This window comes from Chachezhania antarctica, from assembly GCF_003646465.1.
Lineage (GTDB): Bacteria > Pseudomonadota > Alphaproteobacteria > Rhodobacterales > Rhodobacteraceae > Chachezhania > Chachezhania antarctica.
The window spans coordinates 167001-366511 of record NZ_QZEX01000006.1; the positions used below are offsets into that span (position 1 = coordinate 167001).

General features: G+C 64.9%; 190 protein-coding genes, 2 tRNA genes, 3 other RNA genes and 1 riboswitch (1 of these 196 only partly in view). Of the genes, 123 read left to right on the forward strand and 72 right to left on the reverse strand.

What is annotated here, in order from left to right; all coding sequences use genetic code 11:
- From D4754_RS13495 to rpmG, 4 genes are all read left to right on the forward strand, one after another.
- On the forward strand, positions 1-486 hold the 3' portion of the coding sequence (locus D4754_RS13495; RefSeq protein ID WP_240453884.1) for a hypothetical protein. 192 nt of this gene lie to the left of the window's left edge; the window shows 486 of its 678 coding nt (coding positions 193-678); its start codon lies off the left edge, out of view; its stop codon occupies positions 484-486.
- A gap of 159 nt (positions 487-645) precedes the next feature.
- Positions 646-1326, forward strand: a complete 681-nt coding sequence (locus D4754_RS13500) for an N-acetylmuramoyl-L-alanine amidase (RefSeq protein WP_121064412.1) — start codon at positions 646-648, stop codon at positions 1324-1326.
- 11 nt (positions 1327-1337) lie between these two features.
- Positions 1338-1721, forward strand: an RNA gene (rnpB, locus tag D4754_RS13505) — RNase P RNA component class A.
- A gap of 123 nt (positions 1722-1844) precedes the next feature.
- Complete coding sequence (rpmG, locus tag D4754_RS13510; protein ID WP_121064414.1) at positions 1845-2012, forward strand: 50S ribosomal protein L33; 168 nt, start codon at positions 1845-1847, stop codon at positions 2010-2012.
- 288 nt (positions 2013-2300) lie between these two features.
- Here the strand turns inward: rpmG and D4754_RS13515 are convergent, their stop codons facing one another.
- Both D4754_RS13515 and D4754_RS13520 read right to left on the reverse strand, forming a co-directional pair.
- Positions 2301-3080 carry a Bax inhibitor-1/YccA family protein gene (locus D4754_RS13515; RefSeq protein ID WP_121064416.1) on the reverse strand — a complete coding sequence of 260 codons (780 nt, stop codon included), beginning with the start codon at positions 3078-3080 and terminating at the stop codon, positions 2301-2303.
- Between the two features lie 307 nt (positions 3081-3387).
- A complete protein-coding gene (locus tag D4754_RS13520; protein ID WP_121064418.1) occupies positions 3388-3600 on the reverse strand; it encodes a DUF1127 domain-containing protein in 213 nt (70 codons plus the stop codon).
- A gap of 128 nt (positions 3601-3728) precedes the next feature.
- Between D4754_RS13520 and D4754_RS13525 the strand changes: the two genes are divergently transcribed.
- Positions 3729-4604, forward strand: a complete 876-nt coding sequence (locus D4754_RS13525; protein ID WP_121064420.1) for a LysR family transcriptional regulator — start codon at positions 3729-3731, stop codon at positions 4602-4604.
- Between the two features lie 229 nt (positions 4605-4833).
- Here D4754_RS13525 and D4754_RS13530 read toward each other — a convergent pair whose 3' ends face one another.
- Positions 4834-5790 (reverse strand): NADPH:quinone oxidoreductase family protein, encoded by a 957-nt coding sequence (locus tag D4754_RS13530; protein WP_121064422.1) that lies wholly within the window; start codon positions 5788-5790, stop codon positions 4834-4836.
- A gap of 640 nt (positions 5791-6430) precedes the next feature.
- Between D4754_RS13530 and D4754_RS13535 the strand changes: the two genes are divergently transcribed.
- The 3 genes from D4754_RS13535 to D4754_RS13545 all read left to right on the forward strand — a co-directional run bounded on the left by D4754_RS13535 (position 6431) and on the right by D4754_RS13545 (position 9258).
- Positions 6431-6802: a helix-turn-helix domain-containing protein gene (locus tag D4754_RS13535; protein WP_121064424.1), complete on the forward strand. Its 372-nt coding sequence runs from the start codon at positions 6431-6433 to the stop codon at positions 6800-6802.
- Between the two features lie 146 nt (positions 6803-6948).
- Positions 6949-7788, forward strand: coding sequence for a histidinol-phosphatase (gene hisN / locus D4754_RS13540; RefSeq protein ID WP_121064426.1), 840 nt, complete (start codon positions 6949-6951; stop codon positions 7786-7788).
- Positions 7789-7899: 111 nt separating this feature from the next.
- Complete coding sequence (locus tag D4754_RS13545; protein WP_121064794.1) at positions 7900-9258, forward strand: 8-oxoguanine deaminase; 1359 nt, start codon at positions 7900-7902, stop codon at positions 9256-9258.
- A 175-nt stretch (positions 9259-9433) separates the two neighbouring features.
- On the opposite strand, the gene guaD is transcribed toward D4754_RS13545, so the two are convergent.
- Positions 9434-10729 carry a guanine deaminase gene (guaD, locus tag D4754_RS13550; RefSeq protein WP_121064796.1) on the reverse strand — a complete coding sequence of 432 codons (1296 nt, stop codon included), beginning with the start codon at positions 10727-10729 and terminating at the stop codon, positions 9434-9436.
- 267 nt (positions 10730-10996) lie between these two features.
- Here guaD and mgtE point away from each other — a divergent pair, with 267 nt between their 5' ends.
- From mgtE to D4754_RS13585, 7 genes are all read left to right on the forward strand, one after another.
- On the forward strand, positions 10997-12385 hold the full coding sequence (mgtE, locus tag D4754_RS13555; protein ID WP_121064428.1) for a magnesium transporter: 1389 nt from the start codon (positions 10997-10999) through the stop codon (positions 12383-12385).
- Positions 12382-12939, forward strand: a complete 558-nt coding sequence (locus D4754_RS13560) for a 5-formyltetrahydrofolate cyclo-ligase (RefSeq protein ID WP_121064430.1) — start codon at positions 12382-12384, stop codon at positions 12937-12939. Before mgtE ends, D4754_RS13560 begins: the two co-directional genes overlap by 4 nt.
- Positions 12940-13068: 129 nt before the next feature.
- On the forward strand, positions 13069-13278 hold the full coding sequence (locus D4754_RS13565) for a DUF4287 domain-containing protein (protein WP_121064432.1): 210 nt from the start codon (positions 13069-13071) through the stop codon (positions 13276-13278).
- A 275-nt stretch (positions 13279-13553) separates the two neighbouring features.
- Complete coding sequence (locus tag D4754_RS13570; protein ID WP_121064434.1) at positions 13554-14714, forward strand: M20 aminoacylase family protein; 1161 nt, start codon at positions 13554-13556, stop codon at positions 14712-14714.
- 52 nt (positions 14715-14766) lie between these two features.
- On the forward strand, positions 14767-15294 hold the full coding sequence (locus D4754_RS13575) for a DUF6653 family protein (RefSeq protein WP_240453885.1): 528 nt from the start codon (positions 14767-14769) through the stop codon (positions 15292-15294).
- 164 nt (positions 15295-15458) lie between these two features.
- The gene (locus tag D4754_RS13580; RefSeq protein ID WP_121064436.1) at positions 15459-15815 is read left to right on the forward strand and encodes an ArsR/SmtB family transcription factor; all 357 of its coding nucleotides are present in this window, start codon (positions 15459-15461) and stop codon (positions 15813-15815) included.
- 5 nt (positions 15816-15820) lie between these two features.
- Complete coding sequence (locus tag D4754_RS13585) at positions 15821-16348, forward strand: SRPBCC family protein (protein ID WP_205589632.1); 528 nt, start codon at positions 15821-15823, stop codon at positions 16346-16348.
- A gap of 540 nt (positions 16349-16888) precedes the next feature.
- Here the strand turns inward: D4754_RS13585 and D4754_RS13590 are convergent.
- From D4754_RS13590 to D4754_RS13625, 8 genes are read right to left on the reverse strand one after another with little or no spacing between them, the layout of a single operon-like run.
- Complete coding sequence (locus D4754_RS13590) at positions 16889-17821, reverse strand: AEC family transporter (protein WP_121064440.1); 933 nt, start codon at positions 17819-17821, stop codon at positions 16889-16891.
- A 6-nt stretch (positions 17822-17827) separates the two neighbouring features.
- Positions 17828-18625, reverse strand: coding sequence for an MBL fold metallo-hydrolase (locus D4754_RS13595; RefSeq protein WP_121064442.1), 798 nt, complete (start codon positions 18623-18625; stop codon positions 17828-17830).
- Positions 18625-19458 (reverse strand): TatD family hydrolase, encoded by an 834-nt coding sequence (locus D4754_RS13600; RefSeq protein WP_121064444.1) that lies wholly within the window; start codon positions 19456-19458, stop codon positions 18625-18627. Before D4754_RS13600 ends, D4754_RS13595 begins: the two co-directional genes overlap by 1 nt.
- Before the next feature lie 32 nt (positions 19459-19490).
- The gene (locus tag D4754_RS13605; protein ID WP_121064446.1) at positions 19491-20615 is read right to left on the reverse strand and encodes a DNA polymerase III subunit delta'; all 1125 of its coding nucleotides are present in this window, start codon (positions 20613-20615) and stop codon (positions 19491-19493) included.
- Positions 20612-21262, reverse strand: coding sequence for a dTMP kinase (gene tmk / locus D4754_RS13610; protein WP_121064448.1), 651 nt, complete (start codon positions 21260-21262; stop codon positions 20612-20614). Before tmk ends, D4754_RS13605 begins: the two co-directional genes overlap by 4 nt.
- Positions 21229-22413 (reverse strand): D-alanyl-D-alanine carboxypeptidase family protein, encoded by a 1185-nt coding sequence (locus D4754_RS13615; protein WP_121064450.1) that lies wholly within the window; start codon positions 22411-22413, stop codon positions 21229-21231. The genes tmk and D4754_RS13615 overlap by 34 nt, the downstream gene beginning before the upstream one ends.
- A complete protein-coding gene (locus D4754_RS24390) occupies positions 22391-23335 on the reverse strand; it encodes an SPOR domain-containing protein (protein WP_240453886.1) in 945 nt (314 codons plus the stop codon). Before D4754_RS24390 ends, D4754_RS13615 begins: the two co-directional genes overlap by 23 nt.
- 11 nt (positions 23336-23346) lie before the next feature.
- Positions 23347-24138 (reverse strand): DeoR/GlpR family DNA-binding transcription regulator, encoded by a 792-nt coding sequence (locus tag D4754_RS13625; RefSeq protein ID WP_121064452.1) that lies wholly within the window; start codon positions 24136-24138, stop codon positions 23347-23349.
- 259 nt (positions 24139-24397) lie between these two features.
- On the opposite strand from D4754_RS13625, the gene glpD reads away from it, so the two are divergent.
- The 7 genes from glpD (at position 24398) to D4754_RS13660 (ending at position 32050) form a co-directional block, all read left to right on the forward strand.
- Positions 24398-25996, forward strand: coding sequence for a glycerol-3-phosphate dehydrogenase (glpD, locus tag D4754_RS13630; protein ID WP_121064454.1), 1599 nt, complete (start codon positions 24398-24400; stop codon positions 25994-25996).
- A gap of 26 nt (positions 25997-26022) precedes the next feature.
- Positions 26023-27111 (forward strand): ABC transporter ATP-binding protein, encoded by a 1089-nt coding sequence (locus tag D4754_RS13635; RefSeq protein WP_121064456.1) that lies wholly within the window; start codon positions 26023-26025, stop codon positions 27109-27111.
- 1 nt (position 27112) lies between these two features.
- A complete protein-coding gene (locus D4754_RS13640) occupies positions 27113-28207 on the forward strand; it encodes an ABC transporter ATP-binding protein (protein WP_121064458.1) in 1095 nt (364 codons plus the stop codon).
- On the forward strand, positions 28207-29079 hold the full coding sequence (locus tag D4754_RS13645) for a carbohydrate ABC transporter permease (RefSeq protein WP_121064460.1): 873 nt from the start codon (positions 28207-28209) through the stop codon (positions 29077-29079). The genes D4754_RS13640 and D4754_RS13645 overlap by 1 nt, the downstream gene beginning before the upstream one ends.
- Positions 29079-29966 carry a carbohydrate ABC transporter permease gene (locus tag D4754_RS13650; protein WP_205589633.1) on the forward strand — a complete coding sequence of 296 codons (888 nt, stop codon included), beginning with the start codon at positions 29079-29081 and terminating at the stop codon, positions 29964-29966. Before D4754_RS13645 ends, D4754_RS13650 begins: the two co-directional genes overlap by 1 nt.
- 25 nt (positions 29967-29991) lie before the next feature.
- Positions 29992-30264 carry a DUF2160 domain-containing protein gene (locus D4754_RS13655; RefSeq protein WP_121064462.1) on the forward strand — a complete coding sequence of 91 codons (273 nt, stop codon included), beginning with the start codon at positions 29992-29994 and terminating at the stop codon, positions 30262-30264.
- Between the two features lie 64 nt (positions 30265-30328).
- On the forward strand, positions 30329-32050 hold the full coding sequence (locus D4754_RS13660; protein ID WP_121064464.1) for an ABC transporter substrate-binding protein: 1722 nt from the start codon (positions 30329-30331) through the stop codon (positions 32048-32050).
- Positions 32051-32113: 63 nt separating this feature from the next.
- Here D4754_RS13660 and D4754_RS13665 read toward each other — a convergent pair whose 3' ends face one another.
- The 10 genes from D4754_RS13665 to D4754_RS13710 form a co-directional block, all read right to left on the reverse strand.
- Positions 32114-33397, reverse strand: a complete 1284-nt coding sequence (locus D4754_RS13665) for a TRAP transporter large permease (RefSeq protein WP_121064466.1) — start codon at positions 33395-33397, stop codon at positions 32114-32116.
- Positions 33390-33917 (reverse strand): TRAP transporter small permease, encoded by a 528-nt coding sequence (locus D4754_RS13670; RefSeq protein WP_121064468.1) that lies wholly within the window; start codon positions 33915-33917, stop codon positions 33390-33392. The genes D4754_RS13665 and D4754_RS13670 overlap by 8 nt, the downstream gene beginning before the upstream one ends.
- 52 nt (positions 33918-33969) lie before the next feature.
- On the reverse strand, positions 33970-34950 hold the full coding sequence (locus D4754_RS13675; RefSeq protein WP_121064470.1) for a TRAP transporter substrate-binding protein: 981 nt from the start codon (positions 34948-34950) through the stop codon (positions 33970-33972).
- A 92-nt stretch (positions 34951-35042) separates the two neighbouring features.
- The gene (locus tag D4754_RS13680; RefSeq protein ID WP_276208629.1) at positions 35043-35975 is read right to left on the reverse strand and encodes an NAD(P)-dependent oxidoreductase; all 933 of its coding nucleotides are present in this window, start codon (positions 35973-35975) and stop codon (positions 35043-35045) included.
- A 16-nt stretch (positions 35976-35991) separates the two neighbouring features.
- Positions 35992-37479 (reverse strand): aldehyde dehydrogenase family protein, encoded by a 1488-nt coding sequence (locus D4754_RS13685; protein WP_121064474.1) that lies wholly within the window; start codon positions 37477-37479, stop codon positions 35992-35994.
- Between the two features lie 235 nt (positions 37480-37714).
- Positions 37715-39613: a PhoX family protein gene (locus D4754_RS13690; protein WP_121064476.1), complete on the reverse strand. Its 1899-nt coding sequence runs from the start codon at positions 39611-39613 to the stop codon at positions 37715-37717.
- Between the two features lie 286 nt (positions 39614-39899).
- A complete protein-coding gene (gene dctP / locus D4754_RS13695; protein ID WP_205589640.1) occupies positions 39900-40934 on the reverse strand; it encodes a TRAP transporter substrate-binding protein DctP in 1035 nt (344 codons plus the stop codon).
- A gap of 96 nt (positions 40935-41030) precedes the next feature.
- On the reverse strand, positions 41031-42368 hold the full coding sequence (locus D4754_RS13700) for a TRAP transporter large permease (protein ID WP_121064481.1): 1338 nt from the start codon (positions 42366-42368) through the stop codon (positions 41031-41033).
- Positions 42365-42877 carry a TRAP transporter small permease subunit gene (locus tag D4754_RS13705; RefSeq protein WP_121064482.1) on the reverse strand — a complete coding sequence of 171 codons (513 nt, stop codon included), beginning with the start codon at positions 42875-42877 and terminating at the stop codon, positions 42365-42367. Before D4754_RS13705 ends, D4754_RS13700 begins: the two co-directional genes overlap by 4 nt.
- A gap of 34 nt (positions 42878-42911) precedes the next feature.
- Positions 42912-43676, reverse strand: coding sequence for a DeoR/GlpR family DNA-binding transcription regulator (locus tag D4754_RS13710; protein WP_121064484.1), 765 nt, complete (start codon positions 43674-43676; stop codon positions 42912-42914).
- 177 nt (positions 43677-43853) lie between these two features.
- Here D4754_RS13710 and D4754_RS13715 point away from each other — a divergent pair, with 177 nt between their 5' ends.
- Genes D4754_RS13715 through D4754_RS13725 form a run of 3 tightly spaced genes read left to right on the forward strand, consistent with a single transcriptional unit; the run spans position 43854 to position 47801 of the window.
- Positions 43854-45209, forward strand: a complete 1356-nt coding sequence (locus D4754_RS13715) for an NAD(P)/FAD-dependent oxidoreductase (RefSeq protein ID WP_121064486.1) — start codon at positions 43854-43856, stop codon at positions 45207-45209.
- Positions 45202-46389, forward strand: coding sequence for an NAD(P)/FAD-dependent oxidoreductase (locus D4754_RS13720; protein WP_121064488.1), 1188 nt, complete (start codon positions 45202-45204; stop codon positions 46387-46389). Before D4754_RS13715 ends, D4754_RS13720 begins: the two co-directional genes overlap by 8 nt.
- Positions 46386-47801: an FGGY family carbohydrate kinase gene (locus D4754_RS13725; RefSeq protein WP_121064490.1), complete on the forward strand. Its 1416-nt coding sequence runs from the start codon at positions 46386-46388 to the stop codon at positions 47799-47801. Before D4754_RS13720 ends, D4754_RS13725 begins: the two co-directional genes overlap by 4 nt.
- Positions 47802-47822: 21 nt before the next feature.
- On the opposite strand, the gene D4754_RS13730 is transcribed toward D4754_RS13725, so the two are convergent.
- Positions 47823-48413: an exopolysaccharide biosynthesis protein gene (locus tag D4754_RS13730; protein WP_121064492.1), complete on the reverse strand. Its 591-nt coding sequence runs from the start codon at positions 48411-48413 to the stop codon at positions 47823-47825.
- A 240-nt stretch (positions 48414-48653) separates the two neighbouring features.
- Here D4754_RS13730 and D4754_RS13735 point away from each other — a divergent pair, with 240 nt between their 5' ends.
- Positions 48654-49364 (forward strand): GntR family transcriptional regulator, encoded by a 711-nt coding sequence (locus D4754_RS13735; protein ID WP_121064494.1) that lies wholly within the window; start codon positions 48654-48656, stop codon positions 49362-49364.
- Positions 49365-49366: 2 nt separating this feature from the next.
- Here D4754_RS13735 and D4754_RS13740 read toward each other — a convergent pair whose 3' ends face one another.
- Positions 49367-49789: a nuclear transport factor 2 family protein gene (locus D4754_RS13740; RefSeq protein WP_121064496.1), complete on the reverse strand. Its 423-nt coding sequence runs from the start codon at positions 49787-49789 to the stop codon at positions 49367-49369.
- Positions 49790-50018: 229 nt separating this feature from the next.
- On the opposite strand from D4754_RS13740, the gene D4754_RS13745 reads away from it, so the two are divergent.
- The 4 genes from D4754_RS13745 (at position 50019) to D4754_RS13760 (ending at position 55869) form a co-directional block, all read left to right on the forward strand.
- Positions 50019-51191 (forward strand): ABC transporter substrate-binding protein, encoded by a 1173-nt coding sequence (locus D4754_RS13745; protein WP_121064498.1) that lies wholly within the window; start codon positions 50019-50021, stop codon positions 51189-51191.
- Positions 51192-51276: 85 nt separating this feature from the next.
- Positions 51277-52152, forward strand: a complete 876-nt coding sequence (locus D4754_RS13750; RefSeq protein ID WP_121064501.1) for a branched-chain amino acid ABC transporter permease — start codon at positions 51277-51279, stop codon at positions 52150-52152.
- 10 nt (positions 52153-52162) lie between these two features.
- The gene (locus D4754_RS13755) at positions 52163-54655 is read left to right on the forward strand and encodes a branched-chain amino acid ABC transporter ATP-binding protein/permease (protein ID WP_121064503.1); all 2493 of its coding nucleotides are present in this window, start codon (positions 52163-52165) and stop codon (positions 54653-54655) included.
- The gene (locus D4754_RS13760) at positions 54652-55869 is read left to right on the forward strand and encodes an amidohydrolase family protein (RefSeq protein WP_121064505.1); all 1218 of its coding nucleotides are present in this window, start codon (positions 54652-54654) and stop codon (positions 55867-55869) included. The genes D4754_RS13755 and D4754_RS13760 overlap by 4 nt, the downstream gene beginning before the upstream one ends.
- Positions 55870-55916: 47 nt before the next feature.
- Here D4754_RS13760 and D4754_RS13765 read toward each other — a convergent pair whose 3' ends face one another.
- From D4754_RS13765 to D4754_RS13785, 6 genes are all read right to left on the reverse strand, one after another.
- On the reverse strand, positions 55917-57695 hold the full coding sequence (locus D4754_RS13765) for a sodium:proton antiporter (RefSeq protein ID WP_121064507.1): 1779 nt from the start codon (positions 57693-57695) through the stop codon (positions 55917-55919).
- Positions 57696-58268: 573 nt separating this feature from the next.
- A complete protein-coding gene (locus D4754_RS13770) occupies positions 58269-61535 on the reverse strand; it encodes a hypothetical protein (protein WP_121064509.1) in 3267 nt (1088 codons plus the stop codon).
- A complete protein-coding gene (grrM, locus tag D4754_RS13775) occupies positions 61532-62680 on the reverse strand; it encodes a cyclophane-forming radical SAM/SPASM peptide maturase GrrM/OscB (RefSeq protein ID WP_121064511.1) in 1149 nt (382 codons plus the stop codon). The genes D4754_RS13770 and grrM overlap by 4 nt, the downstream gene beginning before the upstream one ends.
- 9 nt (positions 62681-62689) lie before the next feature.
- Positions 62690-62935 carry a hypothetical protein gene (locus tag D4754_RS23990; RefSeq protein ID WP_163025904.1) on the reverse strand — a complete coding sequence of 82 codons (246 nt, stop codon included), beginning with the start codon at positions 62933-62935 and terminating at the stop codon, positions 62690-62692.
- Positions 62936-63335: 400 nt separating this feature from the next.
- Positions 63336-65708 (reverse strand): mechanosensitive ion channel domain-containing protein, encoded by a 2373-nt coding sequence (locus D4754_RS13780; RefSeq protein ID WP_121064513.1) that lies wholly within the window; start codon positions 65706-65708, stop codon positions 63336-63338.
- A 272-nt stretch (positions 65709-65980) separates the two neighbouring features.
- Positions 65981-66940, reverse strand: a complete 960-nt coding sequence (locus D4754_RS13785) for a glutaminase (protein ID WP_205589635.1) — start codon at positions 66938-66940, stop codon at positions 65981-65983.
- Positions 66941-67332: 392 nt separating this feature from the next.
- Here D4754_RS13785 and D4754_RS13790 point away from each other — a divergent pair, with 392 nt between their 5' ends.
- Positions 67333-68217, forward strand: coding sequence for a DMT family transporter (locus D4754_RS13790; RefSeq protein ID WP_121064515.1), 885 nt, complete (start codon positions 67333-67335; stop codon positions 68215-68217).
- A 59-nt stretch (positions 68218-68276) separates the two neighbouring features.
- On the opposite strand, the gene D4754_RS13795 is transcribed toward D4754_RS13790, so the two are convergent.
- Positions 68277-70745: a calcium-binding protein gene (locus tag D4754_RS13795; RefSeq protein ID WP_121064517.1), complete on the reverse strand. Its 2469-nt coding sequence runs from the start codon at positions 70743-70745 to the stop codon at positions 68277-68279.
- Between the two features lie 292 nt (positions 70746-71037).
- Here D4754_RS13795 and D4754_RS13800 point away from each other — a divergent pair, with 292 nt between their 5' ends.
- The 3 genes from D4754_RS13800 (at position 71038) to mqo (ending at position 75362) form a co-directional block, all read left to right on the forward strand.
- Entirely contained in the window at positions 71038-73293 is a 2256-nt protein-coding gene (locus tag D4754_RS13800; RefSeq protein WP_163025905.1) for an FUSC family protein, read from the forward strand.
- A 174-nt stretch (positions 73294-73467) separates the two neighbouring features.
- Positions 73468-73869, forward strand: coding sequence for a cupin domain-containing protein (locus tag D4754_RS13805; protein WP_121064521.1), 402 nt, complete (start codon positions 73468-73470; stop codon positions 73867-73869).
- Positions 73866-75362, forward strand: coding sequence for a malate dehydrogenase (quinone) (mqo, locus tag D4754_RS13810; protein WP_121064523.1), 1497 nt, complete (start codon positions 73866-73868; stop codon positions 75360-75362). The genes D4754_RS13805 and mqo overlap by 4 nt, the downstream gene beginning before the upstream one ends.
- Before the next feature lie 67 nt (positions 75363-75429).
- On the opposite strand, the gene D4754_RS13815 is transcribed toward mqo, so the two are convergent.
- Positions 75430-75687, reverse strand: a complete 258-nt coding sequence (locus D4754_RS13815; RefSeq protein WP_121064525.1) for a hypothetical protein — start codon at positions 75685-75687, stop codon at positions 75430-75432.
- Positions 75688-75717: 30 nt separating this feature from the next.
- On the opposite strand from D4754_RS13815, the gene D4754_RS13820 reads away from it, so the two are divergent.
- Positions 75718-77340 carry an ABC transporter substrate-binding protein gene (locus D4754_RS13820; protein WP_121064527.1) on the forward strand — a complete coding sequence of 541 codons (1623 nt, stop codon included), beginning with the start codon at positions 75718-75720 and terminating at the stop codon, positions 77338-77340.
- Between the two features lie 156 nt (positions 77341-77496).
- Here the strand turns inward: D4754_RS13820 and D4754_RS13825 are convergent, their stop codons facing one another.
- The 5 genes from D4754_RS13825 to D4754_RS13845 all read right to left on the reverse strand — a co-directional run bounded on the left by D4754_RS13825 (position 77497) and on the right by D4754_RS13845 (position 84043).
- Positions 77497-78648: an NADH:flavin oxidoreductase/NADH oxidase gene (locus tag D4754_RS13825; protein WP_240453887.1), complete on the reverse strand. Its 1152-nt coding sequence runs from the start codon at positions 78646-78648 to the stop codon at positions 77497-77499.
- A gap of 512 nt (positions 78649-79160) precedes the next feature.
- The gene (gene metG / locus D4754_RS13830; protein WP_121064531.1) at positions 79161-80876 is read right to left on the reverse strand and encodes a methionine--tRNA ligase; all 1716 of its coding nucleotides are present in this window, start codon (positions 80874-80876) and stop codon (positions 79161-79163) included.
- Positions 80877-80953: 77 nt separating this feature from the next.
- A complete protein-coding gene (locus D4754_RS13835) occupies positions 80954-82213 on the reverse strand; it encodes an MFS transporter (RefSeq protein ID WP_121064533.1) in 1260 nt (419 codons plus the stop codon).
- A gap of 95 nt (positions 82214-82308) precedes the next feature.
- Positions 82309-82893 carry a YceI family protein gene (locus D4754_RS13840; protein WP_121064535.1) on the reverse strand — a complete coding sequence of 195 codons (585 nt, stop codon included), beginning with the start codon at positions 82891-82893 and terminating at the stop codon, positions 82309-82311.
- Positions 82894-83188: 295 nt separating this feature from the next.
- Positions 83189-84043 (reverse strand): GNAT family N-acetyltransferase, encoded by an 855-nt coding sequence (locus D4754_RS13845; protein ID WP_121064537.1) that lies wholly within the window; start codon positions 84041-84043, stop codon positions 83189-83191.
- Positions 84044-84276: 233 nt separating this feature from the next.
- On the opposite strand from D4754_RS13845, the gene cydD reads away from it, so the two are divergent.
- From cydD to cydX, 5 genes are all read left to right on the forward strand, one after another.
- The gene (gene cydD / locus D4754_RS13850) at positions 84277-85908 is read left to right on the forward strand and encodes a thiol reductant ABC exporter subunit CydD (protein WP_121064539.1); all 1632 of its coding nucleotides are present in this window, start codon (positions 84277-84279) and stop codon (positions 85906-85908) included.
- Entirely contained in the window at positions 85905-87548 is a 1644-nt protein-coding gene (locus tag D4754_RS13855; RefSeq protein ID WP_121064541.1) for an amino acid ABC transporter ATP-binding/permease protein, read from the forward strand. The genes cydD and D4754_RS13855 overlap by 4 nt, the downstream gene beginning before the upstream one ends.
- Positions 87549-87663: 115 nt before the next feature.
- Positions 87664-89283, forward strand: coding sequence for a cytochrome ubiquinol oxidase subunit I (locus tag D4754_RS13860; protein WP_121064543.1), 1620 nt, complete (start codon positions 87664-87666; stop codon positions 89281-89283).
- Positions 89284-89288: 5 nt separating this feature from the next.
- Positions 89289-90449 (forward strand): cytochrome d ubiquinol oxidase subunit II, encoded by a 1161-nt coding sequence (cydB, locus tag D4754_RS13865; RefSeq protein WP_121064545.1) that lies wholly within the window; start codon positions 89289-89291, stop codon positions 90447-90449.
- 12 nt (positions 90450-90461) lie between these two features.
- A complete protein-coding gene (gene cydX, locus D4754_RS13870) occupies positions 90462-90593 on the forward strand; it encodes a cytochrome bd-I oxidase subunit CydX (RefSeq protein WP_121064547.1) in 132 nt (43 codons plus the stop codon).
- A 140-nt stretch (positions 90594-90733) separates the two neighbouring features.
- On the opposite strand, the gene D4754_RS13875 is transcribed toward cydX, so the two are convergent.
- Positions 90734-90808 (reverse strand) — tRNA-Gly (locus tag D4754_RS13875).
- 88 nt (positions 90809-90896) lie between these two features.
- Entirely contained in the window at positions 90897-91505 is a 609-nt protein-coding gene (locus tag D4754_RS13880; RefSeq protein WP_121064549.1) for a TetR/AcrR family transcriptional regulator, read from the reverse strand.
- Positions 91506-91593: 88 nt separating this feature from the next.
- Here D4754_RS13880 and D4754_RS13885 point away from each other — a divergent pair, with 88 nt between their 5' ends.
- Positions 91594-92253 carry a DUF2306 domain-containing protein gene (locus D4754_RS13885; protein ID WP_163025906.1) on the forward strand — a complete coding sequence of 220 codons (660 nt, stop codon included), beginning with the start codon at positions 91594-91596 and terminating at the stop codon, positions 92251-92253.
- Between the two features lies 1 nt (position 92254).
- Here the strand turns inward: D4754_RS13885 and D4754_RS13890 are convergent, their stop codons facing one another.
- From D4754_RS13890 to D4754_RS13900, 3 genes are all read right to left on the reverse strand, one after another.
- Positions 92255-93454 (reverse strand): oxidoreductase, encoded by a 1200-nt coding sequence (locus D4754_RS13890; RefSeq protein WP_121064553.1) that lies wholly within the window; start codon positions 93452-93454, stop codon positions 92255-92257.
- Positions 93455-93527: 73 nt separating this feature from the next.
- Positions 93528-94514 (reverse strand): NAD(P)H-dependent flavin oxidoreductase, encoded by a 987-nt coding sequence (locus D4754_RS13895; protein WP_121064555.1) that lies wholly within the window; start codon positions 94512-94514, stop codon positions 93528-93530.
- A gap of 526 nt (positions 94515-95040) precedes the next feature.
- A complete protein-coding gene (locus D4754_RS13900) occupies positions 95041-96339 on the reverse strand; it encodes a sensor histidine kinase (RefSeq protein ID WP_121064557.1) in 1299 nt (432 codons plus the stop codon).
- A gap of 473 nt (positions 96340-96812) precedes the next feature.
- A riboswitch (guanidine-I (ykkC/yxkD leader) is annotated at positions 96813-96915 on the forward strand.
- Between the two features lie 83 nt (positions 96916-96998).
- On the opposite strand from D4754_RS13900, the gene D4754_RS13905 reads away from it, so the two are divergent.
- From D4754_RS13905 to D4754_RS13930, 6 genes are all read left to right on the forward strand, one after another.
- Complete coding sequence (locus D4754_RS13905) at positions 96999-98057, forward strand: putative urea ABC transporter substrate-binding protein (RefSeq protein WP_121064559.1); 1059 nt, start codon at positions 96999-97001, stop codon at positions 98055-98057.
- Positions 98058-98095: 38 nt separating this feature from the next.
- Complete coding sequence (locus D4754_RS13910; protein ID WP_338031151.1) at positions 98096-98929, forward strand: ABC transporter permease; 834 nt, start codon at positions 98096-98098, stop codon at positions 98927-98929.
- Entirely contained in the window at positions 98926-99696 is a 771-nt protein-coding gene (locus D4754_RS13915) for an ABC transporter ATP-binding protein (RefSeq protein WP_121064561.1), read from the forward strand. The genes D4754_RS13910 and D4754_RS13915 overlap by 4 nt, the downstream gene beginning before the upstream one ends.
- Entirely contained in the window at positions 99677-100942 is a 1266-nt protein-coding gene (locus D4754_RS13920) for an agmatinase family protein (RefSeq protein ID WP_121064563.1), read from the forward strand. Before D4754_RS13915 ends, D4754_RS13920 begins: the two co-directional genes overlap by 20 nt.
- Positions 100943-101127: 185 nt before the next feature.
- A complete protein-coding gene (locus D4754_RS13925; protein WP_121064804.1) occupies positions 101128-101568 on the forward strand; it encodes a hypothetical protein in 441 nt (146 codons plus the stop codon).
- The gene (locus D4754_RS13930; RefSeq protein WP_163025907.1) at positions 101561-102352 is read left to right on the forward strand and encodes an MBL fold metallo-hydrolase; all 792 of its coding nucleotides are present in this window, start codon (positions 101561-101563) and stop codon (positions 102350-102352) included. The genes D4754_RS13925 and D4754_RS13930 overlap by 8 nt, the downstream gene beginning before the upstream one ends.
- Before the next feature lie 71 nt (positions 102353-102423).
- On the opposite strand, the gene D4754_RS13935 is transcribed toward D4754_RS13930, so the two are convergent.
- Genes D4754_RS13935 through D4754_RS13960 form a run of 6 tightly spaced genes read right to left on the reverse strand, consistent with a single transcriptional unit; the run spans position 102424 to position 107743 of the window.
- Positions 102424-103161: a hypothetical protein gene (locus D4754_RS13935; protein ID WP_121064567.1), complete on the reverse strand. Its 738-nt coding sequence runs from the start codon at positions 103159-103161 to the stop codon at positions 102424-102426.
- Positions 103158-103772, reverse strand: coding sequence for a cysteine hydrolase family protein (locus D4754_RS13940; RefSeq protein WP_121064569.1), 615 nt, complete (start codon positions 103770-103772; stop codon positions 103158-103160). Before D4754_RS13940 ends, D4754_RS13935 begins: the two co-directional genes overlap by 4 nt.
- A gap of 20 nt (positions 103773-103792) precedes the next feature.
- The gene (locus D4754_RS13945) at positions 103793-104599 is read right to left on the reverse strand and encodes an ABC transporter permease (RefSeq protein WP_121064571.1); all 807 of its coding nucleotides are present in this window, start codon (positions 104597-104599) and stop codon (positions 103793-103795) included.
- On the reverse strand, positions 104596-105582 hold the full coding sequence (locus tag D4754_RS13950) for an ABC transporter permease (RefSeq protein WP_121064573.1): 987 nt from the start codon (positions 105580-105582) through the stop codon (positions 104596-104598). Before D4754_RS13950 ends, D4754_RS13945 begins: the two co-directional genes overlap by 4 nt.
- The gene (locus D4754_RS13955; RefSeq protein ID WP_121064575.1) at positions 105579-106640 is read right to left on the reverse strand and encodes an ABC transporter ATP-binding protein; all 1062 of its coding nucleotides are present in this window, start codon (positions 106638-106640) and stop codon (positions 105579-105581) included. The genes D4754_RS13950 and D4754_RS13955 overlap by 4 nt, the downstream gene beginning before the upstream one ends.
- A 5-nt stretch (positions 106641-106645) precedes the next feature.
- Positions 106646-107743 carry an extracellular solute-binding protein gene (locus D4754_RS13960; protein ID WP_163025908.1) on the reverse strand — a complete coding sequence of 366 codons (1098 nt, stop codon included), beginning with the start codon at positions 107741-107743 and terminating at the stop codon, positions 106646-106648.
- A gap of 309 nt (positions 107744-108052) precedes the next feature.
- Here D4754_RS13960 and D4754_RS13965 point away from each other — a divergent pair, with 309 nt between their 5' ends.
- Both D4754_RS13965 and D4754_RS13970 read left to right on the forward strand, forming a co-directional pair.
- Entirely contained in the window at positions 108053-109132 is a 1080-nt protein-coding gene (locus tag D4754_RS13965; RefSeq protein WP_121064579.1) for an isopenicillin N synthase family dioxygenase, read from the forward strand.
- On the forward strand, positions 109129-109575 hold the full coding sequence (locus D4754_RS13970; protein ID WP_121064581.1) for a GNAT family N-acetyltransferase: 447 nt from the start codon (positions 109129-109131) through the stop codon (positions 109573-109575). The genes D4754_RS13965 and D4754_RS13970 overlap by 4 nt, the downstream gene beginning before the upstream one ends.
- Before the next feature lie 2 nt (positions 109576-109577).
- Here D4754_RS13970 and D4754_RS13975 read toward each other — a convergent pair whose 3' ends face one another.
- The 4 genes from D4754_RS13975 to D4754_RS13990 form a co-directional block, all read right to left on the reverse strand.
- Positions 109578-110183, reverse strand: coding sequence for an SAM-dependent methyltransferase (locus D4754_RS13975; protein ID WP_240453888.1), 606 nt, complete (start codon positions 110181-110183; stop codon positions 109578-109580).
- Between the two features lie 178 nt (positions 110184-110361).
- The gene (gene recR / locus D4754_RS13980; RefSeq protein WP_121064585.1) at positions 110362-110955 is read right to left on the reverse strand and encodes a recombination mediator RecR; all 594 of its coding nucleotides are present in this window, start codon (positions 110953-110955) and stop codon (positions 110362-110364) included.
- Positions 110956-110980: 25 nt separating this feature from the next.
- Positions 110981-111325: a YbaB/EbfC family nucleoid-associated protein gene (locus tag D4754_RS13985; RefSeq protein WP_121064806.1), complete on the reverse strand. Its 345-nt coding sequence runs from the start codon at positions 111323-111325 to the stop codon at positions 110981-110983.
- 107 nt (positions 111326-111432) lie between these two features.
- A complete protein-coding gene (locus D4754_RS13990) occupies positions 111433-113193 on the reverse strand; it encodes a DNA polymerase III subunit gamma/tau (protein ID WP_121064587.1) in 1761 nt (586 codons plus the stop codon).
- A 252-nt stretch (positions 113194-113445) separates the two neighbouring features.
- Here D4754_RS13990 and D4754_RS13995 point away from each other — a divergent pair, with 252 nt between their 5' ends.
- Entirely contained in the window at positions 113446-114945 is a 1500-nt protein-coding gene (locus D4754_RS13995; protein ID WP_121064589.1) for an ankyrin repeat domain-containing protein, read from the forward strand.
- 134 nt (positions 114946-115079) lie between these two features.
- On the opposite strand, the gene rsgA is transcribed toward D4754_RS13995, so the two are convergent.
- The 3 genes from rsgA to D4754_RS14010 all read right to left on the reverse strand — a co-directional run bounded on the left by rsgA (position 115080) and on the right by D4754_RS14010 (position 118268).
- Entirely contained in the window at positions 115080-116099 is a 1020-nt protein-coding gene (gene rsgA, locus D4754_RS14000; protein WP_121064591.1) for a ribosome small subunit-dependent GTPase A, read from the reverse strand.
- Positions 116100-116227: 128 nt separating this feature from the next.
- Positions 116228-116326, reverse strand: an RNA gene (ffs, locus tag D4754_RS14005) — signal recognition particle sRNA small type.
- Positions 116327-116372: 46 nt separating this feature from the next.
- The gene (locus tag D4754_RS14010) at positions 116373-118268 is read right to left on the reverse strand and encodes a 5'-nucleotidase C-terminal domain-containing protein (RefSeq protein ID WP_163025909.1); all 1896 of its coding nucleotides are present in this window, start codon (positions 118266-118268) and stop codon (positions 116373-116375) included.
- Between the two features lie 237 nt (positions 118269-118505).
- Here D4754_RS14010 and nudC point away from each other — a divergent pair, with 237 nt between their 5' ends.
- Together nudC and D4754_RS14020 are read left to right on the forward strand one after the other, a co-directional pair.
- Complete coding sequence (gene nudC, locus D4754_RS14015; protein WP_121064595.1) at positions 118506-119489, forward strand: NAD(+) diphosphatase; 984 nt, start codon at positions 118506-118508, stop codon at positions 119487-119489.
- Positions 119490-119542: 53 nt separating this feature from the next.
- Complete coding sequence (locus D4754_RS14020) at positions 119543-119998, forward strand: SRPBCC family protein (RefSeq protein WP_121064597.1); 456 nt, start codon at positions 119543-119545, stop codon at positions 119996-119998.
- Positions 119999-120043: 45 nt separating this feature from the next.
- On the opposite strand, the gene D4754_RS14025 is transcribed toward D4754_RS14020, so the two are convergent.
- Complete coding sequence (locus D4754_RS14025; RefSeq protein ID WP_240453889.1) at positions 120044-121255, reverse strand: polyhydroxyalkanoate depolymerase; 1212 nt, start codon at positions 121253-121255, stop codon at positions 120044-120046.
- Between the two features lie 102 nt (positions 121256-121357).
- Between D4754_RS14025 and D4754_RS14030 the strand changes: the two genes are divergently transcribed.
- Positions 121358-122014, forward strand: coding sequence for a glutathione S-transferase family protein (locus D4754_RS14030; protein ID WP_121064601.1), 657 nt, complete (start codon positions 121358-121360; stop codon positions 122012-122014).
- Positions 122015-122258: 244 nt separating this feature from the next.
- Here D4754_RS14030 and D4754_RS14035 read toward each other — a convergent pair whose 3' ends face one another.
- The gene (locus tag D4754_RS14035) at positions 122259-122753 is read right to left on the reverse strand and encodes a ferritin-like domain-containing protein (protein ID WP_121064807.1); all 495 of its coding nucleotides are present in this window, start codon (positions 122751-122753) and stop codon (positions 122259-122261) included.
- A 687-nt stretch (positions 122754-123440) separates the two neighbouring features.
- Between D4754_RS14035 and D4754_RS14040 the strand changes: the two genes are divergently transcribed.
- Together D4754_RS14040 and D4754_RS14045 are read left to right on the forward strand one after the other, a co-directional pair.
- Positions 123441-124178, forward strand: a complete 738-nt coding sequence (locus D4754_RS14040) for an FRG domain-containing protein (protein WP_121064603.1) — start codon at positions 123441-123443, stop codon at positions 124176-124178.
- Positions 124175-125284: a DUF262 domain-containing protein gene (locus D4754_RS14045; RefSeq protein ID WP_121064605.1), complete on the forward strand. Its 1110-nt coding sequence runs from the start codon at positions 124175-124177 to the stop codon at positions 125282-125284. The genes D4754_RS14040 and D4754_RS14045 overlap by 4 nt, the downstream gene beginning before the upstream one ends.
- A 231-nt stretch (positions 125285-125515) precedes the next feature.
- Here D4754_RS14045 and D4754_RS14050 read toward each other — a convergent pair whose 3' ends face one another.
- Positions 125516-126349: a prephenate dehydratase gene (locus D4754_RS14050; RefSeq protein WP_121064607.1), complete on the reverse strand. Its 834-nt coding sequence runs from the start codon at positions 126347-126349 to the stop codon at positions 125516-125518.
- Between the two features lie 196 nt (positions 126350-126545).
- On the opposite strand from D4754_RS14050, the gene D4754_RS23995 reads away from it, so the two are divergent.
- The 5 genes from D4754_RS23995 (at position 126546) to D4754_RS14075 (ending at position 133550) form a co-directional block, all read left to right on the forward strand.
- Positions 126546-127511 (forward strand): c-type cytochrome, encoded by a 966-nt coding sequence (locus D4754_RS23995; protein ID WP_205589636.1) that lies wholly within the window; start codon positions 126546-126548, stop codon positions 127509-127511.
- A gap of 312 nt (positions 127512-127823) precedes the next feature.
- Positions 127824-129758 carry an extracellular solute-binding protein gene (locus D4754_RS14060; protein ID WP_121064609.1) on the forward strand — a complete coding sequence of 645 codons (1935 nt, stop codon included), beginning with the start codon at positions 127824-127826 and terminating at the stop codon, positions 129756-129758.
- Positions 129759-129765: 7 nt separating this feature from the next.
- Positions 129766-130863, forward strand: coding sequence for a microcin C ABC transporter permease YejB (locus tag D4754_RS14065; RefSeq protein ID WP_121064611.1), 1098 nt, complete (start codon positions 129766-129768; stop codon positions 130861-130863).
- A gap of 3 nt (positions 130864-130866) precedes the next feature.
- Positions 130867-131973 carry an ABC transporter permease gene (locus D4754_RS14070; protein WP_121064613.1) on the forward strand — a complete coding sequence of 369 codons (1107 nt, stop codon included), beginning with the start codon at positions 130867-130869 and terminating at the stop codon, positions 131971-131973.
- Positions 131970-133550: an ABC transporter ATP-binding protein gene (locus tag D4754_RS14075; protein WP_121064615.1), complete on the forward strand. Its 1581-nt coding sequence runs from the start codon at positions 131970-131972 to the stop codon at positions 133548-133550. Before D4754_RS14070 ends, D4754_RS14075 begins: the two co-directional genes overlap by 4 nt.
- A gap of 19 nt (positions 133551-133569) precedes the next feature.
- Here the strand turns inward: D4754_RS14075 and D4754_RS14080 are convergent, their stop codons facing one another.
- Together D4754_RS14080 and hemN are read right to left on the reverse strand one after the other, a co-directional pair.
- Positions 133570-134277 (reverse strand): DUF2306 domain-containing protein, encoded by a 708-nt coding sequence (locus tag D4754_RS14080; protein WP_121064617.1) that lies wholly within the window; start codon positions 134275-134277, stop codon positions 133570-133572.
- A gap of 57 nt (positions 134278-134334) precedes the next feature.
- Positions 134335-135690, reverse strand: a complete 1356-nt coding sequence (gene hemN / locus D4754_RS14085; protein ID WP_121064619.1) for an oxygen-independent coproporphyrinogen III oxidase — start codon at positions 135688-135690, stop codon at positions 134335-134337.
- An 80-nt stretch (positions 135691-135770) separates the two neighbouring features.
- Here hemN and fnrL point away from each other — a divergent pair, with 80 nt between their 5' ends.
- Positions 135771-136493, forward strand: coding sequence for a transcriptional regulator FnrL (gene fnrL, locus D4754_RS14090; protein WP_121064809.1), 723 nt, complete (start codon positions 135771-135773; stop codon positions 136491-136493).
- 201 nt (positions 136494-136694) lie between these two features.
- Here the strand turns inward: fnrL and D4754_RS14095 are convergent, their stop codons facing one another.
- Positions 136695-137534, reverse strand: a complete 840-nt coding sequence (locus tag D4754_RS14095) for a universal stress protein (protein WP_121064621.1) — start codon at positions 137532-137534, stop codon at positions 136695-136697.
- 205 nt (positions 137535-137739) lie between these two features.
- Here D4754_RS14095 and ccoN point away from each other — a divergent pair, with 205 nt between their 5' ends.
- The 8 genes from ccoN (at position 137740) to ccoS (ending at position 145767) form a co-directional block, all read left to right on the forward strand.
- The gene (ccoN, locus tag D4754_RS14100) at positions 137740-139350 is read left to right on the forward strand and encodes a cytochrome-c oxidase, cbb3-type subunit I (RefSeq protein ID WP_121064623.1); all 1611 of its coding nucleotides are present in this window, start codon (positions 137740-137742) and stop codon (positions 139348-139350) included.
- A 14-nt stretch (positions 139351-139364) separates the two neighbouring features.
- Complete coding sequence (gene ccoO, locus D4754_RS14105; RefSeq protein WP_121064626.1) at positions 139365-140096, forward strand: cytochrome-c oxidase, cbb3-type subunit II; 732 nt, start codon at positions 139365-139367, stop codon at positions 140094-140096.
- A gap of 9 nt (positions 140097-140105) precedes the next feature.
- Positions 140106-140300 (forward strand): cbb3-type cytochrome c oxidase subunit 3, encoded by a 195-nt coding sequence (locus D4754_RS14110; protein ID WP_121064628.1) that lies wholly within the window; start codon positions 140106-140108, stop codon positions 140298-140300.
- A complete protein-coding gene (gene ccoP / locus D4754_RS14115; RefSeq protein ID WP_121064630.1) occupies positions 140287-141180 on the forward strand; it encodes a cytochrome-c oxidase, cbb3-type subunit III in 894 nt (297 codons plus the stop codon). The genes D4754_RS14110 and ccoP overlap by 14 nt, the downstream gene beginning before the upstream one ends.
- 336 nt (positions 141181-141516) lie before the next feature.
- Entirely contained in the window at positions 141517-142953 is a 1437-nt protein-coding gene (ccoG, locus tag D4754_RS14120; RefSeq protein WP_121064811.1) for a cytochrome c oxidase accessory protein CcoG, read from the forward strand.
- A gap of 2 nt (positions 142954-142955) precedes the next feature.
- Complete coding sequence (locus D4754_RS14125) at positions 142956-143426, forward strand: FixH family protein (protein ID WP_121064632.1); 471 nt, start codon at positions 142956-142958, stop codon at positions 143424-143426.
- Positions 143426-145609 carry a heavy metal translocating P-type ATPase gene (locus D4754_RS14130; protein WP_121064634.1) on the forward strand — a complete coding sequence of 728 codons (2184 nt, stop codon included), beginning with the start codon at positions 143426-143428 and terminating at the stop codon, positions 145607-145609. The genes D4754_RS14125 and D4754_RS14130 overlap by 1 nt, the downstream gene beginning before the upstream one ends.
- Positions 145609-145767 carry a cbb3-type cytochrome oxidase assembly protein CcoS gene (ccoS, locus tag D4754_RS14135; protein ID WP_121064636.1) on the forward strand — a complete coding sequence of 53 codons (159 nt, stop codon included), beginning with the start codon at positions 145609-145611 and terminating at the stop codon, positions 145765-145767. Before D4754_RS14130 ends, ccoS begins: the two co-directional genes overlap by 1 nt.
- A 123-nt stretch (positions 145768-145890) precedes the next feature.
- On the opposite strand, the gene D4754_RS14140 is transcribed toward ccoS, so the two are convergent.
- From D4754_RS14140 to D4754_RS14155, 4 genes are all read right to left on the reverse strand, one after another.
- A complete protein-coding gene (locus D4754_RS14140) occupies positions 145891-146628 on the reverse strand; it encodes an acetoacetate decarboxylase (protein WP_121064638.1) in 738 nt (245 codons plus the stop codon).
- A gap of 94 nt (positions 146629-146722) precedes the next feature.
- Positions 146723-148177 (reverse strand): D-alanyl-D-alanine carboxypeptidase family protein, encoded by a 1455-nt coding sequence (locus tag D4754_RS14145; protein ID WP_121064640.1) that lies wholly within the window; start codon positions 148175-148177, stop codon positions 146723-146725.
- A gap of 256 nt (positions 148178-148433) precedes the next feature.
- Complete coding sequence (locus D4754_RS14150; protein ID WP_121064642.1) at positions 148434-149219, reverse strand: SDR family NAD(P)-dependent oxidoreductase; 786 nt, start codon at positions 149217-149219, stop codon at positions 148434-148436.
- Between the two features lie 97 nt (positions 149220-149316).
- Complete coding sequence (locus tag D4754_RS14155) at positions 149317-150018, reverse strand: HAD family hydrolase (protein ID WP_121064644.1); 702 nt, start codon at positions 150016-150018, stop codon at positions 149317-149319.
- 97 nt (positions 150019-150115) lie between these two features.
- Here D4754_RS14155 and clpS point away from each other — a divergent pair, with 97 nt between their 5' ends.
- The 6 genes from clpS (at position 150116) to D4754_RS14185 (ending at position 155078) form a co-directional block, all read left to right on the forward strand.
- Positions 150116-150460 carry an ATP-dependent Clp protease adapter ClpS gene (gene clpS, locus D4754_RS14160; protein ID WP_121064646.1) on the forward strand — a complete coding sequence of 115 codons (345 nt, stop codon included), beginning with the start codon at positions 150116-150118 and terminating at the stop codon, positions 150458-150460.
- Positions 150461-150476: 16 nt separating this feature from the next.
- On the forward strand, positions 150477-151535 hold the full coding sequence (locus tag D4754_RS14165) for a class I SAM-dependent methyltransferase (protein WP_121064648.1): 1059 nt from the start codon (positions 150477-150479) through the stop codon (positions 151533-151535).
- 70 nt (positions 151536-151605) lie between these two features.
- The gene (locus D4754_RS14170; RefSeq protein WP_121064650.1) at positions 151606-152406 is read left to right on the forward strand and encodes an SDR family NAD(P)-dependent oxidoreductase; all 801 of its coding nucleotides are present in this window, start codon (positions 151606-151608) and stop codon (positions 152404-152406) included.
- Positions 152407-152494: 88 nt separating this feature from the next.
- On the forward strand, positions 152495-153388 hold the full coding sequence (gene hemF / locus D4754_RS14175; RefSeq protein WP_121064652.1) for an oxygen-dependent coproporphyrinogen oxidase: 894 nt from the start codon (positions 152495-152497) through the stop codon (positions 153386-153388).
- Positions 153389-153421: 33 nt separating this feature from the next.
- The gene (locus tag D4754_RS14180; RefSeq protein WP_121064654.1) at positions 153422-154207 is read left to right on the forward strand and encodes an SDR family NAD(P)-dependent oxidoreductase; all 786 of its coding nucleotides are present in this window, start codon (positions 153422-153424) and stop codon (positions 154205-154207) included.
- 214 nt (positions 154208-154421) lie between these two features.
- A complete protein-coding gene (locus D4754_RS14185; protein WP_121064656.1) occupies positions 154422-155078 on the forward strand; it encodes a hypothetical protein in 657 nt (218 codons plus the stop codon).
- Positions 155079-155083: 5 nt separating this feature from the next.
- On the opposite strand, the gene hemC is transcribed toward D4754_RS14185, so the two are convergent.
- Positions 155084-156025, reverse strand: a complete 942-nt coding sequence (gene hemC / locus D4754_RS14190) for a hydroxymethylbilane synthase (RefSeq protein ID WP_121064658.1) — start codon at positions 156023-156025, stop codon at positions 155084-155086.
- A 117-nt stretch (positions 156026-156142) separates the two neighbouring features.
- On the opposite strand from hemC, the gene hemE reads away from it, so the two are divergent.
- Positions 156143-157180 (forward strand): uroporphyrinogen decarboxylase, encoded by a 1038-nt coding sequence (gene hemE, locus D4754_RS14195; RefSeq protein ID WP_121064660.1) that lies wholly within the window; start codon positions 156143-156145, stop codon positions 157178-157180.
- Positions 157181-157230: 50 nt separating this feature from the next.
- Positions 157231-157307: transfer RNA gene (locus D4754_RS14200), tRNA-Met, on the forward strand.
- 509 nt (positions 157308-157816) lie between these two features.
- Here D4754_RS14200 and D4754_RS14205 read toward each other — a convergent pair.
- Positions 157817-159568, reverse strand: coding sequence for a site-specific DNA-methyltransferase (locus D4754_RS14205; RefSeq protein ID WP_121064662.1), 1752 nt, complete (start codon positions 159566-159568; stop codon positions 157817-157819).
- Between the two features lie 300 nt (positions 159569-159868).
- On the opposite strand from D4754_RS14205, the gene D4754_RS14210 reads away from it, so the two are divergent.
- Positions 159869-160369, forward strand: a complete 501-nt coding sequence (locus D4754_RS14210) for a hypothetical protein (RefSeq protein ID WP_163025911.1) — start codon at positions 159869-159871, stop codon at positions 160367-160369.
- A 10-nt stretch (positions 160370-160379) separates the two neighbouring features.
- Here the strand turns inward: D4754_RS14210 and D4754_RS14215 are convergent, their stop codons facing one another.
- Complete coding sequence (locus D4754_RS14215; protein WP_163025912.1) at positions 160380-161354, reverse strand: LexA family transcriptional regulator; 975 nt, start codon at positions 161352-161354, stop codon at positions 160380-160382.
- Between the two features lie 69 nt (positions 161355-161423).
- On the opposite strand from D4754_RS14215, the gene D4754_RS14220 reads away from it, so the two are divergent.
- The 3 genes from D4754_RS14220 to D4754_RS14230 are packed head-to-tail and all read left to right on the forward strand — an operon-like array spanning position 161424 to position 162222.
- Positions 161424-161837, forward strand: a complete 414-nt coding sequence (locus tag D4754_RS14220; RefSeq protein WP_163025913.1) for a hypothetical protein — start codon at positions 161424-161426, stop codon at positions 161835-161837.
- Positions 161837-162016 carry a hypothetical protein gene (locus tag D4754_RS14225; RefSeq protein WP_163025914.1) on the forward strand — a complete coding sequence of 60 codons (180 nt, stop codon included), beginning with the start codon at positions 161837-161839 and terminating at the stop codon, positions 162014-162016. Before D4754_RS14220 ends, D4754_RS14225 begins: the two co-directional genes overlap by 1 nt.
- Positions 162016-162222: a hypothetical protein gene (locus D4754_RS14230; RefSeq protein ID WP_121064671.1), complete on the forward strand. Its 207-nt coding sequence runs from the start codon at positions 162016-162018 to the stop codon at positions 162220-162222. The genes D4754_RS14225 and D4754_RS14230 overlap by 1 nt, the downstream gene beginning before the upstream one ends.
- 11 nt (positions 162223-162233) lie before the next feature.
- On the opposite strand, the gene D4754_RS14235 is transcribed toward D4754_RS14230, so the two are convergent.
- Positions 162234-162755, reverse strand: coding sequence for a hypothetical protein (locus D4754_RS14235; RefSeq protein ID WP_121064673.1), 522 nt, complete (start codon positions 162753-162755; stop codon positions 162234-162236).
- A 437-nt stretch (positions 162756-163192) separates the two neighbouring features.
- Between D4754_RS14235 and D4754_RS14240 the strand changes: the two genes are divergently transcribed.
- From D4754_RS14240 to D4754_RS14335, 20 genes are all read left to right on the forward strand, one after another.
- Positions 163193-163414, forward strand: a complete 222-nt coding sequence (locus D4754_RS14240; RefSeq protein WP_121064675.1) for a hypothetical protein — start codon at positions 163193-163195, stop codon at positions 163412-163414.
- Positions 163415-163521: 107 nt separating this feature from the next.
- Entirely contained in the window at positions 163522-163650 is a 129-nt protein-coding gene (locus tag D4754_RS24570; protein ID WP_276208630.1) for a hypothetical protein, read from the forward strand.
- Positions 163643-164485 carry a ParB/RepB/Spo0J family partition protein gene (locus D4754_RS14250; protein ID WP_121064678.1) on the forward strand — a complete coding sequence of 281 codons (843 nt, stop codon included), beginning with the start codon at positions 163643-163645 and terminating at the stop codon, positions 164483-164485. The genes D4754_RS24570 and D4754_RS14250 overlap by 8 nt, the downstream gene beginning before the upstream one ends.
- Positions 164482-166632, forward strand: coding sequence for a transposase domain-containing protein (locus D4754_RS14255; protein WP_121064680.1), 2151 nt, complete (start codon positions 164482-164484; stop codon positions 166630-166632). The genes D4754_RS14250 and D4754_RS14255 overlap by 4 nt, the downstream gene beginning before the upstream one ends.
- Before the next feature lie 40 nt (positions 166633-166672).
- Positions 166673-167419 (forward strand): AAA family ATPase, encoded by a 747-nt coding sequence (locus D4754_RS14260; RefSeq protein WP_121064682.1) that lies wholly within the window; start codon positions 166673-166675, stop codon positions 167417-167419.
- A complete protein-coding gene (locus D4754_RS14265) occupies positions 167419-168006 on the forward strand; it encodes a hypothetical protein (protein WP_121064684.1) in 588 nt (195 codons plus the stop codon). Before D4754_RS14260 ends, D4754_RS14265 begins: the two co-directional genes overlap by 1 nt.
- A complete protein-coding gene (locus D4754_RS14270) occupies positions 168003-168374 on the forward strand; it encodes a hypothetical protein (protein ID WP_121064686.1) in 372 nt (123 codons plus the stop codon). Before D4754_RS14265 ends, D4754_RS14270 begins: the two co-directional genes overlap by 4 nt.
- On the forward strand, positions 168371-168664 hold the full coding sequence (locus tag D4754_RS14275) for a hypothetical protein (RefSeq protein WP_121064688.1): 294 nt from the start codon (positions 168371-168373) through the stop codon (positions 168662-168664). The genes D4754_RS14270 and D4754_RS14275 overlap by 4 nt, the downstream gene beginning before the upstream one ends.
- Positions 168657-168872 carry a hypothetical protein gene (locus tag D4754_RS14280; protein WP_121064690.1) on the forward strand — a complete coding sequence of 72 codons (216 nt, stop codon included), beginning with the start codon at positions 168657-168659 and terminating at the stop codon, positions 168870-168872. The genes D4754_RS14275 and D4754_RS14280 overlap by 8 nt, the downstream gene beginning before the upstream one ends.
- On the forward strand, positions 168869-169531 hold the full coding sequence (locus tag D4754_RS14285) for a DUF3164 family protein (RefSeq protein WP_121064692.1): 663 nt from the start codon (positions 168869-168871) through the stop codon (positions 169529-169531). The genes D4754_RS14280 and D4754_RS14285 overlap by 4 nt, the downstream gene beginning before the upstream one ends.
- Before the next feature lie 53 nt (positions 169532-169584).
- The gene (locus D4754_RS14290) at positions 169585-169854 is read left to right on the forward strand and encodes an HU family DNA-binding protein (RefSeq protein ID WP_121064694.1); all 270 of its coding nucleotides are present in this window, start codon (positions 169585-169587) and stop codon (positions 169852-169854) included.
- An RNA gene (locus tag D4754_RS14295) (hammerhead ribozyme type II) lies at positions 169853-169920 on the forward strand. The genes D4754_RS14290 and D4754_RS14295 overlap by 2 nt, the downstream gene beginning before the upstream one ends.
- Positions 169921-169926: 6 nt before the next feature.
- Positions 169927-170418 carry a hypothetical protein gene (locus tag D4754_RS14300; RefSeq protein ID WP_121064696.1) on the forward strand — a complete coding sequence of 164 codons (492 nt, stop codon included), beginning with the start codon at positions 169927-169929 and terminating at the stop codon, positions 170416-170418.
- Complete coding sequence (locus tag D4754_RS14305; protein WP_121064699.1) at positions 170411-170863, forward strand: gp16 family protein; 453 nt, start codon at positions 170411-170413, stop codon at positions 170861-170863. Before D4754_RS14300 ends, D4754_RS14305 begins: the two co-directional genes overlap by 8 nt.
- Positions 170860-171261: an RNA polymerase sigma factor sigma-70 region 4 domain-containing protein gene (locus tag D4754_RS14310; RefSeq protein ID WP_121064700.1), complete on the forward strand. Its 402-nt coding sequence runs from the start codon at positions 170860-170862 to the stop codon at positions 171259-171261. Before D4754_RS14305 ends, D4754_RS14310 begins: the two co-directional genes overlap by 4 nt.
- 102 nt (positions 171262-171363) lie before the next feature.
- A complete protein-coding gene (locus D4754_RS14315) occupies positions 171364-172275 on the forward strand; it encodes a lysozyme (protein WP_121064702.1) in 912 nt (303 codons plus the stop codon).
- Entirely contained in the window at positions 172275-172802 is a 528-nt protein-coding gene (locus D4754_RS14320; RefSeq protein WP_121064704.1) for a 3TM-type holin, read from the forward strand. Before D4754_RS14315 ends, D4754_RS14320 begins: the two co-directional genes overlap by 1 nt.
- The gene (locus D4754_RS14325) at positions 172802-173149 is read left to right on the forward strand and encodes a DUF2730 family protein (protein ID WP_121064813.1); all 348 of its coding nucleotides are present in this window, start codon (positions 172802-172804) and stop codon (positions 173147-173149) included. The genes D4754_RS14320 and D4754_RS14325 overlap by 1 nt, the downstream gene beginning before the upstream one ends.
- Positions 173146-173445, forward strand: a complete 300-nt coding sequence (locus D4754_RS14330; protein WP_121064706.1) for a VpaChn25_0724 family phage protein — start codon at positions 173146-173148, stop codon at positions 173443-173445. The genes D4754_RS14325 and D4754_RS14330 overlap by 4 nt, the downstream gene beginning before the upstream one ends.
- 3 nt (positions 173446-173448) lie before the next feature.
- Positions 173449-174018 carry a phage protein Gp27 family protein gene (locus D4754_RS14335; RefSeq protein WP_121064708.1) on the forward strand — a complete coding sequence of 190 codons (570 nt, stop codon included), beginning with the start codon at positions 173449-173451 and terminating at the stop codon, positions 174016-174018.
- Positions 174019-174023: 5 nt separating this feature from the next.
- Here D4754_RS14335 and D4754_RS24000 read toward each other — a convergent pair whose 3' ends face one another.
- Positions 174024-174569, reverse strand: coding sequence for a hypothetical protein (locus tag D4754_RS24000; RefSeq protein ID WP_163025915.1), 546 nt, complete (start codon positions 174567-174569; stop codon positions 174024-174026).
- A gap of 35 nt (positions 174570-174604) precedes the next feature.
- On the opposite strand from D4754_RS24000, the gene D4754_RS14345 reads away from it, so the two are divergent.
- From D4754_RS14345 to D4754_RS14445, 22 genes are all read left to right on the forward strand, one after another.
- Complete coding sequence (locus D4754_RS14345) at positions 174605-176287, forward strand: terminase large subunit domain-containing protein (protein ID WP_121064712.1); 1683 nt, start codon at positions 174605-174607, stop codon at positions 176285-176287.
- Positions 176287-177912, forward strand: coding sequence for a DUF935 domain-containing protein (locus D4754_RS14350; RefSeq protein ID WP_121064713.1), 1626 nt, complete (start codon positions 176287-176289; stop codon positions 177910-177912). Before D4754_RS14345 ends, D4754_RS14350 begins: the two co-directional genes overlap by 1 nt.
- The gene (locus D4754_RS14355; RefSeq protein ID WP_121064715.1) at positions 177905-179059 is read left to right on the forward strand and encodes a phage head morphogenesis protein; all 1155 of its coding nucleotides are present in this window, start codon (positions 177905-177907) and stop codon (positions 179057-179059) included. The genes D4754_RS14350 and D4754_RS14355 overlap by 8 nt, the downstream gene beginning before the upstream one ends.
- Positions 179060-179196: 137 nt before the next feature.
- On the forward strand, positions 179197-179709 hold the full coding sequence (locus D4754_RS14360) for a phage virion morphogenesis protein (protein ID WP_121064717.1): 513 nt from the start codon (positions 179197-179199) through the stop codon (positions 179707-179709).
- Between the two features lie 113 nt (positions 179710-179822).
- Complete coding sequence (locus tag D4754_RS14365; RefSeq protein WP_121064719.1) at positions 179823-180878, forward strand: phage protease; 1056 nt, start codon at positions 179823-179825, stop codon at positions 180876-180878.
- On the forward strand, positions 180878-181336 hold the full coding sequence (locus D4754_RS14370) for a hypothetical protein (protein ID WP_121064721.1): 459 nt from the start codon (positions 180878-180880) through the stop codon (positions 181334-181336). Before D4754_RS14365 ends, D4754_RS14370 begins: the two co-directional genes overlap by 1 nt.
- A gap of 10 nt (positions 181337-181346) precedes the next feature.
- A complete protein-coding gene (locus D4754_RS14375; protein WP_121064723.1) occupies positions 181347-182240 on the forward strand; it encodes a Mu-like prophage major head subunit gpT family protein in 894 nt (297 codons plus the stop codon).
- Positions 182241-182309: 69 nt separating this feature from the next.
- Positions 182310-182747 carry a hypothetical protein gene (locus tag D4754_RS14380; RefSeq protein WP_121064725.1) on the forward strand — a complete coding sequence of 146 codons (438 nt, stop codon included), beginning with the start codon at positions 182310-182312 and terminating at the stop codon, positions 182745-182747.
- 133 nt (positions 182748-182880) lie between these two features.
- Positions 182881-183309: a gp436 family protein gene (locus D4754_RS14385; protein ID WP_121064727.1), complete on the forward strand. Its 429-nt coding sequence runs from the start codon at positions 182881-182883 to the stop codon at positions 183307-183309.
- Complete coding sequence (locus tag D4754_RS14390; RefSeq protein WP_121064729.1) at positions 183309-183740, forward strand: phage tail terminator protein; 432 nt, start codon at positions 183309-183311, stop codon at positions 183738-183740. The genes D4754_RS14385 and D4754_RS14390 overlap by 1 nt, the downstream gene beginning before the upstream one ends.
- Positions 183737-183904 carry a hypothetical protein gene (locus tag D4754_RS24005; protein ID WP_163025916.1) on the forward strand — a complete coding sequence of 56 codons (168 nt, stop codon included), beginning with the start codon at positions 183737-183739 and terminating at the stop codon, positions 183902-183904. Before D4754_RS14390 ends, D4754_RS24005 begins: the two co-directional genes overlap by 4 nt.
- Before the next feature lie 3 nt (positions 183905-183907).
- Positions 183908-184837 carry a phage tail tube protein gene (locus tag D4754_RS14395; protein ID WP_121064732.1) on the forward strand — a complete coding sequence of 310 codons (930 nt, stop codon included), beginning with the start codon at positions 183908-183910 and terminating at the stop codon, positions 184835-184837.
- Between the two features lie 24 nt (positions 184838-184861).
- Positions 184862-185191, forward strand: a complete 330-nt coding sequence (locus D4754_RS14400; RefSeq protein WP_121064734.1) for a hypothetical protein — start codon at positions 184862-184864, stop codon at positions 185189-185191.
- A 113-nt stretch (positions 185192-185304) separates the two neighbouring features.
- A complete protein-coding gene (locus D4754_RS14405) occupies positions 185305-185538 on the forward strand; it encodes a DUF1799 domain-containing protein (protein ID WP_205589638.1) in 234 nt (77 codons plus the stop codon).
- On the forward strand, positions 185535-188048 hold the full coding sequence (locus D4754_RS14410; protein WP_121064738.1) for a phage tail length tape measure family protein: 2514 nt from the start codon (positions 185535-185537) through the stop codon (positions 188046-188048). The genes D4754_RS14405 and D4754_RS14410 overlap by 4 nt, the downstream gene beginning before the upstream one ends.
- The gene (locus tag D4754_RS14415; protein ID WP_121064740.1) at positions 188045-188464 is read left to right on the forward strand and encodes a hypothetical protein; all 420 of its coding nucleotides are present in this window, start codon (positions 188045-188047) and stop codon (positions 188462-188464) included. The genes D4754_RS14410 and D4754_RS14415 overlap by 4 nt, the downstream gene beginning before the upstream one ends.
- The gene (locus D4754_RS14420) at positions 188461-188985 is read left to right on the forward strand and encodes a hypothetical protein (RefSeq protein WP_121064742.1); all 525 of its coding nucleotides are present in this window, start codon (positions 188461-188463) and stop codon (positions 188983-188985) included. The genes D4754_RS14415 and D4754_RS14420 overlap by 4 nt, the downstream gene beginning before the upstream one ends.
- Positions 188982-189413: an NlpC/P60 family protein gene (locus D4754_RS14425; RefSeq protein ID WP_121064744.1), complete on the forward strand. Its 432-nt coding sequence runs from the start codon at positions 188982-188984 to the stop codon at positions 189411-189413. The genes D4754_RS14420 and D4754_RS14425 overlap by 4 nt, the downstream gene beginning before the upstream one ends.
- A complete protein-coding gene (gene gpJ, locus D4754_RS14430; RefSeq protein ID WP_121064746.1) occupies positions 189410-192772 on the forward strand; it encodes a TipJ family phage tail tip protein in 3363 nt (1120 codons plus the stop codon). The genes D4754_RS14425 and gpJ overlap by 4 nt, the downstream gene beginning before the upstream one ends.
- A 9-nt stretch (positions 192773-192781) precedes the next feature.
- Positions 192782-196495: a hypothetical protein gene (locus D4754_RS14435; RefSeq protein WP_121064748.1), complete on the forward strand. Its 3714-nt coding sequence runs from the start codon at positions 192782-192784 to the stop codon at positions 196493-196495.
- Positions 196496-196500: 5 nt separating this feature from the next.
- On the forward strand, positions 196501-196827 hold the full coding sequence (locus tag D4754_RS14440; protein ID WP_163025917.1) for a hypothetical protein: 327 nt from the start codon (positions 196501-196503) through the stop codon (positions 196825-196827).
- Between the two features lie 597 nt (positions 196828-197424).
- Positions 197425-198579, forward strand: a complete 1155-nt coding sequence (locus D4754_RS14445; RefSeq protein ID WP_163025918.1) for a M10 family metallopeptidase C-terminal domain-containing protein — start codon at positions 197425-197427, stop codon at positions 198577-198579.
- A 25-nt stretch (positions 198580-198604) separates the two neighbouring features.
- Here D4754_RS14445 and D4754_RS24010 read toward each other — a convergent pair whose 3' ends face one another.
- Together D4754_RS24010 and D4754_RS14450 are read right to left on the reverse strand one after the other, a co-directional pair.
- Positions 198605-198754 (reverse strand): hypothetical protein, encoded by a 150-nt coding sequence (locus tag D4754_RS24010; protein ID WP_163025919.1) that lies wholly within the window; start codon positions 198752-198754, stop codon positions 198605-198607.
- Between the two features lie 21 nt (positions 198755-198775).
- Positions 198776-199381, reverse strand: coding sequence for a hypothetical protein (locus tag D4754_RS14450; RefSeq protein ID WP_163025920.1), 606 nt, complete (start codon positions 199379-199381; stop codon positions 198776-198778).
- Positions 199382-199511: the final 130 nt, after the last annotated feature.

Here is a 199511-nt window from a genome sequence, read left to right on the forward strand (position 1 = left end):
GCGCCGGGTTCCGACGACATTGCCGGACAGACGGCGGCCGTTCTGGCCGGGTCCAGTGTGCCCGGCCCCAGCGCATCACCGGACGTGTCGATGGCGGGTCTTTCGGACGAGAACGATTTCGCGGCCGTTGCGGCGCGGGAAAGTATCGAGAGCGACGCCGCCCGGCTGGAGCGGCAGCGCGCCGCGTTCGAGATCGTGGAGCCTACGGCGGTGCCGCAGCGCAGCGGCAGCGGTTCGCCCAATATCGTGACCTATGCGCTGGACACGTCCCGCCAGTTGGGCATGTCGCAGTATACACGGCTGGGCGTCGCCAAGTCCGCGCGCGCCGATAGGAACTGCGCGCGGTTCCGCAGCGATGACCGGGCGCAGACGGCGTTTCTTGAGAAAGGCGGGCCGCGGAAGGATCCGATGGGGCTCGACCCCGATGGCGACGGCTTTGCGTGCGGCTGGAACCCGGCGACGTTCCGGCTGGCGGTCGCGGGATGACAGGCCCGGCCGTCGAAGCGCCCGCGCGCGCGCAGGCCGGCCCACCCGCCCACCCCGGTCGGATCGCTGCGCGATCCTCCCGCCGTCCTGCGCGCGCGCGGGCGCCGCGGAGGGGATAGGGCATGGATCTGCGGTGNGGCGCCGCGGAGGGGATAGGGCATGGATCTGCGGTGGCACCCGTCCCCCAATTTCACCGTTCGGCCCGAGGGCGAGCGGCCCGAGCTGGTCGTGATCCATTTCACCGCGATGGAAAGCTGTGCCGCCGCGTTGGAGCGGCTGTGCGATCCGGTGGCGGAGGTCTCCTCGCACTACCTGATCGGCCATGACGGAACGGTCTGGCACATGGTCGAGGAGGAGATGCGCGCCTGGCATGCCGGGGTCAGCACCTGGGCCGGGCGCGCGCGGGTGAATCACCGCTCGATCGGGATCGAGCTGGACAATCGCGGCACGCATCCCTTTGCCGAACCGCAGATGGCGGTGCTGGAGCAGCTGCTGGCGGACATCCTGCAGCGCTGGGGCATCCCGCCCGAAGGCGTCGTAGGCCATTCCGACATAGCACCCGAACGCAAGCAGGACCCGGGCCCGCGCTTCGACTGGCAGCGGCTGGCGCGGCAGGGGCTTTCGGTCTGGCCCCAAGCGGTGGGGCAGGGCGATCCGTACGCCTTCCGGGCCGACCTACGCCGCATAGGCTACCCGGATGACGCGCCCGACGCCGTTCTGCAGGCCTTCCGCGACCGGTTCCGGCCCGGCGCCACAGGCCCCGTGGACGCGACCGATGCCGCCATCGCCCGCGACCTGGCGGAACGCTTCGGCGTTGACCGCGACACCGCCAGCGCCTAAGCCCCACGGGCGCGGAGGGCCGGATGGCCGCGGGAGCGATCCCGAGGAAAGTCCGGACTCCCTGAAGCAACGGTGCCGGGTAACGCCCGGGCGGGGCAACCCGACGGACAGCGCCACAGAGAAGAGACTACCTGCGTTCGCGCAGGAAAAGGTGAAACGGTGGGGTAAGAGCCCACCGCGGGCCCGGCAACGGGACCGGCATGGCAAGCCCCACCGGGAGCAATGCCAAATAGGACCTCCGCGCGGGCCGCTTTCCGGTGCCGCAGGGCCGCTTCAGCCCCGGGAGGTCGGGTTGGCAGCTAGAGGCGGCACGGCAACGTGCGGCCAAGAGGAATGGTCATCCATGGGGGCGCATGCCCCCGGGACAGAATCCGGCTTACAGGCTCTCCGCGCAAAATAGCCCCTCCGGGCCACCGGACCCGGTTGACACCACCGCCGCCGGATGTAAAAGGCGGGCTTCACGGATTTCACGGGCGCCCTTGCAGCCCGTTGCAAGAGAGACGCTCAGGAGACGAGACATGGCTAAACCAGTCACCATCAAGATCCGCCTGAATTCGACCGCAGGCACCGGCCACTTCTACGTGACCAAGAAGAACGCACGCACGATGACCGAGAAGATGACGGTCCGTAAGTACGACCCCGTTGTGCGCAAGCATGTCGAATACAAGGAAGGCAAGATCAAGTGATCCCGCCCGGGCTGCGGTAACCTGCGGCCCGTCACGACCCGGTCAAGAAAATCAGGGGCTCCGCCATCGGCGTGAGCCCTTTTTCGTGCGCGGGGGTCGTAGGGGGCGGTGCGTGGAGACCACGCACCCTACCGCCCGTCAGGCAGTGATCACCGTCGTGGGAACCTTGCCGTAGGGTACGTGGTCTCCACGCACCGTAACCCGCCGCGCTCATTAAACCCGCCCAAAAAAAAAGGCCGGCCCCGCGGGACCGGCCTTCAGACCGTCTGGTTTCAAGAGCGCGCCAGGTTATTCCTGCGAGCCCATGAAGAAGAGCAGGAACTGGAACATGTTCAGGAAGTCCAGGTACAGGCTCAGCGCGCCGAAGGTCGCCGACTTGTTCAGCCATTCCTGATCGCCCACCTGCGCATGCGCGATGTAATCGCTCTTGATGCGCTGGGTATCGTAGGCCGTCAGGCCCGCGAAGATCAGGACACCGATCGCCGAGATCGCGAACATCATTGCAGGCGACTGCAGGAAGATGTTGATGATCATCGCGATCACCAGGCCGATCACGCCCATCACCAGGAATGTGCCCATGCCGGACAGGTCCTTCTTGGTCGTGTAGCCGTAAAGCGACAGACCGGCGAAGGCGACCGCGGTGACAAGGAACGTCTGGACGATCGAATACTGCGTGTAGATCAGGAAGATCGAGCTGAGCGACAGGCCGATCAGCACCGCAAAGACGAAGAAGCCCAGCTGTGCAGCGGACGCCGACGCCTTGCGCATGATCGGGCCGATCCCGAAGAACAGGATCGCCAGCGGCGCGAACATGATCACCCATTTCAGCGGCGACACGTAGATGGCCTGGCCCAGGGCGGTCAGGTATTCGCCTTCGCGGATCATGATCCCCGTAACGTTCGGGTCGGACGTCACTGCCAGACCGGAAATCGCCCAGGCCGCCAGTGCGGTGATCAGCATGCCCACGGACATCGTGCCGTAGACCTTGTTCATGTGGGCGCGGAGGCCCTCGTCAATCTGAGCGGTGCGTACCCCTGCGCCCGTCCGGATTGTGTTGTATTCAGCCATGTGAGCTGGTCTCCATTAACCCTGTTTCCCCTGCCGGTTGAGCCCGGCAGACCTCATTCGGAAATATCGGTAAGCGCGCCCTGATTTTCAAGCGATTCAGGTGGGTTTCGGGGGTGGAATGACGTTTTTTTGACCGTTGGTCGCGGAAACCTTCGGATCGGGGCGCCCTGACTGCCCGTGAAACGAAAAACACCGGCGCGGGCAGTGCCCTGTCGCCGGTGTTATGTGGGGCCTGTCGGGGCCTGTTTCGAGAGGGGGCGTTCACCCCCGGCGCGGTATTTCAAGGGCGGCCGCCGCCCGACGCGGATCAACGGGTCCAGTGTGCGGGCGCATCCCAGAAGCCACGTCCGGATTCGGTGCGGGCTTCGGCGCGGGTCAGGCCCAGGTCGTTCAGCGCGGCGTCGTCCAGGCGTTCCAGGGCGGCACGTTCGCGGCGGACGGATGCCAGGTGGCCAAGAAGGGCAACCGGGTTGCCGAATTCGACGCGGGGCAGCACGCGGTTCAGGATCAGGTCGGTCATGGTCTTTGTCCTTTCGTCATTCTGTGATGGCTCGAGTGTTTCTGTTCGCTTCTGTTGATGTATGTGGAGGAGTGTGCTCTATTTGTGAAACGAATGTTTGTGAGCCCCACCATCACGGAGTGTGATGCATGCGAAATCTCGACCTGACGACCCTGCGGTCCTTCGTGGCCGTGGCCGATACCGGCGGCGTGACGCGGGCCGCGTCCTACTTGAATCTCACGCAATCTGCCGTGTCGATGCAGATCAAGCGGCTGGAGGAGATGCTGGGCGTCCCCGTGCTTGACCGGTCGGGCAGGAAGATCCAGCTGACGTCGGCCGGCGACCAGCTTCTGGCCTATGCACGGCGGATGGTGACCCTGAACGACGAGGCCGTGGGCCGCCTGACGGATGACGCGTTCGAAGGCGAGATCGTGATCGGCGTGCCGCACGACATCATCTACCCCGCGATCCCGCGCGTGTTGCAGCAGTTCAACGCGGCCTATCCAAGGATGGGTGTGCAGCTGTTGTCAAACTATTCGTCGATGCTGCGGCAATCCTTCATGCGCGGCGAATGCAAGATGATCCTGACCACCGAGAACGAGGCCCCGCCCGAGGCCGAGACATTGGCGGAACGGCCGCTGTGCTGGGTGGGGGCGCCCGAAGGCATCCATTGGCGGCAGAAACCGATCCGGCTGGCCTTCCTGCGCCAGTGCGCCTTCCGGCCCCAGGCCATCGCGGCGCTGGAACAGGCCGAGCTGCCCTGGGTGATGGCCGTCGACACGGCGTCGGACCGAGCGATGGAAGCGACGGTCTCGGCGGACCTTGCGATCACGGCAATGATCGATGGGACCGAGCCGCCGCAACTGCGCCAGATAGATCCGTCCCTGCTGCCGCCGCTGCCGCAGCAGAAGATCAATTTCTACGCGCCCGATTCCCACAGCACGCGGCCGGAGGCGGATCTGGCCGACCTTCTGCGCCAGAACTTCCGGCAATTGAGCGCGGCACCGCTGAAAGCCGTCATCTGAGGACCAGTCCAACCGTCACCCACATCATGCCGGCCTGAATGCCGTTGCCGGCCGATCAGGTGGCTCTGCCCCCGCCCGCTCCAGTAGTGCGGACTCCCCCGAGGTACTTGGGGACCAAAGAAGCCAGGGTCCCCTGCTTCTTCTTTTCCCAAATACTCCCGCCGGAGGCATCCGGCAGGACATGCCGCAGCGTGCCGCTGGTCTGATTGCCCGAGCCTGAGCGGCGGGCTCAGGGCAGGATCACGACCTTGCCGGTGGCTTTCCTTGTGCGCAGCAGGTCCAGGCCGGCCGCGACCTCGTCCAGCGGCAAAACGTTGCTGACATGGGGCGCAAGACGGCCGTCGAGGTACCAGCGCGTCAGTTCTTCCAGGCTGTCGCGGATGATCTGTGGGCGGAATTTCATGTAGCCGCCGATGTAGAAGCCGATGACGGTCAGGTTCTTGACCAGAAGGTGATTGGCCGGGATCTGGGGCACGTCCCCGCCGGCGAAGCCGATGGGCAGCAGGCGGCCGCCGGGGTTGGTGGCCCGGAAGGCCGCGCGGAAGACATCGCCGCCGACCGTGTCATAGACCACGTCGGCACCGCCCAGGTCCTTCAGTCGCTGGCGGAGGTCCTCTTCTCCGTCGATCAGGATATCTGCCCCTGCCGCCCGCGCGATCGCCAGCTTTTCGGGTCCGCGGGCCTGCGCGATCACGCGGGCGCCCAGAAGCGCGCCGATCTCGACCGCCGTCAGGCCCACGCCACCGGCGGCGCCGGTGACCAGCAGCGTCTCTCCCGGCGCGAGGTGGGCCAGCCCCTTCAGCGCGACATGCGAGGTGCCGTAGGCGATCTGGAAGGCGGCGGCATGTTCATAGGACATCGCGTCGGGGATCTTCACCACGCGGTCGGCCGGAAAGGCGCCCGTTTCGGCCAGCCCGCCCTGACCGCCAAAGACGCAGACCCGGTCACCGGGCGAAAAACTATCGACATTCGCGCCCGTTTCGATCACGTCGCCGGCGGCCTCCATCCCCAGCGTGAAGGGCGGCTCGGGGATGTCCTGGTAGGTCCCCCGGATCATCAGCGTATCGGCAAAGTTCAGCCCCACGGCCCGGATCCTGATCAGAACTTCGCCCGCTTGGGGCCGCGGCTCCGGAAGGTCGACAAATCCGGGATCCGTTCCGGCAGTGGTGATCTGGTAGGCACGCATCTTTCTTCTCCGCGTGGAATGATGTGAAAGGCGCATTTCGATCGCCGACCTGATCCGATTTCCTGTTTTCGGAGGGCCGGCTGCATCCGCAACAACGCTGCCGGGGATAGGCGTGATTCCAGATCTGTGCAACGCAACCCAAGGGCGGATGCGGACAATCCCGACAGTGATGAGCCGATCCAGTGTTCAAGAAACTTAATTCGGGCGGGGCGAAAGACGATCTCGCCTGCTTAACGTAAGGTCATGCAGGCGTTGAATCCTGTCGCCCGGAATCCCCTTTCGAGGCATATAGGCGCTGGTTTCGCCGTCGACAGGGGCGCACGCGCCAAATTTGGTGGACAACTCAACCATGTTGTCGGGCCGTTAACCATAATGCCGGGCGGATTTCGCAATATTACCGTCATTCAACTTATCGTCGTTATCGATCTCACGCGATTCAACCATCTTGCATTCGCGTCCGGAAACCCTATTGTTAGGAACCGCTAGACAAGAAATGACTGGAAGCGGCTATATGTGGCCCAATGTCCATTACCCGGCACATGACGCATTTGGGACGCGCGGAAGGTGCGGGTCGAAGGCTTGGAAATGCCAAAGCTCTGGGGACAGTCATTTTTAGGATTGGCTAACAGGAGATAAGAACATGGCCCACCACGTGGACATCCACGTCGGCAAGCGCGTCAGACATCGTCGATGGCTGATCGGAATGACTCAGCAGCAGCTTGCAGAACAGGTTGGAATCAAATTCCAGCAAATTCAAAAGTATGAAACCGGTGCGAACCGGGTCAGCGCGTCCCGTCTTTGGGATATCGCCGATGCTCTGGACGTTCCCGTCAGCTTCTTCTTTGAAGGCCTGGACGAAGAGGCGGCGACCGCCGGCGAAGGGGGCAGCGTGCCCGCCGACCTGATGGGCGACAAGGAAGCGCTGGATCTCGTCCGGTCGTACTACGCGATTCCGGAAAACCAGCGCCGCCGCCTGTTCGAACTGGCCCGCGTGCTGAGCGACGTCGCCTGAGACGAAAATCGATTCGCGTGTTGGCCTGACCCGGCCGCACGCCAAAAGGCCGGGCAGGGGATTGCCCGGCTTTTATTTTGCGCCGACATCCCCGCACGGACCTGACATGCCTTGCCTGCCGGAGATGGATAGGTCTATCTGCGGGCATGTCCGCCCCTTCCCACATCACCGCTGAAACCGGATCCGAACTGTCGGATCTGGACCTTGCCCACCGCATGGCCGACGCGGCGCGCGCCGCGATCCTGCCGTGGTTTCGCACCGCAGGTCTGGCGGCCGACAACAAGGCGGCATCAGGCTTCGATCCCGTGACCGCGGCCGACCGCGCGTCGGAAGCCGCAATGCGCGCCCTTCTGGCCGAACACCGGCCCGATGACGGGATCTGGGGCGAAGAGATGGGCCAGAGCGCCGGCACCAGCGGCCGGATCTGGGTGCTTGACCCGATCGACGGCACGCGCGCCTTTCTCAGCGGCACGCCCACCTGGGGTGTTCTGATCGCGCTTGCGGAAAGTGGCGAAGTGCCGCGGCCCGTGCTGGGGGTGATCGACCAGCCCTATATCGGCGAGCGTTTCATCGGCGGCTCGGGTATCGCGGCGTCGATGACCGGCCCGCAAGGTGCGGCGCCGATGGCGACGCGGGCAACCGAACGGCTGGACGAGGCGGTGCTCTTCACCACTTTCCCCGAGGTCGGAACCCAAGCGGAGCGCAACGCCTTCGAAGATGTTGCAAAGCAGGTGAAACTGGTCCGCTACGGCATGGATTGCTATGCCTACGCGCTGCTGGCGGCGGGCCAGATCGATCTTGTGATCGAGGCGGGGCTGCATGCCTACGACATCATGGCCCCCATCGCGGTGATCGAAGCGGCCGGTGGCGTGGTCACCGACTGGCAGGGCGGACCGGCCGGGAACGGTGGCCAGGTCCTTGCCGCGGCAAATCCGGACGTGCACCGGGCCGCGCTCGAATTGTTGCGAGATAGCACTTCCCATTGACGTGCCGCAGTGCAGCGTTAACGTGTTAATACCATCGTGAAGCAATTCCCGCCAAGGGGATAGCCAACAGGACACCACGACGGCGCGCGTCCACTGACCGGGGGAGTGGTCATGTCCGACTATTTCATTGAAAGCGCCCGGACCATCGTGACGATGGACGACGAGCGCCATGAACTCGACGGGGCGGATATCCTTGTCCGCGACGGCGCGATTGCCGCCATCGGCCCGGGCCTTGCGCGTCACATGCCGCAGGACAATGCCTGGCGGGGCGAGGTGATCGATGCCGCAGGCTGCGTGGTGACGCCGGGGCTGGTGAACACGCACCACCATCTCTACCAGACGCTGACGCGCGCGGTTCCGGGCGGACAGGATGCGCTGCTGTTCGGGTGGCTCCAGACGCTCTATCCGATCTGGGCGAAATACGGGCCCGAAGAGCACTACATCTCGACCATGACGGGGCTGGCGGAACTGGCGCTGTCGGGCTGTTCGATGACGTCCGATCATTGCTACGTCTTCCCCAACGGCGCACGGCTGGACGACACGATCGCCGCGGCAGGCGAAATCGGGCTGCGCTTCCACGCCACGCGCGGCGCGATGAGCATCGGTGAAAGCCTGGGCGGCCTGCCGCCCGACAGCCTTGTCGAGGATGAAGGCGCGATACTGGAAGATTGCATCCGCGTGGTGGACAGGTTCCACGACGCATCCGACGCGTCGCTGCTGCGGGTGGCGCTGGCGCCGTGCTCGCCCTTCTCGGTCAGCCGCGAGTTGATGCGCGACGCCGCTTTGCTGGCCCGCGACAAGGGCGTGATGCTGCATACCCACCTGGCCGAGAATGCCGAGGACATCGCCTATTCGCTGGAGAAATTCGGCTGTCGGCCGGGCCAGTATGCCGAAGATCTGGGCTGGACCGGCCCGGATGTCTGGCATGCTCATTGCGTGCAGCTTGATGCGCAGGAGATCGGGCTTTTCGCACGCACTTTGACCGGCGTGGCACATTGCCCCTGCTCGAACTGCCGCCTGGGATCGGGGATCGCCCCGATTGTGGCGATGCGCCGCGCCGGCGTGCCGGTGGGGCTGGGGGTCGATGGCTCGGCTTCGAACGACAGCGGCAATATCGCCGAGGAAGCACGTCAGGCGATGCTGCTCCAGCGCGTGGCCAACGGCGCGGACGCGATGAGCGCGCGCACCGCGCTGGAAATCGCGACCCGTGGCGGGGCCGACGTGCTGGGGCGCCCGGAATGCGGCCGCCTGGCGGTTGGCAAACGCGCCGATATCGCGATCTGGGACGTCTCCGGCATCGAAAGCGCCGGCAGCTGGGACCCGGCCGCGCTGCTTCTGGCCGGCCCGCGCAAGGTGCGCGACCTCCTGGTCGAAGGGCGCCGCGTGGTGGCGGACGGCCAACTGGTCACGGCCGACGTGTCCAGGATCGCGGCCCGCCAGCGCGCCGCCGTTGCACGGTTGCAGGCCTAGCCCTGTTCAGGATTTGCACCGGAGCGCAATTCGCGCGCGTCCGTCTGCCTCCGGCGGGAGTATTTGGGAAGAGGAGAAGTAGGGGATCCTGACTTCTTTGGTCTTCTAATAGCTCAGGGGTGTGGGGACGGCGTCCCCACGCACGGCCCGGCGTTCGGTCCCGACGATCCACGCGTCATGCGTCGAAGAACTGACGGACGCCACCGATCCAGACCTCGCTGACCGCGCGGTCGTCGCCCATCATGATCGTGGGGAACACGGCCTCCCACAGGTCATCCGCGCGCGCGGTGCGCTGCGCGATGGCGGGCGTCGAGGCGAGGTCGAGCACGACAACGTCTGCGTCCGCCCCGGGGGCGAGGTTCCCGATCACGCCGCCCATCCGCAGGGCCTCGGCCGAACCTTGCGTGGCGAGCCACAGGAGTTGCGCCGCGTGAAGGGGCGTGCCCGTCAGCTGCCCGATCTCGTAAGCGGCGGCCATGGTGCGCAGCATCGAGAAACTCGACCCGCCGCCGGTATCGGTCGCCAGCCCGACGATCTGCCCTTCCGCCTTCCTCCGGCCCATGTCGAACAGACCGGAGCCTATGAAGGTGTTCGACGTCGGGCAGTGAACCACCGCGGCGCCGACCTCCCGCAGCCGGTCGCGTTCGCGCGGTTCCAGGTGGATCGCGTGGCCATAAAGCCCGCCGGGGCGCAGCAGGCCGTGGCGCTCGTAGGTGTCGAGGTAGTCGCGCGCCTCGGGAAACATGCCCATGACCCACTCGATCTCGTCCGTCTGTTCGCTGAGATGGGTCTGCATCGGGCAGTCGGGGTGCTGGGCCCAGAGACTGCCGAGCGCGTCCAGCTGGTCGGGCGTGGAGGTGGGCGAGAAGCGCGGCGTGATGGCGTATGTCAGCCGATCCACGCCGTGCCAGCGGTCCAGCAGCGCCTTGCTGTCGTCATAGGCGGATTGCGCCGTGTCCCGCAGGCCGTCCGGCGCGTTGCGATCCATGCAGGTCTTGCCGGCGATGATGCGCTGCCCGCGGGCCTGCGCTTCCGTGAAGTAGGCATCGACGCTTGCCGGGTGGGTCGTGCAGAAGCTGCAGATCGTCGTCGTGCCGTTCCGGGCCGTCAGGTCCAGATGGCGGGCCGCGATCTCGGCCGCGTAGGCGGGATCGCCGAACCGCATCTCCTCGGGAAAGGTATAGCTGTTCAGCCAGTCGATCAGCCGCTTGCCCCAGCTCGCTATGATGGCCGTCTGCGGATAATGCGCGTGGGCGTCGACGAAACCGGCCATCACCAGCTTGCCCGGATGATCCACGCAGGCCGCATGCGGGAACCGGCGTGTCAGGTCCGCCACCGTGCCCAGTGCGGCAACATGGCCGCCGGTGATCGCCACCGCCTCGTGGAACTTCGCGGCGTCGGCGATGTTCACATCGAAGGGCTGCGCCACGAAGGACAGGACATGGCCTGTGATGATTGTCGTTTCTGCCATGATGGGACCGCCCTTGAACTTGATCACGCCGGCCACGATAGGCGCCTCGCCGCGACCGGTAAACGCACCTATTGTCACTGTTTTCCCGACGGTGTTTTGCCTAAACCAAGGCGAACGCCATTGGAATCGGCAATCGCGGCCATGCGCCTGCCGACTGGACACGAACGCCGAAAGGCCCAGTTTCAAGTTGTTCCCGAAACCCTGTAGGCTGCGGGCAATTCCGCGGGGGGTCAGTCGGCGAACCGGTCAGCAGCGAAAGGGCAGGCGATGACGGATATGTCCAACCACGAGACGATGGACCCGGCGGAAAGTTCCTACGCTCTGGATCCGCGGCGGATCGCGTCGATCCTGCTGGCGGTCGACAATGGCGAGCGCGACCAGCTTATGGAGCATCTCGAACCGCTCCACGCCGCCGACATCGCCGACTTCCTGGAGCAGACGACACCGGCCGACCGCGCGCGCTTCATCGAGCTTCTGGGTAATGAATTCGATGGCGATATCCTGTCGGAGCTGGAAGAGGGCCTGCGCGAGGAAGTGATCGCGCTCCTGCCGCTGTCGGTTCTGGCCGAAGCGGTGCGCGATCTGGAAAGCGACGATGTCGTCGACCTGGTCGAGGACCTGTCCGAAAGCGATCAGGCCACGATTCTCGGCGCGCTGGAAGACAGCGACCGGATCGCGGTGCAGCAATCGCTGTCCTACCCGGAATATTCCGCGGGCCGCCTGATGCAGCGCGAGGTCGTGATGGCGCCCGAGCACTGGACCGTCGGGCAGGCCATCGATTTCATGCGCAGCGCCGAGGATCTGCCGGACCAGTTCTACCACATGGTCCTGGTCGATCCGCGGATGCACCCCGTGGCCAACGTCACCCTCGGCCGGATCATGGGATCCAGCCGCGAGGTGAAGCTGGCCGACATCGCCGAGGAGATCTTCCGCACCATCCCGGTGACGGAGGACGAGGGCGAAGTGGCCTATGCCTTCAACCAGTATCACCTGATCTCGGCGCCGGTCGTTGATGGCGAAGGCCGGCTGGTCGGCGTGATCACCATCGACGACGCGATGGCCGTGCTGGACGAGGAGCACGAGGAAGACATCCTGCGCTTGGCCGGTGTGGGCGGCGACGGATCGCTTTCGGAAGGCGTGTTGCAGACGTCGAAGGGCCGGGTGCCGTGGCTGGCGGTGAACCTGTGTTCGGCGATCCTGTCGTCTATCGTGATCTCGACGTTCGACGAGGCGATCGGGGCGTTCGTGGCGCTCGCGATCCTGATGCCGATCGTGGCCTCGATGGGGGGCAATGCGGGCACCCAGACGCTCACGGTGGCCGTCCGCGCGCTGGCCACGAAGGACCTTACCCGCGCCAACGTCTGGCGTGTGATCCGGCGCGAGGTGTTGGTGGGGCTTCTGAACGGGCTTGTCTTCGCCACGGTGATGGGCACGCTGGGCGGGCTCTGGTTCGGGATGCCGCAGCTGGGTGCGGTGATTGCCGCGGCGCTGATCGTGAACATGGTCATCGCGGGGCTTGCCGGGACCATCGTGCCGGTCGTGCTGGCGAAGGTCGGCGCCGACCCGGCGCTGGCGTCGGGCACCTTCGTGACCACGACGACCGACCTGATGGGATTCTTTGCGTTTCTTGGTCTGGCCTCGGTGGTGTTGCTATGACCCTGGCCGACATCAAGGCAGAGGCGCGCAAGGCGGCCTTCGCCCGGCGCAAGGCGGCGCATGAGGGCCAGAGCGGCGATCCGGCGGCGCAACTGAAGGCCGTGCTGGACGAGCATCGCGGGCGGCCCCTGTCGGGCTACCTGCCGATCCGGACAGAGATCGATCCACGTCCCGCGATGGCAATCGCGGCGGCTTTCGGCCCGGTGTGCGTGCCGGTGATCCAGGGCAAGGGCCTGCCGCTGGAATTCAGCCGGTGGACCCCGCAGGGACCGCTCCGCGAGGGACCGTTCGGCGCCTACGTGCCGGACGTCGATGACTGGATCGTGCCCGAAGTGCTGATCGTGCCTCTGGTGGCGTTCGATGCCTCGGGCGGACGGCTGGGATATGGCGGCGGCTTCTACGACCGGACGCTTGAACGCTTGCGGGCGCGGGGACGGGCGGTGGCCATAGGCTTTGCCTTCGACGCGCAGGAAGCCGACAGCCTGCCGCTGGAGCCGACCGACCAACCGCTGGACCTGATCGTGACCGAAAGCCGGGTGCTGCGTTTCGGATGACCCGGTCGTGTCCCGCGGCGGGATTGGAACAAGCCCTGCCTGCAGCGCCCCGGGGGGGAGACGCCGCCACGGTGTTGACCGGCGCCAGAGTTTCGTGATGATTGCATAAATCGGTTGAGGAGTGTCGGAATGAGCGAGAAAGTCAAAGGGCCTGCATCGTATTTCCCGTCGATCGAGAAGAAATACGGTCGCCCGATATCCGAATGGAAGGACATGATCCGCGCCCGTCCGGATCTGAAGCACATGGAAGCGGTCGCTTGGCTGAAGGAAGAACACGGGCTGGGGCACGGGCACGCCAACGCGCTTGTCGCCGATACGTTGAAAGGGTCCCAGTCATAGCGCCCCGCACCGGGAAGCCGTAGGGTGCGTGGTTCCCACGCACCATGCCACGTTTGCCGCGGTTTGGGCTGTGCGGAAGAACAACCTTGCAGACCGGCGACCTCCAGCTGGAACGACAGCGGCATGTCGCAACTGGCCGATCCGGCCCGCGGATCTGCCCGGGGAACCGGCGCCTCTCCTGCGGATACGTGACGTCCGGCAGATGCAGGCGCGGTGTTGCTTGACGGGCCGCGCGTGGCTTCGCACCTTGCCCCGGTCAAGGAAGGACCCAGCCCATGCCCAACATTCCCCGTATCGAGTCTTACGCCGACGAACTGACCGAGATCCGCCGCGATTTTCATGCGCATCCCGAGATCGGGTTCGAGGAGGTGCGGACCTCGGGTATCGTGGCCGACCTGCTGGCACGCTGGGGCATAGCGGTCACACGGGGGCTGGGAAAGACCGGCGTCGTCGGTGTGCTGGAAGGGCGCGGCCCGGGCCGGACCATAGGGTTGCGGGCCGACATGGACGCGCTGCCGATGGATGAGCAGACGAACCTGCCGTGGACGTCGAAAAATGCCGGCGTGTTTCATGGTTGCGGGCATGACAGCCATACCACGATGCTTCTGGGCGCGGCGCGCTACCTGGCCGAAACTCGGGATTTCGAAGGTACCGTGACCTTCATCTTCCAGCCGGCCGAGGAGGGGCTGGGCGGCGCGCGGGCGATGATCGCCGACGGGCTGTTCGAGCAGTTCCCCTGTGACGAGATCTACGGCATCCACAATTCGCCGTATCACGATCCGGGAATCGTGGGGGTCAAGACCGGCGCGGCGATGGCGGGGGCCGAGTTCTTCGATATCGACATAACCGGCAAGGGCAGCCACGGCGCGGCGCCGCACATGGGACGCGATCCGGTGGTGATCGGGGCGGGGCTGGTGCAGGAACTTCAGACCATCGTGTCGCGGAACGTCTCGGCCACTTCTGCGGCGGTGGTGTCGGTGACGCAGATCCATGGTGGCAACGCCTATAACGTGATCCCGGAAACGGTGCGCCTGTCAGGCACCGTGCGCTACTTCGACCGCGCCGTGAAGGACCAGATCGTGCAGCGGATGCAGGCGCTCTGCGACGGGTTCGCGGTGGCCTTCGAGAGCGAGATCAGGCTCGACGTCCGCAATGTCTTCGACGTGCTGGTGAACGATGCCGACCGCGCGGCCAGCGTGGCCGAGGTGGCGCGCGGTGTCGTGGGCGCGGACAAGGTGATCACGGGGGGCGATCCGGTCATGGGGTCGGAAGACATGGCCGACATGCTGGCCGTGGTGCCGGGCGCCTATTTCACGGTCGGCCACAAGGGGGACGTGCCGGTGCACAATCCGGGTTTCATACTGGATGACGAGATCCTGCCCGTGGGCGCGTCGATGTTCGCCCGGCTGGTGGAGGCCCGCGGCGCTGCCGCATGAAGCTTGGCGGAACAGGGGCGGCGCTTACGTTCAGCGTGAAGGAGAAGGCGCCATGGATGCAGGACGTCTGGCCGAGAAGGCCATGGGCATGGACGACGCCGCCTGGGCGCGCCATGCCAACCCGTGGAGCGGCTGGAGCCGGATCACGATCCTGCCGCTGCTGGCGCTGGCGGTCTGGAGCCAGGTCTGGCTGGGCTGGGCCGCTCTTGTACCGATAGCGCTGGTGCTTTTGTGGGCCTGGGCGAACCCGCGGCTGTTTCCCGCGCCTCGGTCGACCGACAATTGGATGTCGCGGGGCGTTCTGGGCGAACGTGTCTGGCTGGCGCGAAAGGTGGAGCCGATCCCGCAGCATCACGTGCGGATAGCGGGGATTCTGTCGGTGGCGTCCGGCGTCGGGGTCGTGTTGCTGGCGGTGGGACTATGGGTGCTGGATGCGGGCACCGTTCTGGCAGGGCTGCTGCTTTCGATGGGCGCGAAGCTCTGGTTCCTGGACCGGATGGTCTGGCTGAATTCCGAGCGCCCGGACGTGACGCCGCGCCCGGCCAGCGGCCCGCCCGGCCCACCCCCGTCGGATCGCTGACGCGATCCTCCTTGCCGCTCGCCCGGCGCGATGTCGGTAGATGCGGGTGTCTTTGCAAAGGTGATGCGACTTGCGTCCGGTTCGCGCACACCGGAGGACGACGCTTGTCCTTTCGTTTTACCCAATTGTTGACTGATGGTTCGGCGCCTTGTACATTCAACATCATGGTTGAATCAGAATCACTCACACTCGATACCGTCTTTCACGCGCTTGGCGATGCCACGCGGCGGCAGATGTTGCGGGACCTGGAGGGCGGCGCGCGGACGGTGGGCGAACTGGCCGCACCGCATCCGATCTCGCTTGCGGCCGCGTCGAAGCATGTCCGGACGCTGGAGAAGGCGGGGCTGCTCAGGCGCGAGGTGCAGTGGCGGACCCATACCTGCCATCTGAACGCAGAGGCGCTGATCGAGGCGCATGCCTGGCTGGACCGGTACCGGACGTACTGGACCGGGCGGCTGGATGTACTGGAGGATCTGCTGCGGCAGGACGACGAAAACGGCGACACATCAGGGAAAGGATGAAGGACATGACGACGGAGACAATCGACCGCTACGGCGCGCTGACGGCGCCCGATACGCTGACCATCCGGCGCGTGCTGCCGGGACCGGCAGAACGGATCTGGGCCTACCTGACCGATGGTGAACTGCGGCGGAAATGGCTGGCGGCAGGCAGTATGGAGGAACGTGTGGGCGCGGCCTTCACGCTGACATGGCGCAACGACGAACTGACCTCGCCGCCGGGAGCGAAACCGGACGGGTTCGGGGGCGAACACAGCATGGCAAGCACGGTGACGGAATGCGACCCGCCGCGGCGACTGGCGTTCACTTGGGGTGACAGCGGATCGACTGTCGAGATCGATCTTGAACCTGAGGGCGAAGACGTACTGCTGACGCTGGTCCATCGCAGCGTGCCGGAAGGCGATACGCGCCGGATGATCGGGGCCGGGTGGCTTGCGCATCTGGATGTGCTGGAGAGCGTTGCGAAAGGCAAGGCGCCGACTCCGTTCTGGGACAGCTGGACGGCGCTGAAGGCAGAGTACGACGCGCGTTTCTGAGGGGGCGGGAAGGCGAACAGCGCGGCGGTGATCCCCGCGCCCCCGGCGGGCCCGCCCACCCACCCCGCCAGCCCCTTGCGGGGCCGGCGCCCCGACCGTGGGCGCGGGGCGTCGTGCCTGGTGTGGACGGCAAGGGTCTGCTTTTGGCCCGATTTCAGCGTTGCCAATGGGCGCCTTCCGATATGCTTTGCCGCACCAAAACAGAGGCATGTCAGATGGCGGACGCGGACCCCGGACTGGAACGTGTTTTCGCGGAGGCAGGTCACTTTCCGACGGAACTGCGTGTCTTGCGAGTGATCCTGCGGGCCAGCCATCTGACCGAGGAATTCAAATGGCGTGCGCCGGTCTATACGTACGACAGCGCTACTGACGCGACCATCTGTGACTAAAAGGAGAGCGGCACGCTGGGCTTCTTCAACGGCGTGCAGCTGAAGGATCCGGACGGGGTGTTGGCGCCGCCGCGGCCGAACGCACGCTCGGTGCGGTGCGTGGGGACCACACACCCTACGTGTGGCAAGGAACCGGCGGCCAGACGTCTGGTCATCCGCCCAGAAGGGTCAGCCATAGCCATGCCGTCAGCAGGGCCAGGCTGGTCGCGATCAGGACCGACGAGGCGGCGACGCGTTGCCCGCGCCCGTACATCGCGGCGAAGAGATAGGCGTTGAAACCCGGCGGCATCGCGGAATTGATCACGCCGGAGCGGAAGAGATCGGTCGGCAGCTTGAAGAACGTCCCGAAGAGCCACATCAGCGACGGGTGCAAGAGCAGCGAGGCCGAGCAGATGAAGGCCACCGTCTTCCAGTCGCCCTCGAGCTTGTAACGCACCAGCACGCCGCCAAGCGCGAAGAGCGCGCCGGGCAGGGCGGCGCGGGCAATCAGTTGCAGCCCGTCTTCCAGCGCCGTGGGCAGGGGCACGCCGCTGAGGTTGACGGTAAAGCCCAGGACAACGCCCAGGATCAGCGTGTTGGAAAACACAGCCTTGAGGATCCCCAGCGCCATGCCGGGGCCGCCCTTGCCACGATTGCGCACGAACTCCATCGCGGTGATGCCGATGCAATAGCAGAATGGCGCATGGAACGAGATGATGGCGTAGTTGCCGGTCAGGTTGTCGGGGCCGAAGGCGCGTTCGGTGATCGGCAGGCCCAGGAGGATCGAGTTCGAGAACAGGCAGCAGAACCCGATGGCGATGCTGTCTTCCCATGGGCGGCCGAACAGAATCCGGGCGCCGATCAGTCCGACGCAGAAGCACAGGAAGGCCGCCGTGTAGAAGCTGGCCATCAGGCCGGGATTGAAGCTGGCCGACAGGTCCAGCCGGGCGATGGCAAGAAACAGCAGGCAGGGGATGGCGAAGCCCTGGGTGAACTTCATCACCCCTTCGATATGGATGTCGTTCAGAAACCCGCTGCGGGTCACCGCGTATCCTGCGCCGATCACAAGAAAGACCGGCAGGATGACATCGATCAGCGCCTGCATCGCGCCTCAGATCTCGGCATCGAGGGTCATACCGTCGAAGGCGGCGGTGACATGGTCGGGCGTGTCGCGCAGGACGGCCTCGTAATCCATGTCGATATGCATGTTGGTCAGCACCGCCTGCCGGGGGGTGATCTTGGCGATCCATTCCAGCGCCTGGTCCAGGTGGGCATGGGTCGGATGCGGTGTCCGGCGGAGCGCATCGACGATCCAGGTGTCGAGGTCGGCCAGTTCCTCCCACGCGTCGTCATAGATCTCCGCCACGTCGGGCAGGTAGGCCAGCCCCCCGATGCGGAAGCCAAGTGCGTCAATGCTGCCATGGCCCACGCGGAAGGGGCGGAACGGGATCGGGCCGCCGGGGCCGTCGATCTCGAACGCGCCGTCGATGGTGTGCAGGTTCAGGATCGGTGGGTAGGGAGAGCCTTCGGGCTGCACGAAGGCGTAGCCGAAGCTGCCCAGCAGCCGGTCCTGCGTGTCGCCATCGGCCCAGACGGGCAGGCGCTGGCGCATGTTGAAGACGATCATCCGCAGATCATCCAGCCCGTGGACGTGATCGGCATGGGCATGGGTGTAGACGACGCCGTCCAGCCGGCCCACGCCCGCATCCAGAAGCTGGGTGCGCATGTCGGGGCCGGTGTCGATCAGGACGTTCGTGGTGCCATCCGGCCCATCGCGTTCGACCAGCATCGAACAGCGCCGGCGCGTGTTCTTGGGGTTTTTGGGGTCGCAATCGCCCCAGATCCCGCCAAGCCGCGGCACGCCGCCAGAGGAGCCGCAGCCCAGGATTGTACAGCGGACATGGGCCATCAGGCGGCGGCCTCATAGGCTGCGACCTTGGAGAACAGGCGTTCGAAATTGGCCTGCGTCTGGGCGGCGAAATCGGGGTAGTCCATGCCGAAGACCTCGGCCCCGACACGGGCGGTATGGGCGGTATAGGCCGGTTCGTTCCGCTTGCCGCGATGGGGCGGGGGCGCAAGGTAGGGGCTGTCGGTTTCCACGAGGATACGTTCGACGGGGGCATTGGCGAAAATTTCGCGCAGCTCTTTCGACCGCGGGAAGGCGGCGATGCCCGACATGGACAGGTAGAAGCCCAGATCGAGCGCCGCGCGCGCCAGTTCGGGACCGGACGAGAAGCAGTGCATCACGCAGGAATAGGCGCCGTTGGCGTGTTCCTCGGTCAGGATGCGGGCCATATCCTCGTCCGCGGCGCGGGCATGGATGATCAGCGGCAGGCCGGTGGCGCGCGCCGCGGCGATGTGGATGCGCAGGGATGTCTGCTGCACGTCCGCGCTTTCGGCGGTGTAATGGTAGTCGAGGCCGGTCTCGCCTATGCCCACGAATTTCGGGTGCGCATTCAGGGCGATCAGCTCATCGACACTGGCCAGCGGCTCTTCCGCGGCGCTCATCGGATGGGTGCCGGCGGCATAGAAGACCGGATCGTGCGCCTCGGCCAGCGCGCGGACCTGCGGTTCGTTCTTCAGCTTCGTGCAGATGGTGACCATGCGGGTCACCCCGGCCTCGGCCGCGCGGGCCAGAACCTCGGCGCGTTCGCCATCGAAATCCGGGAAATCGAGGTGGCAGTGGCTGTCTGTTATATGCGGGGCAGGGATCCGGGGCGTTTCGTCGGCGGTCTTGGACATCTGAGACTGGGACATATCGCTTATGGGATCGCTTATCGTTGAGCCGTCGCTTGTAACTGGAACACCGTATCTAGGACCAGCGCGGCAGGGTCAAGATTGACCGCCCGTCCGTGGCGGGCACGGGCGGAAATATGGGCAGCCGCTTCGGCCCAGTCGCGTCCCTTTTGCGGGGAGGGCGCCAGGCGGGCCATCAGCTCAGCCTCGCCCGGGGCCGCTTCGGGCCGGGGGGCGCTGCCCGTGGCGCCTGTCCGGGCGAGCCGGGCCATCGCGATATCCAGAAGCGCCAGCAGCAGGTCGAATTTCGCGCCCGCCCCGCGTGCGGCGGCGCTTTCGGCCAAGGCCAGCGCCAGTTGCCGGTCAAGGCTGGGCAGCGAATTCAGGATCGCCATCAGCCGGGCATAAAGCCCCAGCCCGTCGCCCGACAGAAGCTCCAGCGCCGTCCCGGCAGAGCCCCCGGCAAGCGCCGCAAGCGCGCCCGGATCGGCCGGAAGTTCGGCGCCCGCCTGTTCCAGCGCGGCGGCAAGGTCATCCGGCGCCAGCGGAGACAGGCGTAGCGTCCGGCAGCGTGACCGGATCGTCGGCAGCAGGCGCGAGGGCTGGTGCGCGATCAGCAGAAGCGTGGCGCGCTTCGGCGGCTCCTCCAGCATCTTCAAAAGCGCGTTGGCAGCGCTGTCGTTCATCTCGTCCGCGGCATCGACGATCACGACCCGATGCCCGCCATCGGCCGAGCTGAGCCCGAAGTACCGCGACAGCTTGCGCACGTCGTCGACGACGATCACGTCGCGCATCCGGCCTGTATCGCTGAGCGTGCGGGTGATCGAGGTGATGCCGGGTTCGGCCCCGGCCAGGATACGCCGCGAGACGGGGTGATCGGCCGGGATATCAAGGCTTTCGGGCGGGAGCGGGGCGCCGAACATGTCATCGTCGCCCGTGGCTTCCGGCGTGGCCACCAGGAACCGCGCGATGCGCCAGGCCAGCGTCGCCTTGCCGATGCCCTTGGGCCCGGTGATCAGCCACGCATGATGCATCCGGCCCGAGCCGTGGGCATCCAGAAACGCGGCCTCGGCCTCGTCCTGCCCGAACAGGCGCTGCGTTTCCCGCGGGTGCGGGGCGCCGGGCACCTTGTCGGGGCCGTCATTGGTGTCATCGGTGCTCATGTCAGGGCATCCGCTATCACGGTGGACACGTCCTTGGCCACGGTTTCGACCGGGCGGTTGCCGTCGATCACGCGGAACCTTTCGGGCGCCTCGGCGGCAAGGGCCAGAAAGCCCGCGCGCATCCGCTGCTGCAGGTCCAGCCCGAAGCCTTCGAAGCGGGTATCGATTCCTTCACGCCCCAGTGCGCGGGAGAGACCCGTCTCCGGATCCATGTCGATCAGCACCGTCAGATCGGGTTCGCGCCCGATCATCAGACCGTGCAGCGTGTCGACCAGCGCGCGCAGATCGCCCCGCGACAGGCCCTGGTACATTCGTGTCGAATCCGCGAAGCGATCGCAGATCACCACGTGGCCCGCGTCCAGCGCGGGGCCGATCGTGCGTTCCATGTGATCGCGGCGGGCGGCGGTGAACAGTAGGATCTCCGTCTCGGCCGACCAGCGGTCGGGATCGCCGTTCAGGACGAGGTTCCGGATCTCCTCTGCTCCGTCCGACCCGCCGGGCTCGCGCGTCAGGACCACGGTGCGGCCTTCCGCGCGAAGCTGGTCTGCCAGCATCCGCGCCTGCGTGGATTTGCCGGACCCGTCGATCCCCTCGAACGAGACGAAAAGCCCGCTCACGTCAGTCCGGGGATGAAACTGCCGATCCATGACAGCAGGAATTGTGCCGAAAGCTTCACACGGGCGAAATAGCCGCCGTCCTTCACGTCCTCGGCGGCGAGCAGCGGCCGGGACATCGGTTCCAGTTCGTCACCGCGCAGGATCACGATGCGGCCCAGTTCCTGCCCCTTGGTGATGGGCGCCTGCACGGGGCCGTCATAGCGGATCTCGGCCTCGACCGTGTCCTGCGTGGGCACCGGCAGCAGCACGTTCAGCGCGTCGCCCACGACAAGGTCTACCGAGTTCCGCCGACCAAGCCAGACGTCGGCGGTGCCGACTTTTTCACCGGCCTGGGCAAGGGTCTTGGGGGTAAAGTGGCGAAACGACCAATCGAGGATCGCCGCCGCCTCCCTTGCGCGTTGTCCTTCGCTTTCCAGCCCCGAGACGACGAAGATCGTCCGCCGCCCGTCGCGGGTGCCCGAGCCGACAAGGCCGTAGCCTGCCTCCTGCGTGTGGCCCGTCTTCAGGCCGTCGGCGCCGATGCCCATCGACAGAAGCGGGTTCCGGTTACGGGTGTTCGCGGGCGCGCGACCGTCGAATTCGTAGGTCTGCATCGCGAAATAGGGGTAGAAGTCGGGGAAATCGGTGATGATGCGGTTGGCGAGTATCCCCAGATCGCGCACCGACATCCGCTGGATCGGGTCGGGCCAGCCGTTGGAATTGGCGAAGGTGGAATTCGTCATGCCAAGCTGGCGCGCGCGTTCGTTCATGAGCTGGGCAAAGCCCGCCTCGGACCGGTCCGGGCTCAGCGCCTCGGCGATGACCGCGCTGGCATCGTTGCCGGACAGCACGATGATCCCCTTCAGCAATTCGTCGACCGTTACCGTATCGGTGGTGTCAAGGAACATGGTCGAGCCGCCATAGCTCATCGCGTGGGGCGACACCGGCAGGCGCTGGTCCAGATCCAGACGCCCGTCGCGCACGGCTTCAAGCGCAAGGTAGATCGTCATCAGCTTCGACATCGACGCCGGCGGCAATGGCAGGTCGGCGTTCTTTTCGAACAGCACGGTGCCCGTGTCGTGATCCATCACGAAGGCGGCGCGGGCCGGCGTATCGAAGGCCGCGGCCATGCCGGCCGTCAGGGTCAGAACCAGGCCCAGCGCGAACACGCGCAGGCAATCAATCGGCAACGGTATGGGCATCGGCAGGTCCGGCCTCTTTGATGTGTTTCTGGATGGCATCGCGGTAAAGGACAGCCGGGGCAGGGCGCACCCGGGCATCCTTCAAATTCATTTTCTGCGTCCCGGCCGCCAGGATCAACCCGGCAACGTCGATTTGATCGTCAGCCCCGGCAGTATCGGCGGAAAAGCCCATTCCACCTGACAGGTCGTCTGCCGTGCGCAGGCGTGTGACGGGGGGCGGCGTGATGACGGATGGCAGCTCTTCCAGCTCTGCATCGACCGCAGGCGTCGCGATGGTTTCTTCCGCGTTTTCAGCGTCTTCCCTCGGGTCGCGGCGCAGTGCGGTGACGTTCAGAGTGACCGGGGCACCGGCCTGCATCCCCAACGCGTTGGCGGCGTCCGCTGAAACCTGCAAACGCGGACCTGCCCGGCTGCCAGCGCGGCGGAAAAGCGCACCGACCACGAACGCGTCGTTCGACAGGTTGCGGATGATCACCCGCCCGGGCTCTCCCACGTCGGGATGGGCCACCCAGATGCCCCCAAGCGACGGCTGACCGTCCCAGACGCCCGCCTCGGTCACGTCGAAAATCTCGGGCGCCTCGATATCGCGTTCGACGATCGTGGTGCGATCGGCGGCCGGTTGCAGGATGCGGGGCAAGTCGGCGGGCAGGCTGGCGGAGTCGCATGCCGCGAGACCAGGCAGCAGCGCGACAACGGCCAGCGCCCTGATTCCGCGGCCCCGTCTGCTGCCGTGAAAGATCCTGCTCATCCGCCTGCCTTGTTCAGCCCGCTGCGCGACCGTCTGCCTGTGATGGAGATGTCGTGACCTGCGCCCGCTCTCCCTTGATTTGCAGCCAGTGTAGCGCCAGTACCCGGTCGTGGAAAGTGGATGCGGTGGCCGGGGCCCGGCCCACGCGCGTGATGCGCGGGGGGCATCGGCCATCCCGCGATTGATCAGCGTTCGGCAGCGTCCATGCGCGGGGACAGGCGGCTGACCTGGATCTCGGTGTCCCACGTCTTGCACCGCGCGGCCAGAGTGTCGGGCAGGGCGCGGTCGGTGAAGACGGTGTCGATGTCCGACAGCGTGGTCACCCGGGCCGGGGCGCGGCGCTGAAGCTTGGAGTGATCGGACACAAGGAACCGGCGGCGGGAGTGTTGCAGGATCGCCTGGCTGACGCCGACTTCCTGCAGGTCGTAATCCAGCACGTCGCCGTCGGGGACGAGGGCCGAACACCCGATAACGCCGATATCGAACCGAAAAAGCCGCACCGTCGCGGCCGCGATATCGCCCACCAGCCCGCCGTCCGACTGGCGCAGGACACCGCCGGTGACGATCACGCGCACGCCCGGCGCATCGGCCAGGATGTCGGCAACCTTGGTGTTGTTTGTGACGACCAGCAGGTTGCGATGCTCCCGCAGTTCCAGCGCCACCGCCTCGGTCGTGGTGCCGATGGCCAGGAAGACGGTGCAATCGTCGGGGATCCGCGCCGCGCAGGCCCGCGCGATGCCCACCTTGGCCTCGGCGTTCAGGCCGCGGCGTTCCTCGTAATCCAGGTTGGTCGTGCGCGAGGGCAGGACCGCGCCGCCATGCACACGTTCCAGCTTTCCCGTCTCGGCCAGTTCCGACAGGTCGCGCCGGATGGTCTGGAGCGTGACGCCGAAATGCGTGGCCAGCCCTTCCACGGTGACCTTTCGGTCGCGGCGGGCGATCTCGACGATTTCGGGCAGGCGGAATGTCTGCGACATTTTTCGTTTCCTTTCCCAATCGTCCCCCGAGACACGCGAAGTTGTCAAGATCGGTTCGGAATCAGTGCGAGAGTGCCGCATCGGGGGCCGGTTCAACGATGAACAGGGTACATCAGGCGGTTGATAACTGTACTGGTTGTGTTGCGCGCCAGGATAACCTGTTATATTTCAATGCGTTCCGAAAAAAGAAAGAAAACACTTCCGAAACGCGCATGAATATGTTCGTTTCTTTTTCGTGGCACCTGCAGGGGAGAGCGGGATGACCGGCGAAGCCGAGGTCCAGGACCTTTTCATCATCGGCGGCGGGATCAACGGCTGCGGCATCGCGCGCGATGCGGCCGGTCGGGGATTGTCCGTCACGCTGGCCGAGATGAACGATCTGGCCTCTGCAACCTCTTCGGCCTCGACCAAGCTGTTCCATGGCGGTCTGCGCTACCTGGAGTATTTCGAGGTTCGCCTGGTGCGCGAGGCCTTGGCCGAACGCGAGACGCTGCTGCGGGCGATGCCGCATATCTCGTGGCCCATGCGGTTCGTGCTGCCCTATCACAAGGACATGCGGTTCGAAGGGCAGACGCCCACGTCGAAGATCCTGAACACCGTCATGCCGTGGACCCGCGGGCGCCGGCCCGGCTGGGTCATCCGGCTGGGGCTGTTCCTGTACGACAACCTGGGCGGCCGGAAGATCCTGCCGGGAACCAAGACGCTGGACCTGACAACCGGGCCGGAAGGTGCGCCGCTGAAGGACCGGTTCGAACGGGCCTATGAATACAGCGATTGCTGGGTCGAGGATTCCCGCCTCGTGGTGCTGAACGCCCGTGACGCCGCCGCACGGGGTGCCCGCATCCTGACCCGGACACGGGTGACTGAGGCCCGTCGCGAGGGCGATCTGTGGACCGTCACGCTGGAAGATCGTGACCGCGGACCCCGTCGAGATGTACGCGCGCGGATGCTGGTCAATGCCGGCGGCCCGTGGGTGGGGGAGATCATCAGCGGCGTCGTGCATTCCAACAGCCGCGATGGCGTGCGGCTGGTGCGCGGTTCGCACATCGTCACGCGCCGGCTGTTCGATCACGACAAGTGCTATTTCTTCCAGGGCTCCGACGGGCGGATCATGTTCGCGATCCCCTACGAGGAGGATTTCACCCTGATCGGCACGACGGACGCCGAACACCACGATCCCGACGTCCCGCCCGAATGCACGGCCGAAGAACGACGTTACATGCTCGATTTTGTCAACGCCTACCTGAAGAATCCGGTGACCGAGGATGACGTGGTGTGGAGCTATTCCGGCGTGCGCCCGCTTTACGACGATGGCGCGCAATCGGCCACGGCGGCGACGCGCGATTACACGCTGAAGGTCGAAGCCTCGGGCGGCGCGCCGGTGCTGAACGTGTTCGGCGGCAAGATCACCACCTACCGGCGGCTGGCCGAAGGCGCGCTCGACAAGATCGCGGGCCATCTGAAGACGGACGGCGGACCATGGACCGCGGGCGTGTCGCTGCCGGGCGGCGATTTCGGCGTGGGAGAGGTCGCGGATCTGGTCGCGCGGCTGAAGACCGACTTCCCGTTCCTGGACGACTTCGCCTGCCGCCGCATGGTCCGCGCTTACGGGACACAGGCGTGGGACATGCTGGACGGCGCGACCGGCGCGGCGGACATGGGCGAAAAATTCGGCGCCACCCTGACGGCGCGGGAGGTCACATGGCTGATGACACGGGAATGGGCGCGGACGGCGGAGGACGTGGTCTGGCGCCGATCGAAGCTGGGCCTGCGGATGACCGCGGACCAGATCGCGCGGTTGGATGACTGGATGCAAAAGGCCCGCGATCGGGGTCGTGCACAAGAAGCGGCAGAATAAACGCCGCAAGAGGGAGAGAGAGTGACATGAGCCTGATCCTCGACGGGGCGTCGAAAGTGATGGGTGCGGACACGCATATCCATCCGACGGACCTGACCCTTGAGAAGGGGACGATGAACGTCCTGCTGGGCCCGACGCTTTCGGGCAAGACGTCGCTCATGCGGCTGATGGCGGGGCTGGATGTGCCCAACACCGGGCGCATCGTCTGGAACGGCGAGGACGTGACCGGCCAGCGGGTGCAGGACCGCAAGGTCGCGATGGTTTACCAGCAGTTCATCAACTACCCGTCGATGACGGTGTGGGAAAACATCGCCTCGCCCATGAAGCTGATGGGCGTGGACCGGGCCGAGATTGACCGCCGCGTGCGCGAGACGGCCGACCTGATGAAGCTTTCGCCGATGCTGGACCGGAAGCCGCTGGAGCTGTCGGGCGGGCAGCAGCAACGCTGCGCTCTGGCCCGCGCGCTGGTCAAGAACGCCGGGCTGGTGCTGCTGGACGAACCGCTGGCCAATCTCGACTACAAGCTGCGCGAGGAGCTGCGCGAGGAAATCCCCCGCATCTTCGAGGAATCGGGCGCGATCTTTGTCTATGCCACGACGGAACCCGAGGAGGCGCTGCTTCTGGGCGGCAACACGGCGACGCTCTGGGAAGGCCGCGTGACACAGTTCGGGCCCACTGCATCCGTTTATCGCAAGCCGCTGAACGCAACCACGGCGCGCGTCTTTTCGGACCCGCCGATGAACTTCTTGCCGGTCCGCAAGGAGGGCGGAAAGCTGAAATTCGGTGACGATCAGGCCTCGGCCGCCGTGGGCGCGGCGGAAGGGCTGGCCGATGGCGCCTACCTTGCCGGGTTCCGGCCCAATCACGTGGAACTGGACCGGCACGTGGACGACGCGATGGAGTTCCGCACGACCCTGACGGTGACCGAGATCACCGGCTCGGAGACCTTCGTCCATCTCGACCATCACGGCGAACGCTGGGTCGGCCTGATCCACGGCATCCGCAGCCTGAAACCGGGGCAGGAGCTTTCCGTCTACCTCGACCCCGCGCATGCCTACATCTTCGCGGAGGACGGCGCGCTCGTGTCCGCCGCGCCCTATGCGGAGGCCGCCTGACATGGCCAAGATCACGCTCGACAACCTTGCGCATTCCTACCTGAAGCACCCGAAGGACGAAGGCGACTTCGCCCTGAAGGAGTTGAACCACGACTGGATCGATGGCGAGGCCTACGCGCTGCTGGGCGCCTCGGGCTGCGGGAAATCGACACTGCTGAACATCATCTCGGGGCTTCTGCATCCCAGCCAGGGGCGGATCCTGTTCGATGACAAGGACGTCACGCAGGCGCCCACGGCGGAACGCAACATCGCGCAGGTGTTCCAGTTCCCGGTCGTCTACGACACGATGACGGTTCAGGACAATCTGGCCTTCCCGCTGCGCAATCGCGGTATGGACGAGGCCTACGTCGCCCAACGCGTGCAGGAGATCGCCCGCGTGATCGGGATGGAAGACCAGCTGCGCCGCAAGGCGCGCGGGCTGACGGCGGATGCCAAGCAGAAGATCAGCCTTGGCCGGGGCATGGTCAGGAAGGACGTGAACGCGCTGCTGTTCGACGAGCCGCTGACCGTGATCGACCCGCACATGAAGTGGGAACTGCGCACCCAGCTGAAGCAGCTGCATCAGGATTTCGGGCATACGATGATCTACGTCACCCACGACCAGACCGAGGCGCTGACCTTCGCCGACAAGGTCGTCGTGATGTATGATGGCCGGGTCGTGCAGATCGGCACCCCGCAGGAGCTGTTCGAACGCCCGGCGCATACCTTCGTGGGCTACTTCATCGGCTCGCCCGGCATGAACCTGTTCGATGCCGAGATATCGGGCCAAACGGCGCGCGTTGGCGCGGCGGAGGTCGATCTGGGCGCCGTCTACGAAACCGGAGCGGGCCGGGTGCAGATCGGAGTGCGGCCTGAATTCGTGCACCTGTCGGCGGGCGGCGAAGGCATCCCGGCGACCATGAACCGGGTCGAGGACGTGGGCCGCCACAAGATCGCCCGGATCGACGCTGCGGGCAGCCGCATTGCCGCGATCCTGTCGGAAGAACAGCGGGTGCCCGCAGGCGCCGACCGTATCACCTTCGATCCGCAGGGCATCAACGTGTACGAGAACGATTGGCGCGTGGTCCCCACCGCGCGCGTGGGGGAGGCCGCGTGATGAACAAGACCGTCAACCAAAAGGCGTGGTTCCTTGTCCTGCCCGTGCTGCTGCTGGTGGCCTTTTCAGCCGTGATCCCGCTGATGACCGTCGTGAACTACTCCGTGCAGGACACGTTCGGGAACAACGTGTTCTACTGGGTGGGCCTTGAATGGTACAAGGAGATGGCCCTGAGCGAGCGGATGTGGAACGCCCTTGGTCGGCAGTTGATCTTTTCGATGGTTATCCTGGCGATCGAGGTGCCGCTGGGCATCCTTGTCGCACTGAACATGCCGAAAAAGGGCTTCTGGGCGTCCTTCTGCCTTGTGGTCATGTCGCTGCCGCTGCTGATCCCCTGGAACGTGGTGGGCACGATCTGGCAGATCTTCGGGCGCGTCGATATCGGGCTTCTGGGCTACACGCTCGACGCGCTGGGGATCGATTACAACTACACGCAGGATTCCATTGCCGCGTGGGCCACGGTGATCGTCATGGATGTGTGGCACTGGACATCGCTTGTGGCGCTGCTGGCCTATGCGGGCCTGCAATCCATTCCCGATGCCTATTACCAGGCCGCCAAGATCGACCAGGCGTCGCGCTGGAAGGTGTTCCGCTTCATCGAGCTGCCGAAGATGGCGGGCGTCCTGATGATCGCGATCCTGCTGCGCTTCATGGACAGTTTCATGATCTATACCGAACCCTTCGTCGTCACCGGAGGCGGCCCTGGCAACGCGACGACGTTCCTGTCCATCGACCTTGTGAAGATGGCGCTGGGGCAGTTCGACCTTGGCCCGGCGGCCGCGTTTTCGATCATGTATTTCCTCGTGATCCTGCTGATCTGCTGGGTGTTCTACACGGTGATGATCAACCTCGACAAAAGGGATGGCGTCTGATGTCCGACAGCGTTTCCGCCCCCGGTGCCGGGACGATCCCCGGCAAGGTCACCCCCCAGACGGCCACGCGCACGCGCCGCCGGTTCCGGCCGAAGGGATCGGTCGTGGTGATGACGCTCTACCTCGTGTTCCTCATGCTGCCGATCTACTGGCTGGTGAACATGAGCCTGAAGACCAATGCCGAGATCCTGTCGACCTTCTCGCTGTGGCCGCGGGATCTGACCTTCGCGAACTACGCCAAGATCCTGACCGACCCGTCGTGGTACATGGGGTACGTCAATTCGCTGATCTACGTGGTGATGAACACGGTCATCAGTCTCGCCGTGGCCCTGCCTGCGGCCTATGCCTTCAGCCGCTACAGCTTCATGGGCGACAAGCACCTGTTCTTCTGGCTGCTGACGAACCGCATGGCGCCGCCCGCCGTCTTCGCGCTGCCGTTCTTCCAGCTTTATTCCAGCGTCGGGCTTTTCGACACGCATATCGCGGTGGCTCTGGCGCACTGCCTGTTCAACGTGCCGCTGGCGGTCTGGATCCTTGAAGGGTTCATGCGCGGTGTCCCGAAGGAGATCGACGAGACCGCCTATATCGACGGCTACAGTTTCGGGCGGTTCTTCGTGCGGATCTTCATGCCGCTGATCTCGTCCGGCATCGGGGTCGCCGCGTTCTTTTGCTTCATGTTCTCGTGGGTGGAACTGCTGCTGTCGCGCACGCTGACATCCGTCGATGCGAAACCCATCGCGGCCACCATGACACGCACCGTCTCGGCCTCCGGCCTTGACTGGGGCGTGCTGGCCGCAGCGGGGGTGCTGACGATCGTGCCCGGCGCGCTCGTGATCTATTTCGTCCGCAACTACATCGCCAAGGGCTTTGCCCTCGGCCGCGTGTAACCGACAGACAGGGAAGGAAACGCACATGGCCTGGATGGCATGGACAGTCCCCACCGCGATCTTCTTCGCCGTGATCGCGACGCTTCTGATCGTCTTTTCCGTGCTTGCGGCGCGGTATCCCGAAACGCCCCGCACCGGCATCCTGCGGATCGAAACGACGCGGGGCGACCGGCTTTTCATCACGCTTCTCGGTTCGGCCTTCTTCAACCTGATCTGGCTTGGCTTCGCGTTCGGACCCCAGCCATGGGCGCTGGTGGTCTGCCTTGTCTATGCCGCGGCGGTGTTCCGCTGGGTATAGGCCCCGATCTGCGGGCGGCCCGCCGCCAGCAGCAACGATAACCACGGTTTAAAGGGAGGAAACCATGAACCGATTGATGACAACGACAGCGGCCCTCGCGCTCTGTATCACCGCCGCGCCGGCGGTGGCGGACATGGAGGCGGCCCGCGCCTTTCTAGACGAGGAAATCCAACGCTCGGCCCTGACCCGCGAGGAGCAGGAAGCCGAGATGCAATGGTTCATCGACGCGGCCGAGCCGTTCCGGGGCATGGACATCAACGTCGTGTCGGAAACGATCACGACCCATGAATACGAGGCCAACGTGCTGGCCCCGGCCTTCACCGCGATCACCGGCATCAACATAACCCATGACCTGATCGGCGAAGGCGACGTGGTCGAGAAGCTGCAAACACAAATGCAGACCGGCGAGAACGTCTATGACGCCTATATCAACGACAGCGACCTGATCGGCACCCACTGGCGCTATCAGCAGGCGCGCAACCTGACGGACTGGATGGAGGGCGAGGGGGCCTCTGTCACCAATCCCAACCTGAACCTTGACGATTTCATCGGGTTGCAGTTCACCACCGGGCCGGACGGGAAGCTCTACCAGCTGCCCGACCAGCAGTTCGCGAACCTCTACTGGTTCCGCTACGACATGTTCACCGACGAAAAGAACATGGCCGATTTCAAGGAGGAATACGGCTACGATCTGGGCGTCCCGGTGAACTGGTCCGCCTACGAGGACATCGCCGACTTCTTCACCGGCCGTGACCTGAGCCACATGGACATCGAGGGCGATATCTACGGCCACATGGACTATGGCAAGAAGGACCCGTCGCTGGGCTGGCGCTTCACCGACGCGTGGATGTCGATGGCCGGCATGGGAGACACGGGCGAACCCAACGGCCTGCCCGTCGACGAATGGGGCATCCGGGTGAACGAGAACTCGCAGCCCGTCGGCTCCTGCGTGGCGCGTGGCGGGGCGACTAACTCTCCTGCCGCGGTCTATGCGATCGAGAAATACGTCGAATGGCTGCAGAACTATGCCCCCCCAGCGGCGGCAGGGATGACGTTCTCGGAAAGCGGACCGATCCCGGCGCAGGGGCAGGTGGCCCAGCAGATGTTCTGGTACACCGCCTTCACCGCCGACATGGTGGGGGATGCGGCCAAGGCCGTGCTGAACGATGACGGCACGCCACGCTGGCGGATGGCGCCATCGCCCCACGGTGTCTACTGGGAAGACGGCATGAAAGTCGGCTACCAGGACGCAGGGTCGTGGACGCTGATGAAATCGACCCCGCTGGAGCGTGCGCAGGCGGCGTGGCTTTACGCCCAGTTCGTGACGTCGATGACCGTGGATGTGGAGAAAGCCCACGCTGGCCTGACCTTCATCCGCGAATCCACCATCGACCATGACAGCTTCACCGAACGGGCCGATGCCCTGGGCGGTCTGGTCGAATTCTACCGCTCGCCTGCACGGGTTCGCTGGTCGCCTACCGGCACCAACATCCCCGACTATCCGCGGCTGGCGCAGCTGTGGTGGCAGAACATCGGCGATGCGTCCTCGGGCGCGCTGTCGGCTCAGGAGGCGCTGGACAACCTCTGCGAGCAGCAGGAAAGCGTTCTGGAACGTCTGGAACGTGCCGGCGTGCAGGGCGATCTTGGCCCGGTCATGAACGATCCGCAGGATCCGTCCTACTGGCTGAACGAGGTCGAAGGGTCGCCCAAGCCCAAGCTGGAGAACGAGGAGGAAGAGCCGAAGACGGTCGGCTACGACGAACTCATCCAGTCCTGGCAGAACTGAGCGGGAGCCGAATTGATACCGGTCGGGGCCTTCGGGCCCCGGCCTTTTTCGTGGCGCCGCGGATCAGAACCCGCTGACGCCCGGCAGCCAGGTGGACAGGAACGGCACGAAGGTGATCAGCAGCAAGGCCACCGCGAGCGCCACGAAGAAGGGCGGCATTTCGCGGATCAGCGTCGATGGCTTCAGCCCGACCGTTGACGAGACCACGAAGATCAGGCTGCCCACCGGTGGCGTCGTCAGGCCCAGCGTCAGGTTCACGATCACGATGATGGCGAAGTGGTTCGGATCGATCCCCAGCGCAAAGCTGATCGGCGCAAGGATCGGGACAAGGATCATGACGCCGGGCAGCGGATCCATGAACAGGCCGAACCCCAGCAGAAGCACGTTTACCGCCAGCAGGAAGACGACGGGCGACAGGTCCCACGCGATGATCGTTTCCGCCAGGAACTGCGGAATGCCTTCAATGATCAGCACCCAGGCAAACGCCCGCGCGGCGCCAAGGATCAGCAGCACCGCGCCCGATGTCAGCGCGGCCCGCAGGATGATGGCGGGCAGGTCGCGCAGCTTCAGCGAGCGGTAGACGAACATGCCCACGACCAGCGCGTAGAACACCGCGATCACCGAGGCTTCGGTGGGCGTGAAGATCCCGAACCGGATGCCGCCGACGATCAGCAGGATCAGGAACAGGGCGGGCAAGGCATAGAACGCGATGCGGCCGATTTCGCGCAGGGGCGGCATGGGTGCGCCCGTGGAGTAGTTCCGCTGGCTGCTGACCCGCGCATTGGCCATCAGCACCATCGCGGTGATCAGAACCCCGGGCAGCACACCGGCCATGAATAGCGAGCCGACCGACACTTCCTTGTCCTGCATCGCGTAGATGATCATCGTGATTGACGGCGGGATGATTGGCCCCACGACGGAACTCGCGATGGTCAACGCGCCGGCATAGGGGCGGTCGTAGCCTGCCTTCTCCATCATCCGGATCATCATCGTGCCGGGCCCGGCCGCATCGGCCAGCGCACTGCCGGAAATCCCGGCGAACATGGCGGAACTCACGACATTTGCGTGCCCCAGCCCGCCGCGTAGGTGGCCCACAAGCGATTGCGCCAGCCGCAGGATCGCCAGCGTCACCGCGCCGCCGGTCATGATTTCCGAGGCGAGGATGAAGAACGGCACCGCCAGCAGCGGGAAGCTGTCGAGGCCCGAGAACATCTCCTTCACCACGACGAGATGGGGATAGGAGGACCCGAAGGACAGGGCGAGGAAGACCGCGATCGCCATGGCAAAGGCCACGGGCAGGCCAAGGGCCAGCAGCACGAACAGCGCCGGAAACAGGATCTCAGCCATTGGCGCCTCCGGGCAGTGCGCCATCGTCGTCTGCGTCGTCGTCCAGCCGCTTGTAGGTGCCGGCCATGATGAAGCGCGGCGCGATCAGCAGCAGGTGGATGATCAGCAGGCTGAACCCCACCGGCATCGCGGCATATACGTAGAGGAACGGCAAGCGCAGGGCGGGCGTGACCTGGTACTGCATCCGCTGCGCGTATTGCAGGCCGACATGCACCATGAAGCCGAAGAAGATAAGCAGGATCACCACCAGCAGGCCGCGCAGGATCTTCTGCCCGGTGGCGGGCAGGGCATCCTGAAGGTTGGTGATGGCGACATGTCCGCCGATGCGCAGGATCAGGCCCGCGCCGGTGAAGGTCAGCCAGATCATCAGGTAGCGCGCGGCCTCGTCGGCCCACGGGAAGGAATGGTCCGTCAGGTAGCGCATCGAGATGTTGACCCCGACGATCAGCGCCATGGCGCCCAACATCAGGATCAGCGCCCAGCCGTTCAGCGCCACGAAGATGTTTTCGATCCGTTTCACGCCGCGATCCCCGAAAGAAGGCCGGCGCCCGATGGGCGCCGGCGGTATCGTGCTACTCGAAGTTCACGATCGCATCGACCTTGTCCTTGCCGTAGGTCTCGTAATAGCCCTCGTAGGCCGAGGAGATGGAGGCCTGGAACGCCGCCTTTTCGTCGGCCGAAAGCTCGTTCACTTCCATGCCGCGCTCTTTCAGCGTCTCGACGCCGGACGTCTCGACATCGTCGACATAGCCGCGCATCGCGGCCGCGGCCTCGGTCGCGCCCTTTTCGAACGCGGCTTTCTGGTCGTCATCCAGACCGTCCCAGAAGGGTTTCGACACCAAGAGCATCGCCGGCGAATAGACGTGGCCGGACAGGGTCAGGTACTTCTGCACTTCGTCCAGCTTGACGGAAACGATGACCGAAAGCGGGTTTTCCTGACCGTCGATCACGCCCTGCTGCAGGGACGAGATGACCTCGGGCCATGCCATCGGCGTGGGGGCCGCGCCCATGTCGTTGAAGGCCGCCAGGTGAACCGGGTTTTCCATCGTGCGGATCTTCAGGCCCTGAACGTCTTCCGGCGTGTGCACCGCGTTGCGGTTGTTGGTCATGTGGCGGAAACCCTGTTCGCCCCAGGCCAGGCCGTGCATGCCGACGTCGTCGAACTTCACAAGGATCTCTTCGCCGATCGGACCGTCCAGAACCGCGCGGGCGTGGTCCAGATCGCGGAACAGGAAGGGGATGTCGAACACGCCCGTGTCGGGCACGAAGTTGGCCAGCGTGCCCGAGGACACGATGGTCGCCTCGATGGTGCCCAGCTGCAGGCCCTCGATCACTTCACGCTCGCCGCCAAGGCCCGAGGACGGGAAATGCTTGAACGCGAAATCGTCGCCGGTTTCGGCCGTCACGACCTCTTCCAGCTTGGCGGCAGCGACGCCGTAATGGCTGTCGGGGGCGAGGGCGTAGCCGATCTTCACATCGGTCTGGGCAAAGGCCGGTGCGCCGAACGCGACGAGGGCGCTGGCCGCAAGAAGGCTGCGGGATACGAATGTCATGGTTTTCCTCCCAATGAGTGTCCGGCGTTGCTACACAAGCGATTTCCGACTAGCAACCCCGCCCGCGTGCCGGCCACGGGCGGGGGAAAATGTCAGCTGTCGGTCTTGCGGAAAATATCAACCAGTTCAGGTACATAGGCCTGTCCCTTGCCGGCGTCGACGGCCGCCGAAAGCGCGGTGGAAACACCATCGGCGACGGTCTTCCGTGCACCCGCCGCATCCGACATGGCGCAGTAGTAGTCGATGTCCTTCCGGGCGTTTTCAACGAAAAAGGGAAGGCCCTCGCGGTCGTTCGCGGTAATGTAGGGGGCAAGCCGGTCCAGCGCCACGCTGGCCCCGCCGCCACCCGCCAGAACGTCGACGAAGATCTGCGGATCGACGCCCGCGTCGGCCGCCTGTGCCGAGGCTTCGGCCAGGAGCGTCATGAACCCGACCGAGACATAGTTGTGCAGCAGTTTCAGCCGGTGCCCATGGCCCAGCGGGCCGACGTGATCGACGTTTTCCGTGAACGAGGCCAGCACCGGGCGGACCTTTTCGATGGTTGCCGCGTCACCCCCGACCAGCAGGTTCAGCTTCCCTTCGTGCGCGTGCTTGGCCGTGCGCGTCATCGGCGCGTCGATGTAATCGCCGCCTGCCGCACGCACGACATCGCCCATGCGGACGGTCGAGTCGGGCAGGGCGGTCGAACAGTCGACCACCACTGCGCCGGGTTTCAGCGCCGTGGCCAGCCCGTTTTCGCCCCCGACGATGGCTTCGACCTGGGGGGAGCCGGTGACGCACAGGATCACCACGTCAGACACGGCTGCAATTTCGGCCGGTGTGGCGCATGCCTTGGCGCCAAGGTCCACGATCTCGTCCACCGGCTGGTTGCCGGGGTGATCCAGGAAGCTGAGTGAAAAGCCGCCGCGCGACAGGACGTTGCGGGCGATGCCGTGGCCCATGAGCCCGACACCGATGATACCGACATGCATGGTTGACCCCTTTCGTGTTGAAGACCGGAAAGGCGCCGCAGCCGTTCGGGTCACGGCGCCCGTGTGGCGATCAGTCCGTGTTGATCCAGATCGCCTTGGTGTCGAGGTATTCTTCCATGTGCTCGGTCCCGCCCTCGCGACCGTAGCCCGACATCTTGACGCCGCCGAAGGGCACTGCCGGGTCGATGGCGTGGTACATGTTCACCCAGACCGATCCGGCCTTGATCCGGTGCGCCAGCTTGTGCGCGGTGCCCAGATGGGTGGAAAACACGCCTGCGGCCAGCCCGTAGGGCGTGGCATTGGCGCGCTCGACAACCTCGTCGATGCTGTCGAAGGGCAGGGCCGAGATCACGGGGCCGAAGATTTCCTCCCGCGCGATGGACATGTCATCGGTCACCCCGCCGAAAACGGTGGGCTGGAAGAAATGACCGCCCTCGAACGCAGCGCCTTCGACACGGCTGCCGCCTGTCATGACCTGCGCGCCTTCGTTGGGGCCGGCGGACAGGTAACCGGCGATGCGGTCCGCCTGCCGGGCCGAGATGATCGGGCCGATATCCGTGCCCTCGTCGATGCCGTGGCCGATCCGCAGGTTTGCGGCGAATTCGGACACGCGGCGGACGAATTCGTCATGGATCTCGCGCGCGACGAACAGGCGCGACCCGGCGATGCAGATCTGGCCCGAGTTCGCGAAGACCGACATCGCGGCGACAGGCACTGCCTTTTCGATGTCCGCATCCCGGCAGACGATCACGGGCGACTTGCCGCCCAGCTCCAGCGAGACGTGCTTGAGGTTACCGGTGGCTGCCCGCGCGATGGCCTGCCCAGTCGCGGTCGAGCCGGTGAAGACGATCTTGTCGACGCCAGGATGTTCGGCCAGTGCTGCGCCTGCATCGGCGCCCGTGCCGGTGACGATGTTCAGCACGCCGTCCGGCAGCCCGGCCTCTTGCATGATCCTCGCGATCATCAGGACGGTCAGGGAGGCTTCCTCGGACGGTTTCAGGACCACGGTGCAGCCGGTGGCGATGGCCGGTCCGATCTTCCAGATCGACCCGGCAATGGGGGCGTTCCACGGAATGATGGCACCCACGACACCCACGGGTTCGCGGACGGTCTGGGAATAGATCTCGCCTGGGAAGGAATTGGCAATCGTCTGGCCGTGGATCGTGACGGCCTGCCCGGCGTAGAACCGCAGCATTCCCAGCACCCGGCGGCTGTTGCCCAGCGTCCGCTGGATGGGCATCCCCATGTCGAGCGTATCGGACAGGCAGAGGTCTTCCCATTCCGCCTCGAACCGTTCGGCGATGCGCAGCAGAAGGGCCTGGCGTTCGAACGGGGTCCACTTGGACCATGGGCCTTCAAAGGCCTTGCGTGCCGCGGTCACCGCCGCGTCGATGTCGGCCTTGCCGCCCTTGGGCACGGTCGCCAGCAGCGTGCCATCGGCCGGGTTGCGGGCGTCCATCGCCTCGCCCGAGCGTGCCTCGCACCAGTTGCCGTCGATGAACATGGGGCGGAAACCGCCATCGTAAAGCGCCGTGGCCGCAGCCTTCCAGTCTTTCATCCCGTCTCCTTCGCCTTGCGTGGACCACGCCCTGCCTGCGGCGCGGCCGGTCACGCGCTTCCTCTACACCCGGCCCGGCGGGGAACGCCAGTGGTCGCAGGGCTGATGCTGGTGCGGGAGCGTATCCGCCGGAACGCACAACGCCGCCCGCGAGGGGGCGACGTTGCGGACGGCAGATAGAAGGAACTGTTCCCCTTGTGCGTCGCGCCTCCGGAACCGGAGGCGCGACGGCCGGTCAGCCGATCAGGCCGTTGTCGTCCCGCTTGACCGCGATCACCGACGACCGGGGCAGGGCGCCGCCGCCATCGGGCCAGTCGCCGCCCGGGTGCTGGATGCCCACGAACATCGTGCGGCGGTCGGCGGACCATGTCAGGCCGGTGACCTCGCACCCGTTGGGCCCGGTCAGGAAGCGCGCGATCTCTCCCGTGGCCGGGTCGCCCACCAGCATCTGGTTGTTGCCCTGACCCGCGAACTCGCCTTCGTTGCTGTCATCGCCATCGGTCTGGATCCAGACCAGCCCGCTGCTGTCAAAACCCATCCCGTCGGGCGAGTTGAACATGTTGCCCGCGGTCACGTTGTCCGACCCGGCATAGGCGCCGTCGTGCACCTCCGGGTTGCCGGCCATGACGTACAGGTCCCAGTCGAACGTATCGGCCGCGTGGTCATCCCCGTGCGGGCGCCAGCGCACGATCTGGCCGTAATTGTTGGCCTCGCGCGGGTTGGGGCCGTTCACCGGCGTCGCGTCGCCGCCGGCATTGGGCTTCACGCCGCGGTTCTTGTTGTTGGTCAGGCAGCAATAGGCTTCCACCGAGTGGGGATTCGCGGCGATCCATTCCGGCCGGTCCATCGTCGTCGCACCCACGGCCGAGCCCGCCATGCGCGAGAAGATCAGGATCTCGGCCATGTCCATGCCGGTGGCCTCGGGCGTCAGTGCCAGCCATTCGCCGGTGCCGTCATCATTGTATTTCGCGACATAAAGCGTGCCGTCGTCCAGCAGGCCGTCCGTCGAACCACCGGGCTGGTAGACGCCGTTCGAGACGAAGCGATACAGGAACTCGCCACGCTCATCATCGCCCATGTAGACCACGACCCGCCCGTCGGTGGACAGGACCACCGCCGCGTTCTCGTGCTTGAAGCGGCCAAGGCCCGTGTGCTTCACGGGCGTGCTGTCGGGATCGGTCGGGTCGATCTCGACGATCCAGCCGGCGCGGTGCGGTTCGTTGGGGTTTTTCGAGATGTCGAAGCGCGGGTCCCACTTGTGATAGTCGTAGCCCCAGCCATCGGGCCCGATACCATAGCGGTCATAGCCTGCTACGGTTTCAGACGGCAGATCCTCGGGCAGGGCGTCGGTGGCGCCGAAGTAGCCGTTGAAGTTTTCCTCGCAGGTCAGGTAGGTGCCCCACGGCGTCTTGCCGGACCCGCAGTTGTTCAGCGTGCCCAGCGACGCGGTGCCGGTCGGATCGGCCTCGGTCTTCAGCAGGTCGTGACCGGCGGCGGGGCCGGTGATCGTCATCGGCGCATTGTGGGTGATGCGGCGGTTGAACGGGCTGTCCTTGACGATCTGCCAGCCGTTCTCGCCCTCGGCGATCTCCATCACCACCACGCCCTGCAGGTTCTGGAACTTCAGCACGTCATCGGCATTGGCGGGCGTGCCGTCCTGCGCCGCGGGCAGGTTGGTCTTCCGGTTGGCGTATTCGTGGTTGATCGCGATCAGCTGGTGACCCTGGAACGAAAAGGTCTCCATCCCGTCGGTATTCTCGCCGAAGACCTTGTCGGAGTTTTCGACCGGGCCGCCATTGGCAACGTCGTAGCCGTCGGCGGCCGAGACGAGCGGATCGCCCCAGCGTGCAAGAACCGTCGCGGTGTAGCCTTCGGGAACATGCACCATGCCGTCGGTCTGGGCCCCGATCGGGGTGAAGGGAAAGCGCGAGGCGTTCTGCGCAAGGGCAGAGGTGCTGCCGAACAGGCCCGTTCCCATGACGGCCGCGCCCGACCCGAAGGCCAGCACGCCGTTCAGGAAACCGCGCCGCGAGACCGCGCGTTCCACCACGCGGTCGAAATCGTTTTCGTGGGGACGGGGGAAGTTCAGTTCGTCCCAATCGTCGGCGGACAGGTCTGCGGGAGGTTTGGTCATCGGATGCTCCATGCTTGATCGGCAGCCCGCGGGAAACGGGGCGCCGGATGTCTGGCAGGGTCAATTCTGAATGAACCATATATCGGCAATGTGACGACTCACCCACGGAATTTCTGGCACGCAGAATTTCTGCACGATCCGTGGGGGCTCCCGCCAGCTTGGAGCGTGGTTCCCGGCCGGCGCTGCGCTACAACCGTCGCTGAACCGGGAAAATCGGGAACGGCGTGAACGAAAAACCCCCGCGCCGGGGCACGGGGGCTTCGGTTTTCGGCAGTGATGCCCGCGATCAGCGGTAGGGGTAGCCTGCCTTTTCCATGGTCGCGGCGTATTTCTTGAACGCGTCGACAACGCGCTTGGGCCGGTCGCCCTGCGCCGCGATCTGGTCCCAGAAGACTTCGGCGTCCTTGACGACCTGGTTCCATTCCTCGGGCGGGATCGAGGTCAGCTCCATCTTCTCGCCTTCGACGCGCAGCAGCGCCTCGCCGCCCCAGTACCAGCCGGCACGGTAATAATGCGACTGGTCGATGCTCATCAGGTAGAGCTCCTTCAGGTGCGGCGGCACCTTTTCCCAGCTTTCGGTGTTGGCGAAATACGATCCGAACCATGCGCCGGTGACCGAGTTCGTGAGCGCGTAGTTGCACAGATCGGCCCAGCCGACCTCGTAGGCTTCGGTGAACCCGCACCAAGCCACGCCGTCCAGTTCGCCGGTCTGCAGCGCGACTTCCACGTCGTCCCACGGCACGGTGACGGGGATCAGGCCGTATTGCGACAGGAAGCGACCGGCGGTCGGCACACCGAACACGCGCTTGCCGCGCATGTCTTCGAGCGAGCGGATGGGTTCCTTCGTGAAGATGTGCAGCGGGTCCCATGCACCGGCTGACAGCCACGTGACATTGTCGACTTCGCTATAGGCTTCTTCCCAGATCTCCTTCAGGCCGTAGTTCTGGAACAGGGCCGTCACATCCAGCGAATAGCGGGTGGCGAACGGGAAGTAGCCGCCGAAGACGGCGATATCGACGGGCGAGGCCATCGTCGCTTCATCCGACTGCACGGCGTCAATCGTGCCGTTCTGCAGCGCGCGGAACAGTTCGGCCGTGGGGACAAGCTGGTCGGCGTAGTAAAGCTCGATCTCCATGTCGCCATTCGCGGCCTCGTTGAAGGCATCGATCTGCGGCTTGATCACGTGCGCGCCCAGCGGGGCGCCGGAATAGGATTGCAGTCGCCACTTGATCGGGCCCTGCTGCGCGATGGCGGCAGGCGCGGCCAGCGCCGACGCGGCGCCGACGGCGGAACCGGCCAGGAACTTCCGGCGTGTACTCAGGATCTTTTCCGAAGGGGATTGTTTCTTGGTGTCAGTCATGTCCGGGTCTCACTCTCTCTGTTGAAGTCTTTTGGTTGGGTCTTGGGGTCGTCATCGTCACCGCGTGACCTGCGGCAGCCACAGGGCCAGTTGCGGGAACACCATCACCAGCGCGATGGACGCGGCCATCATCAGCACGAAGGGCCAGATCGACCGGTAGATGTCGGACAGCGTGATCTCCTTCGGCGCCATCGAGCGCATGAGGAACAGGTTGTAGCCGAAGGGCGGCGTGATGTAGGCGATCTGGCAGGTCATCGTGTAGAGCACGCCGAACCAGATCAGCTGCGCGTTGCCGCTGCCCATGCCCAGATCCAGCGTCTTGACCAGCGGCACGTAAAGCGGCGCCACGATCACCAGCATCGCGGTATCGTCCAGGAACATGCCCATCACGATGAACGACAGCTGCATCATGATGATCACCTGCCAGGGTGTCAGTTCCCACCGCGTGATGAACAGGCTTTCGATGGCGCGCACCGCGCCGATCCCGTCGAAGACGGCGCCAAAGGCGAGGGCTGCCAGGATCAGCCACAGGAACATGCACGAAATGCCCAGCGTCTTGCGCGCGGTGTCGTGCATCATCCGGAAGCTGAACCGGCCCTTCAGAATCGCCGCCAGCGTCGCCGCCGTGGCCCCCACGGCGGAGCTTTCCACCAGCGACGTGTAGCCCATGATGAACAGACCCGTCATCGCGAAGAAGATCAGGAAGGGGATGATGCCGAACCGCAGAAGCTTCAGCTTCTCCGACAGGGGCATGTTCAGTTCGTCCTCGGACACGGTCGGGGCGAGCTTGGGGTTAAGCTTCGTGCGCACGACGACATAGATCACGAACATCGCCGCCATCATCAGCCCCGGGATGACCCCCGCCAGCCAAAGCTGCGACACCGGCTGCCGTGCGATCATGCCATAAAGCACCATCACGACCGATGGCGGCACAAGAATGCCCAGCGACGACCCGCCCTGCACCACGCCCGTGATCAACACCTTGTCGTAACCCCGGCGCAGCATCTCGGGCAGAGCAATCGTGGCCCCGATGGCCATGCCCGCGACCGACAGCCCGTTCATGGCCGAAATGATCACCATCAGGAAGATCGTGCCGATGGCCAGCCCGCCGGCCATACGCCCGAACCAGACATGCAGCATCTTGTACAGGTCCTCGGCGATCCCCGCCTCGGACAGCACGTAGCCCATGTAGATGAACAGCGGCAGCGTCAGCATCGGGAACCAGTTGAAGAGCTTGAACGCGGCCGAAAACGGGATCTCGATCCCGCCGGTGCCGTACAGCATCAGCACCATCGCCGCGCCCACGGCCCCGATGGCGCCGAAGACGCGCTGGCCGGTCAGCAGAAGCACCATCGTGGCGCCGAACATCGTCAGCGCGATCAGTTCCGGATTCATGACAGCACCTCACCGCGCAGCGCGGCCACGTGCTTGAAGACCTCGGAAATCGTCTGGGCGATCATCAGGAAGATGCAGCCGACCATCAGTGCCTTGATCGGGATCATCGACGGGTTCCACATGGAAAACCGGTGCTCATCCGTGTCGATCGCGTATTCCAGCGAGGAAATCGAGCCGATGCACAGCACCACAAGATAGAACATCAGGCAGGCCGAGGTGATCAGGTCGATCCGGTGCTTGCCGCGTTCCGACAGACGGTCATACAGCAGATCCATGCGGACATGATCGCCCTCCTTCAGCGTCTTGGCGCCGCCCATGAAGTAATAGGCCGCCAGCGTGAACTGCGCCGCCTCGATGCACCAATGCAGCGGGATGTCGATGACGTTGCGGGTGATGGCGTCGAGCAGCAGGATGCCGACCATCAGGAAGATCAGGTACATCGCGACAACACCCACATAATCGGCAAGGCGATCGACGGTGCTGACATACAGTCGGATGGGCTTGGGCATGCTGTCCTTCGTTCGTACTTCACTTGGGGGCGGGCTACAGAACCTCGGCCCCTGCGGCTTTCAGGGCGGAATAATGGGCCGAGGGCGGCATGCCCTCGGTCAGAACAAGCTGAACGGTCTCCAGGTCGCAAACATGGAACCCGGCGCACCGCCCGAATTTCGACGGAACGGTCAGGAAGCAGACACTCTGTGACACCTTGATCATCGCGCGCGCGACTTCTGCTTCGTCGGGGTCGGCATCCGTCACGCCAAGATCCGCATCGATGCCCGTGGGCGTCAGAATCGCGTGGTCTGCGCGGAAGCGGCCGATCTGTTCCACGACCATCGGTCCCACCGTCTGGCTGTTGGCGCGCCCAAAGGCCCCGCCCAGCAGGTAGACGCGGTTGTTGCCGGACGCGGAAAGCGCCTCGGCCGCGGCGACGGAATTGGTGATGGCGGTCAGGCCGGGGATGCGTGCGAGCACGGAGCAGGCGATCAGCGTGGTCGACCCGGTATCGAGAAACACTGTTTCGCCGGGGGACACGACCTGTGTCAGCTTTTCGGCAAGGTTCTGTTTTTCCTCGCGCTCCTCGGTCATGCGCGCGTCGAACGGCGCTTCGACATGAAGGCGCGGGCGGTCCCCGATCCGACGCGCCCCGCCGTGGACCTTGCGCAAAAGGCCCAGTTCCTCAAGCTTCGTCAGATCGCGCCGGATGGTTTCGACGGACACGTCGAAACGTAGTGCCAGGTCATCGACGCTGACATTGCCCTCGACCGCCACCAGATCCGAAATCTGTTCTCTGCGAACCGAACCCTTCACGGATCAATCCACCCCTGCGCTTGAAAATACGCCATTTGCACAAGTGTCAGGCGCCCGTGTCAAACAAAAAATTGACTGAGTGGGCAATATTGGCATGAAAAATTGACTGATCAGGCGATACTGGTTAGAAATGTTGCAAACCATGCCGGCACACGCCCGGCCTGCCCGGAGCGGCGGATGACACAGACCTATGATGTTGCGATAATCGGTGCCGGCGTTGTCGGCTGCGCGATTGCCCGCCGCCTGACGCTGGATGGCGCGCGGGTGGTGGTGCTGGAAAAGGGGGCCGACATCCTCGATGGCGCGTCCAAGGCCAACAGCGCCATCCTGCACACCGGCTTCGACGCGCCCGAAGGATCGGTGGAGCTGGCCTGCATTCAGGAAGGTCATCGCGAATACGAAACGCTGCGGGCGGGGATGAACCTCCCGCTCGACCGCTGCGGGGCGCTGGTGCTGGCCTGGACCAAAGAACAGGAAGCGCGCCTGCCCGCGCTGATCGCGCACGCACGGGCCAACGGGGTGGACGATGTCGTGCCGCTTGGCCGGGCCGAGGTGCTGGCACTGGAACCGAACCTCAACAGCACGCTGCGGGCCGGGTTCCGGGTGCCGGGGGAAAGCCTGGTCGACCCGTGGTCGGCGCCCCATGGCTACCTGTTGCATGCGCTGCTGAACGGCGCGGATCTGGAACGGTCGTGCGAGGTGCAGGGCGGGACCTTCGACGGGGACCGCTGGACGCTCGCCACCTCCAAGGGGCCCGTCGCCGCGCGCCATGTGGTCAATGCCGCCGGTCTCTATGGTGACCGGATCGACCAGATGCTGCTGGGCGAGGCGCATTTCACGATCCGCCCCCGCAAGGGCCAATTTGTTGTCTACGACAAGAGGGCGGCTCGGCTGGCGCGGCACATCCTGCTGCCGGTGCCCACCGACAAGACCAAGGGCATCGTCGTGTGCCGGACGATCTGGGGCAACCTGCTGGTCGGCCCCACCGCCGAAGATCAGGACGACCGCGAAACCGCCGCGCTGGACGCACCCACGCTGAAGATGCTGGATGCAAAGGGCGCCGAGATCCTGCCGGCACTGGCGGACGAAGAAGTGACGACGATCTATGCCGGCCTCCGCCCCGCCAGCGAGTTCAAGGACTACCAGCTGCGCACGCATGAGGGTCGCAACATGATCACCGTCGGCGGCATACGGTCCACTGGCCTCAGCGCGGCGCTGGGACTGGCGGCGCATGTCGGGCGCACGCTCGCCGGGGAATATCAGGCTCTTCCCGACCCCACGATCCCGCGCATGGCCATGCTGGCGGAAGACCAGACCCGCGACTGGCAACTGCCCGGCAATGACGGCGTGCTGTGCCATTGCGAAAAGGTTACCTTCCGTGAAGCCCGCGCCGCGCTGACCGGCCCGTTGGCCCCGCAAAGCTTCGCCGGGTTCAAGCGCCGCACCCGCGCGACGATGGGCCGGTGCCAGGGCTTCTATTGCGGACAGGCGGTGCAGGATCTGCTGGACAGCGAAGGCCCCGGCCATGACTGAATTCGACGTCATCATTATCGGCGCCGGACCCGCCGGCCTGTCCGCGGCGACGGAACTGAAACGGCTGGGCGTGGCCCGCGTGCTGGTGCTGGAGCGTGAACGCGACGCCGGGGGCATCCCGCGCCATTGTCTGCATTCCCCCTACGGCATGCGCGAATGGCACCGGGTGATGTTCGGCCCGGCCTATGCGCGCCGACTGGTGGACGAGGCGCGCGAAGCCGGCGCCGAGATCCGCTGCCAGACCACCGTCACGGCCCTGCGGCCGGGGGGGGAGGTCGAAGTCTCCTCTCCCGACGGCGTTCACATCCTGACCGGCCGTGCCGTCCTTCTGGCCACCGGCGCGCGCGAAACGCCCCGCGCCGCGCGGCTGGTCGGCGGCACCAAGCCCGGCGGCGTGATGAACACCGCAACGCTGCAGGGCTTCGCCACGTTCTCGGGTGGTCTGCCATTCAAGCGCCCGGTGATCGTGGGAACGGAGCTTGTTTCCTTCTCGGCGCTCGTCACCTGCCTGACCCACGGCGCGCGCCCCTCAGCGATGATCGAAAGCGGTGCGCGGCCCACCGCCCGCGCCGTGATGGCCCTGGCGCCGCGGCTTATGGGCGTTCCTTTGCGCTTCGGAACGACGATCACCGCGATCCACGGGCGAACGAGGGTGGAGGCCGTGACCCTCGACACGCCCGAAGGCGCGCAGGACATCCAATGCGACGGCGTCGTCTTCACCGGCGGGTTCCGCCCGGAAAACGCGCTGCTCCGAAACAGTCCGCTGGCCGTCGATGCTGGCAGCCTTGGCCCCCGGATCGACCAGTACGGGCGCCTGTCCGATCCCGCCTATTTCGCCGCCGGCAACGTACTGCACGCTATCGAGACGGCGGGCTGGTGCTGGAACGAAGGCCGCCGCGTGGCCCGCACCATCGACGCCGCCCTGCGCGGCGCGCTTCCGCCATTGGGAAGCACGCTCATCACGGCCAAGGCCGATACGGACGCCATAAAGTTCGCCCTGCCGCAGGTTCTGAGCGCATCGGATCCCTCTGTCGCGCCTGCCTTCGACCGGATGCAGCTACGCCTGTCCCGGGCCTATCGGGGTGACATTGTCATGGGCAGCACGACCCATCGCGTGGAGTCCCGCCCCGAACGGCGCATCCTGCTGCCCCTGCCGCGCGTGACGGAGCCCGGGCCATGACGATCCTTTCCATCGATCAGAGCACGAGCGCGACGACGGCGTTCCTGTTCGCGGAGGACGCGGCCCCAAGGGAGATCTTCCGCCGCCCACACCGCCAAATCTATCCGCGTGAAGGCTGGGTGGAGCATGACCCGGTCGAGATCCTGTCGAACATCCGCGCTGCCATCGCGGCCGGAAAGGCGGCGGGCGCCATGGCAATCGGCCTCGCCAACCAGGGCGAAAGCTGCCTTGCGTGGGACAAGCAGACGAAACAGCCGCTGACCCCGGTCATGGTCTGGCAGGATGCTCGGACGGCCCAGGTGTGTCGTGACCTTGAAGCGGCAGGACATGGCCCTCTGGTGATGGACCGCAGCCGCCTGCCGCTGTCGCCCTACTTCTCGGCCGCGAAGCTGGCGTGGTGCTTTCGGAACGTCCCCGACGCTGCCGCGCTTCTGGCCGCCGGTCGCCTGCGCCTTGGCACGACCGACGCCTATTTCCGCGACGCGCTGACAGGCCGGGGGGAGACGGATGTCGCCACCGCCTCGCGCACCTCGCTGATGAACCTTCAGACCTGCGACTGGGACGCGGATCTGTGCGGCCTCTTCGGTGTCCCGATGCAGGCGCTGCCGCCCATCGGCGATTGCAATGGCAACCTTGGGCACGTGGACGGCCTGACACTGGCCGGCAGCATCGTCGATCAGCAGGCCGCCCTGTACGGGCACGGGGTGCGCGACACGGGTGGCACCAAGATCACCGTGGGCACGGGCGCCTTCGCGTTGACGCTGGCCGGGAACCATGTGCCCGCGGCCGGCACCGCGACCGTGCCCTCGGTCGCGTGGCGCCGGCAGGGAGAGCCCGTGCAATACGCCATCGAAGGCGGGGTCTTCACCGCGTCCTCGGCGCTGAACTGGGCGAAGGATCTGAACCTGATTGGGGATTTCGCTGAAATCGAGACCTTCGCCGATCCGCCGATGATCGACCGTGGCCTTGTCTTCGTGCCTGCGCTGTCTGGCCTTGGCTGCCCGCACTGGAACGACCGCGCGCGGGGCGGCTGGCTGGGCCTTGGCCTGTCGCACACCCGCACGGACCTGGCGCAGGCGGTGTGCGAAGGCGTGGCCCTGCGCATCGCCGAAGTCGTGACCGAGATCGAGCGGAACTGCCCTGTCGCCGTTCCCGTCAGCATCGACGGGGGCATGACCGGCAGCGAAGGGTTCTGCCAGTTCCTGGCGGATGTGCTGAGAAAGCCGCTGCGTGCTGCGGCGTTCGGGGAACAGACGAGCCTTGGCGTGGCCCTTCTCGCCGCGGAGGCTGTCGGGACCCGATTGTCCTGGATGACAGAATGCACGGACATCGCACCGGCCCGGGACCTGTCTTCTTACCGCAAGAGGTTCGGCGCCGCCGTGGCGCTTGTGGAAGAATGGTCCCAAAGCTGACGGCCCGGGGTGGCGGTCCGGTTAACCCCCCAGCCACGACGCAAGCGAAACGATCAGGCCGATCGCGGCCAGAGCGTAGGCGGCCAGCATCAACGCGCCATCCCGCACTGTCAGGGCCAGCCCGATCAGCGCGATGGCGGCCATGGGGGCGGTGCTGGCAAACGGGATCAGCTCCAGCGGCGGCACCGTCGTGCACAGAAGGATGACGATCACCGCGCCGATCCGCTTGGCGCCGTGGGACGCGAAGCGGGGCAGGCGTTCGTGAAACCACTTGTCGAGCCAGTCGGCCACGGGCCGCATCTTGTCGGTGGTCTTGCGAAGCTTGTCGCCCGGGATGGTCTGCCGTTCCAGGACGTCCGGCAGCCAGATATGCTTGCGGCCGATGGCGATCTGGGCGGCAAATAGCACGATGATCGCGGCCAGAAGCGTGGGCATGCCCGGGATGCCGCCTATGGGCGAGATCTCGATCAGCGCGGGCACCGTCAGGAACGGGCCGATGCCGCGGTGGCCAAGGTTTTCGGCGATGGTGCCCACGCGGACTTCGCCCCTGGCGCTTGCGGCGTCGCCGAGGTCGTCGAAGATCTTGTTCACCTGATTGTCGGTATCTGCCATGCGCTCTGTCCTGTCCTGTCCGATCGTGATGTGCCGTGCATCGGTGGAAAGGGCTGGGACAGGCAATTGTTCCGCAATCGCCGGAAAGCGGGCAGCGTCCTTGGCCGGGAGGCCGATGTCGCCCGGCCGGTCGTTGCCGCCTCTTCCGCCGCATCGCGGCATGGCGGGGCGGGGGACGGGCTTGCGAGCGGTCGCCGGACGTGTCAGCGTCTGTGACGCAACAGGAGAGCAGGGACAGTCATGGTGCCGCGCCAGCCCCCAAAAAGCCGGTCTGAACTGATCTGCGTGGCCCTGCGGTCGGCCATTCTGGAACGCGCGCTGCAGCCTGGCATGAAGCTGCCCGAGGATTCGCTGGGCGAACGGTTCGGCACCAGCCGGACCATCGTGCGGCAGGCGCTGGAGCGCCTTGCGGCCGAAGGGCTGGTGGAGCTGCGCCACAACCGCGGCGCCGCCGTTGCCATGCCCAGCCTCGAAGAAGCGCAGGACCTGTTCGAACTGCGCGCCCAGATCGAGGACCTTGTGATCATGCGTCTTGCCGCCGGGCTGACCGCGGAACAGGAAGCGGCACTTGAAGCCCACATCGCGCGCGAGGAAGAAGCGCAGTCGGGGCCGGAGCCGATCTCGATCCGGCTGGCGACGGAGTTTCACATCCTCATGGCGGACCTCACCGGCAGCCCGGTTCTGGCGCGCTATGTGAACGAGGTCGCCTATCGCTGCGGGCTGACCCTGTCCCAATTCGCGCGGCCCCATTCAACCGTCTGCGGGATACAGGAGCACCGCGACATCCTGGCCGCGCTGAAATCCGGCGACGTGGTCCGCGCGCAGGACATCGCCCGCACGCATCTTGAGGCCGTCTCGGCCCGTGCCCAGTTCAAGGGGGCCGAGATCAACGGGTATTCCTACCTCGATGCGCTGGAACCCTATGCCAGCGGCGTGCGCAACAGCGGCTGAGCTTACGCCTCGATCCCCCGTGCTGTCAGGATGCGTTCGGCGCTGTCGTTCCAGACGTCCATCTTCACGATCTTGCCGTCTTCGACGACGAAGCGGTCGACATAACGGTTGCCTTCGAAGGGCGTGCCATCGGGCCATTCGCCGTACAGGTAGCCCGTGGAATAGACGACCGTCCCTTCGGCCCCCTGCGCCACGTCGAACTGGCGCATGTCCTTCTTCACCCAGGCATAGCGGCCCGCGTTGAAGCCAGACGGCCCCGACGGGTGGTGATAGACGCGGCCGCCGGTGAAGGTGATCGTCACTTCGTCGGCCATGTAGGTCGCCGCGCGCTCCGGGTCGGGGACCATCGACGTTTCAAGGTAATCGCGGACGATGCGCGCCTCTTCGGGCAGGGTGTCGTCGTCGGGAGCTGGTGTCTGCTTCATCGTCAATCCTTCCATCACGGGATGATTCGATCCTGCCACCCCCTGCGGACCGGTCCTATATGCATGCGATAATTTCATACAAGTTTTGCATGCAATCCGCTCAAACTCTGTGCATCGGACGTGCGATTGCGGCGGTTCTCTCGTTTTGTGGCCAGCCCGTGTTTGACAGCCGGACCCGCGCCGGTGGCGATGAAGGCACGTAACCGCCTTCACACCGGAGACACCGACCATGCACGTCCGACGTCCACTATCCCGCCGCACGATCCTGGCCGCCGCCGCCGCACTTGGCTTGGCCTCTGCCGTTCCGGCCACCGCGCAGGAAGATCCGATCAAGATCGGCCTCGTCGCCGCACTCAGCGGCCAATCCGCCAAATCGGGGGAAGCGATCACCCGCGGCATCACGCTGGCGCTGGACAAGATCAACGGCGACGGCGGCGTGCTGGGCCGCCCGCTGGAGCTGATCAGCCGCGATGACGAAAGCAATCCGGGCAAGGGCCTGGTGGCCGCCCGCGAACTGGTCCAGCGCGAGGACGTCGCGGCGCTGATCGGCGGGCTGGATACGCCGGTATCGCTGGCCATCGTGCCGTTCGCGAACCAGTCCAAGGTGCCCTTTGTCGGCCCGTGGGCGGCCGGTACGCCTATCACCAAGAACGGCGCTGAAGAAAACTATGTCTTCCGCGTGTCCGCCGTGGATGAAATCGTGGACGAGGCGATCACCGAATACCTGGTGACGAAATACGGCGCCAAGAAGCCGGGGATGATCCTGATCAACAACCCCTGGGGTGAATCGAACGAAAAAGGTCTGACGAAAGCTCTGGACGCGCGCGGCATGGAGCACGCAGGCATCGAGAAGTTCGAAAGCAACGATGTCGACGTGACGCCGCAGCTGACCCGCCTGAAGGAAAACGGCGCCGATGGCCTGTTCATGGTGGCCAATGTGGCGCCTTCTGCGCAGGTGGTGAAATCGCTCGACAAGATGGGATGGGACGTGCCGATCGCGTCGCATTGGGGTCCCGCGGGCGGCCGCTTTACCGAACTGGCGGGCGACAGCGGCGAGAAGGTCCACTTCATCCAGACCTTCCTCTTCACCGATCCCTCGCACCCCCTGTTCGTGAAACTGCAGGAGAAGTTCCCCGAAATCGAGACGCTGGCCGACGTGACCCCCGCGACCGGCATCGCCAACGCCTATGACGCGACCCTGCTTCTGGCCGCGGCGATCGAGCTTGCAGGCTCCACCGACGGCCCGGCGATCCGTGATGCGATGTACAAGATCGAAGGCGTCGAAGGCGTGATCAAGACCTATGACACGCCGTTCTCGCCCGACAATCAGGATGCACTTGGCCCCGACGATTACGTCCTGTCGCAGTTCGTCGACGGACAGATCATCCCGCTGAAGGACTGACGTCCGACCATGAAGACGGGGTTCCGGGCATCGTCCCGGGACCCTTTTCCGCCGCTCGATGCGGCCCAGGTCCCCGGAGCAGGACATGACCCTTTTGACCACGGCCCTTGTGACCGGGCTTGGCCTTGGCGCGATGTACGGGCTGATCGCGCTTGGCTTCCAGATCACCTATTCGGTCTGTTCCCGGGTGAATTTCGCCCAAGGTTCCATGGTGATGCTGGGGGCCGTTCTGGGCTACGTCCTGACCCAGCGCGCCGGTCTGCCGGTGATCGTGGCCTACCCGCTGACGCTGGTGGGCTGCGGGCTGATGGGGCTTCTGGTGGAATACCTGTTGATCCGCCCCTTCGCGATCCGTGGCTCGGACGCGTGGCTGATGGCGACCGTCGCGGGCGGTATCCTGCTGGACAATGCGGTGCTGTTCACCTTCGGGAACGAACCGCGCAGCCTGCCGTCGCCGCTGGTGGGGACGACATGGCAGATCTTCGGCACCGGCGTCTATCCGCAGCAGATCCTGATCCCGGTCGTGGCCGTGGGGCTGGCGCTTGCCCTTCAGATCCTGTTCCGCCGGACCCGACAGGGCCGGGCGCTTCTGGCGGTGATGCAGAACCCGGAAGCCGCGCGCCTGATGGGGATCAACACGACCGCAATGATCTCCGGCTCCTTCGCCTTGTCGGCAATGCTGGCCGGTGTGGCGGGGCTGCTGATCGCGCCGCTCCTCTCCGTGCATTCCGATATGGGCACGCTTTTCGGGATCAAGGCCTTTGCCGTCGCGATCCTCGGCGGCATGACCTCGGCCTCTGGCGTGATGCTGGCCGGGTTCCTTTACGGTCTGGTCGAGGCGCTGGTGACCACATACCTCGGGTCCTCCTACACCTATATCGTCGTCTTCGGGCTGCTGATCGCGGTACTGGCGGTCAAGCCCAACGGCCTGTTCGGCACCGCCGCGCTGAGAAAGGTCTGATCCGGTGCGCATGAGCGAAGCACGGGGGCTCGACCTTCTGATCCTAGGCCTGACATTGGCCGCGCTGGCTCTTCTGGGGGCCGTCAACAGCTACATGCAGTTCATCTTCGGGCTGGTGGCGATCTGGACGATCCTGTGCACCGGGCTGAATGTCCTGTTCGGGCTCACCGGGCTGGTCTCGCTTGGCCAGATCGGGTTCTTTGCCATCGGCGCCTATGCCCATGCGATCCTGTTGCAGGCCGGGGTGAATTTCTGGCTGTCGCTGCCGGCCGCCACGGCCATATCCGCCGCCGTCGGTTGCGTGCTGGCGGTGCCGGCGGTGCGGATGGGCGGGCCGTTCCTGGCCATGGTGACCATCGCATTCGCCTTCATCGTCGAACACCTGGCCATCGAATGGCGCGATCTGACGGGCGGGCAGAACGGGCTGTTCGGCTTCGACGCGCCCGTGATCCTTGGCTATGCCTTCAGCGAAACCGACCTTGTCCGCCTTGCCATGGTGCTGGCCGCGCTGGGGCTTTTGGCCTACCGGCGCCTGTCGGTCAGCGGCTGGGGCTTTGCCATGTCGGCTTTCCGCGATCAGGAGATGTCGGCCGGGTCGCTGGGCTATGATCCCTTCGTCACCCGGCTGGCCGCCTTCGCCATCGCTGCCGGAGCGGCGGGGCTTGCGGGCGGCCTTTTCGCCTCGTTGATGCAGTTCATCGCGCCGTCGAACTTCGTGCTGTCGCAGTCGATCCTGTTCCTGTTTGCCGTGATCCTTGGCGGGGCCGGGACGGTCCTTGGCCCGCTGGTCGGCGCAGGCGTCGCGGTGTTGCTGCCCGAATTCCTGTCGGGCCTCGCAGAATACCGCCTGCTGTTCTTCGGCGCGCTTCTGATCGCCGTCCTGCTGGTTGCCCCGCGAGGGATCGTGGGCACCGTCGCCGCGTTCCTGCCCCGCCGGGCGCAAAGGGTGGAGCCTGCATCGGCTGAGGACAGTATGGCCTTCGTCACGCCCGAAACCCCGCAGGGTTTGGAGGTGAACGGTCTCGGCATCGCCTTCGGCGGCGTCCGCGCGGTGAACGGGGCCAGCTTCACGGCAGTGCCGGGAGAGGTCACGGCCGTCATCGGCCCCAACGGCGCAGGCAAGACGACGCTTCTGAACATGATCTCGGGCTTTTACCGCCCGGGTGCGGGGCGGATCGAAACGCTGGGCACCGACATCGCGGGTTGGTCAATGCATGCCACGGCACGGCACGGGATCGCGCGCACCTACCAGGCGACGCGGCTCTTCGGAACGCTCTCGGCCGAGGAAAACGTGCTGGCGGGCTTCCCCCGCGGCCGGTTCGGCGGTGTGTTCACCGCGCTTGGCACGCCGAAGCGGCGCGCGATGGCGCGGGGGCTTTTGCAGCTGGTGGGCTATGACGGAGACCCCGGAACACGGGCCGCCGATCTGCCCCATGTGGACCGGCGGCTGGTGGAGATCGCCCGCGCGCTGGCCATGCGACCGGGCGTGCTGCTGCTGGACGAACCGGCCGCCGGGCTGATGCAGGGCGACAAGCGCGCGCTGTCCGATCTTCTGTGCCGGTTGGCCGACACGGGGATCGCCGTCGTGCTGGTGGAACATGACATGGAGCTCGTCATGGGCATTTCCGACCGCATCCTGGCCCTGGACGCGGGCGAGCCCATTGCCTTCGGCCCCCCCGCCGCCATCCGCAGCGATGCCCGCGTGATCGCGGCCTACCTGGGCGAAGGCACGCTTTCGGTCGCTGCCCGCGCGCTGGACCATGAACCGGGCGCGATGGACCGTCTGATCGCCCGCGATCTGTGTGCCGGGTACGGCGCCGCCGACGTCCTGCAATCGGTCAGCCTGCGGGTGGGGCAGGGGGAGATGGTCGCACTGCTCGGCGCGAACGGCGCCGGCAAGTCCACCTTCCTGCGCACCGTTGCGGGGCTGATGGCTCCTACCGGAGGCCGGGTGATCCTTGACGACGCGGCCATCGGCGGCCTTCCCCCGCACCAGATCGTCGACCGCGGGCTGGTGCTGGTGCCCGAAGGTCGACAGGTCTTCCCTGACCTTACCGTCCTTCACAACATCGAACTGGGCGCCCATCGCCGGGTGGACCGGCCGGGGCCAGAGGAACTGGAAGCCTTGCTGAACTGCTTCCCCCGCCTGCGCGACCGGCTGCACAGCCCCGCCGGGCTGCTGTCGGGCGGCGAGCAGCAGATGATGGCCATCGCCCGCGGCCTGATGGCCCGGCCGAAGCTGCTGCTGCTGGATGAACCGTCGCTGGGCCTGGCGCCTGCAATGGTCGAGGAGCTCTATTCCATCCTTGCCGAACTGCGCGACGAGGGGGCCACGATCCTGCTGGTCGATCAGATGGCCTCGCTGGCTCTGGCGGCGGCGGATCGGGGCTACATACTGGAACAGGGCCGCATCGTGGCCGAAGGCGCGGCGCGCGATCTGCTGAACGACGAAGCGCTGATCGCGGCCTACCTGGGCGGCGGACAGAAGGAGGCCGCCCAATGACGCTGGACCTCGTGATCCGCAACGCGCTTCTGGCGGATGGCGCGGCGCCGGTCGATCTGGGCATCCGGGGTGGCCGGATCGCCGATATCGCGCCCTCCATCGCCTCGGACGCGCGTATCATCGACGCCGATGGCGGGCGGCTGATCCGGGGCTTTGCCGACAGTCACCTGCATCTCGACAAGGCCTGCCTGCTGGACCGCGCGACCAATCCGTCGGGCACGCTGAAGGGTGCCATCGACGCCGTCAGCCGCGCCAAGCAGGATTTCACGGCAGAAGACATCTACGCGCGCGGCGCAAGGGTGCTGGAAAAGGCGATCTGCCAGGGCACCACGCTGATCCGCACCCATGTGGAGATCGACCCTGTCGTGGGCCTTGCCGGCTTCGAGGCGGTGCGCAGGCTGAAGGCCGATTACGCCCGTGCGCTGGAGCTTCAGATCTGCGTCTTCCCGCAGGAAGGGCTGCTGAACAACCCCGGGACCGATGACCTGCTCTGCGCCGCGCTGGACGCCGGCGCCGACCTGCTGGGCGGCTGCCCCTATACCGACAGTGACCCCAACGGCCAGATCGCGCGCCTGTTCGACATGGCGCGTCACTACGACGTGGACCTGGATTTCCACCTGGATTTCGATCTGGATACCAGCTGGCGGCACCTGGACGAGGTCGCCCGCCAGACCATCGCGCACGCCATGCAGGGCCGCGTCGCCATCGGCCATGTCACCAAGCTGTCGATGCTGCCCCCACCGCAGCTGGAGGAGACCATCGCCCTGATGCGCGATGCGGGGATCGCGCTGACGGTGCTGCCGGCGACGGATCTGTTCATGATGGGGCGCGACCGGACCGAAGCCGTGCCGCGCGGCGTGGCCCCGGCGCACCGGTTCCACGCGGCGGGGCTGTGCTGCACGGTGGCCACGAACAACGTGCTGAACCCGTTCACGCCCTATGGCGATTGCTCTCTGCCCCGGATGGCGAACCTCTTCGCCAATGTCGCCCAGATCGGCGATCCGGCGGGGCTGTCGGACGTGTTCGACATGATCAGCGCCGCGCCCTACCGCCTTCTGGGGCGCGAGGCCGGGATCAGAACCGGAGATGCCGCCGACCTTGTCCTTCTGCCATGCCCGTCGGGGGCCGCGGCAGTGGCCGAGATCTGCCGTCCCGTCTGGGGCATGAAGGCCGGCCGCATGACATTCGAGGCCCCGCCGCCGCGACTGCTGTGATGCGCGATCCGCGGGAGGCGGCGGGCCCGATTGTCCGAAGGGAACCATCACTGGAAGGGCCAGAACACGGGGATCAGGATGATCGTTGTCGCGCCCACGACAATGTTCATCGGCACGCCCACGCGCAGGAAGTCGGCGAAGCGGTAGCCGCCGGCGGTGTAGACCAACGTGTTGGTCTGATAGCCGATGGGCGTCGCGAAACTGGCCGAGGCGCCGAACATGACGGCCACGACGAAGGGCCGCGGGTCGATGCCAAGCCCATGCGCGAGACCGATGGCGACAGGCGTCATCAAGACCGCGACGGCATTGTTCGTCACCAGTTCGGTCAGGACCGAAGTGACGACATAGACCAGCGCCAAAGCCACCAGAGGCCCGACAGCGGCGAGCAGGGGGCCAAGGGCAGTGACGATCAACCCGACCGCGCCCGAACGGTCAAGCGCCGTGCCGATCACCAGCATCGACACGATCAGCAGAAGAAGCGGCCCGTCGAGCGCGGAAAGGCCTTCATCGGCTTCGATGCAACCCGTGACGAGCACCAGCCCCGCGCCGATCAGCGCCAGCGCCAGGATCGGGGCCACGTCGAATGCGGCAAGCACGACGACCCCAAGCAGGATCAGGGCCGCCAGCGGCGCCTTGGTGCGCCGAAAGGCCCGGACTGTGTGCGGGGCAAGCGCCGTCAGGCGCTGATCCTCGACCAACCGGTCAAGATCGTCGGGCGCGCCTTCGATCAGCAGCGTGTCGCCCGCGGCAAGCCGCGTCGTTTCCAGCCGGCTTTCGATGGAAGTGCTGCGGCGATGCAGCGCCACCGGGTAGACACCGAACCGCCGCCGCCAGCGCATGGATTCGAGCGTGCGGCCGTTGGCCTTGCTGCCCGGTCCGACGAGCACTTCCAGCAGTTGCGATGGCCGGACCTGCCCGGGCTCCACCCCCGCCAGCGCCGCGCCTTTCACCACCCCTTCGCGCAGGGCGGCCAGTTCCGTGTCGCGGGTCTTGGCCACGACGATGTCGCCGGGCTCCAGCCGAACGTCCGAAAGGCCGCGGCGCAGCGAACCATCGCCGCGGATCACGTCGATCACGCGCCCGTCCCCGCGCGAAAAGGCCGGCACCGACGCCGGCGCCTGACCGACAAGGGGCGAGCCGGCGGGGATGAACACATCGACCAGCCAGGCCCTCTGTTCGCGCCCCAGGACCGCGGTGACCGTCGAACGGTCGGGCAGCAGGTGGCGTCCGACCAGCGCTAGGAACGTGCCGCCCACCACCGCCACCGCGATGCCCAGCGGCGCGATCTCGAAAAGGTTGAACGGGGTCAGCCCGGCCTCGCGGGCGACACCGTCCACCAGGAGGTTGGTAGATGTTCCGATCAGCGTCACGGTCCCACCCAGAATGGCAATGTAGGACAGGGGGATCAGCAGGCGTGACTGCGCGATACCGGTCTGCCGGGCAAGGCCGATGGCCACGGGGATCAGCACCATCACCACGGGCGTGTTGTTCAGAAAGGCCGAAGCGGCCGCTGCCGCAGCGAAGAAGGTCACCAGCGCAAAGCCGGCCCCGCGCACCGAGAGCACCGAAAGCCCCGAGATCAGCATTTCCAGCGCACCGGTGCGCACCAGAGCTGCGCTGAGAACAAACATGGCCCCGATCGTTGCGGGGGCGGGGTTGGCGATGGCCTTCAGAACGTCCTCGGTCCCGACAAGGCCGGTAGCAAGCGCCGTCATCGCGCCGACGAAAGCCACCATGAAAGGCGGATATCGTTCTGACACGAAGGCCCCGAAAACGGCCCCCACGAGGAGAAGGGCTGCATATGGGGCGATCGTTGCGTTGATCATGGTGCGGTATCTTCACGGGTTGGGGGCGGGTAAAGGGTCGGGCGGACCGCCGGGTCAGGCGGTCTTGCGATCGATGCGGGATGGAAGGCGCAGGGGTCGGGGCAGCGGTGTGACCGCTGAGGGTGCCCTCTGGCAGAGTATTCGAAGAAGGGTGCGGAGCCGCGCGCACGGGACCGCGATGACGGGGAGGATGACGAGATCGACGCCGTCACAGGGCATGGCCGCCTGGCTGACGCGTCTTGCTGATCTCCCCCGGGATCCGGGCCGGTGCGAGGCAGAATCTCATGGTCGGGTTCGGGTGTCGAGCGACACGGCGCCCGACGGGGGGCCGCCTGGAGGGCGCGCGCGAAGGCAGACAGAAGCCGTATCGGTGTCCTCAAGATGAACCCTCAGGCGCCCTGAATGGTTCGGGGCGCGACGACCGTCCGTCGCAGGCGGCAAGACGCGGCCGCACGAAAGCGGCCGTGAAAATCTGCGGCGGGCTATTCCGAGATCTGGTCTCCCCGGCGCCGGTTCAATGGGGGGACGAAAACAATTCCATGAGCCATCCAGGCAGTGTAAGGACCTCAGAGCCTACTTGCTGGCTGCCGCCTGCTTCTCCCGCTCACGGGCCATTCCCAGCGAAAGCGCGTTTTGCCGTTCTCGCTCCTTCTCGGCCCAGCACGGCCATTCGCCTTCCCCTCCCAAAGCGTATCTTGGGCGGAAGGGGCTCACGAGGACGGTGAGGATCTGCGTGTTGCCCTCGCTGGTCCAGACCCGGGCCGAACGGGCCTCGTGATAGCGCCCGGTCTCTTCGCTCCCATCTTTGTCTTCGGCCGGGTCGGCTTCATTTTCAGGAGCGGCAACGGTACTGGCCAGTTGCATCATGTCCGCGTCTTGATGGGTCGGCCCGTTGCCGTTGGCCAGCGGAGCAACGCAATCGAAGGTGGCGATGATGCCGCGCATGTCCGGCATGACCTCAATCCTGGTCGACCATTGTTCGCCCAGCCGCACACGGGGGTTCTTCCACAACCGTTTCCCGGACAGCCGCAACGTTGCTTCGCGGCCCGATTCAAGCGTGATTTGCTGGGTATCCTGCCGGTCGAGATAGGGGTAGCGGATCAGGAAGAACCCGAGCTTCGGCAACACGTCCTCGATATTCGTGGGCAGGGGCATGATCTGGCGGGATTCCACCCGGGCCGAACTCTCGGATTCCGGAGGCCGCTCGGGCTCTGGACACAGGCTGCGACCGCTTTTCAACCCAAGCCGCATTGGTCGCTGCCAGCAGGTCTGGGTCACGATCTGGGCGCCCGGCCACCAGCTGGGCAGCGACACGATGGCTGATAGCGGGAAACTTTGCGCCACATGGCTTGTGCCCCACAGACCTTCGTTCTGCGGAAACACGATCCACGAGATCGTGGTGCTCTGCTCGCGCAGATGTCGCACGACCATGGTAAGCGTGCTCAGATCGAACTCATCTGCGTCTTTGGTGTATGTTTTTCCGACCTCTGCCGTCGTGCAGGCTTCGGCACCGGTCTCGAATGTTTCCAGGTTGCCTGCTGCCGCGGTTGCCGTGTTGAGCAAGCACTTCATCCTGTTCTTCCAGGGGGCCGAGAATTTCGGATCTGCGTTCCGCCAACTGTTGTTCAAGCCGTTGCGAAGCGCATTGGTCAACGGTTCACGTATGTCCAAAGTGTTCAGGATCTTCAGGAAATCCTCGCCGCATTCGATAGGTTGGCGCTCGTCCGGCCAATTGCCGTCGCGACTTCCCATGTCGCCCATACCAAGGATCGGAACCGTATGCCTGACGCGCGCTTCTTCGGCCAAGGATGTCCGCTCAGCACGGTTTTGCCCGAACACCGACAGGAGCGACCAGTTCTGGCTGCTTCGTTCAAGGACGTTCCGCCCCATGCCCTCGCGCGGGTAGATGGTATAGCTGCGCGCCGAGGCAAAACAGGACAGTTCGGCGAACAGCCGCAAGGCTTCCTGCCGACCGATATTCAGTGCACATTCGTCGGCGGCGCGTCTAATGTCCCCGTCGTTCCACGTAGAAGCGGAGGTCAGCTCGTTACATCCGCTATCACCGGCGATTTTTGACAAGGTGATGCTTGCGTCTTGTCGCTTGCCAGCTGGAGTCCCCAATAAAGTTTCCAATTTGGCGAACGTTTCGCGCCGAGAATGTTCCGCTTTCGTCAAGATAACCAGTTCGCAGCTGTTCCAGTCACAATGCGCGTCGCTGATGGAGAAATAGTCCGAGAGGCGCCGCAGACGACCGGCGGTGTCTACCGGTGTGTTTTCAAGTTCGGCCTTGACGAGTTGGACAAGACCTGCCGCCCGCGCCGCCTCCTTGCGTTCATGAAGAATTGGCCCGCACTTCTGGAGGATATCCTGTTTTGCCTTCGCCTTTTCAGGCCCCAGTCCGGACTTGAGTTCCAGCAAGGCCGCGTTCCACGTTTCGTCGGTGCATTCTCTGTCGGGATCGAGCGGACGGTGCACTTCAAGAAAGTACCTTCCCAGAAGTTCGATCATGGCGCCCTGTCTCAATCTTTCTTCGGTCGGAGGAGGGCAGGGAGCGGAAAATCTGGAGTCGGCCAGAAGTTGGCGCAGTTTCAGGGCCGATCCCGGGTCCTGATCGTTGCCTTGGGCGTTCTGATAGGCTGCATATGTCTGCTCCAGCGCCGTGTATTTTGGACCCTTTGTTGCGTTGCGCGGTAGCAGGGCCCAAATGCTTGTTGATCGCGTCGAGCAAGTTTCCAGCATGCGGCCGCCCATCTCGGGTGTCCAACGGTTGTTGTTGGGAAAAAAGACTTCGACCAGGGCCGCACCGATGGCTGGATCTTCGCCGATTGACATCAGATGTTGGCGGAGTGCAAAAAAGGTATTCCCCAGATACTGATCAAAGGCCGTACTTTTTAGCGTGGCGATATCCGTCTGGGTATCGCTGCGGTTCCGTTCGGCCAATTCCCGTTTCAGCAAGCTGGCCGTTTCGGCGTTGAGCGTATAGTCGCCATCGACATCGATCCGGAAGATGCTTTGGCGGTCCGCGATCATCCTTGTTGTGATTTCCTGCAGCTCTTCTCGGACGTCGAACAGAAGCTCGCCGTATTTCTGCAGGATCCACTCCGGATCCTTCGGCTGCTCTAGCGTAACCGATACCGCCGCAACGGATGTGCTGTGCCGTCGGGCGGGCGCGATGCTGAGATCGAAATTCAGGCGCTGCAAGGTGTTGGACGACGTGTCATGCGCGTCGTCTAGGATCGACTGGAACTTCTCCTGCACAAGATGCTGGCGGTAATAATTGGCCTGTTTGAACTCCTGCAGCGGCGGTGTCCGCACCTCAGTGAGCACCACCGTTTCGTCGTCGGCGGTGGTCTCCTCTACCAGTCTGCCGGAGGCACCTGCGGTTTCGCGTGGCGGCGTGCCGGCATTCGTTACGGCACGAACAGATTCGTCCTTGTTCGCGATATACGAATACGTCGCGAATTCCTTTTTCTCCAACTGGTCTTCAACGTCCTTGATACGGCCGTCGAGCCATGCGCTTTCCTCGAGCCGCTGGTTGACCAGCCGTTCCCGGGTAAAGAGCTGCGGCGATGCGACCGAGATCAAACCTTCCCGTTCCGGGTTGTAGAAAACACCGTAGCAGCAATCGTAGAGCCATTCCCGAACCGAATTCACCATCCACGGCAAGGGCAGGTAAAAGAGGAACACAAGCATGGCGACGGTGAACAGCACACGCTTGGCCGCCATCGCCGGCGTCCATTGACTGACGCTTGCGACCATACTTCCGAAGACGCCCCGGTTGGTGCCATCATGCGGTGCTTTACCATCGGAGCCGGGCGGGGGCGTGTTGCTGCCGGTCATCTGCTTGTCCCTTCCGTTGCCGGTACCGCGAAGCGATCCGCGAGGTGATCGAGAACCGTCTTGACCGACAGCCGGCAGAATGCCGTTTCGGTGCTGTCCAGGCGCCCGGTTTCGCCGAACTTGTTGGACGGCGCCCCACCGCCGCACAGCGGGAAATGGGCGCAGCTTCGGGCGCATTTCGCGACGCCGGCCGCGATCTGGCGATGGGTGTTCAGAAACGCCCGGCTCAGGAACACGTCGCTCAGATCGCGGATGTCGTGCACATTGCCGAACTTGAACCCGTTGAACTGCGGCGCCTCGACCCCCAGCAGCTCGGGCGAATAGGTCGAGATATCGCCCTGCACATCGACCGAGACGATGGCCCCCGGCGTGTTCTCCTGACTGCGCGCGCCCCGGCCCGATTTCATCGTGCCCAGCAGGTTCCGCAGCGCGTCGGCTTCCCGCAGCTTTGGGGCGTCGGGGGTTGCGTCCAGCACGTCCAGGAACCCGTCCAGGAACCGCCGGACGCGGTCCTGCGCGTCGCATTCCAGCAGGCTCGACACGTCGTTCACGCCGTCGATTTCCTCCAGGTTCAGCCCGATGGACGTGGGGCCTGCGGCTACGAGCGCCTGCGCGACCTCCCGGGGCCGGTCCAGCGAGGTGCGGGTGATGACCGCGATGACATGAAAGGGAATGCCGCGTGCATTTAGCCTGTCGATCCCGTTCATCGTCGACCGCCATGTGCCCCGGCCGCGACGGTCGCGGCGGTTCAGATCGTGCAGGTCCTGGGGCCCGTCCAGGCTGACCCCGACCGAAACGCCGGGCGAGGCCAGATGGTCGAGCCACGCATCGTTGATCAGGGTCGCATTTGTCTGGAAGCTCTGGTGCGTGATGGTGCGGCCGCTGGCGGCTTCGAGGATATCCACCGCATCGCGGTACCAGTCCGGCGGCACCACCAGCGGCTCCCCCGCGTGCCAGACAATCGTCGTCTGATCCCGGTACATCGGGCCCGACACGATGCGATGTCCGATCGCTTCCAGTGTCTCGCGGCTCATCCGGCGCCGGTCATTGCGCTGCGGCAGGTAGCAATAGGCGCAATCTATGTTGCAGAACGGCGTGGGTTGCAGCACCAGAAGCTGCATGTCGACCAGCCTGAGCAGAGACATGGCAAGGTCCTAATAATTTCCCCAGTTGTTCCAGTTCGACCAGTTGCTCCAATTGTACCATTGGGCAAAGCGTTCACGAATTGGCTTGGCTTTCCGGTCGGTCTCGTCCCCGATCTGCCCGGACGCCTTGATCAACCTGTCACGAACGCGCTCGTCCGGACCGGCATGGGTTTCTATCGTACGTGCGGCCGAAATGCTGCCGAAAAGACTCAGAACAATCGCCAGAATGCCAGCGGCGAGAAATTTAATACGCATTAATGGCGCCCCCTCGCGTCAATAAAGTGTTGATAAAATTACCATTAGCGGGCGATTCGCACAACCTTAGGGGTTGATTGTGCTGGTATGGAATTGCTGACTTCCAGCGATCGCCTTTGCAGGCGTGGGATGCCTTCACCGGAATGTTTGGCAGTGCAAGCGGTGACCGTCCCGGCTTGTGGCCGTGCGCGTCGCAACCAAAGGGAGTGCTTGATGAAAATGAACAGGCACGACATCCGGATCATGCCGATGAACCATCGTCAATTTCGTGAGTCGCAGTCCAGACGTTACATCGGTTCAAACAATGCCAATCGCCGATGGGCCCACCCTGATCCTGCCGCAAAAAAGGAAAAGCCGCGCGGTGACGGCGCGGCTTTCCCGGAACATGCTCACCGACGGCTCAGGCGTCGGCAGGTTTTTCGCTGTCGTCCATCCGGATGTGGAACGGCTGCGTCGCACCCTCCTTGCTTTCGCCCAGGAAGATCGTCTGGTGCGGGAACGGGATCTCGATCCCGCGGGTGTCGAAGACGTCCTTCAGCACGCCGTTATAGGCCCGTCCGACGCCCCATTGCGTGCCGGGCACGCACTTTATCCGGGCGCGGACCACCACGGCGCTGTCCCCGAATTCGTTCACGCCGAACCATTCCAGATCGCCCAGGATGTTCGCGGCCTGTTCGGGATCGGCGCGCAGTTCGTCGAAGGAATCGAGCATCGCCTGCTTCACCTCTCCGATGCTCTCGCGGTAGGCCACGCCCATGTCGCACACGAAATAGCCGAATTCGCGCATGTAGTTCGTGACCATGTCCACCGACGAAAACGGGATCACGTGGAAAGCCCCCGCCACGTCGCGCAGGCTGACGGACCGGATGGTCAGGCGTTCGACCACGCCGGTCGTGCCGCCCACCGACACCACGTCCCCCACGTTCATCGCGTTCTCAAGCTGGATGAAGATGCCGGTGATGATGTCCTGCACCATCTTCTGCGCACCGAACCCGATGGCCAGCCCAAGCACCCCGGCCGAGGCCAGAAGCGGCGCGATATCCAGCCCGATATCCGACAGCACGAACATCAGCGTGATCACGATCAGCGCGATGGTCGCGGCGTTGCGCAGAAGCGTCAGCAATGTGCGTTCCCGGGACGTGGCGACCGACCCGTATTCCGGGTTCAGCCGGTAATCCACCCAGGACGTCATCGCGACCCAGACGATGAACGATACCAGCAGCACCGAGGCGACCGAGAAGATCGTCGAGGTCATCCGCAGCCCGACCTGGCTGGCCATCCAGCCCCGCAGGTCGATCACGCTGATCGCGTTCAGTGCGAAGACGATCACCAGAAGGACGATCGCCATCCGCAGCACGAATAGGGCCTTGGGCACGAAGGTATTCAGCCGCTTTTCCAGCAGCGGCAGGCGTGCGTTCACGCTGTCGGGCAATTGCAGCCCGCGCACCATGACCCGCGTCAGCGCGCCCGAAGCCATGACGCCAAGGAGCGCCACGGCCAGCACCTGCCCCGAGCTGATCAGCGACCGGAAGGCGGCTTCGCCCGGCTGTATCAGGACCACGATCAGCATCACCGCCAGGTACAGCAGTACCGGCCAGTGCCAGTGCCGCGCAAGAAAGCCGAACGTGTCACGCTTCTTCCTGGGGGGCGGGGCCTCGCCCATCGGGAATTCCTCGGGCGCACCGGAAACCGGGGTCACGTCCTGTTCGTCCTGCTCGGCCTCTTCGATCATGCGCAGTTCTTCGGCATGTTCGGCCTCGGTCTGACCGCCGCGCAGCAGCCAGTCGGTCACGGGCCGGCGGTTGCGCAGCACCAGCCAGACGGCGATGCCCACCACGACGATCGCGATCAGCGACGACGTGGCCCGCCCCGCCGCCAGCGAGGCGTTGGAGTTGATGATCGGCACGATCAGCAGCTGGCCATAGCCCACCAGCCCGACCATCAGGTTGATGCGCGCCGTCAGGTACTTCGCCGCGCCGTCCGATATCGGCAGCGGGCGCAGGTTGCCCGCCGAAGGCGACAGCACCATCCGCACGACGACCTTGGCCATTTCGACCATCAGGAAGGCGTTCAGGAACAGCGTCTCCCGGATTCCGATCTGACCGAAGGCGCCAAGGAGCGTGGTCGCGATCAGGTAGCCCACGGCCCATGAGACAATGACGATGAACGCGTCGATCACCGCCGATGCGACGAAGATCAGGCCCGTGCGCAACATGCCGCTGTCGCCCGCCAGCGCGCCCATGCGCCCGAACAGGGACCTGCCGAACCAGCGCAGCACGAGGAACACCGCGATGGTCGCCACGATGACAAGCGCAAGCTCCTCCAGCGCGCGTAACACGACACCGATTTCGCTGCCGTCGAGCCCTTCGAACACATCCGGCGCCTGGCTCAGTTTTGCCCAGGCGATTTCTACGCTCGCGGCCACGTCCTGCGCGGTTTCCTGCGTGATCAGCGCGATGCGCCGGCCCAGCGACAAGCCTTCGTCGGGCACCGGGCGACCATCGGCCAGCGTGTCGACGATCTCGTCTCCCGGGGTGAGACCGGCCTGTGCCCGCGCGGCCCGCAGTTCCGAAATCAACGCTTCGCGACTTTCATCGTTCTCGATGACATCCAGCAGCAGATCGAGGTTGCCGGTCGCCGTCTCCGTCTCAGATGCCGTCTCGGTCTGGGCCGGAGGAGTCAGCTGCGCCTGCGTTACGCTGGGGGCGAGTGCCATCCAGGCCGTGGTCAAAAGCATCATGAAGGCCGTGATCGCCTGTCTGGGTAAAGTCATTGTCACCACAATCGATTTTCAGTTCCGGGCCAGTCTGCAACCACCGCACCGGAATGAACACCGAAGGCCGTTCACGCCATCGTTATGTTCGGCCCCCTGACCGGTGCAGCTTGCGCATGACACCCTCAAATAGCGCATGCCCGCCGCGGGGCGAGCGCAGGCTTGGCAAATCGGTCAAAAGCCTGGCGACCGCAAGGCGGAGAGGCAGGATGGCCGCGCCGTGCCCCCGGCCCGCGCGGCTCTCATGCACCTGTCTCTGGCGGTGGTCTTGTTCAGCCGTCTTCCGAAACCGGGCCGAACACCGACCATCCCGTCCGGCGCGCCAGTTCCCGGAACGCGGCCTGGCCCAGAAGCGAGCTGCCATGCGTGTCGAGCCCCGGGCTCCACGCCGCGATGGACGCCACCCCCGGTACGATGCCCAGAACACCCCCACCGACGCCGCTTTTTGCCGGAATGCCGATCTGGAAGGCGAATTCGCCCGAGGCATCGTAAAGCCCGCAGGTCATCATCAGCGCATTGATCCGGCGCGCGCGGTCCAGCGTCACCACCTTGTCGGCGAAGCCCCGTTTCCGCCCCGCGGCACACAGGTAGCTGCCCGCCCGCGCCAGCTGCCGGCAACTCATCGCGACCGCGCACTGGTGGAAGTAGACATCCAGCGTCTTGTCGACGGGTTCGCGCAGGTTGCCTTCGGCCGACATGAAGTAGGCGAGCGCGCGGTTGCGCTCCCCCGTGCGGGTCTCGGATTCGGCCACGGCGTCATCGATGCCCACGGTCTCGTCCTGGGCCAGCCGCCGGCAGAGCGCCAGCACGTCGCCGATGGCGGCGTCGGGCGCGCGTCCTTCGAGCAGGATGTCGGCCACCACGATGGCCCCGGCGTTGATGAACGGATTGCGCGGCACGCCGCGTTCCTGTTCAAGCTGAACGATTGAATTGAAGCGGTTCCCCGACGGCTCCCGCCCGACCCGCGACCACAGTTCGCGCCCCGCCCGTTCCATCGCCAGTGTCAGGGTGAAGACCTTCGAGATCGACTGGATGGAAAACCGCTCGTCCGCATCGCCCGCCACCAGAACATCGCCTTCGATGGGCGCAACGGCGATACCGAAACGGCTGCGATCCGCCTTGGCAAGCTCGGGGATATAGGACGCGACGGCCCCCCGTTCGGTCTGGTGCGCCATGTCACGGGCGATCTCGTCGAGGATTTCCTGCAGAACCTCGGTGCGCATCTCTGTCATGGTCGCTCCCTTCACGTCGTGCGTCCGGTTCCCGCAATCCGGGGCCCGGTTGTCAGGCGCGACGATGCTGAGCCGGTAGACGGTTGTCGAGGGCCTCGTCGCGCGGCTTCGATAAACGGCATGGCCGGTTTCGGGGCCGCTGATCGACCGATGCCCGGCAGATCCATCGCATGTGTTGCATTTGATAGGCTGGACCACAGCGATTTTTCAGCGCCGCGCGCGGGCCTCGCGGTCACCCTCCCGTCGCCGCGTTATGCCAACGGCTGCCCGCGGGGCAGAGTTTTCTTCGGCCAAGGGGCGTGCTAGCAGCTTCGGGTGCGGGCCGGAAAGGCCGCCCGCCCGACCGGGGCGCCTGTATCGGGCGACCGGCCAAATCCACGGAGGCCGTCATCATGTTCGCGTCGGATCTCTGGCGTCTGGCCGGCCTGGTCTTCGCGGCCGTCACCTGTGTCGTCATTGGCGACACCGCCGGCAAGCTTCTGACACAGGGCGGTGTCGATCCGTTCTTCGTGGCGTGGACACGGTTCCTTCTCGCCGCGATCGTGCTGCTTCCGTTCAGCCGCGTGTCGCTGCCCGAATTGCGGTCCCTGCGCGACTGGCGGTTGCTGGTCAGGGCAGGGTTCATCGCGGGCGGGATCTGCTGCATCCTGACTGCGCTGGGGACCGAGCCCATCGCCAATGTATTCGGCGCGTTCTTCGTGGGGCCGATCGTCTCCTACGTGCTGGCGATCCTGTTTCTGGGGGAACGGCCGTCCCTGACGCGCAGCCTGCTGCTCGGGCTGGGGTTTGCCGGTGTACTGCTTGTGGTGAAACCGGGCTTCGGCGTGTCGGTGGGCATGCTCTTTGCCTTGGCGGCCGGGACCTTCTACGGCGCCTACCTTGTCATGACGCGGCTCGTGGCCGGCTCCTATCGGCCGGGGTTCCTGCTGATTTCGCAACTCCTGGTCGGATCGCTGATCCTGACCCCGTTCGGGCTGGCGTCGGAGGTCCCGCAGCTCGATCTGCGTGTCGGCGCGCTGATCGGGGTAAGCGTTCTGGGGTCGGCCATCGGCAATTTCATCCTCGTGATCGCGAACCGCCGGGCCGAGGCCAGCCTGATCGCGCCACTGGTCTACAGCCAGCTTCTGTCGGCCACCGTCATGGGCGTGCTTGTCTTCCGGGAATGGCCCGACATCTATGCGCTTGCCGGGCTGGTGCTGATCGCGATTTCGGGCCTTAGTTCGCTGGCGGTGCATCAGGCCGGGGTGCGGGCACGCGCCAACGCCGCCAAGGGGTAACCGCGGCCCGCGCGCCAGACGGCTACCTTGTTCTTGGGCGGCACGATGAAGCCGGTGCTTCAGGCAAAGGTCAGCACCGTGTCTGTCGGGGCCCCGTCATTCAGGCGGGCCAAGGTGTATTCGACCTCTTGTTCGCTGGAAACCGCGATCCCGGACCGACCCGTGAGATAGGTATCGTCGGCGCCAAGGTCGACGCCGCGCAGCGTATCCGGGACCGAGTAGGAGAGGCCGACCTTGAACAGGTAGGGATCGAACGGATCGACGGAATCCGTGGTTCGGATGATCAGGGTATCCACGCCATGGTCCAGCGTCGGACCGCCCCGCCAGTCGGCCGGAGAATAGCCGGTAATCAAACTGGTCTCGGTCGACAATTTTTCCCTGTGATAGAAGTCATAGGGGCCGCGGAAACTGTATTCTATAAGGTCGTCGCCATCGGTGCGATCCGCCCCGTGCTTGACCTCGACCGTGTTCGAAACCGAGCCGCTGCCAGCGTAATACCTGTCCGAGGTCTGTTCCCAATAGTCGTATCCGAACACGCTAGATCCGGGCCAATGGTCTTCCGTATGGAAATAATGGTCTGCCCCGAAGCCCTGCGTGACGGCCGATGTGGTCGAATCGAAGCTCACTTTCAGGTCGAATGTCGCCCCGTCCTTGAACCGGAACGTCCCGCCGCCGGCCAGAACGCCTTCGAAGTCCCCGACGGACGCATATCCATCGACCATCGCGACATCCAGGTTGAGGGCCGAGCTTTCGTGGATCACGACCTCGCCGCTGTAGCGCACATCGTTGGTGACGAACATCTCGTCGACCAGAAGCGTGTCGAAGTCTGCAAGGACGTCCGCATCCACCTTCGACGGATCGAACCCGCGAAGGTCCAGCGTGTTGCTGCCTTGGTTGTCGCGGATGATGTCGTCGGGATCGTACTTGTAGGTGTCGTCGCCCCCGCCACCGAACAGCCTGTCCTGTCCGGCCCGCCCGTCGATGTAATTGTCGCCGTCATTGCCACGGATCACGTTGTCCTTGCCGTTGCCGTAGATGGCGGAAACAGCGGGCTCCTGCGATCCGTAGGACAGAAGGCGGACGTTCTCGATGCCCTTGACCGCCCCCGCGACCGAGGTCTGGCCATGCTCCACCGTGCCGTCGCGCAGATCGATCACGGCGGCATTGGTCTTCAGCGTGTCCTCGCCCGAGCCGCCAACCAGTTTCAGCTTATGCGAAAGGGGGGAGGCGTTCGAAAGTTTCAGAACGAACGTATCGTCATCCGCCTGTCCGCGCGCGTGGGTAAAACCGTTGGCGAACAGCGTGTCGTCGTCCTTGCCGCCGAAAAGCCGATCGCCCACGCCATCGCCGGCCCAAAGCTTGTCGTCGCCCCCGTCGCCATGCAGGGTGTCCGTGTCATCCCCGCCCTTTATCCTGTCGTCGTCACGTCCGCCGCGGATCGTGTCATCGCCCTTGCCGCCGAAAAGCCGGTTTATCCCGTGGTCGACCAGGATCGTGTCGTCGCCGTCGCGCCCGGTGATCTTCTTTGCGTTTACCTGCGTCGCATCGATCACGGTGCCTTCATCGTTGCCCTTGATCTTGACGGTGAACTGGCGGGGCGATGTTCCGTCGGGCGCAACCGCCACGACCTTTTCGATCGATTTGGCCTGCCGGAACATGTTCAACTTCGCCCCGCTCAGCAGGATTTCGTCATGTCCGCGTCCGCCGTTGTAGTGATCCTTGCGGTCACCGGACAGGAACATGTCCTTGCCCGCACCACCGTTCAGTGTGTCCTTTGCACCGTCCTTGTCGGCCACAAGGATATCTCTTTTGTTGCCGCCGAAAAGCTCGTCGGACTTCTTTCCGCCGATCAGGAAATCCCGTCCGCCTTGCCCTCGCAGCTCGTCCTTGCCGTTGCCGCCGTCGATCACATCGGCCCCGGCCCCGGATTTTATCCTGTCGGCCCCTGCGTTGCCGTCGATCTTGTCCGCGCCCGATCCGGTGAGAATGATATCCCGCTTCGTCGTTCCGCGGATCAGGACCGACGATGTTTCCGCGCTGTAGTCCAGCTTTTCGTCGAAGAACCAGTCGGTGTTGTCATCGACGAAATCGAAAAGCCCGCGCAGGACCTTCTTGGAGGCGCCGGTCAGCGCCGTGGTGGCAAGATACCCCGCAGACAGCGTCAGGATCGGAACGGAGCCCAGGGAAATCAGGCCGACCGCCGCGGTTCCCAGAACGACACCCACGCCATCGGTCACCGCAAGGGCAAGGGCCCTCTTGTCGCCTTCCTCAAGCTCCTTCTCGTATGTCTCGAAGGCATCGGCGGTGGCCGAGATCGCCGCGCCCGCGATGTTCGCGCCGGCGCCCACTTTCTTGAGCCCGGTCAGGGTGCTGCTTTTCAGGTTCTGCGAAATCTTGGACGGCGTCGGGGCGTATCGTTTGACAAGAACTTCCACTTCCGTGATCTGAAGATCTATTGCCTGTGCGGTGGCATCCAGAGGCTTGAAAAACTGGTCACTGAAAGTGTCGGCAGAGCTCTTTGCGGCCATCGTGTCGTCCCTTGCGTCGTCTCGAGATCCCGATAGCCCTCGATTGATCCCGCTTAACTATGCGCAAACGAGCCAATGCGCCGCGCGTCGAAATGGTGAACATACTAAATAGATGGCGCTGCCATGTTAAGGCTTCCCCTACGTAAATTTCTTCCCCGCCGGGCGTCGGCAAGGCCTCGGGATACCCATTGGACCGCCGGCCTGTACGGGACCGCGCGGGGTGACGGCCGGGAGCGTTCGAATGGCTCTTCGGCGGCTGTTCACCGCGCGGGTCTTGCGGATAGGGTGCGGCATGATTCAGTCCGGCACGCCCCCGAAGATCCCGACGCTTGAAAGAGCGCGCCGCCGACTGGTGGATATCTGTGTCGATCTCGATCCGGGCGGGCTCAAGCTGTCTCTCGCGCTCAAGACGGGGCTGACCATCTTCCTGTGTTTCGTGCTGACCCTGATGATGACGCGCGCAATCCCGCATGTCGCGGTCCCGCGGCCGACCGGGCTGCCCGACGGGCTGGCGCCCCTGGCGGCACGGATGACCGCGGCGTTCGAGGCGGCCCGCACCGTCGAAGGCTTCGGCAGGACCTTCCCGGTCATGTCGGCGATCCTTGGGGCGAATTTCTTCATGATGCTGCCGCAGGATCGTTACCGGGTTGAGCTTTGGTGGTTCTTCCGGGTCGCGCTGGCCATTCTCCTGGGCTTCGTCCTGATCGGGCTGGCCGGCCCCGGTTCATGGGGCATGGGCGATGTGCCGATGGCGATCCTGTGGGTTCTGTTGATCACCTTCGGGATCTTCATGCGGGCCTGGGGCCCGGAGATGCGCAAGCTGGGAATGCTGCTGGGGCTGACAGGGCTGACCTTCGCGCTGTTCAATCCGACGCGGGACGAAGGCTTCTGGTATCCCGCCGTCGCGCTGATCGTGATCGTGGTCGTCTTCGCCGTCCGGTTCCTGACGATCCGCCCGTCGCTCGTACTGGCGTACGAATCGCAGTGCCAGCGGTTCCAGCAGGTCACTGCCGCGGAGTTGACGCGCTATCGGCTGGTGCAGCCGCTGCCCCGCGATCGCAACGGCAACCCGGACGACCTGCTGCGCCAACGCTGGACGATCCTGCAGAAATTTGCCCCCGGTGCGATCAAGGAACGGCCCGATCTGGCCTCCCGGTTCGATGCCAAGCTTATCGCGGCCTACCGGATTTCGGTCGCGGCCATGGCCCTGCGCGAAGCCTATGTCGACATGAACGCAGCCGAGAAGGACACGCTCTTTCGCGACACGCGGCTTCAGAGCGTGCTGGATCGCCTAGCGGGCCGGCTGGGAGAGCTTCATGCCGCGGCCTTCCCGTCCGAAAGGGTATCCAACCCGGAGCTGGACGACATCCTGAACGGGCTGATCGAACCGGACAAGGCCGTGACCGCGGGCAACGTGCAGGAGATGCGCTTCATCCACGGTCTGATCCGGCTGGAAGGCGCGCTGAACGACTTTCTGGAAGCCCGACTTTCCATCGACGTGGTCCAGCCGGTGCCCGCGTCGCCGGCCGCGGGCGAAGGGACGAAAGCGCGCACCATGTCCCCGGCCGTTCGCTCCGCGTTGCAGGCGCTGGTGGCCTGCAGCATCACGACGGCGCTTCAGTTCACCTTCGATCTGAACCACGCGTACTGGGCGACGCTGACGGTTCTCGTGGTGCTGAACGGGGGGGCGGGGCAGACCTTGATCCGCACGCTTCAAAGGTTTCTTGGAACCGTCGCGGGCGTGATCGCGGCGATCGTCGTTGTTCCGCTGGTGGGCGCGAACACGCCGCTGGCGCTTGCCCTGATGGTCCTTGTCCTGCCCTTCGTCATGCTGACGTTGGAAACCCGCTACACCATCGCCGCCGGGGGCATCGGCTTTCTGGTGGGGATGATGCTGCACATCACCGTCGACGCAGGCGCCGCCACGCTGCTGGCCCGCGCCTACGAGACCGGGATCGGCGCGGGCATCGCGCTTGTGATCTCGCTGGTCCTGTTTCCCAGCTACACGGGGCATCAGGCCGCGCCCCGGCTCGCCGCGCTGGTCGCGCGCGCCCGCGATGCGCTGGCACGGATGGAGCACGAGGACCGCGTCTACCTGACCAACTCGCTTCTGGGCGATCTGCAGACGCTGCAGGCCGACACGCCGGCAATCATCGCCGAACGGCGGATGTTCGGGCACAGCGGCCGGAATTTCGAGGCGTTCGTGTTCCTGCTCAATGCCTTCGTCGTCTATCTCGGGCAGTACGAGGTCTCGCGCAGAGATCTGGGCCGGGCGGTCCTGCCGGAACAGGCCAAGTCGCTTGTCGACGATCTGCAAACCGGCCTTCTTGCGGCGCTCGACCAGCTGGAAAAGATCCTGCGCGATGACAGCGCCGTGTCCGACGCCCCCGCTTTCGAACGCCGGCTGACGACACGGGACGCGACGCTGCTGCCCGCCGGGCTGATGACATCGCGCCACGATCTGGTGGCGGTGGTCATCCTGCTGATGGCCGGCAACCGGCTGGGCGCGAACGTGAACGACCTGTCGACCGTGGCGCGGCGCATGTGATTGGACGGCCCGATTGCATGCGACCCAAAGGCGCAAGATGTTTCCCCGGAAAACGTTTCGCATATTCACCGGCAGTACTGGCCTGTCCCAAATTGCTGTTGTAGCGTAACGGGAAAGGTCGCCGACGTCAGATCGCGGGCGCGGACCGGGCCTTCGCTTTCGGGGAGGATCGCCATGATACGTTGCGTACGCCTGTGGACGGGCGAGGACGGCAATTCCCGGTTCGAGGAAGGCATGATCGACCTGGACGCCGGGATGCGCGGCGATGCCGTGGGCAAGCCGATGCCGGCGCGGGAATTGTCGTTTCAGGAAACCAGTTCGGGCGGGTCCTATGAATGGCATCAGGATCCGGTGCCCCGTTTCGTGATCACGCTGACCGGCACGCTCGAATTCCAAGTCAAATCCGGTGAAACCTTCACCATCCATCCCGGGGACATCCTGCTGGCGCAGGACAATTCCGGCACCGGGCACACCTGGCGGCTGATCGGGGACGAACCCTGGCGCCGCGCCTATGTCGTCTATGAAGACGGGGCCGATCTGGGGTTCCGCGCGTTGAACAAGGACCAACAGACATGAGCCACGCCCCCTCGGAAACCCACGACATCGTTCTGATCGGCGCCGGCATCATGAGCGCGACGCTGGGCACCGTGCTGAAGGAACTGGAACCGTCGCTGGATATCGCGGTCTACGAAACGCTTGGCGATTGCGCGCAGGAAAGCTCCAACTCGTGGAATAATGCCGGGACGGGGCATGCCGCTAATTGCGAGATGAACTACACACCGCAACGCGCCGACGGCAGCATCGACATTTCCGAAGCGCTCGAGGTGAATACCGAATTCGACCTCTCGCGGCAGCTCTGGGCGTACCTGGTGAACAAGGGCGCGATCAAGGATCCGCATGCTTTCATAAACGCCTGCCCGCATCTGAGCTTTGTCTGGGGCGCCGAAAACGTGGCCTTCCTGAAGGCGCGCCACGCTGAAATGGCGGCGCATCATTGCTATCACGGCATGGACTACACCGAAGACCGCGCCCAGATCGCCGAATGGGCGCCGCTGATCATCGAAGGCCGCGATCCCGACGAACCCATCGCCGCGACGCGCATGATAACGGGGGCCGATGTCTCCTACGGGTCGCTGACCCATCTGCTGATGGCCCACCTGCAACAGCAGCCGGGCTTTTCGGTGCATTACAAGCACCGGGTGAACGATGTCGAACAGGACGCCGACGGGCGCTGGCTGGTCAAGGTCAAGGATCGCGCCAGTGGCGAGCATAAGGTGGTGTCGGCGAAATTCGTCTTTGCCGGGGCCGGGGGCGGCGCGCTGGAAATGCTGCAGAAATCCAAGATACCGGAGGGCCACGGCTATGGCGGCTTCCCCGTCAGCGGCATCTGGCTGCGCTGCGACGTGGACGCCGTCAGCGACCGCCATCACGCCAAGGTCTACGGCAAGGCGGCGCACGGGTCGCCGCCGATGTCGGTGCCGCATCTGGATACGCGGATCATCGACGGCAAACGCTCGATGCTTTTCGGCCCCTATGCGGGGTTCTCCACCAAGTTCCTGAAACACGGCTCCTATGCCGACCTGTTCGAATCCATCCGTCCGGGCAACGTGCTGCCGATGCTGGCAGTGGCGCGCGATAATCTGGAGCTGAGTGAATACCTTGTCGGCCAAGTGCTGCAGACCTCGGCCCACCAGTTCGCGGCGCTTCAGGCGTTCTTCCCCACGGCCGAAGAATCCGACTGGAAGGAGGCCGTGGCAGGCCAGCGGGTGCAGATCATCAAGCCCGACGAGGGCAATACCGGGAAGCTGGAATTCGGCACGGAAATCGTCGCCAGCGCCGACAAGTCCTTCGTGGCCCTTCTGGGCGCCTCGCCCGGCGCCTCGACCGCCGCGTTCATCGCTCTGGAGGTGCTGGAGAAATGCTTCGACGATCAGCTGGCCAATGACGGCTGGAAAGAAAAGCTGACATCCATAATCCCGACTTACGGGATCGACCTGAAGGTCGATGCCGACGCGTGCCGCACCAGCCGGGAAGCGACGGCAAAGGCGCTCGACCTCGAATTCATCTGATCTGCGCGGCGGGTCAGCGCCGGCGGGCGTTTCGAATCCGGCCGGGCCGGGCTGGGGAAGTGTCACGTTACGTGCAATCGCCCGGCCACTGGCCGGTCACGGGCGCAAACGTCCAGATATTTTGCAACAAATGTTCGGCCGGGCCGATCGGGTGCAAGGTCACCTTGAACCCGGCCCGATCATCTGCATTGAATGTCGTGTCGGCCGCAGCCGGCCGGACGATGGCATAACGCCGGGAAACCGAATTCTGACAAATGCAAGCTGGCGTCGGGGCCATGCCGGAAATCTCGATGGGAAGCCGCCCCTGGGGGGCGGATCCGGACATGTTCACTGATGATGCTTTGGGAGTTTCAAGATGAAAGAAGATCGCAAATCCTTGCTTCGGCGCCTTGCGCGTTCGGTCAATGCAGGACAGCTCGACCGCCGGGAGTTCATGGCGCTGGGCTCCATTCTGGGCATGTCCGCCGCCGCCTCCTATGGCGCGCTGGGCCTCGTGGCGCCCACGGCCGCCTATGCGCAGGAGCCGCAGAAGGGTGGCGTGCTGCGGATCGGGCAGCAGATCCTCGATATCAACGATCCCCGTACCTATGACTGGCCGCAGAAATCCAACGTCGCGCGGCAGTTCTGCGAACCGCTTGTGCGGTGGGAAGCCGACGGCTCGTTCACGCCCTCGCTTCTGACGGCGTGGGAAGTCAGCGACGACGCGAAGACCTACACGCTGAAGGTCCGGCAGGACGCCGTGTGGAACAACGGCGATCCCTTCACCGCCGACGACGTGGTGTTCAACATCCGCCGGATGGCCGACTCGACCGCCGAAGGCAACTCGATGGCGGCCCGCCTTGGGGCGCTGCGCGAAGGCGACGCGACAGAGGCGGCCGAGGGCGCCGTTGTGAAGGTGGACGAGGAAACGGTTCAGCTGAACCTGTTCCGCCCCGACATCTCGCTGATCCCGTCCTTCGGCGATTACCCGGCGCTCTGCGTGCACCAGTCCTTTGCCGGGCAATTGCAGGATGCCCCCATCGGAACCGGCGGGTTCGAGCTGGTCGAATTCGACATCGGCGGATCGGCCGTCCTGAAGCGCCGTGAAGACGGCAAGTGGTGGGGTGGCGAGGTCTACCTTGACGGGATCGAGTTCATCGACCTCGGCAATGACGATTCCGCCTTCGCCGCGGCGTTCGACGATGGCATCATCGACATGAACGACGAAACGCAAAGCAACTCGGAAGAGCTGTTCGACGCGATGGGCCTGAACCGGGCCGTGGCGCTGACGGCGACCACCGCCGTGGCGCGCATGAACGTGAACCAGCCGCCCTTCGACGACAAGACCCTGCGCAACGCCGTGCAGCGTGCCGTCGACAATGCACTGTGCCTTGAGCTGGCGATCAACGGGCTGGGCACGGTCGCGGAAAACCACCACGTGGCACCGGTGCACCCGGAATACGCCGATGTGCCGCGTCCGCCCTATGATCCCGAACTGGCCCGCCAGATGCTGGAAGAGTCGGGCCATGCCGGCACGACACTGGAGCTTATCTCGATCGACGATGGCGAGTTGAAGGATTTCGCCGACACGGTCGGGGCGCAGCTGCGCGACGCGGGCTTCGACATCGAACGCAGCGTGCTGCCCGGCGCCAGCTTCTGGAACAACTGGACGAAATACCCGTTCTCGACCACGTCCTGGGGCGGCCGGCCGCTGGGCGTGCAGGTTTATGCCGTTGCATACAAGTCGGGCGAAGGGTGGAACGAAAGCGGGCATTCCAACCCGGAATTCGACGCCAAGCTGGATGAGGCGCTGGGCATCTTCGATCCCGATGCGCGGCGTCCGCTGATGGCCGAGCTTGAAAAGATGCTGCAGGACAGCGGCGTGATCGTGCAGGCCTACTGGCGCGAACTGGCGATGCACCACACCGACGCGGTGATGGGCTATGTCCGCCACCCGCTGCGCGAGATGCATCTTGAAAAGGTCTGGCTCAACTCCTGAGCCCGATCGATCTGACGCTTTGCCCGGGGGGCAGCCGTTACGCGGCCGCCCCCCGGCTACGTCTGGACGGACGAAACATGTCAACCTGTGGATCGGCCTGAACCGGCTTGAGACTTTCCCCTCGCAAGCCGGCGCATGGGAAGAAACCGCGCCGCGTCAGCCGGATTTCAGCGCCTGGATGCTGCGCTCGCGCCGGTCCAGCCACCAGCCGTATTGTTCGGGCCAGCTGCCGTAATCGGTCACGCCCATCTCGTAGGCCTGGTGGTGAACCCAGAACGGATCGAACAGCGCCTGCCGCCCGATGGCGATCAGGTCGGCACGGCCGTCCTGCAACGCTGCCTCGGCCTGGGGACCGTCAAGGATCATCCCCACGCCCTGCGTGGCGATGCCGGCCTTGGCCCGGATCTCGGCCGCGTAGTCGAGCTGGTAGCCGGGCTGCAGCACGCGCCCCTGGCTGACCTTGGTGCGCCCCTGGTTCCCGCCCGAGGAGCAATCGATCACGTCGACACCAAGGGCTTTCAGTTCGGTTGCGAATGTCAGGCTGTCCGACATCTCCCACCCGCCTTTGAACCCGTCGACCGAGGATATGCGGAAGAACAGCGGTTTCGACGCGGGCCAGGCCGTGCGGACGGCCTCGGTGATCTCAAGCGCCAGCCGCATCCGGCCGGAAAGGTCGCCGCCATAGGCATCGGTGCGGTGGTTCGACAAAGGCGACAGGAAGCTTTGCAGCAGGTAGCCATGGGCGCCGTGGATCTCGATGAAGTCGCAGCCCAGCGTATCGGCCCGGCGCGCGGCATCGGCGAAGGCCTGCACCAGCCGGGCGATGTCGTCTTTGTCCATCTCCTTCGGCATCAGCCAGCCGTCGTCCACGGGCATCGCGCTGGCGCCGTTGATCTCCCACGGTAGGTCGCCGCGGTCGACATCGGCGCGGCCCAGGGGGCCGTTGCCGAACCAAGGGCGCTGCATCGAGGCCTTGCGACCCGCATGGGCTAGCTGGATCCCCGCCAGCGCGCCGCTTGCACGGATGAAGTCTATCGACGGTTTCAGCGCTTGGGCATGGGCATCGGACCAGAGGCCGATATCGCCATGGGTGATCCGACCCTCGGGCAGGACGGCCGCGGCTTCGGTCATCACGGCGCCGAACCCGCCTTTCGCCAGCCCGCCGAGGTGGACGAGGTGCCAGTCGTTGGCGAAGCCATCCGTGGCAGAGTACTGGCACATCGGCGCGACGGTCACCCGGTTGGGGAAGGTGATGTCGCGCAGGGTGAGGGGCGAGAAGAGCAGGGGACGAGCGTCGGTAAGGGCCAAGGCGATATGCTCCGTCGGGAAGGGTCGGTTGAGGCTGGCGAGTTTGAGGGTCCGTGGCAAGACGGGCCGCTGCGTCCAGGCCGGGCGGTTTTCCGGCGGACCGGGCGCTGGCGCGCCCGGACGTCTTCTATCGGCGCCTTCGGCGCGTGGGACGGGCTTCGAGCTCACCACGCAGATGGGACCGCCATCTGTGCGAAGCCGCCGTCGCTTGTGCTGCCTGAACCGACGCGCCTTCCGCATCAAGGGCAAGCCGCGCTGGCGCGCGGGGCTGGCGCCCCCTTGACGCGCAAGACGCGCCGGCTCTTTCCGGCAGCGCGACGGCGGCTCCGCGCAGATGGCTGGGACGGCTCATCGGTGGGGGCTGACGGGCGTCATGGAATTGGAGATGTCGCGCCCGTCCCGCGCGGGAGGGCGGGTGGGGCGCTGGACGGGCGCGACCGTGGGACAGGGACGCGCGGACGGCGTCAGCCGGCCGCGCCACGGGCGACGCGCGCAGACGCGGCGCAATACCTTCAGCGGGTGCCGGCGAAACGGTCCTGCCAGCTTTCGCGATCCTCGTCCGAGATCTTGGCGAAGAGGACATCCGGCACCGTGAAAGCATGGCCCGTGGGCAGGGCGGCAAGCGCATCGGCCACTTCATCCGGCCAGCCGGCGTCTTCACAGCCCATCGCGTCCAGCATCCGGGCGGAAGCAGACGGGATGAACGGCGCGCTCAGGACCGCGTAAAGGCGGATCAGGTTCAGGCCGGTCCGCACCTGCATGGCCGCCTGCTCCGGGTCGGTCTTGAAGGTCGACCAGGGGGCGGCACTTTGCAGGTATTCGTTGCCCGCCACCCAGATCGCGCGAAGCTCGGCCGCGGCCTTGCGGACTTCCATGGCCTCCATCAGGCCCTCGTAGGCGCGCAGCCGGGTTTCCAGCTCGGCTGCCAGCGCCGCTTCCTGTTCGCCCGGCGTGCCACCTTCGGGCACCGCCTCGCCGAAGCGGGATCGGCAGAACTTGGTGATCCGGCTCACGAAATTGCCCAGCACGTCCGCCAGGTCCTTGTTCACGGACGCCTGGAAGTTCTCCCAGTTGAATTCGCTGTCCGAGCTTTCGGGCGCATGGCTCAGCAGCCACCAGCGCCAGTAATCCGCCGGCAGGATTTCCAGCGCCTGGTCCATGAACACGCCGCGGCCCTGACTGGTCGAGAACTGGCCGCCTTCGTAGTTCAGGTAGTTGAAGGATTTCAGGTGATCGACCAGCTTCCACGGCTCGCCGCTTCCGAGGATCGTCACCGGGAAGCCCAGCGTGTGGAACGGCACGTTGTCCTTGCCCATGAACTGGACATATCGGACATCGTCGGCCCCCTTGTCGGTCCGCCACCAGCGTTCCCACGCGTCGTCGCCCAGGCCCTGCGCCTCGGCCCATTCCGCGGCGCAGGCGATGTATTCGATGGGCGCGTCGAACCAGACGTAGAAGACCTTGCCTTCCATCCCGGGCCAGGGCGCATCGCCCTTCTTGACCGGTACGCCCCAGCTCAGATCCCGGGTGATCCCGCGGTCCTGCAGGCCGTCGCCGTCGTGCAGCCATTTCCTGGCGATGGACGTGGTCAGGATCGGCCAGTCCGTCTTGGTGTCGATCCACGCGTCCAGATCGTCCTTCATGGCCGACTGGCGCAGGTAGAGGTGCTTGGAATCCCGCAGCTCGAGGTCCGTCGCGCCAGAGATCGCGCTGCGCGGGTCGATCAGGTCGGCCGGGTCCAGCTGCTTGGTGCAGTTCTCGCACTGGTCGCCGCGGGCCTTGTCGTAGCCGCAATTGGGGCAGGTGCCCTCGACATAGCGGTCCGGCAGGTAGCGGTCGTCGGTGGGCGAATAGAACTGCTGTTCGCTCACTTCGCGGATCAGCCCGGCCTCTTCCAGCTTGCCCGCGAAATGCTGGGTCAGCCGGTGGTTCTGGGGCGAGGACGAGCGGCCGTAGTGATCGAAGCTCAGCCCGAAGCCCTGTACCAGCTGCGTCTGGATGCCGTGCATTTCCGCGCAGTATTCGGCCACCGGTTTGCCGGCCTTGGCCGCGGCCAGTTCGGCCGGCGTGCCGTGTTCGTCGGTCGCGCAGAGAAACAGCACCTCGTTTCCGCGGCCCCGCATGTAGCGCGCGTAAAGGTCGGCCGGAAGCTGCGAGCCGATGAGCGTGCCAAGATGCTTGATCCCGTTGATGTAGGGAAGCGCCGAGGTGATGAGAATGCGTGCCATTGATTGCGTCCCGCGGATGATTGCGCGCGGGTCTTATCGCACCGCTCGGGCGCCGTCACCCCCTGCCGGTCGGCCGGTCAGGTGTCGGGCTTGTCCTGTGCGTTGTCGTCGGGGCGGTGCGCCGTGCGACGGTCGCTCAGCAGCCGGCCGATCTGGAATGTGGTGCGGGGGGTGTAGATGTAGTTCGTCCGCCCGCGCGCCACCCGGGGCGACAGCATCCGCTGGAGCGAGAACGCGATCAACACCACGTGACCGGAGGCCAGAAACACGAACAGCGCCGAGGGCCCGAAGGTCGACACGATCTGCGCGCCCAGAAGCGGGCTCGCGATGGCGCCGACCGCGAAATAGAACAGGAGCGAGGCTGAGAGTTCCGCCCGTTCATGATCCTCGGCGAAGTCATGGGCGTGGGCGGCGGCGACGGAATAGATCGGGAAGGTGGCGATCCCGAACAGGCAGGCCGACAGGAACACGCCGCTGCGGCCGGCCTCCTGCAGCAAGGGCATGGCGATGGACGCCAGGATGGCCGCGAACGAGAACCCCACCAGCACCCAGCGCCGGTCGTACTTGTCGGCCAGCCAGCCGGCCGGGTATTGCGCCAGCGCGCCCCCCAGAACGAAGGCGGCCAGGAACAGCCCGATATCCTCGGCGCCCAGCCCCACTTCGGTCCCGTAGATCGGCCCGACCATCCGGAACGCGGCCGATGTCAGCCCCGCCACGATCACCGCCGCCACCGCCAGCGGCGACCGGCGGTAGGCGAGCGCCGGCCTCAGGCGCGAGGATTGCGTCGTTTCGGGTTGTTGCAGGCGCGTCAGCGCAAGCGGCAAGAGTGCTGCACAACAGACCAGCGCCAGGATATTGTACGAGATATAGCTCGCCGGTTCGAGCACCCCGATCACCAGCTGCGCGCACATCGACGCGCCCATGTCGACGACACGGTACGTCCCCGTCGCGCGGCCCCGGTTCTCGTTCGTGAGGTTCGCGTTCAGCCAGGCCTCGATCACCGAATAGCAGCCCGCCACGCACATGCCCGAGGCCACGCGCAGCACGGCCCAGATCAGGGGATCGTCGGTCATCGTGTGGGCCAGAAGCCCCATCGCGCCCGCGACGGTGAAGACGGAAAACGTCCGCGAATGCCCGACCCGCCCGATCAGCCGCGGCGCCCACCAGCAGCCGATGAAGAAGCCGATGAAATGGGACGAGCCCAGAAGCCCGATCTCGGACGTGGAGAACCCCAGCGCAAAGCCGGACAGCACGTCGAGCGGGGCGACACCGCCCGTCGAAAGCTGGAGCATCACGACAGAGAGGTATAGCGCCGCAAGGGCGATCAGCAGTCGCATGGGGGCGAGATTGACCACGGCGCGCGCGGGCCGGCGCGCAGGTTTCCGACGCGGCGCGTCGTTTTTGGCAGCGTGGGGGCGGGGGACCTCATGGCTCAGGCCGCGTCGATTGTGGCGAGGATGTCGAGATGGATCAGGTCGCTGACAACTTCCGGATACTTCGTCGACCCGAACGCGCTGCGGCTGACATTGCCCGTCAGCCGGATCGCCAACTGGTCGCCCGCGGCGGGCCCGGCCAGGCTCGCTTTGAACGATATCGGCCGCGTCTGGCCGCGCAACGTCAGGGACCCGTCGATCCGGCCGCCGTCTTCCAGCCGCCCCGAAGCGCCGGGCACGATCCGGGTCGACACAAAACGAATGGTCGGGTGCTGGTCGGCATCGAGCCCCACCGGCCCGCGCAACGCCTTGGCGATGAACGGCACGGGCGTCGTGGCCCTGCGGGCATCGACCGACACATCGACGGAGGAGGCTTGCAGATTCGCCCGGTCCAGCGTGATGGCAGCCGAAAGCACGGGCATGTGTCCCTGCTGGCGGATGCCGGCGACGTGGAAGGCGAACCCCACGTCCGAGGCCGCGGGCACCAGTCGGAACGCCGTCCCCCAGGCGCGGGCCTGCGCCGCGCCAAGCGCCGCAAAACTGCCCAGTCCGATCAGAACCGACCGCCGCCTGTGTTGCTGCATGGGAAGCCTTCGTCTTCTGTCCCTGTCCCGGACGGGCTTACCGCGGCTGATGCCGCGTGACCACCCGCAACGCTTGCCGGATCACGGACTGCACGGAAGCAGCGGCAGATGCTCCCGAGATCGACGGCAGTGCTTCAGATCGACCTGCCCCTGCCGCTTGTCCGTCGGATGCCTCCGGCGAGAGTATTTGGGGAAAGAAGAAGCAGGGGATCCCGGCTTCTTTGGTCTCGAAATGCCTCGGGGGAGTCCGGGCCGCAGGTCCGGGCGGGGGCAGAGCCCCCATCGGCGCTCGCGGTCAGCCCAGTTCGAAGGTGCACACGCCGAAGATCCGGTCGACGGGCAGGTCCGGGGCCGCGCCGCGGTACATGCGGGCGGTTTCGAAGACGGGGACAAGCCCCAGCGTCCCGGCCAGGTCCACCGCCGCCGCGTTGGGTTCGGGCGTGTCGAGAAAGATCTCCGCCTCCGGTTCCACCCCGGCCAGCAGATCGCGCAGCAGGTCCCGGGCCACATCCGCATCGTCGGCGAACAGTGGCCCGATCTTGTAGCCGCTCACGCAGGGCCGCAGCACGGCGTAGCCCCGGATCACACCGTCCGCCAACTTCACCCGCGCCGCGTGCCCGGGGCTGGTGATCCAGGCCTCCAGGAACGCGGGCCGCGGGGCGGGGAACAGCTCCCGGTCATAGGCATCCAGCGCCGGGGTGACCTCGGCCAGCGGCGCCGTGGCTTCGGGCGCCTGGCCCAGAGCGCGCAGCGCCGGGCCTGCAGGCCCGCCCTGCCGGATATTGCGGTAGGCCAGCACGTAGCCCGATTTGCGATAATTGGCTTGCTGGTCGACCACGCCGTCGAGGCCGATCACCCGCTGCCCCGCGTGCCGGCTCGCCGTCTCCCACAATTGCAGGCCGAGCCCCATGCCGCGGTAGCCCGGGCGCACGATGTAGAAGCCGAGGAAGGCGAAATCCTCGTCGTAGTTCACGACCGAGATCGAGCCCACCATCTCGCCGTCCAGAAACCCGCCCCAGAACCCGTGCGGATCGACGCTGCGGAACGCCACCGCGTCCGAGGCGCCGGGGTTCCAGCCTTCCTGCGCCGCCCAGGACACCGCGATATCGGTCTCGCCCGGGTTGAGCGGCCGGATGATGTAGTCGGTCATTCTTGGTCCTCTCCCGCGTTTTGGGCGGAGCATGGGCGATCTGCGCGCAGGGGCCAAGCCCTATGGCGCTTCTGCGGCAATCCTTCTTTCGGAAGGTCGCGCCGGTCAGGCAAGGGCGCGGTAACCGGGCGCGATCCTCTTGCGGCGAAAAGGCCGGTTTACCTTCCTCCGGATCAGGTAGAGACGTCCCGCACGACACTGCACCGGTATCTTGAGTACTGGAATTCCGCCGCATGGCTTCTTCTGCCGCCCCAGCGCGCCTGCCCCGACATCCTGCCGAGCGTATCGGCGGCCTCCTGTCGCTGGTCTCGGCCCTGCTGTGGCTCGGGCAGGCCGCGTTCATCGCCTGGGCGCTGGCGGATCTGCTGGAGGGCAGCGGAGCGAGGGCCCTTTGGGCCGTGCCCGGCGTCTTCGGTATCGCTCTTCTGCGCGCAGGCCTGAAATACGCGGCCGACGCCCGCCTTGCCGTGGCCGCCGATGCGGTTGTCTCAGGTCTGCGCGCCCGGATCGTTTCGGGGGAGGCAGCGACGACCGCGCCTTCCGTTGCAGGCGGGCCGGGGGCGGTGGCGGCGCTGGCGTGCGAGAAGCTCGACACCCTGCGCCCCTACCTGATGCGCTACCGGCGCGCGCGGCTGCGGACTTCGGTCCTGCCGCTTCTGATCCTTGCCATTGCGTTCTGGCACAGCTGGGCGGTGGGGGTCGTGCTGCTGATGGGCGGGCCGCTGATCCCCGTCTTCATGGCGCTGATCGGCTGGGCGGCTCAGGAGGCCAGCGAGAAGCAGATGGTCGAGGTCGGCGCGCTGAACGATCTGCTGGTCGACCGGCTGGCCGCGCTGCCCGACATGCACCTGATCGGCGCGGGCGACAGGATCGTCGACAGTTTCGCGGAGGCGTCCGATTCGCTCCGCACCCGCACCATGGCCGTGCTGCGGGTGGCCTTCCTGTCCTCGACGGTGCTGGAACTGTTCTCGGCGCTTGGCGTGGCGATGGTGGCGGTCTGGGTCGGGTTCTCGCTTCTGGGGGTTATCGAATGGGGCGCCTGGGGGGCGACGCTGACTCCGTTTGCCGGGATCTACCTGCTGCTACTGGCGCCCGAGTATTTTCAGCCCCTGCGCGATCTGTCCGCCGCATGGCACGACCGCGCGGCGGGAGAGGCCGTGCTGGATGAACTGGCCCTGTGGCGCGAAGAGGAGCGCCCGGCGCTGATGACATCGGGCACCGCGCCGGTTCGGCCCGCAACCCCGCTGTCGATCCGGCTGGCGGGGCTTGTCCTGCGTCGGGACGCGCGGGAGATCGCGTACCCGGACCTGGACATCGCCGCCGGGGATCGGATCGCGATCACGGGGCCAAGCGGGGCGGGCAAGACATCCCTGTTGCGCGCGCTGGCCGGGCTTGAACGCGCGGAACGTGGCGCGATCGAGGTTGACGGCGCGCCGTTGGACGGCACCACGGCGGACGACTGGCGCGCCCGGATCGGGTGGATGCCGCAGGCGCCGCACTTCCTGAATCGCTCGCTGCGTTACAATATCGGGTTCGGTGCGCCGTTGGGCGATGATGTGCTGGAAGCCGCAGGCGTGGCCCCGGTGCTGGAGACGTTGCCGCGGGGAGACCTCACGCCTTTGGGCGAACGCGGTGCGGGGCTGTCGGGCGGCGAGGCGCGGCGGGTGACGCTGGCGCGGGCCTTGCAGGCCGCGCCGGACCTGCTTCTGGCGGACGAGCCCACCGCGGACCTGGACGACGGGACCGCGGCCGCCGTGATCGACGGTCTGATGCGGTTTGCCGAAGCCGGCGGCACGCTTGTCGTGGCCAGCCACGATCCGCGGTTGATCGCGCGGATGGATCGCCGGGTGGAGGTGCCGTCATGAAACCGCTCTTGCGCATCGCGGCCCTGATCTGGCGCGAGGACCGGCGGGCGTTCCTGCGGGGGCTGGCCCTGTCGGTGCTGGTCCTGGCGATGGGCGCGGGGCTGCTGGGCCTGTCGGGCTGGTTCATCACCGCCGCCGCGGCGGCCGGGCTTGCGGGAACGGGGGTGCTGTTCGACGTGTTCCGCCCGTCGGCCGTGATCCGGTTCCTGGCACTGGGCCGTACCGCTGCGCGCTATGGCGAGCGGCTGACCACCCATGATGCCACCCTGCGCGCGCTGGCGCGGCTTCGGGTGCGGCTGCTGCAATCCACCCTGCGCAAACCCTATCGCGCGCTGGAACGGCTTCGGGCCAATGCGTTCCTGAACCGGCTGACGGCGGATATCGATGCGCTAGACGGTGTCGCCTTGCGGCTGCTTCTGCCCGGTCTGGCGGGGGGCATCGCGATCCTGCTGGCCGCTGTCATCGTGGCATGGCTGGTGCATCCCGCGATCGGTGCGCTGATCGGGATCGGTTATCTGGCTGTGCCCACGGCGATCTTTGCCATCGGCCTGCGCCGCGCCGAACGCCCCTCGCGGCAGGCCGAGGCCGGGTTGCAGGCCCTCCGCAGCCGCCTGATCGACCTGATCGTCGCGCGCGAGGATCTGGCGGTCTATGGCCAATTGACCGCGGCGCGGACGCGCGTCGAAGAGGCGGCGGAGCGCCACGACACGGCGCGGCAGCACCTGCAACGGGTCGAACGGCGGGCCGGGCTGGGGCTGGACCTCGTGTCGGCCGTCATGGTCTCGCTGGCGCTTGGCGCGGGCATCCTGTTGGTGCAGGCGGGCAGCATCACCGCGGCGCAGGCGGCCATCGGCACCTTCGTGGCCCTGGCACTGGCCGAGGCGGTCGCCCCCGTTCAACGCGCGCTGAGCGACGCGGGGCGCATGATCCAGGCCGCCCGGCGCGTGGGGCCGGAGGTCGAGGATAACACCGTGCCGGAAGGGGTACCGGCGGCGCCGTCCGCCCTGCCGCTGAAGGTGAACGGGCTGACGTATCGCAATGGCGCCGATCTGTTCGAACCGGTCTCCCTGCACGTGGCCGCGGGAGAGACGGTCGCCCTGACGGGCCCCAGCGGCAGCGGCAAGAGCACGGTTCTGCTGTGCGTGGCCGGTTGCCTGCGCGCGTCCTCCGGCACGGTCCGTCTTGGCGACGCGGACCTGACCCCGGCGGCGCTGGGGCAGGCCGTGGTCATGGTGCCGCAACGCCATGCCCTGATCGGCGGGACCATCGCCGAGAACCTGCGCCTGGCCGATGCCGGCGCCAGCGACGACATGCTGTGGGACGTCCTGCGTGCGGTGGCGCTGGACGGGGTGGTTGCCGGCAAAGGCGGCCTTCGCGCCCGGCTTGGTTTCCGCGGGGCCGGGCTTTCGGGCGGGGAGGGGCGGCGGCTGGCGCTGGCGCGCGCCTTGCTGCGGCGGCCCGATGTCCTGCTGCTGGACGAACCGACCGAGGGGCTCGATTCCGTCACGGCGGCGGCGGTCATGGCGGGCCTGCGCGCGGCGCTGCCCCGGGCCGCGATCCTGATGGCCGCACATCGCGCGGCCGAGATCGACGCCGCCGACCGTCAGCATGTCCTGCGGCCTGCGCGCACAGTCCGATGATATTTCGTGCAATGAGTGCTATGATTGTCTTGAACGAATACCGCATTCCAAGAGTGGAATATCTACTCCGCCAAGTCTGTTCCCGGATTTGTCCCGTTCACCAAGGAGTCTCTCCATGGAGTTAGACGTCGTCGAGCTGTCGCGGCTGCAATTTGCCCTGACCGCCATGTACCACTTCCTGTTCGTGCCGCTGACGCTGGGCCTGTCGGTGCTCGTCGCGATCATGGAGACCGTCTATGTCATGACCGACCGTCCGATCTGGCGGCAGATGACCAAGTTCTGGGGCCTGCTGTTCGGGATCAACTTCGTGCTGGGCGTGGCCACGGGCATCACGATGGAATTCCAGTTCGGCATGAACTGGAGCTATTACAGCCACTACGTGGGCGATGTCTTCGGTGCGCCGCTGGCCATCGAAGGGCTGATGGCCTTCTTCCTTGAAGCGACCTTCGTGGGCCTGTTCTTTTTCGGCTGGGACAAGCTTTCCAAGGTTCAGCACATGGTCGTGGCCTGGCTGGTGGCCATCGGGTCGAACTTCTCGGCGCTGTGGATCCTGATCGCCAACGGCTGGATGCAGCACCCGGTGGGCGCGGAATTCAACCCCGACACGATGCGGATGGAGATGACCTCGTTCTACGAGGTGCTGTTCAACACCGTCGCACAGGCGAAATTCGTGCACACGGTTTCGGCCGGCTACGTGACGGCCTCGGTCTTCGTGCTGGGCGTTTCGGCGCTGTACCTGCTGCAGAACAAGCACAAGGATCTGGCCCGGCGGTCCATCGCGGTAGCGTCGTCCTTCGGTCTGGCCGCGGCGTTCTCGGTCGTCGTTCTGGGCGACGAATCCGGCTATGACACGGGTCAGAGCCAGAAGATGAAGATGGCCGCGATCGAGGCGATGTGGGAAACCGAACCGGCACCGGCATCGTTCACGCTGATCGGTTTCCCCGATCAGGAAGCGCGCGAAACGCATTACGCGGTCGAGATCCCTTACGTCATGGGCCTGATCGGCACCCGGTCCCTGACCGAGCCGATCCCGGGCATCGACCAACTGGTCGCGGAGAACGAGACGCGCATCCGCGACGGGATCATCGCCTATGACGCGCTGATGACGATCCGGGATCAGCGTACCGACGCCCCGCAATCGGCCCGTGACACGTTCGAACAGCACTCCGAACATCTGGGCTATGCGCTGCTACTGAAACGCTACGTGGACGACCCGCGCGAGGCGACGGATGCGCAGATCGTTCAAGCAGCGAACGACACGGTGCCGGGCGTGTTCGAGATCTTCTGGGCCTTCCGCATCATGGTGGGCTGTGGCTTCCTGTTCATCGGCGTGATGATCTTCTTCTTCGTGCGCACGTCGTTCTACCGGATGCGGTTCCCGCGCTGGTCGCTTTACGCCGCCGTGGCGATCATTCCCGCGCCGTGGATCGCGGCCGAAATGGGCTGGATCGTGGCCGAATACGGCCGCCAGCCCTGGACGGTCGACGGGGTGCTGCCCACGGCGCTGTCGGCCTCGCATCTCAGCGTTGGGGATCTGCTGATCTCGCTGGCCGGGTTCATCACGTTCTACACGATCCTCTTCATCGTCGAGGTCGGGCTGATGGTGAAATACATCCGCAAGGGCCCGCACGAGGATGTCGAGGAAACCGAGGCCTGGATGATCCGGCACGAACGACGGCTGCGGGCGACGGGTGAGCCCGACGGCCTTGCCCCCTCCACGACACCGGCGGAGTAACGGAAATGGTCCTGAACGAACTGATCGACTACGACACGCTGCGGGTGATCTGGTGGGCGCTCCTGGGCATCCTGCTGATCGGCTTCGCGGTCACCGATGGCTTCGACATGGGGGTCGGCGCGCTGCTGCCCTTCGTGGCCCATAACGATACCGAGCGCCGCGTCGTCATCAATACGGTGGGCCCGGTCTGGGAAGGCAACCAGGTGTGGTTCATCCTGGGCGGCGGCGCGATCTTCGCCGCCTGGCCGCCGCTTTACGCCGTCAGCTTCTCCGGCTTCTACCTTGCCATGTTCATGGTGCTGGCCGCGCTGATCGTGCGTCCGGTGGCCTTCAAGTACCGGTCGAAACGCGACGACCCGAGATGGCGCACGACATGGGACTGGGCGCTGTTCGCCAGTGGCGCGGTGCCGACGCTGTTGTTCGGCGTGGCGGTGGGCAATGTCCTGCTGGGCGTGCCCTTCCACCTGACGCCCGACCTGCGGTCGATGTACGACGGTTCGACCTTCGGCAAGCTCTTCGGCCTTTTGCGGCCCTTCGCGCTGCTGTCGGGGATCGTGTCGCTGTCGATGCTGGTCATGCTGGGCGCGGCGTGGCTGGGCGTGAAGACGGAAGGCGAGATTTCCGCCCGCGCCCGGCGCATCGGGACGGTGGCCGGGATGATCGCCGCGGGTGGCTACCTGCTGGCCGGGCTGTGGCTGGCCTTCGGGATCGACGGCTATCACCTCGTGTCCGCGTTCGTGCCCGACGCCCCGTCCAATCCGCTGGCCTCCGAGGTCGCGCGCGAGGGCAGTTGGCTGGCCGCCTATGCCGTGCGGCCGTGGATCGTCATCGCGCCGATCATGGGTTTTGCCGGGATCGCGCTGTGCGTCCTTGGCCTGCGGGCCAACCGCGAGGTGACGACGCTCTTGGCGGGGCAGGTGGGTGTCATGGGGATCATTGCCAGCGTCGGGCTGACGATGTTCCCGTTCATCCTGCCCTCGACGGTCGATCCGCACAGCTCGCTGACGGTGTGGGACGCGTCGAGCTCGCACAAGACGCTGTTCATCATGCTGGTCTCGACGGTGATCTTTCTGCCGATGATCCTGCTCTACACCTCGTGGGTCTACAAGGTGCTCTGGGGCAAGGTCACGGAAGACGATGTCACCGGCAGCGGCCATTCCTACTGAAGGAGATTTCCGATGTGGTATTTTGCCTGGATACTTGGCCTTCCGCTCGCCGCGCTCTTCGCGGTTCTGAACGCGATCTGGCTTGAGATGCGGATGGATGCCTACCTGGCGGACGAGGGGTCCAACCCTACGGCCGACGACTAGCACCGTCACGGGGCAACCCGGGGCCTCCGGTCCCCGGCCTGTTGGGCCGGGGGTGTGGGGCGCATGGTTTCCGTGGCCCGAAACGACGAAAGGCCGCCGATTGGCGACCTTTTCGAAAGACCCTATCCCGTGAGGGAAAATGGAGCGGGCGAAGAGATTCGAACTCTCGACCCTTACCTTGGCAAGGTAATGCTCTACCCCTGAGCTACGCCCGCGTCCTTGGGTGAGGCGTGAGATATTGTTTGCGCCGTCGGGCTGCAAGTGGAAAATGCCCGTCCGCGGCAAAAATTTCCGCCCGTCCGGTCAGCCCGCTTTCAGCGGCAGGTCGGGCAGGATATCGGCGATGTCCGGGCTGGGCAGGTCGACGTCCGGACGGAAAAGCCTGCCGGCGATCGTCAGGCTGGCCAGCCCGTGGATCAGCGACCAGATCATCGTCTCGGTGCTGCGCGGTTCCTGCGATACGGGCCGGAACGGCGCGCAGGCCTCGGCCAGCACGGCGTAGGATGCGCGCGCCGCCGCCTGAAAGGCGGCGTCACGGTCGATCGTCAGGGACGTGTTGAACATCAGCGTGAAAAGCCCCGTGTTTTCTTCGGCAAAGCGCATGTAGCCGCGGCAGATGCCGATCAGACGGTCGCGCGGCGTGGCCGGCGCGCGGTCGCGGACCTCGATCATCGTGGCGGCGAACAACCGGTAGCCTTCGGTCGCAATCGCGGTGACCAGCCCGGGCATCCCGTCGAAATGATGCGCCGGCGCAGCATGGGACACGCCCGCCCGGGCGGCACAGGCCCGCAATGTCAGGGCTTCGATCCCGTCCTCGTCCAGAATGTCCAGCCCGGCCTTCACAAGCCGCGCTTTCAGATCTCCGCGGTTCTGCGCTTTCGGGGCGGGGTGGGCTTTCGTGTCCTGTGTCATGGCGGACAGTTTCCCGAACCGCCTTGACAGTGTCAAGGTCACGGCTAGATTGCTGTAAACTTTACAATGTCAAGCAATGAGGCCGACCATGCATCCCACGTCTCTGCCGACCCCCCAGCGATTGCTGGAATCCCGTCCGCTGTTCCGGGTGGCAGCGGTGCTGTCTGTTCTTGTCGCGCTCGTGTCCTTCCGGTTCATCCCGCTGGGGATCGAGACGGCCTTCCCTGTGCTCGAGGTGAATCCAGACGCGGGCAAGACGCTCCTGATGACCCACGTGCTGTCCGCCTCTGCCACGCTGGTGCTCGCCCTGCCGCAATTCCTGCCGTGGCTGCGGGCGCGGCATCCGGGCCTACACCGCTGGACAGGGCGGCTGTATGCGCTGGCGATCCTGATCGCCGGTCTGTCCGGGCTGGGCATGGCCATCACCGCCTTCGACGCGCGCCCGGTGGCGGGGGTGGGCTTCGGCGTGTTGGCGATTCTTTGGCTGGCCGTCACCGCGCGCGGCATCTGGCTGGCGCGGCGGGGGGAGATCGCCCGCCATCGGCCATGGATGATCCGAAGCTTCGCGTTGACCCTTGCGGCCGTCAGCCTGCGGCTGCAATTGCAGGTCATGCTTGGATTGGGGATGGACTACGACGCCGCCTCGAACATCCTTGGCTGGTCGTGCTGGGTGCCGAACCTGATCGTCGCCGAATGGCTGCTGCGCGGCGGCGCCCGCGCGCGGCAGGGGATCGCGACCGCCGTCTAGGTCATCCGAAGAACCGGTTGTTCCAGCTTTCGACGCGCACCGCATCGCGGTCATTGTAAGCCGCGATGACCCTGTCGAGATCCTGCGCAGCGGGCAGGGGCGCGCCCTCTGCCAGCGCGGTCAGGCCCATCGTGTACCACGCCGTCACGCCGCCTTCGGGCGGGTCCGTGAACCGCGGGAAGGCGGGGTCGGCAGCTTCCTCGCCCGTCCAGTGCCTCGGCAGATCTGGGTCGAGCACAAGCGCGCGGGCCAGGCCCACGACATCGGCATCGCCGGTCAGCAGGCACTCCACCGCCTCGGCGCGGGTCTTGAAGCCCCCGGTCAGCATCAGTGGAACGTCGGTGCGGGGACGGACGGCCTTGGCGAAGGCCCGGAAATAGGCACCGGGGCCCGAGCGGTCCGAGGCGGAAGCCGCCCCCGGGAAATAGGTCCCGCCGGAGATGTCGAGCAGGTCGATCAGGTCCGGCCCAAGCGCCGCGGCAACCTCGATTGCGTCCTGTGTGGACAGGCCCCCGTCCAGCTGATCCGTCGCGTTCAGCTTCAGCGCGACGGGGAAGTCCGGCCCCACGGCCGCGCGGACTTCGGTCGCGACCTCGAGCACGATGCGCATGCGTTCGGCGATGCTGCCGCCGTAGCCATCCGTCCGCCGGTTGAAAAGCGGCGACAGGAACTGGCTTAGAAGGAAACCGTGGGCCGCATGGAGCTCGACCCCGCCGAAGCCCGCGTTCTTCGCCCGGCGCGCGGTGGCTGCGAAGGCGCCAGGCAGCGCCGCGATCTCGTCCGACGACATCTCCCGGCATTTCAGGCCGGGCAGGTCCAGCGCGCTGGGGCCCGCGGGCGTGCCGATGGGCGGATGGGCCAGTGCGCCGGCATGGCCCAGTTGCAGCCAGACGGGCATGCCCGCCTTGATGCCGGCATAGGCCAGACGCGCGAAAAGGGGCGTATTGGCGTGATCGTCCAGAACAAGGTTGCCGGGCTTCTCGGCAAAGGCGCCCGAACCCTGAACCTCTCCCACGATGGCCGCCGCAGCACCACCCTCGGCCCAGCGGCGATAGAGGCGTATCTGCGACCGTGTCGGATCGCCCCGGCCATCCCCCAGCGAATCCGACATCGCCGCCTTGACGATACGGTTCTTCAGCTCGGCCCCGCAGGGCAGGACAAGCGGGCGGAAAAGGATATCGGACGGGACAGGTTCGGACATGGGGCGCACTTGACCACGGGGATGCTGCGATTGCAAACGCCCGCGCCGGTGACCAGCACGGGCGGAACCGGGCCTAGCCGGCCTTGGCAAGTGTCCCGTTCAGCCGGGCCTTCGCCGCGTCGTATTCCGCGGCGAAGCGTTCGACCAGCTTTGCGGCGGGCAGGACCTCCTTGACGGAGCCGACCCCCTGACCGGCCCCCCAGATCTCCTTCCAGCTTTTCGGCTTGGTGCGGCCTTCGCTGAAGTTCATCGCCGACGGGTCCGACACTTCCAGGTTGTCCGGGTCCATCCCCGCCGCGGCAATCGACGGCTTCAGGTAGTTGCCCCAGACCCCGGTGAAGAGGTTCGAATAGACGATGTCGCTGGCACCGCTGTCTACGATCATCTTCTTGTAGCCCTCGACGGCGTTGGCCTCCTCCGTCGCGATGAAGGCCGAGCCGATATAGGCGAAGTCCGCACCCATGGCCTGCGCGGCCAGGATCGCGTCGCCACTGGCGATGGAGCCGGACAGCGCCAGCGGCCCGTCGAACCATTCGCGGATCTCCTGAACCAGCGCGAAGGGCGACAGCGCACCCGCATGCCCGCCCGCACCGGCGGCCACGGCGATCAGGCCGTCGGCGCCTTTCTCGATCGCCTTGTGGGCGAACTTGTTGTTGATCACGTCATGCATCGAGATCCCGCCGCAGCTGTGTGCGGCCTCGTTCACCCATTCCTGCGCGCCAAGCGAAGTGATCCAGACCGGCACGTTGTGCTTGGCACAGAGCTCGACATCGCGTTCCAGCCGCCCGTTCGACCGGTGCACGATCTGGTTCACGGCATAGGGCGCGGCGGGCGTGTCGGGGTTCGCCTGGTTGTACTTGTCCAGTTCCTCGTTGATGCGGGTCAGCCAGCGCACCAGCTCGATGGGCTCGCCCTCCTTTTCGCGCGCGTTCAGCGCCGGAAAGGACCCCACGATCCCCGCCTTGCACTGGGCGATGACGAGATCGGGGTTGGAAATGATGAACAGGGGCGAGCCGATCAGCGGCAGGCGCAGTTTGCTTAGAACCTCAGGTACGGACAAGGCTGTCTCCTCTTGTATCTCTCTGCCGCGCGCCCGTCCCCTCCAAGGACGGCCGGACGCTAAACCAGCATCCCCCGGCACGCGGCGCCAATGGCACGGGAGGACCCTACAACCTGATTTTCTGCTGCGCCTGCATAATCAAACGGCAACAGCCCGGGACCCTACGTCAAAAGAAGCGACTGCGTCGGGGGCGGGGGAGCCGGTCACGACGCAGGTGGTCACGCCGACGCGCTTTGCGTGAAATACGGGATGTCGCGAACGAGGGTCTGCGACGGCAGGGGCGATACACGACAAACAACCCCCGTGATGCATCTGCACCTGGAAGACGCTTCGCCGACATTCCCTAAAGTAGCGAACCTCTCACTCGAAAGACTCCCGAAGCAAATGCTCGCCGGCGGACGTCATGCCTGGGAAGAGCGCCGTTTGAAACCGGTTCTAACGGTCTCCGCATTGATAGCGTGTGCAGGCATGGACGTCTGGCGGCCGTGATGAGCATAGTCCAAATCCAATGGGGCTTCTGTCTGACTTAGGCCGTGGGCAAGAAGACAGAGATTGTGGTCCCAGCCTTGGAAGAGGCAATCGTCAGCCCGCCACCGAATTGCTTGGAGACGCCGAAAGCCATGGAAAGCCCCAGCCCGGTGCCTTTTCCGACCGGCTTTGTGGTAAAGAAGGGTTCCAGCACATTGGGCAGAATATGAGCTGGGATACCGTCTCCGCTGTCCTCAACTGAAATGCGCACATAGGAACCTATGCCAATGCGGGACCCGTCGGCCAGAACCTGCTCCTCGTCAAGCCACACCACGTTACTGGAAATCTTCAGTTCGCCGCCGCGTGGCATGGCATCGACCGCATTCACGACCAGGTTAATCAGCGCCGACAGAAGTTGCGCCCGGTCCGCTAGGAATTTCTGGTTTTCGTGCCCCGCCTCAACCTTGATAGAGACCGATGTCGGGATCAGCCGCTTCGTCAGCGCCACAAGTCCCTGAAGAACATCAGCCCCGTCCTGTGGGGCCAGCGTCATACGGTCTTTCCGGGCAAACGCCAGCAATTGCTTTACTGTCCTGGCTGCCTGCCGAGCGGCGAACGAGGCTTCGTTGATTGCGGCGACGCGTTCATCCGGATCTTCAATAAGTGTCGCGAGTTCGAGATGGCCCAGAATTGCGGTCAGGTTGTTATTGAAATCGTGCGCAACCCCTCCTGCAAGACGTCCGATTGCGGCCATCTTTTCCGATTGAAGCAATCGCAAGTTAGCCTCGGCGGCCTCGATCCGAAGCTTGCGTGACATCCGCGCAGCGGCAACGAAATAGTACAAAAGCGCACTTCCGCAGACAAGAAGCCCCAGCTTGGCGAACGGATCGCTGAACTGTGGAATGAGCGTTACGAAGACCGCGGAAATGACAGTCGCCAGTACGGCAACCTCTCCGTAAACCACGATGGGCGCGGTATCGCTGCGCCTTACGAGGTAGACCAGAATGCAGCCAATCAAGGCAGACCCGCAGATCGATAACGCCCTGTCCTCCGCACATATCATGATGGCGGGCATCCAGAGAAAGCTGATCAACAGCAGGATAAAGATCAGGCTTGCAATCACCTCGTCTCTCTGTGTCGCGCGTGCCCGACGCGACTTGAGAAACCAGTAATAGGTGGCATGTGCGACAAGAAAGAAAAAAGACCAGGCCCAGGCGCTTGTCCAGCCCGTGTAGGCGTAAAGAAGGCCACTTCCCAAAGCCACTCCAAGAAGCCTGACAGCGACCTCGCCAGGCTGGCCATACTCCAGATGGAATTGGCGCTTGAGTTCTTCGGAAGAATCGTGGCGGTCACTCAACCGATAGATCTCCTTGCTTTTGCTTTGCGCCGTTGCGTGACCAAGACAACCGTCCGAAATACCTTACTGCTTTCGGGTCAGTTCACAAGGCAATGGCAGCGGGCATGGCATGGCTGCTGCGGTAACCCGTTGGAACTGCGCACTTTCGCAAATCAGCGCGCTTCGGTCGATTGGTTAAGAAACAACCTACACGATGCACGCACGCCCAGTTTCACTGGCCGCGACGGACCAGGCTGGGACCGGAAGGTGCCCGCAACGGGCAGCCAGTCCGGCAGGGGCGTCGCGATTTGCTTGACGGTGATCTTCCGACCAACGTTCGAAGCGCCTGAAAGCGTATTGCAGGGATTCAAGTCGGACCGAATGTTGAACACATCCCGGCATTAACGATGAATCTTTGATCATACGACGACAGGCCGGCCGGCGCGCGCGGATGCCACTACAGGCACAGCAGAGCCGTTTCATAGGGTGGTCCCATGCGCGGCATCTAGGGTTCCGTTCCCACGGGAAGCAGGTCCGAGAGATGCCGCCGGGGCGCACCCTCGCCCCGGTACACGGCGGGGCAAAAACCCGGGAGACCAGCGCTGTTCAATGGCTAAGGGCCGGTCTCCATCCTTTCGTTCGGGGTCTGGCTGAAGACACGAACAACAGGGATCAAGAAGATGAAAAAACTGACGACGACCGCGCTCGCCACCCTGGCGATGCTTGCCTCGCCCGCGATGGCCGAGGAAAAGGACAGCTTCAAGGTCGCCTGGTCGATCTACGTGGGCTGGATGCCGTGGGGCTATATCGAAGAGTCCGGCATCATGGACAAGTGGGCCGACAAGTACGGCATCGATGTCGAGATCGTGCAGATCAACGATTACATCGAGTCCATCAACCAGTACACCGCCGGCGCCTTCGACGGTGTTTCGGCCACCAACATGGACACGCTTTCGATCCCGTCGGGCGGGGGCGTGGACACCACCGCGCTGATCGTGGGCGATTATTCCAACGGCAACGACGCGGTGATCCTGAAGGGGGAGGGCACCCTGGAAGACCTCGCCGGCAAGCCCGTGCATCTGGTGGAGCTTTCCGTCTCCCACTACCTGTTGGCCCGTGCGCTGGAAAGCGCGGGGCTGGCGGAACGGGATCTGGCGGGGGTCGTGAATACCTCGGACGCCGACATGATCGCGGCCTATGCCACGTCCGACGTGGAAGCGGTGGTGACGTGGAACCCGCTTGTATCGACCATCATGGAAGAGCCCGGCGCCAACATGCTGTTCGACAGTTCCGACATCCCGGGCGAGATCATCGACCTGATGGTCGTGAACACCGAAACGCTGGCCGACAATCCCGATTTCGGCAAGGCCATGGTGGGCGCATGGTACGAGGCGATGGCACTGATGTCGTCGGACAGCGCGGAGGGCAAGGACGCCCGCGAATGGATGGCCGCCGCGTCCGGCACCGATCTGGCGGGCTATGACGCGCAGCTGGCCTCGACGGAGATGTTCTTTGCGCCCGAAGCGGCGGTGGACTTCACGCTGGGATCCGAACTGCCGGCGACCATGACAGCGGTGGCGGAATTCCTGTTCGACAAGGGCATCCTTGGCGAAGGCGCGCCATCGGCCGATTTCGTGGGCGTCGAATACCCGACCGGAGAGGTCACGGGCGACACGAACAACGTCAAGTTCCGCTTCGACGACACGTACATGAGCATGGCGGCGGAGGGCAAACTCTGAGACCCTCGGTCGCCACGACCCAGCCGGAAGCGGGGGCGGTGCAAGACCGCCCCCGGACGCTGCGATGGATCAACCGGCGCCCGGACCGGGCGATCTCCTTCCTGCTGGTGATCATCCCCTTCGTGCTCGTCTTCCTGGCCTACACCATCGGCTCCGAAGCGCGCCTTGCCGTGAACCCGGCCGACAAGCTGTTGCCGGCGCCGACCCAGATCATGGAGACGGCCGAACGTCTGATAACTGAAGCAGACAAGCGGTCGGGCAAGATCCTGTTCTGGTCCGATACGGCCGCGAGCCTCAGCCGTCTGGCCCGGGGCGTGGCCATCGCCGCCGGGATCGCGCTGGCCTTCGGCCTGATCATCGGCATCCTGCCTTACGCGCGCACGATGCTGTCGCCCTTCGTCAACGTGCTGTCGATGATCCCACCGTTGGCGATCCTGCCAATTCTCTTTATCCTTTTGGGGCTGGGAGAGACCTCGAAGGTCGCGCTGATCGCCATCGGCATCACGCCCTTCCTGATCCGCGACCTGGCCCAGAGGGTGGCCGAGCTTCCGACCGAACAGATCGTGAAGGCGCAGACGCTGGGCGCGTCCTCCTTCGCCATCGGCCTCCGCGTGGCGCTGCCGCAGGCGCTGCCGCGACTGTTGGGCAGCCTGCGCCTGTCGCTGGGCCCGGCCTGGCTGTTCCTGATCGCGGCCGAGGCCGTCGCCGCCGATGCGGGTCTCGGCTACCGGATCTTCCTTGTGCGCCGCTACCTCGCCATGGACGTGATCCTGACCTACGTGATCTGGATCACCCTCCTGGCCTTCCTGCTGGATCTGGCGCTGCGCCTGATCTCCCGCCATGCCTTTCCGTGGGCGGAGGAGGGACTATGAGCTTCGTCGAAGTCGAACGCGTCTCGCAAAGCTACGACCGCCGCCCGATCCTCGACCGCGTGTCGATGTCGGCGAAGGAGGGGGAGTTCATCTCCATCGTCGGCGCATCGGGCTGTGGGAAATCTACGTTCCTGCGGCTGCTGCTGGCGCAGGAACAACCCACCCGCGGGCGCATCACCATCGCCGGCGCCCGCCCAGCCCGAGAACCGGGGCCGGACCGGGGGGTGGTCTTCCAGCGCTATTCCGTCTTCCCGCATATGTCGGTGCGCCAGAACCTCGTCGCGGCCTCGGCACTTGGAGCGAACTTCTTCGGCTGCCTCTTCGGTGCGAAACGCAAGGCCGCCCAGAAGACGGCCGACGACACGCTTGAGCGGATCGGCCTGGCCCATGTCGCCCATGCCTACCCCTCGGCGCTGTCGGGCGGGATGCAGCAGCGGCTCGCCATCGCGCAGGCGCTGATGGCGCGGCCCAAGATCCTGCTGCTCGATGAACCCTTCGGCGCGCTCGATCCCGGCACGCGGATCACCATGCATGAGTTCCTGATGGAACTGCGCCGCGAAACCGGCATGACTGTCTTCATGGTCACCCACGACCTTGGTGAAGGCTTCAAGCTGGGCGACCGCGTCCTTGTCTTCGACAAACCCCGCTGGGACCCTGTTGACCCGAACGCCATCGGCGCCACGATCACCTACGATTTCGATGCCCGCGACAGCGGCATTCCCTTCCAGAGACTGCAGGAGAAGACCCATGTTCCCATCGAAGCCTAGAGGAACACGCTCGCACCACCCGCGCGACCAGCGCGTGCCGGACGCCCGGGCGCACCACCCCGACCTGTCGAAGCTCGGCGGCTGGAAGGCGATGCAGGCCGAAGCCGACATTCCCGGCGATGAATGGGAAAAGGAAAAGGCTTGGGCGCTTCGCATGGGCCTGACGGGTGCAGATTCGATCGAGGACCGATCCATCCCCACCTTCGCGCGCGGAGAGCTGCCGCATTACGCGGGCATCAACACCTTCCTGAAGGCCCCCTATACCGAGGACGTCACCGAGGTCGGCAATTACGACGCCACGGTCCTGGGCGCCCCCTTCGACGGCGGCACCACCTACCGCCCCGGCACGCGCTTCGGGCCGCAGGGCATCCGCAAGATCTCGGCCCTTTACACGCCCTACAACTACGAGGCCGGGATCGACCTGCGCGAACAGATGAGCCTGTGCGACGCGGGGGATATCTTCACCATCCCCGCGAACATCGAAAAGACCTTCGACCAGATCAGCCGCGCGGTGGCGCATGTGTTCTCGTCAGGCTCCATGCCGATCATCCTGGGCGGCGACCATTCCATCGGTTTTCCATGTGTCCGCGGCATCGCCGAATGCACGTCGAAGAAGATCGGCATCGTCCATTTCGACCGCCACGCCGACATCCAGGAAAAGGATCTGGACGAACGGATGCACACCACGCCGTGGTTCCATTCGACGAACCTGCCGAACGTGCCCGCCAAGAACCTCGTGCAGGTCGGGATCGGCGGATGGCAGGTCCCGCGCGACGCGGTGAAGGTCGCCCGCGACCGCGAGACGAACATCATCACCATGTCGGACATGGAAAAGATGGGCGTCGACAAGACCGCCGAAATGGCGCTGGAAATGGCGTGGGACGGGGTCGACATGGTCTACATGTCCTTCGACATCGACAGTATCGATTGCGGTTTCGTCCCCGGCACCGGCTGGCCCGAACCGGGCGGGTTCCTTCCGCGCGAAGCGCTGGCGCTGGCGTCGAAGGTCGCCGCCGAAGGCATCTGCGGGATGGAGCTTGTCGAGGTCTCGCCGCCCTACGATACGTCCGACATCACGGCGCTGATGGGCACGCGGGTGATCGTGGACGTGCTGGGCTCGCTCGTCGCCAACGGCAAGATTGGCGCGCATACGAAGCATATCGACAAGCCGATCTCGCTGCCGATGGGCGAGTATTCCGAAGCCACCCATGGCAAACGCTGGAGCACGCGGGCGAAGCGGACATGATGCCGTCACGATGATCCGGGGAACCAAGCGGGCAGCGCTTGCCCGGGTGGGCGCGAAGCGCCCGCCATGGGGCGGGCGGGCGCTGCCCGCGGCGGTTGCCGCGGGCGAAACGCCGAAGCCATCAAGCCACTATCCCCGCGTGCGGTCATGCCGCTAGGGTGACAGAAAAGAACAGGAGCACCACCATGCCCCACGACATCGTCAACGGCCATATCGGCCACCATCATCACCACCCGCACGATCACAACCACGATCACGGGCCCGATCATCTCCATTCCCATATGGAGCCCGCCGACCACGCCGCCGACCTGCAGGTTCTGGCCGCGCAGTTCATCGACGGATTCCAGCAGGCGAAGGACAAGCAGGCCTACCTGAAGCTCGCGGGCGTCCCGCTGGAGATCACGCCCGGCGACGGCCCGGCCCTGAAACTGGTCGATGTGCAGCTGACCACCGAATGGCAGGTCGGCACGGCCTCTCCCAGCTTCGGATCGACGGAGCTTTCCTATCTGCCGTTTCCCGGCAACATGATCACCGAGCGGACGAACATGGGCTTCGTCTATGTCTCGATGCGCGACAAGAAGGTGGTGGATCTGCGCGATTTCCTGTCGGAGAGCCTGCATGACTGATCTTCCCGTGGCCGATCCCTGGTACGGATCCGAAAAGATCCTGCCGCGGATCACGCGGATCACCGAGCCACACGTGCACCCGGTCTACTCGGCCAACATGTACCTTGTGGAAGGCGACAATGCGGACATGATCGTCGACACCGGCATGGGCGTGGCGCCGCTGAAGCCGTTCCTGGACGGTATCCGCGCGGACCGCTCGAAGCCGATCTGGTGCTTCACCACCCACGCCCATGCCGACCATTTCGGCGCGATGCACGAGTTCGAGACGCGCATCTGCAGCGCCATCGACGTGCCGGATCTGGAAAAGCCGGATCCATGTACGCTTTACACCGGCGACATCCCCGAAAGCTTCCGGCAGGTGCTGATCTCCTCCGGCTATCCGCCGTTCGAGACCGACCTGTTGATCAATGCGATCCCCTCCGCCGACTACGACATCGACGCCTACACGCTGAAAGGCGCCACCCAGACCGGCGTGGTGGAGGACGGCGACATCATCGATCTTGGCGGCTGGACGGCCGAGGTTCTGCACCTCCCGGGCCACGCGGCGGGGCAGGTGGGGCTTTGGCATGAAGAGGGCAAGACACTCATCGGTGCGGATGCGGTCTATGACGGCCCCCTGATCTGGGCCGCGCCGGGGATGAGCGTGACGGACTACACCGCCACGCTGAACCGGCTGAAGAAGGTCCCGGCCGAGGTGGTGATCGGCGGCCATGACGATCCGTTCGGCAGGGACCGTCTGATCGAGATGTGCGACGCCTATCTCGACCTCTGGGCCAAGCTTTGACCTGAGAACTCCGGTACGCGAAGGCCATCACGCAGGGCCTTCGCGGTCGCGACCTGTCAGGCAAACACGAATCAGGCCTGCCAGCTGTCCCTCAGGGGCTGGCCGAAGAAGTTGCTGCGGCTCATTTCGAAGGCCATCTCGTGCAGGTCGGTCCGGTGGAAGGCGATGCGGCCTTCGCGGAGGGGGTTGGTCGACAGGGCAATCGTGCCGGTTTCACCCCGCCAACGGCCCATCCCGTATTCCGCGTCGAACTGCGCGATCAGCGCTTCTTCGGGCCGGTCTCCGTGTTCCAGCGCGCGGCGCAGATCGGCGGAAGATGCTGCCCCGGGCGTGCCGATCCCGTACAGGAACAGCGTTTCCGACCAGATCACGTGGAGCACCCGCCCCGCATCGCCCGAAAACACCCGGCGGTTCAGGTTGCCCGCCACCTCCCGGTGCCAGAGCTCGCGGTACTCGGCATCCGTTCCGTCCTCGATCAGCCGCCCGTCGCCGGTCCAGTGGAGCCGGCCGGCGTCCACCGCCTCGGGTCTTCCATGCCAGTTGATGGTCCGGTCCCATGTGCAGACCTCGTCCAGAACCTCGATCGTGCCGGCAAAGCCTTCGGCCTGCATCAGCGTCAGCAGGTCGGCGGTAGACGCATCCGCAAGGCAGCCCAGCCGCGACAGGTCGGGCCGGTGGCGGGGCACGCGCAGGTCGCAGTACCCGTCGCGCGCCTGCAGCCAGTGGACCTGCGTTTCCGCGTCGTCCAGCCCCGGCGCGCGGATCCAGTCGCGCACCCAGTGGCCCGTCAGGTCCCCCGCGACGATCATGCGGCCTTCGCCATGTGCGATTTCATCGCCGCGATGATGTCCTCCGATGCCAGCACGGCGCCGGTCTGCAGGTACTCCATCGCGTTCAGCGACGCGTCGTGCGCGGCGTCGGACGACCCGCCCACGCAATCGGACGCGACCCGGCAGTGGTAATCGTGTTGGTGCCCGTCGACGAAGCTGTAATGCACGCAGACATCCGTCAGACCGCCGATCATGATCAGGGTTTCCGCCTTCAGGCCTTTCAGCAGGATCTCAAGATCCGTGCCGAAGAAGGCGGAATAGCGGCGCTTGGGGATGAAGTAATCCTGCGGACGCTGCCCGGTGATATGGGCGGGCAGGGGCGTGCCGGGTTCGCCCGCAAGGCAGTGCACCCCTTCGGTCCCGTCCAGTTCCCGCCCGTAATCGACCATGTCACGGCGGTGGATCTCCTGGATATAGACCGTCGGGATGTCCAGATCGCGGGCGGCGGCGATCACCCCCAGCGCCTTTTCCATCCGGGACTTGTAGCTGTCCATCACGGGGATCCCGGCCTTCACGTCCATGAAGGCGGAACACTGGATATCGATCACCAGAAGGACCGGGTTTCCGACGATGGTGGGCTGGCGTGGCATGGTATTCTCCTGAAGGCTGCCTAGGTGCGGGACGTGTCGGCCCCCATCAGCCGCGGCAGATCGCCGAAGCGGGCGACCAGTGAAAACGCGACGACAGAGACGGTGATGAAGGTGATGGCGGCGACCGCCATGGTCGGCGTGAAGCCGTTGCGGAGCGAGTTGAAGATCTGCAGCGTCACGGTCGCGTAGGACGACGACGATACGAAGAACATCACGATGAATTCGTTGAACGACAGCACCAGCGCGAAGAAGAAGCCCGACGCGGTGTAGGGCAGGGTCTGCGGCAGGACGATGGTGCGGAACGTGACCCCTTCGGTGGCGCCCATCGTCGCGGCGGCGTCCAGATGGGCGCGGTCGATGCTCTGCAACCCGATAGAGATCGTGACCAGCGGCAGCGCCGCGAACAATGCCGCGTGGCTGAGGATCCCGGCCCAGATCGTCCCCAGCGCGCCGCCGAAGGCCCACAGGAACCCAAGCCCCACGCCGAAGACGATGGGGGGCAGGGCAAAGGGCATGGCCGCCAGCCCCGCCAGCAGCTTCGACAGCGGGTCGTTCACCCGCCACAGCCAATAGGCGACGGGCCAAGCGATCAGCACGGCCAGCGCGGCGGACGAGAACGAGATCAAGACCGAGTTTCCAAGCGCATTGGTCCAGACGGGTTCCGACACGAAGAACTCGACGAAGCGGTCGAAGGTCGAGTCCTGCGGTGGAAAGACCATCGACCGGCCGCCGTTCAGTGCCGCAGCCGAGACGACGACGATTGGCATCAGGATCGCCACGGCGCAAAGCCCCATGAACAGCGACGCGGCCCAGTGCAGACGTCTCATGCGCGGCCCCCGGCGGTGGACAGTTTCTGGCCTATCGCCAGCAGCACCACGGCGGTCACCAGCAGGATCACCGATTGCGCGGCGCCGAAGGGCGCGTTCAGCGTCGACCCGCGGACGGATTCGTAGATCGATACCGCCAGCGTCTGTTGCGCGGGCGCGGCAAAGACGGTGACGGCGACATAGGTGCCCAGCAGGAACACGAAAAGCAGCAGGACCGAACCCACCAGCGCCAGCTTGACCGACGGGATCACCACGGTGCGGATCACGGTCCAGGGCCTGGCGCCCATCGTCCGCGCGGCCTCGATCAGCGCGGGATCAAGACGCGACAGCGCAGGGTAAAGCAGGATCACGGCGTAGGGCCAGACGAGGTAGCTCATCGTCAGGACGGTGGCGAGGACCGAGGTCTTGAACTTCACGTTCCGGGGGGACGCCAGCCCCCAGTCGCGCAGGGTGGGGAAGAATCCCACGTCCTTCAGCCAGTCGGTGAGGCCGGTTTCCTGCATCACCATCGGCAGGCCCGACCGGGCCGACAGCAGGATGTCCCAGCCCATCACGATGAAGACCTCGGACAGCGACAGGGACGACAGCAGGAACACCAGCCAGAAGGTCTGCGCGCGGCGCGACAGGCGGGTCAGGAAATAGGTGAAAGGGAAGGCGGTGACGACCGCCAGCACCGACGCGATGACCGCGTAGTTCAGCGACCAGCCCAGTTTCTGCAGGTACAGGAACGAGGTGGAATTGGGCCAGTCGGCCCCGACGAAGAAGCGGCGATAGTTGGTCAGGTCGAACCCGAAGACCCAGCCCGCGCCTTCGATCTTCTCGCCGAAGGAGATCACGAGCACCATCACGAAAGGCAAGAGGCACAGCATCGCGACCACGGCGCAGAACACGATCCGCCCCGCAAGCGAGCGGTTGACGCGCCGGGCAGGCGCCTCCTGCGTGCCGGTTGCGGCCAGGGCGGGATCTGTGGCCTCGACACTCATGCGGCCGCGGCCTCTGCCGGGAACAGGTGGATCGCGTCGGGGGGCAGATGCACCTCGACCTCCGATCCGATCTGCAGATCGCCGCCCCGGTCGGACACCTGTTCAACGACCAGCGGACCGGCGGGCGTATCGAGGTGGATGTCCCGCGTGGCGCCGACATGGCGCAGGAAGGTGACGCGCGCGGGCAGGCGGTTGCCGTCGGGCAGGGCATCCCCCAGCCGCGCCTTTTCGGGGCGGAGCGCCAGCGTTACCGCCGATCCGTCGAGGTATTTCGGCGCAGGATCCACCGTCAGCGTCCGGCCCGCGACCTGCACTGCGCCGTCGCGCACCCGTCCCGACATGAAATTGGCCCGTCCGATGAACGACGCGACGAAGCCGTTGGCGGGCTTGTGATAGATCTCCTGCGGCGGCCCCACCTGTTCGCAGCGGCCCTGGGACATGACGACGATGTTGTCGGCCATGGTCATCGCCTCGCGCTGGTCGTGCGTCACGACGATGGTGGTGATCTTCAGCCGTTGTTGCAGCAGCCGCAGTTCCACCTGCATTTCTTCCCGCAGCTTGGCATCCAGCGCCGACATCGGTTCGTCCAGCAGGAAGACGTCGGGCTCCTGCGCCAGCGCGCGGGCAATCGCGACCCGCTGGCGTTGACCGCCCGAAAGCTCTCCGATCCGGCGCTGGCCGTAGCCGTCCAGCTGCACCTGTTCCAGCAGTTCACCGGCCCGGGCGCGGGCCTTGGCCTTTGGCGTCCCGGAAATCGTCAGCGCGTAGCAGACATTGTCGGCCACGTTCAGGTGCGGAAACAGGGCGAAGTTCTGGAACACCATCCCGAACTTGCGCTTGTGGGCGGGCGTGCCGGTCAGGTCCTGATCGCCCAGCCGGATCGTCCCGCCGGACGGATCCTCCAGCCCCGCGATCATCCGCAACAGGGTGGTCTTGCCACAGCCCGACGGCCCCAGAAGGGCCGTCAGTTCGCCATGGGCGAAATTCAGATCGACACGGTCCACTGCGCGGACCGCGCCATAGTCCTTACGAATGTCGCTCAGGACCAGATCGGGCATGGGCCTTACGCTCCGGCGAGCATCTTGTCCCAGCTTTCCTTCAGGAACGTCTCCTGATCCAGGTAGGCGGAATAGGCGGGCCGGATGACGGGGCTGCCCGACACGGCGGCGAACTCCTCGTCCGTGAGGCCCGCGGCCTCCTGGCTGACCAGCGGTGCGGTGCCGATCATCAGGCTCATCAGTTTCTGGGTCGACGGCTCGCAGGAGAAGTTGATGAACTCTGCCGCCTCGCCGGTCTTCTCGGACAGGTCTGACAGGCACCACGAGCCGTAATCCTGCGGGTTGCCTTCCTTGGGGAACACGGCCTTGATCGGGAACCCGTCGGCGGCCATCAGGTTCGCCACGTCGAGGTAATACATCCCCCCCACGACATCGAGGTTCTTCATGGACTGTTCCATCTGGCTTTCCGCCGACCACCACAGCGCCACGTTGGGCTTCAGCTCCGCCGCCTTGGCGATGATCGCCTCCACGCCGTCCTTGGTCTCGAACGTGGCCGCGCCGTCGAAGAAGGTCGCCGCGATGATGTCCATGAAATGCGAATTGTAGAGCTTGGAGATCCCCAGCGAGCTTTCGAACGTCTCGGTGTCCCAGAAATCCGCCCACGAGGTTGGGGTTTGCACTTCGTCCGGGTTGATGACCATCGCGCTGAACCACGACATAGCGCCCACGCCCAGCGTGCCCGACGTGTCGGTGAAGGCGTAGTAGTCATCAAGGTATTTAAGGTTCGGGATCGCCTTGGTATCCAGCGGCTTCAGCAGATCGCCCACGCGGCTGGCCTTGATCATCGTGTCGCGCGCAAAGAGCGACAGGTCCGCCGGCACGTTCCCGGCAGACGCGGCCTGCTGCATGGTCACCAGCCAGTCTGAGGAGTTCGGCTGCGTCACGCTTTCCACCGCGATGCCGGTGGCTTCGGTGAACTTCGGGTAGACATGTTCCTTGAGGCTGTTTTCGAAATACCCGCCGTAGGATCCGATCTTCAGCGACCGCTCCTGCGCGATAAGGGGGGCGCCTAGGGTGCCGGCCGCGGCCAGCGTGGCGGCCCCGGCAGAGGTTTTCAGCAGCGTGCGGCGGGAGATGTTGGACGAAGTAGACGAAGTAGACATGGGACGCTTCCTTGTTGGTTGAGCCGGTCTCGCGGTGCGCTTCTTTGCGGGCGCTCTCGCGGGTCGCCTGTTGGCGGACGACGCTCTGGAACAAGTCTGAAAAGGCCCTTGGCCAGCGTCCATTCACGGTTCTGACGCAATTGGCAGCAGGCCGCGATTTGATCAGATTCAAGGCAGGCTTCCGCGGTGATGCACAAGAAACGGCTCTATTTCGCAAATCCCGGAATACCTCAGCCGAAGCGCTTGTGAGTCGGCGGAGCGCGGCGCCAGTGTCGATGCAACAGGGACCTGCCGGAACGGAGATCAGCAATGAACAAGGTTGTTTCCAGGGATCAGACCGCGCTCACGATCGAAGACGCAGCGCTGCCGGTGATCGACGTGTCGGGGCTGTTCACGGGCAATCCCGACGACACCGCGACGGTCGCGGCCGAGCTGGGGCAGGCGGCGCGGACCTCGGGCTTTTTCTACATGACGGGCCACGGCATCCCGCAGGCCATGATCGACGATCTGTTCGCCGCGTCGAAGGCGTTCCATGAGAGATCCCGCAGCTACAAGATGAAGTACTGGTGCGGCTTCACCACCCATCACCGCGGCTATGTCCCGTTCGAGGAAAACGGCTCGGACTTCCCGAAGACGATCAATTTCAACGAAGCCTGGGACATGTCGTTCGAGGCGCCGGCGGATCACCCCGATTACATTGCCGGATGGCGCATGACCGGCCCCAATGTCTGGCCCGACATCCCCGGCTGGAAGGAGACGGTATCGACGTACTATGACACTGCCTTCGCGCTGGGCCTGAAGCTGCTGGACGCGCTGGCGCTGGAACTGGGCGTCGATCCTGCCGACCTGCGCCAGCACATCACGTGCCCCACCTCGCAACTGCGGATGCTGCGTTACATCGAGAACGACCATCCGGCCACGAAGGAGGCGGTGGGCATCGGCGCGCATTCCGATTTCGAATGCTTCACGCTGCTGCTGCAGGGCGGCCCCGGCCTGCAGGTGATGAACGCCGATGACGTCTGGATAGAAGCCCCGCCGATCCCCGGGACCTTCATCGTCAATATCGGTGACGTGTTCGAGGCATGGTCCGGCGGGCAGTTCAAATCCACCCAGCACCGGGTCGTGAATACCGGGCGCGAACGCTATTCCTTCCCGCTGTTCTTCGGGCTGGATTACCACGCCGTGATCGAACCGCTGGAGAAATTCCGCACGCCCGAGGCGATGGAAAAGTACCCGCCCATGGTGGCCGGCAACCACCTGATGCGGATGACGACGAACGGGTTCCGCTACATGGCCGATGCCCGCCGCGCAGGCGAGTTCACGCCGGATTACGAGATCCCCGACGAAAACCCCTTCAAGCGCGAGGCGAAGGACCCCGCACGCGCATGATCCCCCATCCCGATTTCGCCAGCCGATCGATGCCACGGGTGGCGAAGGTGTCGGGCCTGACGCTGTCCCCGCTGGGCCCGGACGATCTCGACGAGGATTTCGAGGCGGTCTCGACCAGCGAGGAAAAGCTGACGGGCGTCTTCGGCGACGACTGGCCCCAAGGCCTGACGCGGGACGAGAACGCGCTGGACCTTGCGTGGCACCTGAAGGAGTTCGACCTTGCCCGGTCCTTCGCGTGGACGATCCGGGACGCCTCGGGGCGGTATCTTGGCTGCGCCTACCTGATGCCCGACCCGGGCGCGCGCGGCCGTGCCGACGCATGGGTCTGGTTCCGCGTCGATGCGCTGTCAGAGGCGGCCGAGACGGTGGCGATCCTCGCGATCCACGATTGGCTGCGCACGGCCTCGCCCGTCACGGTGCGCTTTCCGCAGAACGCGATCTGATCTCAGCCGGGTTTGCGGGCCACGAAGTCCACCAGCGCCGACAGGCCGGAATGGCCGGGGCCTTCATCGACCTCGTGATCGTAATCGGCGGCGTGCAGGATCTCCATCTCCGGGAAGGCCTGCGCCAGCATGTCGACGGTGTACATGTTTTCCACCTGCGGCGGCCCGCCGGTGCCATAGCCCACCTGCCGGGGCGCATAGCCGTGGAGGAGCAGCAGGCCCCCGGGTCGCACCGCTCGTTCCAGCCATCCGAAAAGCTGCTCTCGCAGATCGGGCGGGGCGAACTGGATGAAGATGCCAACGACGGCGTCATGTGTCCGGGACCAGTCCCAGTGCTCGATCCCGCTTTCGTGGAAATCCACCGACACGCCCCGGTCAGCCGCCAGCCCGCGTGCCTTTTCCAATCCGACTGTTGAAGCATCGAAGGCCGTCACCTGATGCCCCAGCCCGGCGAGATGGACCGAATTCCGGCCCTCGCCATCGGCCACGCACAGAACCCGGGACGCATCGGGGATGCGCCCGGCCTCGCGTTTCAGGAAATCCGCGGGCGCTGTCCCGAACAGAAACCCGTCTGCCGCGTAGCGGTTGTCCCAGTTCATACCTGTCATGGTCGGTCCCCCGTGTTGCTACCAATCTAGGTCGGGATTGCCGAAATGATACCCCGGTGGCAGGGCGCACCGGCGCAAGGGGCGCTGCCCCCGTCCGAGCCTTCGGCTCGGACTCCCCCGGAGTATTTGGGAAGAGAAGAACAGGGGAGGGGAATCCGGCACCCGGAGAAGCGGCGGGTCAGAGATCCTTCCGCGCGCGCATGGCGGCGGTGATGGTGCCATCGTCGAGATAGTCGAGCTCGCCGCCGATGGGCACGCCCTGCGCCAGCGAGGTCAGCCGCGCGCGGCCGTCGAGCTGGTCGGCGATGTAGTGGGCCGTGGTCTGCCCGTCGACGGTGGCGTTGAGGGCAAGGATGACTTCGGTGATGCCTTCGTTGGTCACACGGTCGACGAGGCGCGGGATGCGCAGATCCTCCGGCCCGATGGAATCGAGCGCGGACAGCGTGCCGCCCAGAACGTGATACCGGCCCTTGAACGCGGTGGAGCGTTCCATCGCCCAGAGATCGGCCACGTCTTCGACCACGCAGAGTTCGCCATTGGCGCGGGCCTCGTTCCGGCAGATGTCGCAGACATCCTGCGTGCCGACATTGCCGCAGTTCAGGCATTCGCGGGCGGTTTCCGCCACTTCGGCCATGGCATCGGCCAAGGGATGCAGCAGCAGCGCGCGCTTGCGGATCAGGTGCAGCACGGCCCGCCGGGCCGAGCGGGGGCCAAGCCCCGGCAGCTTGGCCATCAGCGCGATCAGGGTCTCGATGGGGTCAGATTCTGCCATGGGGTCCGAAGACGTGCCGTTCCGGTCAGAACGGCAGCTTCATGTCCTTGGGAAGGCCCAGGCTTTCGGTCAGCTTCGCCATTTCCTGCTGGCTGCGTTCCTGCGCCTTGACCTGCGCGTCCTTGATCGCGGCGACGATCAGGTCTTCGACCATTTCCTTTTCGCTGGCGACAAGGATCGACGGATCGATGTCCAGCGCCTTCAGCTCACCCTTGGCCGAGGTGGTGGCGGTGACCAGACCGGCGCCGGATTCGCCCACGACGTTGATGTTCGCCATTTCCTCCTGCAGCTCGCCCATCTTGGACTGCATGTCCTTGGCCGCCTGCATCATCTTGGCCATGTCGCCAAGACCGCCCAATCCTTTCAGCATGTTCATTCCTTTCATGGCGGGGCGCGCGCGGCCCCTTTGGCCTTAGGTGATATGCACGCCGGGCGGTCCCTACAAGGGGCAGATCGGTGGGCAGATCGGTGGGCGGATCAGTCGTCTTCGAACGGATCCCATTCATCGGGCACTTCGGGCAGGGCTTCGACCTCGGCCTCGTTGGCGATGTCCTGTGCCGTGCGGATGGCCGTGATCCTGGCCTGCGGGAAGCGGGCGAGCACGGCTTGTACCATCGGGTGCGCCTCGGCCTCCTCGCGCCGGGCGGTCTCCGCGGCGTTGGTGACCTCGGCTATCGTGGGCTTGCCGCCGTCCGACACCACCGAGACGGCCCAGCGGTTGCCCGTCCACGCCTGCAACCGGGCGCCAAGGCGCTGGGACAGGTCGCGCGCGGCGTCGGGTGCCGGTTCGAATTCGATCCGGCCGGGCTGGTAGGAGACGAGCCGCACGCCGGTTTCGACATCGACCAGCAGCTTCACGTCGCGGTGGGAACGGATGAGCTCAACCACATGGTGGAAGGTCGGGTAATGGGAGAGCGCGGTGGCCGCATCGGCCTGCGCCAGCTGGGCCGTGGGCGCGCCGGAGGAGGACGAGACCGACCGCCGGACATGCTGCTGGGCGGGCGCTTCGGCGCGCGGCCCGCCGGGGCCGGGCCCTGCGGGCGCAGATGACGACCCGTGGTTTCCGGTCGGCAGGACCGGCGCGTCCTTCAGCGTGCGCACGAGGTCCTCGGGCGCGGGGAGGTCGGCCACGTGGGTCAACCGGATCACGGCCATTTCGGCCGCCATCATCGCATTGGGGGCGGCGGCGACTTCCTCCAGCGCCTTCAGCAGCATCTGCCACATCCGCGTCAGCGCGCGCATGGGCAGGGCTTCGGCCATGGTCACGCCGCGGTCGCGCTCGTCCGGCGACACGGTCGGATCTTCCGCCGCATCCGGCGTGATCTTGACGACGGAAATCCAGTGCGTGATCTCGGCCAGATCGCGCAGGACGGCCATCGGATCGGCGCCTTCGGCATATTGCGCGCCCAGTTCCTGCAGTGCGCCCGCGGCATCGCCCTTCAGGATCATGTCCATCAGGTCGAGCACGCGGCCCCGGTCTGCCAGACCCAGCATCGCGCGGACCTGTTCGGCGGTGGTCTCGCCCGCGCCGTGGCTGATCGCCTGGTCCAGAAGCGAAGTCGCGTCGCGGGCCGAGCCTTCGGCGGCGCGCGTGATCAGCGCCAGCGCGTCGCCCGAGATCTGCGCGCCCTCCGCCGTGGCGATGCGCTGCAGAAGGCCGATCATGTCCTCGGGCTCGATCCTTCGCAGGTCGAAACGCTGGCAGCGCGACAGCACGGTGACCGGCACCTTGCGGATTTCGGTCGTGGCAAAGATGAACTTCACGTGGGCCGGGGGTTCTTCCAGCGTCTTCAAAAGCGCGTTGAACGCGCTTGTCGACAGCATGTGAACCTCGTCGATGATGTAGATCTTGAACCGCGCCTTGGCAGCCGCGTAGTGAACGCTTTCGATGATCTCGCGGATATCGCCCACGCCGGTGCGCGAGGCCGCGTCCATCTCCATCACGTCGACATGGCGGCCTTCCATGATCTCGCGGCAGTTCTCGCACACGCCGCAGGGTTCCGTCGTGGGCGTGCCCGCGCCATCGGGGCCGGTGCAGTTGATGCCCTTGGCGATGATCCGGGCCGTCGTCGTCTTTCCCGTGCCGCGGATGCCGGTCATGATGAAGGCCTGCGCGATGCGGTCGGCGGCAAACGCGTTCTTCAGCGTGCGCACCATCGCGTCCTGGCCGACAAGATCGGCGAAGGTTTCCGGACGGTATTTCCGGGCGAGCACCCTGTAGGCTTGTTGGTCTGACATCTCGATTCCGGGGCTAGGGGGTCGCGGCAGAGTACGGCCTGTGCCGTGCCGAACGCAACCGCTGCCGCGCGCGTCATGTGACAGCGGTCTTGCCGGGCGGCCGCGTCATGGCCTATGTCTGGCCGTGGCCGCTTGGGGGCGGCCTCCGGGTCCGCGGACAGTCGTATCGACACCCTCTTTCTCGACCGACATATCATTCGGTTGATCTCCAGCCCGGCCGGCGGACCATCGGGCGTTCAGAGAGGGAAACCGATGTCGAATTCCATCGAACAGTTGCGCCGTGGGGCCAAGGCCCTGCGGAAGGCGTATAAGGCGGGCGACGCGGAGGCGCGGGCGCGTGTTGCGGACGTATTGTCCGTCGATGGCGATCTGCGCCACGCCGACGCGCTGCATGTCATCGCGCGGGAGGCGGGTTTCGCGTCGTGGCCGAAGCTGAAATTCGCACTTGAAACGGCCGTGATGGACCGCGCAGGCAAAGCCGCGCGGCTGGCCGATGCGCTGTATCACGGGCGCGGCTGGAAGGTGGAGGCGCTGCTGGCCGAAACGCCCGATCTGGGCCGGGACAGCCTTGGGCTGGCGGTGGCGTCCTACGACGTGGCCGAGGTGCGGCGGCGGCTGGCGCAGGCGCCAGAGGCCGCCCTGCAGTCTGAACAGTGTCGCCGCCCGATCCTGCACCTGGCCTTTTCGCGATATCATCAATGCGGCGGCGCTGAAGCCGACATGCTGGCCGTGGCCGAGACGCTCCGCGCGGCGGGGGCCGATGTGAATGACGGCGTGCCGGTGGAGGAGGGGAGCGATCACCGGCTCTCGGCCCTATATGGCGCCATCGGGCACGGGGCCAACATGGCGCTGGCGGAATGGCTGCTGGCACAGGGCGCCGATCCGAACGATGGCGAGTCGCTCTATCACGCGACCGAGATGGGGCATGCGCGGGGCGTGGCGCTGCTGCTGGCCCACGGGGCGCAGGCAGAGGGCACGAACGCGTTGCTGCGGGCGATGGATTTCGACGATGCCGGGATGGTGAGGATGATCCTGGAAACGGGGCTGGACCCGGACGAGGGGATCGTTCCCGCCTTGCCCCATGCCGCGCGGCGGATGTGCGGGGCAGAGGTCGTGTCGCTTCTGCTAACCCATGGCGCGCGGGCCGAGGCCGTCTGGGAGGGGCATTCCGCCTACGCCTGGGCGCGGGTCTACGGGAACCGGGCAATGGCCGCGGCGATGGAGGGGGCCGGGACCATGTCACCGTTGACGGACATCGAGGCGCAGCTGGCGCGGGCGGCGGACGGGGTGGAGCAGCCACGGGACTGGATCGACATGGACCCGCTGGGGCCGGAGATGCGACGGCTTCTGTGTCGTCTGGCCGGGCGCGACGGGACGCTCGCTCACATGCAGCGGCTGGTCGCGATGGGGTTCGATGCGAACGAGACCGAGGAAATGGGCCTGCCGCCGCTGCATGTCGCGGGATGGGAAGGAATGGCAGAGCCGTTCGCCTTATTCCTGACCTTGCGGCCGGATCTGGGCCACACCAACCGCTTTGGCGGGACGGTGTTTTCGACGATCCTGCACGGGTCGGCGAATTGCCCGGCCCGGAAGAACCGCGATCATGTCGGCTGCATGGAACTGGCCTTGCAGCAGGGCATAGCCCTGCCGCGGCGGGCGCTGGATGTTGCGGGCGAGACGCGGATGCGGGATTTTCTGGCAGACTGGGCGGAGCGTTATCCGGGACAGGTGGTGGAGGACGGGATCGTCTAGCGCCCGGTCTGTCGCCTCAAGGCGGGCGGCGCGCATTTCGGCCCGCCCGCCTAGCCCCCGGCGGATCCCCTTGCAGGGATTCACCTTGCCGAAATGCGCGCCGCCCGCGGTTATGGGCTGGCCTGCGGCTACCCTTAGCGTCCCGGCTTGTGGCGCGTGACCTCGCGCACCATCTTGCCGAAGCGCTTGTTGCGGGCGCGGGCCTGGGCCGTCGTTTCGGACATGTACCGGTCCTCGCGCTGCAGCTTGCTCCAGCGCTCGTAGCGATCGGCGGCCAAGGTGCCGTCCGCGATCGCCTGCTGCACCGCGCAGCCCGGTTCGGTCTCGTGGGCGCAGTCGTTGAAGCGGCAATTCGCCACCAAGTCCTCGATGTCGTGGAAGACCTGCGCGATGCCTTCGGTGGCGTCCGCCATGCCCAGTTCGCGCATGCCGGGCATGTCGATGATCCAGCCGCCGTTCGTCACCTGCCGCATCGTGCGGGCGGTGGTGGTGTGGCGGCCCTTGGTGTCGCCCTTGCGGTTGCCCTGCACCGCCTCGTCCCCGCCCGTGAGCGTGTTGGTCAGCGATGTCTTGCCCACGCCCGAAGATCCCGCCAGCGCAAGCGTCTGGCCGGGCCCCGTCCAGGGCGCCAGCAAGGCCGCCGTTTCGGGATCCCGCGCATCGACGGCCATGGCGGCGACGAGGGGCGACAGGCGTTCGGCCTGACGCACCAGCGCGGTCGGGTCGGGGACAAGATCGGCCTTGGTCAGGATCACCAGCGGCACGCAGCCCGCGGACCCGGCCAGCGCCAGGTAGCGTTCCAGCCGCGCCGGGTTGAAATCGGCATTGCACGAGGTGACGATGCCCAGCGTATCGACATTGGCGGCGATCATCTGGCGTTTGCCCGTTTCCCCGGCCGCACGGCGCGCCAGAAGCGTTTGCCGATCGAGCACGCGGGTGATGCGGGTGCCATCTGTCAGCACCCAGTCCCCCACGGCCAGACTGCCGATGGAAAGATCGCTGTCGGTGACAAGAGGCAGGGGGCCGTCTTCGGTGATGACGATCACCCGGTCCCTGGCGATATCGGTGATGCGGACGGGCGTGCCTTCATCGTCGCCCAGTTGCGACGCAAGGCTGTCGGACCAGCCGAGGCTGGCGAGAAACGTATCGGTCAATGGAGGTATCCCTGGAACGGTCATACGACGCAGGACGCGCCTGCGGTGACGGCGCCACGAGCATGAAAGCTGGTGGGCACCGGGGTCAGCGGACTACAATCTCCATGAAGTCTAACCCTCCGTTCAAATGGTGAGAGGCTGGACAACGACCCAAGCGGGGCTCGTTACGGCTGCTTCCTTCCGGATCTGACCGGGTTGGCGAGGCGCTCGCCCGCGCCAACCTCTCAACGCGTTACATAGGGGATCTGGCGCCCGGGTTCAAGCCGTGGGCTGTCAGGTGTCGAGAGCGAGGGTCAGCGGCAGGAAACCGTCGGCGTCCACGGGGTCCGTGCGCACCAGACGGGGGCCCAGATCCGGCAGATAGGGCGCGGCACCGGGGCCGGTCCGGACAAGGACGGTCGTGCCGGGCATGGGGTCGAGCCGCCACGTGGCCGCCGCCGGCGCGCGCGTCACGTCCGATTCGGCCAGGCTCTGACGCAGGGCGGTGCGGGCGCCGATCCGGGGAACGTCGATCTGCCGCGCCCCTTTCAGCGCCGCGACATTGCCGCCGCCGGCCGCACGGTAGCCGCTGACGGCCACGGCAAAGCGGGCCTCCATCGCCGCGGGATCGGCCAGGCGAACGCGGCGCCCGGGACCGGTTTGCGTGCCGTCGGCCAGGAACACGGGCGGGGCCGACAGGTCGATCGTGTAGTCGAGCCCGTGGAGCACGTCGAACTGGTGCCCGGCCCATGCGGGATCGAGAAGCGGCGCCGCCTGACTGCCGGGCGCCACGCGGCAGAACATCGAGGCGGTCTGTTCCAGCCACAGAACCAGCTCGGCCCCGGTCAGCAGAAGCACGCTGATGCCTTCGGCAAAGGGGCAGAGATCGGCGACATGGCGTTCGAGGATCGGGCCTTCCGGGATCTCGGTATAATGCAAGGGGCCGGCCAGCCCGCCGCTGCGCGCGGGCGACACCGCGGCCAGCAATGGCAGGCCGTCCGCCTCGGTCCCCGCCAGATGCGGGGCCAGGGCCGCGATCTGGCTCGTGGCGATCAGGGCGAGGCTGCTGTCCGGGGCGAAAAGGCTGAAATAGCCGTGGATCGGTATCGCGGTGTGCCCGACAGGCCGGGACATCAGCTGGCGTGTCCGCGCATGGGCGGGTGCCAGGAAGGCCGCCAGATCCGCATCCCCGGTTTCCGCGCCCTCCGGGGCGGGCGGCACCCGGACGATCCGCGATGCCGCCCGCAAGGGCTGCCATGCGCCGGTCGCGTCTGGCTCCAGCGCAAGGTCGATGATGCCGAGCGCACGGCCGTTGGAGCCGGGCATGACCACCGGCGTGCCGTGCACGAGCCCGGTTTCCGCTTCGACATGGGGCAGGCCGTCGTGGTCCGGCCCGGGCAGGTAGCGGTGGGTGTGCCCCGCGACAATGGCGTCGATGTCGGGCAGCGCGGCCAGCGGGATGACGGCGTTTTCCATCAGCGGAGCGACCTTGGCGGGGCCGAGCCCGGTATGGGCGAGCGCCAGCACCACGTCGCAACCTTCCGCCTTCAGCATCGCCGCCACCTCGCGGCCCGCCGCCACGATGTCGCCGACCTCGAGCCGGCCTTCGGTGGCGTGGGCCGTCCATGTGCGCGTCGGCGGCGGCAGGAGCGACAGGAGGCCTATCTTCACGCGCACCGGCCCGGTATCCGTCTGGGCCGTCGTCCCGATGATCGCGTGCCGGGCGAAGGGCGGCCCGGCGGTGCGGCCCGGCATGGGCGTGACGCTGAGGTTCGAACAGATCACCGGGCAGGGGGCCTCCGCCAGCACGCGGGCCAGCGCCTCCAGCCCGAAGTCGAAATCGTGATTGCCCAGCCCCAGCGCATCGTAGCCCAGCCGGGCAAAGGCAAGCATGGCCGGGTGGGGGGGCGCGTCATCCTCGTCGCAATCAAGGTCGGAAAACGGGGCGGCGGCCACGTCGCCCATCGGCGTGCCCTGCAACACGTCACCATTGTCGACCAGCAAGACCGCCGCGCCGCCTGCCTCCGCCTCTGCCCGGGCGCGGGCGATCAGCGGGGCCAGGCGCGTCAGCCCGCCCGCCGGCTCCGGCTTGTCGGTGAAATAATTGTGGTCTGTCAGGTGCATGTGCAGGTCGGTCGTGGCCAGTATCCGCAGTTTTGGAGCGGCAGCCTCGGCCCTGGTGGCCGGCATGTCACCTTGCTTCGTCAAATCATGGTTCCGTTCGCGATCCCGGTACGGGATGCTTCCCGGCAAGCCTAACCGGGAACTGGGCAACAGGCCAACCGGTTGCATGCATCATCGTCACGTCGCTGTGGCGGCGGGGGACCAACTGCGCTAGCTCTCGGTCGGATACGACCGGCAACATCCCGGTCGGATACGACCGGCAGCACAGACCGGCCGGGCAGCACTGCGGGAAAGGAGCGCCAGATGAAACATGCCGAAACGGTGACCTTCGGCGGATCGGGCTTCGACCGCGCGGCCCATATCCGCAACGATCCCGCAGCCCTTGAGGCCGAACGCGCCCACCCGCGGGCGGCGGCCCTTCTGATCTGGCGCGGCAAGCCCATGGTGACAGGCGGCGACGCGCCGCAACTGGCGCTGGTGCCGATGCAGCATCCGCTCCTGTCCTCGGGCCTTGGCCGCACGGTGCGCGACCCGGTCTTCCTGGGACGCGAGGAGGACGGTTCGCCGCTCTTTGCCTGCGACATTTCCGGGTGGGAGCCCGAGGGTCAGGACCTGTCCGCGGTGGGCCAGTTCGTCGACCCCTCGCTGCAGCACCACCCGGCCTTTCCCGACGATTGCGTGTTCATCGAGATCCGCCGCGCCATGACCAGCCTTTCGCCCCGCGACGCAGAGCTGATGGCGATGGCCAAGGCGGTGATCAGCTGGCACGAGATCCACCCGTTCTGCGCGCGCTGCGGCGCGGCCAGCGACATCACCCATGGCGGCTGGCAACGCATCTGCCCGGCCTGCGGCGGGCATCACTTCCCGCGCACCGATCCCGTGGTGATCATGCTGATCCTCGACGGCGAAGACGTCCTGCTGGGCCGCGCGCCCAGCTGGCCCGACGGCATGTATTCCCTGCTGGCCGGCTTCGTCGAACCGGGCGAGACGCTGGAAGCCGCTGTCCGCCGCGAGGTGTTCGAGGAATCGGGCGTCGAAGTGGGCGAGGTGGGCTACCTGTCCAGCCAGCCATGGCCCTTCCCGGCGTCCCTGATGTTCGGCTGCGTGGGCCATGCGAAAAGCCGCGAGATCAAGATCGACGAGGTCGAGCTGTCGGACGCCCGCTGGGTCAGCCGGTCCGAGATGGTCGAGGTCTTCGCCGGCCAGCACCCCGATATCCGCCCCCCGCGACATGGTGCCATCGCGCAGTTCCTGCTGAAGAACTGGGTCGCCGATACGCTGGACTGACCCGGCGAAACCCGCGATAACACTCTGGTTTGAAACGCGGCGGGGCGGACTGGATGGAATTTTCGGCAACGGAAGATATCGATGCGCCGATGGAGCGCGTGTTCGAGCTTCTTTCCGATTTCGACCATTACGAACGCCAGGCCATCCGCCGCGGGATCGATGTCCGCCGGATTTCGGCCGCGTCGTCGGGCCCGTTGGGCCGGGCATGGGACGCGCGGTTCGACCTGCGCGGGCGCCCGCGCGAACTGCGGCTGGATCTGGTGCGGGAAGAGACGCCGCAGGGCCTGACCTTCGCGGCGGTCAGCAACGGGATTTCCGCCTCGATGGAGATCGACCTGATCGCGCTCTCGTCGCGCCGCACGCGGATGACGGCGGTTCTGAAGGTCGAACCGCGCACCTTTTCCGCCCGGCTGATGTTGCAACCCGTCCGTCTGGGCCAGCGCAAGATGACCCGCCGCTACCGGCAGCGGGTCGGCGAATTCGCAAAGCTCCTGGAAGGCCGGGCCTGAGTTTCGGGGCCTGAGTTTTTGGGCGCCCGGGCCTGGCGGTCTTCCCTATTCCATCGCAAGGATGGTGTTGCGCACCACCGGGTAGATCTCGTTGTTCCACTTGCTGCCGTTGAACACGCCGTAATGCCCGACATTGGCCTGCAGGTGGTGCCGCTTCAGGTGCGGCCGCAGCGACGAACACAGGTCATGCGCCGCACTGGTCTGGCCCAGCCCGCAGATATCGTCGCGCCCGCCTTCCACCGTCAGAAGCGATGTGTTGCGGATCGCTCCCGGGTTCACCTTGCGGCCCTTGTAGGTGAATTCCCCCGTTGCCAGGTCCGCCTTCTGGAATACCCGGTCGATGGTCTCGATGTAGAATTCCTCGGTCAGGTCCAGCACGGCGAAATACTCGTCGTAAAAGTCCTTGATCCGCGTGGCTTCCTCGACCTCTCCGGCCGCGAGATGCTTGTAGAGCTTCTGATGCTGCGACTGGTGCCGGTCCATGTTCATCGCCATGAAGGCGGTCAGCTGCACGAACCCGGGATAGACCTTCCGCCCGCCGCCGGGAAAGCGGTGGGGCACGGTGTGGATGACGTTGTTCTTGAACCAGTCCAGCGGTTTCTGGAACGCCAGTTCATTCACCTCGGTCGGGCTTTGGAAAACGTCGATGGGGCCCGCCATCAGCGTCATCGAAAGCGGCGTGGCGGGGTTCTTTTCCTCCGACATCACGGCCACGGCGGCCAGCGCCTGCACGCAGGGCTGACAGACGGCAACCATGTGACCGCCGGGGCCGATCTCCTCCATGAAGCGCATCAGGTATTCGACATATTCGTCGACCCCGAACCGCCCCGCATCCCGCGGCACGTCGCGGGCGTTCTTCCAGTCGGTGATGTAGACCTCGTGATCCTGCAGCAGCGTGCGCACCGTGCCGGCCAGCAGCGTCGCGAAATGGCCCGACAGCGGCGCCGTGACCAGGACCTTGGGCTGCGGCGTGTCGATATCGCGTTTGAAATGAAGCAGTTGCCCGAAGGGAAGGTCCAGTGCGACCTCCTCGGTCACGCGGACATCGCGATTGCCGATCCGCACCTTTTCGATGCCGAAGGATGGCCGGGTGTGGCTCAGCTGGAACCGCGAGATCATCTCCATCAGTGCTGCGTTGCGGCGAAAGATGCCGGCGAACGGACCCGCGGAATTGGGGTTGAAGGATAGCCCGAACAGGGCGGAGTTTCGCAAAGGGGTGATGAAATCATCAAACCCCTGGTAAGTTGCATAAAGCACGACGCACATTTCTCCTTCTTCTGGAAAAAGGCTAGCCACAGCCCAAACCGAATGCGACAAAAATTTGAACTTACGCTGCGGTGCGGCGAGGCGGGAGGGCCGATGTCAGACGCGACGCTTACTATTTCATCCAAAAACTATTCGTCCTGGTCCCTGCGCGGGTGGCTCCTGTGCAAGATGTCGGGAATCGCCTTCGTCGAACAGATGGTGGACCCGGAAGATGCGTCCTACCGGCAGGAACTGCTGCTCCTGTCGCCCTCGGTGCGGGTGCCGCGGCTGGTTCATGGCGACATCGCGGTGTGGGACACGCTGTCCATCGCCCAGTACCTGCACGAGGTCTTCCCCGACGCGGGCCTGTTCCCCGCCGATCCGAAGCAGCGCGCGCTCTGCCGGTCGGTGTCGGGAGAGATGCATTCCGGCTTCTACAACCTGCGCTCGGCGCTGCCGATGAACCTCAAGGCGCGCCATCCCAGCTTCAAGATCTTCTCGGGCGCGCGTCCCGATATCGAGCGGGTGAAGGAGATCTGGCACCAGTGCCTCGAAACCTCCGGTGGTCCGTTCCTGTTCGGGGCCGAGCCCACGGTGGCCGACGCGATGTACGCCCCCGTCTGCACGCGGTTTCATACCTATTCGGTGGAACTGGACGACACGCTCACCGCCTATTGCGACACGATCCGGTCGTGGCCGCTGATGGTCGAATGGACAGACGGCGCCGTGGCGGAACCGGAAGCGATCTTGGAACTGGAAGTGGAATTCTGAGGCGGAGGCCGAAAGCGGCCTCTCGCTGCCCTCTACCCCAAGGTCGCCACACGTGCGACGCTGCCGCGACAGGGCTTGCTGCCCTCCGGATCGGGAGGGCAGCTGTCATATCGATTGGGTAGGACCATCCCACGCTCTGCGTCTCTGACGCAAAGGTCGTGGGATGGAGCTGTCCGGGTATAGGGGCAGTCCGCTCAGCAAAGCCTGCATAGGCCATATGTGAACAGCTGACCCCCATATTGAGTCAGGCCGCGGCCTTGTTGACGCCACCGGTCGCGATCTCGGTCATGCGGCGGTCGCCGTCATAGGTCTCGTCCAGGCATTCCTGCAGCACGGCCCCGTCTTCGTCCTTGCCCAGACGATTGGCGAAGGCGACAAGGCAGCCATACCCGGCCAGCGCGTAATGAACCATCCGCTGGTACTGCGTGATGATCATCGCGTCGCGCGCATCGTCGTCGCCGAACTCTTCATCCAGCGCATGGGCCTTGGCTTCGGCAACAAGACCTTCCATGCCCTTGCAATGCTCGCCGGTCGGCTTGATGCCATGGGCGTTGCAGATCTCGGACACCTTCTCCATCCCGTCGCTGATGCCGTTCGACCCCGCGATCAGGGCTTCGGACAGCTCCTTGTTCTTGGCAGCGCGGCCAAGGGCGACCACCACGTCCAGCGACTGCTTGTTGGCGCTGTAGAGGTCCTGCAGCTGGTCATGGTACACGTCTTTGAGGCTGTTCATCGGCATATCGATCCCCTTCGTGATGCGATTTCTGTTGCCGAGACAACGCGTCAAAGCCGTATTGCGTTCCATCCGGTCTGCGCCCGCCGCAGGGGATGCACAGTAGCCCCTGTCCGCACGCGGTTCCCTGCATCCGTGGAGGAACTGCATGACACGCTCGCCGCGATAGCTGTCGGAACGTCACGACCGGCCCAGACCGGACCTTCAGCGTCCGCTCACGAAGCTTCGGCACAGCCCCGCGAAGCCGCCGTTCACCTGCGCTTGCCGAGCCGGGCGGGGGTGGGACGTCGTAGGTGCAGGCACATTGATCGATTGTGCTGAGCGCAGCGAGCTACAGGTCCGCCGTCCAAACTGTTGAACAGGTCCGCCGTCCAAACTGTTGAAACGTCCTGACCAAGCCCGACCATCTTTCGTGCGAATGGCGTCTTACGCCCGTTCCAGCAGCCCAAAGCTGAACGTGATTGCCGATGTTCAAGAGGGAAGGGCAAGTTCGCTAACACTACCCAAATTGGCAACCGCTGAAGGGCGAATCGCGCGCCGAGGAACTTGTCACTCGTGCAAGACGTGTTTGCGAAGTAGATTGACTCCCACATAGAAACGTCGATACTCGTGAAACGCTCGGCACCTTCAGAAGAGATGTCCCAAATGCCCAAGATTTTTGAAATGAATCAATAAAAATACGACGAGGAATCGATGTCAGACATAGCTATTTCAAAAATAGGGGAGCTGTCGGATGAGATCGCAAAGATTAAAGACGAATATGACGGGCCGCTTTGGTATCGCGGGCATGGAAACGCGGCTTGGGCTCTTATTCCGGGATACTATCGCACTGGGAAAAAAGTCTCGGAACACTCTCTGCTAATTAAATTCCGTCAAAGTGCGACGATGCTAGTGGAAAAGCCTCCGATTGATTCATTTGATTGGCTGTTTTTGATGCAGCATTATGGGGTGCCCACTCGTTTACTTGATTGGACGGAAAGTCCATTGGTGGCATTGTACTTTTGTGTGAATTCTGAGCCCAATGAAGAAGGAGCGATCTGGGCGCTGAAACCATCCAATCTTAACAGGATTGCCAGAATCCACGCGAAAGATGACGATGGTTTCATACCCTCATTTCAAGATGAAGAACTAACTCCATACAAGATCGAAAACATGAGGGGCCACAGCGTCGTTGAACTTCCTCCGGTCGCGACAATCGCAAGCCGGAATAACCCAAGAATCCAGGCGCAGCTCGGCGCGTTCACAATTCATCACATAGAGAATAATCCAATTGAGAGCCTTGGCGATAGAAGCCATGTAGCGCGAATTCTGGTTAGCGCCGAAGCAAAAGCGGAGCTTCGAACTGAGTTGGAACTACTCGGCTTTACAAAGTTTCAGATGTTCCCAGAGCTTGCTAGTGTCGGCGATCTGATACGGGAGAGCTTGAAATGAGCTTCATTGAAACATACGAGATGAAGGACAGCACGGCTATGTTGCTGTTCAGCGAGCGTGATGAAATTCAAACCGATCCAGACTATCAGAGAATGGGGGGGGTTTGGACGCTCGAAAAGCGTCAGCTACTCATTGATTCAATAGTAAATGGCTATGATCTCCCCAAGATCTATTTTCATGAACTTAGTCGCGAAACTGCTACCAAGACCGGGTTTAGGTATGCAATCATCGATGGTCGGCAACGGCTCGAAACGATTTGGCAGTTCATGGAAGACAGGTTTTCATTGTCATCAGACATCATGTATCAAAGAGATCCCGAAATTGATCTCGGAGGGCTGCGATATAGCGATATAGCCAAAGAGCATCCTCGCCTCCGGGTGAAATTTGACTCATTTGTTCTTCCAGTTGTCATCGTGCGTACAGAAGACGATGAAATCGATTTGATCGAGGACATGTTCTCGCGGCTCAACGAAGCTGTCCCTCTCAATGCTGCCGAAAAGCGGAATGCGTTTGGCGGCGATTTCGTGAAAGCGATTACTGAAGTTTCGATGCATGAATTCTTCACAGATAGAGTGCGATTCGGGAATAAGCGTTACCAGCACCGTGAAGTTGCCGCTCGCCTTATGCTTACTGAGCATAACGTTTTTTCACATGGAAGACTTATCGACACAAAAAAAGTTTATCTCGATCAGATCACTCACGAATTTAAGAAAGATTCGGACGGCACAGTCCCTGAATTATCCCAGCGTGTAAAGGACACTCTGAACTTGATGTGCAGTGAATTTCACCGGAACGATGAGCTACTAATGGCTCAAGGCGTCATGGTAGTCTACTATCTTGTATTCCAACGGGCGGCATCATCAGGTGAGCTGCAGAAAGTTTCAAGGCGATCGCTAATTGATTTTCGCGAAGAGCTGAGACGCAACAGGCAGCGTGCGGAGCACGACTATACAAGCTCGAGCTTCGATTATCTTGAATTTGATCGCCTTAATCAGCAGGGAACGAACGATGCGTCGAGTATTCGAGAGAGGTTCCGAATTCTCGCGAATTTCTTGGAGCTGCGGGAACCAGAAAATCTCCATTTCTCGGGACGTGAGGAATTTTGAATACGTAGCCGATTGCCACGGGGGCCGCCGAAAGGGTAGCCATTAAGCATTCGCGAAACAACTATTTCGAATAGCATCCGATGCGGCAACTATTCTTTTTGTCTGGCATCAACTGCGTTGGGTCGCATAAATCTCTGGTGACTGTAAGGCGCTCCTAAACTTTTGCGAATGCCGCTATCTTCCGAATAGCTGACATCGGCGCATAGCGCAGCGAATGACCGCTTTCCGCCCTCACTCCCGCCCCGGGTCCGCCGGGTACACGCCCAATATCTCCACGTTCGCGGTGAAGTAATCCAGCTCCTCCAGCGCGCGGGCGACGTTTGCGTCCTCGGGGTGGCCTTCGATGTCGGCGTAGAACTGGGTCGCGGTGAACGATCCGTTCAGCATGTAGCTTTCCAGCTTGGTCATGTTCACGCCGTTCGTGGCGAAGCCCCCCATCGCCTTGTAGAGTGCGGCGGGAATGTTCCTGACCTCGAAGATGAAGCTGGTGATCATGCCGTGATCGCCCCGGCGGGTGCGGTCGGGCTCGGGCGACATCAGCAGGAACCGGGTCGTGTTGGTGCTGTTGTCCTCGATATGGCGGGCCAGCACGTCCAGCCCGTAGATCTCGCCCGCCAGTTCGCTGGCCAGCGCGGCGGTTGCGGGATCGCCCGCCTCGGCCACGGCCATGGCGGATCCGGCGGTGTCGGCGCCGGTGATGCGGTGGATGCCGTGTTCCGACAGGAACCTGCGGCACTGGCCCAGCAACACCGTATGGCTCATCGCGTGGGTCACCTGGTCCAGCCTCGTGCCCGGCACGCCCAGCAGGTTGATGTGCACGCGGACGAAATGTTCCTCGATGATCTGCAGGCCCGATTGCGGCAAGAGCGTGTGGATGTCGGCCACGCGGCCATAGGTCGAATTCTCGACCGGCAGCATCGCCAGGTCCGCCGTGCCGTCGCGGACCGCGTCGATCGTGTCCTCGAAGGTGCGGCAGGGCAGGGCCTCCATCTCCGGGCGCGCGCGGCGGCAGGCTTCGTGGCTATAGGCGCCGGGTTCCCCCTGGAAGGCGATGCGGGCGGTCATGGGCTGAGGTTTCCCTATCGTGGCAGTCTTGGCATTATGGTGCCGGGCCACGGACGGGCCGGCATCGAGGATCGACCGGTGCGCAAGACGATCTGCGCGGGCGATTGGTCGCGGTGTCTATACCTTGCCTCGCGCGAGGGGAAGTCTTAGACGTCTTGCAAATCGAACAAGTGGATACGCGACCAATATGGACACGATGACAGCAACCAAAGCGGTGGCCGGTTTCTGCGGCGCGCTGCTGATTTTTCTGGTAGCCAAATGGATGTCGACCGGGATCTATGACGTCGAAATCGAAGGCGAACCGTCCTACGTCGTCGCTGTCGCTTCGACCGACGACACCAAGAAATCGGACGCACCCGTCAAGACCTTCGACGATTTCCTTGCCGATGCCAGCGTGTCCAAGGGCGAAAGCCAGTTCCGCAAGTGTCAGGCATGCCACAGCGTCGCCGAAGGCGACAACGGCGTCGGCCCGTCGCTGTACCATGTCGAGGGCCAACCCGTCGCCGATGTCGCGGGTTACGATTTCTCGGACGCGCTCAAGAGCCTCGGCGGCGACTGGACCCCGGACCGCTTGAACGAATTCCTGACCAAGCCGTCGGCCTACGCGCCGGGCACCAAGATGGGCTTTGCCGGGCTGGGCGACGAACAGGGCCGTGCCGACCTGGTTCTGTACCTTGCCGCACAGTCGCCCGAGGGTGACGCTGCCGCGACCGCGATCCAGGACGCTGCCAAGAAAAACGTCGAAGCCGCCAAGGCAGAGGCCGCCAAGACCGACGCTGCAGCGCCTGCCGCCGGTGACGATCACGCCGCCGCGACGACCGAGGATTTCGCCGCCATGGTCAAGGCCGCCGATCCGTCCAAGGGCGAACGCGTCTTCAAGAAGTGCCAGGCCTGCCATTCGGTCGAAGAAGGCAAGAACGGCGTTGGCCCCTCGCTTTACGGTATCGTTGGCGAACCGGTGGCCGATGTCGCGGGCTACGACTTCTCGGATGCCATGAAGGGTATCGGGGGCGACTGGACGCCGGATCGTCTGAACGAATTCCTGACCAAGCCGTCCAAGTACGTGCCGGGCACCAAGATGGGCTTTGCCGGCCTGCCGAAGGAAAGCGACCGCGCCGACGTGGTGGCCTATCTTGAAAGCGTGGCCAGCGGCGCCAAGTGATCGCGCAGCCGATAAACGGATGATCGAAGGGTCGCCCCGCGGGCGGCCCTTTTTCATTTCGCGGGCGCGCGCAGGTTTGTTACAGTCCCGACGACCTTCCGCGAACCGTGCCGCGAGGCTGTTTCAGCCGGATTTCCGATTGCCGGGCAATGGTTTGCCGAAATAGAACGACGCCGGAGCCTGCCGCGTGACGTGTCACGCCTTTCACGATTTTCTTAAACGGTCCCGCCTTGCACATTCCCGCGGCGGACCTTTAGCTAGGCCGCAGAACAGACGTGGCGCCAAGCCGCAATCCGCAGAGAGGAAGAGCCGATGATCCGTCCCCGCGTTTCCGTCCTTCGCAGCCTCAGATCGCCCGCACCGGCCCGGCCGCACCGATGGCGTCATGCCCTTGGCGCAGCCCTGCTGGCCCTGGCGCCCGGGACTGCCGCACTGGCGCAGAACGACGCGGAGCAGGAGATGATCGTCTCTCACGGGTATTCCTTCTTCGGCGATCTGAAATACCCCGAGGATTACGAACACTACGATTACGTGAACCCCGACGCGCCCAAGGGTGGCGAGATCGTGTTGTCGGTGCTGGGTACGTTCGATTCGATGAACCCCTACAGCCGCAAGGGCCGGGGCGGGGCGCTGAGCACGATCATGTACGAAAGCCTGCTGGGCGACATGCCGCTGGATGCCTACGGCGAAAACTACGGGCTTCTGGCGGAACGCGTCGAATACCCCGTCGGCAAGGACTGGGTGATCTTCCACATGCGGCCCGAGGCCAGGTTCTCCGACGGCACACCGGTCACGGCGCATGACGTGCTGTTCTCGCACAACCTGCTGCTGGAACAGGGGCTGCCCTCCTACGCCGTGGCGGTGAAGCGGCTGATCCCCAATGCCGAAGTGATCGACGACCACACGATCAAGTTCGAATTCACTCCCGGCGTGTCGCGCCGCAGCCTGATCGACCAGGTGGGCGGTGTCCCGGTCTGGTCGAAAGCGTGGTTCGATGAAACCGGCGCACGGCTGGATGAACCGCGGCTGGCAACCTCGCCCGGGTCGGGTCCCTACATGATCGACAGCATCGATGTGAACCGCCGCATCGTCTACAAGCGCAATCCGGATTACTGGGGCTGGGACCTGCCGATCAACAAGGGCCGCCACAATTACGACCGTATCCGGCTGGAGTATTTCGCCGACGACACCCCGGCGTTCGAGGCGTTCAAGGCAGGCGAGGTCACCTTCCGGTCGGAAAGCGATCCCAAATCCTGGGCCACGCAATACAATTTCCCCAAGGTCTCCAACGGCCAGGTCGTGAAGGAAGAGATCGACGACGGCACGCCGCCCACGCCCACCGGCTTTGTCTTCAACCTTGGCCGCGAGGTGATGAAGGACAAGCGCGTCCGCGAGGCGCTGTCGCTGGGCTACAACTTCGAATGGACGAACGAGTCGCTGCAATATGGCCTCTTCAGCCAGCGCAGTTCGTTCACGCAGAATTCCCCGTTCGAAGCCAAGGGCGCGCCCGAAGGTGCCGAGCTGGCATTGCTGGAATCGCTGGACGATCTGGTGCCGCCCGCGATGCTGACGGAACCGGCGCGCATGCCTCACGAATCCAGCGCCACCCGCCTGACCGACCGTGGCAACCTGCGCACCGCGATGAAGCTGCTGGACGACGCGGGCTGGCCCGTGGGATCCGACGGCAAGCGCCGCAACGCCGATGGCCAGCTGCTGCAGATCAAGTTCCTGTTCAACACCGCGTCCGAAGGGGTGCTGGGCGGTGTCGTGGAAAGCTACGTCAAGAACCTTGAAAGCATGGGGATCACCGTCAACCTCGATAAGGTCGACCCGGCGCAATACACCACCCGCGAACGCGATCGCGATTACGACATGGTGTTCGACAGCTACGCGTCCTTCCTTGAAGCGGGCACCGGCCTGATCCAGCGCTTCGGCTCGGCCGAGGCAGAGTTCTCGCTCTTCAACCCGGCAGGGCTGGCCAGCCCGATGGTCGATGCGATCATCGAGGCGGCGCTGAACTCGACCAACTCGGAAGAGGAATCGGCGGCGCTGATGGCGCTGGACCGGGCGCTCCGCTACGAATTCTTCATGATCCCGGTCTGGTACAAGGACAAGTCGTGGGTGGCGTATTACGACATGTACGAACACCCCGCGGACATGCCGCCGCTGGATGTCGGGTTCCTCGATTTCTGGTGGGTGAACGAAGACAAGGCCGCCGCGCTCCGGTCCTCGGGCGCGGTCAGGTAACTCACCTATGGTCGCTTACATCATTCGCAGGCTGCTGCTCATCATCCCGACGTTGCTGGGGGTGATGGTGATCAACTTCGCGCTCGTCCAGTTCGTGCCCGGCGGGCCGGTCGAACAGGCCATCGCCCGCGCGCAAGGGCAGGGGGACGTGTTCGGCAGCTTCTCGGGCGGGGTCCAGACGGAGCTTCCGGGCGGCGACAGTTCGGGCGCGGCCGCCAACAGCGAATATGCCGGCGCCCGCGGCCTGCCGCCGGAATTCATCAAGCAGCTGGAAGAAGAATACGGCCTCGACAAGCCGCCGGTGCAACGCTTCCTGCTGATGCTGGGCAATTACGCACGGTTCGATTTCGGCGAAAGTTACTTCCGCAAGATCTCGGTCGTGGACCTCGTGCTTGAAAAGATGCCGGTGTCGATCTCGCTCGGCCTCTGGTCGACGCTGATCGCCTACATGATCTCGATCCCGCTGGGGATCAACAAGGCGGTGCGCGACGGATCGCGCTTCGATACATGGACCTCCGGCCTGATCATCGTGGCCTACGCCATCCCCGGGTTCCTGTTCGCGATCCTGCTCCTGGTGTTGTTCGCAGGCGGGTCCTACTGGCAGATCTTCCCGCTCAGGGGGCTCGTGTCCGACGATTGGGAAAGCCTCAGCCTGCTGGGCAAGATCGGCGACTATTTCTGGCACATCACGCTGCCGGTGCTGGCCTCGACCATATCCGCCTTCGCCACGCTGACGCTGCTGACCAAGAACAGCTTCCTGGACGAGATCCGCAAGCACTATGTCATGACGGCCCGCGCCAAGGGGCTGTCTGAACGCAAGGTGCTCTACGGCCATGTCTTCCGCAACGCGATGCTGATCGTGATCGCGGGCTTCCCGGCCGTCTTCATCGGCGTCTTCTTCGGCGGCTCGCTGATCATCGAGACGATCTTCTCGCTCGATGGCCTTGGCCGGTTGGGGTACGAGGCCGCGGTCGCGCGCGATTACCCGGTGGTCTTCGGCACGCTGTTCATGTTCGGCCTCATTGGCCTTGTCGTGGGGATCCTGTCGGACATGATGTACGTGATCGTCGATCCGCGGATCGATTTCGAACGGCGGGAGGGCTGACCCATGGCGATGTCCCCCATCAACCAGCGCCGCTGGCGGAACTTCAAACGCAACCGGCGGGCCTACTGGTCGCTGATCGTGTTCTCGATCCTGTTCCTGATCACGCTGCCGGCGGAATTTGTGGCGAACGACAAGCCGATCCTCGTGAACTATCGGGGCGACTTCTACATGCCGGTCTTCCGCTTCTACCCGGAAACGGCCTTCGGCGGAGATTTCCAGACCGAAGCCGCCTACCGCGACCCCGAGGTGCGGTGCCTGATCGCGTCGGGCGGGCTGGATTCGTGCTTCGACGATCCGGAAGGCATCATCGAACAGATCGACGCGGGCACGTTCCAGGCCCCGGATTTCTATCGCGGCTGGTCGATCTGGCCGCCGATCCCCTACAGCTTCAGCACCACGGTCGACCGTCCCGGCGCCGCACCGCTGCCGCCCAACGAACAGAACCTGCTGGGCACCGATGACACCAAGCGCGACGTGCTGGCCCGCGTGATCTACGGCTTCCGGCTGTCGATCCTGTTCACGGCCATGGTCACGGGTGCGGCCAGCCTGATCGGCATCGCCGCCGGCGCGCTTCAGGGCTTCTTCGGCGGCTGGCTCGACCTGCTGTTCCAGCGGTTCATCGAGATCTGGTCATCCACCCCGTTCCTTTACGTGATCATCATCATGTTCGCGATTCTGGGGCGCAGTTTCTGGCTTCTGGTCTTCCTCATGGTCATCTTCTCGTGGACATCCCTTGTGGGCGTGGTGCGGGCCGAATTCCTGCGGGCGCGGAACTTTGAATATGTCCGTGCCGCCCGGGCGCTGGGGGTGGGGGACCTCACGATCATGTTCCGCCACATGCTGCCCAACGCCATGGTCGCCACGCTGACGATGCTGCCCTTCGTCATCACCGCGACCATCGGCACGCTGGCCACGCTCGACTTTCTGGGCTTCGGCCTGCCGTCCTCGGCCCCGTCGCTGGGCGAACTGACGCTTCAGGCCAAGCAGAACCTGCAGGCGCCGTGGCTGGCCTTCACCGCGTTCTTCACCTTCGCGATCATGCTGTCGCTTCTGGTCTTCATCTTCGAAGGGGTGCGTGACGCCTTCGATCCGCGGAAGGTGTTTGCATGAGCCCGCTTCTGGAAGTGGAAAACCTGACGGTCGCGTTCCGGCAGGACGGTCAGCGCATGCTGGCGGTCAAGGGCGTGTCCTTCACCGTCGACCGCGGCGAAACCGTGGCGCTGGTGGGCGAAAGCGGATCCGGCAAGTCGGTGACGGCCCTGTCGACCGTCTCCCTGCTGGGAGAAACGGCCGAGGTCGGCGGCAACGTGCGCTTCAACGGGGATGAGATGGTCGGGGCGTCCGACGCCCGTCTGCGGCGCGTGCGCGGCAATGACATCAGCTTCATCTTCCAGGAGCCGATGACCTCCCTCAACCCGCTCCACACCATCGAAAAGCAGCTGGGCGAAAGCCTGGCGCTCCACCAGGGCGTGACAAGCGACACGGCCCGCGCGCGGATACTGGAACTTCTGAACCGCGTCGGCATCCGCGAGCCGGAAAAACGGCTTTCGGCCTATCCGCACCAGCTGTCCGGCGGGCAGCGGCAGCGGGTGATGATTGCGATGGCGCTGGCCAACAAGCCCGACATCCTGATCGCGGACGAACCCACCACGGCGCTCGATGTGACCATTCAGGCGCAGATCCTTGAACTGCTGGCCGAGCTGAAATCGGACGAAGACATGGGGATGCTCTTCATCACCCACGATCTGGGGATCGTGCGGCGCATCGCCGACAAGGTGTGCGTGATGAAGGATGGCGAGATCGTCGAGGCCGGGCCGACGTCCGAAATTTTCGATAACCCTCAGCACCCCTACACGAAGATGCTGCTGGCGGCCGAAGCCACCGGCATGCCCGATCCGGTGCCCGAGGGCGCCGAGGAGATCGCCAGCACCGATCACCTGAAGGTCTGGTTCCCGATCACCGCCGGTCTGCTGCGGCGAACAGTGGATCATGTGAAGGCGGTCAACGATGCCTCGATCCGCGTGCGGGCGGGGGAGACGCTGGGCATCGTCGGCGAAAGCGGCTCTGGCAAGACGACGCTGGCGCTGGCGATCATGCGGCTGATCGCGTCCGAGGGCGGGATCACGTTCTGCGGCAAGGACGTGCGCAAGTATTCGACGCGCGGCCTGCGCGCGCTCAGGGCGGACATGCAGATCGTGTTCCAGGATCCGTTCGGGTCGCTGTCGCCCCGGATGACCTGCCAGCAGATCATCGCGGAGGGCCTGTCGATCCACAAGGTCGACCCGCACCGCGCGCCGCGCGAGCTTGTGGCGGAAGCCATGCGCGAGACCGGCCTCGACCCGGCGGCGATGGACCGGTACCCGCACGAATTCTCGGGCGGGCAGCGCCAGCGGATCGCGATTGCGCGGGCGATGGTGCTGCGGCCGAAGCTGCTTGTGCTGGACGAACCGACCTCGGCGCTGGACATGACGGTGCAGGTGCAGATCGTGGACCTGCTGCGGGACCTGCAGACGAAGTACGGGCTGGCCTACCTGTTCATCTCCCACGACCTGAAGGTCGTCCGTGCGATGTCGCACCGGGTGATGGTGATGAAGCAGGGCGACGTGATGGAATCGGGCTTGGCCGAGGACGTGTTCCTGCGGCCGCAAACCGAATACACCCGCCAGCTGATCGCCGCCGCCGGGTAGGTGCTGCGTGACGCGGTCCTCACCGGGGCGGGGTGAGGGACGGCGCGGGGCGAAGGCGGAGGTAGAGTTCCAGCAGCGCGAGATACGGCAGGTAGAAGGCGAAGAGCTGGATCTGGTCGAAGAGGCCGGTGAAATCCGGCCGGCTGTAGAGCCCGCCGGTGGCCAATGTCCAGAAAGTATAGTGGAGCCGGTAGATCCACGACGCCAGCGCCAGCACGATCAGGCGCAGCGCCCAGGCGCGGTGGCGCTGGAAGTCGCCTGCGCGTGCGAAGCGCCATGTCATGATCGCGGCAAGGCCCAGAAGCAGTCCGTAAAGGCCGAAGCCCAGGTCCATCAGCGACCCGCCAATGGTGCCGCGTAGAAGGATATAAGCCAGCCCCGCCACAGAGGTTGTCAGCGCCAGCGGGACGATCACCCGACCAAGCCCGCGATGCAGCCGGGGGCGACAACGGCGCAGCGCACCTGACAGCTGCAAGGGCGCCAGAAGCGACAGCAGGCCGCCCAGCCCCATATGCAAAAACATCGCGATATTGGTGGCCGGGGCACCGTCGCGGAGAAGATGGCTCGCCTCACCCAGCCCCGTGATGCCGAGGCTGGCCAGCATCCCTTCGGCCCCGAAACCTGTGGCGTAGAGAATGAAGGGGAGCTCCAGCAGGATCAGCACAAAGATCCCTGCCGCGCCCCGCCAGAGCCATGGTCTTGCCGTCTTCGTGCCTCTCGTCCGCATGGCGAAACCCTATCGCCAAAGCGGCGCGGCGGGCAGCCCCGTCTTCCGGTCGAGACGTCAGATGGCCGTGGAATGCCCTGTCTGGCTGGCCCCGTACGCGTCGAAGCACCGTGCAACGATGCGGGTCAGCGCGCGCGATTCCTCGGGCAGGGAGATGCCGTCGGCGGAGCGTCGTGCGACATCGGGAAGGCGTGCATCGAGCTTGTCGTACAGCGTCTCGACGCTCGCCCGGTCGATGCCGAATTCGGTCACGATCCTGTCCGTGTCGATGCGGAAGCGGCACATCAGTTCTTCGATCAGGCGGGCGCGCAGCTTGTCGTCGCCGGTGAAGGCATGGCCGCGGCTGGTCGCGAACCGGCCGTCGCGGATCGCGGCATTGTGCGCCGACGTCGCCGGCGCATTCTGCGTGTAGCCCTGCGGAAAGCGCGAGATCGAGGAGGCGCCGACGCCGATCAGGACCTCGGCATTGTCATCGGTGTAGCCCTGGAAATTGCGTCGCAGCCGGCCTTCCGACTGGGCGCGGGCCAGCCCATCCCCGGGGCGGGCGAAATGGTCGATCCCGATCTCGGCATAGCCGTCCCACGAAAACAGCCGCCGGGCGGTCTGGAAGAGCTGCAGCCGGTCTTGCGGAACCGGCAGCGTGTCGGTCGGGATCACCGACTGACGTCGCGACATCCATGGCACGTGGGCATAGCCGTAAAGCGCCACCCGGTCCGGTGTCAGCGACAGGAGCTTCTGTACGGTTTCGGTGATGCCCTCGGGCGTCTGGCGGGGCAGGCCATAGAGAATGTCGGTGTTCAGGCTGGTGATGCCCCTGTCCCGGAACAGTTCGACGGCATCGCGCGTGATCTCGAAGCTTTGCGGGCGGCCGATGATTTCCTGTATCTTCGGGGCGAAATCCTGCACGCCGATGGAGACGCGGTTCATCCCCGCGTCCATCAGGACATCGGCGCGGTCGGCGTCGATCTCGTTCGGGTCGATCTCGACCGAGAATTCGGCATTGTCCGCGAAGGGGGCAAGATCGCGCACCGCGCGGGCAAGGTCGGCGATCTGCCCGGGCTTCAGAAGCGTCGGCGTTCCGCCGCCCCAATGCAGGCGACCGATTCGCGCACCCGCGGGCAGCCGGTCTGCAATCATCCGCAGTTCGGCCTTCAAGATTTCGAGATAAACCTTAACAGGTTCGTCGTTCGTCGTTCCCTGTGTGCGGCAGGCGCAGAACCAGCAAAGCCTTCGGCAGAAGGGGACGTGGAGGTATAGAGAAAAGGTGCTTTCGGAAGGTATCTTTTCGATCCACGCCTCGTGATCGGACGCGCCGACGGCGGTATCGAAATGCGGGGCCGTGGGATAACTGGTGTACCGCGGCGCATTTGAATCAAAGAGGCCTAAATGGGCCAATTGTGAAACTGTCATCATGCGCGTAATGTATTCGGTAATCGAGAGGTGTTTCTTTGACACAGATCAACCCTGCTCCGCTTATGAAAACGCCCGGTGCGATGCCCGCCCCGGATTGTTCGTCGTGTCCTATTCGGCACCGGGCCGTCTGCGCGAAGTGCGAGACGGACGAGCTGCACCTCCTGGAAGGCATCAAGTACTACCGCAGCTTCGAAGCGGGCCAGACGGTCATCTTCTCGGGCGACCAGATGGAGTTCGTGGGCTCGGTCATATCGGGCGTGGCCACCCTGACCCAGACGATGGAGGACGGCCGCCGCCAGATGGTGGGGCTGTTGCTGCCGTCGGATTTCGTGGGCCGTCCCGGCCGGGCCGGATCTGCCTATGACGTGACGGCAACCACCGACATGGTGATGTGCTGTTTCCGCAAGAAGCCGTTCGAAGACCTGATGCACACCACTCCGCACGTGGCCCAGCGGCTTCTGGAAATGACGCTGGACGAACTGGACGCGGCACGGGAATGGATGCTGGTGCTGGGGCGCAAGACGGCGCGGGAAAAGATCGCGAGCCTCCTGTCGATCGTCGCCCGGCGCAGCATGGTTGCGGGCTCGCAGACGGCGGTCGAATCGGTGTCCTTCGACATGCCGCTGACGCGGGAGGCGATGGCCGACTACCTTGGGCTGACGCTGGAAACCGTGTCGCGCCAGGTTTCGGCGCTGAAGAAGGACGGTGTGATCGAGCTTCCGGGCAAGCGGCGGATCGCCGTGCCCGACATCGCGCGCCTGATGGAAGAAGCCGGCGACGACAGCGACGGCGGCTTCCTGTAAGGGCCGGCACGCGGGCCGTCTTGGCCCTGATCCCTTGAATTTTCGGACGGTGCATCTGTCGCCGGTTCCTGCCTGCGATGGGGCAGAGGAAACGCCGGCGCGCGCCCGGCGCGGGCCCGCCCGCCCACCTCCGCCGGATCGCGTGCCGCGATCCGTCGACCCGCACCGGGCGCGCGCCTCACCTTTGTGCGGTCGAACGGATCAGTGGGCCATGAAGACCGGGATGGTCGCCATTTCCAGCATGCTGCGGGTGGAACCGCCAAGGATCGCCTCGCGCAGGCGGGACCGGCCATAGGCGCCCATCACCAGAAGATCGGCGTCGCTGTCGATGCAGTGTCGCACCAGCACGTCGGACACCCGCGGCAGGGTCTTCGACAGGACGTCGATTTCGCATTTCACGCCGTGCCGCGCCAGCATCTGGCTGAGCATGCCGCCCGGGTCCGACCGCTCGGGGCCGTGGGGCGACGGGTCGACCACCACGATCCGCACGTTCTGCGCCGTCTGCAACAGCGGCAGGGCGCGGCGGGCGGCCACGATCGCCTCGTCGCTTTCGTTCCAGGCCAGCAAGACCGTCCCCGGAGCAGTCACGGGCGTGCTGTCCGGCGGCGTGATCAGCACCGCGGCCCGGCTGTCGAACAGGGCCGCTTCGACCACGGCCTCAAGCTCCACACCGCATCCGTCGCCATAGGGTTTGGGCAGCAGGACAAGATCGGAGAACCGCGCGCGGTAGGCAACATGGCGGGCAATATCGACGAGCTGGCACACACCGTGCCCGACCGACCAGCGCGCATCGGATCTTCCCAGCACGTCTTCGGCATGGGCCTGGATCTCTTCGGCTTCTGTCTGCGTGCGGGTTAGGGATTCCTGAACCACCATCGCGTTAGCTCCGGCGTAGTAATAGCCGACCTGCGACCGATCGACCCCCAGGCACAGCGCTTCGGCATGGGCATCCCACGCCGCTGCGAGTTCTGTGACATGAGCCAGCGGTGCAGCGGCATTCCGGATGTCGGTAAGAACGGTGAGCAAAGACTTGTATGCCATGATTTCACACTTCGAACTGAGGTCCCTGGGGCACGGTTCGACCGTCTGGTCGCACCGCAAAAGTTGCATGGAGGATCGGAAAATGTGTTGATGCAGATCAAGGTATCAAAAGATCATATTCTTCATTTACCAACCTGGCTGAATTCGTCGTGTTGGCTGCCTGTCTTAGGCTAGCGCGACCGAACCGAGGGGCAAGAGAGGCAAAATGTCTAGGATAATCAAGCTAATTGTGCTTGGCGTTATCGTTCTGATCGCGATGATGGCGATGAACTATGCACGTGATGTGGCATACATGGTTCACGCCGGACTTGTGATGGTGATCGCGATCGGGCTGTTTCTGTTCACGGCGTCGCAGGACGCCGCGCAACCCGCGCTGGATCCGCATCCGGAAACCGAATATTTCGACAGCGTCGTCCGCGCCGGCGTCATCGCCACGGCCTTCTGGGGCGTCGTCGGTTTCCTGGTCGGTGTCGTCATCGCCTTTCAGCTGGCCTTCCCCGCGCTGAATTTCGAGTTCCTGCAGGGCTATGGCAACTTCGGCCGGCTGCGGCCCCTGCATACCTCGGCCGTGATCTTCGCCTTCGGCGGCAACGCCCTGATCGCCACCTCGTTCTACGTCGTGCAGCGGACCTCGGCCGCGCGGCTCTGGGGCAAGGGGCTGGGCTGGTTCGTCTTCTGGGGCTACCAGCTGTTCATCGTGCTGGCGGCCACCGGCTACCTGATGGGCGGCACGCAATCCAAGGAATACGCCGAGCCGGAATGGTACATCGACCTGTGGCTGACCGTGGTCTGGGTTGCCTACCTGGCCGTGTTCCTGGGCACGATCATCAAGCGGAAGGAGCGCCACATCTACGTGGCCAACTGGTTCTACCTGGCCTTCATCGTCACCGTTGCCATGCTCCACGTGGTGAACAACATGACGGTCCCCGTCTCGGTCTGGGGATCGAAATCTGTGATCGTCTGGTCGGGCGTGCAGGATGCGATGACGCAATGGTGGTACGGCCACAACGCGGTGGGCTTCTTCCTGACGGCGGGCTTCCTGGGGATGATGTATTACTTCATCCCGAAGCAGGCCGATCGCCCGGTCTATTCCTACAAGCTGTCCATCGTTCACTTCTGGTCGCTGATCTTCATCTACATCTGGGCCGGTCCGCACCACCTGCACTACACCGCGCTGCCTGACTGGGCCTCGACCCTTGGCATGGTGTTCTCGATCATCCTGTGGATGCCGTCCTGGGGGGGCATGATCAACGGTCTGATGACGCTTTCCGGCGCATGGGACAAGCTGCGCACGGACCCGGTGATCCGGATGATGGTGATCTCGGTCGGCTTCTACGGCATGTCCACCTTCGAAGGGCCGATGATGTCGATCCGGGCCGTCAACTCGCTGAGCCACTATACCGACTGGACCATCGGCCACGTGCACTCGGGCGCGCTTGGCTGGAACGGGATGATCACCTTCGGGGCGCTCTATTTCCTTGTCCCCGTCCTGTGGAAGCGCGAGCGGCTTTACAGCCTGCAGATGGTGTCCTGGCACTTCTGGCTCGCGACCATCGGCATCGTGCTCTACGCCGCGTCGATGTGGGTCACGGGCATCATGGAAGGCCTGATGTGGCGCGAGGTCGATCAGTACGGCTTCCTCGTCAACTCCTTCGCCGACACCGTGGGGGCCAAGTTCCCGATGTATGTTGTCCGCGCTCTGGGCGGGGTCCTGTACCTCACCGGCGGGATCATCATGTGCTACAACCTCTGGATGACCGTAAAGGCGGCGCCGGCGAAAGACGCCAGCCTCGCCGCCCCGGTCCCGGCTGAATAAGGAGGGCCGGAGAGATGTCCATTCTTAGCAAACACGGGTTCCTGGAACGCAACGCCACGCTCCTGCTGGTCTGTTCCTTCCTGGTGGTGACCATCGGCGGGATCGTGCAGATCGCACCGCTCTTCTGGCTGGAAAACACCATCGAAGAGGTCGAGGGCATGCGCCCCTATTCCCCGCTCGAACTGCAGGGGCGCGAGATCTACATCCGGGAGGGCTGCTATGTCTGCCATTCCCAGATGATCCGCCCCATGCGGGACGAGGTGGAGCGGTACGGCCACTACTCGCTGGCGGCGGAATCGCAGTACGACCACCCGTTCCAGTGGGGATCCAAGCGGACCGGGCCGGACCTGGCCCGGGTCGGCGGGCGCTATTCGGATGAATGGCACGTGCAGCACCTGCGCAATCCCGAAGCGGTGGTGCCGGAATCGGTCATGCCGAAATACGCCTTCCTTGAAAACCAGGTGGTCCGCGCGAAGGAGGTCTACATCAAGGACCTGATGGAAACGCACCGCTTTGTCGGCGTGCCCTATACCGACGACATGATCCAGAACGCCTATGCCGATTTCGCCGCACAGGCCGATCCCGACAGTGACTACGAAGGGCTTCTGGAACGGTATCCGGGCGCGCAGGTGCGCAATTTCGACGGCAAGCCGGGGATCTCGGAAACCGACGCGCTGATCGCCTACCTGCAGATGCTGGGCACGCTGGTCGATTTCTCGACCTTCACGCCCGACGCAAGCCGATAGGAGAGGACCATGGAAGAATACACGTTCCTGCGGCAGTTCGCCGACAGCTGGATGCTTCTGGCCCTGTTCCTGTTCTTCATCGGTGTCGTGATCTGGGTCTTCCGGCCCGGGTCGAACACGACCTACCGGGACACGGCCTCGATCCCGCTGCGCAACAGCGACAAACCCCTGAGCCCGAAGGAGGCGTCAGATGAGCACGCATGATCCAAAGCGCCCGGGCCAAGGGTCCGAATCCGATCCCGAAACCACCGGCCACGAATGGGACGGCATCAAGGAGTTCAACAACCCGCTGCCGCGGTGGTGGCTGTGGATCTTCTACATCACCATCATCTGGGGCATCGGCTACACCATCGCCTATCCCGCATGGCCCGGCATCACCGGTGCCACCAAGGGGGTCCTTGGCTGGTCGTCCCGCGCGCAGCTGGAAGAAGAGGTCAAGGTGGTCGACGAAAAGAACGCCGCGATCAACCAGCAGCTGGACCAGGTCGACCTGGCCAGTATCGGCAGCGACCCGGATCTCAACAGGTATGCCACTGATCTGGGGGCGTCGGTCTTCCGGACCTGGTGCGCGCAGTGCCACGGGGCCGGGGCAGCCGGCGTGAAGGCCGCGGGCTATCCGAACCTTCTGGACGACGACTGGCTGTGGGGCGGCACGATCGACGAGATCTACACCACCATCAACCACGGCATCCGGAGCGAGGAAGACCCCGACACCCGCTTCGGCGAGATGCCGGCCTTTGGCGACATGGAGATGCTGGAGCAGCCCCAGATCGAGGCGGTGGCGAATTACGTCATGACGCTGGCGGGCGAAACCCCGCCCGATCAGGGCCTCGTGGCCGAGGGCAAGACCGTCTTCGCCGACAATTGCGTGGCCTGCCATGGCGAGGACGGGAAAGGACAGGAGGCGCTTGGCGCCCCGAACCTGACCGACAAGATCTACCTCTATGGCGGCAGCTACGACACGATCCTGGCCACCATCCAGCATGGCCGCGGCGGCGTGATGCCCGCCTGGGGCCTGCGCCTTGACGACGCCCAGGTGCGCGCGGTGGCGGTCTATGTCCATCAGCTGGGCGGCGGTCAGTAAGACCCTGCCGCATGCAAAAAAGAACGGCCGCCGGGCAGTGCCCGGCGGCCGGTTTCGATTACGGATGGCTTTTTCAAACGATGGCGTCGCCCCTCTTGGGGCCTGGGAATCTTGCCGGGATTGCCCGGTTTCCGGTTGTAGCCCGTCAATGCAACGGGCCGGGATGGTCAGCGCGGTTCGTTGTTCTGTCCAGCAGCTCACCGGGTGCCCGGAAAGATGAAACGTCGCAGGCGGATGGAAAACCGCTTACGCGATGTACATTTTGACCCAAGTCAAAGTTGGCGTATCAAGGGCCTGTCACAAGGCCACGATCCCACCGATATCGGAGCACAGAAAGTGACCGAGTCCACACCCGCCCCCAGTCTCTATGCCGCGCGCGAGCCGATCTTCCCGCGCCGCGTCAAGGGCACGTTCCGCACCCTGAAATGGGCGCTGATGATCTTCACGCTGGGCATCTACTATGTAACCCCCTGGATTCGCTGGGACCGGGGCCCGGATCTGCCGGATCAGGCCGTGCTGCTCGATCTGGCCGGACGGCGGTTCTACTTCTTCTGGGTCGAGATCTGGCCCTACGAGTTCTACTTCGTCGCCGGTCTGCTGATCATGGCAGGGCTGGGGCTCTTCCTGTTCACCTCGGCGCTTGGCCGGGTCTGGTGCGGCTACGCCTGTCCGCAGACCGTGTGGACCGACCTCTTTATCCTTGTCGAACGCTGGGTCGAAGGCGACCGGAACGCGCGGCTCCGCCTGCACCGGCAGAAGAAACTCGATTTCCGCAAGGCGCGGCTGCGGGTCACGAAATGGACGCTCTGGCTGCTGATCGGCCTGGCGACGGGTGGCGCGTGGGTCTTCTATTTCGCCGATGCGCCGACGCTGCTGCATGACCTGGTGACGTTGCAGGCCCATCCCATCGCCTACACGACGATGGCGATTCTGACCTTCACCACCTTCTTCTTCGGCGGCTTCGCGCGCGAACAGATCTGCATCTACGCCTGCCCGTGGCCCCGCATCCAGGCCGCGATGATGGACGAGGACACGATCACCGTCGCCTACCGCGACTGGCGGGGGGAACCGCGCGGCAAGCACCGCAAGGCGGAAGGCGCGGACCAGCTGGGCGATTGCATCGATTGCAATGCCTGCGTGAACGTCTGCCCCACGGGGATAGACATCCGCAACGGCCAGCAGATGGAATGCATCACCTGCGCGCTGTGCATCGACGCCTGCGACGACATCATGGACAAGATCGGCAAGCCCCGCGGGCTGATCGATTACATGGCACTGACGGACGAGACGGCCGAACGCGCGGGCGAGCCGCCGCGCAGCATCTGGAAGCACATCTTCCGGCCGCGGGTGATCCTTTACACGACGCTCTGGGCGGCGGTCGGGCTGGGGCTGGTCTTCGCGCTGTTCATCCGCGCCGATATCAGCATGTCCGTCGCGCCCGTCCGGAACCCGACCTACGTGCTGCTGTCCGACGGGTCGATCCGCAACACCTATGACGTGCGGCTGCGCAACAAGCATGGCGAACCGCGGCGGTTCGAGCTGGCGGTCACGGGCAATCCTTCGCTGCGCATCCAGCTGGAAGGCACGCCCTACAACAGCGTGATGGTCCCTGCGAACGAACTGAAGCAACAGCGCGTCTACCTTGTGGCGCCGCCCGGTTCAGACCCGGCGGAGCAGGGATTGACCGAGGTCCGCTTCTGGGTCGAGGATCTGACGAACGGCGAACGCGCGCATGTCGATTCAACATTCGATGGCATGGGCGGAGAGGACTGAACATGGCCGAGAAAAAGCGTGAATTCACCGGCAAGCATTTTGCCATGATCTTCTGCGGCGCCTTTGCCGTCATCATCAGCGTCAACATCGCGCTGGCGGTCAGCGCCGTGCGCACGTTCCCGGGGCTGGAGGTCAAGAACTCCTACGTCGCCAGCCAGGAATTCAACGAACGCAAGGCCGCGCAGGAAGGCCTGGGCTGGACGGTCGTGGCGGATGCAGGCGACGGCTTCGTGCGGATCCGCATCACCGACAATCTGGACCTGCCGGTCCGGGTGCAGTCGCTGGATGCCACCGTTGGCCGGGCGACCCACGTGAAGGACGACGTGCATCCCGAATTCAACTTCGACGGCCGGGCCTATGTGGCGAATGTCGACCTTGGTCCGGGCAACTGGAACATCCGCATGAAGGCGGTGGCGGGCGACGGGACGCTCTTCACCCAGCGCATCCAGCTGCCGGTGCGGGGCGAAAGCTGATGACAGCCGCGCTCCGCCCCCGGGCCGCGGCCTGTCCGGCCTGCCTTGTGGTGCCGGAGGGGGAGGCATCGCCTGAGCCTCGCACGGACAGGGGCCGGATCGCGCTGTCGCTGCCCACGATCCACTGCCAGGCCTGCATCTCGAAGGTCGAGAACGGGCTGGCCGGGGTGGAGGGCGTGAAAGCGGCGCGGGTGAACCTGACGCAGAAGCGCGTGACGGTCGACGCCGCGCCGGGGCTGACCGCCTCCCGGCTGGTCGATGTGCTCGACGGGCTGGGGTTCGAGGCGCACGAGCTGGATCTGGCGACACTGTCGGCCACCGATGGCGACCGCGCGGGGCGCGAGCTGTTGATGCGGCTGGCGGTGGCGGGCTTCGCGGCGATGAACGTGATGCTTCTGTCGGTGTCTGTCTGGTCCGGCGCGTCGGATGCGACGCGGGACATGTTCCACTGGATCTCGGCCGGGATCGCGCTGCCGGCTATCGCGTTTTCGGCCCAGCCCTTCTTTCGCAATGCCTGGGCCGCGCTGCGGGTAGGGCGGCTGAACATGGACGTGCCCATCGTGCTGGCGATCCTGCTGGCGCTGGCGACCTCGCTTTGGGAAACCTCCCTGTCGGGCGCGCATGCCTATTTCGACGCCGCGCTGGCGCTGACCTTCTTCCTGCTGGCGGGCCGCTATCTTGACCACCGCACCCGGGCCATCGCGCGGTCCGCGGCCGAGGAACTGGCCGCGCTGGAAGTTCCGCGCGCCATGCGCCTGCGGAACGGGGTGGAGGAGGAAGTGCCCGCCGCCGACCTGCGGATCGGCGACCTTCTGATGATCCGCCCCGGTGCAAGGATGCCGGTGGACGGGGAGATCGTGGACGGCGCCTCGGAACTGGATCGCTCGCTTCTGACCGGGGAAACCGTGCCTGTCTTTGCCGAACCCGGGCAGGCGGTGAGCGCGGGCGAAGTGAACCTGACCGGTCCGCTGACGGTGCGGGCGCTGGCGGTGGGGGAGGACACGTCGCTTCATCGCATGGCCGATCTGGTCGCCATCGCGGAAAGCGGCCGGTCGCGATACACGTCGCTGGCCGACCGGGCGGCCAAGCTCTATGCGCCCGGTGTGCATATCCTGTCGGCGCTGAGTTTCCTTGGCTGGCTGATCTATTCCGGCGACATGCGCACGGCGCTGAACATCGCGGCGGCAGTGCTGATCATCACCTGCCCCTGTGCGCTGGGGCTTGCTGTCCCGGCAGTGACGACGGCTGCATCGGGGCGGCTCTTCCGCAAGGGCCTGCTGATCAAGCACGCCACCGCGCTGGAGCGTCTGGCCGAGGTCGATCACGTGATCTTCGACAAGACCGGGACGCTGACCGAAGGCCGGCCCCAGCCCGTGGGGCTGGAAGGCTTGTCCCGGGACGAACTGGCCGTCGCACTGGCCCTTGCTGCCGGATCGGCGCATCCGCTGTCGATGGCCATGGCGCGCGCGCTGCAAGCGCAGGGCGTGGCGCGGGCAGAGGTGCAGGGCATCCGCGAGGTGCCGGGATACGGCGCCGAAGGGCGGCGCGGCGGGCAGGTGGTGCGGCTGGGCCGTGCCGATTGGGTTGGCGGCGCGGCGGTGGATCAGACGGCCACGTGGCTCTCCACGGGCAACGGCGCCATTCGCGTGATCCGATTTGTCGACCGCCCGCGTCCCGGCGCGGCAGAGGCGGTGGCCGCGTTGCAGGCGGCAGGCAAGCGCGTGGAGTTGCTGTCGGGCGACAGCAGGGTGCCTGTCGAGGCTCTGGCGCGGGACCTGGGGATTGCGGACTGGTCTGCGAGCATGCGGCCCGAGGAGAAGGCGGCACGGGTGGCCGCGCTTTCCGACGAGGGACACAAGGTGCTGATGGTGGGCGACGGGCTGAACGACACGGCGGCGCTGGCGTCGGCGCATGTGTCGATCTCTCCGGCCTCGGCGCTGGATGCGGCGCGGGTCGCGTCCGACATCGTGCTGCTGGGCAGTGACCTGTCGCCGGTGGGCGAGGCCTGCGCGGTGGCAAAGAAGGCCACGCGCCGGATCCGCGAGAACTTCCGGATCGCGACCGTCTATAACGTGATCGCGGTGCCGCTGGCGGTGGCGGGGCTTGCGACGCCCCTGATCGCGGCGCTGGCGATGTCGACGTCATCGATCACAGTGTCGCTGAACGCGCTGAGGCTGCGCTGATGCAGGTGATCGCCTACCTGATCCCGATTTCGCTGTTCCTTGGGGGGCTGGGCCTTGTGGCGTTCATCTTCCTGCTGCGGTCCGGCCAATATGACGACCCGGAAGGCGACAGCCGCCGGATCCTGTCCGACGATTACGACGACAAGCCCAAAGGGTGAGCGGCGGGCAATCGCGCCCTCGACGGGCCCGCCCGCCCAACCCTCGGCGGATCCCTTCGGGCTCCGCCGACCCGCCTCGGGCGCGATGCGGCGCTGATCGCACCGCGGGGCTGGTGGCTTGTGTCAGGCCAGGTAGTCGTGAACGACCTTGCCCAGACCCAGCGTCAGGTCGCTGACGATATGGGTGGCGCCCAGCACCTCCAGCACCGGCAGATCGGCCACCGGAGCCAGCGCGTGCTCCTCAAGGTGCAGCCGGGCCGGGCCGGTCCACGCGCCCTTCACGGTCACGTCTTCCAGCCGGTATTCGACGATCTCGCAGACCCTGGGCGTGCCGTCGACATGAGGCATGATCTTCAGCAGGTAGTTCGGCCCCAGCATGCTTTCCAGGATCGGTCCGGTGTCCAGCGACTGGTGCTTGTAGCCCATCGTCCCGCGCGCCACGCGCAGGCCGGAATAGTCGAGCGTGCCGATCAGCGTGTCCTTTTCGACCTTCAGCACCGGTTCGGCGAATTTCTTGGGAAAGCCCCAGATCTCGCGCCCGCCGGCGATGGGGGCGTCATCGTTGAGATACATCGAATGGACGTAGCCGCCGACCTGCCCGTTGAAACGGACCGGAATGACCTGGCCCGATTCCGTGTAATCGCCGAAGCCCGTCGAATCCGGCATGCGGATGAATTCGTACTTCACGATCGGTTCGACGATCTCCAGCGGTTCGGGCACCACGGCGGCCAGCGCGTCGGGATCGGTCCGGTAGGTGATGATCATGAATTCCCGGTTCACGAACCGGTAGGGGCCCGGCGGGTAGGACGGGCTGGACATCGGCATGGCAAGCGCCTTGCGCGGATCGGGACGGGTAACCATCGGACTCTCCTGAAACGAAATTCGCCGCGCCGCGGCATCGCAGGACCGTTGTACCGCGATTCGCGCAAAGGACCAGCGTCCCAGTGTTTTCGGGTCAGGTCGGGCCCATCATGAAACAGTTGACGTTGCGCGCCTGAAGCCGGCGGCAGGCCAGGTCGGCACTGTCGCGCGAGAGGCCGGTGAAGGTCGCGTCGTAGCCCTGCGATGTCTTGACCACCTTCCGCAGCCCGCCATCGAGCGTGCCGGTTTCGATCAGCGCGGCGCGCAGCAGGACCTTTTCCGCCTGCGACCGGCTGGTGTAGCGGCCGATATTGATCCCCCAGTGCCGTTCGGCATCAGGCTGCAGACGGGTGACGACATCCTGTGCGGTCTGCGCGGGCTGGGCTGCGGGCGTCACCGGCGTTGCGTCGGCCGGGGCCGCCGCGGTCTTGACCGGCGCGGGCGCCACGCTGGCCGGGCGGGCCTTGGGGCGGATGTCGGACAGGTTGTCGTCGCTGCCTTGCGGGACCACGTTGCCCGCCGGCGTGGCCGATGCCACCTGCGCCGCCACGACCGCGTCGTCTACAGCGCTGCTGTCGACACTGTTTGCCGGCGTCATCGCCTCGGCGATCACGGCCTTGGGCACTTCGATCGGCGGGGCGGTGGGAATGACCGATCCGTCGCGGGGCTTGGGCCGGAGGCTGGTTTTCACGGCGCCGGATGTGCGGATGACCTTGCCGGCCTCGTTGTTGTTGACGGCGGGCCCGGCAAGCGCCACCGCGGCGGGCGGGCGGACCGTTGCGTTGGCAGGCGCGCGGCTGAAGCCCATGTCGAGCAGTTCGGCCACGCGGGCGTTGCGCGCCGCGCCGGACGTGCCGCCGAACACCGTCGCGATGATGCGCTTGTCCCCGCGCTTGGCCGAGGCGACAAGGTTGAAGCCGGCCGCGTTGGTGAAGCCCGTCTTGATCCCGTCGGCACCGCGGTAGCTTTGCAGCAGCCGGCGGTTGGTGTTGCGCACCGTCTTCACGCCGGCATTGGTCGATTCCCGCCCGAACAGGTTGTAATACTGCGGGTAATCGTACAGCAGCCGCCGGCCAAGGTTCGTCATGTCCCGGGCCGAGGACAGGTGGCCCGATGCCGTCAGCCCGTGGGCGTTCTTGAACGTTGTCTTCGACATGCCCAGGGCACGGGCCGTGTCGGTCATGCGTTTGGTGAAGGCGGCCTCGCTGCCGGAAATTGCCTCGGCAATGGCGGTGGCGGCGTCGTTGGCCGATTTCACCGCCGTGGCGCGGATCAGGTAGCGCAGGGCGATCTTCTGCCCCGGGCGCAGGCCCAGCTTCGACGGCTGTTCGTTGGCCGCATTGCGCGAGACGGTGACAGGCGTGTCCAGCGTGATCTCGCCCCGCTTGATCGCGTCGAAGGTGACGTAAAGCGTCATCATCTTGGTCAGCGATGCGGGGTGAAGCTTGGCGTCGGCATTTCGGGAATGCAGCACCTCGCCCGTGCGGGCATCCATGACCATCGCGGCATAGGGCGCGGCCTGAAGGGCCGAGGCCCACAGAAGGGTCATGAGTATCGGAATGACGCGCGTATAGAGAGACGCCGGCCCACGGCGTTCTTGCCACTGTCCCACGGTTGAACCTGCCTATGTCTGCCTCTGGGCCGCCGGTTTTCCGGCTGACCACTATTAATTGCCTTTTAGATTAACATATGGAAAACAAAAAGAAAACCCGCGCGAGCGGGTCGCGCGGGCGAAAATCGGGACCGCAAGATCCACATCTTGTAGCCCCGATTCGGATGGCCGCAAGGGGTGGTGAAGCGGTTTTTCAGAAGCGGAAGTAGCCGCCGTCGACCTGCAACAGTTGCCCGGTGTGATAGACGGACGCGTCGGACATCAGGTAAACCGCGACACCTCCGAAATCGGCGGGCTCTCCCCAGCGGCGGGTCGGGATCCGTGCGCCGACATTCTGGGCGAATTTCGGGTTGCCGATGGCGTTTTCCGTCATGTCCGTGGCGATCCAGCCGGGCAGGATGGCGTTGGCGGTGATCCCGTGCTTCGCGAACTCGACCGCCAGACCGTAGGTCATGGAGTTCAGCGCGCCCTTTGACGCCGCATAATGTTCGCTGCGCGCGGCGCCTGAAACCGACGCGAGACTCGACACGCAGGCGAGCCGTCCGCCGGGATCGCCGGCCTCGGACCGGGCCACCATGTGGCGCAGCGCGGCCTGGTAGGTGAAGAAGACACCGTCGAGGTTCACGTCGAGCACCCGGCGCCATTCGGCGTGGTCGATCTCCAGAAACGACCGCGCGCCGCGGCCCGACACGCCTGCATTGGCGATGCAGCCATCCAGACGCCCGAACTCGGCCAGGGTCGCGTCCATCTTGGCGTCGACATCGGCCTGATCGGCCACGTTGCAGACAAACCCGGCCGCCTTGCCGCCAAGCGCCTTCAGCTTCTCGGTCGCCGCCGCGGTCTTGTCGGGGTTCGTGCCCCAGATTGCCACGTCGGCGCCGGCCTTAGCCAGCGCTTCGGCCATGCCGTAGCCGATCCCGCCATTGCCGCCCGTAACCAGCACCACCTTGCCGGACAGTTCGAACATGTTCCCGCTCATCGCAAATCCTCCCTGATCTTCTGCGCGAAGTTTGCGGCAAAAGGGCCCAAGGCGGGGCGGTTTGTCAATGCGGTTGACTGACAGGCGTCAGGACGGGTCAGCCGATGGCGGTGACAAGGTCGGGCAACTGGCCAAGGTCGGGCAGGTGGCAGTAGCGGTCTTCGGCCTGCGGCGCCTCGGCGCGTTCGTGTTCCCAGACCAGCTGGTAGGGGACATGCACGCCCCAGCTTCCCGCCTCGATCGGGGCGATCACGTCGGAGCGCATGGAGTTGCCGACCATCATCGCGCGTCCGGGTCCATTCCCGTGCCGGTCGAAGATCCGGCGGTACGTGTCGGCGGCCTTTTCCGACACGATCTCCACGCCGTCGAACAGGTCGCCCAGGCCCGACTGCGCGAGCTTGCGTTCCTGGTCCAGCAGCTCCCCCTTGGTGATGAGAATCACCCGGTGAGTCGCGGCCACCTTTTCCACCGCGTCGCGGGCGTGGGGCAGCAATTCGATGGGATGGGCCAGCATTTCGCGCCCCGCATCCAGCAATTCCGAGATGACGGAGGCGGGTACCTTTTCGTCGGTGACCTCGATCGCGGTTTCGATCATGGACAGGACAAAGCCCTTAACACCGTAACCATAATGCCCAAGATTGCGGCGTTCGGCCGCGTCGAGGCGCTGTGCAAGGTCCGGCGTGTCGGTGTAACCCGACAAAAGATCGATGAAACGGTCCTGCGTGATGCGGAAGAACCGTTCGTGGTGCCACAACGTGTCGTCGGCATCGAAGCCGACCGTCGTCAGATATGAACCCATCTGCACCTCCGCTGCGCGCTTTCTCTTTTCCAATTCCTCAGGATCACTATATTAGGAACTAAATCCAGAATTTGTTAAACCCGAGTGATCCTGCGCAATGCTGCAAGTGCCCATCAAGATGACTCAGAAGAAAGACGATGACGGCGGCGACCCCTCGCTGCTGGTAGAGACGCGCCCGCGCACGCAGCGGCCGCCGCTCTACAAGGTTCTGCTTCTGAACGACGACTATACCCCGATGGAATTCGTGGTGCACGTGCTGGAGCGTTTCTTCGGCATGACTCATGGCCAGTCGGTTGAAATCATGCTGACCGTCCACAAGAAGGGCGTCGCGGTCGTGGGCGTGTTCAGCCACGAGATCGCGGAAACCAAGGTGGGTCAGGTCATGGACTTTGCCCGCCGGCACCAGCATCCGCTGCAATGCACGATGGAAAAGGAAGAATGAGGCCGGGCGTCCGCTGATGTCGGTCCGTCTGTCCCTGGTTCTGGAGTCCGGTCTGGCGCTGCCGGACGGGCCTGTTGCCGTCTATCACCCCACACCCGATCACGATCTGTCTGCATTGCCGGCCGAGCGGGTGGAAATCGTGCAGCCGTTCAAGCCCTGGCACGACCGCTGGGCGCAGGCGGGCTATGCGGTGGTGCCGTCCGCCGCGGCCACGCCGGTTGCGGCGGCGATTGTCTTCCTGCCCCGTGCCCGGGCCGAAGGACGCGCCGCGATTGCGGAAGCCGTCGAACGGGCAGGGGAATCCGGCGGCGTGATCCTGATCGATGGGGCCAAGACCGACGGTATCGAATCCATCCTGAAAGAGGTCCGCGCCCGGACCGAAGTCAGCCCGGCGCTATCCAAGGCGCACGGCAAGCTGTTCTCGTTCCACGCTGAACCGGAACTGTTCGCCGACTGGGCGGCCAGGGACCAGGTGCTCGACGGTGGCTTCATCACCCGGCCAGGCGTGTTTTCGGCCGACGGGGTCGACAAGGGCTCGGTCGTGCTGGCCGGCATGCTGGACGAGGTGCCGCTGGGATCGCATGTCTTCGATCTGGGGGCGGGCTGGGGCTATCTTTCGACCCGCCTGCTGGAGAACGGGAAGCTCAAGCAGCTCGACCTTGTCGAGGCGGATCACGTGGCGCTCGATTGCGCGCGCCGGAATGTCAGCGACGAACGGGCGCGGTTCCATTGGGCGGATGCGACGGTCTGGCGGCCGGAGACGCTGGTGGACAGCGTGGTGATGAACCCGCCCTTCCACGTCGCGCGGGCGGGCGATCCGGGAATCGGTCAGGCGTTCGTGCAGGCGGCTGCGGGCATGTTGAAGCCGGGCGGCAAGCTTTTGTTGGTCGCGAACCGTCATCTTCCTTACGAAGACACCTTGTCGGGCCGGTTCGGGGATGTCGCCGAACTGCACAACGATGGTCACTTCAAGGTCATCCTGGCATCGCGGCCCGGCAAGGGGGCAGGGCAGGGACGCCACACCGCACCCGGGCGCGCGACGTCCCGCGGGGGCAAGGCTCGCGCAAGACGCTGATTGGCTGTATACGCGTCGAAGCCAGACGGACCGGGCACGCCCCATTCCTCCGCTGTGACAGGAGATCGTGATGTCCTTTTCCATCGCCGGCAAGACCGTGATCGTCACCGGTTCCGCCAATGGCATCGGCCTCGCCATCGGGCGCCATTTTGTCGACAAGGGGGCGAACGTCATGTTCGCCGACACTGACGAAAAGGCGCTTGCCTCGGAACTGGGGGACAAGGCGGAAGACGGCAATGTCCGGTACTTTGCCGGCGATCTGCGGGAAAAGCTGGCCATCGCGAACCTGTTGTCCGCGACGATTGACGCGTTCGATCAGGTGGACGTGCTGGTCAACGGCGCGCGACAGGTCGAAATCTCGGATCCGCTGGACCCGGAAGACGACACGGTGATGCAGCTTCTGGCACAGAACCTGATGCCGTCGCTGCGCCTGTCGCAGCTCGTGGCCCGCCGGATGATCAAGCAGTCCGAATCCTCGACCTCCGGCGCCGTGGGGTCGATCATCAACCTCAGCTCCATCGCCGCGCGGCGCACCCATCCCGACCTGATGGCCTATTCGGTGTCGACCGCCGCGCTGGACCAGCTGACGCGCAGCCTTGCCGTCGCCATGGCGCCCTACCGCATCCGGGTGAACGCGCTGGCCATCGGATCGGTGATGAGCCATTCGTTGAAATCCACGCTGCGCGACAACCGCGAATACCGGCAGGACATCGAAGATCACACGCCGCTGTCGCGGATCGCGGCGCCGACGGAACTGGCCGAAGCGGCGCAATTTCTCGCCTCCGACGCCGCGGCCTTCATGACCGGGCAGATCCTGACACTTGACGGCGGGCGCACGCTGGTCGATCCCGTGGCAGCGCCTGCGCACTAGACCGGACGCGGCTTTCGCGCCTGTGCCGTCAGCCCCGGGGGCGGCGCTGTCTCAGTCTTGCCGGGAATGTTGGAGGGAGGGACACGCAATGACCGCCACCATGGATGCCGAAAAGACCCGCGCCGCAGCATGGTTCCGCACGCTCCGCGACGAGATCGTGACCGCGTTCGAAGCGCTGGAAGACAGCCACACCGCCGGCCCCCTGTCCCGCGAACCCGCCGGCCGTTTCGAAGTGACAGAGACGAAACGCGACAGCGCCGATGGAAGCGACGCGGGCGGCGGGCTGATGAGCGTCATGCGCGATGGCCGGGTGTTCGAGAAGGTGGGCGTGAACGTCTCGACCGTCTACGGCACGCTGGGGCCCGAAGCACAGGCCTCGATGGCGGCGCGCAAGGGCATTCCCGGCATGGCGGACGATCCGCGGTTCTGGGCATCGGGCATCAGCCTTGTGGCCCATATGCAAAATCCCCATGTGCCCGCTATTCACCTGAACACGCGCATGTTCTGGACACCGCACGCGTGGTGGTTCGGCGGGGGCGAGGATCTGAACCCCTGCATCGAATATGAAGAGGACACTGCGCATTTTCACGACACGCTGAAAGCGCATCTCGACCCGCACGGGGCGGAATATTATCCCCGCCTGAAGGAATGGGCCGACGAGTATTTCTATATCCCGCACCGCAAGCGCGCCCGTGGGGTGGGGGGCATATTCCTGGACGATCACAATACCGGCGACTTCGAAGCCGACTACGCGCTGACCCAGGATATCGGGCGCGCCTTCCTGCCGGCCTACGTGCCGCTGGTGAAGAAACGCCGCCTCCAGAGCTTCGACGAGGCCGACCGCGATGCGCAGCTGGTCCATCGCGGGCTCTATGCCGAATACAATCTCGTCTACGACCGCGGAACGAAGTTCGGACTGGCCACGGGGCACAACGCCGACGCAGTGCTGATGAGCCTGCCGCCTTTGGCGAAATGGAAGTAAGCGCCGCAACCAAGCGGCGAGTTCGGGGGAGAAATGGGCGATCTTGACGGCCGTGTGGCCATCGTGACGGGGTCGGGGTCCGGCCTTGGTCGAAGCATGGCGGTGAAGCTGGCGGAACGCGGGGCCGACGTGATCGTGAACTATTCGCGTTCGGCTGAAGGCGCCGAGGAAACCGCCGACATGGCGCGCGCCCACGGTGCGCAGATGTCGGTCGTTCAGGCCGATGTGTCCGATCCGGAAGGTGCGGCGAAACTGGTCGAGGCGGCGCAGGCCCGCGGGCGGCTGGACATCCTGATGAACAATGCCGGCACCACGAAGATGGCGCGCGATCATTCGGATCTGGACGCGCTGACCAAGGACGATTTCCTGCATCTCTATGCCGTCAACGTCGTGGGGCCGTACCTGATGCTTCAGGCGGCCAAGTCATTGATGGTCAACACTTATGAATCGACAGGTCGGGCCAGCGTTGTGCTGAATACCTCCTCTATCGCGGGGATCAAGGGCGTCGGTTCCTCGGTCGCCTACGCGGCGTCGAAAGGCGCGCTGAACACGATGACGCTGTCGCTGGCGCGCGCGCTGGCACCCGCGATCCGGGTCAACGCGATCTGCCCCGGCTTCATCGGAACGCGCTGGTTCAAGGACACGATGGACGAGGCCGCGTTCGACCAGATGATCGCCGGGGTCGAGAAGCGCACGCCCCTTGGCGTGGCCTCGACAGCCGACGATATTGCCGAGTCCGCGCTCTTCTTCGTGTCGGACGCGGCGCGGCATGTGACGGGCGAAACGCTGCTGGTCGATGCCGGTCTGCACCTGGTCTAGGCAAATTGCTGCACTCTTTTTAGTCGACGTAACACAATTTCAATAAATTGAAGCTTTTCTGGCCGGGCTGTTCCCGTCGCGGTCGATCTGGGGACGTCTGCACAAGACGGGGCGGCCTTCTGAACACTCCGCCGATACGACAGGGCGTATCGGGTCGGTTCCGGGCAAGCTGTGGCTGATTCGGGCCGACCAAGACCATTGGAAAGCGACTGAAATGCTGTTGAGTGAATCCGAGGCGCTGACTGCCCTGCGCAGCCTCCCTGACTCGCCGCCCATCCCGGAAATGCGCAAGGCCATGCAGGCATTGCTGAAAGGCCGGGTGCTGCCCGCCGATCAACTGCTGGACCCGAAGGGATGGGTCACGGAATTCGAGGTGACGGAACTGGCGCTGTACCTGTACCTGCGCCGCTATTTCCGCGTCTGCACGCTTCTGGCGGCACAGGCTGCGCGCCGGACAGCCGATCTCGTGGCCCATCGTGAAGAGGAACAGGGCCAGGTCGGCCCCGGTGACGTGAACACCTTGATGGTCGAGATGGAGGTGGACGATCTGATCTCGTGCCAGCCCTGTCCCATCGCGCGGCTGCAACTGGCCGACTACGCGGTGACAACGCACGGCAGGCTCCGCGACTACTTCGAGGCGCTGTATGCCGCGAACCGTGCGGGGCAGAAGCTCCAGAAAGACGTGCTCGTGGCGCTGCGCCCGCAGGAATGTCCGTTCGGGGGCCGTCACCGCATTCCGCCGGCCTGCGAGGCTGGAGAGCCGCAGAGCGAGCCGCGCCGCAAGCCGCTGGCCTTTCGCCGCCCCGACCGCCGCCAGGCCGCCAATCGCCAGACGGTTCCGACGCAGGGCCCGGTGACAAGCGTGAAGTAGGGATCCTACAGCCGGAAGAAATCCGGCCCGGTCCGGCCCAGGATCTTCCGGGCGATGTCCTGCCCCATCGCGGCACCGTCGGCGATGGGGCCCGAGATCTCCTCGGTCGCCACTTCGCTGCCGTCGGGGCGCAACACTTCTCCCTTGAGGTGCAGCGTGCCGCCGTCCAGCACCGCCAGCCCGGCAATCGGCGTCTCGCACGAGCCGTCGAGTGTCGCGAGGAAGGCGCGTTCCGCGGCAAGGCGTTCGCCGGTCTCGCGGTCATGGATCGCGGCCAGCATTTCGGCCACGCGAACATCGCTTTCGCGGCGTTCGATTCCTATGGCGCCCTGCGCGATTGCGGGCAGAAGAACGTCTTCGGGAATGGGAGTTGCCGGGATCTCGCCCAGGATGCCCAGCCGGACCAGCCCGGCCGTGGCAAGGAAGGTTGCCTGTGCCACGCCGTCATGGAGTTTCCTCAGCCGGGTCTGCACGTTGCCGCGAAACTCGACCACCTGCAAATCGGGCCGCCGGATCAACAGCTGCGCCTTGCGCCGCAGGCTGGACGTGCCCACCACGGCACCGTGGGCAAGATCCTCCAGCCGCGTCAGGCTTGGCGACACGAAGGCGTCGCGCACGTCTTCCCGCGGCAGGTAGCAGTCGATCACCAGGCTTTCGGGCTGCAGGACAGGCATGTCCTTCATCGAATGCACCGCGATGTCGATCCCGCCGTCCATCAACGCGGCCTCGATCTCGCGCGTGAACAGGCCCTTGCCGCCAATCTCTTTCAGGGGACGGTCCTGCACGATATCGCCGGTGGTCTTGATCACCTGGATCTCGAATGCTGCGGCCGGCAAATCGAAAGCGGCGGCCAGCCGGTCGCGGGTTTCGCACGCTTGGGCCAGCGCCAGGGGCGAGCCGCGGGTGCCGATACGAAGCGGGGCGTCGGGAGAGGGCAGGGTGGTCATACCAAAACCAATAGCGCCGGGACGCCTGAAGGACAACGCCCGTCGCTCTTGACCCGCGGTCTTGACAAGCCATCTGTCAGCGACGACGCAGGAATGGTTCAAACGCAGGGACGTATCATGACCGAAGCGAAGAAGATCATGCGGGCGCTGGCCGGTGAAACCCAGGACGTGCCGCCGATCTGGATGATGCGCCAGGCGGGCCGCTACCTGCCCGAGTACCGCGCCACGCGCGAGAAGGCGGGAGATTTCCTGTCGCTCTGCTACAATCCCGAACTGGCGGCCGAGGTCACGCTGCAGCCGATCCGCCGCTTTGGCTTCGACGCGGCGATCCTGTTCGCCGACATCCTGCTGGTGCCGCAGGCGCTGGGGCTGGACCTGTGGTTCGTGACGGGCGAAGGCCCGCGCCTGTCCACGGCCACCACCGCGGCCGACGTGGCGAAGCTGAAACCGGTCGAGGCGATCCACGACACCCTGTCGCCCGTCTACGAAACCGTGTCGATCCTGTCCAAGGAACTGCCGAAGGACGTCACGCTGATCGGCTTCGCCGGCGCCCCATGGACGGTGGCCACCTACATGATCGCGGGCCGCGGCACGCCCGACCAGGGCCCGGCCCACGCGCTGAAAGACAGCGACCGCGCCACGTTCGAGGCCTTGCTCGCCCGCGTGACCGAAGCCACCATCGTCTACCTGTCCGCCCAGATCGACGCCGGGGCGGAGGTGGTGAAGATCTTCGACAGCTGGGCCGGTTCGCTGACGGGTGCCGATTTCGAAGCCTATGCCGTGGCGCCCGCGCGGGAGATCACGGCGGCCCTGAAGGCGCGCTATCCCCATGTGCCCGTCATAGGCTTCCCCCGCGGCGCGGGCGAGGCCTATGCCGGTTTCGCGAAGACGACGGGCGTCGATTGCGTGGCGCTGGACCAGGGCGTCGATCCGGCCTGGGCCGCGGCGCATGTGCAGACCGATGGCTGCGTTCAGGGCAACCTTGCGCCCGAGCACATGGTGACAGGCGGCGAGGCTCTGGTGGCCGAGACGCAGGCCATCGTACGCGCCTTTTCGGGCGGTCCGCACATCTTCAACCTTGGCCACGGGATCACGCCGGATGCCGACCCGGATAACGTGGCGCTGATGATCGAAACCGTGCGGTCGTTTCGATGAAATTCCCGCTTGACCCCCCCGCGGCGCTGGCCTAACACGCGCGGGCCTTTGGCGGAGTAGCTCAGTCGGTTAGAGCAGCGGAATCATAATCCGCGTGTCGGGGGTTCAAGTCCCTCCTCCGCTACCACCATTCCTCTACAGAAACGTACAGGACTGCCCAGCAGTTCAGACGCGGGCCATGGAGCGGCGCGTGGCTGTTCCTTTTGCGACGATGTCACTGCTTCCCCGGTGTAATGGGACAGAGATATCTGCAGTAAGCCGGAAGACCCCGGGCCAACCCGGAAGACGCCGGAAGAACGCTAAAGATCAGGCGCTTACAGAGTTCCGAACCGGAGCGTCGACGTTTAGCAGCTTGTCCTTCAGTAGGCCGATCCTTGGCGCCCACGGGGCCGTTGGCCTTCGTCCCACCGCGGCATGATGAGCGCCTTGAAACCCATATTAACAAGGGTATTGAGGCCGTGATCGGGAGAACGGAAGCCGATGGTCGTATCCCGTAACATGCAAATGGGCGCGCAAGTTTGTCGAACCTCTTGCATCTTGCAGAAAAGTGAGAGTGTTTAATAGCTTAGTGTCACTTGGATCCCGTTACCTCCGGGAGTGAACATGCAAAAGAAATGCCCGACCTCGCCTAGGAGATTACCCCGCGTGTCGAACATGGGCGGGCATGACCGGTTGCTCCTGAAAGAGGGGCATCTGCTCTGCCTTTCCCTTGCCGCCGCCGAACGAGAACAGGAACTGGCGCTGACGAGCCAACTCCCTGGGATCCAGGAAAGCTGATTTCTGACCCGGTCTCCGGCGTCCAGCTGCCGCTGCCGTGACGACGTCGAAGAGGAAGGGAACTCGGATCGAGCTTCCGCCAAAGATCTCATCGATCGACAGTATTTGCACGGCTGGGTAGTCGCCGAAGTCCGTAAGGATCTTCCCAGCATGCCTTGCCTCTTCCAGCATTCCCTTGGTTGCAGGCTCGGCGCATACGAACACCGCTATCGCGTTCGGATCCTCGGTAAAGCGCCTTTCTCTTTCCAACGTGCCAACGAGATCCCGGATCATCCCAGGGTTCAGGTTTCTACCGCCCTTGACTGAGATGATCCCTCGGCTCTTCGCCTCGTCCTTTCCAGTGAGAAAGTAGAATGTGCCGTCGACACCACCGTCGCCGCGGAACTTGCCGGAGTGCATGCCCCCAATGACATTGACCGCCCACTCTTCGAACTTGAAGGGGTCGTTCTCGGCCAGCCACTTCGCCCCGCTCACGCTGGTCGGGAGGCCGAAAACGTCATAGTCGATCTTGGGGAACGAGTTCCTTAGCCGGTCTTCCACGACTCTCATCGCCTGAACGGCGACATCGATGCCAACCCACTGCCGGCCGAGTTTCTCTGCGGCGTGCAAGGTCGTTCCGCACCCGCAGAAGGGGTCCAGTACAACGTCGCCTTCTCGGGAAGACATCGAAATGACCCGCTCCAAAAGGGAAAGTGGCTTCTGCGTCGGATATCCCAGGCGCTCCTGGGCTTGAGAATTCAGCGGCAAAATGTCCGTCCAGACATCGGAGAGGGGCAGGCCCTTCATTTCGTCGAGGAACCGTTTGTATTGTGGAACTCGTCCTGGACCCGATTGATGGATTAGTCCTGCGTCATATGCGGCCTGCATCCTTTCCTTCGTCCAGCGCCACACCCTCCGGACTCCTAAGAACTCGTAATCCAAATTTGGCCTATTTTTATTTGGATTCAGCAGGTTGTCTAGGCGGTAGAGCCGTCCGTCTGGGTCCTTGTGTGAGTACTTTTTCTTAGTTTTCTCTGGTAGGTTGTGCGGATCATACGGCGAGTAAATTGCATCGTCGTTCCACGTCGACTGATCCGAATGACGATAGGCGAGCAAGAGGTCATGCGTGTTGGGAAGACGCTTCTTCATGAGCGACTTTCCAGTGTTTCGCTGCCACACGATCTCATTCTGGAACCGTGTCGGCCCGAAAATCGCGTCCATCACCACTTTGAGATAATGGCTCGCTGTTGGATCACAATGCAGATAGATCGACCCCGTAGGCTTAAGCGTTCGCTGCAACTCGACGAGGCGCGCGGCCATCATGGTCAAATACGCCAACATGTCATTCTGTCCGAGCATCTTGTGCATGGCGAGCATAACGTCCGATACGCGGCCAGCTCCGAAAGTCAAACTCTCGAAGGTTTCTTCTGCGGCGTCTCCCCAAGTCCAGGTATCCTCAAACGTCGCAATCTGGGCGTCCGACCAGCGCTTTGGGTCGGGCGAACGGAAGAGGAGATTATAGTTGGCATTCGAGTTAAAGGGTGGATCCAAGTAGATCAGATCGACGCTTTCGTCGGGGATGTATTCCCGCATGATGTGCAGGTTGTCGCCAAAATAGAATGCGTTGTTCATTATCTCGCCCTCCTGGCCCCCCAGGCAGCTCGACAAGTCTCAGTCGCATCTGGGGGCTTGGGACAAGAAAATTGCAAAACTGCTGGCAGAAACACCCGCAAGAATTGAAATATGGGGCCTTTTGGCAACGTTATCGGGACTGTAATTGGCGGGAGCGCCTACCTGGAAGCCCGCGTCAGCCGCCTTGCCTTGCGCCCCACGGCATCGCAGGCACGAAAGGGGATTCTTCCGCGGATCATCTTGCGCTACGCTGGCGGCAATGATGTCTGCACTTCCGCCGCCCTGCCATGGAGCCGCCCCATGAAACTGATCGCTGCCACCCTGGCTCTCCTCCTCCCCGCCCTGCCGGCTGCGGCCCAGGAGACTGACTATCGCGTCCTGCGGCTGGCCCAGGAAGCTGTGGAGAACGGTTGGGAAATCACCGACGAGGCAGACCTCTGGACCGCCTATGCCGAAGCCAATGGGATCGAGGCCAGCGAAGAGGTGATTGAAGCGCACCTGGTCGAGACCGCGAAGGCGCGTTGGCAAGCGCCGTCGGCCGTGGAGCTCAACATGGCGCAGGAGATCCTGCGGGCGGCGAACGGGTTCGCCACGTTTCTCTTCCAGCAGCATTACGCCTATGAGGTTAGCAGCGATAAACTGGTGATCTGTGGGGAGGTCATCGCGATAGGCGCCGATGGGCCGAAAGGCCCGTGGTCATCGTACAAGGTGGCCTTTTTTGACCATGGAAGACGCCTGTCAGCGCAACGGGCAGAGATTGGTGAAGGTGCAAGGGAAGAATGCCGTTTGGGTATCCGATAGCGGGAGGGGTTCATTCCTCAGCCGTGTGGCCCCACCAGACTACCTTGCCGATCACATTGATCTCTGCCCACCGGTCCCGCTTTAGGAACTCTGGTGGCACGTCCGGGTTATCCGACACCAGAATGATCGCGTCGTCGAGCTGGGCGATGCGCTTCACCCGCGCACCGTCGTCCGTCGTGAAGGCATAGATCGGGCCGTGGCGCGACTTGTGACCCGCCAACTTCGTCGGGATCTCCCGCTTTGCCGTGTCGATCAGGACCATGTCTCCGGGTGCGATTGTTGGCGACATGCTTTCGCCCATCTCGCCCAGGGCGACACGTGCCAGCACCGCGTTCGATGGTGACAGTCCGATCCTGGTCAACCACGTGCGCTTGAAGGCGAGGTGATCGACGATTGCCTCCTCCGCGTTGATTGCGCCGCCGCCAGCTGAGAGCGTGGCCGCGTGGAAAGGGATGTGGGTATAGTCATCGCCATCCAGGACCAGCTGCTCAATCGGGCCAGTGTCCCGCGGTGGCCCCACGTAAATCTCAAGGTTTAGCGCCCTGCAGATCTCTTCGGCCGTGTCTATGCGGGGCCGTCGCGGTCCCGCCTTGCCGGGGTTCTCGCGGAACAGGTTACGAAGCGAGTCGGTTTTCAGGCCGAGAGCCGCTTCAGCGGCAGACGGCTTCAGGCCAAGCTCAGCCAGCCTGGCGGCTACCAACTCCTGAAATCTGGTCCCGATATCCATGCTGGTAAAATAACCAACACAGCAGCGTTGACTACCGGTATTTTGACCTGATAGAAATATGGTCAAAATACCGGAGCAGAAAATGACCGAGCAAGACATCTTGAACGTCGCGAAGGCATACAGCGCCCACAATAGCATCAGCCTTGGGACCTTGAGCCTGTACGCCGCGGACGATGGAAAGTTCTTCGGTCGCTTGGAGGCAGGAAAGAGCTGCACGCTCAAGCGGGCCAACGAGATCCTGCGCTGGTTCTCGGTCAAATGGCCCCCCGACCTGGAATGGCCTTCTGACATTCGTCGGCCAGATGGGCCGCGAAAGGCGGTGGCATGATGAGCCTTCGTCGCAAGCTGGCTCTGCTGCTCTGCCCTGACTTGGCCGTGTTGCCCTATGATCGGCCCTTGGCGCCGCGCCTAGCTGGGCCGGAGCTCGCAGAGGCGGCCGCGCGCGCCAAAGAGCTTTGCCGCCTAGACCTCCTCTACGCCGTTCGAACTGGGGTGGTGCTCACCTGGAGCAACGCACCTCAATACGAAGGCCCGATGTACCAATGGCCCCATGACCGGCAACGCGTTCGGCGGATCTCGCTGGGCGCCCTGGAGCGCCTCCGCAAGGGTAAACAGCAGGGCGTACGACCGATCACTGCTTTCATGGCGTGCAATTACTTCAGCGCAATCTGGCCTGCCGACCTTGCCTGGCCGGCAGACATTCCCCGTCCCCCGAAATCCAACCCGCAGGAGGCCGCATGATGGCTATTTCGACGCTGTGGAGCGCGCGCTCCGGACGAGTTCATGCGCTTGGCGTCATGCCGCGCGCCACCAAGCGCAAGGTGGGCGGCGGACGGGTTCAGGGCTGGTGGATCCTGCCGGGCGTGTTCCTTGGGCTGATGATCTGGGTCGGGTTCTTCCGGCTAATCGGGGTGCTGTGATGGAGCGCTCTGCTGACCAGGACCTGGAATATGTGATCAACCGAATTAACGGAGCCGACGACCCTTGGCGGGAACTATCCGACATGATCTCCGAACGCCGCGAGGAGAATGCCGTACTCGGGGGAGACGACCGCAAACTGGCCGTCGCTATCGCGTTTTTCGCCGCCCGAGTTCCGCTACCCTTCAGTCGCGAGTCGCAGCAATGACGAAGCCCAATTCAAACCGTCCCGTCACCAGGGAACCGGGAGCTTCGGTTGACGGGCGCGATCATTATCCCGGAATCTCGACCGTCGGACATGTAAACGATCCCGTCGCACTCTCCACATTCGAACGTGTTGTGCCCGACAAGTTGCAGGAAAGATATGACCTGCTTCTCGTAGCACTCTGCACACACGCAGTGAATGGGATCGCCATCGGCGTCAGAGGCCTTCAGCTCGCGAACGAGAGACCCCTGTTCGGTCCGCTTGAGGGTGTAGCGATTAGCGTTGGCCTGAAATCGCTCGATGCGACGCTGTTCCTCACGCAGCTCCAGCATCGCGCTTTGCATCGACAATTGCTCAGACTGCAGCGCGAGCAAGCGTTCCAGAAGCTCGGAGACGAGGCGATTGGACGCCTCGGTGTCGGGGTTGGGCTTTGCGAGGAGCGCTCGGAGGCTCTGGGCAACCTCCGTGGCAGTCTTCGTCATTCCGGCAGCGTTTTTGCCGACACCGATGAGGGCAGTAATGGCTTCTAAATCCATTCGAACAGTCCTTGGGTGGCTTGGGTACTCAGGGGCTCAGGTGGCGGGGGGTGCTGCTAACACCTTCCGTCACCGCAAGGCCGACATTGGAATTCGTCTCCTTTTGGTCGTGCAGAAGGGGATGAAGGTGCTGGGGGGCGCGCACACGCTTCCCGGCACCGCTAGGGCAGAGCGGCCATCATACCACAAAATCTGGGGGTGCGCATGACATTCCGAGATCCTCCGCCTCACCGCTTCGATCCTCCTTCGGCTGTCCTCCCGGCCGATGCGAGGACCGAGCCTGCCAGGTCGCGCGTCGGGCCCGCGATCCGTGCGACCTGGCACCGGATTTCCGCATTTTCCCAGTGGATGGATGACAGCTGGGTCGGCGACCTGATCGGCGTGGCCTGCCTGTTCATCCTCCTCTTCATTGGGCTGTTCATGGGGATGATTTACCAATGACCAAGACCGTCAACCCGACAACCGAGGCCATAGCCTTCCGCGTCTGGCAGCATTGTGAGCCGATCGGCTGGAACTGCACCGTCGCGGACGCCGCAGAGGCCGTAGGCGAGCCCCTGAGTCGCGTCCGACGGATCATCGGGCACAAGGGCTGGGGCGGCCGGTTTCGCGCAACACGGACGGATATCTCCGCCGTCTACGAGGTCGAGGCGCAGGGCTGACCATGCATGCGGCCTCTCTCCTTTCTCCCCGTCTTGTTCGCGTCCGCCGGCTTCTGGCCGACGGCAAGCCGCACACGACCCGGGAGATCGTCAGGAGGGCCGAGGTAATGGCGGTGAATGCCTGCGTGGCGGAGCTGCGCCAGCACGGCGCGGTGATCACTTGCGAGCAGCGGCGCGTCAATGGCGCGCGGCGCTTCTACTACACGATGACGAAAGGCCCTGCCGAGAATGGCTGAACTTCTGACCACGATCACCGAACTGCCCGTCGCCGATATCGAGATCGGGCAGCGCCTGCGCCCGGCAAGCGAAGCGGGTGTGCAGGCGATCATCGCCTCGATCGGCGAACTGGGTGTGATGAAGGATCCCATCCATGTGCGGCGGCAGAAGGACGGCCGCGCCATTCTGATGGCCGGCCTTCATCGGCTGACCGCTGCGCGGGAACTGGGCTGGGAGACGATCAAGGTCGCCTGCTGGCGCTGTAACGACGATTTCGCCCGGCTGATGGAGATCGACGACAATCTTGCGGGTGCCGAGCTGACCGCCCTGGATACGGCCGTTTTCCTGGCCGAGCGCAAGCGGGTCTATGAGAAGCTGCATCCGGAGGCCCGCCAAGGCGGAGATCGCCGCAGCGCGCAATTTCAAACGGACACGATGTCCGTTTGCTCCTTCGCCAACGCGACCGCCGAGAAATTCGGGATCACCGAGCGCCACGTCCGGCGCATGGTGGCCGCGGGCGAGCGCCTGGCTGGGGACGAGGTGTCCAGGCTGCGCAAGGCCGCGCGCCCGGTCGGCCTGAAGGATCTGCAGGTCATCGGCACGCTGGGGCCGACCGAGCGCTATGCGGTGGTCGATGCCTTTGCCGAGGGTAAGGCGAAGTCCGCCGCGAAGGCCCTGGCAGCCGTGAAGGCATCGGCCAATTCCACGCCCCCGGTGGATCCCCATGAACAGGCATTCCTTGCACTGTCGACAGCCTGGAAACGGTCCTCGGCCATCGCACGCCGCCGGTTCGCCGACGAGTTCGGCCACGAGGTCGAGGCGCTGATCGCGCGTCACGGGGTGGCCGCAGAATGAAGGATTTCGCGCCCCTCAAGGACTGGTGGACTGTCGCCGAGCTGGCCGAAGCCCGGCTACCCGATCTGCCGGCAACCCGGCAGGGGATCGAGGCCGTGGCCAAGTCGCAGGACTGGCGCGCGCAGCCCGGCCGTGCCCGGCGCCGCCAGGCCCGGGGCGGTGGCTGGGAGTACCATTGGCGGCTTTTGCCGGTCCGGACCCAGCGACAGCTGCTGGCCGAGGCTGGGCAAGTCGAGGAAGTCGCGGCCCCCGGGGCTGATCGGGCCGAACGCTGGCGGTGGTTCGAAGCCCTCCCTGAGGCCACCAAGAAGGTTGCGGCAGATCGGCTTGCCGTCTTGCGGGAGATCGAAAGCCTGACCCCGGTTTCGACCAAGTACCTGGCCGTCGCCATGGTTGCGAACCGGATCGGCAAGAGTGAGCGCACGATCTGGAACTGGTTCGGTCTGGTCGAGGGTGTCGATCCGGCGGACTGGCTGCCCTACCTGGCGCCGCGGCACCGCGCCGGGGCCAATGCCGCGCCCAAGGCCGAAGCGGCGAAGGACTTCTATCATTGGCTGCTGGCGGACTTCCTGCGCCTGGAGGCCCCGAGTTTCCGCTCCTGCTATCGGCGGGTCCTGAGGCTTTGCGAACACCATGGCGTGGCACCGCTGACCGAACGCACCGCCAAGCGCTGGCTGGATCGCGAGGTGCCGCGCGTCCGTCAGGTTTTCCTGCGTGAGGGCGAGCGCGGGCTGATGAAGTGCTTCCCGCCGCAGATCCGAGACCGGTCCGGCCTTTCCGCCCTGGAGGGCGTCAACGCCGACTGCCACAAGATCGACGTCTTCGTCACATGGCCCGGCTTCGACAAGCCAATCCGCCCTCAGATCGTGGCGTTTCAGGACCTGTATTCGGGCAAGATCCTGTCCTGGCGGGTGGATGTCGACCCGAACAAGGTCGCGGTCATGTCGGCCTTCAAGGACCTGCTGCAAAACTGGGGCATTCCCCAGCATTGCCTCTTCGACAACGGCCATGAGTTCGCCAACAAGTGGCTGACCGGCGGCGCACCGACCCGGTTCCGTTTCAAGGTCCGCGAGGAGGAGCCACTGGGTGTCCTGGCGCTGCTTGGGGTGAAAATCCACTGGGCCACGCCCGGCCACGGTCAGGCCAAGCCGATCGAGCGCGCCTTCCTCGACCTGGCCAGCGACGTGGCCAAGGATCCGCGCTTTGCCGGGGCCTATGTTGGCCACAAGCCGGACGCCAAGCCCGAGAACTACATGTCCCGCGCGGTGGAGTTGGAGGACTTCCTGGCCGTCGTCGCGGAAGGGATCGCCGAACACAATGCCCGGCAAGGCCGGCTGAGCGCCACCGCCGAAGGCCGCAGCTTCGACGAGACCTTCGCCGAGAGCTATGCCCGGGCGCCGGTCCGGAAGGCCACCGACGAGCAGCTGCGGCTTTGCCTTATGGCCCAGCAAGTCTGCAAGCTTCACAAGACCCACGGCCGCATGACCTTGCACAAGAACGGCTACTGGTCGGACTGGATGAACGAGCTGGCTGGCCAGACGGTCGTCGCACGGTTCAACCCCGAGGATCTGCATGCCGGTGCCTACATCTACAGCCTTGCGGGCGAGTTCCTTGGGTATGCAGAGTGCCAAGAGAAGTCCGAGTTCTTCGACCTGGCCTCGGCCCAGGCCGCCGCGAAGGAGCGGAGCCGCCATCTGAAGGCGCAGCGCCGTGCCGCCAAGGAACTTCGTCCGGTTTCCGTGGGTGGGCTTGCCCGGGAACTGGACAAGCTGCCCAAGCGTGCCGAGGCCCAGGTGGATGCCAAGGTCGTCAAGCTGGCCAACCTGGAAGAGATCCGCAGGCTGGAACAACGCCAGAAAGGCCCGCTGATCGCGCGACCGATGGCCACGCCGCAGACCACGCCCGAGCAGGAGGCGCAGCTTCTGGATTTCGCCGAGAGCTTCGGCACCCGAAAGGCGGAGCTGGAGCCCGCCCAGGAAAACGCACGCGATCGCTTCTTCCGCGCCCGCGAGATCGAGGCGCGATCCGAAGCGGGCGAGCCCGTGGGGCGCGAAGAAGCAGCCTGGTACCGCCGCTATTCCGAAACCCCCGAATACCGCTCCAACCTGACGATCTTCGACAGGTTCGGGGCCGACAGCATTCGGTGAAACCGCCCTTAAGCGGTCCCTTGAAGAGGAGAGCATAACGATGAAACACGACCGAGCAGGCAGCTTCACCCCCGGCGTCGCGCCCTTGCGCAACGTGATGCTGCTCAACGAGCTGATCCACCGGGTGAATGACCGGGACCCCGATTTGCCCGGTATGGCCTGTTTCTACGGCCCCTCTGGCTACGGCAAGACCACGGCCGCGACCTGGAACGCGAACGAGACCAGTGCCTACTGGGTCGAGATGCGCGAGAGCTGGACGCGGAAGACGCTGTTCCGGTCGATCCTGGCGAACATGGGGATCGAACCGCGCCGGACGATCCCGGAGATGTCCAGTCAGATCTCGCGCCAGCTGGCGGTCACCGGGCGCCCGCTGCTGATCGACGAAGCCGACTACCTCATGAAGAACAAGATGATCGAGCTGGTCCGCGAGCTTTTCGAGGACAGCAAGGGCACAATCATCCTGATCGGCGAGGAGCGCTTGCCGCAGAACCTGGCAAGGCTGGAACGGACCCACAACCGGATGCTGGACTGGGTCGCCGCGGAGCCCGCAGACCTGCGTGAGGTCCAGATGCTGGCCCAGATGAAATGTTCCGGCGTCGAGATCGACGAAGACGTTCTGGGGGAGGTTCTGCGCGCCGCCAACGGTCGCGCGCGGCGCATCGTCGTCATCCTGGGCCAGATCCGGGAGGACGCCGCCCTACGCGGAAAGGACCGCTGCACCATGGCGGATGCAAATCGGATCCGCTTCTACACCGGCGACGCGCCGGCACCGCGGGGAGGTCGCTGATGTCCGTTTCTCCGCCCGGCCTGCCGCGGGTTCATGAGCGCAAACCGGCCCGCCAGGATATCTGGGAAGCCATTCAGGCGACGCCTCAAGGCTTCTCCGTCGGCCTACTCCGCAGCCGCTCGCTGGCCGACAAGAAAACGATCCGGGACTATCTGAAGTGTCTGATCGCGGCGGGCTATGTCGTGAAGCACGAGGACCTGGACCCGCCGACCTATGACCTGGTCAAGGACGGCGGCCACCATGCCCCGCGCCTGCGGGCCGACGGTACCCCGGTTACCCAGGGCGGCGGGGTCGAGAACATGTGGCGGAGCATGTACATGCTGCGCGAGTTCACGCATGTGGACATTGCCCAGCATGCCACGACGCTCTCGGTCACGGTCACCAACGAGACCGCCAAGTCCTATGTTTCGATGCTGCTCAAGTGCGGGTACCTGAAAGTTCTGCGCAAGGCCGAACCGGTGAAAGGACGCCTGGCGCTCTACCGCCTGATCCGCAACAACGGCCCGCTGCCTCCCAAGATCCAGCGGGTGAAGCGGATCTACGACCCGAACACCCACGAGGTCTTCGAGCCGCAGGGTGCCGCATGAACAGTCAGCTTGAAATCGCGCGCGCGGCCTGGGGGCCAGAGATCCCAGACTGGGTTGTCACCTTGGCACGGGAATGTGCCCAGGCCAGCCAGAACAAGGTCGCGGCCCAGTTGGGATATTCCGCAGCGCTGGTCAGCCAGGTTCTGCGCCGGAAATATCCCGGTGATCTCCGCGCCGTCGAGACGGCCGTCCGCGGCGCCTACGAGGAGTTCGTGATCGCCTGCCCTGCGCTTGGCGAGATCGCCCCGAAGCTCTGTCAGGAGTGGCGGGGCAAGGCGCGGAAATACTCGAACGAGAACAGTCAGCGGGTCCGGATGTTCCGGGCCTGCAATGCCTGCCCGCATTTCCGGAAGGAGCAAGTGAAATGACCCAAGCCAGTTTGCTGGAACGGATCGAGGCGATCGAATTCTCGGACGAGGCAGCTGTCCAGTACCAGGACCTGATCGCCACGCCGCCATCGGACGAAGAAGAGGCCGTCATCATCACGGCCGCGGCTGTGCTCCTGGCCCGCGGACGGCCGGGGATGACCTGGGACGATGACGTGGCCCTGGTGCGCCTGGGCTCGGAATTCATCGAGCTCATGTTCGCAGTCAGGAACCTGCGGCGCGCATCGACCGGTCGTCGCGGTCTCCGGATCGTCGGAGGCACCGATGCCTGAGCGCTGGGAACTTCACGAGATGATGCAGAAGGCCGCGCGCGGTCTCGGCAAGGTCGACGAGCTCGGCCCGCGCGGCACGACCCTGGTCAGCCAGGAAGAAATCGAGGCGATGGCCGGCACACTTGCACTGTTCGGCCTCGTCCCCATCCCGCCGGGAGCACCCGTTCCCGAAATCATCCACGGCACGTTCGAGGAGCCACAGACATGACCCCGCAGGCAACGCAGTTCACCCCCGCCCCGATCCCCGACGGCATCGTCGAGGTCAACGGCCACAAGTACATGGCCGATGCCAAGGGACGGCTCACCGCCCGGGAGCTGATCAAGCCCCAGCACCTGTTGCAGGACGAACTGGTCCGGAAGGTCTTCGGGTTTGCCATTGCCCTGGCCGAACAGCTGAGCCGCTTCAAGGGCCACGCCTACGAAGACCTGGGCGACTTCGACGCGATGCTGGCACAGGAATATGGCCTGACGAAGGGCGGAGCCAAGGGCAACCGGACCTATACCAGCTTCGACGGCCTGATGAAGATCGAGGTACGGGTGCAGGACCGGATCGAGTTCGGCCCGGAAATGCAGATCGCCAAGGGCCTCTTCGACGAGTGCCTCAACGAGTGGTCGGCCGATACCCGGGCCGAAATGCGTTCGATCGTCACCAATGCCTTCGACACCGACAAGGAAGGCAAGATCAACCGGACCAACATGTTCCTGCTGCTGCGGACCGAAAGCGAGGATGCGCGCTGGCAGAAGGGCCAGGACGCAATCCGAGACGCCATCCATATCATCGGCTCGCAGAGCTACCTGCGCTTCCAGTTTCGCGATGCCCAGGACGCCGCCTGGCAATCGCTGACGATCGATCTGGCGAAAGCCTGAACCCATCCCGGCCGGATGGTCCGGCCGGGACATCACCCAGAAGGAGAGACCACATGACAACCTATACGAAAACTGCCTTGATCAAGGACGTGGCTGCGGAAGCCAACTTGAACCAAGCGACGGTCGGCACCGCGCTCGATGCAATCCTGGGCAAGATCTCCGAGCGAACGGCCGCGGGCGACAAGGTGGCAATCCCGGGCTTTGGCAAGTTCGAGACCCGGACCCGGGCCGCCCGAACCGGCCGCAACCCAGCCACCGGTGCACCCGTGGAGATCCCGGAGCGGACCGTCCTGAAGTTCACCCCGTCGAAGAGTTCTTCCTGAGCGAAACGCCCCGAGGTTCGGGGCGTCGTCCTGGCGTGGTGGCCGGGGCCTGATGAGCAGCCGGAGATAGACATGAACGGATATGAACTGCGCCAGAAAGACGACGGATCGATCGAGATTGTCGAGATCGTTCCGTCCGTGATCGCCACGTTCGCGGATCGGGCTCATGCGGAACGCTACTTCGATTTCCTGACAGGGCCGAAGGACCCGGTGCCGCCGCGTCCCACGGCCTTGCCTGCGCCCGTGGAGACCGCGCCCGCGGCGAGGACCGCAAAAGCCACCCAAACCTTCTCCGACCCGACGGGCGAAGAGTGGGAGAAAGCCTTTACCTACCTGATGGCCGGTGAGGACATGAAGGCCGTGGCAGCCCGGATGAGCGTCGACATGTACAAGCTCCGTGGCAAGTACGCCGCCTGGCGCCGCAGGCAGAACGAGCGGGCCGCGGCCGAGGCGCCGACCGGGAACCCTGCAGCTTTGGAAACGAGCGACTGCCGTATGTGCGGGCGGACGTTCAGGGACACGGCCGAGAGCGACGGTCTGTGCGCGCGGTGCTTCCATGGGTAAAGACCGAGGCCTGCAACGCCAGATACACGTCGCCTGCCGCGACCTCGGTCTTGACGAGGACACCCGGCACGACCTGCAGCTGGCCGTGACCGGCAAGGCCAGCATGTCCGACATGTCGGATGCCGATCTGCGTCTGGTTATGTCGGCCCTGAAGGAACGTGGCTTCAAGACGACTGGCAAGGGCGCCTTCAAGGGCCGTTCAAAGCCTCTGGCACCCCGGGCCGATCTTCGGTTTATCCATGTGCTCTGGAAACAGCTGGGCGATGCCGGCGCTCTGGAGCGCCCTGACCGGGACGGGCTCAACGCATTCATTCGGTCTCGGTTCGGCGGCAAGTGGCAATTCGTGCCGTTGGACGTGGATGCGTTGCGGGATACAGCCCAGATCAACGCAGTGATCCGTGCGCTGAAGGACATGTGCCGCCGCCACGGGATCGAGCTCGAATGACCCGGCAGGAAAACGTAGACGGCACGTTTCCGAAACCGCCCGTCCAGATCGAACCGTTCGTCCGGGTCCTGGGTCCGGACCGGGCGGCGACCTTCCTTCTGGAGTTTGGCGGGGCCGAACTCTACCTCACCTCCAACCCGAAAGGGCGCTCGCGGCTTGCCGAGCTGTTCGGGTTGGAGACCGCGGCCGAGATCGCAAGGGCGGCGGAGCATCTTCCCCGCCGGATCCCGACGGCGAAGCCCTGGCTCGCGCGGCTGATGCATTCTCGGGACTTGCCTATCGCCGAAATTGCCCGCAAGCTGCATGTCACCGACGTGACCGTCCGAAGCTACCTGAAAGCTGCCAATACACGGTCTTCCGACCCTCCCTCCCGACAGATGAATTTGCCCGGCTTCTGACACCCGCAAACCCTTGCGGGTGTTTCCGTTTCCGGCGCCGGGCCACCTTGGAGCAAAGCGAAGGGCGCTTATCGCCCCCGCGCTATCTCACGAGGTTCTTCCATGCAGACCAGTGCCGAAGGGGTGGCTTTCATCGAGCGCCATGAAGGGGTCGTCCTGACCGCCTATCGCGATCCTGTCGGGATCTGGACGATCGGCAGTGGACTGACGGCGGCATCCGGCGTCGTGAAGCCCAAGGCGGGCATGAAGATCAGCAAGGCCGAAGCGGCAAGACTGCTTTCAAAGGCCCTTGCCACGAACTACGAGCCGGCCGTGGCCCGGACTATGCCGGGTGCGCGCCAGCACGAATTCGACGGCGGCGTAAGCTTCCACTTCAACACCGGCGCCATCGGGAGGGCATCCTGGGTCCGGGCGTGGGTCGAACGCGACTGGGCGGAGGTCGGGCGCCGGATCAAGCTCTGGAACAAGGGCGGCGGCAAGGTGCTGCCCGGACTGCAGCGCCGCCGGGAGGAAGAGTTCCTTCTGATCCAGTTCGGCAGCTATGCCGGGAAGGTCGCCCAGAACCCGCCCGGCGGCTGTGCGCGGATCGTTGTGCCCATGAGGCCTGACGAGATCGCCGCGATCCGGAAAGGTTTCGCCACGCTTGGATACCCGATTGGCGATAACGCCCGCGGCGTGGCGAAAGAGGCCGTGCTGGCGTTCCAGCGGGACCATGCCCTACTGGCGGATGCTATCCTTGGCAAGGCCACGCTTTCGACGCTTCAGCGGATGCTGGATGCCCGGTCCAAGGTAAAGGCCGCGGGCGGCAGTGCCGCCGTTGCAGCCCCGGCGACCCAAGCGCCGGCGATCACGGGCAACACCGGCGGGGCCGACTTGTTCGGCTGGGCCGGGTGGATCGCGCTCGCCGTCTGCGTCTGCTGGGGTCTGCGGTTGGCCTGGACCTATCGCGACGCCATCGCTGCCAAACTCGCGGCCCGCGCCCCCAAACTTGCCACCTTCCTGCGGAGCTTCTGATGGTATCGTCCGCCCTTGTCACGCTTGCCGCCCAGGCCGGCGCGCCCCTTGTTGAACGGATCCTCGCCAACCGGATTGGCCAGGGGAATGCCTCGCTGGTTGGCGAGGTCCTCCAGCGCGTGGCACAGAATGCGGGGACAACTCCCGATCAGCTGCCGGCGCTTGCCGAGACGCGGCCCGAAGATCTGGGCAAGGCAATGGCCCAGGCAGAGGCCGAAGCGCCCGAACTGATCGAGCTGCACGAGACAGCCTTGAAGGGACAGTTCGCACTTCTGCAGGCCGAGAAAAGCGACCCCGTCTGGATGCGCGCCTGGCGCCCGCTTTCCATGTACCTGGTGGGCTTCCTCTGGCTCTGGAGCATCGTGGCCCTGCATGTGCTGAACGCGATCTTCAAGATCGCGCTGCCGCAGCCCGACCTCGCAACCCTGTTCCAGCTGACGGCCGTCTGGCTTGGCCTCTACATGGGCGGTCACACGGTCAAGGACATTGCCTTCCAGAAATGGGGCGGGAAAGGCGTCCCGCGGTGATGATCGACCTGGACAACGTCTATCGCGCCCTGGGCCTCGTGAGCCTGGTCGTGTCGCTGGGCTCGGCCACCTATGCTTTCTTCGCGACGCGGAGGAAGGATGTGGACCGACGCTTCGACGAAGGCAGCAAGCGGATGGACCGGCACGACTTGCGGCTGCAGGCCGTTGAGCAGGCCATCCAGACAATGCCCGGCAAGGACGACATGCACCGGCTGGAGCTGCACCTGAGTGAAATGTCGGGCGACATGAAGGCGATGTCCGCCACGATGATAGCCATGTCCGAAAGCCAGACCAGGACGGAGCGCATCGTCAGCCGTCACGAGGACCACCTGAGGGGCACCACATGAACGCCTACAACGAGACCCTGCGCAAGCACCGCCGCCTGGCGATCCTCCGTCACCTGGAGGCCTGCATGGACTATACGTCCAACGCATCGATCCTCACCGATGTCCTGGACGGTGTCGGCGTGACGTCGAGCCGTGACCAGGTCGTGACCGAGTTGGCCTGGCTGAAAGAGAACGGCTTTGTCACATATCAGGATGCAGGGGCCTTCCTGGTCGTCGAGGCCACCGCCCGTGGCGTCGAGATCGCCCGTGGCCGCGCCCTTCACCCGGAGATCCAGCGCCCGAGCGCCCGGAGGTGAGCCATGCCTCCGCCCCGCAAGGTTGACCTGCTACCCGCCGAGCTGCGGCTCTGGCTCCAGGAGGAGCTGAAGTCCCGTGGCTTCGGCGATTATGTCGCCCTGGCCGATGCCCTGAACGCCCGCCTGGAAGAGGACGGGCTGGAGCTGCGCATCGGCAAGAGCGCGATCCACGCCTTCGGCCAGGAATACGAGCACTTCGTCAAGGCGCAGGAACAGGCCAGCGCCTGGGCCGCGGGCTGGATGAACGACAACGGCCTGGAGGAAGAGGCCAAGCGCCACAACGTGCTGTTCCAGATGATCACCACGCTCGCCTTCAAGGTCATGCAGTCGCAGATGATCAAGGAAGGGGACGAGATCGACCCGCGCGAACTGCACTTCCTGGGCAAGATGCTGAAGGACGTGATGAGCTCTTCCGGGATCCGCGAGAAGCTCATGGAGGAAGAGCGCGAGCGCATCGCCCGGGAAACCCGTGAGATAGCAGCCGCGGCCGTCGAGAAACATGCCCGCAGCGCCGGCATGACCGCCGAAACGGTTGAGGGGATCAAGGCGGAGATCCTCGGGGTTAACAAATGATCGAGTCAGATATCCGCCCACATCGATCGGTCCCAACTGGGGGTTTCGTTCCAGCTGGACTGATTTTGGTAGTTAGCCTCGCAGGCGTTGCAGTGGAGATAAATGTCCTTCGGACCGCCTTGAAGCGGCATGAACCGCTGATGTTCAAGAAGGCAATTTGGACAAACCCTGTGGAACATGTGGCCAGTAGCATCTGCCTCCCTCAGGGAGAAAATCTGGCCGCCGTCAGGCAAGTTGCTGACCTTGTAGAGTTTAAATTTCTGGGCGAATTCATCTCCTCGCTCTGCTTCTCGCAGTATTTCCCAAAGCTTATTTTGGGCTTCCAACTGAGCCATTTTGGATTTCAGAAGTTCATCGATGACTTCTGTCAGGAGCAGTTTGAGCTCTTCGGTATCTCCATCGGCAGTACGCCCCAGCAAACGTTCCTGAAGGCCCTTGGCGCTGTCAATTGTTTTGATGCCGGTGCCGACAAGACCCAAGGCTGCCGAAATCGTCGCAATATCTACCAATTCAATCCCGCCTTCCTCAATTTGAACAACAGCTTCCCGCAATGCCTGTATTTGCGCAAGCTAATTGGGGTCTCCGCATGACGGCCCCGATCACCCAGCAGGAGTGGGAACGCCAGCGCCGAGAGGCGACCGAGGCGCTGCCGGACGTCATCGACCAGGTCGGACTGCCGAAGGTGCTGTTGCCCTACCAGGCCCAGACCGTCTCGCTTCTGGACAGCGTTTCGACCCATGTCCTCTTCATCGAGAAGAGCCGCCGGATCGGCCTGACCTGGGGCCTTGCCGCCTATGCCGTGTTGCGCGCCGGGCGCGAGAAGGCGGCGGGCGGGATGGACGTCATGTACATCTCCTACAGCCAGGAGATGACGCGCGAGTTCATCGACGCCTGCGCCATGTGGGCGCGGGCCTTCTCGGTCGCGGCCCAGGCGCACGAGGAATTCCTTTTCCCGGACAGCGACGAGAATGGCGACCGGTCGATCAAAGCCTTCCGGATCGCCTTCGCCTCGGGTTTCGAGGTCATCGCGCTCAGTTCCGCCCCGCGCGGCCTGCGCGGCAAGCAGGGCGTGGTGATCATCGACGAAGCGGCCTTCGTGGACAGCCTTGCGGAACTGCTGAAAGCGGCGCTCGCGTTCCTCATGTGGGGCGGCCAGGTCGTGGTCTGCTCGACCCATGACGGGACCGAGAACGTCTTCAACCAGCAGATCCAGGACATCCTGGCCGAACGTTCACCCTACAAGCACCTGCGCATCGACTTCGATCAGGCGCTGCGCGACGGGCTGTACCAGCGGATCTGCCTCGTCCGGGGCAAGGACTGGACGCCCGAGGGCGAGGCCGGGTGGCGCCAGGAGATCATCGACTTCTACGGCGACGGCGCCGACGAGGAACTCTTCTGCATCCCGTCCATGGGCTCCGGCGCCTGGCTTGCGGCCCCGTTGATCGAGGCACGGATGACGGCGAAAACCGCGCCGGTCCTGCGCCTGGAGCTGCCGGCGAACTATCTCCAATTGCCCGATGTCGAGCGCCTGGCGCTGTTCCGGCCGTTCATGGAAGAGCTGGAGGCTGCGCTTGCCGATCTCGACCTCGATCTGCTCTATGCCTTCGGCTTCGACTTCGCCCGGGTCTCGGACCTGTCGGTCGCCTCGCTGCTGGCCATTGAACAGCGTCTTCAACGCCGGGAAGGCCTGTCGGTCGAGATGCGCAACGTGCCGGGCGATGAGCAGAAGACTGTCGTACGCGCGATCTTGAGCCACGTCCGAGCCCGTCTTGTCGGTGCCGCCTTCGATGCCACGGGCATGGGCTGGACCGTGGCCGAGGACATGGGCCGCGAATTCGGCCTGCGCGAGGGCGAGGACGGCGGCGGACTGGTCTGGGCGATCAAGTTCACCGAGGACTGGTACCGCCTACACATGCCGCCGCTGAAGGCCGCTTTCGAAGATGACCAGATCGCGCTCGCGCCGGACGCAGAGCACCTCTCGGACCTCCGGGTGATCAAGCTGATCCGGGGCACGCCCCGCGTGCCACCAACCCGTGAAGGCGAGAAGGGCAAGAAACGACACGGCGACTATGCGATCGCCCTGGCGCTGGCGCATTTCGCGAGCCGGATGCGGTGGGTCGAATACGATTACCGGGGTGCCGGCGGCAGCCATGCCGGGCAGCGTTCCAGCGCATCGATGACAGAGACGGCCGAGGAGACTGATCGCTCAGGTGAGCTCCGCGACTGGTGGTCCGGTCCGTTGGGCGCCGGGCTCAGAGGAGCAGTTTAATGGGAAAGACACCGCAAGTCCTGGACCGCTGGGGCCGCCCGGTGAAGCGCAGCGCCCTGACCGAGGAGGTGGCAGCACCGACCGTTGGCGGCGTGCGGTCGCCGATCGCCGGCTACCCGGCCGACGGTCTCACGCCATTGCGCCTGGCCTCGATCCTGCGCGAGGCGGACCAAGGTGATCCGGTCCAATACCTGGAGCTGGCCGAGACGATCGAGGAGCGGGATCCGCACTACCTGGGCGTCCTGGGCACCCGCCGTCGGTCCGTCAGCCAGATCGACGTGACCGTGGAAGCGGCGAGCGACAGCGCCCAGGATCAGAAGATCGCCCAGATGGTCCGCGACTGGCTGAAGCGTGACGAGCTGACCGAGGAGATCTTCGATATCCTGGACACGATCGGGAAGGGCTATTCCTTCACCGAGATCATCTGGGAGACCTCCGAGGGCCAGTGGCAGCCGGCGCGCCTGGAATGGCGGGATCCGCGCTGGTTCCGTTTCGCCCGGCATGATCTGGCCACGCCGCTGATGCTGGACGAGAACGGCCAGGAGGTCCCGCTCTCGCCCTTCAAGTTCGTCTTCGCCCAGATCCGTGCCAAGAGCGGGATCGCGCTGCGGTCGGGCCTTGCCCGGGTGGCCACGTGGGGCTGGATGTTCAAGGCCTACACGCAGCGGGACTGGGCGATCTTCACCCAGACCTACGGTCAGCCCGTGCGCCTCGGTAAATACGGCGCCGGAGCGTCCGACCGAGACAAGGACACGCTCTTCCGGGCGGTGGCGAATATCGCCGGCGATTGCGCGGCGATCATTCCGGACAGCATGTCGATCGACTTCGTGGAGGCGAAGAGCATCGGCTCGTCGACCGACCACTACGAGAAGCGCTCGGACTGGCTGGACAAGCAGATCTCCAAGGCGGTCCTCGGCCAGACTTCGACCACGGACGCGGTCACCGGTGGTCTTGGCTCCGGACAGGAGCACCGCGAGGTCCAGGAGGATATCGAGCGGGCAGATGCCCGTGCCCTGGCCGCGATCCTGAACCGGGATCTGATCCGGCCCTGGGTCGATCTGGAGCATGGACCGAAGAAGGCCTATCCTCGCCTGGTCATCGCCCGGCCGGAGAAAGAAGACCTGACGGCATTCTCCAATGCCCTGGCGCCCCTGATCACTGCGGGGTTGCGGGTGCGACAGTCCGAGGTCCGGGACAAATTCGGCCTGTCGGATCCGGACGAGAAGGACGAGATCCTCGTGCCCCGGACCGTGCAGCCCAGTGACGGGAACGGGAATGGGGCTGAGAGCGCCGTTAAATACCCATTAAAGGGCCGGCGCGCTGCGGCGCGGGGCATTGCCGCCCTTCAGGCGGAAATCGCCTCAGCGGCCCGATCAGCGCCTCACGATGAAATCGCCCCGATCATCGACCGGATGGCGCGCGAGGCCGATCCGGAGATGGAAGCGATGCTCGCCCAGGTCGAGGTGATGTTGCAGGCGGCCGGGTCCCTGGAGGAGTTCCGGGAAATGCTGCTGGCCGGGTTCCCGGATCTGGACGCAAGCGGCTTCGCCAATGTCCTGGGCGACGCCATGGCAGCAGCGCATGCAGGGGGCCGCGCCACCGTCGAAGAGGACGGTGATGGCTAAGCCGGACCCCGCGATCAGCGCGATCTTCCGCAGGCCCTTCCCGGAACAGGTCGCGGCCTTCCGGCTCCGGCTGGGCAATCTGGTTGCGACCAGCAGCTGGGATGATGTCTGGCAGGACGGGCATGACCGATCCTTCATGGTCGCGGGGGCAACGAAGGCGGACCTGCTCTCCGACCTGGCCGCGGCGGTCGACAAGGCCGTCGCCGAGGGCACCAGCCTGGAGGAGTTCCGCCGCGACTTCCGCAAGATCGTCGAACGCCGCGGTTGGCACGGTTGGACCGGTGAAGGCACCAAGGCTGGCGAAGCCTGGCGCACGCGCGTCATTTACCGGACCAATGCCAGGACCAGCTATGCGGCCGGTCGCCTGGCGCAACTTCGCGAAGGGAATTTCGCCTACTGGATCTACCGGCACGGCGGCTCGCTGGAACCGCGGCCCGAGCATCTCGCCTGGGATCGCATCGCCTTGCCACCGGATCATCCCTTCTGGGAGACCCACGCCACACCGAATGGCTGGGGCTGCAGCTGCTACATCGTCGGCGCCCGGACCAGGGCCGGGATCCGGCGCATGGGCGGCGACCCCGACAAGGTCCTGCCCGAGGGCTGGCAGAAGCTCGACCCGAAAACCGGGGCACCGCGCGGGATCGACCGGGGCTGGGCCTATGCGCCGGGAAACACTGTCAGCGACACGGTCACGGCGCTGCGCCCGAAGCTCAACGACCTGCCGCCGCAGCCCTCGATCGACCTGATCCGGAGCTGGCTGCAGGAAGGGCCGTTCGCCAAGTGGATGGAGGCGCCGAAAGGGGCTTGGCCCCTGGTCCGGATCTCGGGCGAAGACGCCGCCCGGATCGGAGCTCGACGCGAGGTCGCGGATCTCTCGGCCGAGACGGCCTTGAAGCAGCTTCGCCAACATCCGGAGCTCACGCCCGCCGAATACGTCCTGGCTCAGGACACGGTGTCCCGTGCCACCTATCGGATCCAGGACACGCCGCAGAGCATGATCTACCTTCTGGATGAGCCCAGCGGTTACCTTCTCGTCGTCAAGGCGACGCGCACCGGCAAGGGCCTCTTCGTCACGAGCTTTCGCCGGATCACCGGCGATGCGACGCGGCGGGCGCAGCTTATCCGCCAGTTCCGTCGCAGGGAATGATGTGAAGGGCGCAGGCGGCGGGGCCTCGCAATCCAGGTTACCCCGGCAACCCCGCATGGCGCTCCGTCCGGTCGAAACCGATCGTGCTACGGCCGCGAGAATATCACCGTGTCACGCCTGCATGAGGGAAGATAGTCATGATCACCGTTGAAATCAACGACGCTCAGGTCAGGCAGGCCCTCGACGAGGTGGCCCGCGCGCTCACGGATCTGACCCCGGCGATGCAGGATATCGGCGAGTATCTGACCGAGACCACGAAAGAGCGGTTCCGTGAGGGCGTGAGCCCGGAGGGAACGCCCTGGGCGCCGAAGAGCCAGGCCACGATCGACGCCTATGTCGCCCGGAAGGACAAGGTGGACTTCCGGCCGCTGCACGGTCCCTCCGGCCGTCTGTCGAGCGAGATCGCCTACCAGGTCGGGCCGTCCCAGGTCGAGATCGGGTCGAGCCTGGTCTATGCGGCCGTCCAGCAGTTCGGCGCCGAGGCGGGACAGTTCGGCGCCCGGATCGGCACCGACAAGCGCGGCCGGTCCTATTTCATGCCGATCCCCTGGGGCGACATCCCGGCGCGGCCCTTCCTGGGTCTCTCGGCCGAGGACCGGACCGGTGTCCTGGAGATCCTCGAAGAATACGTCACCGGCGCCCAGGAGTGATCCACGCTTGACCGGCTGACCGGCACCGGGCAACCTGACGGCAGGGCCAAAGCGCCAACCCCGCAAACCCTTGCGGGTGTAACGGCCTCCCCCATAGCGGCGAATATGGCCGCATGGATAACGCCCTTATCACCCTCTCCGCGATGGAGCTGCCCGCGCCCGGCGAAGGCGCGGCCGTGCCCGAATGGGTCCAGCTCCTGCCCAAGGGACAGGTTGCGGCCTCCGATGGGCGCGGCCCCTGGCACTACGACGATGCAAAGCAGGTGATCGAAGAGAGCTTCTCCCGCCGGCGCCGGATCCACATCGACGAGAACCATTCCACCGATACCGCTGCCAAGCTTGGCCTGGCGGCGCCCGCACGCGGCTTCATCACCGAGATGGAAGAGCGTGCCGATGGCATCTGGGGCCGGGTCGACTGGACCGACAGCGGCCGCGCGCTGCTGTCCGACCGGGCCTACTGGGGGATCTCGCCCGTCCTCGCCTACGAGAAACAGACCGGCAAGGTGTCCGCGATCTCGCGCGCCGCCCTGACCAACGACCCCGCCCTGCGCGAGCTCCTCGCGCTCAACAGTACGGAGAAAACGGACATGTTTGCAGCGAAGATCGCGAAGATGCTCGGCCTTGGCGAGACCGCCACCGAAGACGAGATCGCGAAGGCCCTGGAGGCCAAGCTGAAGACCAAGGACGAGAGTGAGGATGCGCTGTCCGGTGCCCTGACCGAGATCGGCGCCGCCATGGGCCTCGATGGTGATCTGACCACGGCCACCCTGGTCGCGACAGCAAAGGGCCTGAAGTCCGCCGGCGGCGAACAAAGCGAAGCCTTTGCTACTCTCCAGGCCGAGGTCCAGGAATGGCGCAAGTCATCGAAGCGGGACAAGGCCGAGGCCTTTGTCGACGGTGCCATCCGTGACCTGCGCGCCGGTGTGAAAGCGAGCCGCGAGGAATACGTCACCCTCCATATGGAGAACCCGGAGCGCGCGGAGAAGCTGATCGCGGGCCTGCCGAAGCTCGATCGCAGCGGCACCACCATCACGCCCCCGGCCGCGACCCAGGAAGGCCAGGCCACGCTCAGCGCCGATCAGGCCGCCGCGGCCCGGCTGATCGGGATCGACCCCAAGGCTTACGCTGAAACCCTGAAGGCCGAAGCAGCCGCGAAGGAGACCTTCTGATGACCGCGCTGACCGCAGATCGCAACACGCCCCGTTCCGAGGGCGATCTCCGCAGTGGCTTGATTGCCGCCGCCACCCTTGTCTATGCCGGTGCGCTTCTGATGCGGAACGCCGCGGGCAACGTGATCGAGGGCCAGACCGCAACCGGCATGGTCGGCATCGGCCGCGCCGAAGAGCGGGTCGACAACAGCTCGGGCAGCGCCGGCGATCTTTCCGTCCGCTACCGCCCCGGCACCTTCCGCTTCGCCAACTCGGCCGCCGCGGACGAGATCACCATCGCCGATATCGGCCAGCTGGCCTACGCGGTCGATGACCAGACCGTCGCCAAGACCGACGGCACTGCCTCGCGCTCGCCGGCCGGCATCGTCGATGCGGTCGACGACCAGGGCGTCTGGGTGCGCCTGGACGAAGCCCTGACCAATGCCGCCGCGACCGCTGCGGCCGCCGCAGCAGCCTAAGGATCCCAACATGCTTATAAACGCCGCAAATCTCGACAGCCTGCGCGTCGGCTTCAAGACTTCCTTCCAGAACGGTCTGGGCCAGGCCTCCACCATGTGGGAGAGGGTCGCGACCGAAGTCACTTCGACGCAGAAGGAACAGAAATACGGATGGCTCGGCAAGCTGCCGAACGTCCGCGAATGGATCGGCGCGCGTGCCGTACAGAACCTCCAGCAGCACGATTACGCGATCAAGGAAAAGCCCTGGGAACTGACCATCGGCGTCGATCGCGATGACATCGAGACCGACAATCTCGGGATCTACGGGCCGCTGTTCCAGGAAATGGGCCAGTCTACCGGCTCCAAGAAGGATGCCCTAGTCTACGCGCTGCTGAAGGAAGGCTTCGCCACCGAGTGCTACGACGGCCAGTACTTCTTCGACACCGACCACCCTGTGCTGGACGAGGAAGGCGAGGTGATCTCGGTCAGCAATTCCGGCGGCGGCTCCGGCACGCCCTGGTACCTGCTCTGCACCAACCGCGCGCTGAAGCCGGTGATCCTGCAGAAGCGCAAGGACTTCGAGTTCGTCGCCAAGGACAAGGTCACCGACGACAACGTCTTCAACAACAAGGAATTCGTCTACGGCGCGGACGCCCGGTTCAACGCGGGTTTCGGGTTCTGGCAGATGGCCTACGGGTCGAAGCAGACCCTGAACGCCGCCGCTTATGCAGCCGCGCGTGCCGCACTGACGGGCATGAAGGGCGACCATGGCCGCCCCTTGGGCCTGATGCCAAACCTGCTGGTCGTGCCGCCTTCGCTGGAGAGCGCCGGCCGCAAGATCCTCAATTCGGAGTACGGCGCCGGTGGCGAGACCAACGAGTGGAAGGGCACGGCCGAACTGCTGGTCGTTCCCTGGCTCGCCTGACGATCGAGAAATCAGTTTCCCGAGGGGCCGGTTCGGCCGGCCCCTTTCGCAAACTGATAGGAGGTCGCCGTGACCGAGAAAAGCGAAGCCCGGATCTCCCTGGAGTCCCGCGCCGAGGAGCTGGGTGTCAGGTTCGCCTGGAACACCGGCGACGACACGCTGGCCGCCCGGGTGAAGGAAGCCGAGGCCCGGGCGAAGAATACCGCACCGGAGACGCCGTCCCAGGAAAACCCGGAAGGGTCCGCCACGCAGGCGGTTGGCGGCGAGGGTCCGGTCATGGCGGAGGCACAGGAGGTCTCCGCCACCAATCCCGCGCCGGTGCCGGATCAGGCCGTTGCCGTCCTGGTTATCACCGGCCCGGCCCGCGGGTTTCGCCGGGCGGGCCGCCATTTCGGACCGCAGAAGGTCACCATCCCCGTGGATGACCTGACCCCCACGGAATTCGAACGGCTCGTGAACGAGCCCGCGCTGACCGTCGTGAAGACGGAAGTGCCGGCTTCGATCTGATCCCCGGCGGGAGACCGGCGGGCAGCGGCCGGGATGGGCGCCAGCCGTGAGCGCATGAGCCCAGCTCCTTCGGGGGCCTGCCTGGCGGCGGGAGATCGCCGCCAGGACCTCTCCAGACAGGATTGTTCGACAGATGCCCTACGCCACGCTCGATCAGCTCACGGACCGCTTCGGCGAGCAGATGCTCGTCAGCCTGACCGACCGCGCCGCGGTGGCCACCGGCTCGATCGACATGGATGTCGTGGACCGGGCGCTGGCCGATACCGACGCCGAGATCGACGGCTTCCTGCGGCCCCGCTACATGCTGCCGCTGGCCGAGGTTCCGCCGCTGATCGCCGACCTGGCGCTCGCCGTCGCGATCTACAAGCTCCATCGCTACGAACCCGACCCGAAGATCCAGAAGGACTACGAACTGGCCCGGCGCTCGCTTGAAGGCATCTCGCGGGGCGCCATGCGGATACCAGCCGCAGGTATCGAGCCTGAGACCTCCGACGGCACCGGCGCGCGGATGACCGATCGCGAGCGGCCCTTCACCGAGACGAACATGAAGGGCTTCATCTGATGATCGACCTGGTGATCGCGCGGCTGAAGGCAGAGGTAGCAGACCTGGGCGGGCGCGTCGAAGGCGCGGCCAGTTTCGCGACCCTGATGCAGCAGAACGCGCTGCCGCAGGTCACGCCTGCAGCCCATGTGCTGCCTGTCGGGCTGACGGGAGGCCGCGCCAATGCCGCGACGGGCATGTTCACCCAGCTTTTCGACGAGGCCGTGGGCGTGATCCTGACCATCCGCGGCCACGACCAGACCGGCGGACGATCGCTCGATCTGACCGAGGCACTGATCCGGGCCGTCATCGAGGCCGTCGCAGGATGGGAGCCCGCAGACGAGATCGGCAGCTTCCGGCTCGTGCGCGGCAACCTGGTCAGCCTGCGCGCCGGCGCGCTGATCTACCAGCTCGATTTCTCCATCACCGACCAGCTGAGGATCCCGACATGACCGCCAAGACCCGGAAAGCCCTCCCGCAGAGCGGCGGCTCCTGGAAGCGCGACGACAAGGGCAAGCTGACTGCCCTGGTCAAGCCGCCCCGCAATGAAACGCTGGCAAAGCCGCCGGCCGCCAAACCCGCGCCCGCAACCTCCGCGGCGAAGAAGGAGGGCTGATCGATGCCCATCAAGTGGAAATCCAAGATCCTCCTGGCGAAGATCGAGAGCACCTATGGCACGGATCCGACACCCGTTGGCACCGATGCTGTTCTGGCCACTGACGTCCAACTGACGCCGATGGAAGGGTCTGATGTCGATCGCGATCTGGAAACGCCCTGGCTGGGCGCCACCGGCACGATCCCGACCGAGCTGCACGCCATGCTGCGCTTCAAGGTCGAGCTGGCGCCGTCCGGCACGGCCGGGACCGCGCCGGCCTGGGGGACGCTGCTGCGTGCCTGCGCCGTGGCCGAGACTGTCGATGCCGGGGTTTCGGTTACCTACAACCCGGTCAGCGACGGGCATGAGAGCGTTACGCTTTACCTTCTGATCGGCGCCACCCGCTACGTGATGCTGGGCAGCCGTGGCAATTGCACGGTCGAAGTGAATGCCCAGGGCATCGTCTACCTGAACTTCGAGTTCACGGGCCTCTTCACCCTGCCCACGGAACAGACCCGGCCGACGGTGGATCTGAGCGCCTACCAGAAGCCGCTGCTGGCGACGAATGCCAACACGCCGACCTTCCAGATGGAAGGTGAGGACTTCGTGATGCGCAGCTTCAACCTGAACCTGGGCAATTCGGTCGAAACGCGGTTCCTGATCGGATCCGAAGGGGTGCTGATCACGGACCGCGCCGAGACGGTGGAGACGGTCGTGGAAGCCGTGCCGCTTTCCGCCTTCGACCCGTTCACCCTGGCTGCCGGGCAGACCGGCGTCGAGATCGACCTGGTCCATGGGACGACGGCCGGCTCGATCGCCGCGATCAATATCCCGACCGCCCAGATGCAGCGGCCGCAGGGGCTGAACAACAGCCAGAACATCAAGGAATGGCCGCTGCGCCTGGTCCCGCTGCCGATCACGGGCAACGACCAATGGACCCTCACCCTCACCTGATCTGCGAAATCACCGGAGCGCGACATGTTCAAGATCACTGCAAATCCCGAGTTCAGCCATCCGGTCACCGTCATGGTGCCGCAGGATGAAGGCCACGTTGAACAGACCTTCAAGGGCCGTTTCAAGGTCCTGCCCGACGGGGAGGCGGAAGAGTTCGATGTCGCCTCAAAAGACGGGCTGAAGGACTTCCTGCGCGCGGTCTGGACGGGCCTTGAAGATGTGGTCGATGACGCGGGAAAGCCGGTCTCCTGGTCCACCGATCTGCGTGAACAGATGCTGGGGCTGCCCTATGTGCGCCTGGCGCTGTTGCGCACCTACATGGCCGCCCTGACCAAGGCCAAATCGGGAAACTGAAGGCGGCCGGGCGGGCCTGGGCGGAGGGCCGGCTCGGCCGGGACGAAGACGGGGGTGCCGAGGAAGACGCGGCGCTCTGGGGGATCGACCTGGCGAAGCTCGCACCCCGGCCAGTGGCCATCGAGCTCTGGGCCGATCACCTGAAAGCGCTGGAGCTTTTCCTGACGATTTCCACCCAGTGGCGGGTCGTCGGCGGCTTCGGTGGCGTGGCCACCATCGGGCTCGATTACAGCGCGGCCGAGGCCGGGCTGAGACTGGAAGACAAGATCCCGGCCCCCTCGGTCTGGTCCGATATCCGGATGATCGAGCGGGGCGCCCTTGAGGTTCTGAACGAGGACAAGGCATGACGGCGGCACTCTCCATCCTGATCCAGGCGGACGGCAAGGCGGCCGAGGCCGCGCTCCGTGAGCTTGGAACCAGCGCGGAGAAGGCCGGGCTGTCCGTTCGCAACCTCGGCAAGAAGGGTGCCGCCACCGACGCGGAAATTGCCGCGCTGAACAGCGAGCTTGCCAAGGCTTCGGCCCAGGTCGAGGTCCTCACAAAATCCGAAGCCCGGGCCGTCGCCCAGATGTCGGCGCTGCAGGCGCAGTCCGACCGGGTCAACGCGAGGATGATCGGGATCGGCCAGAGCACGCCGCTGGCCGCCGGCAGCGTTGCCAACCTGACCGCGAACTTCAACGACCTGGCCGTCATGATGGCCGCGGGGCAGAACCCGTTGCAACTGGCCCTGCAGCAGGGCACCCAGATCACCCAGGTCATCGGCCCGATGGGCGCGGCCGGTGCCGTGAGGGCACTTGGCACGGCGTTCCTGTCGCTTCTGAGCCCGGTCAACATCGTGACCCTTGGCGTGATCGCCGGCGGGGCTGCCCTGGCGCAATGGGCGTTCCATTCGGAGGACGCCGAGGAAAAGACGCTGACCTTCGCCGAGAAGGTGGACGAGGCGGCCGCCGCGATCAGCCGGGCCGGTTCCGCCGCGCAACTGGCCAGCCTTGGCGGGCTGGAGGACCTGCGCGCGAAGTATGGCGAGATTTCGGACGAGGTGCTGGGCCTGGCGACCCGGCTTTACGATATCGAGAAGCGCGCGGCCGTGGCCAAGGTCGAGGTCGTGCTGGACGAAGCCACCGGCCCGGCCTTCGAGGCCGAAATCGAGAAGATCGCCGGCGCCGTCGGCGCAGCGCTTGCCGGTGCAGGCAGCCAGGCGAATGCAGAGCAGATCGCCGAGGCGGAAAGGCTGATACGCGGGATCGAGACCGAGATCGCGATGGCGCGGCTTTCCAATCGGTCTACTCGGGACTTGGAACAGAAGGTCGCAGAGCAGCGCGAATACATCGCCGCCTTGAAAGGCGACTTCGCCGCGATCGGCGACCTTGCTTCCGACCTCTCGATCCCGCCGGAGTTCGCCGCCGAGATCGCCCAGATCCGCAATGCCTTGCGCGGTGCGATCGAGGCGGGCGACATCACCGGGGTGGCCGACCAGCTGGCGCGGATGCAATCGGCGCTGGAGGCCAGCGGCGCGACCATCGACCAGGAGGTGCTGGACGGGCTGACCAATGCCGAGGACGTCGCCCGGGAGATGGCCGCGCGCCTGAACGAGGGCGAAACCAACGCCGCCGGCATCGCCAACACGAATATGGCCAGCAGCATTGCTGCCGCCAGATCCGAAGCGACGCGGCTCGCGGATGAACTGCGACGTGCCTATGACGCCTCTGTCTCCCTGGCAGCGCAGGGCGCCGTGGATCTTCAGGAGGCGCGCATCCGCCTCGACACGGCCGGGAACCCGGTGGAAGAGGCCCGTCAGCTGGGCGTCCTGCGCATGCAGCAAGCGCAGGGTGTCCGCCGCCAGGATGCCGATGCCCCGGAGATTGCGGCACTGGATGCCGAAGCCATTGCCTATGGCAATGTCATGGCCAAGAAGGCCCAGCTCGACGCGCAGCGCTCCGAGGCGTTGAAGAGCGCACGGGGCTCGGGTTCGGCCAAGGCGGCGCGCCAGGAGCGCGACGCCATCGCGGATCTGATCGCCCAGCAGCAGCTGCAGATCGACCTTCTGCAGGAGACCGACCCCGTCCAGAAGGAGATGATCCGCAACCGCGAGACCCTTGCGGCGGCAACGGACAGCGAACGCGCGGCCGTGGAGGGGCTGATCCGGCAGCGCCAGCAGGAAGAGACCCGTCTCGCCTCCCTGACCGAGCAACAGGATATCTACGCAAGCGCGGCCTACAGCGCGATCGACGGGTTGATCCTGCGCGGCAAGGAGCTGGGCGATGTCTTCGAGAACGTCGCCGACATGATCGCATCGGCGGTTCTGCAGGCAGCCCTCATGGGCGAAGGGGCCTTTGCGGGCGCCCTGGGGACGTCGACAGGTGGCGGCCTGCTGGGCATGGCTGTCTCGGGGATCACGGGAAGCCTTACCGAGAGCGCAGGCACGGCCATTGCCGGGGCGCTGCCGGCAGCGGCGACCGGCGGCTACATTCACGGCCCCGGCAGCGGTACGTCAGACGACGTGCTGATGTGGGGTTCCTCGGGCGAATTCATGATGAACGCCCAGGCCACGCAACGCTATCGGCACATCCTTGAAGCCATGAACGCTGGCGGGCTGCCGGCCTTCGCCCGGGGTGGCGCCCTGAGCCAGACCGCCAGCGCCGACCAGACCGGCACGCTCGGGCTTTCCCTCGTGGTCAACGACTATTCCGGCCGGGGCGTGGAAACCGAACAGGGCACCGACAGCCTGGGTCGTCCGCAGCTGACCATGACTGTCGGCCGCCAGGTGGCTTCGGCCGTATCGCAGCGGGGCAATCCGCTGCGCAAGGCGATGTCGCAGGAGTTCGCCCTGCGACCGGCTGGGAGGAACCGCGGATGATCCTCGACTGGCCCGATACCTTGCCGCGTCCCGAGCGCAACAGCTGGTCGCTTGAACTGCAGGACGGCCGCCGCCGGCGCCAGGGTGACGCCGGTCCTCCGGGCTTCGAGCGCCGCTTTTCCAGCGTCGCGACCCTGGTGACCCTCTCGATGCTGCTCGACCGCGGCCAGAAGGCCGTCTTCGATCTTTTTTATCGAGACGACTGCGCCTGGGGCAGTCGCCTGTTCCGGATGGCGGACCCCACGACCCATGGCTGGCCGCTCTACACGACCGAGGGCGTGCCCCTCCTCACTGCGGAAGGTACGCCGATCCTCGCGGCAAAAGTCTGGCTCTGCGCCTGGGGGGACAAGGTGCCGGTCGAGACACTCAAGGGGGGCGAGTTCCGCAAGACCTTCAGCCTCGTGGTGATGCCATGAGACGTGTGAGCCTCAACGCGCGCCAGGCGCAGGACGCGGTCTCGACCGAGGAGATCTACGTCGCTCTTTTCGAGATCACCCATCCGGACCTGGAAGAGGTGATCCGCCTCTCCACCGACCCCGGGGAACGGTTCTCGACCGACCCGCTGATCTACTGCACCCGGTCAACCTGGCGCGGCGCAAACCCGGTGACCGAGCCCTGGCTTTGGACCATCGCCTCGGCCCTGTTGCCGTCGGACCTCGACGATGCCCCTGCCTCCGCTTCGATCGTCCTGGAGAACCTCGACAGCGACATGGTGGAGATCTGCCGCAGCGTGATCTCCCCGCCCTCGATCTGCATGGCCGTCGTGCTGGCGGACAGCCCGGACGTGATCGAGGCGGAGTTCCTGGACCTCCAGATCCTGGCCGCCGACATCGATGCGGGTTCGATCACCCTCTCGATCAGCCGCGACGAGATCGAGGCCGAACCTTTCCCATCCGGCCGCATGACGCGTGACCGCTTCCCGGGGCTGCACCTATGAGCTGGAGCAACGCCTATGTCGGACTTCCCTGGGCCGATCTCGGCCGCGGTCGCGACGGCGCCGATTGCTGGGGCCTTGCCTGCATCATCTACCAGGAGGAGCTGGGGATCGGGCTGCCGGATTACCTTGGCTACAGCTCGGCCGAGGAACGCGGAGAAATCGCGGCCCTCATCGCGGGCGCGGAAACCTCGCCGCTCTGGCTCCCCGTGGACGGCCCGGCCATTGCCTTCGACATCGCGGTGTTCCGGCGCGGCCGCTTCGCCTCGCATGTCGGCATCGTCGTGCGCCATGGGCTGATGATCCACATGGAAGGCGACGATTGCGCCAAGCTTGCCGATTATTCGAGCGGCAGTTGGAAGCCCCGTTTCAAGGGGCATTACCGGCACGTTGAACGCCCCGTTCAAATTGTCACGGAGGCGCGGCGATGACCGGCCCCCTGACCCATGTCCTGGCCGCGTCGCAGTTCGACCCGGACCGGGATCGGATCGTCCTCGACTTGCCCGCAGGCCAGACGCTGGCCGAGATCCTCGACGTCACCGTGCCTGGCCTCTCCGAGGAGGAGCGCGGCCGTTGCCGGATCGCCCTGGTGACCGAACGTGGATCCGAGGTTGTCGCGGAGGCGTACTGGCACCGTGTCCGACCGCAACCGGGCGTTCGGGTGGTGATCCGCTTCGTGCCGGGTGGCAACAACCTGCGGTCCGTCCTGACCATCGTCGTGGCGATCGCGGCCGTGGCGGCAGGGCAGTACTATGCTCTTGCACTCGGTTTCCAGGCTGGGACCACCGGATTTGCCCTGGCCTCTGCCGGCATTTCCCTCGGCGTGACCGTCGTCGGTCAGTTGCTTATCAATGCCCTCATCCCGCCGGTCGTTCCCACCACCCCGGAAAGCCGACAGGCCGAGAACCGCTATTCCATCTCGTCGATCCGCAACCGCGCCGATCCGAACGGCGCGGTGCCTGTGATCCTCGGGCAGATCCGCTTCGCACCGCCCTTTGCGGCCCTCAGCTATTCCGAGATCGTGGGCGACTGGCAGTACCTGCGCTCGGCCTTCAACCTTGGCGAAGGCCAGCTCTCGCTCTCTGATCTCCGGATCGGGGAGACCTCGCTCAGCGAGTTCAGCGACGTCGATCTGGAGACCCGCGACGGGTTGGACACCGATCTTCCGGTCAGCCTCTATCCGCGCCAGGTGGCCGAAGAGAGGGTCTCGATCGAGCTGGTGCGTCCGCTGGCCCGGAACGACCTGGGTGAAGTCATCGCCGAGGACCCTTCAGTCGCGACACCGGTCGTGCGCACGACCGGAGCGGATGCAGACGGCGCTTCGGTTTTGCTGGCCTTTCCCTCGGGCCTGGTCCGCTTCGACGGTGACGGGGTGGCGCAGACCGAGGAGGTCTCGATCTTGGTCGAGCACCGCCTGGCAGAGGCCGGCAGTTGGACCGAGGTCGAGACACTCACGATCCGGGCTGCCAAGCTGGAGAGTTTCTACCGCCAGCACAGCTGGACCTTCCCCAGCCGCGGTCGCTGGCAGGTCCGCCTGACCATGCTGACGGACGAGAACACCGACAGCAATCGACAGCGCCGCTGCAGCTGGGCCGCGCTGCAGACCCTGCGTCCGGAATACCCGTTGAACTACGGCCGCCCGCTCTCCCTGATCGCGACCCGGATCCGGGCGACGCATCAGCTCTCCGGTGCGCTCGACAACCTGACCGCGCTCGCTGGACGGATCTGTCTAGATTACGATCATGGCACCGGCACCTGGGTCGAACGCGTCACCTCCAACCCGGCCGCGCTGTTTCGGTTCGTTCTGCAAACCGAGGGCAATCCGAAAGCGGTCTCTGACGCAGGTCTGGACATGGACCAGATCGAGGACTGGCACGACTTCTGCCGCCTCAATGATCTGAAATACGACCGGGCCTTGATCGAAGTTTCCACGACGCTTCGGGATGTCCTGATCGAGATCGCCGCAGCCGGTCGGGCCACGCCCCGCCACGATGGCGTGAAATGGGGTGTCACGATCGACAGGGCGCACGAGCTGGTCGTCGACCATGTCAGCCCGCGCAATTCATGGGACTTCAAGTGCCAAAGGGCCTATTTCGAGCCGCCTCATGCCTTCCGTGTCCGCTTCCTGGACGCCACGAACGACTTCAAGGAAGCGGAACGGGTGGTGCGATGGCCGGACTACGAGGGCGAGATCACGCTGACAGAAGCGCTGGAGCTGCCGGGCAAGACCGACCCGGCCGAGATCTGGATCGAAGCCCGCCGCCGCATGTACGAGGCGATCCACCGGCCCGACACTTATCAGGTAACGCAGGCAGGTCCGGTCCGCGTGGCAACCCGCGGCGACAAAGTGGTCTTGAGCCACGATGTCCTGGACAAGGTTCAGCGCGCCGCCCGCGTGAAATCCGTGATGGGCAGCCTGATCGAGCTCGACGAGTTGATCACGATGGAAGCGGGCGAGGCCTACGGGATCCGCTTCCGGGTATTTGCTGAAACCACCGAGGGTGAAGATCCCGACACGATCGGCGCCTCCGTTGTGCGGACCGTTGCGACCATCGAAGGCGAGGCCCGTCTCCTGACCCTGACCGGCAGCGGCGACATGCCCATGGCCGGGGACCTGATCCTGTTCGGCAAGGCCGCCTCAGAAAGCCTGGAGGCCATCGTGACGCGGGTCGAGGCGACCGAGGACGGCCACTCCATCCTGCACCTGGTGGATGAGGCTCCGATCATCGACGAACTGCTCGCGGCCGATACTGTGCCGGCCTGGTCCGGCCGCGTCGGGGAGGAGATCGACGAGAACCTGCTGCAGCCCTCGGCGCCGCGCTTCGTATCGATCCGTTCGGGCGTTTCCGGTACCGGGACGGAGGACCTGGTCGACTACCTGATCGAACCGGGCAGCGGAGCTATCGGCGCGGCCTCCTTCGATGTTGATCACCGTCTGACAGGAGCCCCGAGCTGGACCCAGACCAGCATTCCTGCCGCCAACGGGGGAAGCTCGATCGAAGGCTACGTCCGCGACGACATCATCGAAATGCGGGCAAGGGCCGTCTCGGCCACCGGTATCGAAGGTCCCTGGGGCGCAACCGTCAGCCTGACCGTCGGTGCCGGCGATGCTGACATTCCGGCGGCTCTCGACGAAGATGCCATCGGGATCACGGCGCTCCTCGGCGGCGCGCTCATTCAGGTCGCGATAGGGGCCGATGCCGCCACGGCCGCTTTGCAGGTTTACATCAACCAGACCGGGACGCTCGATCGCGAGACCGACGCTGCCGGAGCCGCGGTCCCGGTCATGCCTCAGCAAAGCTACTCCGTCGCCCTGGGCGACACGACGCGGCAAGAGCTGACCGTGGGCGGGAACATGGGCGATGCGGGCGACTGGGACCTCGACGCGGGCTGGGCCATCTCTGGCGGTATCGCCACCCATACCCCGGGTACGGGCGACACGATCGGGCAACCGCTCTCGGCCAGCGCAGGCAAGTTCTATCGCATCGCCTTCACGGTCAGCGGCAGGACCGCCGGGTCCGTGACGCCGCGCCTGACCGGGGGGTCGGATCGGCCGGGCGTGGCGGTTTCCGCTGACGGCGACCACGCGGACAAGATCCAGGCGGTCACCGGCAACGACACATTCGAGTTCCTGGCGAGCAGCGACTTCGATGGTTCGATCGACGACGTGTCGGTCTACCTCGAAACCGGTGCCTGCCTCGACCAGGGCACGCATTTCATCTGGATCGAACCGCAAAACCTGGACGGTGTGCCCGGTCCGGCAAGCGGTTCGTACTCTGTGACTATCTAGGAGCGCCAAATGCCGACAGGGATAACGAGCACAACAGTTGAAAAGATCGCATCGGCCGACGATCTTCTCGGCCATCGCGACGGGTCGCTTGGGCGTATTCCGATGTCGGATCTCGGCATGGCTCTGGCGGGTAGCGGACCGGTCGCGGCGCGGTTCGATGAAGTCGAAGGCAAAATCACCGGAGGCCTTCTGAACAAGGCGACCTGGACCGATCTTCTGACACTCACGCCCACGGAAGACGGAAAAGGTGGCGAGGTGCTGTTGGACGATGCCGGGACGCATTCGGACGCCACGGCGACCGGTTACGATGGTGCGACGGTGCCGAACGCCGGTCGATATGCCTGGGTCGAAGCATGGGGCCGCTGGCAGCATATCGGGGACGGCGGGAGCGCCGCGGTGGCGTCCGACCTGGCGGATCATATCGTCAACGATGAAAATCCCCATGGTATCACGGCAACGCAACTGGGTCTCGCTGACGTCGACAATACGTCTGACGCCGACAAGCCCGTCAGCACGGCTCAACAGGCGGCGCTCAACCTGAAGGCAAACAGCGCCGACCTGTCCGATGTCGCGACATCGGGTGACTACGAAGATCTGAAGAACACGCCTGATCTTGCCGGCAAGGCCGATCTGGCTGATCTGCAGAATGAGTATCTGCGGGCGGTTACTGCGGAAGAGACGCTGGGTGGCCGCATCCACGATGAGGCTGAGAAGATCGCGGCCCTTTCGGCCGTCGTATCCACGAAGGCTGCACACGCCGCCCTTCTTGCGGAAACGTCCCGGGCGGCGGCGGCAGAAGCGGCATTGGGCGCCCGCATCGACGTCGAGACCTTCAACATGGAATGGCGCCCGGGCGATAACCCCAACGCCTACGCGCACAGCGTCTTGGGAGGAGGGCTCGCCAAGGAGGCGCTGGACGCGGCCAAAGTCCAGGTGGTGGACGGTCTGGGCAGGTGTTTTGTCGCTGACGGTGCGGATGTCGTGGCTCTTCGCAGCCCCATTGCAGTGAGCGAAGATATCCTGGAACTGACGGCCAGGATCCTTCGCGTGTCGAACCCCGGGGACCCCAACAATCACGCGGTACAGCTCCGGGTGGCATGGCTGAACAAGAACAAGGACCTGATCAGCGATCAGGTGATCAACACCGAGTCCTCCCTGCTCAACTCGAACGGTATGGTCGAAATGTCCGTGCGGATCTCGGCGATGGACGTGTCCGGCGTGACGGCGCCACCTGCCGGGACCGTCTACGTTTGCCCCTATGTTAAGACCTATGGCGAGGACGGTACAACGGCCATCGCCGTTCTGAGTGTCCGGGACGTCAGCGACACGCACCTCGTCAACCCGACCGATCTGACGGACCTGCTGAACGACCTCAACGACGCGCGCGATGAGGCGGAAACGGCCGCGGCACTGGTGAACCGCGAGACGCTGGAAGCCCGGGGCGACGTGGCATCGTGGACACCGGCCGAGGGCACTGGCGTCATCACGGTCCAAGGTGGAAACTCGCGCGGTGACGGCCTGGGCGGTGAGTGGTGGTTGGACGAGGACGACGCAGTATCGGCCGCGGACGGCTACGATGTCCTAGTGGACAGCGTGGGCAACCGTTGGAAGCGTATCACCTCCCGCAACGTCGCCAAGATGCCCTCCATGGCGGTGGCGTCGGCGGCGCTGAGCCTTGAGAAGGACATGTCCTTCGAGACCGAGGGCCGGCTGTGGGACGTGGTTCCTGCCGCGACCCACACAGAGAACGGGGGCACGGTGCTGGACCACGACACCCTCGCAATCCAGATGGTTCTGGGCACGAACCAGCCTTTGCGGGATGTGGACGAGTTCCTCGGGGATACACGGGCACTACCAGTCGACACGCCTCTCTCGGTGCGCCAGCGGCCTTTCACGGTGAAAGACACCGACGATACCGACGCTGCGGCGCACCTTCTCGGTTCGGTTCTGAACGTGCGGCCCCTGACCGCAGCTTCCGTCAATCGGTTCCGCGCGCCGAACCCGGAAGCCTTGGTCGTTGATGACTTCCGGTCCTACGGCGATGCGAGCACCCACGACACCGAGGCATTCATTCGTGCCGCCGCTTTCCTGCGTGAGCACGGGGGCAGTCTGGTGGGCGCTTCCCGTGCCTACGACATACTGTTTGACCAAGCTCTGACGAACGATCCGTGGGGCCAGGCTGCCGTGGCATTCACCTGGTTTGGCAACATTCTCCGTCCGGTGGATATCGACTTCAAGGGTTGCTACTTCGATATCCAAGGCACCGGCTCTGGCCGCATTGACATGCCCGGCGCGACCGGACGGCAGCTCGGCCATGGTGGCGGTATTGGCGAGTACGGTGCGGCCTTCCGTTTCTGGCACTTTGGAAACACCCCGAACAGCGCGCGGGTGAAGGTCTCGAACATGCACCTTGTCATGTCCGAGGTCGAAGACTTCATCTCCGGGATCTTATTCGACGACTTCGGGTCCTGTGTGGCCGAAAACGTGAACGTCAACCAGTTTGCATCCGCGGACAACGGATTGATTTTCGGCTGCGAATTCAGAAATTGCGAAGCTTGGTCAGAGAGGATTGCCGCCTTCAATATTCGAACGAACGGCGGGGCAGGCACTTACCGGATGCGCGTGGCAAGTGACCATGTGTACCCGCAGGACTGCGTCGATCCCAACGGTGAAGCGCATGATGCGGGCGATGCGCTTGGTGGCACCTCTTCGTTTGCGCGTGTCGATTTTCGTTCGGCTTTCTGCGGCGGTAACAAGTACAGCGGGTGCCCGTACTCGTTCATGCCGGCCGGCTATGAAAGCCACCACGCAGGCCACAGCAACGGCGGCAACATCGCCACGATGTGCGCAGTGTATACACTCGGTGGCTCGGTCATCAGTTACGTGACGGGGGAGCAAGGCCGAACGGCTGTCGAGGGCGATTGCGAAATCTCCCACACGGCGGCGGGGCTGTTCACGACGATCACGATCACCAGCCCGGGCGACGAATTCGATGCCGTGTCGCATTGGGGGTTCGGTTCCCAGATCGAACTTGTCCTGCCGGACGGGACGTTGCTCAGGACGCACATCACGGACACCATCAGCGAAACCGAGGTGATCGTTGGGGACGACCTCAGCCAGTTCATTCCATCTCTCGAAGACCCGGAGGACACTCAGGCTGCGACGTTCCACGTGTGGGGCTGTACCGCGGTCCAGTACTACGGCAACGCCAACAACGGTGAAGTTCACAGGGCCGCTCAGGGTTCGGAGACCGATGACCGGCAGGTTGACCGGCAGCAGTCGAACCGCACGGGTCTGGAAATGACCACCCGGTTCCGGAACGGTGTGAGAGCACCTCTATTCGGCCTGGACGATCTCGCCGCTACGGCGAATACACCCTTCATCGAGAGCAACAATGGGCTCACAGCGTTCCTTCCCGAGGTGGTTTTTGACGGATCTCTCACTGACGGTGCCGCAGTTCTTGTTGTCCCAATAGCTCTGCTTAAGGACCTTCCCGGGATCGGGAATGCCCTGTTCGAGCTGTGGGTCAAATCTGACGATGGCAGCATCGTGGATCGAGCTACTATCGGGACTGATGGAAACGGCTCCGGGATCGACTTCGTACAAATCTCTCTTGTCGGCGGGAACCCTGGAACGTTCAGCAAGTCCGGCACCGGGATCAGCTACACGAACACCAGCGGTATCACACAAACAGGCCAAGCAACTCTTTACAGGATACGGTGACCATCATGCAGAAACTCTTGCAATTCGATGATCAGGCGTGGGCGGAATACGCCTGCGATTGGCACTACGAGGTTCACAGCGGCGTCCAGGTGAAAGTCATCACGAGCTATCACCATGTGCAGCCGAACGCCCTGGACCCGGATTTCCGGCTTGTGCGTGATGATCCGCAGTCGAACCTTATCAAGGTTTACGTTGATCAGGTATCAGTCGGCAAAATTCGCCAAACGGAAGAGGGTGTCACATCAGAGCTTACCCCCGCACGCGGACCCCGGCCCGACGTGGCTGCAGCCTACATAGCGCAAGTCGAAGCCGAGCTGGAAGCCGGCAGCTGACAGTACTGCCTGTTCTCCGGCCACTGTAAAGCCCAACATCGAAAGCAAGCCAACTAGGACCTCATGCTTCGTTCAAGAGAATTTCAAATGCCCGCAGAGCCCGCTCGTTTTAAGTCTCGTTGAAGCAATGTCGGAGGGATGCAACACTAGGCGTTGAACGGAGTGTCACCAAAAGAGTGTCGTCGACGCCTTAAACGTTGCTACGGCTCTTCGCGCGAAAACGCGCTGCTGCAACTTTCCGTGTCGCACACTGAAAAAATCCGTGTCCCGCTACACCCGGTTGCTTCAAGGCATCCTCGTCCGTCATCCACACATTCGTTCTTTCCCTTGGGCTGCTTTCGCCCATTCCAATAGTCGGGCCGGGAGAGCGCGACCGAAGCCCGAAGCTTGATCAGCCAGAGCGCGTTGGCGGGCGAACGCTGATACGCGTCGCGCTCTCCCGGACATGGCGTTCAACAATGCCTGACCTCCGTAAAACAGAGGCTCCGCTGGCACAGCTGAAGAATGGCTGGCGGAGAAAGACCTCTTAGGTTAATATTTCGTTAACCTGCTCGAGAGAGCGAGTGGTTTCAAATCTGGGGTAAGATGTTGTCAAGGTTGGCGCAATTCAGCACGTTCGATGATTCCGTATGGGAGCCTTATTCGTACAACGGGTACCTGGTCATTGCAGACGATGATGACACCGTGCGGATTAGTCGACCGGATCTGGGACCCGAAATTCGCGTTTATTACAACGGATATGTCGTCCTTTGGATCACGGAAGGGAATCCTTCACCAACCTTCAAAGTTCGCGAGGATCTGGATTCGGTTTACATAAGTGATGGCGACTCCAGAGAAGATCTTGACGCAGTAATTGCCGAGTCAGTTGAGGCTTTTACCGTCAACAGCGTTCCACCACCTCCTATCAACCCGCCGGCCCCTACCAATCTGCCACCGACACTCGAATTGACGAAAGTGGTAGAGTCTCTGCCAGAGGATCTGGATACGTCTGTCCGGACTTCGATTGCTGATATTGAAGTGCTGGACGACGAATTGGGAGATAACGTCCTTAGTATTCGCGGTGAAGACAAGGAAATGTTTGCTCTCTGGAATGGCGATCTCTACCTGCGTCGCAACGTGGACCTGGATTTCAAGGAAACGCAAAAACTTGAGGTCGTCATCCAGGTAACCGATAGCAGCCTGGATCCGAACCCCAGTGACACCGTTCGGCTGGAGATCGCGATAGAGAGGGTCGTCGATCGCATGCTCGGCACTGCCCATTCCGATGTGCTTGTTGGCACAGAACGCGCAGACGTCATCCAGGGCTTCGGCGCAGGCGACGTGATCAACGGCAGAGGAGGAGCTGATCTGTTGGCCGGCGGTCCAGGGGGCGATCTTCTCAGGGGCCAAAAGGGCAGTGACAAGTTATTAGGAAGAAATGGCAGCGACAAGCTTTATGGGGGCTGGGGCAAGGACGAACTGGTTGGCGGCAGAGACTCCGATACCTTGAATGGCGGCGTGGGCAACGACATGCTGACTGGCAATTCCGGTCGCGATCTGTTCGTTTTTGCAATGAAGGGCCGGAGCGACACCATCACTGACTTCAAGAATGACCGCGACGAGATCTGGCTGAAAAACCTTGGCACCCTGGACACGGTGCTTTCCAAGGCTGAACAGGTGGGGGACGATGTCGTTTTTACCTTCAATGGCCGAGATAGCCTGACAGTCCTAGATACAACGGTCAGCGAAGTTTCTGACGATATCCTTGTCTAGACGACAAGGGGCTACGAAGACGGCATCACTTGGACGAACCTGCATTCTGCACCATGGCGATACATGACGCGATGATCGCGTTCGGTAGAATGCGAAATACCGTTTCCTGCCCTGCGCGGATTTCCAGCTGCCGGAAACGCAAAACCGCGCCACGATTTCTCGCGGCGCGGTTCATCTTGTCAGTCCTTGGCCGCGTTCAGGTAAACACGAACATCATGGCCAGAACGTAGACCGAGATCAGCGCAAGCCCGACGGTCCCGGTCCAGGCCAGGCCCATCATGAACGGGCTTGGCATGTGCTCGCGTTCCTCTTCGGTCTTGAACCCGTCCTTGATCGCCTTGATCGTCAACCAGTAGATGATCGGGGAGAAGACCAGCGCCAGCACCGAGGCGACCTGCACCACCACGATGGGCTTAGGCATGCCGAACATCACCGCCGCACCACCGATGACCCAGAGAACCTGGAACCCGCGGTGGATGAACTTGCGGGTCTTCGGTTCATCCCAGCTTGTCTTCAGGCGGACGCAGCATTCTTCGAACACCTTGGCCTGACCGTCGAAGTAGGTGAAGACGGTCGAGAACAGCGCCGCGACGCCACCCGCGATGATGACCGGGAAGATCCATGCGCCGAACGTGTCGGTGTAGATCCGTGCGATGGTCACGCCCATTTCGCGGCCCGAGGGCACGAGGCCGATCGGGTTCAGAACGACGGCGCCGACGATCAGGAACACCATGCCGGTCAGGGCGGCAATGATGTAGGACACGTTCATGTCACGACGATACAGGATCATCGAGTTCTTCATGTAGGGCACCTCGATTTTTGACTGTTTTCTCGACTATGGAGCAGTTGGCGCAGCCTGAAGGGCTTGGAAGGCCGTCAGTTGACGGGTTGTTGCGTCGGGTCTGATGATGCGCAGCCCATTTCAGGGTCGT

Excerpts from the sequence above, each read along its gene's own strand:
- D4754_RS13500 (WP_121064412.1), top strand. The coding sequence starts at position 646 with ATGGATCTGCGGTGGCACCCGTCCCCCAATTTCACCGTTCGGCCCGAG.
- rpmG (WP_121064414.1), top strand. The coding sequence starts at position 1,845 with ATGGCTAAACCAGTCACCATCAAGATCCGCCTGAATTCGACCGCAGGC.
- D4754_RS13515 (WP_121064416.1), bottom strand. The coding sequence starts at position 3,080 with ATGGCTGAATACAACACAATCCGGACGGGCGCAGGGGTACGCACCGCT.
- D4754_RS13520 (WP_121064418.1), bottom strand. The coding sequence starts at position 3,600 with ATGACCGACCTGATCCTGAACCGCGTGCTGCCCCGCGTCGAATTCGGC.
- D4754_RS13525 (WP_121064420.1), top strand. The coding sequence starts at position 3,729 with ATGCGAAATCTCGACCTGACGACCCTGCGGTCCTTCGTGGCCGTGGCC.
- D4754_RS13530 (WP_121064422.1), bottom strand. The coding sequence starts at position 5,790 with ATGCGTGCCTACCAGATCACCACTGCCGGAACGGATCCCGGATTTGTC.
- D4754_RS13535 (WP_121064424.1), top strand. The coding sequence starts at position 6,431 with ATGGCCCACCACGTGGACATCCACGTCGGCAAGCGCGTCAGACATCGT.
- hisN (WP_121064426.1), top strand. The coding sequence starts at position 6,949 with ATGTCCGCCCCTTCCCACATCACCGCTGAAACCGGATCCGAACTGTCG.
- D4754_RS13545 (WP_121064794.1), top strand. The coding sequence starts at position 7,900 with ATGTCCGACTATTTCATTGAAAGCGCCCGGACCATCGTGACGATGGAC.
- guaD (WP_121064796.1), bottom strand. The coding sequence starts at position 10,729 with ATGGCAGAAACGACAATCATCACAGGCCATGTCCTGTCCTTCGTGGCG.
- mgtE (WP_121064428.1), top strand. The coding sequence starts at position 10,997 with ATGACGGATATGTCCAACCACGAGACGATGGACCCGGCGGAAAGTTCC.
- D4754_RS13560 (WP_121064430.1), top strand. The coding sequence starts at position 12,382 with ATGACCCTGGCCGACATCAAGGCAGAGGCGCGCAAGGCGGCCTTCGCC.
- D4754_RS13565 (WP_121064432.1), top strand. The coding sequence starts at position 13,069 with ATGAGCGAGAAAGTCAAAGGGCCTGCATCGTATTTCCCGTCGATCGAG.
- D4754_RS13570 (WP_121064434.1), top strand. The coding sequence starts at position 13,554 with ATGCCCAACATTCCCCGTATCGAGTCTTACGCCGACGAACTGACCGAG.
- D4754_RS13575 (WP_240453885.1), top strand. The coding sequence starts at position 14,767 with ATGGATGCAGGACGTCTGGCCGAGAAGGCCATGGGCATGGACGACGCC.
- D4754_RS13580 (WP_121064436.1), top strand. The coding sequence starts at position 15,459 with ATGGTTGAATCAGAATCACTCACACTCGATACCGTCTTTCACGCGCTT.
- D4754_RS13585 (WP_205589632.1), top strand. The coding sequence starts at position 15,821 with ATGACGACGGAGACAATCGACCGCTACGGCGCGCTGACGGCGCCCGAT.
- D4754_RS13590 (WP_121064440.1), bottom strand. The coding sequence starts at position 17,821 with ATGCAGGCGCTGATCGATGTCATCCTGCCGGTCTTTCTTGTGATCGGC.
- D4754_RS13595 (WP_121064442.1), bottom strand. The coding sequence starts at position 18,625 with ATGGCCCATGTCCGCTGTACAATCCTGGGCTGCGGCTCCTCTGGCGGC.
- D4754_RS13600 (WP_121064444.1), bottom strand. The coding sequence starts at position 19,458 with ATGTCCAAGACCGCCGACGAAACGCCCCGGATCCCTGCCCCGCATATA.
- D4754_RS13605 (WP_121064446.1), bottom strand. The coding sequence starts at position 20,615 with ATGAGCACCGATGACACCAATGACGGCCCCGACAAGGTGCCCGGCGCC.
- tmk (WP_121064448.1), bottom strand. The coding sequence starts at position 21,262 with ATGGATCGGCAGTTTCATCCCCGGACTGACGTGAGCGGGCTTTTCGTC.
- D4754_RS13615 (WP_121064450.1), bottom strand. The coding sequence starts at position 22,413 with ATGCCCATACCGTTGCCGATTGATTGCCTGCGCGTGTTCGCGCTGGGC.
- D4754_RS24390 (WP_240453886.1), bottom strand. The coding sequence starts at position 23,335 with ATGGCCGATGCCCCCCGCGCATCACGCGCGTGGGCCGGGCCCCGGCCA.
- D4754_RS13625 (WP_121064452.1), bottom strand. The coding sequence starts at position 24,138 with ATGTCGCAGACATTCCGCCTGCCCGAAATCGTCGAGATCGCCCGCCGC.
- glpD (WP_121064454.1), top strand. The coding sequence starts at position 24,398 with ATGACCGGCGAAGCCGAGGTCCAGGACCTTTTCATCATCGGCGGCGGG.
- D4754_RS13635 (WP_121064456.1), top strand. The coding sequence starts at position 26,023 with ATGAGCCTGATCCTCGACGGGGCGTCGAAAGTGATGGGTGCGGACACG.
- D4754_RS13640 (WP_121064458.1), top strand. The coding sequence starts at position 27,113 with ATGGCCAAGATCACGCTCGACAACCTTGCGCATTCCTACCTGAAGCAC.
- D4754_RS13645 (WP_121064460.1), top strand. The coding sequence starts at position 28,207 with ATGAACAAGACCGTCAACCAAAAGGCGTGGTTCCTTGTCCTGCCCGTG.
- D4754_RS13650 (WP_205589633.1), top strand. The coding sequence starts at position 29,079 with ATGTCCGACAGCGTTTCCGCCCCCGGTGCCGGGACGATCCCCGGCAAG.
- D4754_RS13655 (WP_121064462.1), top strand. The coding sequence starts at position 29,992 with ATGGCCTGGATGGCATGGACAGTCCCCACCGCGATCTTCTTCGCCGTG.
- D4754_RS13660 (WP_121064464.1), top strand. The coding sequence starts at position 30,329 with ATGAACCGATTGATGACAACGACAGCGGCCCTCGCGCTCTGTATCACC.
- D4754_RS13665 (WP_121064466.1), bottom strand. The coding sequence starts at position 33,397 with ATGGCTGAGATCCTGTTTCCGGCGCTGTTCGTGCTGCTGGCCCTTGGC.
- D4754_RS13675 (WP_121064470.1), bottom strand. The coding sequence starts at position 34,950 with ATGACATTCGTATCCCGCAGCCTTCTTGCGGCCAGCGCCCTCGTCGCG.
- D4754_RS13685 (WP_121064474.1), bottom strand. The coding sequence starts at position 37,479 with ATGAAAGACTGGAAGGCTGCGGCCACGGCGCTTTACGATGGCGGTTTC.
- D4754_RS13690 (WP_121064476.1), bottom strand. The coding sequence starts at position 39,613 with ATGACCAAACCTCCCGCAGACCTGTCCGCCGACGATTGGGACGAACTG.
- D4754_RS13700 (WP_121064481.1), bottom strand. The coding sequence starts at position 42,368 with ATGAATCCGGAACTGATCGCGCTGACGATGTTCGGCGCCACGATGGTG.
- D4754_RS13705 (WP_121064482.1), bottom strand. The coding sequence starts at position 42,877 with ATGCCCAAGCCCATCCGACTGTATGTCAGCACCGTCGATCGCCTTGCC.
- D4754_RS13715 (WP_121064486.1), top strand. The coding sequence starts at position 43,854 with ATGACACAGACCTATGATGTTGCGATAATCGGTGCCGGCGTTGTCGGC.
- D4754_RS13720 (WP_121064488.1), top strand. The coding sequence starts at position 45,202 with ATGACTGAATTCGACGTCATCATTATCGGCGCCGGACCCGCCGGCCTG.
- D4754_RS13725 (WP_121064490.1), top strand. The coding sequence starts at position 46,386 with ATGACGATCCTTTCCATCGATCAGAGCACGAGCGCGACGACGGCGTTC.
- D4754_RS13730 (WP_121064492.1), bottom strand. The coding sequence starts at position 48,413 with ATGGCAGATACCGACAATCAGGTGAACAAGATCTTCGACGACCTCGGC.
- D4754_RS13735 (WP_121064494.1), top strand. The coding sequence starts at position 48,654 with ATGGTGCCGCGCCAGCCCCCAAAAAGCCGGTCTGAACTGATCTGCGTG.
- D4754_RS13740 (WP_121064496.1), bottom strand. The coding sequence starts at position 49,789 with ATGAAGCAGACACCAGCTCCCGACGACGACACCCTGCCCGAAGAGGCG.
- D4754_RS13745 (WP_121064498.1), top strand. The coding sequence starts at position 50,019 with ATGCACGTCCGACGTCCACTATCCCGCCGCACGATCCTGGCCGCCGCC.
- D4754_RS13750 (WP_121064501.1), top strand. The coding sequence starts at position 51,277 with ATGACCCTTTTGACCACGGCCCTTGTGACCGGGCTTGGCCTTGGCGCG.
- D4754_RS13755 (WP_121064503.1), top strand. The coding sequence starts at position 52,163 with ATGAGCGAAGCACGGGGGCTCGACCTTCTGATCCTAGGCCTGACATTG.
- D4754_RS13760 (WP_121064505.1), top strand. The coding sequence starts at position 54,652 with ATGACGCTGGACCTCGTGATCCGCAACGCGCTTCTGGCGGATGGCGCG.
- D4754_RS13765 (WP_121064507.1), bottom strand. The coding sequence starts at position 57,695 with ATGATCAACGCAACGATCGCCCCATATGCAGCCCTTCTCCTCGTGGGG.
- D4754_RS13770 (WP_121064509.1), bottom strand. The coding sequence starts at position 61,535 with ATGACCGGCAGCAACACGCCCCCGCCCGGCTCCGATGGTAAAGCACCG.
- grrM (WP_121064511.1), bottom strand. The coding sequence starts at position 62,680 with ATGTCTCTGCTCAGGCTGGTCGACATGCAGCTTCTGGTGCTGCAACCC.
- D4754_RS23990 (WP_163025904.1), bottom strand. The coding sequence starts at position 62,935 with ATGCGTATTAAATTTCTCGCCGCTGGCATTCTGGCGATTGTTCTGAGT.
- D4754_RS13780 (WP_121064513.1), bottom strand. The coding sequence starts at position 65,708 with ATGACTTTACCCAGACAGGCGATCACGGCCTTCATGATGCTTTTGACC.
- D4754_RS13785 (WP_205589635.1), bottom strand. The coding sequence starts at position 66,940 with ATGACAGAGATGCGCACCGAGGTTCTGCAGGAAATCCTCGACGAGATC.
- D4754_RS13790 (WP_121064515.1), top strand. The coding sequence starts at position 67,333 with ATGTTCGCGTCGGATCTCTGGCGTCTGGCCGGCCTGGTCTTCGCGGCC.
- D4754_RS13795 (WP_121064517.1), bottom strand. The coding sequence starts at position 70,745 with ATGGCCGCAAAGAGCTCTGCCGACACTTTCAGTGACCAGTTTTTCAAG.
- D4754_RS13800 (WP_163025905.1), top strand. The coding sequence starts at position 71,038 with ATGATTCAGTCCGGCACGCCCCCGAAGATCCCGACGCTTGAAAGAGCG.
- D4754_RS13805 (WP_121064521.1), top strand. The coding sequence starts at position 73,468 with ATGATACGTTGCGTACGCCTGTGGACGGGCGAGGACGGCAATTCCCGG.
- mqo (WP_121064523.1), top strand. The coding sequence starts at position 73,866 with ATGAGCCACGCCCCCTCGGAAACCCACGACATCGTTCTGATCGGCGCC.
- D4754_RS13815 (WP_121064525.1), bottom strand. The coding sequence starts at position 75,687 with ATGTCCGGATCCGCCCCCCAGGGGCGGCTTCCCATCGAGATTTCCGGC.
- D4754_RS13820 (WP_121064527.1), top strand. The coding sequence starts at position 75,718 with ATGAAAGAAGATCGCAAATCCTTGCTTCGGCGCCTTGCGCGTTCGGTC.
- metG (WP_121064531.1), bottom strand. The coding sequence starts at position 80,876 with ATGGCACGCATTCTCATCACCTCGGCGCTTCCCTACATCAACGGGATC.
- D4754_RS13835 (WP_121064533.1), bottom strand. The coding sequence starts at position 82,213 with ATGCGACTGCTGATCGCCCTTGCGGCGCTATACCTCTCTGTCGTGATG.
- D4754_RS13840 (WP_121064535.1), bottom strand. The coding sequence starts at position 82,893 with ATGCAGCAACACAGGCGGCGGTCGGTTCTGATCGGACTGGGCAGTTTT.
- D4754_RS13845 (WP_121064537.1), bottom strand. The coding sequence starts at position 84,043 with ATGACCGACTACATCATCCGGCCGCTCAACCCGGGCGAGACCGATATC.
- cydD (WP_121064539.1), top strand. The coding sequence starts at position 84,277 with ATGGCTTCTTCTGCCGCCCCAGCGCGCCTGCCCCGACATCCTGCCGAG.
- D4754_RS13855 (WP_121064541.1), top strand. The coding sequence starts at position 85,905 with ATGAAACCGCTCTTGCGCATCGCGGCCCTGATCTGGCGCGAGGACCGG.
- D4754_RS13860 (WP_121064543.1), top strand. The coding sequence starts at position 87,664 with ATGGAGTTAGACGTCGTCGAGCTGTCGCGGCTGCAATTTGCCCTGACC.
- cydB (WP_121064545.1), top strand. The coding sequence starts at position 89,289 with ATGGTCCTGAACGAACTGATCGACTACGACACGCTGCGGGTGATCTGG.
- cydX (WP_121064547.1), top strand. The coding sequence starts at position 90,462 with ATGTGGTATTTTGCCTGGATACTTGGCCTTCCGCTCGCCGCGCTCTTC.
- D4754_RS13880 (WP_121064549.1), bottom strand. The coding sequence starts at position 91,505 with ATGACACAGGACACGAAAGCCCACCCCGCCCCGAAAGCGCAGAACCGC.
- D4754_RS13885 (WP_163025906.1), top strand. The coding sequence starts at position 91,594 with ATGCATCCCACGTCTCTGCCGACCCCCCAGCGATTGCTGGAATCCCGT.
- D4754_RS13890 (WP_121064553.1), bottom strand. The coding sequence starts at position 93,454 with ATGTCCGAACCTGTCCCGTCCGATATCCTTTTCCGCCCGCTTGTCCTG.
- D4754_RS13905 (WP_121064559.1), top strand. The coding sequence starts at position 96,999 with ATGAAAAAACTGACGACGACCGCGCTCGCCACCCTGGCGATGCTTGCC.
- D4754_RS13915 (WP_121064561.1), top strand. The coding sequence starts at position 98,926 with ATGAGCTTCGTCGAAGTCGAACGCGTCTCGCAAAGCTACGACCGCCGC.
- D4754_RS13920 (WP_121064563.1), top strand. The coding sequence starts at position 99,677 with ATGTTCCCATCGAAGCCTAGAGGAACACGCTCGCACCACCCGCGCGAC.
- D4754_RS13925 (WP_121064804.1), top strand. The coding sequence starts at position 101,128 with ATGCCCCACGACATCGTCAACGGCCATATCGGCCACCATCATCACCAC.
- D4754_RS13930 (WP_163025907.1), top strand. The coding sequence starts at position 101,561 with ATGACTGATCTTCCCGTGGCCGATCCCTGGTACGGATCCGAAAAGATC.
- D4754_RS13935 (WP_121064567.1), bottom strand. The coding sequence starts at position 103,161 with ATGATCGTCGCGGGGGACCTGACGGGCCACTGGGTGCGCGACTGGATC.
- D4754_RS13940 (WP_121064569.1), bottom strand. The coding sequence starts at position 103,772 with ATGCCACGCCAGCCCACCATCGTCGGAAACCCGGTCCTTCTGGTGATC.
- D4754_RS13945 (WP_121064571.1), bottom strand. The coding sequence starts at position 104,599 with ATGAGACGTCTGCACTGGGCCGCGTCGCTGTTCATGGGGCTTTGCGCC.
- D4754_RS13950 (WP_121064573.1), bottom strand. The coding sequence starts at position 105,582 with ATGAGTGTCGAGGCCACAGATCCCGCCCTGGCCGCAACCGGCACGCAG.
- D4754_RS13955 (WP_121064575.1), bottom strand. The coding sequence starts at position 106,640 with ATGCCCGATCTGGTCCTGAGCGACATTCGTAAGGACTATGGCGCGGTC.
- D4754_RS13960 (WP_163025908.1), bottom strand. The coding sequence starts at position 107,743 with ATGTCTACTTCGTCTACTTCGTCCAACATCTCCCGCCGCACGCTGCTG.
- D4754_RS13965 (WP_121064579.1), top strand. The coding sequence starts at position 108,053 with ATGAACAAGGTTGTTTCCAGGGATCAGACCGCGCTCACGATCGAAGAC.
- D4754_RS13970 (WP_121064581.1), top strand. The coding sequence starts at position 109,129 with ATGATCCCCCATCCCGATTTCGCCAGCCGATCGATGCCACGGGTGGCG.
- D4754_RS13975 (WP_240453888.1), bottom strand. The coding sequence starts at position 110,183 with ATGACAGGTATGAACTGGGACAACCGCTACGCGGCAGACGGGTTTCTG.
- recR (WP_121064585.1), bottom strand. The coding sequence starts at position 110,955 with ATGGCAGAATCTGACCCCATCGAGACCCTGATCGCGCTGATGGCCAAG.
- D4754_RS13985 (WP_121064806.1), bottom strand. The coding sequence starts at position 111,325 with ATGCTGAAAGGATTGGGCGGTCTTGGCGACATGGCCAAGATGATGCAG.
- D4754_RS13990 (WP_121064587.1), bottom strand. The coding sequence starts at position 113,193 with ATGTCAGACCAACAAGCCTACAGGGTGCTCGCCCGGAAATACCGTCCG.
- D4754_RS13995 (WP_121064589.1), top strand. The coding sequence starts at position 113,446 with ATGTCGAATTCCATCGAACAGTTGCGCCGTGGGGCCAAGGCCCTGCGG.
- D4754_RS14010 (WP_163025909.1), bottom strand. The coding sequence starts at position 118,268 with ATGCCGGCCACCAGGGCCGAGGCTGCCGCTCCAAAACTGCGGATACTG.
- nudC (WP_121064595.1), top strand. The coding sequence starts at position 118,506 with ATGAAACATGCCGAAACGGTGACCTTCGGCGGATCGGGCTTCGACCGC.
- D4754_RS14020 (WP_121064597.1), top strand. The coding sequence starts at position 119,543 with ATGGAATTTTCGGCAACGGAAGATATCGATGCGCCGATGGAGCGCGTG.
- D4754_RS14030 (WP_121064601.1), top strand. The coding sequence starts at position 121,358 with ATGTCAGACGCGACGCTTACTATTTCATCCAAAAACTATTCGTCCTGG.
- D4754_RS14035 (WP_121064807.1), bottom strand. The coding sequence starts at position 122,753 with ATGCCGATGAACAGCCTCAAAGACGTGTACCATGACCAGCTGCAGGAC.
- D4754_RS14040 (WP_121064603.1), top strand. The coding sequence starts at position 123,441 with ATGTCAGACATAGCTATTTCAAAAATAGGGGAGCTGTCGGATGAGATC.
- D4754_RS14045 (WP_121064605.1), top strand. The coding sequence starts at position 124,175 with ATGAGCTTCATTGAAACATACGAGATGAAGGACAGCACGGCTATGTTG.
- D4754_RS14050 (WP_121064607.1), bottom strand. The coding sequence starts at position 126,349 with ATGACCGCCCGCATCGCCTTCCAGGGGGAACCCGGCGCCTATAGCCAC.
- D4754_RS23995 (WP_205589636.1), top strand. The coding sequence starts at position 126,546 with ATGACAGCAACCAAAGCGGTGGCCGGTTTCTGCGGCGCGCTGCTGATT.
- D4754_RS14060 (WP_121064609.1), top strand. The coding sequence starts at position 127,824 with ATGATCCGTCCCCGCGTTTCCGTCCTTCGCAGCCTCAGATCGCCCGCA.
- D4754_RS14065 (WP_121064611.1), top strand. The coding sequence starts at position 129,766 with ATGGTCGCTTACATCATTCGCAGGCTGCTGCTCATCATCCCGACGTTG.
- D4754_RS14070 (WP_121064613.1), top strand. The coding sequence starts at position 130,867 with ATGGCGATGTCCCCCATCAACCAGCGCCGCTGGCGGAACTTCAAACGC.
- D4754_RS14075 (WP_121064615.1), top strand. The coding sequence starts at position 131,970 with ATGAGCCCGCTTCTGGAAGTGGAAAACCTGACGGTCGCGTTCCGGCAG.
- D4754_RS14080 (WP_121064617.1), bottom strand. The coding sequence starts at position 134,277 with ATGCGGACGAGAGGCACGAAGACGGCAAGACCATGGCTCTGGCGGGGC.
- hemN (WP_121064619.1), bottom strand. The coding sequence starts at position 135,690 with ATGATGACAGTTTCACAATTGGCCCATTTAGGCCTCTTTGATTCAAAT.
- fnrL (WP_121064809.1), top strand. The coding sequence starts at position 135,771 with ATGCCCGCCCCGGATTGTTCGTCGTGTCCTATTCGGCACCGGGCCGTC.
- D4754_RS14095 (WP_121064621.1), bottom strand. The coding sequence starts at position 137,534 with ATGGCATACAAGTCTTTGCTCACCGTTCTTACCGACATCCGGAATGCC.
- ccoN (WP_121064623.1), top strand. The coding sequence starts at position 137,740 with ATGTCTAGGATAATCAAGCTAATTGTGCTTGGCGTTATCGTTCTGATC.
- ccoO (WP_121064626.1), top strand. The coding sequence starts at position 139,365 with ATGTCCATTCTTAGCAAACACGGGTTCCTGGAACGCAACGCCACGCTC.
- D4754_RS14110 (WP_121064628.1), top strand. The coding sequence starts at position 140,106 with ATGGAAGAATACACGTTCCTGCGGCAGTTCGCCGACAGCTGGATGCTT.
- ccoP (WP_121064630.1), top strand. The coding sequence starts at position 140,287 with ATGAGCACGCATGATCCAAAGCGCCCGGGCCAAGGGTCCGAATCCGAT.
- D4754_RS14125 (WP_121064632.1), top strand. The coding sequence starts at position 142,956 with ATGGCCGAGAAAAAGCGTGAATTCACCGGCAAGCATTTTGCCATGATC.
- D4754_RS14130 (WP_121064634.1), top strand. The coding sequence starts at position 143,426 with ATGACAGCCGCGCTCCGCCCCCGGGCCGCGGCCTGTCCGGCCTGCCTT.
- ccoS (WP_121064636.1), top strand. The coding sequence starts at position 145,609 with ATGCAGGTGATCGCCTACCTGATCCCGATTTCGCTGTTCCTTGGGGGG.
- D4754_RS14140 (WP_121064638.1), bottom strand. The coding sequence starts at position 146,628 with ATGGTTACCCGTCCCGATCCGCGCAAGGCGCTTGCCATGCCGATGTCC.
- D4754_RS14145 (WP_121064640.1), bottom strand. The coding sequence starts at position 148,177 with ATGACCCTTCTGTGGGCCTCGGCCCTTCAGGCCGCGCCCTATGCCGCG.
- D4754_RS14150 (WP_121064642.1), bottom strand. The coding sequence starts at position 149,219 with ATGAGCGGGAACATGTTCGAACTGTCCGGCAAGGTGGTGCTGGTTACG.
- D4754_RS14155 (WP_121064644.1), bottom strand. The coding sequence starts at position 150,018 with ATGGGTTCATATCTGACGACGGTCGGCTTCGATGCCGACGACACGTTG.
- clpS (WP_121064646.1), top strand. The coding sequence starts at position 150,116 with ATGCTGCAAGTGCCCATCAAGATGACTCAGAAGAAAGACGATGACGGC.
- D4754_RS14165 (WP_121064648.1), top strand. The coding sequence starts at position 150,477 with ATGTCGGTCCGTCTGTCCCTGGTTCTGGAGTCCGGTCTGGCGCTGCCG.
- D4754_RS14170 (WP_121064650.1), top strand. The coding sequence starts at position 151,606 with ATGTCCTTTTCCATCGCCGGCAAGACCGTGATCGTCACCGGTTCCGCC.
- hemF (WP_121064652.1), top strand. The coding sequence starts at position 152,495 with ATGACCGCCACCATGGATGCCGAAAAGACCCGCGCCGCAGCATGGTTC.
- D4754_RS14180 (WP_121064654.1), top strand. The coding sequence starts at position 153,422 with ATGGGCGATCTTGACGGCCGTGTGGCCATCGTGACGGGGTCGGGGTCC.
- D4754_RS14185 (WP_121064656.1), top strand. The coding sequence starts at position 154,422 with ATGCTGTTGAGTGAATCCGAGGCGCTGACTGCCCTGCGCAGCCTCCCT.
- hemC (WP_121064658.1), bottom strand. The coding sequence starts at position 156,025 with ATGACCACCCTGCCCTCTCCCGACGCCCCGCTTCGTATCGGCACCCGC.
- hemE (WP_121064660.1), top strand. The coding sequence starts at position 156,143 with ATGACCGAAGCGAAGAAGATCATGCGGGCGCTGGCCGGTGAAACCCAG.
- D4754_RS14205 (WP_121064662.1), bottom strand. The coding sequence starts at position 159,568 with ATGAACAACGCATTCTATTTTGGCGACAACCTGCACATCATGCGGGAA.
- D4754_RS14210 (WP_163025911.1), top strand. The coding sequence starts at position 159,869 with ATGAAACTGATCGCTGCCACCCTGGCTCTCCTCCTCCCCGCCCTGCCG.
- D4754_RS14220 (WP_163025913.1), top strand. The coding sequence starts at position 161,424 with ATGAGCCTTCGTCGCAAGCTGGCTCTGCTGCTCTGCCCTGACTTGGCC.
- D4754_RS14225 (WP_163025914.1), top strand. The coding sequence starts at position 161,837 with ATGGCTATTTCGACGCTGTGGAGCGCGCGCTCCGGACGAGTTCATGCG.
- D4754_RS14230 (WP_121064671.1), top strand. The coding sequence starts at position 162,016 with ATGGAGCGCTCTGCTGACCAGGACCTGGAATATGTGATCAACCGAATT.
- D4754_RS14235 (WP_121064673.1), bottom strand. The coding sequence starts at position 162,755 with ATGGATTTAGAAGCCATTACTGCCCTCATCGGTGTCGGCAAAAACGCT.
- D4754_RS14240 (WP_121064675.1), top strand. The coding sequence starts at position 163,193 with ATGACCAAGACCGTCAACCCGACAACCGAGGCCATAGCCTTCCGCGTC.
- D4754_RS24570 (WP_276208630.1), top strand. The coding sequence starts at position 163,522 with ATGGCGGTGAATGCCTGCGTGGCGGAGCTGCGCCAGCACGGCGCGGTG.
- D4754_RS14250 (WP_121064678.1), top strand. The coding sequence starts at position 163,643 with ATGGCTGAACTTCTGACCACGATCACCGAACTGCCCGTCGCCGATATC.
- D4754_RS14255 (WP_121064680.1), top strand. The coding sequence starts at position 164,482 with ATGAAGGATTTCGCGCCCCTCAAGGACTGGTGGACTGTCGCCGAGCTG.
- D4754_RS14260 (WP_121064682.1), top strand. The coding sequence starts at position 166,673 with ATGAAACACGACCGAGCAGGCAGCTTCACCCCCGGCGTCGCGCCCTTG.
- D4754_RS14265 (WP_121064684.1), top strand. The coding sequence starts at position 167,419 with ATGTCCGTTTCTCCGCCCGGCCTGCCGCGGGTTCATGAGCGCAAACCG.
- D4754_RS14270 (WP_121064686.1), top strand. The coding sequence starts at position 168,003 with ATGAACAGTCAGCTTGAAATCGCGCGCGCGGCCTGGGGGCCAGAGATC.
- D4754_RS14275 (WP_121064688.1), top strand. The coding sequence starts at position 168,371 with ATGACCCAAGCCAGTTTGCTGGAACGGATCGAGGCGATCGAATTCTCG.
- D4754_RS14280 (WP_121064690.1), top strand. The coding sequence starts at position 168,657 with ATGCCTGAGCGCTGGGAACTTCACGAGATGATGCAGAAGGCCGCGCGC.
- D4754_RS14285 (WP_121064692.1), top strand. The coding sequence starts at position 168,869 with ATGACCCCGCAGGCAACGCAGTTCACCCCCGCCCCGATCCCCGACGGC.
- D4754_RS14290 (WP_121064694.1), top strand. The coding sequence starts at position 169,585 with ATGACAACCTATACGAAAACTGCCTTGATCAAGGACGTGGCTGCGGAA.
- D4754_RS14300 (WP_121064696.1), top strand. The coding sequence starts at position 169,927 with ATGAACGGATATGAACTGCGCCAGAAAGACGACGGATCGATCGAGATT.
- D4754_RS14305 (WP_121064699.1), top strand. The coding sequence starts at position 170,411 with ATGGGTAAAGACCGAGGCCTGCAACGCCAGATACACGTCGCCTGCCGC.
- D4754_RS14310 (WP_121064700.1), top strand. The coding sequence starts at position 170,860 with ATGACCCGGCAGGAAAACGTAGACGGCACGTTTCCGAAACCGCCCGTC.
- D4754_RS14315 (WP_121064702.1), top strand. The coding sequence starts at position 171,364 with ATGCAGACCAGTGCCGAAGGGGTGGCTTTCATCGAGCGCCATGAAGGG.
- D4754_RS14320 (WP_121064704.1), top strand. The coding sequence starts at position 172,275 with ATGGTATCGTCCGCCCTTGTCACGCTTGCCGCCCAGGCCGGCGCGCCC.
- D4754_RS14325 (WP_121064813.1), top strand. The coding sequence starts at position 172,802 with ATGATCGACCTGGACAACGTCTATCGCGCCCTGGGCCTCGTGAGCCTG.
- D4754_RS14330 (WP_121064706.1), top strand. The coding sequence starts at position 173,146 with ATGAACGCCTACAACGAGACCCTGCGCAAGCACCGCCGCCTGGCGATC.
- D4754_RS14335 (WP_121064708.1), top strand. The coding sequence starts at position 173,449 with ATGCCTCCGCCCCGCAAGGTTGACCTGCTACCCGCCGAGCTGCGGCTC.
- D4754_RS14345 (WP_121064712.1), top strand. The coding sequence starts at position 174,605 with ATGACGGCCCCGATCACCCAGCAGGAGTGGGAACGCCAGCGCCGAGAG.
- D4754_RS14350 (WP_121064713.1), top strand. The coding sequence starts at position 176,287 with ATGGGAAAGACACCGCAAGTCCTGGACCGCTGGGGCCGCCCGGTGAAG.
- D4754_RS14355 (WP_121064715.1), top strand. The coding sequence starts at position 177,905 with ATGGCTAAGCCGGACCCCGCGATCAGCGCGATCTTCCGCAGGCCCTTC.
- D4754_RS14360 (WP_121064717.1), top strand. The coding sequence starts at position 179,197 with ATGATCACCGTTGAAATCAACGACGCTCAGGTCAGGCAGGCCCTCGAC.
- D4754_RS14365 (WP_121064719.1), top strand. The coding sequence starts at position 179,823 with ATGGATAACGCCCTTATCACCCTCTCCGCGATGGAGCTGCCCGCGCCC.
- D4754_RS14370 (WP_121064721.1), top strand. The coding sequence starts at position 180,878 with ATGACCGCGCTGACCGCAGATCGCAACACGCCCCGTTCCGAGGGCGAT.
- D4754_RS14375 (WP_121064723.1), top strand. The coding sequence starts at position 181,347 with ATGCTTATAAACGCCGCAAATCTCGACAGCCTGCGCGTCGGCTTCAAG.
- D4754_RS14385 (WP_121064727.1), top strand. The coding sequence starts at position 182,881 with ATGCCCTACGCCACGCTCGATCAGCTCACGGACCGCTTCGGCGAGCAG.
- D4754_RS14390 (WP_121064729.1), top strand. The coding sequence starts at position 183,309 with ATGATCGACCTGGTGATCGCGCGGCTGAAGGCAGAGGTAGCAGACCTG.
- D4754_RS24005 (WP_163025916.1), top strand. The coding sequence starts at position 183,737 with ATGACCGCCAAGACCCGGAAAGCCCTCCCGCAGAGCGGCGGCTCCTGG.
- D4754_RS14395 (WP_121064732.1), top strand. The coding sequence starts at position 183,908 with ATGCCCATCAAGTGGAAATCCAAGATCCTCCTGGCGAAGATCGAGAGC.
- D4754_RS14400 (WP_121064734.1), top strand. The coding sequence starts at position 184,862 with ATGTTCAAGATCACTGCAAATCCCGAGTTCAGCCATCCGGTCACCGTC.
- D4754_RS14410 (WP_121064738.1), top strand. The coding sequence starts at position 185,535 with ATGACGGCGGCACTCTCCATCCTGATCCAGGCGGACGGCAAGGCGGCC.
- D4754_RS14415 (WP_121064740.1), top strand. The coding sequence starts at position 188,045 with ATGATCCTCGACTGGCCCGATACCTTGCCGCGTCCCGAGCGCAACAGC.
- D4754_RS14420 (WP_121064742.1), top strand. The coding sequence starts at position 188,461 with ATGAGACGTGTGAGCCTCAACGCGCGCCAGGCGCAGGACGCGGTCTCG.
- D4754_RS14425 (WP_121064744.1), top strand. The coding sequence starts at position 188,982 with ATGAGCTGGAGCAACGCCTATGTCGGACTTCCCTGGGCCGATCTCGGC.
- gpJ (WP_121064746.1), top strand. The coding sequence starts at position 189,410 with ATGACCGGCCCCCTGACCCATGTCCTGGCCGCGTCGCAGTTCGACCCG.
- D4754_RS14435 (WP_121064748.1), top strand. The coding sequence starts at position 192,782 with ATGCCGACAGGGATAACGAGCACAACAGTTGAAAAGATCGCATCGGCC.
- D4754_RS14440 (WP_163025917.1), top strand. The coding sequence starts at position 196,501 with ATGCAGAAACTCTTGCAATTCGATGATCAGGCGTGGGCGGAATACGCC.
- D4754_RS24010 (WP_163025919.1), bottom strand. The coding sequence starts at position 198,754 with ATGAACCGCGCCGCGAGAAATCGTGGCGCGGTTTTGCGTTTCCGGCAG.
- D4754_RS14450 (WP_163025920.1), bottom strand. The coding sequence starts at position 199,381 with ATGAAGAACTCGATGATCCTGTATCGTCGTGACATGAACGTGTCCTAC.